The organism is Embleya sp. NPDC020886, from assembly GCF_044333915.1.
GTDB lineage: Bacteria > Actinomycetota > Actinomycetes > Streptomycetales > Streptomycetaceae > Embleya.
In genome coordinates, this window is the sequence record NZ_JBIRRX010000001.1 from 785,432 (window position 1) to 1,016,117 (window position 230,686).

The following is a 230,686-nucleotide window of genomic DNA, read 5'->3' on the forward strand; positions in this document are numbered from 1 at the left end:
GGGGCTCCGGGGCGCCCCGGGGGTCCTCTTGCGCCCCCGGTTGGGCCTGCCCGCTCTGGTCTCCCCGGTCCCCGTGCCCCCCCCGCCCCCCCCCCCCCGGGGGGGGGGGGCCCCCGTCCGCCCCCCCCCCACCCCGACACCACCCGGCCGGGTAAGAACAATCACCGGCCGGGCGCCACGCACCACCCGCCACCTGCCACCTGCTGAGCAGGCGTCACTTCATGCTGAAACCCTGTTCCTTGCCGAACGAGACGATCCGCTCCTGCCAGCCGGCCAGCGCTCCCGGCAGGTCGCCACCGGGCCGATACGCCTGGCCGATGGTGTCCTTGAAGATGCTGTTCGCGTACACCTGGAAGGGCAGGTACTGCCACTCCGGCCGCACCGCGCCGGACATCTGCGCGAACACCTCGTTCGGCTTCGTTCCCGGGAAGTACGGGAGGTCCGCGCCGCGGAAGCCCGGGTCGTCGAGCAGTTGTCGGGTCGCCGGGAACAGGCCGACATCGGTGTTCAGCGACTTGACCGCCTCGGGGTCGGAGTTCAACCACGTGGCGAAGGCAACCGAAGCCGCCTTGTTCTTGGCCTGCTTCGTCACCGCGACCGAGGAACCGCCGTTCTCCGCGCTGCCCGGCGCACCGTCACCGGTCGGCATCGGCGCAACGGCCCACTGACCGGCGCCCTGCGGGATGTTCTTCTGCAACACCGCGGGCGCCCACGCACCGGCCAGCCACAGCGCGTACTTGCCGGCCCCCATCGACTTCCACCACTCCTCGTTCCAACTCGGCGTGGATTCCACCGTCTTGTCCGCCAGCATCGGGCCCCAAGTGGCCGCCCACTTCGCCGTGCCCGGGTCGTCCTTGAGCTTGACCGCGGCCGAGGTCTCGCCGGAGACCTGGTACGGCTTGCCGCCCTGCTGCCAGATCAGGCTGTTCGCCTGGCCCGCGTCGCCCGGGTCGAGGTAGGTGACGAAGTTCCCCGGGTCGGCCGCCTTGACCTTCTTGCCCAGTTCGGCCACCTCGGCCCAGGTCTTCGGCGGCGTCGCGCCGAGCTTGTCCAGAATGTCCTTGCGGTAGAACATCGCCATCGGGCCGGTGTCCTGCGGGACGCCGTAGATCCCGCCGGCCACGTTGACCTGCGACCAGGCGGACGCGGCGAACTTGTCCCGAAGCGACGCGGCGCCGAAGTCGGCGAGGTTGACCAATTGCTTGGTGATCGCGAACTGCGGCAGCGCGAAGTATTCGATCTGCGCCACGTCCGGGGCACCGTTGCCGGCCTTGAGCGCTGCCTGCAACTTCGTGTACTGGTCGGCCGATTGGCCCACGTTGACCAACTTGACGTGCACCTTCGGGTACTTCTTCTCGAAGAGTGCCACGGTCCTGTCGATGTTGGGCACCCAGCTCCAGAAGGTGATCTCGGCGGGCTGGTCGAGAGCCCCCGCGACCGCCGCCGGGTCGGCCTGCTTGCCGCCCTTGCCGCCCTTGTCGTCCTCGGACTTGCCGTCCGACCCGCACGCGGCGAGCGACAGGGCGAGCGCGGCGACGGTGACCGCTGCGGTCATCGAGGTCGACCCGCGCAGGCCGCGACGACCAGCGATCGACGGTTTTGCATTCATGTGTGCCCACTCCAAAGGGAATTCGCGAACTCGGGGACGTGCGAAGAAAGGAGGCATGCGAAATACGAAGGAAAGAGAAGAAGCCCTACCAAGCGCCCGACCGGGCCACCGGGCCGCCCGGCCACGGGGCCACCCGGCCGCCAGGCCGCCCGGCCCCAGCCGCCAGGCCCGCACCTACTGCTTGACCCCACCCGCCGAAAGCCCGGACTGCCAGAACCGCTGCAGGAACAGGAACGCCACGATCAACGGCACGATCGCCAGCAGGCTGCCGGTCAGCAGGATCGGATAGATCGACGTACTGCCCGCCACGCTGCCGCCGTTGGCCTGCCCGTTCCACCGGTTGAGGCCGACCGTCAGCGGGAACCAGTTCGGGTCGTTGAGCACGATCAACGGCAGGAAGTAGTTGTTCCAGGTCGCCACGAGCGCGAACAGCAACACCGTCACGAAGCCCGGCGCGAGCAACCGCAGCGAGATGGTGAAGAAGATCCGCAACTCGCCCGCGCCGTCCATCCGGGCCGCCTCCAACATCGCGTCCGGCACCGCGTCCGCCGCGTACACCCGCATCAGGTACAGCCCGAACGGGCTGGCCAGGGACGGCAGGATGACCGCCCACGGGGTGTTCACGATGCCAACGTCGCTGAACAGCAGATACGTCGGCACCGCCAGCGCCGTACCCGGGATCGAAATCGCGCCCAGCACCAGCGCGAACATCAGCCTGCGTCCGGCGAATTCGAACTTGGCCAGCGCATACCCGCCGAGTGTGGCGATCATCGCCGCGCCACCCGCACCGACCACCGAGTACAGCAGGTTGTTCGCGAACCAGCGCAGATAGATGCCGTCTTCGTAGGTGAGGACGTCGTGGATGTTGTCGAAGAGGTTGAAGTCGTCGGCGAACCACAACCCACGCGACGACAGCAGCCCTTCGTTGGACTTGGTCGCGCCGAACATCAGCCAGACCAGCGGCAGGAGCGTATAGCCGAGCATCAGCGCCATCGCGACGGTCAGCGCGGTGCTCTTGCGATTGCGTCGATCGCCGCGCCCACCCCGTCCACCACGTCCACCACGCCCGCCGCTCCCGCGATCCGGCCGCCGTCCCCGAGGACGAAGGAACCGATTGCGCGCGTCGCCGGCCGCACTCGGACGATCCGGCAGAGTCGAGGTACTCACTGCATGCGCTCCCGTCGGGCGGTGGCCAGTTGCACCAGGTACGCGACGAACACGGTCACCACACCGAGCACCACCGCGATGGCGGCCGAGTAGTTGAACTGGCGTCCGCTGAACGCGAGGTTGTAGGCGTACAGGTTCGGGGTGTAGTTGGTCGGGACCGACGCCGGGGCGAGCGCGGACAGGATGCTCGGCTCGTTGAACAGTTGGAAGCTGCCGATCACCGAGAACGTGGTGGCGAGCAGCAACGCCGGTTTCAGCGCCGGGAGTTTGATGCTCCACGCGGTCCGAAACGCACCCGCGCCATCCATCTCGGCCGCCTCGTACAGCTCTTCGGGAATCGCCCGCAGTGCCGCGTAGAGGATCATCATGTTGTAGCCCACGTAGGACCAGGTCACCACGTTGCCGATGGACGCGAGCATCCAGTCCGGGCCCAGCAGATTCGGCAGTTCGGTACCGAACAGGTCGCCCAACTCGGCGGACAGACCGAACCGGTTGCCGTACATGTAGCCCCACATCAGCGCCGCGACCACACCGGGCACCGCGTACGGCACGAAGATGCCCACCCGGAACAGGCTCGCACCGCGCAACCGACCACTGTCGATGGCCAGCGCGGCGAGCAGCGACAGGGTCAACATCAGCGGTACCTGGATCGCGAAGAACAGCGCGACCCGGGCCAGTCCGGCGGAGAACAGGTGGTCGCTCAGCGCCTTCGAGTAGTTGTCGAAGCCGACGAAGACCGTGCCCCCGATCATCCGGTCCTCGTACAGGCTGAGCCGGAACGCGTAGGCGAGCGGTGCGGCGACGCCGATGACGAAGACCACCAGGAACGGGAAGAAGAAGGCGTGGCCGGTGAGGTTGCGCCGCAGGGCGCCGCGCTTCACCACGTGCCCCGGCAGCGGCACGGGACCGGGTCGACTCTCACGGAAGGTCCTCCGGGACGCTCGCGGGATTTCGGGAACAGTGGTCACGGGATTTCGGGAACGACGATCACGGGGTTGGGAAAAGGCGACGGTCGCGGGGTTCGGGAACGACAGTCGCGGGATTCGGGAACGACGATCGCGGGGGCAGTCACCCCCGACGAATGTTTGCGCCAACATCGCGGCGCGTTTCGAGAGTGTTCCGTCAGCCTGACGACCTGTCAATAGCCATCTCTGCGGGAAGTTTCCCGCGCAAATATGGCTTTTGGCGCTTCCGTGAAGTCGATCGCGACGCGCTGTTGACCGGGAATCGTGTTTGCGCGAACATGAGCGCACCCGCCGCCCGGCACGAATGGCGTGAGTGTGCGGACGGCCCGAGTGTGCGGACGGCGTGAGTGAAAGGATCGGGGCATGGCGAAGGACGGAGAGGTGGCGAAGCCGGAATCGGGCGGGTCGTTCGAAGCACGGACCCGGCCGCCGTCCATGGCCGATGTCGCCGCGATGGCAGGGGTCTCCAGCCAGACCGTCTCGCGCGTCGCCAACCACCGCAGCAACGTGGACGAGGCGACCCGCGAGCGGGTGCTCGCCGCGATGCAGATGCTCGGCTATCGGCCGAACACGGCCGCACGGGCCCTGGCCACCGGCAAGTTCCGGATGCTCGGCGTGATCAGCTTCGGCCTGAACGCGTACGGCAACGCCCGCACCCTGGAGGCCATCGTCGCCGCCGCGCAGGACGCGGACTACTCGGTCAACGTGGTGAGCGTGCGGGCACAGACCGAAAGCGCCGTACGCGACGCCTTCGATCGACTCACCGTGCAGGCCGTGGACGGCATCATCCTGATCGAGGCACAGATCCTGGACACCCCCGCGCTACGACTGCCCTCCGGTCTGCCGGTGGTGGTGGTCGACGGCGAGGAGAGTCGGCGGCATCCCGGCGTGGACACCAACCAGGCCGAGGGCGCCCGACTGGCCACCACTCACCTGCTCGAACTCGGCCACCGCACTGTGTGGCACGTCTGCGGGCCCCAGGACTCCTACGCCGCCCGGCGGCGCGCCGAATCCTGGCATCGCACGCTCAAGGCGGCCGGTGCGCCCGTCCCGCCGCTGCTGTACGGCGATTGGAGCGCCGCCAGCGGCTACGCGGCCGGCCTCGAACTGGCCGCGAATCCGGAGGTGTCCGCGATCTTCGCGGGCAACGACCAGATGGCACTGGGCGTGGTGCGCGCACTGCACGAGGCGGGTCGCCGGGTCCCGGACGAGGTCAGCGTGGTCGGCTTCGACGATCTCGCCGAATCGGCCTGGTTCCTGCCCTCGCTCACCACCATCCACCAGGACTTCGAGGAGGTCGGCCGGCAGTGCGTGGCGCTGCTGTTCGACCAGTTCCGCACCGGTCACGCCACCGTCCACGGAGCCACGCCGGTCGCCCCGACCCTGATCGTCCGGGACAGCACCTCGGCACCCGGCGCCCCCTGACGATCCGTCACCACGGCCCCGGTTCCCACCCACACCGCGCACGGCCACGCGCGCACGCCGCCCGCCCGCGATGCGGGAGTCCGCCCGCGCGCCGTACGGCCGATCCCTGCCTGCCCACTCCGCACCACCGAAGCCCGGTGCCTCCGGCACGAGTTCGCCCCGCGCACCCCTCGTCCTCAGCACCCCCGAAGTGACCCCGAAGGAGAAGTGGCGCCGCACCGAACGACCTTCGGCTCCGGCGCGCGCCACAACGCACCGATGAACGACACCACACACCGCCCCGCCGGTCGAATGGCCGCACTGCGCGCCCGCCTCGGCGGCATCGGCTTCGGCGCCGACTACAACCCGGACCAGTGGCCCGAGGCAACGCGCGCCGAGGACCTGGCGCTGATGGCCCGGGCCGGGGTCACCGTGGTCAACCTCGCGATCTTCGCCTGGGCTCGGGTCGAACCGGCCCGCGATGCCTACGACTTCGGCTACTTCGACCGGGTGATGGACGACCTGGCCGCACACGGGATCACCGCCGACCTGGCCACGATGACCGCCGCGCCGCCGCCGTGGCTGGTCACCGAGCATCCCGAGGTGCTGCCGACGACCGCGGACGGCACGGTCCTGTCCCCCGGCGGCCGGCAACACTTCTGCCCGTCCTCGCCGGTCTTCCGCGACCGCGCCGCGCGCCTGGTCGAGGCGGTCGCCACGCACTACCGGGACCACCCGGCGCTCGGGCTGTGGCATGTCGGCAACGAATACGGCTGCCATGTCGCGGAATGCTTCTGCGACGTGTCGGCGGCCGACTTCCGGCGCTGGCTGAGCGAGCGCTACAAGAGCGTGGACGCCCTCAACGAGGCGTGGTCCACCGACTTCTGGTCGCAACGCTACGCGTCCTTCGACCAGGTGTTGCCGCCGCGCACGGCGCCGACCTACCCGAACCCCTCCCAGCAGCTCGACTTCAAGCGATTCGGCAACGACGCGCTGCTCGCGTGCTTCACCGCCGAGACCGCGATCCTGCGCCGGATCACTCCCGACGTGCCGGTCACCACGAACTTCCTGGCCGGGCTCAAGAGCGTGGACATGTACGACTGGGCGCCGGCCATGGACGTCCTGTCCCTGGACAGCTACCCCGACCCGAACTGGGCACAGGCTCACATCGGTGCTGCGATGAGCTACGACGTGATCCGCTGCGCGGGCAACGGCGAACCGTGGCTGCTCACCGAACAGGCGCCGTCCGCGGTCAACTGGCGGGCTCGCAACGCCGCCAAATCACCCGGCCGGATGCGGTTGTGGAGCTGGCAGGCGGTCGCCCAGGGGGCCGACGCGATCATGTACTTCCAGTGGCGGCAATCCCGGGGTGGGGCCGAGAAGTTCCACTCCGGGATGGTGCCGCACGCCGGACCGGACACCCGGGTGTTCCGGGAAGTGGTGGACCTGGGCGTCGAATTGGCCCGAGTCCCGGAGCTCGTCGGCACCCGGATCCGCAATCGGGTCGCGCTGCTCACCGACTGGCACAGCTGGTGGGCCCTCGAACTCGACTCGCATCCCTCCGACGCCGTCCGGCACCTGGATCGCGCACTCGACCACTACGCACCCCTGTTCGACCTGGGCGTCGGGGTGGACGTGGTGCATCCGGGGGCCGACCTGTCCGACTACCGCCTGGTGATCGTGCCGAGCCTCTACCTGCTGTCCGCCGAACACGGCGACAAGCTCTCCCGCTTCGTCGCCGACGGCGGGTCGCTGGTCGTGTCGTTCTTCAGCGGCATCGTCGACGACTGCGACCGAGTGCATCTGGGCGGATATCCCGGTCCCCTGCGGGAGGCACTGGGCGTGTCGGTGCAGGAGTTCTGGCCCGCGGACGCCGGAACGCAGTTCCCGGTACGGGGAGTTGCCGAATCGGGCGACGCACCGCCGTCGGGCACCGGGGACCTGTGGCGCGAGGACGTCACGCTCAAGGGCGCGCGGGTCGAATTGGAGTTCGCCGGCGCCGACTGGGCGGGCCGCCCCGCCGCGACCGTACACAACCACGGCGCGGGCATCGCACGCTACATCGCGACCCGCCCGGACGCCGCGACCATGCGCGGCCTGATCGCCCGAGCCTGCGCCGACGCGGGCGTCGAACCGGTGCTGCCGGTGCTCCCACGCGGCGTCCAGGCCACCATCCGGGCCGGCGACGGGTACGACGTACTGGTCGTGCTCAACCACACGGACGCGGCCCACGAGATCGACCTCCCGACCGCTCGCCGGGACTTGCTCACCAACGACCGCGCGATCACCCGCCGAATCACCCTGGCACCCCAAGACGTGGCAGTCCTCGGCTCCCTCCCGACCGAACCCGAGTAACCGCCACCCCAAACCGCACCACCGCACCACCGCACCACCGCACCACCGTCAAAATCCGCACCACCGGCGCCACCGGCACCCCTGCACATCCCTCACCCTCAACCGGAGCAGGTACCGATGCAACGCACCAGGCACCGACTTCTCACCCGCCGCCCCCCGACCCCGAAGGCCCCCGGCCTCCCCCGCGCCGGCCACCGACTCCTCACCCGTTCCGCCCTCGCCCTCACCGCCCTCACCGCCGGCCTCCTGATCGCCCCACAAGCCGGCGCCACCGCACCCACCACGCCCGCACCCACGCGGGCAGCCACCCTCGCCGCCTCCTGGACAGCCCCCCTGTCCACGAGCGGCCGCTGGATAGTCGACGCGAACGGCCAACGATTCAAGCTGCGTTCGGCCAACTGGGCCGGTGCCCAGGGCACCTGGAACGGCTCCGGCGACATCGCCAACGCCGCCAACCACCACAGCGGAGAGAATGCCAACGGCATGCCGCTGGGCCTCGATCGGGCAAGCCTGCCGACGATCCTGGCGGGCTTCCACGCCGTCGGGATCAACAGCATCCGGCTGCCCTTCTCGAACGAAATGGTGCACACGACCACGACCGTCCCCGACGCGGCCGTCGCCGCCAATCCGCAACTGCGCGGCAAGACCCCGCTCCAGGTGTTCGACGCGGTGGTCGCCGCGTTGACCGCCGACGGCTTCGCGGTGGTGCTGAACAACCACACCGGCACCACCCGTTGGTGCTGCGGCCTGGACGGCAACGAACGCTGGAACACGACGCGCAGCACCGCCGACTGGGTGACCGACTGGGTCACCATGGCGAACCGCTACAAGAGCAACAAGCGCGTGGTCGGCGCCGATCTGTACAACGAGGTCCGGCGCAACATCACCGACGACCCCAACTGGGGCTGGGGCAACGACAAGGACTGGCAGGCCGCGTCGCTGGAGGCGGGCAACCGGATCCTGACCGAGGCCAACCCGGACCTGCTGATCATCGTCGAAGGCATCAACTGGACCGGCATCCCGGTCGACGGCCTGCCCCACGGCCGCCCCACGCTGACTCCGGTCCGCACCCTGTCGCACACCCTGGTCGACCCGAACAAGCTGGTCTACTCGGCACACTTCTACGGGTACACCGGCCCCAACCACAGCGGCGCGTACGGCACGGGCGAAACCCACGACGCCCGCTACCAGGACCTGACGCGTGATCAACTGTTCGCCGAGATCGACCGATCGGCGCAGTACGTGACCACCGACGGGCAGCACCACACCGCTCCGGTGTGGATCAGCGAATTCGGCACCGGCGCGGAGGAGACCGATCCGGCCGCCCGTGCCTGGTTCACCAACTTCACCGACTACCTGGTGGCCCGCGACCTCGACTTCGCCTACTGGCCGCTGGTCGGCTGGAAGGGCAACGGCCAGGGCGACTCGTGGGCCCTGCTCCGCTTCGACCCGTCCGGCACCCGCAGCGGCATCGCGGACGACCCGAACGACTGGCGCGCCGCCGCCTGGACCAAGCTGACCGGCGCCGCCGGCCGTACCGGTGCGATCCCCGGATCCGCGCGCTGGAACATGCTCAACCTGGACAGCGCCGACGCCCAACCCTCGCTGCGGATGCGGACTCGACCGGACTGGGACTCCGGTGCCCGCAAGGGCGTCTGCCCCGACGGCGAGCGCATCATCGGCCTGTCGCACACCGGAAACCGCGGCCTGTGCACCACCGCCGGCGGCCCCGACCTGTCCCCGATCGGCGCGCCCTACACGGTGGTTCGCGACCAGTCGTACGTGCAGAACGACTGGGCCACGGGCTACACCAAGCTCGAATGCCCCGCCGGCCGAATGATCACCGGCTACAGCGTGCGCGGCGCGGCCGTGTCCGCGATCCTGTGCACCCAACCCACCACGGCGCTCGGCACCCAGGCCCGCACCCTGTGGTTCGACCGAGGCGACAACCGCCCGACCGGCAACCCCGGCGGCGAGTTCGCCTCCGGCTCGTACAAGGGCCAGTGCAACGCCGACGAATACGCGGCCGGCGTCGCCTACACCGGCCGAGTCGGCTCGGCCAAGACCCCCGATGCCCTCCTCTGCAAGCGTTAGACCCGACCGACCCACCACGACCGCGCCGCCCCCACCCCGGGGGCGGCGCAGTCACACCCAGCGCAGTCACACCCAGCGCAGTCACACCGAGCGCAGTCACACCCGGGCAGGCACCCCCGGCACCGGCATCCGCAGTCCCGGCGCCAACCCACCGGCACATCGGCCCAAACCCCCGAACGCCCCTAGCGGGTCGGCGGCTGAGTCCCCGTCGGAGCCGCCGGCGGCCGCTCCGTCTGCGGCCCCCCGTAAGGCACCGTGTCGGGAAGACCCAATGTGACGGACTGGTCCTGAAATTCGGCCACCTGCTTCGACGCGGCCCGATTGACCTCGGGATCCACCCAGAGCTGCCACGTGGGCAGCAAAGCGACCTCCATCAGCCGCTCGAGCGGCAGCGGCAGCACATCCGCCGGTACGGCCGCACCGACGACCCCGCGCTCGGCCGTCTCCGTCACCGTGATCTCCACCCCGTCCGTGCGTTGCAGGCGCACCGACCGCGTCCACGGCCCCTGCACACCCGATCCCGGCTGCCCGTTCCCACCGGCCGTCGACTCGCGGCTCCCCATGGACTCCGCGCTGTATCCACGCGCGCCACCCGGCCCGGTGAAGGGTGTACAGGTATCGAACTTGCCGACCTCGGCGCAGGCGGGGACGGAAAGCGAGGTACGCGACGTCACCTGCACCGCAAGCCGGGTCGAAGACTTGACGCCCTTCAGCATCACGCCTGCGGAAGCGCCGATCCGGCTCGTCGAATCGCCCGGTTTCGGGGTGAACGAGAGCCCCTGCGGCTCCACTGTCTTGCCGCCGAGCCATTGCACCTGCAGCAGTACCCGGGCAATCTCCTGAGCCGAGACCGGTTCCTTCCCGCCCGGCGTGGAGGGCTCCGCAACCGGCCGGGGACTCGTACTCGGCGAGGTCGAGTCGCCGCCCACCGCCGCCGGCCCCGAAGCCACCCGGCTCTTCGGCTCCCCCTCGCTCCCGCTCGCCACCACCAGGCCGGTGCCCGCCACGGCCAATACCGCCACGACGGAGGCGCCCATCCGAATCCGCCGGGCCCGCCGCATCCGCCGGCCCCGGGTGATTCCCCCCGCGACCAACCCGGCGGGGAGTACCAACTCCGACGCCGCCGTCCGCATCGCGGCCGCCAGTTCCTGCTCCTCGGTCCTCGGGGATCCCATCGGCCTGCTGTCTCCTAGACGTCCGTTCGACCACGTGTCGTGCCCCCACCCGCAGGTCGTGCCGGCAGGCGTCCCGGGCCAATCGCGCATGGACCTGCCCGGTCGTTCCCACCAGGCACGAAACTCGACCCGACCGGCGTCCCCCCGACCCCGACCGACGTCGCGCGTGTACCCACTAGATAGAACGCGCCGAACCCCCCGGGCCGTCACGCGAATACGCCCGGAACATCAAGTAGGGCTCATATTCTGGCGTTCGCACGAGGAAACCGCGCCGGCGGCTCCGGACCGATGATCGCGCGGCACGTGGGGAGTCCCCCTTCCGAACCCTCACCCACTCCCGCCCCGGCACCCTCGCTCCCAGAAGCCCCCGAAGCCCCCTCGAAGCCCCGAAGCCCGAAGCCCCGCTCCGAAACCCTCGCTCAACCCCGAAGCATCGCCCGCACCCACGTACGTACGCACGAGAAGGTGGCCCGATGACCGACCCGGCAACCAGCCTGCACGAGCTCCTGAAGTCCCACGTCGACTCCGGACCCCTGCCGGGAGCAGTGGCCCTGGTGGCACGCCACAACCGGGTCGCGGTCCAGGCGGTCGGCTCACTCGACGCCACCGGCACCACCCCGATGACCCGGGACACCATCTTTCGCATCGCGTCGCTCACCAAGCCCATCATCGCCGCCGCGGTGATGCTGCTGGTCGAGGACGGCCGCTTCGCGCTCGGCGATCCCGTCGGCCGGTGGCTGCCGGAGTTGGCCGCACCGTACGCGGTGCGTTCGCCGACCGGCCCGATCGAGGACGTGGTCCCGGTCACCCGACCGATCACCGTGTTCGACCTGCTCACCTTCCGCGCCGGGTACGGCTTCCCGTCCGACTTCTCGCTGCCGGCGGTGGGCCCGCTGTTCACCGAACTGACCCAGGGACCCCCGCAGCCGCAACTGGTCCCGGCCCCCGACGAATGGCTGGCCCGGCTGGCCCGGATCCCGCTCCTGTACCAGCCGGGCGAGGCGTGGCTGTACAACACCTGCTCGGACATCCTCGGTGTGCTGATCGCCCGGGTCAGCGGCCGCTCGTTGCCCGACTTCCTGGCCGATCGGCTGTTCGAGCCGCTCGGCATGGTGGACACCGGTTTCGCCGTTCCGCGCGGCCGGCTCGACCGGTTCGCGTACTGCTACCGCGGCACCTCGACCGGCGGCCTCGATCTGGTCGACCCGCCCGCCGGCCAGTGGAGCAGCCCGCCCGCGTTCCCCTCCGGTGCCGGCGGCCTGGTGTCCACCGTCGACGACTGCCACGCCTTCGCCCGACTGCTGCTCGGCGAGGGCACCGTCGACGGCCGGCAGGTGTTGACCCCCGCGTCGGTGCGCCGGATGACCACCGACCACCTGACCGCACCCCAGCGGGACGCGGCCCACCTCTTCCTGGAGGGCCAGGGCTGGGGCTTCGGCGGCTCGGTCGACGTCGCGGCCGTCGATCCCTGGAACGTCCCCGGCCGCTACGGCTGGGTGGGCGGCACCGGCACGGCGGCGCACATCGTCCCGTCCACCGGCACCGCCACCATCCTGCTCACCCAGTTCGAGATGTCCGGCCCCACCCCGCCCACCCTGATGCGCGACTTCTGGCACCTGGCGGCGGGCCTCTGATCCGGCCCGCCCGGAGGTCCCGCACCGCCCACGAGTCCCGCACCACCCACCAGGCCCGCACGTCCCGCACCACCCGAGGCCCCCGAAGCACCCACCAGGGAAGCCACAACCACGAGCCCCGCCCCACCCAGGAATCCCACCCCGCCGAAACGCGTTGCGCCCCGACATGACGACACCGCTCGGCCCGAACACGCCGGATTCCGCGACACCGCTCCACCCGGGCGCCCCGGAGGCCGGAAAGCCCCTGCGCTACACCGCCTTCTCCACCGACCCCGCCGGCGGCAACCCCGCCGGCGTCGTCCTGGCCGCCGACGGCCTCGGCGATCCGGCGATGCTCGCGATCGCCGCCGAACTGGGCTACTCCGAAACCGCGTTCCTCACCCGACCCACCGTCGGCGACGACCCCGCAGCGGCCCGCACCTTCGACGTGCGCTACTTCAGCCCCCTGGCCGAGGTCTCCTTCTGCGGCCACGCCACCGTCGCGGCGGCGGTCGCGGTCGCCGAGCGGATCGGCCCCGGCGAACTCGTCTTCGCCACCCGGGCCGGCCTGGTCCCGGTCGACGTGATCGCCGCCGCCGACGGCGTGCTGCGCGCCACGCTGACCAGCGTCGAGCCGCATCACCGGGCCGCCCCGGCCGCCGACGTCACCCGGGCGCTGGCCCTGCTCGGCTGGGCCGCCGCCGACCTCGACCCGGCCATCCCGCCGGGCTACGCCTACGCCGGTGCCCACCATCTGATCCTGGCCGCCGGCACCCGGGCCCGGCTGGCCGAGTTGCGCTACGACTTCGACGGTCTGGCCGAGTTCATGCGCGCCCGCGACCTGACCACCCTGCAACTGGTGTGGCGCGAGTCCGCGACCACCTTCCACGTCCGCGACCCGTTCCCGATCGGCGGCGTCGTCGAGGACCCGGCCACCGGCGCGGCGGCCGCCGCCCTCGGCCACTACCTGCGGGCCCTGGACCTGGTCCGCCCGCCCGCCACGCTCACCCTGCATCAGGGCGACGACCTGGGCCGCCCCGGCCTGCTGACCGTCGACCTGCGGGCCGACGACCCGAGGGTGCGGGTCTCCGGCGTGGCCGTACCGATCCCGGATCCGCTCGGCTGAGCAAGAGCGAGCCGGGCGGCCCCGAGCCGCGTTCGGGGACCGCCCGGTTCGGGTCCGCCCTGCGGCCCCGAACCGCGTTCGCCAATTTGTGACAGCACTGGTCCAGACCATTGCTCGCCCCCGAACAGCCCTCCTAACGTGGCAGAGCGCCCCCCCGGTAAACGAAGGCACGCGACGCGCGCAGGTCGCATCGACACGGTCCGCACCCGGACCGTGTGGCTCCACGTTCGGATGCGGATTCGACGTCCCATCGGCTCGACCGTGCCGCCCGCGGCATCCGGACGAGCCGGTTCGAGTCCGTGCCCGAACGGGTCGGCCAGTCCCGGCACGACTTCGTTCACGAGGAGAAGTTCCATGCGCAAGAGGATCATCCTGTCCGCACTGAGCGCGGCGGCGGTCGCCCTGCCCTTCATGATCGTGCCGTCCTCCGCCTCGGCCCACGGGTTCATCTCCAGCCCGAAGAGCCGCTCCGCGCTGTGCGGTGAGGGCAAGGTCAAGAGGTGCGGCCAGATCCAGTGGGAGCCGCAGAGCGTCGAAGGCCCCAAGGGCTACCCGGCCGGCGGCCCCGCCGACGGGAAGCTGTGTGCCGGCGCGGACGGCCGGTGGGCCCCGCTGGACGACCCGCGGGGCGGCGCCTGGCCGACCACCGCACTCACCTCGGGCGCCTCGTTCAGCTTCACCTGGGAAATCGAGGCCCGGCACTCCACCAGCACGTTCCGCTACTACATCACCAAGCCGAGCTGGAATCCCACCCAGCCGATCAGCCGCGCGCAGATCGAGAGCACGCCGTTCCTGACCGTCCCGTACGGCGGTGCCCTGCCCGCCGCGCACACGGTGCACACCGGCACTCTCCCGGCCGGCCGCACCGGCCAGGCGCTGATCTTCGCCGTCTGGGACGTCGCGGACACCGACAACGCCTTCTACTCGTGCTCCGACGTGAAGTTCTGACCGAACACCGCCCGCCCGGCGGCCGGACGCGACACCCCGCGCCGCCGGGCCCGGCCACGGCGCGCCCCGCACCGTCGGGCCCGGGCCGCCCGCGGCGGGCTCATCCCGGGTACTCGACCACCCGATCACACCAGCGCCGCAACAACGGCGGATCATGGCTCACCGCCAACAACCCCGCCCCCGTCGACGCGCGGTAGCGCTCCACCACCCCCACCAGCGCGGCCGTCGTCGAGGCGTCCAGCATCGAAGTCATCTCGTCGCACACCAGGTACCGCGGCCGCAACACCAACGCCCGAGCCAGACACGCGCGTTGTAGTTGCCCGTCGCTGACCTGATGCGGCCGGCGGGCCAACAGGTCGTCGGTCAACCCGACTTCCGCGGCCAGTTCGGGCACCCGCTCGGCCACCTCGACCGATCGCCCACCGGCCCGCAGCGGCTCGGCGATCACCTCGTGCAGCCGCAATCGGGGATCCACCGACACCCTGGGCTGCTGGAACAACACCCCCACCCGGGTCCGCATCGCGCGTGGCGCGGCGAACCGCCACCGCGTGACGAACTCGCCGTCCAGCGACACCCGTCCGCCGTACGGCACCTGCAACAGCGCGAGCACCCGCGCCAGGGTGGACTTGCCGCAACCGCTGGGCCCCGACATGCCCACCGCCTCACCGGGCGCGATCAGCAACGACGCGTCCCGCACGATCGGCGCGCGCCGATCGTAGCCGGCGACCACACCATGAGCCCGCAGGCCGAGTTCAACCACGATCGTCTCCCCGGGGATGGTGGCAGGCGAGACCGGCCACGAAGTCCGGCACCCGCACACACGCCTTCGTCGCGAACTCGCAGCGCGCCGCGAACGCACACCCGGCGGGCAACGCGCTCAGCTCCGGCGGCATCCCGGGGATCGGCACGAACTCCCGCTCGGGCAGCGCCGCGAGCAGGCCGCGCGCGTACGGATGCCGGGGCCCGGCCGCGCCGAAGAACACCTCGGCCGAGGTCTCCTCCACGATCCGGCCCGCGTACATCACCGCCACCCGATCCGCGATCCGCTCCGCCGCGACCAGGTCGTGGGTGACCAGCAGCACCGCGTGCCCCGCGTCCGCGAGTCGGCGCAGCTCGTCCGCGGTGCGCTCGACCAGCGCCCGATCCAGGCCGGTGGTCGGCTCGTCCGCGATGATCAGCCACGGATCCCCGACCAGGGCCAGCGCGACGGCCGCCCGCTGGGCCAATCCGCCGGACAACTGGTGCGGATACCGATCCAGGTGGTCGACCGGGTACGCGGCCCGCGCGGCCACCCGTTCCGCGATCCGGCCGACGAGAGCCCGTTCCGGGCACAACAACTCCCGGACCGTCTCCTCCAGTTGGGAACGCACCGTGCGCACCGGGGTCAACCGGGCGGCCGGGCTCTGCGGCACCAGCCCGATCCGCCGGCCGCGCACCGTGCGGGCGAGCGTCCGCTCCGGCGCACCGATCAACTGCACCGCCTCGTCACCGCCCCCGCCCAGCACCGCCCGCCCGCCGACCAGCGCGTTCGCCGGCAGCAGGCCGAGCAGCGCCGCCGCCAGCACCGACTTGCCGCAGCCGCTCTCGCCCACCAGGGCCAGACATTCGCCGGCCACCAGCCCGAAGGAGACCTGCTCGACCGCGCACACCTCGGCCGTCGGCAGCCGAAACCGCACCGTCAGCCGATCCACCACCAGGGATCCGACGTCCATCGACGCCATCGCCGTCACAGCCGCATCTCCCCCGGCCCACGCGGATCGATCCGCTCCCGCCACGCCCCGGCCAGCCCGGCGATCGCCAGCGTCGGCACCACGATGAACAGGCCGGGCGCGAACGCCGGCCACCAGTGACCGGTGAGCAGCGCCTGCCGGCCGTCCTCGATCATCGTGCCCAGACTGGCCAGATGCGGCGGCATGCCCAGCCCCAGGAAGGACAGCGCCGACTCGTGCCAGATCGCGTGCGGCACCGCGAGCACCGCGGCGAGCGCCGCCTGCGGGGCCACGTTCGGCACGAAGTGACGCATCGTCACCCGCCGCCGGGAGGCCCCGCCGGCGATCGCCGCGTCCACGAACGGCCGGGTCCGCAACGACATCACCTCGGCCCGCACGATGCGCGCCGTGGACAACCAGTGGGTCAGCCCCACCGACACGATCACCGCACCCGGCCCGGGTCGGAACAGCGCGACCAGGATGATCCCGAGCAACAGGTGCGGCACCGAAGCCAGTACGTCAACCAGCCGCGCCAACACCCGGTCGGTCCACCCGCCCAGGGCGCCGGCGGTCGCCCCGACCACCGTCCCGATCACCGTCGACACGACCGCGGCCACCACCCCGACCAGGAGCGACACCCGCATCCCGTACACGCAGCGCAACAGCGTGTCCCGGCCCAGCTCGTCCGTACCCAACGGATGGGCCGGGGACGGCCCGAGCAGCCGATCGTCGAGGTGCACGATGCGCTGATCCAACTCGGCGAAGAGCGGCACGAACACCACCGCGAGCACGATCACGGCCGCCACCGACACCGACGCCCACCACCGCAACCGCGCCGCGCCCGCCGCCGAGACCAGCCTGCGCCGCGCCGGTCCGACCGGCGCGAGGATCGGGTCAGCCATCGAGGGCCACCCTCGGATCGGCCAGCCCGTACAACACGTCCGCGGCCAGATTCCCGATCAGCACCGCCGCCGTGGCCAACACCGTCAGGGCGGTCAGCAGCGGGAAGTCCAGCGCGAGCGCCGCCTGCACGGTCGCCGACGCCACGCCCGGCCAGGAGAACACGGTCTCCACCAGCAGGGCGCCGGTGATCAACTCCGGCACCCGCGACCCGAGCAGGGTCAGGAACGGCAACAGCGCCGAGCGCAGCGCGTGTCGCAGCAGCACGGTTCGCTCCCGCAACCCACGTGCCCGCGCGCCGAGTACGTGCTCCTCGGCGAGCGCCGCGATCAGCGACTGGCGGATGTACAGCACGAACCACGGCAGTTGGGACACCGCCAGCACTGCGGCCGGCAACACCAGATGTGCACCGACCTGATCCGCCGTCACCACCGAGGCGGAGGTGTCGGTCAGACCGCCGGCCGGCAACAGGTCCAGCCGCAGCGCGAACAACCACACCGCGCCCAAGGCGAGCCAGAACACCGGCGCGGCCTCCAGCGTGTACATCGCGCCGGTCACGCACCGATCGAGCACCCCTCCCCGGCGGCGAGCCGCCAGGATCCCCAGCGCCATCCCGCCCACCAGCGTGAGCACGAACGCCACCGATACCAACAACACGGTCCAGCCCAGCCGTTCGCCGATCACTTGACCCACCGGCATCCGCAACGACCGGGACGCTCCCAGGTCGCCGGTGAGCGCGTCACCCAGCCAGGACCACCACTGCGCCACGAACGGCCGGTCCGCGCCCAGCCCGGCCCGGATCTGCTCCAGGTTCCGGGCGGAGGCGGTGAAGGCCGCGTCCCCCGCGTACTGCCGCACCGGATCGAACGGCGACGCCGCGCCCAACGCGAAGACCAGGAAGGTGACCGCGAGCAACACCACCGGCGCCGCCGCCAGCCGGCGCGCCACCAGGACGGACAGACCGCGCAGTCGCAGGTTCACGACGTGGTCGCGGACGCCGCCCGGGGCACCCACTTCTCGATGTTCCACCACGGCCCGACCAGGTCGTGCGGGTGCGGCTCGACCTGACCGCCGACGCCGGTCCAGTCGTTGTCGACCACGTAGACGTGCTTGAGGTAGGTCAGGAAGGTCCAGGCCGGATCCGCCGCCAACGCGCGCTGGAGATCGCCGTAGACCTGCGCCCGCCGGGCCGGATCCCGGGTGGTGCGTCCCTCGGTCAACAGCGCGTCCACGCTCGCGTTGCGATAGTGCCCCGGGTTGTTGAACGCCTGGCCCGCGAGCGAGGAGTGGAACGTCTCGTAGGAGACGAAGTCCGGGTCGTACGGCGCGCCCTGACCCATCAGCAGCGCGTCGGCCCGCATCCGCGGCTCGATCGCGTCCCAGGTCAGGCCCTCCACCGAGATGTCGATGCCGATCCTCTTGGCGTCCGACACGTAGGCCAGCGCGAGGTCCTTGCGCAGCGCGTCACCGGCCGGATACAGCAGCGTGAATCGGGCGGCCCGGCCGTCCTTGACCCGGATGCCGCCGTCGCCCTTGCGCCACCCGGCCTCGTCGAGCAGCCGTTCGGCGGCCGGCGCGTCCACCGCGTGTTCGAGTTCGCGGGCGTACAGCGGACTCGACGGCGCCACCGGACCGAACGCCGGCGCACCGTCCCCGTTCAGGATGCCGCGCACCATCGCGCCGCGGTCCACCGCGAGGTCGAGCGCCTTGCGCACCGCGAGATCGCCGGTCACCGGGTTGCCGCTGGGCAACATCACGCCCCGGTAGTCGGCGGTGTCCACCTTGAGCGTGCTGCGCGTGCGGTCCTTGGCGAAGCGCTCGGCGAGCTTGGGCGGCAGTGCCGCCGCGTCCAGGTCGCCCGCCGCCAGCCGGGTGGCCCGGGTGTTGTCGTCGAGGATGAACGCGAAGGTGACCTGCTTGATCGCGGGCTCGCCGCCCCAGTAATTCGGATTGGCCTTGAGCACGAGCTTCTCGCCCGCCCGCCAGGTGTCCACCGTGTACGGCCCGGAGCCGATCGGCTTCCGGTTGAACTCGGCGGTGGTCAGCGCCGGACCCGTCAGGGTGCCCAGCGCGTGCTCCGGCACGATGCCGAGCGTGGTGCGCTGCGGAAAGGGCGCGTACGGGTATTTCAGGGTGAACACCACGGTGCCCGGATCCGGCGCCGCCACCCGATCAAGCGCCGCCAGGTCGCTGCGCACGGTGGTGGGCACCGTCGGGTCCAGGATGGTGCGGTACGTGAAGGCCACATCCGCCGAGGTCAGCGGGCGTCCGTCGGAGAAGCTCAGCCGATCGCGCAGCCGGTAGGTGTAGGTCAGGCCGTCGGCGGAGACCTCCGGCAAGGCGCGGGCGAGCGCCGGCACCAGACCCAGATCCGCGTCGTGCGCGAGCAGCCCGTCGAAGAGTTTGGCGGCGCCGTCCTTGCTGTAGCCCAGGATCGGACTGAGCGAATCGGGTTCCTGGCCGACCCCGATCACGATCGTGTGCGCACCCTTCGCCCCACCGGCCGAGGGCGCCGAGCCCGCGCAACCCGCGGCGGCGAGCGTCGCGCCGACCAGGGTGGCGGCGAGTACACCGCGTCGACGGCCGGAAAAGGGTGGGTAATGCACGATTCATCCTCGGTCGTTCGTGATGGTTGTCTGCGGTGCCATGTGATTACACATGATTCGCACTTGCAAAGAGATTGCAATAGGCGAACCTAGCGCAGCCCATCCGCCCGGTCGGACACGCCCCGTGCGCACAGTTGGTGGACCTCCATCGGACTGCACCTGGAAGGATGGGCAGGATGGAGTGGGCACGGTCCGCACGGTGATGGGAGCAGGCGTGGTGGTCGGATCCGCACGACGGTCCCTCGGGGTCGGCCTTCCGCTGTCGATCACGCTCGCGCCGCTGCTCCTGGCCCTGCTCCCGGCCGCGTTCGCCGGCGGCGAGACGCGACCGTGGCGTCGGCGCAAGGACGCCGCCCGCTCGGCGGCGCTGGCCGCGCGCGAGGCGGCGGGCGAGGCGTTCCTTCAGCTCGACACCGCGCAGCGGGACATGATGCTTTCGCTGGAGACGGTGCGCGCGGTGCGCGGCGCGCGCGGCACCGAGGACGCGCTGCGCAGCTTCGCCGCGGTCAGCCTGCGCATCGACGAGGCGAGCGCGGCCTACATCGCGCTGATGGACCGGCATCCGCTGGACGCGGACCTGGAGACCGACGAATACGAGGCGGCCCGTCGGGAGTTGACCGAGACCGCGGGCAAGCTCGACGCGGTCCGCCGGGATCTGGACCGGTTCGGCACCTCGCTCGGCCCGCTGCTCGCCGATGCCGAGCACGCCCTCGGGCAGTTGCCGCCGGCCGTGGATCGGGCCCGCCGGGCCGCCGCGCAGGCCGCCGAGGCGCTCGCCGACACCGAGCGGGCCGGTCTGGGCACGAGCGGACTCACCGCCCGGCTGGCCGCGATCCGCGGCGACCTGACCGAGTTGGACCGCGGCCCGGCCGCGCTGGGCATTCCGGGCACGCTGGAGGTGGCACGCCGGATCGAGAACTCGGCCGGCGAATTGCGCGCCGAGGCCGAGCGGCTGCCCCGACAGCGCGAGGAGGTCACCAATCGGCTGTCCTCGCTGCGCACCCGAGCCCAGGCCCTGGAGTCCCGCCTGACCGGCGTGGAGCCCGCCCTGCACCGCCTGCGTCGCGACTACGTCCAGTCCTGCTGGACCGACCTGGAACAGGTCCCGGCCAAGGCCCGCCAGTCGCTGGGCGTGGCGCACGCCCGCCTGGAGGAGGCCGGCGCCGCGGCCGGACGCGGCGAATACGCCGACGCGGTGAGCAAACTGGCCACCGCGCGGGCCACCCTCAAGGACGCCGACGAGGCGATGGCCTCGGTCAACGACCGCCTGGCCGCGCTGGAGGAGGTCGCCCGCGATCCCGAGGCCGAGCTGGAGCGCACCCGATTCGCGCTGCGCGACGCCCAGCGGCTCGCGCTCGGCGGCCGGGCCAACGCCGAGGAGCGCTACGCCCGCCGGCTGGACGCGCTGGTCTTCCGCTTGGAGGCGATCGCCGCCGAACCGGAGAATCCGCGCCCGAACTGGTGGCACTTCCTCAGCGAGACCCGGGCCATCCGGGCCGAGGTGGCGGCCACGGTGCAGGTCATCCGCGAGGACCGGGCCGGCCCCGGCCCCCACTGAGGCCCCGGACCGAACCGAGACTCCGGACCGCACCGACATCACGGCGCGTCAGCACACGGAAGCAGAAAGGCGACATTCTCCGCTTTGCACGCACTTCGCGCGACTCAGCGTAGTGAAATCGTCGCCATGTTCGACCAGTCGGGTAAAGAATCGGCACCTTCAGCCACCTTCCCGAAATTTAAGGTTTAAAGTCGTCGGACCGGTCGACTTCGGGACTCAGGTCCCTATTCACGGGTCCGAAACCCCGTGTGCCGCGCCGTCGACCACTTGCCGACACCGGGAAGTCGCACATGCCCGTGCTCTTGATGCTGCTGTTCGTGTTCCTCCTCGTGCTCGCGTTGCCGAGCCTGCGCGCGCTGCGCCGGGCCCCGCGCACCGCCGCCGTGCTGCCGTTGCACACGAACGACATGACCGACATGCATCGCATGATGGTCCTCGCGTACGAGGAGGAGCGTGCGGTGCTGCATCGCCAGGCGGTCACCTGGCTGCACTCGCTCGGCCGAGGCCCGCTGCGGGTGACCGACGCGCAGGCGGCGACCGGCAATCGCGGCTGCGACCTGGTGACCCTGGGCGACGGCACGGTGCTCGGGCTGTCCTCGACCGGGCTGGTCATGCACGAGCTGTGCGGCGCGCTCGACCGCTTCACCGAGGTGGCACTGACCCGGGTGCGGGCCGCGCGCGACGGCTTCGAGCTCACCTTCGACATGGAGTGCGGCCGGCAGTTGCACGCCCGGGCCGAACTGCTGACCGTCCGCGGCGCCTGCGTCTGAGTCGCCCCGGCGGGCCCCGGAACACCCGAGGGGCCCGCAACACCCGAGGCGCCGCCCGGGCCGCGCCCGATCATTCGACCGGCAGGCGGCTCCGCTCGAGCAACCAGGCCGCGATCCGCTCGCCCGCCGTCACACCCTGTGCGGTCAACGCCTCGACGTGCGGCGCCGACCAGTTCGTCTCGGCCAGTTCGCCGTGTCCCGGCCGCACCCCGGCGTCCGCCGCGCGCAGCAGCTCGATGTCCAGCAGCGAGTCGCCCGCCGCGAACACCACGTCCGCGTCCGCCCGCCGGGCCACCTCGCGCACCGCGTCGCCCTTGGTCAACGCCTCCGGGACCAGGTAGAGCTTGCGGCCCTGGAGCGAGACGCCGTAGCCGCGCTCGGCCGCCCACTCGGTCGTCTCCGGCACGAACTCCGGAGGCAGCTCCGCCCGTTCCACCACCAGGTAGGTGAACAGGTCCTCGGCCACCCGGAGTTTGTGGGTCCACTCGGGCAGCGCCACCCGTTCCAGGTGGGCGACCACCTCCGGCAGCGGAGCGGCGTTCGCGGCCAAGGTCTTGCGCACCCCCGCATGCCAGTCCGGGTCGCTCTCGCCGTGCACGAGCAGGTGACCGCCGTTCGCACAGATCGCGAACTCCGGTGCCCGACCCGGCAGTACGATCCGGCCGTACTGCTCGCGGGTGCGGGTGGTGGTGGGCACGAAGGTGGTCCGCTCGGCCAGTTCGACGAGCAGCGCGACGGCCTCCCGCGTGACGAACGACATCGGCGCGCCTTCGTACTCCTCCACGCACACCAACTCGGGCGTGGGGTCGGTCGCCGCCAACCCCAGCCGGGCGGCGGCCCGGGAGTAGACGAGCGTGCGGTCCAGGTCGCTGGCCACCACGACACTCACGCTGGGCTCCCTTCCCGGCGGAAGCCGGGCTTGACCAGTCCGACGCACGAATACGGCAGGTCGTCCACCTCGACCACCGGAACCCCGCGCTGTGCGGCGAGCATTCGCACGTGGTCCAGCTCCGCGCCGACGCCCTTGCGGGCCAGGATCTGCCACGGGACCCGGCGCAGCAGCACCCGGGTGGTCTCGCCGACGCCGGGCTTGATCAGGTTGATGTTCTCGATCTCGTACTCGACGCCGATCCGCTCGACGGCCCGCCAGCCCTCCCAGGTCGGCGCCCGGTCGCTCGCGGCCAGTACCGGTTGATCGCGCGCGACGTCCTCGGCCACCGCGGCGAAGCGCTCGGCGACGGTGTCCAGAAACAGACCGGAGACGTCTGCGTCGGCCAACTCGGCGTAGAACTTCGCGCCGTGGAACTCGTCCGGACCGATCAGGTCGTCCCGCAGCACGGTGCGCGAAACCAGCCCGGACACCGTCGAGTTCAAACACGCGGACGGGATCAGGAAGTCGTCGCGGGTGCCGTAGGTGCGCACGCACGAGCCCGGGTCGGCGAGCACGGCCAGTTCCGGGTCGAAGCGCATGCCGGTGGTCTCGGCGGTCAGCTCCAGCGCGTCGGACAACTCCCGGGTGATCGCGCCCTTGCCGGTCCACCCGTCCACGAAGACGATCCGCGACGGATCGAATTCGCGTCCCAGCCAACGCAACGCGGTGCTGTCGATGCCGCGTCCGCGCACGATCGACACGGCGAAGTGCGGCAGGGTGAGGCCGTGCGCCCGCTGGGCCCAGCGGCGCATCAGCACGCCCACCGGGGTGCCCGCGCGGGCCAGCGAGACCAGCACCGCGTCCCGGCCGCGTTCGGCCAGGATGGTCTCGGTGACCACGCCGACCGCGTGTGCGATCCGGTCCGCCGAGGCGTCCGATGCCGCGTGGAACAGCGCCTGATACTCGGGCGAGGGCTGGTACTCGATCGGCAACGACTCGGCGTAGTGCGCGCCCGCGTGCTGGATCGCCTCCTCGCGCTCCTCCAGCGGTGCCTCCAACTCCACCGCGGACAGGTCCTTGAGCAGCCAGGCGACCTCGTCGGCGGCGTAGGAGGAGAACGCCGGCCCGTACAGCGGGTCCGGCAGCTTGCCGGTGTCGTGCCCGGGTGGGCTCGGCTGGTGGTTCATGAGCTGCGCACCTCGGGGGTGAAGGAGGGGACGACGAGCAGACCGACGTGGTCGGTGACCCGGGACAGCGCGGCGAGCAACCCGCCGGGCGCGTGCAGTTCGGGGGTGTCGGCGACCGAGTCGACGACGATCAGCACCTCGTCGAACCGTCGTGCGGGATCGATGCCGGCCGCCACGTTGTACGCGTAGCGGGCGCCGGGACCGTCCGACGGATCGTCGTGGGCCGGGAATTCCAACCGGGTACGGATCGCGTAGCCGGGATCGTCGACCGCGAGCACCGGCGAGCGGGTCGTGGTCGAGTAGCGCACCTCGACGTCCGCCGCCACGTGCTCGGCCAGCGCCCGGGCCAACCGCAGCGGCGTGTACATCAGTTCCTCGAAGCCGAGCACCAGGATCCGCCGGCCGACCACCTGCTCGGCCAACGCGGCGCCCAGCGCGGGCAACGCCCGCTCCAGCGCGTCCTGATCGGCCCCGGTGAATCCGTGCCGGCCGCCGTCGGGCAACCCGGCGGGCCAGTCCAGGTCGAGCGTGCGCACCGTGCCGGACCCGCCGCCGCTCACCCGGCCGCCGTCGTGCTCGGCCACCAGTGCGGTGCCGCGCGCCAACACGTCCTCGGGAAGTTCGACGGTGCCGGCGGCCAGCGCCACCACGTCCACCCGGGCGCCGAGTTCGGCCGCGAACACCTCCGCCTCGGCCCGGTCGGCGGGACCGCGCACGTCGATCAGCGCCGCGATCACGTAGTGCGCGCGCGGCGCCACCGCGTGCAGCGCCCGGATCGTGTTGGCGACCGTGCGCCCGGTGGAGAGTTCGTCGTCCACCAGCACCAACGGCCCGGTCCCGGCCAGCAGTTGCGGATCACGCGGCAGGATCAAATGCGAGGTGGCGTGCGAGTGCTCCTCCTCGAACGCGCCGAACGGCGCGACCCCGGCCACCGGACGTCGGGTGGAGTGCAGGTAGGTCGCCCCCGGCAGCGCCTCGGCCACACAGTGCCCGAGGCCGGTCGCGGTCTCCGCGTAGCCGAGCACCACCGGCGTCGGCTCGCCGGTCAACACGCTCGCCACCCGTGCGCCCAGCGCGCGGCCCGCGTCGTGGACCACCGCGGGCAGTTGCGGAATGTGCTTGCCGAGCACGGTGGACACCAGCAGGTGGGCCCGACGCGGATTACGGCGCAGCGCGAGCCCGACCAGCGTGTCGAGCCCGTCCCCCGCGAGCGCCACGTCGAGTCGCTCGGCGACCCAACTCCCCGACCAGGTTTCCATCCGATGTTCACTCAACGCCCGAACCCGCTTTCCTCGCTACCCGATCGAATCCCACCGCGCGGGGCATCCGGCCCCGACGACCCTCTCACCCCGTGCCGATGCACTCCATGCCGGCCGCGAGCAGGTCGACGAAGGTGACCTCCTCGCCCGCGACGCCGAACGCCTGCGCCCGGCGCAGAATCGCCTGGGCCCAGGCCCGGTGCGGCTTCACCTCGTTCATCTTGTTGGTGTACGCCGAGCGCAGCACCCCGCCGCCGGCCGCGCTCTCGGCCAGGATGTCGGTCGCGTCGCAGTACTCCTCGTGCGTGACCACCGACATCGCGTGGATCACCGCCACGTGGCTGGGGTGGATCGCGGTCTTGCCGAGCAGACCGTTGGCCTTGTCCAGTTCCAGCTCGCGAATCAGCCCGTCCAGGTCGGCCGAGATCAGCCGGGTACGCAGCTCGACCGCCTCGTCCGGATCCTCGGCCTCGGCGAACGGGGTGCGCCGGAGCTGCGGCTTGAACAGGCGCTCGCCCTGCGGGAAGTACTCCCACACCGGCCCGCTGATCACGTGTCCGGTGCCGTCCGCGCGGCCGAACACGTTGACGATGTCGCCGATCAGGCCGGCCACCAGATGCACGTCGTACGCGGTCAGGTCGCGCGAGCGGCGCAGCGCGTACGCGGACTGGAAGTCGGTGGCGCCTATCCGGACCGCGAGGATGCGATCCCGGTGCGCGGCGACCAGCTCGGCGAGTTCGGCGAGCACCGCGCGCCGGTGTTCGAGGTAGGCGATCGAGGGCGATTCCAGCACCGGCATCGCGTACAGCCGGCGTCCGCTGAGCGTGATCGCCTCGTCCAGCGCCTTGAGGTAGCGCGTACCGCTGTCCGGCTCGAACTTGGGCAGCACGAATCCGGACAGCACGTCCAGGGCGTCGCCCAGCCGCTCGGTCAGGTCGGTGATCTGCTCCGGGTGGCGGACCCGGATGAACAGCAGCGGGCCCTCGACCCCGGAGCGGGCGAACTCGGCCAGTTGCTCGACCAGGTTCTGCTCGGCGCCGACCACCTCGCGGTCGTCGATCGAGTCCTCCAGGCACAACACCATCGAGGTCACCCCGCGGGCGGCCTGCTTGACGATGTCCGCCGCGAGCGTGCGGCGGGTCGCGGGGCTGTACAACGTCGCGCCGAGGGCGGCGGCCAGGACGGCGGCGTCGCTGTCCCGGTCGAAGGTCTCCGGCGGGCGGTGGAACAGATGATCGCGGACCGCATCGTCCAGGTAGCCGAAATGCCGCATCGTGATCTGATCCCCCTCGACTGACGGTGGTGGTGGCAAAGGCGCGTCGGGGCGGGAAACCCGTACGCGCCCGGTGGTACGAAAAAGGCGCATTCGCGCCCGGCCGGTGAGCCGCCGGCAGGCGCTGCCTACGGTAACCGAAAAGCAAAATCGAAGGCGTACGATCCGGTTATAGGACCATGTGTTCACACAATCGTCACGAGCCCGCCCCACGTTGAGCGCAGCTCCTTCGGGACGGCAGGATGGGCGCATGACCCAGGTGATGTCCAAGGGAGCGAATACGGCCCTCCCGGCCCGGTCCGTGCGCGTGGTGCTCGAATGGCGGCCCGGAGCCGGTGTGCCGGACATGGACGCCTCGGCGCTGCTGCTCGGCGCGAACAACAAGGTGCGCGACGACGCCGATTTCGTCTTCTACAACCAGCCCCGGCACCCGTCCGGCACGGTCGTCCACGAGGGCAAGAACACCACTCCGAACCGCTGCACCGACGGCGTCCGGGTGGACGTCGCCGCGCTCGGCCACGATGTGCAACACGTGATCGTGGCCGCATCCGCGGACGGCGGCACGATCGGCTCGGTGCCCGGCCTCGTCCTTCGACTGTACGACGCCGACGGCGGCGCCGAGCTGCTCAACTTCCCGATCACGGGAGCCGACGCCGAGACCGCGTTCGTCTTCGGCGAGATCTACCGGCGGGCCGACCAGTGGAAGTTCCGCGCGGTCGGGCAGGGCTACGCGAGCGGTCTCGCGGGCCTGGCGACCGACTACGGCATCAGCGTCGACGACGAGCCGAGCGCCCCGGCACCCGCACCGGCCCCGATGCCGTTGCCGCCGGTGCACCAGTCCCCGCCGACCGCGCCGGCCCCGCCGCCGCCCCCGATGCTCCGCGACGGGCCGCCGGCACCGCCCGCGTACCAGGAACCGGCGCCCACCGCCGTCCTGCCGCAGTACGGCCAGGGCACGCTGCCCGCGCCGCCCGCCCCGACACCACCGGCGCAGCCGCAGGGCGTGCTGCCGATCTCCGGCAACACCCCGTACGGCGGCGCGCCCGTGCCGCCGCCTCCGCCGCGCCACGACGGCCCGATGATCCCGCCCCCGCCGGCACCGCACACGATCGGCGGCCCGCCGCCCGGCTACCCGCACACCCCCGCCGGCGGCGCGCCGCTCCCGCCGCCGCCCGCCATGGGCGGCACCCCACCGCAGGGCTTCCCGGGACCCGGCACGCCCGCCCACGGGATGGCCTTCCAGACCCCGCCGGGCGTGATGCACATGCCGCCGGGCGGCCCGCAGCTACCCGCGCCGGGCCAGTACTCGCCGGCCCACGGCGTGCCGCAGCCCCCCGGGCCGTACACGCCCTCGCACGGCGCTCCGATGCCGCCCGGAACCCCGGCACAGGGCATGGGCATGCCGCCGCAGCAGTACCAGGGCACCCCGCCGCAGGGTCAGGGCGGCCCGCCGCAGTTGCGCCGGCTGGACTCGCCGCCGCAGGGCCCGCAGTTCCAGGGCTGAGCCCACCCACGGGCCCGGCTGCCGCCGCGGATGGCGGCAGCCGGGCCCGGTGCGGTCCACCGGCGCCCGCTCACTTGTAGCCGCGCGCCCACAGCAGCCCCCAGTTGTACTGCCGGTCCAGCTCGGCCTGGTAGCCGTGCACGTAGCGCACCTCGCGCCGGACCACGATCTCGTCGCCGTGGTTCTCCACCACCGCGACCGCGCACGTGTGCGCCTCGCGGGCATGCTCGTCCAGCCGCACCTCGATCGGCAGACCCGCGTTCGGGAACAGCGTGACCACCCCGTTGACCTGATCGAACGCCGGGATGCCCTCGTAGATGTAGACGAAGATCAACAACCGGCGCACGTTGCGTGCCTGGTCGATGTTGATGAACAACGTCTCGCCCGACGCCGATCCGGATCGGTCGTCGGTGTCCAGCCGGACATACGGCGGCTGACTGAACGACCCGTACAGGTTGCCCAGCGCCTGGACCACGCCCTTGGAACCGTCGCTCATCTCCCACATGCAGCCGAGGTCGAGGTCGATCTTCTGCGGCAACGGCGGCGCCTGCACCGCGAGGGGCCGGAACAGACCCCCGCTGCGCTGTCTCGGCGGCGCCTCCTCGACCTGCGGATTCCAGTGCAGATTGACCCGCAGCGTCCCGGTCGCGGAACCGGCCTGGGTCAGTGAGACCTCGGGCGTCGAACGGGTCAGCGCGACCTTGTGCCCGCCGTGCTCGGGCTCGCGTTCGATCAATCCCCGACGCCAGTCGAAAAGCGGCATCAAGCCCTCCCTGGTCCCCCGGCCGGCACGCGTACGCGTAGTGGCGGCTTCAGTACACAACATAACCGGGCTCGAAAAAACCGGTACCGCGCCCGAATTGCTCGGGCGCGGTACCGGTCGTGGTCCTGCGCGTCACCTGCGGCCGGCGGGCTAGGCCTCGGCCTTGGTCTCGCCGTTCTGCCCCGGAACGTGACCGATCCGCTTGTTGCGCATGATCGAGGAGATCAGCGCGACGCCGATGAAGCCGACCCCGATCACACCGGTGATCACCTCGTGGATCTCCCACTTGATCGACAGCAGCAGGATGCTCGCCAGGGCGCCGATCGCGTACATCGCGCCGTGCTCCAGGTAGACGTAGTCGTCCAGCGTGCCCTGGCGCACCAGGTAGACCGTGAGCGACCGGATGTACATCGCGCCGATGCCCAGACCCAGCGTGATCATCAGCAGGTCCTGGGTGATCGCGAACGCACCGACCACACCGTCGAAGGAGAACGAGGCGTCGAGCACCTCGAGGTAGAGGAACATGAAGAACGCGGCCTTGCCGGCGGCGAGCTGCACGGGCTTGGGCCCGCCGCGTCCCTCGGCCTTGGCCGGCTCCGCGCCCGCCTCGTCCTCGTCCTCTTCGTCGTTGATGTGCGCCAGCGTGCCGTGCGTCTCGAAGTAGTCCGAGAGTCCGCCGACACCCAGGTAGGCGATCAGGCCGAGCACGCCGGCCACCATCACCGTGCCCTCCTTGTGCGCGGGCGAGAGCGTCTGGGCCACGACCACGAGGGTGATCAGCGCGATCAGCGTGGAGAGCACATCGAAGTTGGCGAGCTTGCCGGTGAAGCGCTCCAGCGGGCCGATCCACCGGTGCTCACGCTCGTCGTCGAACATGAAGTCCAGGAAGATCATCAACAGGAACAGGCCACCGAAGGCGGCGATCGCCGGATGCGCCTCGTCCAGGTGCTGCGCGTAGGTCATCCCGTCGATCATCTTGTCGTCGTGGAACGCGAGGTCGACGACGTCCACCGGACCGATTCCGGCGGTCAGGCTGACGATGAGCAACGGGAAGACGAGCCGCATGCCGAAGACGGCGATCAAGATGCCGACCGTCAGGAACATCTTCTGCCAGAAGGCATTCATCTTCTTGAGGACGGTGGCATTTACTACAGCGTTGTCGAAAGACAACGAGATCTCGAGGATCGACAGGATCAGCACGATGCCGAATCCGGTCGCCCCCCAAAAATAAGCGGCGACGGCGAGACCGGCCACCGTCACGCCGAACGACCAGCCGAACGTACGGATTACCACGGATGAGGTCCTTATCTACCTGGGGATTGCATCTCCGGGTGGGTCATCAGGAAGACCGGCCCTCACTCCCCCCACCCGAGAAACCTCGGGAAAGGCGTCAGGGCCGGCCCCACCGGGTGACCGACCCTGACACACACCGTCAGCACGTACTCATTGCACGCTGACGCCGAAGTCGAGTGCGATCCCCCGCAGGCCCGAAGCGTACCCCTGCCCTACTGCGCGGAACTTCCACTCCCCCTGGTAACGGTAAAGTTCTCCAAAGATCATGGCTGTCTCGCTTGACGCATCCTCCGTGAGGTCGTAACGCGCCAGCTCGTTGTTGTCCGCCTGATTCACGATCCGGATGTAGGCGTTGCGGACCTGTCCGAAGGTCTGCCCGCGCATCTCGGCGTCGTAGATCGAGACCGGGAACACCACCTTCTCGACCTGCTCCGGAACGGCCATCAGATCGACGAGGATCACCTCGTCGTCGCCGTCACCGTCGCCCGTGAGGTTGTCGCCGGTGTGCTCGATCGAACCCTCGGGGCTCTTGAGATTGTTGTAGAAAACGAAATAGTCGTCGCCGAGCACCTTGCCCGCACCACCGCACAGCAGCGCACTCGCGTCCAGGTCGAACGAGGCGCCCGTGGTGGCACGCGCGTCCCAGCCCAGACCCACCAGCACATTGGTGAGGTTGGGTGCGGCCTTGCTCAGCGAGACGTTTCCGCCCTTGGCGAGGGTGACCCCCATCGATTCCTCCTGATCGTCGTACATTCGCTTCAACCTTGCCATGCCCCCGACCCGGCGGGACCCCCTTTTTGCACAGCTCAAGGCATGCCCGAGGGGATCTTCGACAGCGATCTGCACACGACCCACCAGGGTCCGGGACGGCGAACGCCCGCCGACCGCGGCTGCGGTCGGCGGGCGTTCGTTGATGTCTCGCCGGTCAGACGTTGACCCCGAAGTCCTTGGCGATACCGCGCAGGCCGGAAGCGTAGCCCTGGCCCACCGCGCGGAACTTCCACTCCGCGCCGTTGCGGTACAGCTCGCCGAAGACCATCGCGGTCTCCGTGGACGCGTCCTCGGTGAGGTCGTACCGGGCGAGTTCCTTGTTGTCGGCCTGGTTCACGATGCGAATGAACGCGTTGCGGACCTGACCGAAGCTCTGCTGCCGCGTCTCGGCGTCGTAGATCGAGACCGGGAAGACGATCCGCTCCACGTCGGCCGGAACACCCGCCAGGTTGACCTTCAGCGCCTCGTCGTCGCCCTCGCCCTCACCGGTGGTGTTGTCACCGGTGTGCTCGACGGAGCCGTCGGGGCTCTTGAGGTTGTTGAAGAAGACGAAGTGCCCGTCCGACGGCGCCTGACCGCCTCCGTTGAGCAGGATCGCGCTCGCGTCGAGGTCGAAGTCCGTGCCGGTGGTCGTACGCACATCCCAGCCCAGGCCGACCAGAACAGCGGTGAGGCCCGGAGCCTCCTTCGAGAGCGAGACGTTGCCGCCCTTGCTCAGGCTGACGCCCACGAGTCCTCCAAAGGTTCATGGAGCAACTGGTGCCCCGGAATTTTCGCCTACAGACGTGACAACGCGCCGATCCTAGTCAGGAGTTCCTGACCGACGGGAGTCTCGCCGCGGCATGGGTACCCCGACCCGACCCGGCCTACACCGGATCAGACGCTCGCGAGCGCCTTCAGGTACTCCGCCTGGTCACGGGCGTCCGGGATCGCGTTGACCACGCTCCACTTGATCACGCCCTCCTTGTCGATGACGAAGGTCGCACGGACGGCGCAACCCTTGTCCTCGGCGAAGACGCCGTACGCCTGCGCGACGCCACCGTGCGGCCAGAAGTCCGAGAGCAGCGGATACTCGTAGCCCTCCTGCTCGGCGAACACACGCAGCGAGAACGGCGCGTCGCACGACACGGCCAGCACCTGCACGTCGTCGTTCTGGTAGTTCGGCAGGTCGTCCCGCAGCGCGCAAAGCTCCCCGGTGCACACACCGGTGAACGCGAACGGATAGAAGACCAACAAAACGTTCTTCTCACCACGGAAGTCCGCCAGCCGAACAACCTCGCCGTGCTGGTTCTTGAGCTCGAACTCGGGTGCCTTGCTACCAACCTCGACAGCCACGATGCAATCCCCTTCTCCCAGGCGCCATCCGCCTCTCCCCCCGAGCCTAACCACCCCCGCCCCACCACCCGGCCCCACCCAGCCCACCGGAACAACCAACCCGACCAACCTTCGAGACCAAGCAGCCTCCGGGCCCTCAAGCCGAATCAGCCCAACCAAAGGCTTGAGGCCACCCAGCCCGGCGACCGACGCATGAGGCGAACCCAGCCCGGCCGGCACTTGACGCCACTCAGCCCCACCGGCACTTGAGGCGAAACAGCCCCGCCGGCGCATGAGGCGAATCAGCCCCGCCGGCGTTTGAGGCGAAACAGCCCCGCCGGCGTTTGAGGCGAACCCAGCCCGGCCGGCGCATGAGGCCAAGGCAGCCCGCCCGGCGCCTGAGGGCAACCCCGCCCCCGGGCCCCCAGCGTTCGCCCCCCGACCCAACGGGCAGTATGCGAGCATGTCGATCGAGTCCGTGTGCGGCCCATGGGGCACCGCCTCCATGCCCACCCCCAAGCAACGCGCACGCGCCCTCACCGCCTGGGACGCCTTCCGCGACCTGGCCGCCCAGGTCGACCCGGACGCCCCCTCCCGCCTCCCCGGCTGGAACGCCCGCGCCGTGATCACCCACCTCGCCTCCTGGCCGGAGGCCCCCCTGCTGGCCCGCCTGCTCGCAGAGGCAAGCGGTCGACGCTCCCCCGACACCGCCCCGATGCACCAGGACGACGTCAACGCCCGCCTGGTCGACACCCATCGCGACGCCACGACCGAGGAACTGCTCGCCGCCCTCGACGACGGCCGCACCCGACTCGCGGCGGCCTTCGACGCGACCGCCCAGGACCCGACCCTGGCCCTGGCCCGTACCGGTTCCCAGGTAGGCCCCGTCCCGCTCCTCACCCAGCTCGGCGCGATCGCCTACGAACTGGCCGTACACGCGCTCGACCTGGCCCCCTGCGGCGCCGACGAACCGCCCCCCGCGCTCCTCGACGCCGGCGTCCTGGCCCTGGCCGACATCACCGGCGCCCTCGCCGCCCGCCACGGCGTCCGAGCCCGCACCGGCCTGGCCGTACCCGGCGGCGGCTGGGGCTTCGCCGCCCCCGGCGCCGACGGCACCGGCTGGGAGGTCTTCCCCCTACCCCCCGGCCGCCCCACCCTCCCCGCCGTCGAGGCCCGCTCCGCCGCCCTGCTCCTGGACGCCTCCGCAGGCCGCCGCGCCGTCCCGGGCCTGCTCGCCCGACGCGACCTCAAGCCGCACAACCTGCCCGGCCTGCTCGCCCTGGCCCCGCTCCTGGACCACGTCCCCGGCCTCCCGGGCGGCCCCGCGCTGCGTCTGACCGCAACCGCCCTGGGCAGCTTCGGCCGAATGACCGCCCTCCTGCCCACCCTCCCCCGCTTCCGCCCCTGAACGCCGCCGAACACCCGGAGCGCCCAGCCCCGACCCGCCACCACCACACCGAAACAGCAAAACCCCGACCAGTGACCAAAGTCACCGCCCGGGGCCTCACACTCGCTGCTCACCAACCGCAGCCGTACAGCTCGTCTGCTTACCGCAGTGGCATCGGTTTACTTCTTGCCGCTGCGCACCGCCTTGGGCGACACCAGACGGGTCGCCGACCAGTCCTTGACGGCGCCGAAGCTCGTCGTGCGGGCCAAGCCCGCCGTCGGCGCGGCCTCACCGATGTCCGAGGGTTCTACATATCCGTCCCGGCCGGTCTTCGGGGTCAGCAGCCAGATATGGCCGCCATCCGTGAGCGTGGCGAGGGCATCCACGAGGGTGTCGACGAGATCGCCGTCATCGTCGCGGAACCACAACAGAACGACGTCGGCAACGTCTTCCTCGTAGTCCTCATCGACGAGTTCGTTGCCGGTGAGTTCCGCGATCTCCTCGCGCAACTCCTCGTCCACGTCGTCGTCGTAACCGAGCTCCTGGACCACCTGTCCGGGCTGGAACCCAAGTCGAGCAGCCGAGTTGGCCCGCTCTTCCGCGTGGTCCGCGGTCGCGCTCACGAATCAACCTCCCTTGTCCGGCCCCACAACGCTTCGGGGCTCACGCGCGTAAGTCCACACGCGCCAGGCTGTTCGCGCAAGTACCCAGGTCACGTACTTGCGCAAACGCCACTCCACGCCCTGTGCGGAAGCTACCCCGACCGGGTGTGGATCACGCAACGTATTCGAGGGTCCAGCCTGACAGAAGAAAACCCACCGGGTCCGCCGGGGCCGTCCGGCGGTCGGATCCACCCCGCCCACGTGGAGCCGGTCGCCGCGATTGGTGCCCGCATCGGCTCCGACCTCGCGGCCGAAGGGGTGCGAAAGCCCTCACACCCTCCCAGGGGAACTACGCCAGTGCGCTGTCCGTATGACAGTCGGCGTAAGGTCTTGGAGGTTCACGGTTGCATCACCCCGCAATCGCGAACCGCCGCGAGGAGCGTCCGGTGACAGCCGGACGATCAGGGCAGCTCCGCTCCTTTCGCGGTAGCCGAACACGGATCGGGCTCGGTACATGAGATGCAGGCGGGCACCCCGCCGGTCCATTACCGGTCGGTAGAGATGACGGATCCAACGTCCGGGTACCACGATGGGGACGGCGCGACACCGCTCAGGGTGGTCGACCCCGCTCTCGCGCGGGGAGGGTCCCCATCTACCGATAAGGCGAAGGAACAGCGTGGCTTCCGGACGAGAGCGCTTCTCGATCATCAGCGACGGCCTCCCGAGCCAGCTCCCCGACATCGATCCGAACGAGACCGGGGAATGGCTGGAGTCGCTGGACGCAGTCATCAACGAGCAGGGCCGCCAGCGAGCCCGCTACATCATGCTCAAGCTGCTCGAACGGGCCCGTGAACGACAGGTCGGCGTGCCGGCTCTGCGCAGCACGGACTACATCAACACGATTGCCCCGGAGAGCGAGCCCTGGTTCCCCGGCGACGAGAACATCGAGCGGCGCATCCGTGCGTTCGTGCGGTGGAACGCCGCGATCATGGTGTCGCGGGCGAACCGCCCGGGGCTGGGGGTCGGCGGTCACATCGCCACCTACGCGTCGTCGGCGAGCCTGTACGAGGTCGGCTTCAACCACTTCTTCCGCGGCAAGGACCACGGGGAATCGGGCGACCAGATCTACTTCCAGGGACACGCGTCCCCGGGCATCTACGCACGTGCCTTCCTGGAGGGACGCCTCAGCGAGGCACAGCTCGACGGGTTCCGCCAGGAGAAGTCGGCCGCCCCGAACGGGCTGCCCAGCTACCCGCACCCGCGGATGATGCCGGACTTCTGGGAATTCCCGACCGTCTCGATGGGCCTGGGCCCGCTCGGGGCGATCTACCAGGCCCGGTTCAACCGGTACCTGCACAACCGCAACATCAAGGACACCTCGCGCAGCCACGTGTGGGCCTTCCTCGGCGACGGCGAGATGGACGAGCCCGAGTCGCTCGGCAACATCGGCCTGGCCGCCCGTGAGGAGCTGGACAACCTCACCTTCGTGATCAACTGCAACCTGCAGCGGCTCGACGGTCCGGTGCGCGGCAACGGCAAGATCATGCAGGAGCTGGAGTCGTACTTCCGCGGCGCCGGCTGGAACGTGATCAAGGTCGTCTGGGGTCGCGACTGGGACCCGCTGCTGGCCCAGGACACCGACGGCGCGCTCGTGAACAAGATGAACACGACGCCCGACGGCCAGTTCCAGACCTACGCGGTGGAGTCCGGCGCATACGTGCGCGAGCACTTCTTCGGCGACGACGCGCGGCTGCGCCGGATGGTGCAGGACCTGTCCGACGAGGACATCCAAAAGCTCGGTCGCGGCGGGCACGACTACCGCAAGGTCTACGCGGCCTTCAAGTCGGCACGTGAGCACGTCGGCCAGCCGACGGTGATCCTGGCGCAGACGGTGAAGGGGTGGACGCTCGGCCCGAACTTCGAGTCGCGCAACGCCACGCACCAGATGAAGAAGCTCACCAAGTCGGACCTGAAGGCGTTCCGCGACCGGCTCTACCTGCCGATCTCGGACGAGCAGCTCGAAGGCGACGTCCCCCCGTACTTCCACCCCGGTGAGAAGTCCGAGGAGATGGAGTACATGCGCGAGCGGCGCGCCGCGCTCGGTGGTTCGCTGCCGCAGCGGTTGGACCGGTCCAAGGCGCTCAAGCTGCCCGGCGACCCGGTCTACAGCGTGCTGAAGAAGGGCTCGAAGCAGCCGGTCGCCACGACGCAGGCGTTCGTGCGGCTGCTCAAGGACCTGATGCGCGACTCCGAGATCGGCAAGCGGTTCGTGCCGATCGCTCCGGACGAGTACCGCACGTTCGGCATGGACGCGATGTTCCCGACCGCGAAGGTCTACAACCCGCACGGGCAGACCTACGACTCGGTCGACCGTGAGCTGCTCCTGTCCTACAAGGAGTCGGCGCAGGGTCAGATGTTGCACGACGGCATCTCCGAGGCCGGTTGTGTGGCGTCGCTGATCGCGGCGGGCTCGACGTACTCGACGCACGGCGAGCAGATGATCCCCGTGTACGTCTTCTACTCGATGTTCGGGTTCCAGCGCACCGGCGACCAGTTCTGGCAGATGGCCGACCAGCTCAGCCGCGGCTTCGTGCTCGGCGCCACGGCCGGTCGCACCACGCTGACCGGCGAGGGCACCCAGCACGCGGACGGGCACTCGCAGCTCCTGGCCTCGACCAACCCGGCCTGTGTGGCGTACGACCCGGCCTTCTCGTACGAGATCGCGCACATCGTCAAGGACGGTCTGCGGCGGATGTACGGCGAGAACGCCGAGGACATCTTCTACTACATGACGGTCTACAACGAGCCCATCGCGCAGCCGGCGGAGCCCGCGAACGTCGACGTGGACGGCATCCTCAAGGGTCTGTACCTCTACCAGGACGGTCCCGCCAAGGAGGGCGCGCTGCGTGCCCAGATCCTCGCCTCCGGTGTCGGTATGCCGTGGGCGCTGGAAGCGCAGAAGTTGCTCGCCGAGGACTGGAACGTGGTCGCCGACGTGTGGTCGGCCACGTCCTGGAACGAGCTGCGGCGCGACGCGGTCGCGGCGGAGGAGCACAACCTGCTCCACCCCGAGGCCGAGCCGCACATCCCGTACGTGACCCGAGTACTCGACGGCCGGCCCGGCCCGGTGGTGGCGGTCAGCGACTGGATGCGGGCCGTCCCGGACCAGATCTCGCGTTGGGTCCCGGCCGACTTCGCGTCGCTTGGCACCGACGGCTTCGGCTTCGCGGACACCCGCGGTGCGGCGCGGCGCTTCTTCCACGTGGACACCGAGTCCGTCGTGGTGGGCGTGCTGTCCGAGCTCGCCCGGCGCGGCGAGATCGAGCCCGGGATCGTCACGAAGGCGATCGAGAAGTACGAACTCCTGGACGTCAAGGCGGCCGGAGTGGGCACGGTCGGCGGCGACGCCTGACCGGCGAATGACCCGGCCGTGGCCCCGATCCGTTCGCGGATCGGGGCCGCGGCCGTTATTGCCGAGCCTTCGGGATTGCCCGGGGACTAGACTCTCGGGGCCGGCCGCGGGACTTCGGCTGCGACTTTCGGAATCGCCTCTTAAGCGTCACTTCGCTGTTCGCGCCTCCATTCCCCGGCCGGCATCAATTTTGTCCGGTCGAGGGGATATCTGGTGGATCGCCGGGATCTGGTCGCGTGCGAAGACGTGGTGATGTTCGTCAACGCGGCGGTGACCGCGACCGGCCAGCGCGAGTTCCGCGACGACGCGGACACCCAGCGGCTGTCGGTGGAGTTCCTGCACGAATACATCGTGGGCAACTACCGCGAGCTCTATGCCGCCACCCTCGCGCTGGACATCAACGACTTCAACGCGGCCCTGATCGTCCGGAACCTGCTGGTGAGCAGCCGCGAGCTGACTCCCGAGGTGCGTCGGCGCGAGGGCGAGCTGATCGCGCGCAGGCTGGAGTTGATGGCCCCGCAGCGGGTCTGGAAGCTCTTTCGCGAGTTGGCCCGACGAGGCGTGAACAACCGACGCACCCGGGCGATCATGCGGGATTGGACGACGGGCCGCCGTGATCCGGTCTTCGACGCGGTGAAGTATCGCGCCGGGGTGAAGGCGACGATGCGGCACGCGCATCTGGAAGTGCCCGCGGAGACGGGGACCTTCCTGTTCACGCCGCCGCGCCGGGTCCCGGTGTTCACCACGCCGTTGTTCGAGACGTGGCGGCAGGCGCACTACGCGCAGCGCGCGCTCTACGACCTGCCCTACAGCGTCGCCGAGGGGCTGGCCTCCGCGCACGGCATCAAGCGCGCGACGTTCCTGGAGAAGATCGCCCCGCAACTGACCCGCCTGGAGCGGTTGCGCCTGCAGACGGCGGGCGAGCGGGCCGGCGTCGGGGCGGTCAAGGCGGATCTCGGCGAGATGCGGCTGACCCGGCTCGCGTCGTACGTACTGTCCCTGTCACAGGCCGAACGGGCGGCCCGACACGACGAGTTGCGCCATGCGATGACCGTCTCGGCCCGTCGGGTGGCCGGTGCCGCCGCGGGGACGTGGGGGCGGGTCGTCGCGGTGCTCGACGACAGCTTCTCCTCGTTCGGTTCGACGGCCAAGCGGCAACGTCCGTTGGCCGTGGCGCTCGCGTGTCGGTTCCTGTTGAAGGCGCTCGCCGGGGAGTTCACCGGACTGTGGACCTCGGGGACGCACGATCCGCTGCTGGTCCGGCCGAGCGGGCCGACGCCACTGGGCCACCGACTGATCGACGCGCTCGAATTGGCACCCGACCGCCTGATCGTGGTCTCGGACGGGTGGGACAACAGCCCGCCCGGCCTGGCCGCCGAGGTGTTGCGGGTGTGGCGCGAGCGGTTGGACCCGAAGGAGGCGACCACCGTGGTGCATCTGAACCCGGTGTACGACGCGCAGGGCTTCGACGTGAAGCGATTGTCGGCGAGCGTGCCGACGGTGGGGGTGCGCGACGCCGAGGACGTCCCGGCCCTGATCGAGTTGGCCCGGTTCGCCGAGGGGCGGGCCGGATTCGCGGAACTGCGCCACTACCTGGCTGATCGCCAGGACCGGTTCCGTATCCGGAAGGCGGCGGCGTGAACGGGACTTTCGCGGCGACCGGGCTGGTCGCCCGGCCGGCCCAGGTGTGGGGCGCGGTCCGGCTGGTGCCGCTGGTGCGCGAGGAACCGCTGGAGGGCCTGCGGCTGGATCGGCGCGTGTACGGGGTCGGCGACCCCTCGATCGTCGACGTCGGCGACGGCTCCTGGTACCGGTCCTTCATCCCGCACGCCTTCGTCGCGTCGTGGGATCCCGAGGGCGACCCGACGGCGGCCTTCGGCACCCAGCTCCAGGAACGCCCGGTCACGCCGCGCAACGCGCGGATGAAGATGCCGCCCAGGCGCGCGGTGCGCCGGATGGCCCGCGGCGTGGGCGGCAACCGACTGCGTTTCCTGCCGATGCACCTGGCCCTGGAGGGGTATCTCGCGTTGCACTTCGGCGGCCCCTCGATGGTGTGGGAGGAGTGGACCGACCGGGCCGTGCGCGAGGGGTTGACGCCGCGGATGGAGGAGGCGTACTGCGGGTACGCCGTGCGCGGTCTGGCCGACGCGCTCAAGGTGTTCGAGATCCACCCGCGTCAGTGCGGGGTCGCGCTCTACGTCGCGGACACGCTCGCGAGCGTGTTCGTGGTGCCGCATCCCTCCGACTACCGGGCCCTGCACGCGACCCTGCTCGAAGACCTGTACGGCGAGGTGCTGTTCCACTACGCCACCTACGTCGAGGCGGTCCCGGACTTCGTCGTGGAGATCGAGGCCGAGCGGGTGTCCTCGCCGGCGGACCTGCGCCGCGCGGCGGACGGACAGGTCGGGGCCTGGGAGCGGTTCCACCACCTGATGTTGTCCGGGCTCACCGGCGAGGGCGCGTACACGCACGAATCGGTGTACCGCCTGGGGCCGTTCGAGCTGTCCCGGTTCCTGCCCTCGTTCCGCCTCGACGAGGAGAACCACATCGGCGAGCGGATCACCCACCAGGACGGCCGGCTGGCGTACTGCAAGACGTTTCGGCTCTCCCCGGCCCAGACCCGCCGGGGGCACCTGCTCACCACGCTGCACGCGCACGACTGGGCCCTGGACGCCACGGCGACCGCGTTGCACAGTACGCCGTCCGCGTTGGCCCGGCGCATCCGCGAATCGGGCTTCGAGGGCATGCTCCGGCAACACGAGGTGGACCGCCTGGAGCGCGAGGGACGCCGCCGCGGCTGAGCCGCCCCGCGCCGGATCGGCGGCGGGGCGGTCTCCGGGCGGGGCGGTCTGCGGCCGGGTTCAGTCGCGGTCGTTGAAGGTCGCCGTCATGTCCGGGTAGCGCGCCCCGGTGACCTGCTCGGCGATCGGTTCGAGGGCGGCCAGTTCGGCCTCGGTGAGCACCAGGTCGACCGCGCCCACGTTCTCCGTCAGGCGGTGTCGCTTGGTGGTGCCCGGGATCGGCACCACCGACAGGCCCCACGCCGCGGTGCGCGAGTGCACCCAGGCGAGCGCGACCTGCGCGGGGGTGGCGTCGTGGGCCCGGGCGATCGTGTGCAGCGGCGCCAGGATGGCCGCGTTCGCGGCGGCGTTGTCGCCGGTGAAGCGCGGCTGGGAGCGGCGGAAGTCGCCTTCCGGCAGGGTCTCCGCACTGGCCCAGGCGCCGGTCAGAAAGCCCCGACCCAGCGGCGAGTAGGCGACCAGTGCCGCGCCCACCGCGCGGGTGGCCGGCACCACGCCGTCCTCGATGTCGCGGGTGAACAGGCTCCACTCCGACTGCACGGCGGCGATCGGGTGCACGGCCGCCGCCGCGTGCAACTCCTTGGCGGTCACCTCGGACAGGCCCAGGTGTCGCACCTTGCCCTCGCGCACCAGCTCCGCCATCGCGCCGACGGTCTCCTCGATCGGCACCCGGACGTCGCGGCGGTGCATGTAGTACAGGTCGATCACGTCGGTGCGCAGCCGACGCAGACTGGCCTCGGCCGCCTGCTTGACGTAGGCCGCGTCGCCGCGCACCTCCCGCTCCCCCTCGGGCGTGACGGTGATCGAGAACTTGCTGGCCAGGGTGACCCGTTCGCGCCGGCCGCCCTCGGCGAGGAAGGCTCCGAGCAGTTCCTCGTTGGTGTGCGGGCCGTAGACGTCCGCGGTGTCGAACAGGGTGACACCCAGGTCGAGGGCACGTTCGAGCGTGGCCACCGACTCGTCGTGCTCGGCCCCCGCGTAGAAGGCGCTCATGCCCATGCAACCCAGGCCCTGTGCGAAGACCTCGGGACCGTCGCTACCCAGCTTGAGAGTGCTCATCGTCGTTACTCCGCTCCGCGTCCGCGTACGTCTCGATCTTGTAGTCGATCACGAGCAGGCAACTCTGGAGATCGCTGATCCGGTTGCGGACCTCCTCGCGGTGGTCCTCCAGCAACTCTCGGCGTGCGGCCCGGGTCTCGTCGCCCAGGCGGATCATCTCCGCGTAGCGAAGCATGTCCGCCACCGGCATCCCGGTCAGCCGCATCTTGCCGACGAACTCCAGCCAGTCCAGATCGTGGTCGCTGTAGCGACGACGACTGCCCCGCCCGTTCCCGTCTCCTCCCGCCCGGGGGCCCTGCCGGCTCACGTGCCGCATCAGGCCGATCCGCTCGTACCAGCGCAGCGTGTGCGCGGTCAGACCGGTGCGTTCGACCACTTCACCGATCGAGTACTTGCCGACCTCGTAGTCCTCGGGTGTGGTGACCTGTTGCGTGGCCGACATCGGTGAGCCTCCGGTGGGAAGCCCGCCCCGGTGGGACGGGCACGACACGAACGCTACGGAGTTGGAGCGCACTCCAAGCAAGCACGAATCCTCACGCCCGGGTCAATCCCGCGTGCATCTCCCACACCAGCACCTCGGCCGGGCCGTCCGGGAAGGCGGTGAGCCGCAGCCCGTCGGCGTCGGACACCCGCACCGCGTCACCCGCCGCGAGCACGCCGGCCCCTTCCAGGTCGACGATCCCGCGGGCGACGAACACGTGCACGAACGGTGCGTCCGGCAGCGTCACGGTGCCGGACGCAGGCAGGTGCGCCGCGTGCAGCGCGGCGTCCTTCTGGTGGATCCGGATCGCCGCGTCGTGGCCGGGGCGACCGGACGCGACCGGCACCAGGTCACCGCGGGCCAGCTCGGCCCGCACGTCCTGCTGTTGGTAGCCCGGCGCGATCCCGTCCTCGTCGGGGACGACCCACATCTGCACGAAGTGCACCGGGTCCGAGGAGTCCACGTCGTTGCGCTCCGAGTGCAGGATGCCGCGACCGGCGCTCATCCGCTGGGCCAGGCCCGGATGGATGATCCCGTTGTGGCCCTCGGAGTCCTGATGCACCAGGGCCCCGGACAGGACCCAGGTGAGGATCTCCATGTCCCGATGCGGGTGGGTGTCGAAGCCGGTGCCGGGCGCCACCGTGTCGTCGTTGCTGACCAGGAGCAGTCCGAAATGGGTGTTGTCCGGCGTGTAGTGCCGGCCGAAGGAGAAGCTGTGGTGCGAATCGAGCCAGCCTGCGCGGGTGTGGAAACGTTCGCCGGCCCGGCGCACGTCGAAGGTGGTCATGCCCGGTTCAACCACGGACCGGCGGCGCACTGTTCCCCATGCCCCGCGCCCCGCCGACGAGCGCCCGATTGTCGATGGATCGCCCGTAATCCGGCCCCGATCACCCAGGGTGAACGACCCCGTTGATATCGTTCGCGCGTCGGCGACCGGTTTGTCGCCGACGGCGTCGAACGCAGCGAAGTCCGGTGGGATCCCGGCGCTGTCCCGCAACCGTGATGCCCCGCCCGGACGCCCGGGAGATCGGGGACGAGCCGGGTCGCCTCGTTCGCGCCGACGACATCGGCCTCGCAGGAGGGGCGATCCGTCTCCACGGGTCCCGACGCCTGCCGCGTCGAAGGACCTGGAGTCTTCGTTGAGATCCGTACCCCTGCTTCGTTCCGCCACCGTGCTGCTGTTGGGCGCGCTCGTCCTCACCGGTTGCGGTGACTCGGACGACTCGAAGGACGACAAGGCCCAGGGCACGCCGACCGCGACCGGCGGCTCGGCCGGATCGGGTCCCGACGCCAAGGCGTTCCCGGCCACCGTGGACTCCGGCGGCGGCAAGGTCACCATCGCGAGTGCCCCCAAGAAGATCGTCTCGCTCGCGCCCAGCGCCACCGAGATGTTGTTCGCGATCGGCGCGGGCGGCCAGGTCACCGCGGTGGACGACCAGTCGAACTTCCCGGCGGACGCGCCCAAGACCAAGCTGTCCGGCTTCAAGCCGAACATCGAGGCGATCACCAACTACACCCCCGACCTCGTGGTCGCCTCGGACGACACCGACGGCCTGGTCGCGTCCTTGACCAAGCTGAAGATCCCGGTCGTGCTGACGCCGGCGGCGAAGTCCTTCGACGACTCGTACGCCCAATTGGCCACCCTGGGCACGGCCACCGGGCACAGCAGGCAGGCCGGCGAGGTGGCGACCAAAATGAAGGGCGACATCGCGGCCATCGTCGCCGCGACGCCCAAGCCCGCGAAGCAGCTGAGCTACTTCCACGAGTTGGACAACACGCTCTACACCTCGACCTCCAAGACCTTCCTCGGTCAGGTGTACGCGCAGTTCGGCCTGAAGAACATCGCCGACGACGCGGACAAGGCCGGCACCGGCTACCCGCAGTTGTCCGCCGAATACCTCCTGCAGGCCAACCCCGATCTGGTCTTCCTCGCCGACACCAAGTGTTGCGGCCAAAACGCCGACGTGGTGGGCAAGCGGTCGGGTTGGGACCGGGTGACCGCGGTGCGCAAGGGTGGCGTGGTCGGGCTCGACGACGACATAGCCTCGCGCTGGGGCCCGCGGGTGGTCGAGCTGGTCCGGGCCGTGTCGGAGGCGGTCACCAAGGCCGGCGCGGCGCAGGGCTGACGGCCCTCCCGTGCGCGACCTCCTGCCCGGGCGATCCCGACCGGCGGTACTGCCCCTGCTCGGCGCGGGCGTGCTGCTGGTCGGCGTCGTCGTGCTCGCACTGACCGTCGGGGCGGCCGATCTGCCCGCGAGCGGGGTGCTGCTGGCCCTGCTGGACAAGCTGCCGTGGGTACACCTGGACCATGGCCTGTCCCCGGTCCAGTACGCGGTCCTGATGGACCTGCGGCTGCCCCGGGTGCTGGCCGCGGTGACCGTGGGAGGGCTGTTGGCCATGGCGGGCGCCGGCTATCAGGGCGTCTTTCGCAACCCGCTGGCGGACCCGTACCTGCTCGGCGCCGCCTCCGGCGCGGGCCTGGGCGCGACGCTGGTGATCGTCTACGCCGACGGCAACAGCGTGGGCGGGATCCCGGTGGTGCCGCTCGCCTCGTTCGTCGGCGCGATGGGCGGGGTGCTGCTCGCCTACGGGCTCGGGGCGAGCACCGGCCGCTCGGACGGCACCGCGAACCTGGTCCTGGCCGGCGTCGCGGTCGCCCAGTTCCTGGCCGCCGCGCAGACCTACGTGCAGTCCGCGAACACCGACGAACTGCGGCGGATCTACTCGTGGATCTTCGGCCGGCTGTCCGGCATCGGCTGGGCCGATCTGCGGATGATCCTGCCGTACGCGCTGCTGAGCACCGCGGTGCTGCTCCTGCACGGACGCCTGCTCGACGTCATGTCGGTCGGCGACGAGGAAGCCGCGGGCCTGGGTGTCCGGGCCGGCCGGGTGCGCCTGGTGGTGCTCCTGGCCGCCTCCCTCGCCACCGCGTCGGCGGTCGCGATCAGCGGCCTGATCGGCTTCGTCGGCATCGTCGTGCCGCACATCGTGCGGCGCTTCGTGGGCGGCAGCTACCGCCGGGTGTTGCCCATGTCGCTGCTGTGCGGCGCGGCCTTCCTGGTGCTCACCGACCTGCTCGCCCGGACCATCACCGCGCCCGGCGAGCTGCCGATCGGTGTGGTCACCGCGTTCGTCGGCGCGCCGTTCTTCGTGTTCGTGCTGCGTGGCACCCGCAAGGTGGACGTGTGAGCGCCCGGTTGTTGTTGCGCGACACCGGCGTGGACCGCGACGGGGTTCCGGTGCTGCGCGGGGTGGACGCGGAGGTCGAGCCCGGCGAGTGGTTGGCGGTGATCGGCCCCAACGGCGCGGGCAAGTCCACGCTGCTCAAAGCGGTCGCCGGGCTGCTGCCCTACCTGGGCTCGATCAGCGTGGCCGGCCGCCCGGTCCGCAAACTCACCCGACGCGAATCGGGCCGCGGCATCGCCTACACCGCGCAGACCCCGGTGGTGCCCGCGCAGATGCCGGTGCACGAGTACATCCTGCTCGGTCGCACCCCCCACCTGGGCTACCTGGCCCGCCCCGGGCGGCGCGACCGGGCGATCGCCGACGAGGTGATCGAGCGCCTGGACCTGGGCCCCTTCGCGAGCCGCGACGTGGGCCGCCTCTCCGGCGGCGAACGCCAACGCGTGGTGTTGGCCCGCGCCCTCACCCAGCAGGCACCGGTACTGCTCCTGGACGAGCCGACCACCGCGCTGGACCTGGGTCACCAACAACAGGTGCTGGAGATCGTCGACGGCCTGCGCCGCGACGACGGCCTCACGGTGCTCACCACGCTGCACGACCTGGGCGTCGCCGCGCAGTACGCGGACCGGCTGCTGATGCTGGTCGACGGGCGGCCGGTGGCCTTCGGATCGGCCGCCGAGGTGCTCACCCCCGCGTCGATCGCCGAGCACTACCAGGCGCGGGTATCGGTCGAGCCGGGTCCGGACGGCCGCCCACGAGTGCACCTGATCCGCCCGGGGCACGCGGGCCGAGACAGCGAGGAAGACGCATGAGCACCCTGCCCGGCCCGCGCGAGGCGCCGGCGAACCCGTTGTTGTGGCCGACAGCAATCTGGCGCGACGAGGACGGCGTGCGCCGCCCGGCCCTGCTCTGGCGGGCCGGTCCCGGCTGGCGAATGGCCTCCTCCGCACTGCTCGGCGGCGGCATCGGCGAACGCTCCTGGGTGCTGAACATGCAGGTACGCCCCGGCTACGACCGGATGGACCCGGTCACCCACCTGCACGAGGTCGCCGCGCCCCTGGGCCTGCCGAGCACCCTCGGCGTGGGTCTGATGACCGCCGCCGAGGTCACCGCCTGGACGCACGGCGCCGACGAGGGCGTCGAAGCCGCGGTCACCACCGGCATCGGCATCCCCACCTGGGCCGCCGCCCCGGTCCCCGGCACCCCGGGCATCCCCGCTCCCGGCACCATCAACATCCTCGCCGCCATCCCCGCGCCCCTCTCCGACGCGGCCCTGATCAACGCGATAGCCACCGCCACCGAAGCCAAGGTCCAAGCCCTCCTCACCGCCGGCTACGCCTGCACCGGCACCCCCTCGGACGCCATCTGCATCGCCGCCCACACTCCCCACCCCACCGACCCCCCGGAACCCTTCGCCGGCCCCCGCTCCCTGTGGGGCGCCCGCCTGGCCCGCGCGGTCCACACCGCCGTCCTCCAAGGCGCCCGTGCCGACCACATCCGCCGCCGCGGCCACGACCGCGTTCGCGCCGCTCACGACTCGCCCCGAGCGAGCCCCCACCACTCCCGGCCACGTGACAGAGCAGAATGACCCCGTGACCTCCAAGCCCGATTTGCGTGCCGCCACCGTCCGCAGGCTGGAGAAGTCCGCCGGCGCGCTCGCCGGAGCGGCCCTGGCCAAGATGGACGAGGCACTGCCCTGGTACCGGGACATGCCCGCGGACAACCGCTCCTGGATCGGTCTGGTCGCCCAGGCCGGCATCTCCGCGTTCACCGAATGGTTCCGGCACCCCGAGACGCCGCAGAAGGTCAGCGCCGACGTCTTCGGCACCGCACCGCGCGAGTTGACCCGCACCATCACGCTGCCGCACACGGTGGAATTGATCCGCACCACGATCGAGGTGGTCGAGGCCGAGATCGCCACGCTGGCCGCGCCCGGCTACGAACAGGCGCTGCGCGAGGCGCTGCTGCTGTACTCCCGCGAGATCGCCTTCGCCACCGCGCAGGTCTACGCCCACGCCGCCGAGACGCGCGGCGCGTGGGACGCGCGGCTGGAGGCGCTGGTCGTGCACTCGTTGTTGCGCGGCGAGGCGGACGAGGGCATCCTCTCCCGCGCCTCGGCACTGGGCTGGGGTTCGCCGGACTCGGTCATGGTGGTGGTGGGCAACGCGCCGGACGCGGACTCGCAGGCGGTGGTGGACGGCATCCACCGCGCGGGGCGACATGCCCGACTCAACGTGCTCACCGGCGTCCAGGGCGAACGCCTCGTGGTGATCCTGGGTGGCACCGACGATCCGATCCGGGCCACCCGCTCGCTGATCGGCCAGTTCGGCCCGGGCCCGGTGGTGGTCGGCCCCGAGGTGCCGGACCTGCTGGCCGCGGTGCGCTCGGCCCAGGCCGCGATGTCGGGACACCGGGCGTGCGTGGCGTGGCCGGACGCTCCGCGCCCGGTGTCCGCCGACGATCTCCTGCCCGAACGCGCGCTCGCGGGTGACGCGGAGGCTCGGGAGCAGTTGGTGGAGGAGATCTACATACCTCTGCACGCGGCGGGCTCCGCACTGTTGGAGACACTCTCCGTGTACCTGGAGCAGGCGGCGAGCCTGGAGGGGGCCGCCAGAATGCTCTTCGTACATCCGAATACCGTGCGCTACCGGCTGCGACGTGTGGTCGACGTGACCGGACTCGTACCGACGGAGACCCGTTCCGCATTCACCCTCCAGGTCTCACTGATCCTCGGCCGGCTCGCCGCAATCGAGATCTAGTCGAGACACTCTTGTAGGAAACCCACAAAGCCACCATCGGATCTTCGTCCCTGCCGATAAGGGGCTCACACCCCTCGCAGGAGAGAGGCTTGACCTCGTGCTCGTACTCGTCGCTCCCGGACAGGGCGCCCAGACGCCCGGATTCCTCGCCCCTTGGCTCGACCTCGACGGCGTGGCCGATCGGCTGCGCTGGTGGTCCGCCGTCACGGGCCTCGATCTGATCCACTACGGCACCAAGGCCGACGCGGACGAGATCCGGGACACGGCGGTGGCCCAACCGCTGCTCGTGGCCTCGGGTCTGGTGGCCGCCCTCGCCCTGTTCCCGCACCCCTCCGACGCCTACCGCGTGGTCGGCGCCGCCGCCGGCCACAGCGTCGGCGAGCTGACCGCCGCCGCGGGCACCGGCGTGATCACCGCCGAGTCGGCGATGACCATCGTGCGTGAGCGCGGCAAGGCGATGGCCGCCGCAGCGGCCGTCACGCAGACCGGCATGAGCGCGGTGCTCGGCGGCGACCCGGAGACCGTACTCGCCAAGATCACCGAACACGGGCTGACCCCGGCGAACATGAACGGCGCGGGCCAGATCGTCGCCGCCGGCACCCTGGAGCAGCTCGCCGCGTTCGCCGCCGACCCGCCGGAGAAGGCCCGCGTGCGTCCGCTCGCGGTGGCCGGCGCCTTCCACACCGAGCACATGGCCTCCGCGGTGGACCGGCTGGCCGAGCTGGTTCCGGGCGTCACCGTGCGCGACCCGCGCACCCCGTTCATCTCCAACTCCGACGGGGCCGTGCTGCACGACGGCCGCGACGTGGTCAAGCGGCTGGTCACCCAGGTCTCCAACCCGGTGCGCTGGGACCTGTGCATGGAGACCATGAAGGACCTGGGTGTCACCGGGCTGATCGAGGTGGCCCCGGCCGGCACCCTGACCGGTCTGGCCAAGCGCGCCCTGCCCGGCGTGGAAACGGTCGCCCTCAAGACCCCGGACGACCTGGAGGCCGCCCGCAAGCTGGTCGAGCGGCACGGCAGCCCCAGCACGATCGACGCCTCGCCCACGTGGCGCCTGGTGGTCGCGCCGTTCAAGGGCGTCATCGAGCTCACCGACATCAAGTCGGGCGACGCTCTCGCGCCCGGTGCCCGGGTCGCCACGGTGCGCTCGCACCGCGACGAGCAGAGCATCACCGTTCCGCACGGCGGCACCGTGGTCGAGTGGCTCGTCGAGGACGGCGACCCGGTCGCCCCCGGCATGCCGCTGTTGCGCATCCACCCGCAGAGCTCGCCGTGATCCTCGTCGCGACATCCGCTTCGCATCCGGCCGCGAACCCACCCGGCCTCGAACCCGTACGGGAGGACCACGCGTGACCGCTTCCATCACCCCTCGCGCCGGAGCCGCACACGCGCGCATCCTCGGTGTCGGCGGGTATCGCCCGGCTCGGATCGTGCCCAACTCCGAGCTGGTGGACCGGATCGACTCGTCCGACGAGTGGATCCAGAGCCGTTCCGGGATCAAGACCCGGCGCTGGGCGTCCGCGGAGGAGACCGTCGCGGAGATGTCCATCGCCGCGGCCGGCAAGGCCCTCGCGCACGCCGGTCTGGACGCCTCCCAGGTGGGCTGCGTGATCGTCTCGACGGTCACCCACCTCAAGCAGACCCCGGCGATCGCGACCGAGATCGCGCACCGACTGGGCGCGGGCGGCGGGCGGGCGGCGGCGTTCGACGTCTCCGCGGCCTGCGCCGGCTTCTGCTACGGCGTCACGCTGGCCAGTGACATGGTCCGCGGCGGCAGTGCCGAGTACGTCCTGGTGATCGGGGTCGAGCGACTGAGCGACCTGACCAACCTGGCCGACCGCGGCACCGCGTTCATCTTCGGCGACGGCGCGGGCGCCGTGGTGATCGGTCCCTCCGCCACACCGGGCATCGGTCCCGTCGTGTGGGGTTCGGACGGCTCGCAGTCCGAGGCGATCACCCAGACCGTCGACTGGAACGACCTGCGCGACCGGCCCGAGCAGGACTTCCCCACGCTCAAGATGGAGGGCCAGAAGGTCTTCCGGTGGGCCGTGTGGGAGATGGCCAAGGTGTGCGAACAGGCGCTGGACGCCGCCGGCGTCAAGGCCGAGGACCTGGACGCGTTCATCCCGCACCAGGCCAACATGCGCATCACCGACGCGATGATCAAGGCGCTGAAGCTGCCCGCCGAGGTGCCGGTCGCCCGGGACATCGCCGAGAACGGCAACACCTCCGCCGCGTCCATCCCGCTCGCCATGGAGCGCATGCTCGAAAGCGGCGAAGCGGTCAGCGGCGGAACGGCACTGATCATGGGATTCGGGGCCGGCCTCGTCTACGCGGGCCAGGTCATTACGCTTCCGTAGTCCCCTGTCGGTCGTCGCCGGCCGGACGAGCAACAAAAGCATTACCCGTCACCGCAGAAGATTCGATTCAAGGAGCAACATGGCTGCCAGCCAGGAAGAGGTCCTCACGGGCCTCGCCGACATCGTCAACGAGATCGCCGGCGTCCCGCAGGACGAGGTCGAGCTGGACAAGTCGTTCATCGACGACCTGGACGTGGACTCGCTGTCGATGGTCGAGGTCGTCGTGGCGGCCGAGGAGAAGTTCGAGGTCAAGATCCCGGACGACGACGTCAAGGGCCTCAAGACCGTCCGCGACGCGGTCGACTACATCGTCAAGGCCGCCGCCTAGTTCGCAAGTAGCGCCGGCCGTTCTCCGGGCCGGACCCGCACCCGCGAGTCCGGCCCGGTCCGTCGCAGCCACACCGGGCCCCGGCCCGCCCACCGCCGGACCGCCCGAAACCACAGCGTGAGAGTGAGAAGACAGTGAAGTCGACCGAGCGCAACGATGCCGCGCGAACCGTGGTCGTCACCGGTCTGGGCGCGACCACGCCGGTCGGCGGCGATGTCGCGACCACGTGGTCCGCGCTGCTCGCGGGCACGTCCGGCGCGCGGGCGCTGACCGAGGAATGGGCCGAGCAACTGCCGGTGACCTTCGCCGCGCGGATCGCCGTCGAGCCGCTCGAGGTCATGCCCAAGGTCGAGGCACGTCGCCTGGACCGGTCCGGCCAGTTCGCGATGATCGCCGCGCGCGAGGCCTGGCTGGACGCCGGCTACGCGGCCAAGAACACCGCACCCGAGGACGCCCCGGACGCCCCCGTGGTGGACCCGGTCCGTCTCGGCGTGGTCATCGCGTCCGGCATCGGCGGCGTCACCACCCTGCTCGACGCCTGGGACACCTTCCACGAGAAGGGCCCCCGTCGGGTCGGCCCGCTCACCGTCCCGATGCTCATGCCCAACAGCCCCGCCGCCAACGTCGGCATCGAGCTGGGCGCGCGGGCCGGTGTGCACACCCCCGTCAGCGCGTGCGCCTCCGGCGCCGAGGCGGTCGCCTACGGCCTGGAGATGATCCGTTCCGGCCGCGCCGACGTGGTGGTCTGCGGCGGCACCGAGGCGGCGATCCACCCGCTGCCGATGGCCGCCTTCGCGAACATGATGGCGATGTCCAAGCGCAACGACGAGCCGCAGCGCGCGTCGCGTCCGTACGACAAGGGCCGCGACGGCTTCGTGATGGGCGAGGGCGCGGGCGCCCTGGTCCTGGAGAGTGCCGAGTACGCGGCGGCCCGCGGCGCCCGGGTGTACGCCGAGGTCGCCGGCGCCGGACTCAGCTCCGACGGCCACCACATCGCCCAGCCCGAGCCGACCGGCCGCGACATCGCCCGCGCGATGGCCCTGGCCCTGGAGGACGGCGCGATCGACCCGGCGGAGGTCGTGCATGTGAACGCGCACGGCACCTCCACCCCGGCGGGCGACGTCACCGAGCTCAAGGCGATCCGCGCCACGCTGGGCGACGCGGCGGCCGACAAGGTCACCGTCACCAGCACCAAGTCGATGACCGGGCACCTGCTCGGCGGCACCGGCGCGGTCGAGTCGGTCGCCACGGTGCTCGCCCTGTACCACCGCACGGCACCGCCCACGATCAACGTGGACGACCTCGACGACGAGGTCGACCTGGACATCATCCGGGACGAGCCGCGCACGCTGCCCGACGGCAACGTCGTCGCCCTCAACAACTCGTTCGGCTTCGGCGGCCACAACGTCGTCGTCGCCTTCCGCCGGCTCGGGTGATCCCCGAGCTCCTTGCGCCGGTTCGCGAAGCGTGCCGCCGGGCCGCACCATGCCCGGCGCACGTGCCGCACTCGGCAGGACGGACCAGACAGCCGTGACCGTGATGGACAACCGACCCGGCACCGAGACCGCGTCCGCGCCCGCCGCCGGGCCCACCCGTCCGCACCGCGACGAGGACCCGCGCAACCCGAGGCTGCGGCTGCGCAAGCTGGTCGACCCGGGATCGTACGAGGAGATCTCGGCCTACGAGACCACCTCCGGCACGCTCGCCTGCGTCGGCACCATCAACGGCGCCCGAGTGGTCGCCTACGCGTCGGACCCCACCGTCCAGGGCGGCGCGATGGGCGAGGCGGGCTGCGCCATCGTGGTCGAGGCGTACGAGCGCGCCATGGCCGAACAGGCACCGATCATCGCGCTGTTCCACTCCGGGGGCGCCCGCCTCCAGGAGGGGGTGGCCAGTCTGCACGCGGTGGGCCGGATCTTCCACGCGATGACCATGGCCTCGGGCCGGATCCCGCAGATCTCGGTCGTACTCGGCGCGGCCGCCGGCGGCGCGGCCTACGGGCCCGCGCTGACCGACATCGTGATCCTGGCCCCGGAGGGTCGGATCTTCGTCACCGGCCCGGACGTGGTCCGCTCGGTCACCGGCGAGGACGTCGACGCGCTGCGCCTGGGCGGCCCCGAGCCGCACGGCCGGCGCAGCGGGGTCGTGCACGTGGTCGCCGAGTCCGAGCAGGACGCGATCGACCGGGCCCGCGGCCTGGCCGACCTGCTGGCCAACCAGGGCGAGATCGACCCGGGCGCGCTGGACCGCCGCGAACTGGGCGCCCTGCTGCCCGAGTCGGCCAAACGCGCCTACGACGTGCACCCGGTCGTCGACGGCCTGCTGGACGAGCCCGGTCGGGAACTGCACCCCAAGTGGGCGCCGAACATCGTCACCACGCTCGGCCGGCTCGGCGGACGCACCGTCGGCCTGGTCGCGAACAACCCGTTGCGGCTGGGCGGTTGCCTGGACTCGGCGTCGGCCGAGAAGGCTTCCCGCTTCGTCCGCATGTGCGACGCGTTCGGGGTGCCGCTCGTGGTGGTCGTGGACGTGCCCGGCTACCTGCCCGGCGTGGGCCAGGAGTGGGACGGCGTGGTGCGCCGCGGCGCGAAGTTGCTGCACGCGTTCGGCGAGTGTGTGGTGCCGCGAGTGACGATGGTCACCCGCAAGGCGTACGGCGGCGCGTACATCGCGATGAACTCGCGTTCGCTGGGCGCGACTCGGGTGTTGGCCTGGCCGACCGCCGAGGTCGCGGTGATGGGCGCGGTCGCCGCCGTGCGCATCCTGCACCGGCGCCGGCTCGCCGAGGTCCCGGACGAGCTGAGGCCGCAGGTCGAGCTGGAGCTGGCGGCCGAGCACGAGAAGGTCGCGGGCGGTCTGGACCGGGCGATCGAAATCGGCGTCGTGGACGAGGTGATCGACCCGGACGAGAGCCGGATCGCGATCGCGAAGGCGATCGCCGCCGCCCCGCCGGCCCGCGGCGCACATGGCAACATCCCACTGTAGAACCGGGCTCGGCACCAGTACCTCGGCGGCCCCGAATAGGCCCCAAGGCGGAGACACGAGGGGCCCTTCCGAATGATTCGGAAGGGCCCACCTCGTCGGTATGTCTATACGTATGTCTTTTCCACGGCCGCTCCGGCCATCACCGCCGACCCGCCGGCCGGGCTCAGACCACCTGATGCAACCAACGCACCGGCGTGCCCTCCCCCGCGTAGCGGAAGGGCTCCAACTCGTCGTCCCACGGCTTGCCGAGCAGCTTCTCCACCTCGGAACGCAGGTCGACCTCGCCGCGCGCCGCGCGACCGAGCACCGCGCGCAGCCGATCCTCGGGGATCAGGATGTCGCCGTGCGCCCCCGTGACCGCGTGGAAGATACCGAGGTCGGGGGTGTTGCTGTAGCGCTCCCCCTCCGCGTTGGCCGAGGGCTCCTCGGTGGCCTCGAAGCGCAGCAGGTGCCACCCGCGCAGCGCCGAGGCAAGGCGCGACGCAGTACCGGGCGCGCCCTGCCAGGACAGTTCGGCCCGCAACATTCCGGGCGCCACCGGCTGGCGGACCCAGTCAAGACTCACGCGCACGCCAAGAACGCCCGCTGCCGCCCACTCGACGTGCGGGCACAGCGCACGCGGCGCGGAGTGCACGTAAAGAACTCCACGTGTCGTCACCGGGACCTCCAGGCTTCAAGGACGAGGTTCGCCTTCCCCAGCGGCCTCAACCCTTGTCTCGGACTGCCTGTTCGAATCCCGGTCTTCCATTGTGCCCCACAGACCACGGATGTACCACAGGCACCAGTTGCTGTCCGTAATCACATGTGGGCAATTGTCCGATGCGGAGGAACAATTCGTTACTCACCGTCTCGGAATGGTGAGCCACTGCACTCAACGTGCCCGGCCGTCGACAATGCCACTCCCGGCAGTGTCGGCCTTCACACGAAGGAGTGACGTGCCGTCGATGGACATCGTCGTGTCGATGCTAGGGGTCAGAGGGGGCGACGTGGGTGGGAAACGGCGAGTAGGGACGGCAACCGCGGCGATGGTCGCGGCGGTATTGACACTGTCCTCGTGCAACGACTCGGACGGGGGCAGGAGTGCCGCGCCGGCGGCGGTCGATGCCGACCACGCGGGCAAGCCGAGCGGGAGCCGAACCGGCGAGCAAAGCGGGAAGCCCGGCAACCCGAGTGCGACCGAACAGCCCAACGGGAAGGCGCTGGTCCCGACACCGGACCCGCCGGCGACCGCGACCGTGCCGCCCCGGCCGCGCTCGATGGCCGCCCTGGGCGACTCGATCACGCGCGGTTTCGACTCGTGCGACCCGCTGCAGGACTGCCCGGACAAGTCGTGGGCCACCGGCACCTCGGCCGATGTGAACAGTCACGCCAAGCGGTTGCAGTTGCCCGCGGACGCGGTGTTCAACAACGCCGCGACCGGCGCCCGGATGTCGGATCTGGCGGGTCAGGCCCGCGAGGCGGTCCGGGAGCGGGCCGAATACGTGACGATCCTGATGGGCGCCAACGACGCGTGCCGCCGCACCGAGGCCGAGATGACCTCGCCGGGCACGTTCGAGAGCCAGTTCCGTGACGCGCTGTCGGTGTTGCGCGAGGGGCTGCCGCATGCGCGCGTGCTCGTGGTCAGCGTGCCCGACCTGGGGCGGATGTGGGAGACGGGCCACGACGAACTGGTGGCCCGCACGGTGTGGTCGCTGGCGAACGTGTGCCAGTCGATGCTGGAGGACCCGCGCTCGGCCAAGCCCGACGCGCTGGATCGCCGACAGCGGGTGCGCGATCGGGTGACCGCCTACAACGCGAAGTTGCGCGAGGTGTGTTCGACCTGGTCCAACTGCCGCTACGACGGCGGCGTGGTGAACACCCAGCGGTTCGGCAAGAACGACGTCAGCCACTGGGACTGGTTCCACCCCAGCGTGGCCGGTCAGCGCACGCTCGCGGAGGTGACGTCCCGCCAGGGATATACCTGGGGATAGCCCATCCGAGTGATTTCCCTCCCGGAATCACTCACCGGCCCGCTAAGCTCTGACTCGACTACGGAAAAGAGTCGCTCGGCGACACAGAGCGACGAAGTCTGGTGACGAAAGCAGCCTACCGAGACATACCACGCGGGAGCACACACGAGACGCCGACCTGAATGGGTGGGGCGGGTGGGACTCGAACCCACGGCCAGAGGATTATGAGTCCCCTGCTCTAACCAGCTGAGCTACCGCCCCTCGCCGTCCGCTGCCGGACAACCTGAGGCAGCATAACCGGTCAGGCACGACCATCGCCCGGGGGGATCCTCGCGAGCGTGGTCTCATCCTGCCCGAAAGTGTTCGCATCCCGCCGTCGGGGCCGGCGCGCGCCACACCCCCGTGGATGGGCCGATCCAGGGGTTCGCACACCCGCTCGGCGCCACTCGTTTACGACCCGCCGGCTGCGGTCACTCGGGTGATCCCGTGATCCGTCACCTGTGCGAGGAGAACCACCATGCGCGCCGTCGCCGTGAACGAGTTCGGAGGCGACCCGAAGGTCGTCGATCTGGCGAAGCCGACACCCGGCAGGGGTGAGTTGCTCGTCGAGGTCGCCGCCGCGGCGGTCAACCCGTTCGACTGGAAGGTCGCGGACGGCATGCTCGGCGGGTCGATGGAACACACGTTCCCGCTCGTGCTCGGGTCGGACTTCGCCGGCACGGTGGTCGACCTCGGTGCGGACACGACCCGATTCTCGGTCGGCGACCGGGTGTTCGGCTCGGTGCTGCGCGCGCCGGTCGGTGCGGTGGGCGCGTACGCCGAATTCCTGACCGTGCCCTCGGAGGGGCTGGTGGCCTCGGCCGCCGACCTGGATCCGGCCCGGGCCGCGGCGTTGCCCACCGCCGCCGGCACCGCGCTGGGCCTGCTGGAGGCGGGGGGCGTCCTGGCCGGGCAGACCGTCCTCCTGGTCGGCGCGGCCGGCGGCGTGGGCACCTTCGTGACCCAGCTCGCGGCGGCCCGTGACGTGCGGGTGCTCGCGGTCACCCGGGGTGTCGGCGCGGCCGGGATGGGTGCGCTCGGCGCCGCCGAGACCTACGACGCGGCCGATGGGATCGTGGTGGACAAGGTGCGCTCGGACCACCCCGACGGCGTGGACGCGCTGGTCGACCTGGTCTCCGGTGCGGCCGACTTCGCCGCGTACGCCCGGCTGATCCGGGACGGCGGGGTGGCCCTGAGCACCCGGTTCGTGGCCGACCCGGACGAACTGGGCCGCCGGGGGATCGAGGCGATCAACCACAACCAGAAGTCCACGGCCCGGTTGTACGACCGACTGGCCGACGAGTTGCGCGCGCGCCGGATCACCGTGCCGATCGAGGCGCGCCTGCCGCTGTCCGACGCCCCGAGCGCGATCGCCCGCAGCCGCCTGGGCGGCGCCCGGGGCAAGACGGTGATCCTGCCGTAGTCGCCGGGCCCCGTCCGGCGGTGCCGGCCGGGCCGCCGGTCAGGCCAACAGCGGCGCCAACCGCGAGCACAGCGTGGTCACATGGGTGCGGACCAGTTCCTCGCCCATGCCGCTCAGCGACGCGAAGAACCACACCGTCTCGATCGGCGTATCGGCCACGTAGGCCCGGATCTCGCGCGCCGCGTCCTCGGGCGTCGCGTGCAGGAAGTGGCCGGGTGCGGCGGACAGGCCGCGGGCCCGCCACCGGTTCGGATCGATCGGGCGCGGCGGCGCGGCGGCGGTGCCCTCGACCGCGTACCGGTGATAGCCGTCCCACTGGTGCGCGAGATGCCGGGAGACCACCGGCCAGTCCCGTTCGGGGTCCTCGGTGATCCAGCCGTTCAGCAGTCCGGCCATCCGCGCGTCCGCCACGTCGTGGCCCGCCTCGCGCAGGCCGTCCAGGTAGGGCGCGGCCATCGCCGGGTTCGCGGTGAGCAGCGATTCGCCGAGCAGCCCGGCCCGACGCGCGCCCTGCGGGCCCTGGTAACCCAGCCAGATCCGCGGTCGGCGCTGGACCGGCGCGGGTGTGATGGTCCCGCTCTCCCACAGTCGGCGGATCTCGCGGGCGCTCGCGTCGGTTGCCGCGAACCGGGTCCGGAGCACTTCGGTCCGGTCGAAGAGGTCGTATTCGGGCTGCCGGTATCCGGTGCCGATGCCCAGTTCCAACCGGCCGCCGCCGATCAGGTCCACGATCGCGGCCTCCTCGGCCAGGTGCGCCGGGTGGCGCAGCGGCGCGATGGTGACGCCGGTGCCGATCCGGGCCTGCCGGGTGCGGGCGGCGATCGCGGCGGCCAGGGTGAGCGGCTGGCTGAGGTAGCCGTCCTCGAAGCCGTGGTGCTCGGTGGTCCAGATCGAGTGCACCCCGAGGCGGTCCGCCTCCTCGCACAGCTCCAGGGTGAAGGCGTACAGCCGGGACCAGTCCTGCCGCCACTCGACCGGATTGCGCAGGTCCAGGTAGATGCCGACGTTGACCATGCGACGCTCCCCATGGGTGGGTGCCGGGATCGGCTGACCCGGGGCAGCGCCTCGGCCGGCCATCTGACACGGTGATATCTGACTGACCGTCAGCTTACGGAGGCAGCATGTCCGACCCGATCACCGCCCGGCTCGATCGCCTGGAGGCGCACGAGCAGATCCGCCAACTCGCGGCCCGCTACGCGCTCGCGCTGGACAGTCGGGATGTGCCGGCGCTGGCCGCGCTGTTCGTGGACGACGTGCGCACCGGTGACGGCGGAGTCGGGCGGGACGCGCTGGCCCGGTGGTTCGACCCGGTGCTGCGTCCGTACGGGATCACCTTCCACCTGATCGGCAACCACGTGATCGACCTCGTGGACGAGGATCACGCCACCGGCGTGGTCTACTGCCGCCCCGAACACGAGGTGGGCGAGTTGTGGGTGGTGATGCCGATGCAGTACCAGGACCGCTACGAACGGCGGGACGGGCGCTGGTACTTCCGCAGCCGCAAGCCCCGGGTGTTCTACGCGGCGGACGTCCTGGAGCACCCGCTGTCGGTGCCCGACCGGTTCCACTTCCCGAACAACCCGATGATCACCGACGCCCAACTGCCGCAGGCGTGGGCGTCGTGGCGGGAGTTCTGGGCGCGCACCGGGAGCGAGTGAGTCGGGGCCGGTCCGCAACGCACGAGCGCCCGCCGGATGGATCCGGCGGGCGCTTCGGTGGCTCCCGCAATTGGACTCGAACCAATAACCTGCCGGTTAACAGCCGGCTGCTCTGCCAATTGAGCTATGCGGGATTGCGTCGGACCGTTGGGCGGTCGCTGCGTGGAATACATTAGCGCATTCCCGGGGGTGGCCCGCACCAGGGTTTTTCCGGTAGGACCTCACAGGTTGCCTACGCACCGCGCCCGGGTAGGCGCTGACGTGCACGGGCGGGACACACGACCGCGGAGGACATCATGATCAACAAGCTCACCTTCGTCACCGGCCTCGCCGTCGGCTACGTACTGGGGACCAAGGCGGGGCGCGAGCGGTACGAGCAGATCCGGAAGTTGTCCGGCACGGTGGCGGCCAGCCCGCCCGCCCGCAAGGCCGGACACGCGGCGGCCGGACTCGGCCGCGAGGCGGGCGCCAAGGCCGGCCGGGCGATCGGCGAGCACCTGCCCGAGCGGGTGGGACGGCACCTGCCGGACCGCTTCGTCCGGCAGGGCACGAACGGCACCTCGGTGACGTCCGCGCGCTACGGACAGGGCCTGTAGAGGCTCGCCGGGGCGGTGGTGGGGTCGCCGCTGTCCCGGCGGCCTGCGGGAATCGAGCGGTGCGCCGGTCGACGGCATCGGCCGGGTGAGCCCGGGTGAGCCGGTTGGGCCGGGCAGCGGAATCGCCTGGCGGCCTTCGCCTGCCCGATCACCCCCGGCGGTGGCGCCCGCCCAGTTCCGCGCCCTCGCGCGGCGGCGGTACCGCGCCCGGATGCAGCCGGTCGCGCACCTCGCGATACTGCGCTCGGACCGCGTCGCCGAACGCGAGTTCCTCCTCGTCGGGCTCCACGAAGGTGCCCACTCCCGAGGCCCACGCCGGCAGCGCTCCGAACAGCGCCCACGCGGCCTGTCGGGCCGCGCCCTGGGCCACGTAGCGTCCGGCGAGCGCCGCCGCGGGCACCGCGGTGGGCATGCCGAGCAGGGCCGGCGCGATCGTGGACACCGCGGCCGAGCGGGCCCCGGGGCCGACCAGGATCACCCGCTCCACCGCCACGTCCCGGTCGCGCAGCACGTCCAGCGAATCCGAGATGCCGCACAACATGCCCTCCACCGAGGCCCGGGCGAGCGCCTGCGGGGTCATGCTCTCCGGGCGCAGTCCGGTGAGCGTGCCCGCCGCGTGCGGCAGGTCGGGGATCTGCTCGCCGTCGAGGTAGGGCAGCAGGACCAGTCCGCAGGCGCCGGGTGTGCACTCCAGCGCCGCCCGGTCGAACGCCTCGGCGTCCAGCCCCAGCATCGACGCGGTTCCGCGCAACACCCGGGCCGCGTTGAGGGTGCGGGTCAGCGACAGGTGGCGTCCGGTGGCGTCGGCGTAGGAGGCGACCACGCCGGTGGGGTCGGCCAACGACACCGGGTGCGACGCGAACGCGGTGCCGATGGTGCCGATCGCGACCACCACGTCGCCGTCGGCCGGCCCCGCCCCGAGCGCCAGTGCCGCCTCGGCGCCCGTCCCGGCCGAGACCAGCACCCCCTCCGGGGTGCGCCCGGCGGCGCCGCCCGGCGGCAGCACGATCGGTGTGCGCGGCACCCGACCGATGGCCAGGTGCAGCAGATCCTCCCGCCACTCTCCCGTGGTGGCGTAGTAGCCGGTGGTGGAGGCGTCCGCGCGGTCGGTGACCGGGTCGGGCGGGCAGCCGAGCAACTGCCAGGTGACCCAGTCGTGCGGCAGCAGCACGGAGGCTATCCGGCCCACCGCCTCCGGTTCGAAGCGGGCGAAGCGGCGCAGTTGGGCGATCGCCGACGACGAGCGCGGCACCGACCCGGTCGCGGCGGTCCACGCGGCCGGCCCGCCGAGCCCGTCCACGAGGTCCGCGGCGGCTCCGGAGGCGCCGGGGTCGTCCGCGGGCAGGGGATGGCCCAGGATCACCCCCTGTGCGTCCAGCGGGACCGCGCCGTGGTTCTGCGCGGCCACCGCGATCGCGGCCACGTCGTCGAGGAGGCCGCCCGCCGCGGCCTCGCCGAAGGCCCGCAGCCATGCCCCGGGCGTGGTCGCGGCGCCCTCGGCGTACGCGGCGCGCCCCTGGCGCAGTGGCGTACCGGTCTCGGCGTCGCAGACGAGGATGCGCAACTGGCGCGCCGAGCAGTGCACTCCGGCGACGAGGGTGGGTGTCGGGCTTGTCGGCATGGGCAGATTCTGACAGCAGCCGACCGAGCGCGACCCGGCTCCCGGGCACAACGGTCGGGGATCAGTCGAGATAGCCCCGGAGTTGCTCGGAATAGGACCGCTCGCGCAGTCGGGACAGGGTGCGCGACTCGATCTGGCGTATGCGCTCGCGGGTCACCCCGAAGACCCGGCCGATCTCCTCCAGGGTGTGCGGTTCGCCGTCGGCGAGGCCGTAACGCAGTTGCACCACCTGACGCTCGCGGTCCCCCAGCGTGGACAACAACGCCTCCAGGTGTTCGCGCAACATCAGGGCGGCGGCGGCCTCGGCCGGGGAGGTCGCGTCGGTGTCCTCGACGATGTCGCCCAACAGCACCTCGTCCTCGCCGACGGGGGTGTGCAGGGACACCGGTTCCTGGGCCAGCCGCAGGATCTCGGTGACCCGCGCGGCGGTCAGGTCGAGCACCCTGCCGACTTCCTCGGCGGTGGGTTCCTCGCCGCGTTCCTGGAGCAGTCGGCGCTGCACCCGGATCACCCGGTTGATCAGTTCGACCACGTGCACCGGGACCCGGATGGTGCGCGCCTGGTCGGCCAGCGCCCGGCTCATCGCCTGGCGGATCCACCAGGTCGCGTAGGTGGAGAACTTGTAGCCGCGGGTGTAGTCGAACTTCTCCACCGCCCGGATCAGGCCCAGGTTGCCCTCCTGGACCAGGTCGAGCAGGCCCAGGCCGCGCCCGACGTAGCGCTTGGCGATCGAGACCACCAGGCGCAGGTTGGCCTCGATCAGCCGGCGCTTGGCCCGCTCGCCGTCGTGCACCAGGGTGGTCAGCGCGTCGCGGGCGGCGGGGTCGGTGGGCGGGTCGGCGAGCAGGCGTTCGCCGGCGAACAGGCCGGCCTCGACCCGACGGGCCAGGTCGACCTCGTCCGCGGCGCTCAGCAGGGGCACCCGGCCGATCTCGCGCAGGTATTGGCGCAGCAGGTCGGCGGACGAGGCGCCGGATTCCGCGGGCTGCGGGGCGCTCTCGGGTTCGCCGTCGGCGGCCGGTCGCTCGACGTCTTCGGCCGCGGCCGGCGCGGGTGGTTCGGGTGGCGCGGTTCCTGGGGTGGCGTGCTCCGTGAGGACGGTGGCCGGGCCCGGTTCAGGCTCATCCGTCCGATCCGTGTGGGTGGGGTCGCCGCCGGGCGTTTTCCCCCCTCTGGTGTGCCGATGCACCTTCCCCAGTCTGCTGTACGAGGGGGCCTGCCGCCGAGGGTTGGGCGCGGAAATCTCGCCGGCACGGGGGCGATCCGGCCGATCGACGCGGCCCACCGGCCGGGTGGGGGGCGGTTTTGCCCGGGCAGACGCCCCGGGGGTCAGCCGCCGGGGGCGTACAGCGCCTCGGCGCCTCGGTCGACCAGGGCGCGTTTGTACGTCTCCAGGGTGGTCAACTCCTGCCAGACCAGCGCGTATTCGTCCGCGTCGCGGACCGGGTCGATGCGCAGCAGGCGGGACTTGGCGTCGGCGATCCGGCGTTCGGCGGAGAACACCCGCAGCCGGACCAGGTTGCCGTCGGCGTAGGCCCGGTCCGGGTCGGCGGTGATGTGCGGGCTCTCCACGGCGAGTTCGGTGACCATGTGCCGCACGGTGTCGTCGGGGGCGGCGGTGCGCACCTCGGCGACCCAGTTCGGGGTCTGTGCGAGTTCGCAGCACACGCCGCCGGCGACGGCGATCGCCGCGCGCACGGCCGCGTACGCCGGCGCGGTGAACTCGTCGGCCTCGTAGTGGTCGAACGCCGGTGCGACCAACACCGGGGCCTGCAACGCCAGCTTGAGCACCTCGCGTTGCACGGCCTGGCACATGTCGCGCGGGTCCGGCCGGAAGCCGCCCGGTCGCGCTGCGACCTGCGGTTGCCGGCCGGGCTGCGTGGGGGCCTGGCCCGGCTGGGCGCCCCGCTCGCCGCGTGCGGCGCGCTCGCGCTGCCAGCGGTTGACCTGGGCGACCCGGGCGACCACGAACCGTTCGTCCAGGAAGCCGAGCATCGAGTCGAGCCGGACCGCGTAGGTGTGCCGCAGGGCCTGGTCCTTGATGCCCGCGATGACCGGTGCGGCAGCGTCCAGGGCGGCCACCCGGCCCTCGGCGGTGGACAGGTCGTGGCCCTCGATCCGGGACTTGATGGCGAACTCGAAGAGCGGGACGCGCGCGTCGATCAGGCCGAGCACGGCCTCGTCGCCGTGCGCCAGGCGCAGGTCGCACGGGTCCAGGCCGCGCGGCTCGACCGCGACGAAGGTGCGGGTGACGAACTTCTGGTCCTCCTCGAACGCCCGCAGCGCGGCCTTTTGGCCCGCCGCGTCGCCGTCGAAGGTGAAGATCACCTCGCCGCGGAACTCGCCGGAGTCCATCAGCAGTCGGCGCAGCACCTTGATGTGTTCGTCGCCGAAGGAGGTGCCGCACGTGGCGATCGCGGTACCCGCGCCGGCGAGGTGGCAGGCCATCACGTCGGTGTAGCCCTCGACGATGACCGCCCGGCCGGACTTGGCGATCTCCTTCTTGGCCAGGTCCAGGCCGTAGAGCACCTGGGACTTCTTGTAGATCGGCGTCTCGGGGGTGTTCAGGTACTTGGGACCGTTGTCGTCGTCGTAGAGCTTGCGCGCGCCGAAGCCGATCACGTCGCCGGTGATGTCGCGGATGGGCCAGATCAACCGGCCCCGGAAGCGGTCCATCGGCCCGTTGCGGCCCTCGCTGGCCAGGCCGCCCTCCAGCATCTCCTGCGGGGTGAAGCCCTTGCCGCGCAGGAAGCGCACCAGGTTTTCCCAGCCCTTGGGCGCGTAGCCGAGCGCGAAGCGTTCGGCGGCGTCCTGCTCGAAGCCTCGGTCGGCGAGGAATTGTCGGGCGGTCTGCGCCTCCGGAGTGCCGAGTTGATCGGCGAACCAGCGGGCGGCGATCTTGTGCGCCTCGACCAGGCGGGTGCGCCGGCCCTGTTGGCGGCCCGGCGTGTAGCCGCCCTCCTCGTAGCGCAGTTCGATGCCGTACTGCTGGGCCAGCCGCTCCACGGTCTCGGAGAACGTGGTGTGGTCCAGGCGCATGACGAAGTCGAGAACGTCGCCGCCCTCGCCGCAGCCGAAGCAGTACCAGAGGTTCTTCGCCGGGCTGACCTGGAAGGACGGGGACTTCTCGTCGTGGAAGGGGCACAGCCCCTTGAAGTTTCCTCCGCCCGCGTTGCGCAGTTGCAGGTGTTGTTCGGCGATCTCCGCGATGCGTGCCGTCTCGCGGACCCGCCTGACGTCTTCCTCACGGATACGGCCGGCCACGATCGTCGAGTCTACGGGTCCGCGCGGTGGACGTCGGCGGCGACCGGGCGGCTCACCGCGAGCTCAGCGCGGCGTGCAGGGTGATCGCGGCGCGGTCGGTGAGCGAGGCCACCTGGTCGACGACCACCCGCAGCCGGGCCGCGTCGTCGGCGGCGTCGGCCCAGTCCGCGCGCAACGACGCGTCCAACACCTCGGGACCGCCGGCCACGAGCAGTTCGACCAGTTCGGTGATCACCGCGCGTTGGCGCTCGCGCAGCCGCTCGGCGCCCTCGCGGGCCATCACGTAGCGCGCGGTGACCGCCTTGAGCACGGCGCATTCGAGCCGGATGTCGCGCGGGACGATCAGGTCGGCGGCGTAGCGGGTGACCGGGTCGGTGCCGTACAGCTCGCGGGTGGCGTGTTCGGCGGCCTGGCAGAAGCGGCCGATCAGGCCGCTGGTGGCGTTCTTGAGCCGGGCCTGGGCGCGACGCGAGCCGTCGTAGCCCACCGGCCAGAAGTCGAGCGCGAGCAGTCGGTCCAGGGCCTCGCCGAGTTCGTCGGCCGCGCAGTCGGGGCGGTAGCGGCGCACGGTCAGGTCGAGCAGTTCGCGCCGTTCGCCGGCGTCGCGCAGTCGGACCAGGTCGAGCCGGTGCGACTGCACCGCGTCCTCCAGGTCGTGCACCGAATAGGCGACGTCGTCGGACCAGTCCATCACCTGGGCCTCCAGGCAGCGGCGGCTGGGGTCGGCGCCGGCGCGCGCCCACTCGAACACGGCCAGGTCGTCCTCGTAGGCCCCGTAGGAGTGCGTGTCGGGGCGGCGCGGCCACGGGTATTTGAGCACCGCGTCCAGCCCGGCGCGGGTCAGGTTCAGGCCCACACTGCGGCCGTCCGGGGCGAACGTCTTGGGTTCGAGCCGGGTGAGCAGGCGCAGGCTCTGCGCGTTGCCCTCGAAGCCGCCGCAACTCTTGGCCGCCTCGTCCAGGGCGCGCTCGCCGTTGTGGCCGAACGGCGGGTGGCCGAGGTCGTGCGCCAGGCACGCGGTCTCCACCAGGTCCGGATCACAGCCCAGCGCCTGGCCCAGCTCACGACCGATCTGGGCGCATTCGAGCGAGTGGGTCAACCGGGTCCGCGGGCTGTCCTGACCCGCGGCGGCGGTCTCGCCGGGGACCACCACCTGGGTCTTGCCCGCGAGGCGACGCAGCGCGGCCGAGTGCAGCACCCGGGCCCGGTCGCGCTCGAACGCGGTGCGACCGGGTCGCTTGTTGGGTTCGGTGACCCACCGGGCGAGGTCCGCGGCTTGGTAGGGGCCCCGCCCGGATCGATCCGTTGCCCCGGACCGGGTGGCGGGGGCTGCCGTCGTGCCTGCCGATTTGCTGTCCACTTGTCCACATTAAGGAGTCGTACCGACATTCGACGAAGGCCGGGCCGCGAACAACGCGGGAACCCTTCACCGCGCGTCGGACAATTTGCCGCGCAGTTGGAGCACCGCCTTGGTGTGGATCTGGCAGGTGCGGCTCTCGGTCACCCCGAGCACCTGGCCGATCTGGGACAGGGTCAGGCCCTCGAAGTAGTAGAGCGTCACGACGGTCTTCTCCCGTTCGGGCAGCGCGTTGACCGCGCGGGCGAGCAGGTGTCGCATCTCTCGGCTCTCGGCCACCTCGACCGGGTCGTCGGCGGTGGTGTCCTCCAGCGTGTCCACCAGGCTGAGCCGGTCGCCGCCGTCCTGGCCGGTGTGCAGGAGTTCGTCCAGGGCCATCACGTTGATCAGCGAGAGCTGGCTGAAGATCGCGTGCAGGTCCTCCAGCGCGATGCCCATCTCGTGCGCGACCTCGACCTCCGAGGGCGTGCGGTTGAGCTTGGCCTCCAGGCCCGCGTAGGCCAGTTCGACCGCGCGGGCCTTCTGCCGCACGGATCGCGGGATCCAGTCCAGCGCGCGCAGTTCGTCGATGATGGCGCCCCGGATGCGGCTGATCGCGTACGTCTCGAACTTGATCGCGCGGTCGAGGTCGAACTTCTCGATCGCGTCGATCAGGCCGAACATCCCGTACGAGACGAAGTCGGCCTGGTCCACGTTGGCCGGAAGGCCGACGCCGACGCGCCCGGCGACGTACTTCACGAGCGGCGAGTAATTCAGGATGAGGCGTTCCCGCAGGGTGGGATCCCCCGAGCGCTTGAAGTCGCTCCAGAGGTTCTCCAGCGCACGGTTGGAAGCGCCACCGTCCTCGACGGTGACGGCCGGTCCGTCCTGGGACGCGGACGCGGTGGCGCTCTTACGCCCTGGGATTTGCTTGGGCATGCGTGGCCTTGTGTCGTTCCACGGAGACGTGCGTGCAGATCTGAGTTCTCGCGAGCGTAGCGTGACCTGACGACTCCCGAGCGCTACGAATATCCCGTCGGGCACAATTCGGCCGGATCGCGGCGCGGTGACCCGGATCGCCCGGATCGCGCCCGACGGATCCGGGCGGCGGCGCGAAGGTGGTTTCCGCGCGGGTCGGGGGTGCCGGTCGCGGTGGTCGGGACGAGGGTTGGGCCCGATGGCGGGCGGCGCCCCGGGGCCGGCCCGCGCGGGGCCGCCCACCGGCGCCGATCCACCGATCGGGGGTGCCCGCGGGCGGGCCGGGGCGGGGCGGCGTGCGCGCGTGCGCGACCGGGCTCGGCGTCCGCGCCGTGGCGCGCCCGGGTACGGCGGTCGCACCGACCCGGACGGGTGTACCCGCCGCGTCGGATGCGGGCACGGGGGTCGACGCGGCCACGAGGTCACCGGCCGGTACGGGCGTGTCGTCGAACGTCGCGGCGACGGCACCCGGGCACGCGCGTTCGAGGTGAGCGGGGTGGACGCCGTCCCGAGCGCGCGGGCGCCCGCCGCGGCGGTGGAGCCGGGCCCCGCCCGTCGGTCGGGCGGGCGCGGTCGGCGGCGGCGGGGCGATCCGATCGGGGCGGCCGGTGTCCCTTGCCTCTGCCGCGGCCTCTTCTTCCTCGGCCGCGGCGTCGGCCACGCTCTCGTCGGTCACGGGGTATGGCACCTCCTCGATTGGGCCTCCCCTCACGGTGATGATCACTGCCGCCCCAGGTCAAGCACCGCCACGGCGACGCCACCCCTTCGAGGTGCGATCGACCAGTTCACGGGCGGCCAGCACATCCAGATGGCGGCGGGTGGCGGCGGGCGCCAGGCCGGCCTCGCGGGCGATCCGCGCCGTGGACGCGGCACCGCGGGTCGGCACCGTCTCCAGGATCCGGCGCGTGATCGGCGCCGGATCGTCGCCCGGCCGGAGGGGACCGGACAACACCGGCGCGAGGTCGTCACCGATCAGCCCCACCTGCTCGATCACCTCGGCCGCCCGGGTGACCAGCACCGAACCCGGCTCGCGCAACAACGCGTGCACTCCGGCCGAACTCGGCGAGCCGACCGGCCCCGGCACCCCCATCACCTGGCGGCCCAGCCGCGCCGCCCGACGCGCGCTGATCAGCGCCCCACTGCGCAGCGCCGCCTCGACCACCACCGTGCCCCGGGTCAGCGCCGCGATCACCCGATTGCGCTCGACGAAGCGGTATCGGGTGGGGTGCGCCCCCGGCGGCAGCTCGGTGACCACGGTGCCCTCCTCGGCGATCCGGGCGAGCAGCCGCTCGTGTCCGCGTGGATAGTGCACGTCGATCCCGCACGCGAGCACCGCGACGGTGGGGCCGGCCACCACGAGCGCGCCGCGATGTGCGGCGGCGTCCACCCCGTAGGCGCCGCCCGAGACCACCGTCCAGCCCGCCTCGGCCAGGTCGGCGGCCAGCGTCGCGGCCACGTGCGCGCCGTAGTCGGTGCAGGCCCGCGCGCCCACGACCGCCACCGAGCGCAACGCGGCGAGCCGCAGCGTGGCCGCGCCGCGCACCCACAGGCCCAGTGGCCGGGTGTCCCCCAGGTCGTCGAGCTGGGTGGGCCAGCCCGGGTCGCCGGGGACCACGAAGTCGCCACCGAGCCCGGCGATCCGCGCCAGGTCGTGCTCCGGGTCGTCGTGCCCGCCCAGTCGGACCCGGTAGCCGGCCGGATCCCGCCGGGCCAACTCGACCGGCAACGCGCGGCCCGCCCGCAGGTCGGCCAACAACCGGGCGGCGCCGTGGACCCGCACCGCGCGGCCGAACGCCTCGTCGCCCGGCTCCACCAGCCGGGTCAGCGCGGCCCGGGCCGACCGTTCCGCCGCGGCGTCCCGAGCCGGCGGGTCCGGCTCGGCCCAGGGCAGCGGATCCGGCGCCCTCACGACGCGGGCTCGCCGTCGCCCGCCGAGTCGCCCCGGACGATCCCGGTCCGCAGCTCCAGCGCGGTGTCCAGATCGGCCCGCCCGGGCCGCTCGCGCCCGCGCAGGTCGGCGACGGTCCAGGCGACCCGCAACACCCGATCCAGGCCCCGGGCGGTGAGCAGCCCACGCTCCATGTCCCGGGCCGCCCGATCCAGCGCGTCCGGCTCGACGCTCCAGCGGGTCCGCAGCTCGCGCCCGGGCACCTCGGCGTTGACCGCCCACCCGGTCCCGGCCAGTCGCCGCGCCGCCCGCTCCCGGGCCGCCAGCACCCGCGCGGCCACCACTGCGGACCGCTCCCCCGACCCCTCGGGCGCGAACAACTCGGCCCGGGAGACGGCGTCCACGGTGACCCGCACATCGATCCGGTCCATCAGCGGCCCGGACAGCCGGGAGAGGTACTTGTGCCGCATCAGCACCGAGCAGGTGCAGTCCAGGCCGCGCCCGGAGAACCGCCCGCACGGACACGGGTTGGCCGCCATCACCAGCAGGAACCGGGCCGGGAAACACAACATCCCCCCACTGCGGGCGACGGTGACCGTGCCCGACTCCAACGGCTGCCGCAGCGCGTCGAGCACCCGCCCGGAGAACTCCGGACTCTCGTCCAGAAACAACACGCCCCGATGCGCCAGGGAGACCGCGCCCGGGCGGGGCAGGCCGTTGCCGCCGCCCACGATCGCGGGCATCGTGGCGCTGTGGTGCGGCGCACAGAACGGCGGCGTGGTCACCAGCGGCAGGTCCGGGCGCAGCGTGCCGGCGATCGAGTGCACCGCGCTGACCTCCAGCGAGGACGGCCCGTCGAGCGCGGGCAGGATCCCGGGCAGCCGTTCGGCGAGCATCGTCTTGCCCGCTCCGGGGCTGCCGAGCAGGAACAGGTGGTGGCCGCCCGCCGCGCACACCTCCAGCGCCCGCCGGGCCCGGTCCTGTCCGGCGACATCCGCCAGGTCGGCCGGCTCCGCGCCGGCCGACGTCGGGCCCGCGGCCAGGGTGCCGACCACGGCCAGTGGGTCCGGGCCCAGGCCGATGTCGGCCACCGCGCGTTCCGGCACCGGCACCGGTTCGCCGCGCAGCAGCGCGAGCAGGTGACGCAGCGAGGTCACCCCGCACACGGTGATCCCGGGCACCAGCTCGGCCTCGCCGGCCACCACGGCGGGCACCACGACCCGCGCGCAGCCCGCCGCGGCGGCGGCCATCACCGCCGGCAGCACCCCGCGCACCGGTCGCAGCCGCCCGTCCAGGCCCAGTTCGCCGATCATCACCAGGTCCTCGATCACCCGGGGGTCGAGCACGCCCGCCGCGGCCAGCACGGCGGCCGCGATCGGCAGATCGAACCCCGACCCGGTCTTGGGCACGGTCGCGGGCGACAGGCCCACCGTGAGCCGTCGCTGCGGCCACTCCTCGCCGCTGTTGACCAGCGCGGCGCGCACTCGCTCCTTGGACTCCACGAGGGTCTTGTCCGGCAATCCCACCAGAGTGAACGTGGTCACCCCGGGCTCCAGGTCGGCCTGCACCTCGACCACCACGCCGTCGACGCCCAGCAGGGTCACCGAGCGGGTCCGTGCGAAGCCCATGGTCAGCACACCCCCCGCACATGCTCGACCCGGGCCGCCCCGCGCGCGGCCGGGACCACGGCGACCAGATCGATCCGCACCTCGCCCCCCGGCGGGCCGACCGCCGGGTGGGCCAGCGACCAGCGCTGCGCGAGCACCCGCAGCCGCTGTGCCTTGACCGCGCCGACCGCCTCCAGCGGATGCTCGAAGCCGCCCGCCCGCCGGGTCTTGACCTCGCACACCACGAGCGTGGGCCCGTCCCGGGCGACGATGTCGATCTCACCGTCGCGGCATCGCCAGTTGCGATCCAGGACGGCCATCCCGATCTCGATCAGATACCGGGCCGCGACCCGTTCGCCGTACCGCCCCACAGCGGTGTTCCGGGACTGCCGGGCCGGGCCGGCCCCCTCCCGTGCACCCGCGGGGCCGCTGCCCCGGTCTTCGCCGCCACCCGCACCGATTCGCACGACGACCACCTCCGGCACCGACAGTGCCGGGGCCGGAGGTGGCCGTGGGCGCGGGCCCGACCGGCTGTGGACGACTCGGTCGTTGTGGACGCCGCCCTTGCGGGTGGGGACCCGCGCCGGGTCCGCTCAGCCGCCGAATCCCTCGTTGCCCGAGGGCATCTCGAATTCGCTCTTGGTCAGTTCCTCGACGTTGACGTCCTTGAAGGTGAGGACTCGGACATTCTTCACGAATCGCGCAGGTCGATACATGTCCCACACCCACGCGTCCGCCATGGACAACTCGAAGAAGACCTCCCCGTCGGCCGACCTCACGTGCAGCTCGTACTGGTTGGTGAGGTAGAAGCGCCTTTCCGTCTCGATGACGTACTTGAAGAGACCGACGACGTCGCGGTACTCGCGGTAGAGCTGCAGCTCCATCTCGGTCTCGTACTTTTCGAGATCTTCCGCACTCATGCGCGCCCCTCGCTCCTGCGCTTCGCTGACGTCTCCCATTGTGTACCGGCGACCCTCGCGACCACCGGCGCACCATGGCACAACGGTCCGGGAGCCCGCCTGCGGCCCGGATCGGCCGGCCGGATCCCGGGCGGCCGGCCGCCGCTCAGTCGTTCCACCACTCGAACGGCTCGTCGATCAGCTCGCCCGCCAGGAACGCCGCAAGCAGCTCGGGCAGCCGCCCGGGGTAGAACCGCACGGGGGCGGCCTCGATCTCGGCCGGCGACCACCACACCGCCTCCTGGTACTCGGCCAGCTCCTCGGCCGTCCACTGCGACCGGTCCTCGCCGACCGCGGGCGCCCGCTCGGCGATCCGGACCAGCACCACGAACTCGTGTTGCACCCGCCGATGCCCCGGGCGCGCCCAGGTCACACTCCGCCGCCAGGTGGGCGGGCCCACGTCGGCGGGGGCGATCCGCAGGCCGGTCTCCTCCCGAATCTCCCGGACCGCCGCGTCCACGTAGGTCTCCCCGGGATCGATGCCGCCGCCCGGCAGGTCGTACCACTGCGACGGGTCGGATTCGTCGACCCGGGTGCGAAACAGCAACACCCGATCGTCCGGATCGAGCAGCACCACACGCACGGCGCGGCGTTCCAGGTCGGGAACAAGGTCGGTGGGGTAGTCCGGAACGGGCTCCGGCACGTCTCCGGGCCATGACACGGGTTGAGTCGTCATCCACGGATTGTGCCCCGAACGCGCCCGGCCGGGTCGCCCGGGAGAAGCGCTCCCGAGCGACCCGGCCGGGCCGAGGCACCCGCGGTCAGGCCGGCGGCGCTCCCGAGGGGTCGCGGGTGGCCACCCGCGCCTCGGGCGCGCCGTCCGCCGCCGCCCGGCGCCTGCGTCGCCAGATCACCAGCGGCACGGCCCCGATCAGCCCGGCCGCCATCGGCGTGCCGCCGATCACGTCGAGCCCCAGACCCGGCTGATCGAACGTGCCCGGCACCCCGAGCCCGTGGATCCGGTTCAGCGGCCACACCACGGTGAACGCGCGTCCGATCACCTGGTCCTTGTCGACGGTCCCGTTGAACGGCTGGTCCATGTGATAGCGCGAGTCGGACGAGTTGTCCCGGTTGTCGCCCATCAGCCAGATCCGGCCCTTGGGCACGGTCACGTCGAACACCTTCGTCGACGGGGCCACGCCCTTCTTGAGGTACGAACTCTCGTTCAACGGCTTCCCGTTGACCATCAGGCGACCCTGCGCGTCACAACACTGCACGCGGTCGCCACCGACTCCGATCACCCGCTTGATCAGGTCCTTCTCGTCCGCGGATGGCATCAGACCGACCCAGGACATGCCCTTCTGCAACCCGCGCACCACCGCGTTGTCGGACTGCTTCGGGGCCTCCTGAAGCCAGTTGCCCGGGTCGTGGAAGACCACGACCTGACCGCGCTCGGGCTCCGCGCCGAACCATGGCGAGAACTTGTTCACCAGCACCCGGTCGCCGACCTTGATGGTGTTCTCCATCGACTCCGACGGAATCGAGAACGCCTGGACCAGGAAGGTCTTGATGAGCAACGCCAGCACGATGGCGATCAGCAGGAGCAGCGGCAGTTCCTTCCAGAACGACCCCTTCTTCTTGCGCCGTTCGCCCGAGTCGGAGGCGCCCTCGTCGTCCCCGGAGTCCTCCGGGCCGGGCGATCCGCCGGAGCCGCCCGGGCCGCCGGGATCGTCCGCGTCGGGCGGCGAACCGCCGCCCGGGCCGCCGGGCGCGGGGGTCGGGCCCACCGCCGGGAAGATCGGCGCCGAGTTCGGGTCGACGCCCGGTCGGTTCCCGGGATCGGACGCCGGCCGTTTCACCAGATCGGGCGACTGCGCGGGCCCGTCCCCGTTCGTTGGTTGGGTCGGTGGCGCTCCGGGATCGTGCGGCGCGTCGGTCGGATGCCGCTCCTGCGGCTCCCGCCCACGATCGTCGTCTCCACCAGCGGATCGCGCTCCGATCACGACTTCCCCCACGGCGCCTCCTCGTACCCGTGCAGGCCGGACGGCATCCGGTCGGGGCTGTCCACCGGCCGCCCACAGCTCTGTCTTGATGATTTCCGACCCGTGCCGCGCACGTTGCCGGGTCGATGTCGGTCCCAAAGGTCCGGCATGCGCCGGCGCGAGCGTACACGTCGACGTAGCAGGACCAGCGGAACCGCACCCACCATTCCCATAACGACCGGGGTGGGCGGGGGAATCGCAACCGACAGGGCTTTGTTCCCGAACGTTTCCGGAACGGGCAATCGATGCACCCGGCCGAACGGCCAGGCCACCACGAAGGCCCGACCGACCACATCGTCCTCCGGGATGGTGCCCTGAAAGGGCCGATCCATATGTGCCCGCGAGTCGGCCGAGTCACCGCGATGGTCGCCCATCACCCACAATCGGCCCTTGGGCACGGTCACGCTGAATCTCTTCTCCGAGGGCGCGTTGCCCCGATACAGGTACGGCTCGTCCAGCGGGACACCGTTGACCGTGATCCGACCGGAGGGATCGCAACAGGCCACCGTGTCGCCGCCGACCCCGATCACCCGCTTGATCAGGTCCTGTTCGTCGTCCGAGGGCAACATGCCGACGAACACCAGGCCCTGCTTGACCTGCTTGAGCCCGGGCGGCGGATCGTCCGACTGCTTCTTGCCCAACCAGCCGCCCGGGTCCCGGAAGACCACCACCTCGCCGCGTTCGGGAGTCCAGCCGAACCACGGCGAGAACTTGTCCACCAGCACCCGGTCGCCGACGTTGATGGTGTGCTCCATCGAACCGGACGGAATGTAGAACGCCTGCACGAGGAAGGTCTTGATCAGCAGCGCGAGCGCGAGCGCGATCACCGCCAACATCGGCAACTCGCGCCACAGCGGCACCACCTTGTCCTTGCGCCGCGAACGCCGGCCGCGCCGCCGTCGGGTCGGCGGGGCCGCCTGGACCGAGGGCGCCGAGGGTGGCGAGGGTGGCGAGGGCGGCGAGGGCGGCGGTTCGGCCTCGCCGAGCACCACCGCGCCGGCCGACGCGGCGGGTGCGGCTCCCGTGTCCGGTGACCGCGGGCGCGTGGCCGGCCCCGACGTGCCGGCCTCGGCGGCGCGGGCACCCTTGGGCTTGCCCCGCTTACCCACGACGGTCGAAGTCCGGCCGCTCGAACGTCTTCGGCCGGTCCGCGCCCTGGATGCGACCGAACGGCCAGATGATCCACTGCGCCCGTCCGATCACCCGGCTCTCGGGCACCATGCCGCCGCCCGGGTCGCCGAGGTGGTCACGCGAGTCGGCCGAGTTGCTGCGGTGGTCGCCCATGACCCACAGCTTGCCCTTGGGCACCGCAGCTTCGAAGGGGAAGTCCGAGGGCTTGTCGCCCGGATGCAGGTAGTCGCCCTCGTCCAGCGGCACGCCGTTGACGGTGACCCGACCCTGCGCGTCGCAACACTTGACCACGTCGCCGCCGACCCCGATCACCCGCTTGACGAAGTCGCTGTCGTCCGGGTTCGTGAAGCCGAACACCCCGCCGAACTTGCGCAACGCGCCGGTCACCGGGTTCGCCTTGTCGGTGTCCTCGGGGGTGAACGAGCCGCGTCCGTCGAAGACGATCATGTCGCCGCGGTGGATGTCCCCGAATCGGTAGGCGAGTTTGTTGACCAGGACCCGGTCGCCGACCTGCAACGTGTTCTCCATCGAACCGCTCGGAATCACGAACGGCTGGGCCACCCACGAGTTCACCGCGAGCACCACCACCATCGCCACCGCGACCAGGAGCGGCAGTTCGACCCACGCGGGCATCCGCCGCTGGCGCGGCGCGGCAGGTGCGTCGTCGGCCTCGTCGTCGGTGTCCGCCGGCTCGCCGGGCCCGTCCCCCTCCGTCGCCGGGTCGGGGTCGGCCGCAGGCGCCGCGACGACGTTCGCGTGCGCTTCGGCAGGGGGTTCGACGACGGCTTCGGCATCGGCGACGGGTACCGGATCCGCAGCCGGCTCCCGGGGCGGCTCCGCGGCCGAATCCTTTGCCAGGTTTGGAGACTTCGCCGGCTGCGCGACCGTCGCGACGGCCCCTTCGGAGCCGGTCTCGTCGCCGTCCGCGCTCCGCACCTGCCCCGAGACACGCGAAGGCCGCGCCTCCACGACCTCGGTGGACGAGGTACCGGCGGATTCCTCCGCCGTGGAGGCACGGCCTTTGCTCTGCTCTGCGTCGTCCATCACGAACGAGCCTAGCGTCCGGGTCGCCTCGACATGGTCCAGGCACCCCGGGTGGAACGCCCGGGTCAGCGGCTCGGACGGTCCGTACGCTTCTCCTTGATCTTCGCAGCCTTGCCGCGCAGGTCACGCATGTAGTACAGCTTCGCGCGACGGACCGCACCGCGGGAGACCAGCTCGATCTTCTCGATCACCGGGGTGTGCACCGGGAAGGTGCGCTCCACGCCGACGCCGTAGCTGACCTTGCGGACCGTGAAGGTCTCGCGCACGCCGTCACCCTGACGACGCAGGACGAAGCCCTGGAAGACCTGGACGCGGGACTTGTTGCCTTCGATGACTCGCACGTGCACCTTGAGGGTGTCACCGGGACGGAAGTCCGGGACGTCGTCCCGCAGGGATGCGGCATCGATGTGGTCGAGCTTGTTCATCTCGCGTCGCTTTCTCGTGGGTGCCACAGGTCACCCACGGGTTTCGTGGTCACAAGTGTGGGGTCGCCGCTCCCGAGTGGCGCTCCCCCTGTGGCAGGGGTGCCGTCCGGCTCCCGGGGAACCCGGTCCGGATCGGGACATGGCAACAGCGTCTCAGTCTGCCACAGGTGTATCGGCCGGCCGAAACCGGCCGTCCCGCTCGACCCAGCCGAGCTCGGCGAGGGTGGCCCGGTCCTTCTTGTCCACGGCCGCCGGATCGATGCGCCCGATCAGATCGGGCCGGTGCGCGGCGGTCCGACGCAGCGCCTCGTCGCGCCGCCAGCGGGCGATCGCGCCGTGGTTCCCGGACACCGTGATCGGCGGCACCTCGCGCCCGCGCCACTCGGCGGGCTTGGTGTAGACCGGCCCCTCCAGCAGGTTGGCCATCGCACCGGGTGCGAACGAGTCGTCCCGGTGCGATTCGGCGTTGCCGAGCACACCGGGCAACAACCGGGCCACCGCCTCGACCATGACCAGCACGGCCACCTCGCCGCCGGCCAGCACGTAGTCGCCGATGGACACCTCGTCCACCCGCATCCGGGTCGCTGCCTCGTCGAGCACCCGCCGGTCGATGCCCTCGTACCGGGCCGGCGCGAACAACAACCACGGCTCGTCGGCCAGTTCGACCGCGAGGTCCTGGGTGAACGGGCGCCCGGACGGGGTCGGCACGATCATCCGCGGCACCGGCGCCGCCTCGCTCACGCCCTGTTCGAGCACCGCGTCCAGCGCGAGGCCCCACGGCTCGGGCTTCATCACCATGCCGGGGCCGCCGCCGTAGGGGGTGTCGTCGACGGTCTTGTGCACGTCGTACGTCCAGTCCCGCAACTGGTGCAGGTGCACGTCGATGAGCCCCTTGGCGCACGCCTTGCCGACCAGGGAGACGTCCAGCGGTGCGAGGTATTCGGGGAAGATCGTGACGACGTCGATCCTCACGAGGGGTCCTGCCCGGGTTCCGGCTTCGGCTCGGCCTGCGGCGTCGTGCCCGGCGCGGGCTTCGCGTCGGGCGCCGGCCGCGCCGCGGCTCGGGCGGCCTTCGCCGCGGCCCGCTCGGCGGCGGTGAGCTTCTTCGGCTTGGCCTTCTTCGGCTTGCGCTCGCGCGGACGGTCCTCGCCCGCCTCCGGGTCGGAGACCGCGAGCACCGCGTTCTCCGCGTCCAGCAGACCCGGCGGCGGGGTGATCACCGCGCGCTGGTTCTCCAGGTCGATCTCCGGGACGATCTGGTGCACGAACGGGATCATCACCTCGCGGCCGTCCGCCCGACGGACCAGGAGCAGGTCCTGCGAGGGCAGGTGCACCACCTCGGTCAGCTCACCGATCGCCTCGCCGTCCGCGGTGACCACGTCGAGCCCGATCAACTGGTGGTCGTAGTACTCCTCGGGGTCCTCGGGGAGTTCCTCGGGGTCCACCTCGGCGATCAGCAGCGTGTTGCGCAGCGCCTCGGCGCCGCTGCGGGTGCTCACACCCTCGATGGTGAGCAGCAGCCGGCCGCTGTGCACCCGGCCGTCGGCGATGGTCAGCGGACCGACCGACGGGGGATCCGTCATCAGCACCGCGCCGGGCGCGAGCCGCAGTTCGGGCTCGTCGGTACGGACCTCGACGGTCACCTGGCCCTTGATGCCGTGTGCCTTGCCGATACGGCCGACCACAAGCTGCACCTGCGACTCCTCGTTCTCTGCCCGATGAAACCTCGTGCCCGAGGCAGGAGGCGAAAATGCCAAGAAGCTGCCCGGCGGATGACTCCGCCGGGCAGCTCCCGGTTGGACGTGATGTCCGGGTACGTCAGCGAACCTGGTCGACGTCGACGAGGTCGACGCGGACTCCTCGGCCGCCGAGCGCGGTCACGACGGTGCGCAGCGCACGCGCGGTGCGCCCACCTCGACCGATGACCTTCCCGAGGTCTTCGGGATGGACCCGAACCTCGAGAATGCGGCCGCGGCGGAGATTACGCGCCCGTACCTTGACCTCGTCCGGATGCTCGACGATGCCCTTGACCAAATGTTCGAGGGCTTCCTCGAGCATGGTCAGCCCTCGTCAGCGGCGGTCTCGGCGGCGGCTTCGCCCTCGGCGGCCGGAGTCTCGGTCTCGGCGGCAGCCTCGACCTTCTTCTCCTTCTTGGCCTTCGGCGTGGTGGCGCCGTCCTTGGGCTCGTCCATCGCCTCACGGGCGGCGGCCTCGAAGAGCGACTTCTTGTCGGCCTTCTCCGCGGCGACGAGCAGCGGGGCCGGGGCCGGCAGACCCTTGTGCTTCTGCCAGTCGCCGGTGAGCTTGAGGATGTGCGCGACCGGCTCGGTCGGCTGCGCGCCGACACCCAGCCAGTAGAGCGCCCGCTCGGAGTCGACCTCGATGCGCGAGGGGTTCTCCATCGGGTGGTAGATACCGATCTCCTCGATCGCCCGACCGTCACGCTTGGTGCGGGCGTCGGCGACGACGATGCGGTAGTGGGGCGAACGGATCTTGCCCAGGCGCTTCAGCTTGATCTTGACTGCCACGAGAGTGGTGTCTCCTGCATCTTGACGTGGGTGAACAGCCGGCATTCACGTGGGGACATGAGGCTCGGCTGATCGTGGACACGGTAAGCATGCGGAGAGAGGGTCCGGCAATGCCCCGGGTACTCAGCTCGCCATTCTGCCAGACATCCCGGCCCCGACCAAAGCCGGGCGCGAACTCGGCCGACCGAGCCTCGCGCGGCTTTTAGAATGCAGGTCGCTCGCCCTTCCCCTCTAGCCGTCAGGACGCCACGGTCTCATGCGTTGGTCCGATCTGTACGTACCCACCCTCCGCCAGGACCCCGCCGACGCCGACGCGGTCAGCCACCGTCTGCTCGTGCGCGCGGGATACATCCGCCAGCTCATGGCCGGTCACTACTCGCTGCTGCCGCTCGCGGTGCGGGTGCGGGCCAAGGTGGTCGCCATCATCCGCGAGGAGATGAACCGGATCGGCTCGCAGGAGATGATCCTGCCGACCATGCACCCGGCCGAGATCTGGCAGAGGAGCGGTCGCTGGGAGGTCATGGGCGACGAGATGTTCCGGCTCAAGGACCGCAAGGGTTCGGACCTGGCGCTGGGCATGACGCACGAGGAGATCTTCACCACCCTCGCGCACGAACTCAGCTCCTACCGCGACCTGCCGCAGACCTGGTACCAGTTCCAGACCAAGTTCCGCGACGAGCCGCGGCCCAAGAGCGGTCTGATCCGGGTGCGCGAGTTCACCATGAAGGACTCGTACAGCTTCGACCTGGACGCCGAGGGGCTGGATCGTTCGTTCGAGGCGCACCGGCAGGCGTACGTGCGGATCTTCCAGCGGCTGGGCATCCCGGCGATCGCCGTGCAGGCGTCCAGCGGCACCATGGGCGGCAGCGGCTCGACCGAGTTCATGTGCCCCTCCGCGGCCGGCGAGGACCTCGTCGTGCACTGTCCGAACTGCGACTACGCGGCCAACGTCGAGAAGGCCGTCTCGCGGCTCGCGGAGATCGAGGACGGCGCCGGGCTCGACGCGCCGGAGCGGTTCGACACCCCCGGCATCAAGACCATCGAGAACCTGACCAAGGCGCACGGCGTGCCGGCCGACCGGCAGATCAAGACGCTGGTCTACATGGTCGGCGGGCAGCTCACCCTGGCCCTGCTGCGCGGTGACCACGCGCTGGTCGAGCAGAAGCTGATCGACACCACCGGCTCCACCGACGTGCGCCCGGCCACCCCGGACGAGATCAAGGCCGCGCTCGGCGCCTACCCGGGCAGCCTGGGCGGGGTCGGCGTGAGCGACCTGCCGATCCTGGCCGATCAGGCGCTGCGTGGTCGTCGGGACATGGTGACCGGCGCCAACATCGACAAGGTGCACGTGCGCGGCGTGGACATCGAGCGGGACATCGCCGTGGGCACCTGGGCCGACCTGCGCGAGGTGGTGGCCGGCGAGCCGTGCCCCGCCTGCGGGACCGGCCTGGAGGTCGAGCAGACGGTGGAGATCGGCCACATCTTCAAGCTCGGCTACAAGTACACCGAGGCCCTGGGCGTGAACGTGCTGGGCGCGGACGGCGAGCGGGTCACCCCGATCATGGGCAGCTACGGCATCGGCGTCGAGCGCGCGATGGCCGCGGTCGTGGAGACGCACCACGACAAGAACGGCATCGTCTGGCCGATCGCGGTCGCGCCGTTCGAGGTCGCGGTCGCGCTGCTGGACGTGGACGACGAGAAGTCGCGTGGCACGGCCGAGGAGATCTACACCGAACTGCTGCGGCAGCGGGTGGACACGATCCTGGACGACCGGGCCGAGCGTCCCGGTGTGAAGTTCAAGGACATCGAGCTGGTCGGCATCCCGTTCCGGGTCACTGTCGGCGCCCGCAGCCTGGCCGAGGGCAACGTGGAGATCGTCTCCCGGGCGAGCGGCGACAAGGCCCTGGTCCCGGTCGCCGAGGCGGTCGAGTACGTGCGCAAGCTGGTCCTCGACGCGAGCTGACCCCCGCTCCCGACGACCACTCCACGAGCGCCCCCGTCGCATCGATCGACGGGGGCGCTCGCGTGCCGGTCCGGGCCGGCCGACGATTCGCCGGGCATCGTGGGTCATGCCCCGATCGACCCTCGCCGCCGTTGTCGCCCCCGGACCCACGCCCCACCGAAGGCGCGTTGGCGGCCGGTCAGCCGAGCCCGAGCCGGGCGCATTCGGAGGCGAGTTCGGCCGTGCACACCTCGCGCACGTCCAGGCCGGTGAGCGTGGGCAGCAGTTCCTTGACGTTGCCCCTGGTCAGCGCGACCGGTGCGAGCGCCACGGTCGGCACCTGGGTCGTGCCGTTGTCGCGGGTGACGTCGACCCGCGACAGCTCCTCGCCCCGGCCCAGCGTGATCGCCATCTCGGCGGCGGCCTCGGCCTCCGGCCCGCCGGGCTTGAGCACCGACACGGTCTGGGTGCCGGCGATGATTCGGCGCAGCGCGGCCGGGTCCGGATCCTGTCCGGTCAGCGGCACGGGTGGGCCGACCCCGGCGGCGGTCAGGCCGCGCAACGCGCCCGCGGCCAGGGTGTCGTCCGCCGCGTAGACCCCGATCAACTGCCGCGGGCCGCCGAGCGCGGTGAGCGCGTCCGCGATCACCTGCTGGGCCTTGGGTCCACCGGCGTCGTCGACGTCGTACTCGCGGGCGATCGTCACCTCGCCGTCGAGCACGCCGTGGGCGCCGCGCTTGATCTCGTTTCCGGCCCGGTCCCCCGCGCGGCCGTTGAGCATCACGATCGAGCCGCGCTGTGGTCCGCCCGCCGCGCGCACCGCGTCGAGCAGCGCCTGGGCCTGCAGCCGGCCCACCGCCCGGAAATCGAACGAGACGTGCCCGGCCACCGGACCGGCGGCCAGCTTGTCGAAGGACACCACCGGGATGTCGCGCTCCCGGGCCCTGGTCACGGCCGCCGCCGAGTCCCTGGGGTCCACCGGGCCCAGCACCAGCACCCGGACGCCGGCCGAGATCATCGTGTCGATCTGCCGGTGTTGTACGTCCGGCTGCCGGCCTGCCTGCGCGAAACGCACCGAGCAGCCGGGACACAGCCGGCGGATCCGGGCCTCGAACGCGGGTCGCACCGTGCGCTCGGCCCGATCGTCGGGCAGCAGCAGGCCGACCCGGAAGGCGCCGCGCGAGTGGGCGGTGTTCGACGCGCCGTCCCCGAACCCGCGCCACACCAGCAGGCCGGCCGTCAGCGCCGCCGCGACGGCCACCGTGATCACCACCGTGAAACGGGAGCGGGTCGACGGCAGCCGATGGCTCCCGCCGCGCCCCGGGGTCGGGCCGCGCACGGCGGGGGCGGCGGGCGGCATCGGGCTCGACGCGCCGGCCGGGAGGTCGACCGGCGGGTCGCCCGGCAGCGCGTCCCCGGCGGGCTCGGCGCCGACCCGGGTCGGCCCGAACCCGACCGAGTCGGCGGTGTCCTCGACCACCGCGCAGGCGATCGGCGGGCCGTCGCCGCCCTGGTCGGCCGGCCCCGCCTCGCCCGGCGGATCCGGCACGCCCTCGGCGTCCAGCGCACGCCCCGCGATCCGTAACAGCTCGTGCGCGAGCGGCGCCGGCAACCAGCCGCCCGGCAGGTCCTCGCCCGTTCCGCTCGGTACCAGCGCACGGGCCAGGGTCGGCGTCGGCCGGCGGTCCGGTTCCTTGTCCAGGCATGCCCGCAACAACGGCAGGAACGCCTCCGGGGCACCGGCCAGATCCGGATCGCGGCCGGTCAGGTTGGCCAACAGGACCGGCCAGGGCCCACTGCCGAACGGCAGTCGTCCCGTGGCCGCGTAGGCGAGCACCGCCCCGTAGGAGAACACGTCGCTGGCCGGCCCGACGTCGGCCCGCTCGAACTGCTCGGGCGACATGAACCCGAGCGTGCCCAGGGTGTGCCCGGGGCGGGTCAGCGCGGTCGCCCCGTCCAACAGCGCGATGCCGAAGTCGATCACGATCGGGCCGTCGACCGCGAGCAGCACGTTGGCCGGCTTCAGGTCCCGGTGCACCAGGCCCACCGCGTGCATGGCCACCAGCGCGTCGGCCAGGCCCGAGGCCACCGCGCCCAGCGTGTGCGGGGGCAGCGGACCGAACGCGCCGACCGCTTCGCCGAGTGCCATCCCGGGGATGTACGCGGTGGCCAGCCAGGGCACCTCGGCATACGCGTCGGCGGCCACGACCGGTGCGGTGAACGGGCCTCGCACCCGACGCGCGGCCTCCACCTCGCGGGCGAACCGCGGCCGGAACGTGTCCTCGTCGTCCAGGAGTTCGACCCGGACCCGCTTGACCGCCACGGTGCGCCCCTCGGGCCCGCGGCCGAGGTAGACCTGTCCCATGCCACCGGCACCGAGCCGGCCGAGCAATCGGAACGGCCCCACGCGACGCGGATCGTCGGCCCGCAATGCGTCCACTGGTTCCCCCGTCGTCGACTCCGGCCGCCGATCCCACCCGGGCGAGGGCCGGGTCGGGCCGCATGCCCGGACCGCGTGCACTGCCGGGCCCAATCGTCGCCGAATCCGACCCTGCTCCGCAGCCACACGGCGGCACCCGGAACCCGGGTGCCGCGTACCGGTGGTCGGAGATCTCAGCGCAGCGTGAGTTCGGTGGGCTTCTTCGGTTGGGCCGGGTCGAAGAGGTCCAGCAGGGTCACCGCCCGTTCGGCGGTGCCCCGAGAGGTCCGGGCGTCCTCGCCGGCCAGGGCGCCGCGCAGGTCGGTGCGGCCCAGGTGCAGCGATTCCACCGTTTCACGCGGGAGTTCGAGGATCACCTCGGCGTCCGAGGGGATCTCGCGCAGGAACCGGGCGACGCCGCGGTGGATGTGCAGCGCGACCTCCTCCTCGCCGTGCACACCCCCCGACACCCGCCAGCCCAGCACGGCGTCCACCTCCAGCGCCTCCTCGGCGCGCAGCCGGGTCGTGTACAGCTCGATCAGCCAGGCCGCCGGGATCCGGGCGACCAGGTCCGGCGGCGCGAAGATCGCGGCGAAGTTGATCAGCGGCAGGATGGGCTGGATCCGGTCCTCCAGCTCGTCCGCGCTGGTCAGGTACCAGTTCCGCCAGTTGATGTTGAGTTGGGCGTAGCCCAACCGGCGAAACGCGGCGGCCTTGAGCGAGCGCGCGTCCGCGTCCGCGCGGTCGATCCGGGTCAGGTGCGTGGCCAACTCGGCCGCCCATTGGTATTCGCCGCTCGCGTACGCCTGCCTCGCCGCGTCCAGCACCCGTTCCCGGCCGCCCATCAACTCCACCGTCCGGCGCGCGTATTCGGCCCGGGGCAGCGGGTCCAGGTCGACCGGGTCGCCGCCGAACCAGCCCAGGTAGCCGAAGAAGATCTGCCGCACGGTGTGCTTGACCGTGCCGTAGTACTCCCGTGCGTACGGCGCGTACGAGGCCAGGTGTTCGGGCAGTTCGACGGTCTCGGCCAGCTCGTCCGGGGTCAGCCCCTCGTTCATCCGGCGCACCGTCTGGTCGTGGATGTACTGGATGCAGTCCCGCTCCACGGCCAGCACCTCGGCCACCTTGGCGGCGCCCGACACCGGCTGCCCGTGACTGGGGATCAGGTGCGCGGCCCGATGCGCGCGCAGCGCGTCGATGCTGCGCACCCACTGCATCGGGTCGCGGTAGCGACAACCGCGCAGGGTGTGGATGTTGGGCAGGGTCGGGCCCTGGATGGTGTCGCCGCACAGGAGCACGTCGCTGTCCGGGAGATACACGCTGATCGCGTCGTCGGTCTCGCCGGGGTTGTGGAACAGCCGCAGCCGCACCCCCGCGACCTCGGTCTCCAACTCGTCGCCCACCAGCACCGTGGGCATCACGAACGAGGGGGTGCCGACCCCGGCGTGCGGGCCGACCGCGTCGTTGACGCCCTCGGTGTCCGAGGGCCCGAGCAGGTTGCCCAGCGAGTACACCGAGCGCAGGCCCATGATGTGCAGCGCGGGACCGGACTGGTCGGTCAGGCTCGCCAGGAACGTGCGGTGCGCGTACACGTCCACATCCGGCGTCGCGGCCCAGTGGCTCAACCCGTTCACGTGGTCGGGGTGATGGTGGGTGACCACCACGGCCCGGACCGGCGCCCGCGGGTCGTCCAGGTGCGGGCGTACCTCCGCCTCGATCACCGCGGCCAGATCCGCGCCGCTGCCGGTGTCCACCACCACCAGACCACCGGGACCCTCGATCACCGTCGCGTTGGCCGAGGACCAGCCCACGGCGACGTGTACATGCTCGGCCACGGTGTACACGCGCTTGGTGAAGTGCGCGGTGTGGGCGGCGAGTTCGGGATGAACGGCAGGCTCGACCTCGTACGTCATGGCCGGGCAGCCTGCCACGTCCGGCCCTACGAGGGAAGAATGGTCTTCTCCGCCCCGGGCCATTCCTCCGCGGTCAGCGCGAAGCGCTCGTGGTCGCGCCAGTCGTCGTTGATGAACAACATCCGCGGTGTGAAGCCCTCGTGCCGAAAGCCCATCCGCCGCGCGAGCGCGATCGAACCCTCGTTCCCCGGCTGCACGTTGATCTCCAACCGGTGCAGGCCGAGACCGTCCGCGGCGAACACCCGGTCGATCACCAGGGCGAGCGCCTCGGTCATCCGCCCGGTGCCCGCGTACGGCTTGTACGCGTCGTAGCCGAGCGAGGCGTTGCAGAACCGGGAGCGCACGATGTTCGAGACGTTGATCCGGCCGGCCAGGCCCGCGTCGGCGAGGTCCACCACCAGGAAGGTGCGGAAGGTGTCGCTTTGGCGGCGGATCAGGTCCGGCAGGTCGTCCGGGTCGGACGGGTTCCACCGCGCGATGTGGTCCGAGCGGCGGATCGCCGCGGCGGACGCCGCCGTGTCCGCCGGGCGCGGTGCGCGAATGCCCACCCGGGCACCGGCCACGGTGTAAAGGTCGACGGCCTTGGTCATCTGCCTGCGTCCCCTCGTCGTGTGCGCCGACCGCACCCGGGGGTTCGCCCGGGTGCGGTCGTCCCGCGTCGCGTCGAGCCTACTTCTGGCCCGGCGGCAGGAAGTTCTTGAACTCCTCGGGCAGTTCGAAGTCGGCCGCGCCGCCCGCACCGCCGCCGGCCGGCAGACCGAACGGGTTCGCCGCGCGCTCCTCGCGCCGCGCCGCCTCGGCCGCCGCCTCCTGCTTGCGCTTCATCGGGTTGCCCGACTGGCGCTTGCCCTTGGCCTGCTTGGGCGCCTTGCCCTTCTTCTTGCCGGCGCCGCCCATGCCCGGCATCCCCGGCATCCCCGGCATGCCACCGCCCTTGGCCATCTGGCCCATCATCTTGCGGGCCTCGACGAACCGCTCGATCAGGTTGTTGACCGCGCTGACCTCGGTGCCGGCGCCCTTGGCGATCCGGGCCCGGCGCGAGCCGTTGAGGATCTTCACGTCCGCGCGCTCGGCCGGCGTCATCGACTTGATGATCGCCGCGACCCGGTCCAGGTCGCGGTCGTCGATGTTGTCGATCTGCTCCTTCATCGCGCCCATGCCGGGCAACATGCCGAGCAGCTTCGAGATCGAGCCGAGCTTCTTGACCTGCTCCATCTGCTGGAGGAAGTCCTCCAGGGTGAAGTTGTTGCCGCCGCCGTGCAGCTTCTCGGCGGCCTTGAGCGCGAGGTCCTGGTCGTACTTGGCCTCGGCCATCTCGATCAGGCTGAGCATGTCGCCCATGCCCAGGATGCGTGAGGCCATCCGGTCCGGGTGGAAGGCGTCGAACTCGTCGAGCTTCTCGCCGCTGGAGGCGAACATGATCTGGCGGCCGGTCACCGACGCGACCGACAGGGCCGCGCCACCACGCGCGTCGCCGTCGAGCTTGGAGAGCACCACGCCGTCGAAGCCGACGCCGTCGAGGAACGCCTGCGCGGTGACCACCGCGTCCTGACCGATCATCGCGTCGACGACGAACAGGATCTCGTCCGGCTTGACCGCGTCCCGGATGTCCGCGGCCTGCTGCATCATCTCGGCGTCGATGCCCAGACGGCCGGCGGTGTCCACCACGACCACGTCGTACTGCTTGGTCTTGGCGAACTCGATCGAGTCGCGGGCGACCTTGACCGGGTCGCCGACGCCGTTGCCGGGCTCGGGGGCGTAGACCGCCACGCCGGCCCGCTGGGCGACCACGGAGAGCTGGTTGACCGCGTTCGGGCGCTGGAGGTCACAGGCCACCAGGAGCGGCTCGTGCTTCTGCTCCTTGAGCCACTTGCCCAGCTTGCCCGCCAGGGTGGTCTTGCCCGCGCCCTGAAGGCCGGCGAGCATGATCACGGTGGGGCCGGTCTTGGCGAAGCGCAGCCGGCGGGTCTCACCGCCGAGGATCCCGACGAGCTCCTCGTTGACGATCTTGACGATCTGCTGGGCCGGGTTCAGCGCCCCCGACACCTCGGCGCTTCGGGCGCGCTCCTTGACCCGGGCGATGAACTCGCGGACCACCGGGAGAGCCACGTCGGCCTCCAGGAGGGCGACGCGGATCTCGCGTGCGGTGGCGTCGATGTCGGCTTCGGAGAGCCGCCCCTTGCCGCGAAGGTTCTTGAAGGTCGCTGCGAGGCGGTCGGAGAGAGTGTCGAACACGTCGGCAGAGGTCCTTCGTCAGATACGGGTGGTGTCGGGCCCAGCCTAACCGCCCGCCGAGCGGTCGTGGCGGGGGCACGTGTCCCGGATCCGCCTGCCGGGCACATGTGGGCGCTGCGGCAATGGTGACTCGTGCACCCCGGAAGGCGGCGTGCGCCCGGGATCACGGCGCCAGCGCCCGCTCCAGGGTGCGGGCCAGGCCCCGGGCGTCGGCGGCGGTCAGCGGGTGTCCGTTCGGGGCGACCACGTAGAAGGCGTCCACCGCGTCCGCGCCGTGGGTGCCGACCCGGGCCTGACGCACGCTCACCCGGGCGTCGGCGAGCGCCTTGCCGATCCGGTGCAGCAGGCCGGGGCTGTCGTGCGCCCGCACCTCCAGCACGGTCGCGCTCCGCGACGCGTCCGCGATCACCTCCACCCGTGCGGGCGCCGGGGTGGTGCCGCGCCGGGGCGGGTAGGCCGCCTCGCGCTTGGCCAGCCGGGCGGCCACGTCCAGGCCGCCGGCCAGGGCCTTGCGCACGTCCTCGCGCAGCGCGGCCGGGTCGGGCAGTCGGCCGAACTCGGTCTCCACCGTCCACACCGTGACGCCCAGGTCCTCGACCACGTCGATCGCGGCCGAGCGCACGGTGAGGCGATGCAGCGCCAGGACGCCCGCGGAGAGCGCCATCAGGCCGACCCGGTCCGGCGCCGCGATGGTCACCTCGGCGCCAAAGGGCAGCGGTTCCAGCCGGACCACCGGGAGTTCCCCCGACACGTCGGCGGTGACGATGCGCTCGGACACCGCCGGGGTGGGCCGGCCGGCGAACACTGCCCTGGTCCGGGCCACGAGGTCCCGGACCAGGGCGTCCCGCCACTCGCTCCACGCGGCGGGTCCGGTGGCGGCGGCGTCGGCCTCGGTGAGTGCGTGGAGCAGTTCGAGGGTTTCCACGCTGCCCACCGCCTCTGCGAACGCCGCCACGGTGGTCGGATCGTCCAGGTCCCGCCGGGTCGCGGTGTCCACCAGCAGCAGGTGCCACCGCACCAGCGTGCCGAGCACGTCCACGTCGTCCTTGGCGAAGCCCATCCGCACGGCGGCCTCGCGCGCGATCACCTCGCCGCTGACGCTGTGATCGCCCGGCCAGCCCTTGCCGATGTCGTGCAGCAGCGCGGCCACCAGGAGCAGGTCCGGCCGGGCCACCCGGCGGGTGTGCGCGGCGGCCTCGATCGCGGTCTCGATCAGGTGCCGGTCGACGGTGAAGCGATGTACCGCGTTGCGCTGCGGCCGACAGCGCACCCGCTCCCAGTCCGGCAACAGCTTGGTGATCAGCCGCTTGGACTCCAACGCCTCCCACACCGGCAACACGTCCCGCCCGGCGCCCAGCAGCGACACGAACGCCTCGCGGGCGGCCGACGGCCACGGATCGGCCAGGGGCGGGCACTCGATCGCCAGACGGTCCACGGTGTGTCGGGACAGCGGCAGGCCGGCCTGTGCGGCGGCCGCGGCGGCGCGCAGCAACAACACCGGGTCCCGGGCCGGCTGCGCGGCCTGGGCGAGCACCGCCTCGCTGGCGTACTCGACCACGCCCTCGGCCAGCGGCGTGCGGGCGGGCACCGCATGCCGGCCCCGGCGCAGCCGGCGCACCCCCGCGCCCGCGTCGCGCGCCGCGAGCACCCGGGAGACCTCGCGCCAGGTCACGTCGCAGGCGTAGGCCAGCGCCCGGGCCGCCTCGGAGACCCGGCGCAGCAACGTGTCCGCGTCCAGCAGGCCCAGCCGCCGGGCGACCGCGTCCTGTTCCTGGAGCAGCAGTCGGTCCGAGCCGCGCCCGGTGACCAGGTGCAGCGCGTCGCGCACGTCGAGCAGGGTGGCCCGGGCGGTGTTCACCTCCTCGTGCGGCGCGTCCGCGATCCACGAGGCCGAGATCGCCCGCAGCGCGGTCGCGTCGCGCAGGCCACCGCGGGCCTCCTTGAGGTCGGGTTCGAGCAGGAAGGCGACCTCGCCGTGCCGCTGCGCGCGCTCGCGGCAGGACTCGTGCAGTTCGGGCAGCCGCTTGACGGCGGCGGCTCGCCACGCGCCGAACATCGAGGTGCGCAGCGCGGCGGTCAACTCGGGGTCGCCGGCGATGTGTCGGATGTCGAGCAGGCCGGTCTGCACCCGCAGGTCCTCGGCGGCGGCCCGGCGGGCCTCGTCGGGGGTGCGCACCGAGTGGTCCAGGGCGATGCCCGCGTCCCACACCGGGTACCAGATCGCGTCGGCGAGTTCGGTGATCCCGTCGTGGTCTTGATGCAGCAGCACCAGGTCCAGGTCGCTGCCGGGGGACAGTTCGCGTCGGCCGTAGCCGCCGACCGCGACCAGACACACGCCCTCGGTCGGCGCGCCCGCGCCGACGAACAACTCGGTCAGCCAGCGGTCCGACAGGGTGCCGAGGGCCTGTCGACGGGTCGCACCGGTGGGTCCGGCGGGGTCGGCCAGGAGGTCGTCCCTGGCTCGGGTGTACCGCGAGGTGGCGGTCGGTTCCATGGGGCCTGCTCCCTCGTTCACACGCGCCGGCGGCGCCGGCCGCCGAGCACCGCGAGCGGTCGACACAAAGGCCGATGGCCGGACCCGTCCCCGAAGAGCGTCTTCGGAGCGGGACCGGCCATCGGAGGTGTTACAGGGCTTCCGGGCCGCGCTCGCCGGTGCGCACCCGCACCACGCTGTCCACCGGAACGATCCACGCCTTGCCGTCGCCGATCTTGCCGGTACGCGCGGCCTTGACCAGGACGTCGAGCAGTTCCTCCGCGTCCTCGTCGTCCGCGACGACCTCGATGCGGACCTTGGGCACCAGGTCGACCTGGTACTCGGCGCCCCGGTAGACCTCGGTGTGGCCGCGCTGCCGGCCGTAGCCGCTCGCCTCGGTCACGGTGAGGCCGTGGACGCCGAACGCCTGGAGGGCGTTCTTCACGTCGTCGAGCCGGTGCGGCTTGATCACCGCCGTGATGAGCTTCACGCATCCACCTTCGTGTCGGCGGGCGCCGCGGCGCCCGCGCCCGTAGAGGTGCCGATGCCCGCCGACGGTCGGGTGGAACCGCCGAGTGTGGCGAAGTCGTACCCGGTCTCGGCGTGCTCGACCTGGTCGATGCCGGCCACCTCGTCGTCCTCGGTCACCCGGAAGCCGATGGTCTTGTGAATGACCGTGCCCAGGATGAAGGTGACGATGAAGGAGTAGGCCAGGACGGCACCGACTCCGATCAACTGCTTGCCGAGCTGATCGAAGCCCCCACCGTAGAACAAGCCCTTGGCGTCGCTCTGGACGTGACCGGTGGCCAGGAACCCGGGGGCGAGCGATCCGATGATGCCGCCGACCAGGTGCACCCCGACCACGTCGAGCGAGTCGTCGTAGCCGAGCTTGTATTTCAGGCCCACCGCCCAGGCGCACACCGCGCCGGCGACCAGGCCCAGGGCGATCGAGCCGAGCGGGCTGAGCGCACCGCACGCCGGGGTGATCGCGACCAGGCCGGCCACCGCGCCGGACGCGGCGCCCAGGGTGGTCAGGTGTCCGTCGCGGATCTTCTCCAGGAACAGCCAGCCGAGCATGGCCGCGGCCGTGGCGATCTGGGTGTTGATCAGGGCTCGGCCGGTGACGCCGTCCGCGGCGAGCCAGGAACCGGCGTTGAAGCCGAACCAGCCGAACCACAGCAGACCGGCGCCGATCATCACCAGCGGCAGGTTGTGCGGGCGCATCGGGTCACGCTTGAAGCCGACCCGCTTGCCGATCACCAGGACCAGGGCCAGCGCCGCGATACCGGCGTTGATGTGCACCGCCGTACCGCCGGCGAAGTCGATCACGCCCTTCTCGAACAACCAGCCGTCCGCGGCCCAGACCCAGTGCGCGACGGGGAAGTAGACCAGGGTGACCCAGAACGCCACGAACACGGCCCAGGCGGTGAACTTGGTGCGATCCGCGACGGCGCCGCTGATCAGCGCCGGGGTGATGATGGCGAACATCAACTGGAAGGCCGCGAACACCGTCACCGGGATCGTGTAGCCGTCCCACAACTCCGCGACCCCGATGTCGCGCATGCCGTACCAGTCGAGGTTGCCCACCAGGCCGCCGAACGCGTCCGTGCTGAACGTCATCGAAAACCCGTAGAGCACCCACAGCACCGTCACGACAGCCAGGCAGATGAAGCTCATCATCAGCATGTTGAGGACGCTCTTCACGCGGACCATGCCGCCGTAGAAGAACGCCAGCCCGGGCGTCATGAGCATGACCAGTGCGGCGCTCAGGAGTACGAATGCGGTGTTACCCGTGTCCATACTCTGCCTCTCTTCTCCGTGGCCCCGGCCGACCTCCGGGAGCTCATGGAAAGGAGCTTCGAGGCGTGAGGTTTCGCGCCGTGGCGCGACGTGTTTCGCCGACGTGACGCTTGCCGCACATGTGTTTCCGGCGGATGAACGTCCGCTCACGCACATGGCCGGCCGGATCGCGCCGGTCCCCGCAACCGCGGCGAAGCCACCGAGGGGTCGCGCGCGAGGCGCGATCGGGTGTCCCGCAGGTGAGCGACAGGCAACGCACACACAGCCCGTCGACCACATCTGACGCACCGTCAGTTAGTTGCCGTCCGCACCTTATTCCCGCAGGTCGACACGTGCCGCCGGGGGCCGGCGCTCCGCTTCGGGCCGGACGTTTTCGACCCGCTAACGGTTGCGATGAATCCATTGACATTGATCGCGCCCACTGCCGTAATTAATCACCGCGCTTAACTGACGACCCGTCAAGGCACGTGTCACCACAGGTGATCGGCCCTGTCCGGGATTCGGCGGTTTCGCGCGAGCGCACCACCGCACGACTGCACGGAACGTCAACAGACCTCGTCAACCGACCAGACCAGCGAGAGGGGGTGACACCGTCGTGTTGCGCCTGCTCGGTCGCAAGTTGCTGGCCCTGATTCCGGTGCTGTTCCTGGTCACGTTCGCGACCACGGCCCTGCCCGACCTGGTGGACGGCTCACCGGTCGCCCAGATGCTCGGCCCCGGCTCCACGCCTCAGGATCTCAAGGACCTGGAGCACGAGTTCGGGTACGACAAGTCGCTGCCCGTCCGATACGTGACCTGGGTGGGCCATGCGCTCACCGGCGACCTCGGGGAGTCGCTGAAGACTCGAACCCCCGTCATGGACGGGATCACCGAGCGATTCCCGGTGACCTTGGAACTCGCCGTCTTCGCCCTCCTCATGGCCCTGATCGTGGCCGTGCCGCTGGGCGTGTGGACGGCAGCGAAGGCGGGCGGACGCGTCGACCGCGTCGTGGGCGGCGTGTCCTCGGCACTGCTGTCGATCCCCACCTTCGTCAGCGTGTTCCTGCTCGTCTACTTCTTCGCGAACCGGGAGATGATCGCGGCGTTCAAGCCGACGGGATGGGAGTACATCTCGATCGACTTCGCCAAGAACATCGAGTTCGCGTTCCTGCCCGCGCTCGCGCTCGCGCTGGCGGAGATCCCCCAGTTCCAACGCCTCCTGCGCAGCGACATGCTCGCCACGCTCCAGGAGGACTTCATCCTGACCGCGCGGTCCAAGGGCCTGTCGACGTCGTACGTGCTGTTCCGACACGCGCTGCGGCCCTCGTCGTTCTCGCTGCTGACCGTCTCCGGGCTGACCCTGGGCCGGCTGATCGGCGGCACCGTCATCGTCGAGTCGTACTTCTCCATCCCGGGTCTGGGACAGGGCATGTACCAGGCGATCAACGGCAAGGACATCCCGGTCGTCCAGGGCACGGTCGTGGTGATCGCGATCGTCTACGTGCTGCTCAACACGCTCGTGGACATCGGCTACTCACTCATCGACCCGAGAGTGAGGGCCCGATGAGCACACTCGAAACCGCCCCGGAGCCGGCTCTCGGCGCGGCCGAACCGACGGGCCTGCGACCCTCGCAGGTCAAGCGGGCCAAGAGCGGCAAGGCCCGCAAGCGGCCCAGCGTGCTGCTGTGGTTCGCGATCGCCTGGATGAGCATCGTGCTGCTCGGCGCGGTGCTGAGCCTGATCGCACCGGGCGTCTTCCCGCACGAGTACGGGCAGGCGTTCGGCGAGGCGAAGCAGAAGCCGTTCGCCGCCTGGCCCGAGTTCCTGGGCACCGACGGCCTCGGTCGCAGCCACCTGACCCGGCTCGCCTTCGGCGCGCGCGTGTCGATGATCGTCGCGTTGGTGTCGGTCGTGGTCGGCGTCCTCATCGGTGGTCTGCTCGGCCTGGTCGCGGCCTACTTCCGCGGCGTCACCGAGATGATCATCGACCTGTTCTCCGACGCGCTGCTGGCCTTCCCGCCGCTGATCCTGCTGCTCGCGCTGTCCTCGGTGTACGAGCCCTCGCAGACCAGCATCACCGCGGGTCTGGCCGTGCTCACCATCCCCGGCTTCACCCGGCTGACCAAGGCGAGCGCGATCGCCCAGTCCAACCGCGAATACGTCACGGTGGCCAAGGCGATGGGCGCGGGTCCGGGCCGGATCATCTTCAAGGAACTGTTGCCCAACACGTTCCCCGCGGTGATGTCGTACTCGGTGATCGTGATGGCCGTGCTGATCGTCGCGGAGGGCTCGTTGTCCTTCCTCGGCCTGAGCATCCCGCCGCCGATGCCCAGTTGGGGCGGCATGATCAACGCCGCCCGGGACGATCTGTCGCTGTATCCGGCCCAGGTGTTCGTACCCTGCGGGGTGCTGTTCCTGACGGTCTTCTCGCTCAACGTCATCGGCGACCGGCTGCGTGCCAGGTTCGACGTCCGCGACACCAAGCTGTAGCCGAGGGCTCGACGGCGGTCCTGCCTCCCACAGGACCGCCGTCGGCCCCGTTCTTCGACCCCCTCACACAGACGGGACCGCTCACATGGACGGGATCCAACAGCCGCGCGGCGCGAAGGTGGCGTGGTGACCATGGCGGAGCCGAAGACGACCGGCTCGCCCACGCCGGACGAACCACTGCTGCGGGCCACCGACCTGCGGGTGCACCTGGACACCCCGCGCGGGGTGCTCAAGGCGGTGGACGGGGTCTCCTTCAGCATCGAACGCGGCGAGACGCTCGGCCTGGTCGGCGAGTCCGGCTCGGGCAAGTCGATGCTGGTGCGCTCGCTGATGGGCATCTGCCCCTCGATCGCCGACATCCACGGCAGCGTGCGCCTGGACGGCCGCGAACTGGTCGGCGTACCACGCAAGGAGGCCCGCAAGATCTGGGGCAACCGGATCGCGATGGTCTTCCAGGACCCGATGACCTCGCTCAACCCGGTACTGCGGATCGACCGACAACTCACCGAGTCGATGCGCCTGCACCTGGGCCTGGGCAAGAAGGAGGCCGGCGAGCGCGCGATCGAACTGCTCACGCTGGTCGGCATCCCCGAACCGGCCAAGCGCGCCCGGCAGTACCCGCACCAGCTCTCCGGCGGCATGCGCCAGCGGGTGACCATCGCGATGGCACTCGCCTGCGACCCCGACGTGCTGATCGCGGACGAGGCGACCACCGCGCTGGACGTGACCGTGCAGCGGCAGATCCTCGACCTGCTCCAGGAGATCCAGGCCGAACGCGGCATGGGCATGATCCTGGTCAGCCACGACCTGGGCGTGGTGGCCGGGCGGACCGATCAGATCGCCGTGATGTACGCCGGTCGCATGGTCGAACACTCCCCCACCACGGACCTGTTCGCCCACCGTCGGCATCGCTACACCGAGGCCCTGCTGGGCGCCGTACCCCGCCTGGACGTGCCGCGCGACCAGCGCCCGCGGGCGATCCCGGGCACGCCGCCGGACCTGATCACGCTCAAGTCCGGCTGCGCGTTCGCGGCCCGCTGCACGGCGGCGGACGACCTGTGCCGCGAGGAGCGGCCCGAGCTGGGCGACGAGCTCGGCGCACACCGGTTCGCCTGCCACCACCCCGTCGGCGAGGACGTCGCCGCCGTCGCGGGTGCCGACAGCGGGCAGCCGTCCCTGATGAAGGAGGCCTCCGCATGACCGCCGACGGCACCACGCCGGGCGCGCTCGCCCTGGACGACAAGCCCGCCGCCGAGACCTCGACCGGCACCGACCCGCTGCTCACGGTCACCGACCTGGTCCAGCGTTTCCGGGTGCCCGGCGGGATGATGAACGCGGTCGCGGGGGTGAGCTTCGAGCTCGGGCGCGGGCGCACGCTGGGCCTGGTCGGCGAATCCGGCTGCGGCAAGTCCACGCTGGCCCGGGCCATCCTGCAGTTGACCAAGCCGTCCGAGGGCTCGGTCCGGTTCGACGGTCAGGAACTGACCACGCTGCCCAAGGCCGGTCTGCGCACGATGCGTCGGCGGATCCAGATGGTGTTCCAGGACCCCATCTCGGCGCTGAACCCGCGCCGGAAGATCTTCGACATCGTCGCCGAGGGTCTGGTCATCTCCGGCATGTCCGCCGAGGAGATCCGCCCGCGGGTGGAGGCGGTGCTGCGTCAGGTGGGCCTGGACCCGGAGTTGGTCTCCGACCGGCGTCCGCACCAGTTCTCCGGCGGCCAGTGCCAGCGGATCGCGATCGCCCGGGCCATGGTGGTCGATCCCGACCTGCTGATCTGCGACGAGCCGGTGGCGTCCCTGGACGTGTCGGTGCAGGCGCAGGTGCTCGACCTGCTCGACGAGATGAAGAACCGCACCGGCGTGTCGATGATCTTCGTCGCGCACGACCTCGCGGTGGTGCGCAACATCAGCGACGACGTCGCGGTGATGTACCTGGGCACCATCGCCGAGACCGGCGACACCGCGGCCATCTACGACACGCCCGCGCACCCCTATACCCGGGCCCTGCTCGACGCGGTGCCCGCGCCCGACCCCGAGGCGGCGCCGGCCGGGCCCTCGCTCAAGGGCGAGATCCCCTCGCCGATGAACCCGCCCAGCGGTTGCCGGTTCCGCACCCGCTGCCCGATCGCGCGCGAGGAGTGCGCGGCCCACGTGCCGACGTTGCGCGAGATCGCGCCGGGGCATCGGGTCGCGTGCCACTTCCCGTTGGTGGGCGAGGCCGCGGTGTTCGCGTCGAGCACCACTGCGGTCGAGGCGGAAGCCGCGCCGGAGCCGGCGGCCGAGGTCGAGGTCGTGCCCGAGGCGGCGGCCGAGGCCACGCCCGAAGCCGAGGCCGCGGTCGAGCCCGAGCCCAAGGCCGTGCCCGAAGCCGAAGCCGCGGTCGAGCCCGAGCCCAAGGCCGCGCCCGAGGTCGAGATCGACGCCGATTCCGACGCCGAGCCGAAGGCCGAAGCCGAGCCCGAGCCCGACCCGAAGTCCGCCCCCGAAGCCGCGCCCAAGGCGGCCGAGCGGGACTGACCGCCGAACACCCGACGCGGTACGGCCGAGCCCGGCCGTACCGCGTCGCTGTGCGTACACGCACGTGTCCCGGTCGGCCGCCCGGGGGTCGAATCGGGCATCCCGTCGACGATGCGACACGTGTCGAGTTGTAGCCTCACGGCGCTGACCGCGCTCATCGCGCGGCATCCGGCCATCGGCCGACCTGCTCCATGCTTGAGGACGTTTTCTGTGGCACACGCACGACCTTTCGCCCTTCGGGCACGCCGTCGCACCGCCGCCGTCATCGCGGCAATCGGCCTGCTGGCCGCGGCCGGCTGCGGTTCCGAGTCCGGTGAGGCGCCCAGCGCGGTGGGCACCCCCCGCGCCGGCGGCTCGCTGGACATCCTGGCCACCTCCGACGCCCGCAGCCTCGACCCCTTCCTGCCTTCCTACGCCGCCCAGGCGGACGGAAACCGGATGGCGGCCCTGTACGACAGCCTGCTCTGGACGAACCCCGTCACCGGCTCCGTACAGCCGCAGTTGGCCGAGAGCCTGGCGCCGGTGGAGGGCAGTGGCAACAAGATCTGGAGCCTGCGGCTTCGACCCAACCTCAGGTTCACCGACGGCACGGTCTTCGACGCCGCGGCGGTCAAGATCAACTGGGACACGCACGCGGTGCCCACCACCAAGTCGCGCCAGCGCGACGCGACGGTCGGCATGAAGAGCCAGATCGGCGCCGACGCGCTGGAGTTGCGGATCATCCTGGACAAGCCGAACGGCAACTTCGACCGCCTGGTCGCGCGCAGCCTGTCCTTCATCGCCTCTCCCAAGGCGATCGCCGAGGGCGTCGACAAGCTGGCCGAACACCCGGTGGGCGCGGGTCCGTTCATGCTGCGCGAGGGCGGCTGGGTCAAGGGTGACCACCTGACCCTGGTGAAGAACCCGACCTACTGGCAGGGCCCGGACAAGCCGTACCTGGACAGCCTCACCTTCCGCTACGAGTCCAGCGGCAGTGCGGCGGTCGACCGGGTCAAGAAGGGCAAGGCCGACGTCGCCAACGTCAGCGACGCGTTCACCCTCAAGGCCGCCCGCGACGCGGGCATCGGCATCGAGTCGCTCGCGCTCTCCGGCGGCCAGTTGCTCAGCTTCGACACCTCCGGCGGTCCCACCGCCAATCCCGAGGTGCGTCGCGCGATCGTGCTGGCGCTGAGCAGCGAGGAGATCAACCGGCGCGTCTTCGGCGGTGCGGGCACCCCGGCGCGCGGCATCTTCAACCAGGCCACCGCGCTGGCCAACCCGCAGTTGTCCGCACCGGAGAACAAGCCGAAGCAGGCCGCGGAACTGTTCGCCAAGGTGACCGACAACGGCGCCAAGCCGATGCGGATCAAGTTCATCGCGCCCAAGAGCAACGCGATCGACGAGCTCGGCCGGTACATGAAGGAAACGCTGGAGAAGTACCCCGGAGTCGGGGTCGACGTGGAGACCGCCGACCTGTCCGAGTTCGTCAAGCGCTCCAACCTGGCCGAGGCGTTCGACGTCAAGGTCAGCCAGTTGCTCGCCGACGACCCCGAGCCGGCGGTCTACCAGTACCTGCACAAGGGCAGCCCGAGCAACTGCTGCTTCTACGGCGACGACGTGGTGGACAAGGCGCTCGACGACGCCCGCAACACCACCGACCCGGCCCGGCGCCGGGCCGCCTACACGCAGCTCCAGCTCCAGTTGGACCGGGACATGCCGCTGTGGGTCTATCAGGAGGCGGTCGTGGCGGGCGTGTTCCACTCAGGGGTGACCGGTGTGCAGTTGTCCAACGACGGCATCTTCCTCTTCGATCGCATCGGCAAAAAGGGCTGACTGGTCATCAGAAGTACAACAGTGACCCGATCTTGATGGACCAGATCGCCGGAAGGCAGTAGAAAGGGACGGCACCCTTACCAGTCGGTTCGTGGAGGCCGGGAATCACCTTGGTGATTCCCGGCCTTCACGTGTCTCGCCCGAGGGTTGCAGACAGTCGAGCAGCACGCACCACCGCACGACAGCACAGCCGCACGGACGCACCACCATGCTCCACCCGGGGCGCCGTCGCCCTCTCCCCCCGAGTCGGCCGACGTACCCGGCACCAAGCACGTCCGCCGCCCGGCCACAGCAGCCCGGACGGTCCGTCAGGTGAAGGTTGGCCCTGCAGTGACTCGTACTTCCCTGTTGTCCCTTCGATCCACGCGCCATCCCCGTCCCCGGCGCCGAATAGCCGTACTGGTCGTCGCGACCGCGTTGGCGGCCACCGCCCTCGCCGGTTGCGGGGACGACGACAAGAGCAAACCGTCGGCCGCGGGCACGCCCAAGCAGGGCGGCTCGCTCACGATGAGCCTCCCGGGCGACTCCACCAGCCTGGACCCCTTCTCCACGTCGTATGTCAACGTCGCCGACGGCAGTCGCATGTCGGCGCTCTACGACTCGCTGGTGTGGGCGGACCCCAGCACCGGCAGCATTCGCCCGCAGATCGCCGAGTCGCTGGCGATCAACGGCCCCAAAGCCGACACGTGGCGACTCAAGATCCGTCCGAACGTGAAGTTCAGCGACGGCACGGTCTTCGACGCCGAGGCCGTCCGGTTCAACTGGGACCGACACAAGGACCCCAAGGTCGGTTCCTTCCAGCGGGGTGCGGCGAGCGTCATCCTCTCGCTCACCGTCAGCGACCCGCTCACCCTGGACATCAAGCTGGTCAGCGAGAACGCGAACTTCGACCACCTGGTGACCCGCAACCTCGCCTACATCGCCTCACCCACCGCGCTGCGGGCCAGTCCCACCGGGATCGGCGACAAGCCGGTCGGCGCCGGCCCGTACAAGCTGGTGAAGTGGGAGCGCGGGGTCAAGCAGAGCTTCACCCGCAATCCCGACTACTGGCAGTTGGAAAAGGGTCTGCCGCACCTGGACAACCTGACCATCACGGTGGACACCGACGTCAACCACTCGGTGTCCGCGGTCGACGAGGGCAAGACCGACCTCACCGTCGCGGTGGACCCGCTCGCCACGGCGCAGGCCGAGGAGAAGAAGCTGGGCGTGACGCGGATCGGCCTCAACGGCGGCCAGATGGTCGTGTTCAACCTGAACGTCGCGCCGTTCAAGGACCTGCGGGCACGCCGGGCGTTCGTCTACGCCTTCGACGGCATCGACATCAACCAGAAGTTCTTCGGCGGCAAGGGCACCCCCGCCAAGGGCATCTTCGCCGCCTCGTCCCCGGTGGCCAACATCCAGCTCGCAGCGTCGGAGAACGACCCCAAGCGAGCCAAGGAGTTGTTCGAGGACGTGACGGCGGGCGGCACCAAGCCGCTCAAGTTCACCTACTGGGTTCCCCAGGCCCCCGCCTCGATCCGGGTCGCGGAGTACATGAAGCAGGTACTCAACACCTACCCCGGGGTCCAGATGGAGGTCAAGGTCGTCGACATCGCGACCTATGTCCGCACCGTCCGAGGCGGCACCACCGAATGGGCTGCGGCTCTGGGCCAGCAATGGATCGACGACCCGGAGCCGGGCATCTACGATCTGCTGCACAGCAAGAGCATGCCGAACAACAGCAGTTACGAGAACGCGGCGGTCGACGCCGCGTTGGAGGACGCCCGCAGGACGACCGACCCTGCGCAGCGACGTGACGCGTACACGCGTGTACAGCTCCAGGTGAACAAGGACATGCCGTTCTGGGTCTACCAGGAAGCGGTCACCGCCGCGGTCTACAACCCCAGGATCACCGGCATCCAACTGGCCAACGACGGTGTCGTCCTGTGGGATCGGATCGGCACCACCGGCTAGTCGAGCGACTCGTCCCGCCCGGGCTCCGTGTTCCCGGGCGGGACACCCCGCCGTACCCGGGGCCGGCGCACCAACGCATTCGGCTCCCGCCGCACTCCGCGCGCGAGCCATCGCACCACAGCTCTACCGCACTTCCGGAACGACTGCACGAATGCACCGAAGCACGAGGCACGTTCGAACCCCACAGTGATAGGTAGGTAGGCCGGCAGTGGTACCCCACCCGAAGAAACCCCCGAGACGACCACCGTGTCGCGGCCTGCGCCGCCGACTCTCCCTCGCCCTCGCGCTCGCCGCGGCCACGGTGTTGGCCACGGCCGGCTGCGGCCTGGACTCGTCCGACTCCGGCGGTGCGAGCGGCGAGCCCGAGCACGGCGGTTCGGTGACCATCCTGATGCCCGGCGAGGAGCGCGGGCTCGATCCGTTCACCGCCTCGTACTCCAGCGTGGCCGACTCGAACCGGTTGTCCGCCCTGTACGACGTCCTGGTCTGGACCGATCCGACCACCGGTGGGGTGCGCCCCAAACTGGCCGAGTCGTTGGTCTCCGACCAGAGCGCGCGGATCTGGACCCTGACCCTGCGTCCCGACGTGCACTTCAGCGACGGCAGCCTGCTCGACGCGGGCACCGTCCGGGCCAACTGGGACGCGCATCGCGACCCCACGGTGCGATCGCTGGTCGGCGGTCCGCTGCGCGGGGTGACCCTGACCGAGCAGGGCCCGCTCCAGCTCCGCATCGAACTGCCCTCCTCCAACGCCAACTTCGACCACACCATCGCGCGCAACCTCTCCTTCGTCGCACCCCGACGACTGGTCGCCACGCCCGAGGGTCGCTTCGAGCTCAAGCACGCGCCGGTGGGCGCGGGCCCGTTCAAGGTGAAGAGCTGGGAACCGGGCAAGGAGGTTCGGCTGGAGCGCAACCCGCAGTACTGGCAACGGAATCGGCCCTACCTCGACGAGGTGGTCTTCCGAGTGGACAAGGACGTCGAGGGCGGCAACAAGGCGATCCAGGCCAAGCGGGCCGACCTCACCCTGACCACGGACCCGCAGAGCATCGCGCAGGCCCGCGCGGACGGGCTGGTCGCCGAGGACGCCCGGCTCAACGGCGGGTTGATGGTCGCCTTCAACGTGCGCAAGGGACCGTTCCAGGACCCGAACGCCCGCCGGGCGACCGCACTGGCGCTGAGCAGCACCGAGATCAGCCGGCGGTTCTACGGCGGGCGGGGCGAATCGGCGCGCGGCATCTTCGACAGCACCTCCCCGCTCGCCAACGTCAACCTGGCCGCGCCGGAGAACCGGCCCGACGAGGCTCGTGCACTGTTCGCGCAGGTCACGAACAACGGGAAGAAACCGTTCGTCTTCCGCTACCTGGTGCCCGACAGCGCCAAGATGCGCGCCACCGCCGACTACATCCGGCAGACCCTGGAGGGTTATCCGGGCGTGACCGTGATCGTCGAGGTCACCGACATGGCCTCGCTGGTGACCCGCTTGGCGGGCAACGACTTCGACGCCACCGTCTGTCAGCTCTGGGCCGACGACGTGGAGCCGACGATCTACCAATTCCTGTACAGCAAGGCCGGGTTGAGCAACATCACCGGCTATGCCAACGACGTCGTGGACACCGCCCTGGAGGACGGTCGGCGCTCCACCGACGCCGGCTCGCGGCGCGACGCCTATACCCGGCTGCAGAACCAGGTCAACCGCGATCTGCCGTTCTGGGTCTACTCGTCGGCGGTGATCGGTGCCGTGCACCGGACCGATCTGGTCGGGATCCAGCTCTACAACGACGGGCTGATCCACTTCGACGCCATCGGGCGGCGCTGATGAGCGGCTGACCCCCACAGACCCGGCCGGGTGGCGTGCGCGGCGCCGAGATCGTCATGCCGCGCACACCACCCGACCGTGCACCACCGCACCATCACATTCGGTCCGAACGGGGACCGGGTGTGCCTTGTGACAACGGAGGAGTCACATGAGCAAGCACCTCGGCAACAACGCACGAAAGCGCGCGGCGGCCGTCGCCGGCGCATCGGCACTGGGCCTGATCCTGGCCGCCTGCGGCGGCGGGGACGACGGCGCCGGCGGCAAGGCCGATCCGAACGCGTCGGCGGGCGCCAAGAAGGGTGGCAACCTCACCCTTTTGACGGTGTCCGACGCCCGCAGCATGACGCCGTTCAACGCGTCCTACGCGGCGGTCACCGACCTCAACCGCATGCTCGCGGTCTACGACGCGCTGTTCTACGTGGACAACACGCAGAACAAGGTCGTGCCGCAGATCGGCGAGAGCCTCAAGAGCGACGACGGCGGCAAGACCTGGCTGCTCAAGGTCAAGCCGAACGTCAAGTTCAGCGACGCCACTGCGCTGGACGCCGCCGCAGTCAAGTTCAACTGGGAGATGCACGCCAAGCCGGAGGTGCTCAGCCAGCACCGCCCGGCCGCGAGCGGTCTCGGGCTGGAGGTGGTCGACCCGCTGACGCTGAAGATCACCCTGCCGATGCTGAACGCGAACTTCGACCGCACGGTGGCCTCGGAGTTGTCCTACATCGAGTCGCCCAAGCAGTACGCGGCCGACCCGAAGGGCGAAAAGCCGGTCGGCGCCGGGCCGTTCGTGCTCAAGACCTGGACCCGCGACAGCCAGATGGTGTTCGAGAAGAACCCGAACTACTGGCAGGGCGCGGACAAGCCGTACCTGGACACCCTGACCATCAAGGTGGTCAACGACGTCAAGCAGCAGGTCGACACGATCAAGGCCGGCGGCGCCGACATCACCTTCACGATCGACCCGCAGAAGACCAAGGCCGCGCAGGAAGCGGGCCTGGGCGTCACGCCGTTCACCCTCGACGGCGGCCAGATGATCGTCTTCAACACCTCGACGGCGCCGTTCGACGACCCGCGCGCCCGTCGTGCGGTCGCGCTCGCGCTCGACCCGGCCGACCTGAACCAGAAGATGTACGCGGGCACGGCGACCCCGGCCAAGAGCATCTTCCACAGCGGCAAGCCGTTCACCGACCCCACCGCCGCACAGCCGAGCCCGAACAAGGTCGAGGCGCAGAAGCTCTTCGACGAGCTCGCGGCCGAGGGCAAGCCGGTGAAGTTCAGCTACCTGGTCCCGGAGAACCCGACCTCCAACGCGACCTCCGAGTACACCATGACCGCGCTCAACGCGTTCAAGAACGTCGAGGTCAAGCTCGACAAGGCCGAGGTCGCCAGCTACTACCTGCGACTGACGGTGCAGAAGAACTTCACCGCCGCGCTGTACCAGATCTGGTCCAGCGACCCCGAGCCGATCCTGTTCAACAGCCTGTTCTCGCAGACCCCGTTGAACTTCACCGGCTACAAGAGCCCGGAGGCGGACGCGGCGCTGATCAAGGGCCGTTCCACCACCGACGAGGCCGCCCGCAAGGCCGCCTACTCGGACCTGCAGAAGGTGCTCGTCAAGGACCTGCCGATGCTCGCCTACCAGGAGGCGGTCACCAACATCATCTCCGGCCCGCGGGCCGTGGGTGTCGTCGGCGTCCAGGACGGCGGCATGCTGATGGACCGGGTCGGCCTGAAGTAGTTCGACACCGGGTCCGGATCATCCCCGGCTGATCCGACGCACCGTCACCATCGGTGTCCGGGAGGCTCGTTCGCCGTGTGCGGACGGGCTTCCCGGCCCGCTCCCGGGCAGCCGGGACGCACCCGCGTTCCGACACGATTCAACGACCCTCTGTAACGATGTAACAGATCGGCTCACAGGGCGTGCAACTTACGCCCCTTGGTCCTACGGTGTGCCGCACGCGGTACCGATTCGGCTGTTCCCGCTCCACGCTCATGGCTCCCGGCACCACATGTGTTGTTCCCCGGCGGAGGTGGCAAGAACGTTGTCTGCACGACGCACGACCGCACGTCGCACGACCATCGTCTCGATGATGGTGGTTCTCGGCATCACCGCCACCGCGTGTGGCGGTTCGGACGACTCCGACTCATCGGGCGGCAAACAGTCGACCGTCCAGGGCGAGGCCAAGGCCGGCGGCAGCATGACCATGCTGGCCGTACAGGACTCCGCCTCCCTCGACCCGTTCAAGGCCGCCTCCGTCGCGGTGGCCGACGAACCGCGGCTGGCCGCGCTGTACGACCCGCTCTTTTATATCGACGCGGCGGACAACTCGGTCAAGGCACACCTGGGTGAGGCGCTGACCACCGCGGACAACGGCAAGACCTGGCAGCTCAAGCTGCGCCCGGGGGTCAAGTTCTCCGACGGCACGCCGCTCGACGCGGCGGCGGTCAAGCTCAACTGGGACATGCACGCCAAGGCGGAGACCCAGTCCCAGCACCGCCAGATAGCCGCGGCGCTGACCAGCAAGGTCGTCGACCCGACCACGCTGGAGATCACCCCGCTGGGCATGCCGAACGCCCAACTGGACCGCGCGATCGCCATCGACCTGACCTACATCGCCTCGCCCGCGTCGCTGGCCAAGGGTCCCGACGAGTACCGCAACAAGCCGGTGGGCGCGGGACCGTTCAAGCTGGAGAGCTGGACCCGCGGCAGCCAGCAGGTCTTCGTCAAGAACGAGAACTACTGGCAGAAGGACAAGGGTCTGCCCAAGCTGGACAAGCTGACGATCAAGAACGTGCCGGACGTCAAGCAGCAGTACAACACCGTCAACAGCGGTGGCGCGGACGTCTTCCTGAGCTCCGACAACGCGACCCTCGCGCAGGCGGAGAAGGAGGTCGGCGTCGTCCAGCGCTCGGTCGACGGCGGCCAGATGATCCAGTTCAACATGGCCAAGCCGCCGTTCGACGACCTGCGGGCGCGCCAGGCGGTCACCCTGGCCCTGGACCCGGCCGGCATCCCCAAGACGCTGTCCAACGGCTACGTGCCCGCGAAGGGCTACTTCGCCCAGAAGTCGCCGTTCTTCGACCCGGCCAACGTGCAGGCGAACCCGGACAAGGCCAAGGCCAAGCAGCTCTTCGACGAGCTGGAGCGCGAGGGCAAGAAGGTCGAGTTCACCTACCTCCTGCCGCAGAACCCCTCCTCGGTCAAGGTCGCCGAGTGGATGCAGACCCAGCTCGCCGAGTACAAGAACGTCTCGATGAAGCTGGAGCCGCTGGAGATCGGGGCGTACATCGAGAAGTACGCGCTGCGCAAGGACTTCCAGGCGATGCTCTTCCAGCAGTGGCTGGTCGACCCCGAGCCGCTGGCCTTCAACAACTGGTTCTCCAAGAGCCCGACCAACTTCGTCGGCTGGATCAACCCGGCCGTGGACGGCGCGCTGGTGGCCGGCCGCAGCTCGACCGACCCGGCGGCCCGCAAGAAGGCCTACTCGGACCTGCAGAAGGCGATGGTCGCCGAGCTGCCGCTGTGGACGTACGCCGAATCCTCGATCGGCGTGATATTCAACAAGAAGGTCACCGGCGTCGTGCAGTACAACACCGGCGTGTTCTTCATGGACCGGATCGGGCTGAAGTAGCCCACCGGCAACACCGTTCGGCCCCCGTCCGCCACGCGCGGGCGGGGGCCGACGCGCGTCACGCGGTCGGGAACGGCGCCTCGGGCAGCTCCCGGGCCACCCGGGCGGCCAGTTCGGCCACCGCCGGATCGGCCGGGAACCGCCCGGCCAACGCCTCCACGGTGCGCCGCAGTCGCACGATCAGCCGCTCCGAACGCACCCGGAAGGCGATCTCCAGGGCCGCCGTGGCCTGTTCCACCGCACCCGCCGCGTCGTGCTCGATCAGGTACACCGTGGCCAGGCCCACCTGCGCGAGCGCGAGGCTGCGCACGAACTCGCCGGTGCCCAGCAACAATCGCACGGTCTCGCTCAGTCGCTCCTTCGCCGGCGCCACGAACGCCGGTCGGGTATAGGCGAGATCGCGATAGGCGTGGCCGCTCTCGGAGAGCAGCTCGGCCCGATTGAAATAGCGGATCCAATCCGGTTCGGCCTGCGGCCGACTGTCCGCCAACGCCTGTTCGGCCAGTCCCAGTGCGCGTCGACATCGCTCCGCGTCGCCCAGCGCGGCGTAGGCACGCCCCTCCAGCGCGTACAACATCGCCTGGAGCCCGGCCCCACCGGTGTCCCGGCTGCCGTACTGGGCCAGGTGGATCAACTCCAGCGCGTCCTCGCCCAACTCGTAGTGGATCATCTGCCGGGACATCACCCCGAGCACATTGGCTCCGAACGGCGCGTCGTCGCACTCCTTCGCCGCGTGCAGGGCGAGCACCATGTACTTCTGCGCGCCCGGTTGCAGGCCGGTGTCGTAGGACATCCACCCGGCCAGCAGCGCCAGTTCGGCGGTCAGCCCGAGCAGTCGGGCCCGCACGGCGGGTGGGTGCTCGTCGCGCAACAGGTCGGTGAGCGCGTTGAGTTGCCCGATCACCGCCTTGCGCCGCAGCCCGCCACCGCCCTGCATGTCCCAGCGCCGGAACAGCCGGACCGACTCGCGCAGATGCTCGGTCGCGGACGCCGGCAACCGCGGCCGGCGCATGCCGGAGTCGGCAACGGCACCCGCGCCGGCACCCGGTACGACCGACGCGGGCGGCGGGGCCGGCGTCGCGGGCAACGCCGCGGACCAGCGCTGGAGCGGCTCGACCAGGTCGCGGCCCGCCGCCAGCCGCAGCGACGGCCCGACGAACTCCTGTCGGCCGAGCAGCAGATCACCCCGGGTGTATTCGCCGAGGATCTCGACCACCGTCTCGAACGTCCAGGGCAGGTCCACGCCGAAGTCGCCGTGCGGCTCGTCCGGTTCGCGCAGGCCCAGTTCGTCGATGCTGACCACCCGACCGAACCGTCGGGTGAACAACTCGGCCAGGATCTGCGGTATCGGCTCGCGCGGCTGCTCACCGTCCAGCCAGCGGCGCACCCGGGAGGTGTCGGTGCTCACGTGCGGGGCCGACATCGCCCGTGCGTGCCGGTTCACCTGCCGGGCCAACTCGCCCTTGGACCAGCCGCTGCGCGCGAACCACGCGGACAGCCGGTCGTTGGGCTGCCGCCCGTGCTCCGGCTCGTGCTCGTCCGCGGAGCCGCCGTCCCGCGCTCGCGTCGTCGCCACCGCATCGCCCCCATGCCCTCAGCGGTCCGGCCGGTCAGGCGTCGGGCCCCGATGGGAACCGTACGCGCAGGCCCGTTCGCCGAACGTATTCCGACTCACCCGCAGGCATCGGTCGATGCGGCAAACGCCAGGCTTCGCCACCCCACGCGCCCGGGACGCGCTACGGGGGAGGCCGCGTTTGACTGATCGGCGACACAGTGCCGACGACGGCTGCCGGTCCCGTTCATATCGTGCGAACCCCGCACCCGTCGAGATGACCCGATGCGGTCACAGCGTAACCAAAAGTAATGAGTGCCGTTGGGGAGGACATGGACATCATGCTCGGATCGCGCCGGCGTACGCGGGCCGCACTGTGGCAGGCGGTGGCCGAGTTCGCGGAGGAACGCGGCTGGCCCGTGGCCCAGGGCGCGCACCTGGTACGCGACGGACGCGGCATCCACTGCTCGTGCGGCCGTGTCACGTGTGCCGCGCCGGGCATGCACCCGGCGGACCCGCGCTGGTCGGAGCGGGCCACCGCGTCGCCGGCCGCGGTGCGCTACCTGTGGTCGCAATGGCCGGACAGCACCGTCGTGGTGCCCACCGGTCGAGTCTTCGACGCGATCAGCGTGCCGCGGCAGGCGGGCACCCGGGCGCTGGTCCGGCTGGAGCGGATGGGCACGCCGCTGGGGCCGGTACTGGCCACGCCGACCGGGCGGGTCGCGTTCCTGGTCGCCCCCGGCGCGGCGGCCGAACTGCCGCACCTGCTCTACCAGATGGGCTGGGACGACGCCGAGTTGGACCTGCGCTGCCACGGCGAGGGCGACTACGTGTTCGCGCCGCCGTCGCCGATGGGCGTGCTCGGCCCGGTGGAGTGGATCCGCCCGCCCGACAACGGCGACCCGGCGCTCCCCGAGGCCCGCCTGCTCCTGGGCACCCTGGCCTACACGTGCCACCGCAGGGACGCCACGCCCAGTGGCCGGGGGCTGTGGCTGGCCTCCTGAGCGGGCGCGAAGAGCACGATCGACGAAACGACCGCGAGCAGCACAACGCCGGACGGGCCGACTCGGCCCGTCCGGCGTTCGTGTGCCACCCGTCAGTCCCCGATCAGCGCGTCCACGAACGCGGACGGCTCGAACGGCGCCAGGTCGTCCGGACCCTCGCCGAGGCCGATCAGCTTGACCGGCACGCCCAGCTCGCGCTGCACCGAGACCACGATGCCGCCCTTGGCGGTGCCGTCGAGCTTGGTCAGCACGATGCCGGTGATGTCCACCACCTCGGCGAACACCCGGGCCTGGACCAGGCCGTTCTGACCGGTGGTGGCGTCGAGCACCAGCAGCACCTCGTCGACCGGGCCGTGCTTCTCCACCACCCGCTTGACCTTGCCCAGCTCGTCCATCAGGCCGGTCTTGGTGTGCAGTCGGCCGGCGGTGTCCACGAGCACCGTGTCCACGCCCTCGGCGATGCCCTCCTTGACCGCGTCGAACGCCACACTGGCCGGGTCGCCCGCCTCCGGGCCGCGCACCGTGCGGGCGCCGACCCGCTCGCCCCACGTCTGCAACTGGTCGGCGGCGGCGGCGCGGAAGGTGTCCGCGGCGCCCAGCACCACGCTGCGGCCGTCGGCGACCAGCACCCGGGCAAGCTTGCCGGTCGTGGTGGTCTTGCCGGTGCCGTTGACGCCGACCACGAGCACCACGGCCGGCCGATCGCCGGCCTCGCCGCCGGTGTGCCGGGCGGTCTTGAGCGTGCGGTCCAGGTCGGGGCCGAGCAGGGTAAGCAGTTCCTCGTGCAGCAACGCGCGCAGATCGGCGGGAGTGCGGGTGCCCAGCACCTTGACCCGGGTCCGCAGGCGGTCGACCAGTTCCTGGGTGGGCGCGACGCCGACGTCGGCGGTCAGCAGGGTGTCCTCGATCTCCTCCCAGGTGTCCTCGTCCAGGTGCTCGCGCGCGAGCAGCGCCAACAGGCCCTTGCCGAACGTGGTCTGCGAGCGGGCCAGCCGGGCGCGCAGCCGGACCAGCCGCCCGGCCGTGGGCTCGGGAACCTCCAGCAGGGCGGGTTCCGGCTCGGCCGGCACGACGACCGAGGTTTCCGGCAGATCGACCGTGTCGATGGTGCGCCGGGGCGCTTCGACGGTCGGGGCGGCCTCGTCGCCGACACCCGGCTCGACCGGTGTGCGCGGCGGCGCCGGCGGCACGCCCTTGCGGCGCGAGCCGACCACGAACCAGCCGGCGGCGCCGAGGACAACGAGGGCAATGACGACGATCAGGATCACAGTCTCCATAGGACCTCCAGTCTCCCAGACGGTTCGGCGACCGACCGCGACCGGCCGTTCCCGGCGGGTCCGGGGCCGGCCGCACGCCCCCGACCGGGAGACCGTTGAATCCTGACACTGCGTCAGATAGCTTGCCCTTGCCAAGCACCGTCCGGCGGACGACACGTGACCGAGACGGCTTCGGCTCGACCCGGAAGGTGTTCACGCTCCATGGCTGTCACGAATCTGCGGTTCAACCAGGTCCTCCCCGGTCTCGACCGGCAGGAGATGTCCGCGCGCTACCGGGCCACCGTCGAGATGGCGGCCTTCGCGGACAAGAACGGGTTCGACATGATCAGCCTGGAGGAGCACCACGGCGCGGACAACGCGTGGAGCCCCTCCCCGCTGAGCACCGCAGGCGCGATCTTCGGCGCCACCGAGCGCATCGGCGTGATCGTCTGCGCGCTGCTCGCCCCCCTGTACGACCCGATCCGGCTCGCCGAGGACCTCGCCGTCCTGGACAACATCAGCGGCGGCCGACTGTCCATCGTCGCGGGCCTGGGCTACCGGCCCGAGGAGTACGCGGCCCTCGGCAAGGACTGGAAGCGGCGCGGGAAGATCCAGGACGAGGTGCTGGAGACGCTGCTCAAGGCGTGGACCGGCGAGCCGTTCGAGTACCGCGGCAGCACCGTCCGGGTCACCCCGAAGCCGTTCAGCGACCCGCACCCGATGGTCATGGTCGGCGGCACCGCCAAGGCGTCCGTACGCCGCGCGGTGCGCCTGCGACTGCCGTTCTACGCCGCGGCGCCGATCCCGGAGCTGGAGCAGTACTACTACGAGCTCGCGGCCGAGGAAGGCTTCGAGGGCGGCTTCGCGATCCTGCCGCCGGTCACCACCCGGATGATCTTCTGCACCGAGGACCCGGACAAGGCGTGGGCCGAGTACGGCGAGTACTTCCTGCACGAGGCCACCACGTACGCGGGCTGGCAGACCCCCGACATCGCGTCGGTGGTCGAGTCCGCGGCCACCACGGTCGACGCGCTGCGCGAGGAGGGCATCTACTGCTGCCTCACCCCCGACGAGTGCGTCGAGATCGGCCAGGCGGGCGGCCTGACCGACGCGCTGATCCTGCACCCGCTGGTCGGCGGCCTGCCGATCGACGCGGGCTGGGCCAGCCTGCAGCTGTTCAACGACAAGGTCATGCCGCGCAACGTGCCGGCCGAGTGACCCGGCCGGCCCGCTGACGCACGGCCCGCGAGCAGCGGCGGTCACACCCTCGACTCGACCGGGGTGTGGCCGCCGTTCGCGTTCACCCGCCCGCGGCCACCCCGCTCATCGGCTCGGCGTGCTCGGACGCGACCCGCCGATCCTCCTGACGCAGCCGCTGACTGATCACCGTGGTGACCCCGTCGCCGCGCATCGAGACGCCGTACAGCGCGTCGGCCACCTCCATCGTGCGCTTTTGGTGGGTGATCACGATGAGCTGCGAGCTCTCCCGCAGTTCCGCGAAGATCCCGATCAGCCGCTGGAGGTTCATGTCGTCCAGCGCCGCCTCGACCTCGTCCATCACGTAGAACGGACTGGGTCGGGCCTTGAAGATCGCCACCAGCAGGGCCACCGCGGTCAGCGAGCGCTCGCCGCCGGAGAGCAGCGACAGCCGCTTGACCTTCTTGCCCGGCGGCCGGGCCTCGACCTCGATGCCGGTGGTGAGCATGTCGTCCGGGTCGGTCAGGATCAGCCGACCCTCGCCGCCCGGGAACAGCCGCGCGAACACGCCCACGAACTCGCGCGCGGTGTCGTGGAAGGCCGCCGTGAAGACCTGTTCGACCCGCGCGTCCACCTCCTTGACCACGGTCATCAGATCCCGGCGGGTGTTCTTCAGGTCCTCCAACTGCTCGGTGAGGAAGTTGTGCCGCTCCTCCAGGGCGGCGAACTCCTCCAACGCCAGCGGATTCACCTTGCCCAGTTGCACGTGCGCCTTCTCCGCCGCGCGCAGCCGCTTCTCCTGCTCGGCCCGGACGTAGGGCCGCGGCAGCGCCTCGGGCGCATCCGGGGCGCGCTCCTCGCCCTCGGCCGGCGGCGACGGCGGGACAAGTCGGTCCGGGCCGTACTCGGCCAGCAGGCCCTCGGCCTCGATCCCGTGTTCCTCCAGGGACTTGGCCTCCAACTGCTCGACCCGCAGTCCCTTTTCCGCGCGCAACATCTCGTCCCGGTGCACCGAGTCGGTCAACTTCTCCAACTCGGCGGCGAAGCCGCGGGACCGGCCGCGCTCACGGGCCAGTTCGGCCTCGTGTGCGGCCCGGGCCCCCTCCGCCGCATCGCGTTCGGCCCCGGCCCGGACCGACGACGCCTCGACGAAGCGCAGCAGCACCTCGGTGCCCGCGAGCACCGCGCCCGCGATCCGCGCCTCCACCGCCATCCGCTCGCGTCGCCGGGCCGCGCTCGCCCGCGCCTCGCGCTCGGCCCGCGCACCCCGGTCGAGCGCGTCGGCCCGACCGACCAGCGACCGGACCCGCTCCTCGTGCGTACGCACCGCCAGGCGCGCCTCCATCTCGGCCTGCCGGGCGGCACTCGCGGCGCCCGCGAGCCGGTCCCGCTCGGCGGTGTCCGGATCCTCGTCGCCCTCGGTCGCGTTGTACTCCCGCGCCGCCGCCAACCGGGCGTCGAGTTCCTCGGCCTTGAGCTCCTCCTGAGCGCGCGCCGCCTCGGCCGCGGCCACCGCGCCCGCCAACCGCTCGGCCTCGCCCGCCGCCGCCCGGGCCTGCCCGCCGAGCCGGCCCAACTGCCGAGCCGCCGCGGCCGCCTGGTGCTCCGCCTCGCGCCGCCGCGCGGTGATCCGCTCGACCTCGGCCGCCGCCTCCCGCCGGGTCGCCAGCGCACCGGCCAGCGCACCGGCCGACCGCGCGCACCGCTCGCCCAAAACCTTCGCCCGCTCGGTCGCCTCGTCCACCGCCGCCTGCACCTCCAGCAGACTCGGCGCACTCGCCGACCCGCCGTGCGCGAAGCCCTCGCCGACCAGATCGCCGTCCCGGGTGACCGCGCGCACCCCGGGCAACGCCTGGACCAACTCGGCGGCAGCGGCCAGATCCTCGACCACCGCGACCCGATCGAGCAGCGGATCCACCGCGCCGCGCAACCGGGGCGGTACGGACACCAGGCGCGTCGCGTAGACCGCGCCCGCCGGCAACTCCGGCCACCCCGCCGGCCCACCGGCCGTCGGCCCGTCCGCCTCGACCCCGCCGAGCAGCAGCGCGGCGCGACCCGCGTCGTCCTCGCGCAACAGCCGCAACGCGTCCACGGCCGGCCGCACACCGGTCACCGCGACCGCGTCCGAGGCCGCGCCCAGCGCCGCCGCGATCGCCTGCTCGGCCCCGTGCTCGACGGTGAGCAGCGCGGCCACCGTGCCCAGCACGCCGGACAGCCGATCCCCTGCGGCCAGCAGCGCGCCGGTGCCGTCCTTGCGCCGGAGCGCCGGCTCCAACGCCTCCTTGCGCGCGAGCACCGCCGACCGCTCCCGCTCGGCCTCCTGCTCCGCGTCGCGGGCGAGCACGAGCGCCTCCTCGGCCTCGGCCAGCACCTCCCGGGCCGCGGCCAACCGGGCCTCGATCGCGGCGAGTCCCCCGCCGCCGTCCGGGGCCGTGCCGTCCTCGGGCGGCCCGCCCTCGACGCCCAGCCGAAGCTGCTCGTACTCCTCCTGCGCGGCGACCGCCCGTTGCACCGCCTCGTCCCGCGCGCCGACCAGGCGACCGATCTCGGCCTCCGCCGCGGCCACCCGACTGCGCGCGGCGCCGACCCCGCCGACCAGCCGAGCCAATCCCTCGCGGCGATCCGCCAACGCCCGGGCGACCTCCCTGAGCCGGCGTTCCTCCTCGACCAGGGCACCTTCGAGTTCGGCCCGCCGCTCCACCGTCTCGGCCAGTTCGACCTGCGCCGATTCGAGTGCGGCGGCGAGTTCGGCCTCCTGCTCGCGGATCCGCTCCGCCTCGCGCTCCATCTCCTGCGGGTCGCGTCCGCGCCGCTCGTCGGCGGGCGGCGAGCTCGCGTGCCGGACCCGCTGCCGGGCCAGACCCGCCGTGCCGCGCACCCGTTCGGCCTGCGCGGACAGCGCGTACCAGGTCTCCTGCGCCCGGGCCAGCCGCGGCGCCATCGCCCGCACCTGGGCCTCCAGTTGCGCCTCCCGCGCCTGGACCACCGCGAGTTCGCGCTCCACCGCGGTGCGCCGCTCGCGCAGCGCGGCCTCGTCCGCGACCTCCTCGGCCAGCGCGCACCGCAGCCGTACCAGGTCGTCGGCGAGCAACCGCAGCCGCGCGTCCCGCAGGTCGGCCTGGATCGCCGCCGCCCGGCGGGCCACCTGGGCCTGACGCCCGAGCGGCTTGAGCTGCCGGCGCAATTCGTTGGTCAGGTCCTGCACCCGGGTCACGTTGGCCTGCATCGCGTCCAGCTTCCGCAGCGCCTTCTCCTTGCGCTTGCGGTGCTTGAGGACACCCGCGGCCTCCTCGATGAACGCGCGTCGACCGGCGGGATCGGCCTGCAACACCGAGTCGAGTCGCCCCTGGCCGACGATCACGTGCATCTCCCGACCGATGCCGGAGTCGGAGAGCAGTTCCTGGATGTCCAGCAGCCGGCAGGTGCTGCCGTTGATCTCGTACTCGGAGCCGCCGTTGCGGAACATCCGCCGGGCGATGGTGACTTCGGAGTAGTCGATGGGCAGCGCGCCGTCGGTGTTGTCGATGGTCAGGCTGACCTCGGCGCGCCCGAGCGGCGGTCGGCCCGAGGTGCCGGCGAAGATGACGTCCTCCATCTTGCCGCCGCGCAGTGTCTTGGCACCCTGCTCGCCCATCACCCACGACAGCGCGTCGACCACGTTCGACTTGCCGGAGCCGTTGGGTCCGACCACACAGGTGATTCCCGGCTCGAAGCGCAGCGTCGTCGCCGACGCGAAGGACTTGAAGCCACGCAGGGTCAGACTCTTCAGGTGCACGCGACGAAAGGGTAGTCGGCACGACCCGGACGATTCGCCCGCTCGGTCCGTCCGAGGGCGTGTCGAGCGCCACGGATGGGGGTATCAACCGCTGGAAGCGAGCGGGTGGGCACAAGGGGGCAGGGCGGGGACGGCAGCAGGGGAATCGAAGTACCGGGTGCGCGGATCACGGCGCGCGCCACACGGGTCGCGCGGGATCGGGACCACGGGTCGCAACCACGGAGCCGGACGCAGGAGCCGGAGACCAGCCGGGAGCAACACCCGGCCACCAACCGGATGACATCCCGGGTAACGGGCGGAATACGACCGTGGCCGGAAACGACAAAGGGACGCCTGAAGGCGTCCCTGGTTATCGCTTGCGCGGACCTACGCTCGCGAAAGCGCGGGTTCTGCCGCGGAGACGTCGAAGCCGGCAAGCAGCTCGTCCGAAGCGGCGGCGTTGAGCGCGTCGTTACGCTCCTGGGCACGGACAAGTTCCGTTTCCAGGTCACGAACACGCTGCTGGAGCCGTCGATTCTCGGCGAGCAGTCGGGGATCGGGGCCGCCGACGTAACCGAGAAGCGCCTTCGCCATGAGAGGGTCCTCCACGCTGAAAATGAATGACCACGCAGATTCGCGGGTCTAAATGTGGCACCCGGCCGCAAGGCTCCTGATAGGGTGCGCGGGCTTCCAGCGTCGCACCAAAATCGCAGGAGGTCAATATCATAACGGCACGATAACGAGACCTTCACCCGATCAAACGCGGTTCGACCGCGGACTGGGGTGACGGCTGTCGTGCTGGGTGTACGAGATCATCTTTCGACCTCCCCAGTCAAGAAGATTCCGGTTGTCCGTCAACTCTGGTCGGCTGTGCCCTAGAGTCACTCCGGCATGTCACCCGTTCGGGTGAGTGAATATCCCCTGCCGGAAGGTGACGCAACCCTCCATGGCTCGGCACAGTCGTACCTCGGCCTCGGCCCACCCGCATCGACGACGCGCGAAGTCGCGCCGCCGCCGTCTGGCTCCGTTGATCGCCCTGTTGGCCCTGCTCGCGGTCGGTGGCACGGTGGCCGGCCTGGTCGTCTCGAACCGGGCGGGCGAGTCCTCCGCCAATCGGGTGGCGGGCGCCGAAGGACCCCTTCCGGGGCATGCCCCCGACGGTTCCGCCGCACCGGGCGCCGTCGGCGCCGACCGCACCGGCGACGAGGCGTCCCGCAGTCTGCTCCCGGGCGCGGCGACCAGCGGCCGGACCGCGCTGCCCACGGGGAGCACCGCGCCCACCACGAGCACGACGCCCGGTGCGCCGACCACCGGCGCGACCGGCGTCCCGAGCCGGACCGCGACGCCGAGCAAGCCCGCCGGCACCCCGAGCACGAGCGCGTCGAACCCGCCGAGCGGCCCCGAGGACAGGGTGCTCGCGGTGGTCAACGAGGAGCGCGCGACCGCCGGCTGCGGCCCGGTCAAGAACGACGCCAAGCTGGTCGCCCTGGCCCGCGCACACAGCGCGGACATGGCCGCCCGCGACTACTTCGACCACAACACCCCCGAGGGCCTGACCCCGTGGGACCGCGCCGAGAAGGCCGGCGTGACCTACCTGGGCGCGGAGAACATCGCCCGCGGCCAAAAGACCGCCGACGCGGTGATGCGGGCCTGGATGAACAGCCCCGGCCACCGCCGCAACATCCTCGACTGCAGCCTGACCAAGATCGGCGTCGGCATCAAGGAGGGCGGCAACGGCCCCTGGTGGACCCAGGAGTTCGGCCGCTGACCCCGGGCGTTTCCGGCAGACGGCGCGGGCCCGTTCCTCAGCGCGGCCCGACGCCGAGCCGATCCGCCAGCAGACCGAACACGTACAGCCCGGATTCGCCCTGGTTGCGGGCCAGCACCAGGTCGACCGCCTCCGCCGCCGCCGTGCGACCCGCCGCCCGTGCCCAGCGCACCGCCGCGTCGACCACCTTCGGCCGGGCCCGGTCCAGCACCTCGCCCACCTCGTCGCGCAGTTGGGCGTAGCGTTCCGGTCGCCGCAGCTCGCCGCCGTCGAAGACCTCCGTCCCGGTGCGCGCCGCCTCCAGTTCGAGCCGGCCCATCGCCAGGTGCGCCGCCGCCTCCCCCGGATTGAGCCACGCCTCCCAGGCGCCCTCCTCGCTCACCCCCTGGACGTGCGCGACGTGCGTCTCGAAGACCCAGCACACCAGCACCGGCGAGTCCGCCTTCGCGGCCAGCGCCTCCAGCCACGGCCGCTCGAACGCGAACGGGTCGTCCCCGTGCCGCACATGCGTCGTGGTCCAGCCGTCCGGCGACTCCCACATCGTCCGGGCCGGGTGCGCCGCCGTGTCCACGTGCGGCGCGTATTCGGACAACGGCCGCGCCCCGCGCACGACGACGATGTCCCCGTTGAATCCCATGACACGCGCTCCCTGGATTGCGGTGCCTACGCCCCGGCCGTCGGCTTGCGTGGCGTGCGCTGACAGACCGGACAGAAGTAACTGCTGCGATTCATGAACGAGATCCGTCGGATCGGCGTCGCGCACCGGTTGCACGGCTCACCCTCGCGGGCGTAGGCGTCCAGGGCGCGGGAGAAGTAGCCGCTCTCGCCGTTCACGTTGACGTACAGGCTGTCGAAGGAGGTGCCGCCCGCGGCCAGCGCGTCGGTCATCACGTCCCGCGCGGACGCGAGCAGCAACGTGGTCTGCGCGAGGGTGAGGTTGCCGGTCTGCCGGGCACCGTGCAGCCGGGCCCGCCACAGTGCCTCGTCGGCGTAGATGTTGCCGATCCCGCTGACCAGGGACTGGTCCAACAGGGCCCGTTTGATCTCGGTGTTGCGCCGGCGCAGCGCCGCGTGGAAGAGCGCGTCGTCGAACAGCGGGTCCAACGGATCGCGGGCGATGTGCGCCATCGAGGGCGGCAGTTCGGCGCCGCCGCGCTCGACCGCGAGCCCGCCGAACGTGCGTTGGTCGACGAAGCGCAGCTCGCGCCCGCCGTCGGTGAAGGTGAACCGCACGTGCAGGTGCTTCTCCCGGGGCGCCTCGGGCGGTTGCACCAGCAGTTGGCCGCTCATGCCCAGGTGCGCGAGCAGCGCGTCCTCGGGGTCCTCGGCCTCGGGCGCCACCAGCGGCAACCACAGATACTTCCCGCGCCGTCGGGCGGCGTGCACCCGGGCGCCGACCAGCACGTCGGCGAAGTCCACCAGGCCCGCCGAATGGCGCCGCACGGCACGCTCGTGGGTGACCTCGACGTGCGCGATGGTGCGACCCACCACCCACTTCTCCAGTCCGCGACGGACGACCTCGACCTCGGGCAGTTCGGGCACCTTGCACTCCCCCTGGGGACGGCACAACCGGAGACGACACGACGGGAGACGGCCTCGACCCGCGACGCGAGAAACGTCGGCGGGCCGGTACCGGGAATGCGAAAATGCCTGCCGGTAGGTGAGGTCGTGCCGGGCGACCGTGAGGTCGGTGACCGGTTCGAACTTACCTATCGGCAGGCATTGGCTCGGAGACTACGCGGTGGCCGGCTGCGTGCCGGAACCGTCTCCGTACTTGGCCCGGATCGAGTGCCAAGCGCTTTCGGCGGCCTGCTGCTCCGCCTCCTTCTTGCTCCGCCCCACACCGGTGCCGTAATCGACACCCGCGACCCGGGCGAGGGCGGTGAAGGTCTTCTCGTGGTCGGGACCGGTCTCGGAGACCACGTATTCGGGCACTCCGATTCCCGCCGCGGCGGTCTGCTCCTGGAGACTGGTCTTCCAGTCCAGGCCCGCGCCGAGATTCGCCGATTGCTCGATCAGTGGATCGAACAACCGGTGGATCAGTTCGGTCGCCGCGTCGAGACCCTGGTCCAGGTACACCGCACCGAGGATGGCTTCGAGGGTGTCCGCGAGGATCGAGGACTTGTCTCGCCCACCCGTGCCCACTTCACCTCGGCCGAGCCGGATGAAGGCGCCCAGGTCGAGTCGCCGACTGACGCCCGCCAGGGCGCGCGAGTTGACGACGGCGGCCCGCAGTTTCGCGAGCTGACCCTCGGGCAGGTCGGGGTGCCTGCGGTACAGCGTGTCGGTGACGACGAGACCGAGCACCGAGTCGCCCAGGAATTCCAGGCGCTCGTTGGTCGGGAGCCCGCCGTGCTCGTACGCGTACGAGCGATGGGTGAGGGCGCGTTCCAGAAGGGCGGCATCGAGCGACCAGCCCAGCCGCCCTTCCAGATCCGCGTATTGCGCGAGTGATTCCGTCACCGGAACGACCACCGGCCTGATCAGACGTCGAGGACCTGGCGGCGGTTGTAGGTGCCGCAGCTCGGGCACGCGATGTGCGACAGCTTCGGCTCACGGCAGCGCTCGCAGGTCACCAGGTTGGCGGCAGTGGCCTTCCACTGGCTCCGGCGGTGCCGGGTGTTGCTGCGCGACATCTTCCGCTTCGGAACAGCCACGGCTACTTCTCCTGGTTCTCGTCGGCGCTGGACGCGCCGTCAACGTCGGCTTCGGCGGAAGGTCCGTCGAAGATGTTGGTCAACTTCGCCCACCGGGGATCGGCGAGCTCGTGACTGTGGTCGGGGTCCTCCGCGAGCAGTGCTCCGCATTCGGAGCACAGACCCGGGCAGTCCTCCCGGCACAGCGGCGAGAGCGGCAGTGCGAGCACCGTCGCGTCCCGCAGCACCGGCTCCAGGTCGAACAAGTCGTCCGTGAGCCGGAAGGCGTCCTCGTCGGCGTCCGCGTCCGGGTAGACGTACAGCTCCTGGAAACGCACCGTGAGCTCGCGCTCGAGCGGTTCCAGGCACCGGACGCACTCACCGGTCAGCGGCACCTGTGCGACGCCGGTGACCAGCACACCCTCCATGACCGCTTCCAGTCGGACACCGAGCTGGATGGGGGCACCTTCGGGAGCGCCGATCACGTCTGCCACGCCCATGTCCACCGGGGCCGGCACGGAGCGGGACACCTTCAGCATGGATCCAGGCCGACGCCCCAGCTCGCGTGTATCGACGACGAGCGGCTTGCGGTGATCCAAGCGGTCCAGGATGTCCTACCTCATGCAGTGCCACCCCCCGGGTCGCGGGGGGCTTCGATGGTCAGGGTGCCGACCCTCGGGGCACGCGGAAAACACGCCTCGGGCAGGGTCGGTCCGTAAGAGTATCGCAGCCGGCGCGCCAGGCCCCAAACGGGGCCATTCGAGCGGCACTTTTCGATCGCCGGGCCCGCTCGCGCGAGCGGGCTACTGCCGACCGCCGTCCTGCTGGAACTGGCGGACGTCGATCAGACTCGTGTCGAAGAAGCTGGTCTCGTCCAGCGACTGCGCGTACTGGGCCTGCGGGTCGTAGGCGGGCTGCTGCCCGGTGCTCGCCGGATTGTGCTGGGCCGGGTTGTGCTGCGCCGGGTACTGCGGCTGCCCGTGCTGATCGTACTGCTGCATGTCGTACTGACCCTCGTAGCCACCGGGGTAGCCGTTGTCCGGGCCGGTGCCCTGCGCGTAGGCGGGCTGTCCGTAGCCGGGCTGCGCATAGGTGTCCTGGCCGTACGGGCCGGCCTGCGCGGGCACGGTCGGCGCGGTGGGCGGCGCGGCCGGGTACTCCGGGGCGGGCGGCGCGGCGAAGGTCTCCTCGTGGCCGTCGAGCTGGGCCTGGAGGCTGCCCGGACGGCCCTTGGCCTGGGCGTCGGCCAGCTCCTGCGCCTGCATGTACTCGCCGAGCTCGTCGGACGGGCGGCGACCGCGCATCTTGTCCCGGCCCCGGCCGATCGCGCCGAGCGTCTTGGTCAGCACGACCTCGAAGTTGGCCAGCTTCTGGTCGACGTAGTCGTCGGCTTCCTCGCGGATGCGCTGGGCCTCGCGCCGGGCCTCGGACAGGATCCGGTCGGCCTCGCCGTACGCCTCGCGGGCCACCTCGGTGTCGGCGATCAGCGAGCCGCGCTCCTCGCGCGCGTTGGCCAGCACCCGCTCGGCCTCGCGGCGCCCCTCCTCGATGACCGACTCGCGGTCGCCGAGTACTCGGCGGGCGTGGTCGAACTCGGCGGGCAGCAGGTTCTTGAGTTCCTCGAGCCGGGCCACCACGTCCGCACGGTTGACCACGCACGACGCCGACATCGGCATCGAGCGCGCGTTCTCGACCAGAGCGATCAGTTCATCGAGCTTGGGCTGCACGTCCACGGGCTTGCTCTCTCTCCTCAAACCGACGGTAGCCGTCGTGTTCGCCGGCATCGCGTGACGGACCGACTCGCCGCGGGCGGTCGGCCCGACAACGAGGCACGTGCCGCGTCAGCCCTGCGCGAGCCGCTCGGTGAGCCGACGTAGCACCGTCTCCGGCACCAGGCCGGACACGTCGCCTCCGTACGTCGCGACCTCTTTGATGAGACTCGACGACAGAAAGCTGTAGAGGGGGTTCGTCGCGACGAACAACGTCTCCACTTCGGTAAGACCGTAGTTCATCTGCGCCATCTGCAACTCGTAGTCGAAGTCGGTGACGGCCCGCAGACCCTTGATGATGGCCGGGATCCCGCGTTCCCTGCAGAAGTTGACCAGCAACCCCTCGAAGGCCTCGACCTTGACGTTCCGGTACTGCTCGACCACCTCGTGGAGCATCTCGATGCGTTCCTCGATGGTGAACAGACCCGAGCGCTTGGCACGATTGAAGCCGATCGCCACGTAGACCTCGTCGTACAGGCTCGACGCCCGTCCGATGATGTCCAGATGGCCGTTGGTGACCGGGTCGAACGAACCGGGGCAGACGACTCGACGCAACGGAGGTTCCCCTCGAAATCGGGTGCCGACGGGTCCGGGCCCGATGGCCCGCCCGCCTGGTCAGGCTTGCGCGGCGCGACCGTACCAGAGCGTTCCCTCGCCGTAGCGACGGGATCTGATCTCGGCGAAATCGGCGGGCCACGCGAATGGCCCACCACGAGTGGCCCGTTCGACCACGATCAGCGCCTCGGGCGCCAACCAGCCGTGTTCGGCCAGTGCTTCGAGCAGCGCGCGCACGTCACCGTCGGTGACCACGTACGGCGGATCGAGGAAGACGACGTCGTACGGCTCCTCGACGCAGGGGATCGCGGCCGTCTTCTCCGCGCGGGCCGATCGCAGCTCCGCGCCGGGCAATGCGACGAGGCGGATGTTCGTGCGGATCGTGTTCGCCGCCCGGGGGTCGGACTCGACCAGCAGCGCCCGCGTCGCGCCGCGGGACAGCGCCTCCAGGCCGACCGCGCCGGAGCCCGCGAACAGGTCGAGCACTCGGGCGCCGTGCAGGTTGCCGCGCAACGAGCGAAGGGTGGAGAACAGTCCCTCGCGGGCCCGGTCCGAGGTCGGCCGGGTGTTCTCGCCGGGCGGGGTGGTCAGGCGTCGGCCGCCCGCCGCCCCGGCGATCACCCGGGTCATGCGCGTGCTCGCGGGCGGTGGGCGGGCTCGTGGGCGGCGCTGCGGGCGGGCCCGGCGTACGTATCCGGCATGGGGTCAACGCTATCGACTGGTCGCGGCCGACGAAATCCGGGCCGAGGCACGGTGCGCGACGCTTCGTTCACCCAAAGACACCGGCAGGTCGCCCGCAGCGAACCGTCACGTCGACGGCAACGGCACGAGCGACTTGCGTTCGCCCGCCGCGTTCAGAAGGAACAGTCCGGTACCTCGGCCTCGTTGCGGGTGCGCACGCCGGGCAGCCAGCCCTCGGCACCGGTGCCCAGCACCACCACCCGATACCAGTGCTTGGACCCGACGCCGGTCTCGTCGGTCACCCGCGGACCGTCCGCGCGCAGGCAGACCAGGAGCAGCCGGTCGCCGTGCCAGACCCGATCGGCCAGATCGGCCGTCCGCGACGACAACCTCGCCTCCTTGAAGACGCCGAGCGAACACTCGATCGTGCGCAGCTCGCGGCACGGCACCTCGGAGTTGAAGACCTCGCTCTGCACGCTGACCGCACGCGCGGCGGGCGGCCTGGGGGTCGGCCGGTCGACCGGGTCGTGCCGGCCGGCCAGGAAGGCACCCAGGCCGACCACGGCGACCACCAGCACCGCGGCGAGCACCACCGCGAACGCGCCGCGCCACACCGGGCGCGGTGCGGGCCGGCGCAGCACCCGCAGCGCCAGGCCGGGCGGTTCGACACACGCGGCGTCCGCGTCGCGCAGCCGGGTTCGCAGTTCGGCGACCGCGACGTCGGGGTCGTCGACATCGGGGGGCAACGGGTTCACCGGGAGACTCCTTCGTGTCGATCCCGGCGGCGGAACCGTCCGGTGGGGCCGCCCAGACCGACCCGCAGCCGGGTCAGGGCACGCTCGCGTGAGCGGGACACCGTCCCCCGGTGCACGCCGAGGATCTCGGCGGCCTGATCGATCGTGTATCCGTCCAGGTCGACCAGGAGCACCGCGGCGGCCTGTTTGGCGGGCAGCGAGCCGAGCATCCGCACCGCCTCCCACTCGGCCTCGCGCCGGGCGATCGCGTCGTCGCCGGCGCCGGACCGGGCCCGCTCCGCGGGCTCGGGCGGTTCGGGCAGCAACACCTGGCGGCTGCGGACGCGCCACATGTCGCGGGTGACGCTGACCAGGGCCCGGAAGGCGTAGGCGTAGGGCTCGGGATGGCCGAGCAGCCGGTCGGGTCTGCGGGCCAGCTTGAGGTACGTCTCGTGCACCGCGTCCTCGGCGCTGCCCTCGCCGGCGAGCAACACGGCCCGTCGATACAACCGAGGGAGCAACCCGCAAAAGAGCGCGTCGAAGCCCTGGTCCCCCGTACGTGCGTCCATGGCCCATTGGTAACCAACCGACGAGCTGTTCCGCGTGCTCCGAACGGGTGAGCCGTGGGGGCGCGCGGGAGCGGAACGAGGGCGGTCAGCCCTTGTCGAGGTACTCCGCGCGCTCGTCGTCCAGGATGCTGGCCAGCGCGCTGCGCAGGTCGTGGTGCTCGACCAGGTCCGGATCGTTCGCCACGATCGTGCTCGCCTCCTCGCGAGCGGCCACGATCAGTTCCTCGTCCCGGACGACTTCGAGCATGCGAAGCGACGAGCGCGAGCCGGACTGCGCGTCGCCGAGCACATCGCCCTCGCGGCGTTGTTCGAGGTCGATCCGGGACAGCTCGAATCCGTCCAGGGTCGCCGCGACCGCGTCCAGGCGCTCGCGCGCGGAGGTGCCGCCGGGCATCTCGCTGACCAGCAGGGTCAGGCCGGGAGCGCTGCCGCGGCCGACTCGGCCGCGGAGCTGGTGCAGTTGGGAGACGCCGAACCGGTCGGCGTCCATGATCACCATCGCGGTCGCGTTGGGCACGTTGACGCCGACCTCGATCACCGTGGTGGCCACCAGCACGTCCAGTTCGCCGGCGGTGAAGCGGCGCATCACGTCGTCCTTGTCGTCCGGAGCCATCCGGCCGTGCAGCACCGCGATCCGCAGCCCGGCCAGCGGACCGGCGGTCAGCGCCGCGGCGACGTCGAGCACGGCCAGCGGCGGTCGCCGCTCCTCGCCGTCCGCGGCGTCCGCGCCGATGTCCTCGGGGTCGTCCAGGTACGCCTCGGCGGGCAGGTCCTCGGCCGGTTTCGCGGCCTTGGCCTTCTTCTTGGCCTTCTTCTTCGCCTTCGGGTCGTCCTCCTCGTCGCCGATCCGCGGGCACACCACGTAGGCCTGGTGGCCGTTCTCCACCTCCTCGCGCACCCGCTGCCACGCGCGGTCGAGGAAGTGCGGCTTCTCCTTGGCCGGGACCACGTGCGTGGCGATCGGCGATCGGCCGGACGGGAGCTGGGCCAGGATCGAGGTCTCCAGGTCGCCGAACACGGTCATCGCCACCGTGCGCGGGATCGGCGTGGCGGTCATCACCAGCAGGTGCGGCGGACGTTTGCCCTTGCCGCGCAGCGCGTCGCGCTGTTCGACGCCGAAGCGGTGCTGCTCGTCGACCACGACCAGGCCCAGGTCGTGGAACCCCACCTTGTCCTCGATCAGCGCATGGGTGCCGATCGCGATCCCGGCCTCACCGGTGACCAGGTCCAGCAGCGCGGCACGGCGCGCGGGCACCCCCATCGAGCCGGTGAGCAGGGTGACCTTGGTGCCGATCTCCGACCCGCCGAGCATCCCGGCGCCCTCGGCCAGCGGTCCGAGCATCTCCACGATCGACCGATAGTGCTGCTGCGCGAGCACCTCGGTCGGCGCCAACAACGCGGTCTGTCCGCCGGCGTCGACCACGGTCAACATGCCCCGCAGCGCGACCAGCGTGTTGTGGGTGGGCGTGAAGTGATCGGTCACGTACAGGTGATCCCGGTGTCGGACGCGGATGCATTGCACCGGCTTGCGACCCACGTATTCGACGGCTCGAATACCCCGCCGGAAGGTCGTGGGTCCCGTTCTGCCGCGCAGCGGTTCCACCTTGCACCGCAGCCTGAACGGCGGGTGTTCGTCCGACAGTTCGACGCCGACGTGCCACGCATTGTGCGGTCGTTCGGAGCGCACCCGGGCGATCCCGCCGAGCGAACGGACCAGCCACGCCACGTCGTCCGCCAGACGGCGCGACACGGTGCGGAACGACACGGCGCGGCCTTCCGCGCCCAAGGTCCCGTCGGTGTCCAGCAGACCTTGGAGCAAGGCGTGCCGAGACTTCACATCGGCTGCCCGGAACACGTCGGGAACGAATGTGTCCCGGGACTCGAGTCCCCACAGGCCCGGCGCCCTCGACACGTCCGGCAGCGGATGGGAACCGACCCGGTTCTGCGGCGACAGATGCGGCACGCTCTCCACCGGTTCCGGGTCCGCCGTGGTGAACATCGACTCGTCACGGAACGAACCGTCTGCCAGCAGCACCCCCAGCAGGTACGGATCCATCGGCAGCGGCTCGCCGTTGCCCAGGTCGACGGGAACCACCGGCGGCAGGTACCACTTCGAACTGCCGTCCGCCGTCAGCAGGTCTTCGCGGATGTCTCGGGTGGTGAGCACCTCGAACGACTCGCCCCGATGTCCCGCGCCATCGCCGGCGACCTGCCACAGGTGCTCGTCGTCGCACTCCACCCGTGATCCGTCCGACAGGATCAGCCGCCACACGTCCCGCTCGCCCTGTGGAAAGACTCCATCGACGACGGTGCGCTCCCCACCGGGGGTGACGACTTCCTCGCCGACCCGAATGTCTCCCATCCGACGAAAGCCGCCCGGCGTCAGCACGAGCGCGTCCAGGGGCTGGGCCTTGCCGGCCCCGACCTCCCCCTGGAGCAGGCGGTGCATCGGATGTTCGGTGGCCAGGTCGGCCTCGATCTCGGCGCAGACCTCCTTTTGCCCGTCGGTGAGTTCGAACGGGAGGCGGGCGTCGAAGGCGTCCAGGATGCCGTTCGCGCGGCGCGGGCGGGCGACCGCGGACAGCGCCCGCGCGTCCCGACGGCGGCGGGCCAGGGCGATCTGCAGGACGAACGCCTCGTCCCACTTGAGCCGGTCCTTGGCCGCGGTGACGTCGTCCCACGAGGCCGGCCGGTGCACCTGGACGAGCGCCTCGGCCAGTCCCGGCATGCCGCGCCGCTCGCGCATCTCGGCGGGCAGCGGGTCGCCGACCTCGCCCAGCGTGTCCAGCGCCATGCCCACACACTGCGCGATCTTCCAGGACGGCATGTTGGCGGCGGCCGGATAGACCGGGATCAGCGCGCCGGCGAACAGGTTCGCCACACCGTCCTGATCGTCCTCGCCGACCAGTTGATAGTCGGGCTGGCTGAGCTGGATCACGTTGTTGAACCGACCCACCTTGCCCGCGAACAGGCCGCGCCGGCCCGGGCGCAGTTCCTCCTCGCGCCACGCCTGGTTGAAGAAGATCAGGGTGAGCTTGCCGCGCCCGTCGGTGACCTCGACCTCGAGCAGGTTGCCGCGCCGATTGCGGAACTGCCGCTTGGTCACCTTGGCGATCTCCGCCATCACGGTGACGTGTTCCTCGGGCTCCAGGCGGGAGAGGTCGGTCAGGCGCCCGCGCTCCGCGTAGCGCCGGGGGTAGTGGCGCAGCAGATCTCCGACGGTGTCCAGCTTGAGGGATTTGGCCAGCACCGTCGCCGTGCGGTCGCCGACGAGTTTCTTCAGCGGTTCGTCAAGGCGCGACATGCCGCCCAACGGTACTGGTCGACGCTGTCATCGAGGCCGCCCAAGCGCCGAGTCGCCGCTACTCGACCCCGATGAGCAGCGGATACACCTCCTGGCCGCCCTCGTAGACCATCACGTCCACGCCGAGCCGGGTGGCCCGCAGGTGGCGCTCGATCGCGGCGGCCAGGCCCGGCGGGCAGGCGCTGCCGGTGACCAGGGTGACCAGTTCGCCGCCGCCCGCGAGCATGCGGTCCACCAGCACGGTGCCGGTCTCGCGTTGGTCGTGGCCGATCACCGCGATGTCGCCCTCGATCACGCCGAGCACGTCGCCCGCCTGGCAGACGCCGGCCATCGTCCAGGACTCGCGCACGGCGACAGTGAGCGCGCCGTAGCGGGTGGCGCCGGCGGCCGAGGTCATCCCGACGATGTCCTGGTCGAAGCGCCGGCCGGGTTCGTGCACGGCGAGCGCGGCCAGGCCCTGTACGGCCGCCTTGGTCGGGATCACCTGGACCCGGATGCCGTGCGCCTGGGCCTGCTGGGCGGCCACCCCGGCCACCGCGTGGCAGTCGGCGTCGTTGGGCAGCAGCACCACCTCGCGCGCCTCGGTGCGCCGGATCGCGTCGACCAGGACCCCGGTGGAGGGCCGCCGGCCGGGTCCGGCCTGTACGACGTGCGCGCCGTTCTCGGCGAACAGCGTGGCCAGGCCGCCGCCCTGGGCGACCGCGACGATCCCGCGCGTGGGGGTGGGCTCGGGCGCGGTGAGGCCGGCGAGGGTGCGCTCCAGGTGGGTGATCCGGATCCGGTACGGCCGGCCCGCCTCGATGCCCGCCTCGACCGCCGCGCCCGCGTCGTCCACGTGCACGTGCACGTTCCACAATCCCTCGCCGCCGACCACCACGAGCGAGTCGCCGAGTGCGCCGAGCCGCTCGCGCAGCGCCGGCAGCGCGTGGTCGGGCGCGTCCAGCAGGTAGATCACCTCGAAGCCCGGGCCCTCGGTCGAGGTGTCCGGCCCGTCCGGTGCGGCGAACGGGACCGGCACCGGGGTCTGCACCTGGTGCGGGTGGATCCGGTACGCCGAGCGCTCGCCGGTCACCACCGCGAGCAGCGCGTCCAGGAGCACGGTCAGGCCACGCCCGCCCGCGTCCACCACGCCCGCCCGGCGCAGCACGTCCAGTTGCTCGGGGGTGCGGGCCAGGGCGCCGCGCGCCGCGGTCGCCGCGGCCCGGACCACCGGCCGAAGCTCCTCGCCCGCGCCGGCCGCGGCGTCGGCGGCGGCCCGGGCCACGGTGAGCATGGTGCCCTCGACCGGCCGGGCCACCGCGGCGTAGGCGGCGTCGGCGGCGGTGCACAGCGCGTGCGCCAGGGCGAGCCCGGCGGGCACCGCGCGGCCGCTCTCGAGCGCGGCGACCTGTTCGGCCTCCAGACGCTCCGCCATGCCGCGCAGGAGTTGGCTGAGGATCACCCCGGAGTTGCCGCGCGCGCCCATCAACGCGCCGTGCGCCAGCGCCCGGAAGGCGGTCGGCAGGTCGGGCTCGGGCAGGTCGCGAACGAACAGCGCGTCGACCTCGGCCGTTCCCGACTCCAGGGTCAGGAACAGGTTGGTGCCGGTGTCGCCGTCGGGGACGGGATACACGTTGAGGGCGTCGATTTCCTCGCGCGCTCGCCCCATCAGTTCCAAGGCGACGCGACCCCAGCGGCGTACCGCCGGACCGTCCAGCTCTCCCAGCAGGCCCTGCACGCCCACCTCCTGTACGAATCCGTCTCTGCGCGTCCCGTCCGCCGGTCACGTTATCGAGACGGGGAGCGGTGAAGCGGCCCACCCGGATGGGTTAGGCTTGGCGGGAAGCATGACGAGATCGGCTGATTGCGTATGCCCGGATCATCCCGGGTTCGCGCATCGCATGGTTCGTCGGTTACTCTTCTGCGGTTGTCCGGCATTCGGCCGGCACGTGTTCGTACGCAATTCCCATTCGTCTTTGGAGTGTTCCCGTGGCTGCCAACTGCGACGTCTGCGGCAAGGGGCCGGGCTTCGGCAACAGCATTTCGCACTCTCACCGCCGGACGCCCCGTCGCTGGAACCCCAACATCCAGACGGTGCGCGCGATGGTCGGTGCCACGCCGAAGCGCCTCAATGTCTGCACCTCTTGCATCAAGGCGGGCAAGGTTTCCCGCTAGTTGCTCGACTTCGAAGGGCCGGTCCACCTCACGGTGGACCGGCCCTTCGGCTTGTCCGGGGTGCCCGCCCGTCGAGTGAACCGGGACCCGTCGCCCGAGGCGACGAGTCCCGGCCCCCTCCGGGTCAGAACCCTTCCCGCCACCGCCACGCGTGATCGACCGGCCCGATCCCCTCGCCCAGCGGGAAGCCGGCCCGGATCGCGCCGGTGACGTATTCCTTGGCCGCGGCGACCGCGTCCGGCACCGTGTCGCCCAGGGCCAGCCGCGAGGCGATCGCGCTCGCCAACGTGCAGCCGGTGCCGTGGGTGTGCCGGTTGTCATAGCGCGGGCTGGTGAACCAGTACTCACGCGTCCCGTCGAACAGCAGGTCGGCGGCCTCTCCTTCGAGATGACCGCCCTTGACCAGGACCCAGCGCGCACCGAACGCCCGCACCGCCTCGGCCGCGCCGCGCATGTCGGCCCGCTCGCGCACCTTGTGCCCGGTCAGCAGCTCGACCTCGTACAGGTTGGGCGTGACGATCGTGGCGACCGGGAGCAGCCTGCTGCGCAGGGTCTCCAGCGCGTCGTTCGCCAGCAACGTGTCGCCGTGCTTGGAGGAGGCCACCGGATCGACCACCACGGGCGCGGACACCTCGGCCAGCAGCGCGGCGACCACCGCCACCAGGTTCGGCGAGGCCAGCATCCCGGTCTTGATCGCCTGTACACCGATGTCGTCCACGACACTGCGGAACTGCGCCCGCACCGCCTCCGCGGGCAGTTCCCAGTAGCCCTGCACACCGAGCGAGTTCTGCGCGGTCACCGCCGCGATCACGCTCATCCCGTGTACGCCGTGGGCCAGCATCGTCTTGAGGTCGGCCTGGATCCCGGCGCCACCGCCGGAGTCGGAGCCGGCCACCGTGAGCACGCGCGGAGGAGTCTGCACCATCCCGGCAGCCTATCCACGCCGCCCGCACCCTCGGCGTGCGCGCCCCTCAGCCCCGGTCGAAGTGGTCCCATCCGCCCGCCAAGCCCGGGTCCCGACCGTCCACGGTGACGCCGGTGCCGGCGTGTACGCGGCCGATCACCCGCCAGCGCGCGGGCAACGCGGTGCCCGCCGGGAAGGTGGCGACCAAGGCGTGGTCCTCGCCGCCGGTGAGCACCCAGTTCAGCGGGTCGGCGCCCAGCGCCCGGGCCACATCGCGCATCTGGGCGGGCACGTCCAGCCGGGCGGTGAGGATGTCGATCCGCACGTCGGAGGCGCGCGAGACGTGGCCCATGTCGGCGAGCAGGCCGTCGCTGATGTCGATCATCGAGGTCGCGCCGAGCATCGCCGCACCGGGACCGGCGTCGTAGGGCGGCTCGGGCCGGCGGTGTGCCTCCACGAACGCGCGCGGCGCGCGGTGCCCGTGGCCCAGGATCGCCAGCCCCGCCGCCGACCAGCCCAACCAGCCCGCGACCGCGAGCACGTCGCCGGGCCGGGCCCCGGCGCGGACCACCGGCGCCCGGCCCTGGAGGTCGCCCAGCGCGGTCACCGCGACGGTGACGGTGTCGCTGCCCACGACGTCGCCGCCGGCGACGCCCGCGCCGACCACCGCGCATTCGTCGCGCAGGCCGTCGTACAGCTCCAGCGCCCACCCGGTGGGCAGGTCGCGCGGGCCGCACAGACCGATCAGCAGCGCGGTGGGCACGGCGCCCATCGCCGCCACGTCGGCCAGATTCTGTGCGGCGGCCTTGCGGCCGACGTCGTACGCGGTGGACCAGTCCCGCCGGAAGTGTCGCCCCTCGACGAGCAGGTCCATGGTGGCCACCACCCGCCCGTCGGCGGCGGCGATCACGGCGGCGTCGTCGCCCGGCCCCAGGGACACGTGCGGCCCCGTCGGCACGCGGGCGACCAGTGCCCCGATCAGGCCGAATTCGCCGAGATCGCCCAGCGTCCCGCTCATCGCCGCTCTCCTGCCATGCCCATCAGCCTTGATCCGCCTCGTCGCCCGTGTTGAGCTGTGATCCGTCACCCGTGATCCATCGACTTCCGCTGTGGTCGCCGAAGCCCCACCGGGCCGACAATGGTCGCAGCAGCGGGGATCACGTCAAGATCCCATCATCCTGCGCGCCGGGAGGCCGTGGTGGTACAGGCATACATCCTGATCCAGACCGAGGTCGGCCGTTCGGCTGCGGTGGCCAGAGCGATCGCCGAGTTGCCGGGGGTGACCAGAGCGGACGACGTCACCGGCCCCTACGACGTGATCGTGCGGGCCGAAGCCCCCGATGTCGACCAGTTGGGTCGCATGGTGGTCGCCGAGGTGCAACGCATCGACGGCATCACCCGCACCCTGACCTGCCCGGTGGTCAACCTGGGCTGACCCGCGAACGTGGTCCGACGCACGGGACATCTAGGATCGAGCCCGTGCGTTCCTCTCGAATCCTCGCCGGACTACTCCCGGTCACACTGTCGCTGGCCGTGGCGTGCGACAGCGGTTCGGGCAACATCGAGGTCGCGGCGCCGACTCCGCCACCGGGCGCCGCGACCGACGCGTGTCGCGCCCTGCACGACGCACTCCCCGCGAAGGTGATGGACGCCGAGGCCCGCAAGACCTCGCCGGAGTCCACCCTGACCGCCGCCTGGGGAAACCCGGCGATCGTGCTCCGCTGCGGCGTGGGACTGCCCGCCTCGCTGCGCGTGGTGGACCCCGACAAGGTCGGCTCCGAACCCCGCGACTCGGTCACCGTCAACGGCGTGATCTGGAACTTCGCGAAGTACGCCGACGGCGTCCGCTTCACCACGGTCTACCGCGAAGCCAACGTCGAAATGACCGTCCCCAAAAAATTCGCCGAACCGGCCGCCCCCCTCACCGACATCGCCGAAGCGGTAACCCACGCCGTCCCCACCACCCTGAACCTGACCGAACCCGACTGACCCCCACCACGTCAGCGCCCCCAACCCAGCCAAGACCTCGTAGGCCCCGCCCACCCGCCACACCCCCGGCGCGTCAGCGCCCCCGAGACAGGCAAGCCGCGCGATCGACGCGCGCAGCGCGGAGAGCGGCGGAGCCGCAAAACAAAGACTTCGTGCCCCGGAGCGAAGCGCAGGGACACGAAGTCACGAGCGAGGGGCCACTTTTTGCGGAGGAGCGTCAGCGGGGGAGCAAAAAGTGGCCCCTCGCGAGCCGGCGCCGAAGGCGCCCAATAAAAAGCAACGCCCCATCGCCGAAAGCCGCCCACCCCGCCCGCTCCGCTCACGACCCAGGCCCGGTCATGCGGTTGAGCCCGCGTCGTGGACTTCCCGCCTCGCTCCACTCACGACCCAGCTCCGAACACCGCCCCCGCCCAACGACCCAGCCACTCAAACCCCGGGTGGGCCGGCCTCACCAAACCCCGACCCACCCCTACCTACCAACCCGCCCAACTAACGCAGCAAAGCGTTGGGCCGTCGCAACGCTGCCTGAATCAGGCGGTCAACCAGCTCGGCATAGTCCACGCCCGTCGCCTGCCACATGCTCGGGAACATCGATACCGGGGTGAAGCCCGGCATCGTGTTGACCTCGTTGATCACGAAGTGGCCGTTCTCCAGCAGGAAGAAGTCGACCCGGGCCAGCCCCTCGCAGGACAGCGCCTCGAAGGCGGCGACCGCGAGCCGCTGCACCTCGGCGGTCTCCTCCTTGGTCAGCGACGCCGGCACGTCCAACTGGGTGCCGTTGTCCGGCAGGTACTTCGCGGCGAAGTCGTAGAACTCGTGCTCCCCGCCGACCCGGACCTCGGCCGGCAGGCTCGCGCGCGGTCCGTCCTCGAACTCCAGGACGCCGCACTCGATCTCCCGCCCGACCAGCATGCCTTCGACGATCACCTTGGGATCGTGTCGGCGGGCCTCCTCGATCGCCGCGTCCAGGTCCTCGATCCGGTGCACCTTGGTGATGCCCATGCTGGAGCCGGCGCGGGCCGGTTTGACGAACACCGGGAAGCCGAGCGAGGAGACCGCCTCGCGCACGGCGGCCGGGTCGCGCTCCCATTCCCGCGGGCGCACCGTGGCGTACGGGCCCGACGGCAGGCCGAACCCGCTGAACAGGGCCTTCATGTATTCCTTGTCCATGCTCGCCGCGCTGGCGAGCACGCCGGACCCGACGTACGGGACCTGGGCAAGTTCCAGGAAGCCCTGGAACGTACCGTCCTCGCCGTAGGGGCCGTGCAGGAGCGGGAAGACCACGTCGATCTCGCCGAGCAGCTTGGGCATGGCGCCGGGTTCGAGCACGGTGATCTCGCGCGACGTGGGGTCGGCGGCAAGCATGACGGCCGCGGACGAGTCCGCGACATCGGCCACCGCGGGCAGCCGGTCGCCGCGGATCGCCAGCCGTTCGGGATCGTCACCGACGAGCAGCCAACGCCCGTCGGTGCCGATGCCGATCGGCAGCACGTCGTACTTGGAGCGGTCGATCGCGGCCAACACGCTCCCTGCGGTGACGCAGGAGATCGCGTGCTCGGAGCTGCGGCCGCCGAAGACGACCGCGACGCGGGGGCGCGAACTGGGGTGGGGGGTGGCGGAAACGTCGTTCATGGTCGGACGACCCTATCCCTCCTGCTGTTCGAATGCGCCGAGGCCCGCCCGGCACAGGCATCGAAGTCACCGAATCCACACGGCACTCGGCCCCGATCCGACCGCGCCGCGACCGAACGAACCACCGACCGAGCCGGACACCGCGACGCCCCCGGCCGCTCCCCCGGCGCGTCGGCGCCCGCGGACTCGATCGTCGACCGATGATCGACGAACCCGCGAGGAGAACGGCCTGAGGCCACCGGCGGCACGGCCACCACCGCGCGCAGCGCCCTAACGCTCCGGCTTCGCCGAGCGGGAAAGCAGCGCCATGCCGACCGACGGCGGCTTCCCCCCGTGCATGATCGAGACGACCACGTCGGTGATCGGCATCTCCACCCCGTACCGCCGCGCGAGCAGTTGCACGGATTCGCAGGACTTGAAGCCCTCGGCGATCTGTCGGCTGTCCCGTACGGCCTCCTCGATCGGCATGCCGCGGCCGATCTTCTCGCCGAACGTGCGGTTGCGCGACAGCGGCGAGGTGCACGTGGCCACCAGGTCGCCGAGGCCGGCCAGGCCCGCGAAGGTGTGCGCGTCGGCACCCATCGCCGCGCCCAGTCGGGCGGTCTCGGCCAGCCCGCGGGTGATCAGCGTGGCCTTGGTGTTGTCGCCCATGCCCATGCCGTCGGCCATCCCGACGGCGAGCGCGATCACGTTCTTGACCGCGCCGCCGAGTTCGGCGCCGACCACGTCGGTGTTGGTGTACGGGCGGAAGTAGGACGTGTGGCAGGCCGCCTGGAGTCGCCGGGCGACCTCTTCGTCGACGCACGCCACCACGCTCGCGGCGGGCTGGCGCTGGGCGATCTCGGGCGCCAGGTTGGGCCCGCTGACCACCGCGATCCGGCCCTCGGGCACGCCGGTGACCTCGCGGATCACCTCGCTCATCCGGTTGGCGGTGCCCAGTTCGACGCCCTTCATCAGGCTGACCAGGATCGCCTCGTCGGAGAGCAGCGGCGCCCACGTGGTGAGGTTGCCGCGCAACGTCTGCGACGGCACCGAGAGCACCACGAACTCCGCGCCCTCGGCCGCCTTCGCCGCGTCCGTGGTGGCCTGGATCCCGACGGGAAGCGCGATCCCGGGCAGGTACTCGTCGTTCTCGTGCCGCACGTTGATCGCGTCGGCCATCTCCTGGCGCCGGCCCCACATCACCACGTCGCAACCCGCCTCGGCGAGCACGATCGAGAAGGCGGTGCCCCAGGAACCCATGCCGAATACCGCGCAGCGCGTCATGCGCGGCCATCCTCGGTGTGCTCGGTCCCGGCGCGCTCGCCCACCGGGTGCTCGGTCTCGACCTTCGCGGTGTCCTTGCGCGCGGGCTCGGCGTGGCTCGGCTCCGGCCGGGCGACCTGCTCGACCAGGCTCTTCTCGACCGAGCCCGTCTTGACCAGGTCGTGCTCGACCGGCTCCGGCTCGACCGGCTCGATCCCGGCCTCCGACCGGCGGCCGGACACCCGACGCACGCCGGCGTCCGGCGGGGCGGGCTCGTCGCGCAGCTCGGCCAACAATTCGGTCACCGCCTCCATGATGCGATCGGTCGCCCCGCGCAACACGTCGGAGGTCAGTTCACGGCCGCGGAACTCGTCCAGGTCCACCGGCGGGCCGGCCAGTATGTGCATGGTCTTGCGCGGCAGCAGGCGCGGGCGCTTGCCGTACGGCGGCAACAGCTCGTGTGCGCCCCACTGGGCGATCGGGATGACCGGGGCGCCGGTGCTCAGCGCGATCCGGGCCGCGCCGGTCTTGCCCGGCATCGGCCACAGGTCCTTGTCCCGGGTGATGGTGCCCTCCGGGTAGACCGCGACGCACTCGCCCTTCTCGACCGCCTCCACCGCCGCGCGGAACGCGAGCGCGGCATCGGCGGAGTCCCGATAGACCGGGATCTGGCCGGCGCCGGCCAGCACCCGGCCGACGAAGGGAATCTTGAACAGGCCGGATTTCGCCAGGAAGCGCGGCACCCGGCCGCTGTCGTACTGATAGTGCGCGTAGGTCAGCGGGTCGACATAGGAGATGTGGTTCACCGCCGTGACGAACCCGCCCGACGTCGGGATGTTCTCGGTGCCCCGCCAGTCACGCTTGGTGAACAGCAACAACAGGGGCTTGATCACCACGACCGCCAGGCGGTACCAGAAACCGATCCTTCGGCGGGCCACCGGCGTTCCTCCCGTTCATGTGTTTCAGATCTGTGCGTGTCGACGCGGAAGTCCCGCTGTGGAGTTCCGCTGCCGTGTCGCTCCTCACACAATCGACGTTCCCCGCGAGAAGCGCGGAACATCGATTCTGACGGAACATCGATTCTGTACACGCGGACCCCATAGTTTCCCCCGGGCCTTCCGCATTGTCGAGAAACGTCCTCGTCGACCGACGAGGATATGGGCTTACGGTACGGATGCGAGGATCTTGCCGATGTCCCCCGCCACGGATTCCACCGATCGGCGCCGGCCCGCCGGAAACGGTCGCACCGCACCCTCCGGCACGCGCGCGTGGCGGCTCGTGGTGCCGGTGAAGCCGTTGTCGATCGCCAAGAGCCGCCTCGCCGGCACGATCGGTCCCGGCCATCGCCCCGAACTCGCCCTCGCCTTCGCGCTCGACACCGTGCGGGCGGCGCTGACCTGCCCGCGCGTGCACGGTGTGCTCGTGGTCACCGACGACGTCCGGGTCGCCGGCGCGATCCGGGCGCTCGGCGCGGACGTACTGGCCGACGTCGGCGGCGGCCTGAACGCCGCGCTCGCGCACGGGGCCCGGTCGGCCGGCGCGGCACGACCGCGGACCGGGGTGGCCGCGCTGTCCGCCGACCTTCCGGCTTTGCGGGCCGAGGAGTTGGATCGGGTGTTGGCCGCCGCGACGTTCGCGCGGCGGGCCTTCCTGGCGGACGCGGCGGGGGTGGGCACCACGTTGCTGACCGCCGCGCCGGGAGTGTCGTTGGCGCCCGGCTTCGAGGGTCGCTCGCGGGCTCGGCACCTGGCCTCGGGAGCGGTCGAACTCACGCCCTACGACGTGGATTCGGTGCGCCGGGACGTGGATACCGGCGAGGATCTGCGGGCCGCGATCGCGCTCGGCGTCGGCACGGCCACCGCCGCGGTGCTCCCGTCCGTGCCGTTTTCGCCTCGGGCCGCCGCTTCCTGACGCCGCGTCGGATCGGCGGGCGGCGCGGCAGCCGTCACAATGAGGGCATGCAGGGCACCGTGTACACCTTCGAGACCGATTCGCGAGAGGGCGTCGTGCTGCTCGACGACGGCTCTCCCGTGCCCTTCGACGCGGCGGCGTTCGACGCCGGCGGAATGCGCTTCCTGCGGCCCGGCCAACGGGTGCGGATGACCATGGACACAACGGGTGATCGAGTGGTGCTGGTGACGCTGTACACGTTGCCTGATCCGCTGCGCTGAGTTCGACGCCGGCGCCCGGCGACCGCACCGACCCGTGATCCGGGACACGGCGACGGGCCGGAACCCACGCGTGTGGGTTCCGGCCCGTCGCCGTCGTCCGGCGGTTCGCCGGCTCGGGAAATCCGCCGCGTCAGGCCTTCTTGGCCGCGCGCTTGGTAGCGGGCTTCTTCGTCGCCGGCGCCTTGGCGGCAGCGGCGGGCTTGGCCGCGGCCGGCTTGGCGGTCGCGGCCTTCGGCGCGGCCTTGGTCGCCTTCGCCTTGGTCGCCGGAGCCTTCGCCGCGGCCGGCGTGCTCTTGACGGCCTTGGTGGTGGTGGCCTTGGCGGTGCCGGTCGCGGCCTTGGCGGTGACCTTCTTCGCCGCGGCCGGCTTGCTCGCGGCCTTGGTCGCGGGCGCCTTGGTGGCGGGCGCCTTGGTCGCCTTCTTGGCGGCGGGCTTGGCAACCGCCGTCGTCTTGGCGGCCGCCGCGGTCTTGCGGGTGGTGGCGGCAGGCGTCTTGACCGCCGCGGCGCGCGAGGTGGCCGGCTTCGCCGGTGCCTTCTTCGCCGCGGTCGCCTTGCGGGTCGTCGCCTTCGCGGCGGGCGCCGTGGCGTCCGTCGCGACCACGCGCGGAGTCGGGCTGCTCTTGGCGGCCGCGCTCTTCACGTTGGGCTTGGGGAGCTTCTTGGTCCCGCTGGTGTAGTCCTTGAAGCCCTGGCCCGCGCGGAAGCGCGGCACCGAGGTCTTCTTGACGCGCACCCGCTCACCGGTCTGCGGGTTGCGGGCGTATCGAGCCGGACGGTCCACCTTCTCGAACGAGCCGAAGCCCGTGATGGACACCCGGTCTCCCGCCGTGACCGCACGAACGATGGTGTCGAGGACGGCATCGACTGCCTCTGCGGCGGCCTTGCGGCCACCCAGTCGGTCAGCGACCGCCTCGACGAGCTGCGCCTTGTTCACGTCTTCCCCTTCGGAAACCGATGCCGGGACAGTTCAGCCGGCATTGGGCACGCTAAGCATCCAAAAGTGCCGAAGCAATTACCGAACGGGCGAATCACCCTTGTGTCGCAACGGATTCAGGCTTCGGCGGTGTCCCGCGAACTCGCGGGCCCCGCGTCCAACTCGTCCATGAGCTTGGTCAGTCGCCGCGAGGCGTCCGCCAAATCATGCTTTGCCGCGTCGGTGATGACCAACAAGCGGCGTATTAGCGCCACTTTAGCCTCGTTCGGTAGTCGGAGCCTACGCACCCGGGCGTGGGCGACCTTCAACCGGGTGGCCAGTTCGGCGAAGAGTTCCACTTCTTCGAACTCGTTCACGTGTCGGCCTTGGTGCTCCACACCGCAATTGTGACAGCTCATCCGGCTATGGGCACAACGGGGCGCCCTTCGGGGGCGGACACCGAACATGCGAACGGCGGGACGCAACCGCGTCCCGCCGTTCGATCCTCGCAGATTTGCCTACTGCGTAAGGGAGTTGCCGATCAGCCCACCGGCTGGGTGTGCGGCAGCCAGGTCGGCCTGGTCGCCTCGAACGAGGTGACATCCTCCTCGTGACGCAGGGTCAGACCGATGTCGTCCAGCCCTTCGAGCAGCCGCCAACGCGTGTAGTCGTCGATCTCGAAGTCGGCGACGAGCTCGCCCGCGCGCACCTGACGGCCCACCAGATCCACGGTGATCTCGGCGGTCGGGTCGGCTTCGGTCAACGCCCACAGGCGTTCGACGGTCTCCTGCGGCAGCACGACGGTCAGCAGACCGCCCTTTTGCGAGTTGCCCCGGAAGATGTCCGCGAACCGGGCCGAGATGACGGCCTTGAACCCGTAGTTCTGCAGGGCCCACACCGCGTGCTCACGCGAGGACCCGGTGCCGAAGTCGGGGCCGGCCACCAGCACGGTGGCGCCCGCGCGCTCGGGCCGGTTCAGTACGAACTCCGGGTTCTTGCGCCAGGCTTCGAACAATCCGTCCTCGAAGCCGTCGCGGGTGACCTTCTTGAGCCAGTGCGCGGGGATGATCTGGTCGGTGTCCACGTTGCTCTCGCGCAGCGGGACGGCCGTTCCGGTGTGGGTGGTGAAGGCTTCCATCGCTCAGACTCCTGCGGTGCTCAGGTCGGCGGGTGCGGCCAGGTGGCCCAGCACGGCGGTCGCGGCCGCGACCTGCGGCGAGACCAGGTGGGTGCGGCCGCCCTTGCCCTGCCGCCCCTCGAAGTTGCGGTTGGAGGTGGACGCGCTGCGCTCGCCGGGGGCGAGTTGGTCGGGGTTCATGCCCAGGCACATCGAGCAGCCCGCGTAGCGCCATTCGGCACCGAAGTCGGTGAACACCTTGTCCAGGCCCTCGGACACGGCCTGCAGCGAGACCCGCACCGAGCCGGGAACGACCAGCATGCGTACGCCGTCGGCGACCTTGCGGCCCTTGACGATGTCGGCCACCTCGCGCAGGTCCTCGATCCGACCGTTGGTGCACGAGCCGACGAAGACCGTGTCCACCGCGATGTCGCGCAGCTTCTGGCCCGCCGTCAGACCCATGTACGCGATCGCCTTCTCGGCCGCCGCGCGCTCCACCGGGTCCTCGATCGCGACCGGGTCCGGCACGGCTTCGCCCAGCGGCGCGCCCTGGCCGGGGTTGGTACCCCACGTGACGAACGGTGACAGTTCGGCCGCGTCGATCACGACCTCCTTGTCGAACACCGCGTCCGCCTCGGTCGCCAGACCCGTCCAGTACTCCACCGCCGCGTCCCAGTCGGCGCCCTGCGGGGCGTGCGGCCGGCCGTTCAGGTACGCGAACGTGGTCTCGTCGGGCGCGATCATGCCCGCCCGGGCACCCGCCTCGATCGACATGTTGCACACCGTCATCCGGCCCTCCATCGAGAGGTTCCGGATCGCCTGGCCGCGATACTCGATGACGTAGCCCTGACCGCCGCCGGTGCCGATCCGCGCGATCACCGCGAGGATCAGGTCCTTGGCGCCCACGCCCTCGGGCAGGTCGCCCTCGACGGTGACCGCCATCGTCTTGAACGGCGCCATCGGCAACGTCTGGGTCGCCAGCACGTGCTCGACCTGGCTGGTGCCGATGCCGAACGCCAGGGCGCCGAAGGCGCCGTGGGTGGCGGTGTGGCTGTCGCCGCAGACCACCGTCATGCCGGGCTGGGTCAGTCCCAACTGCGGGCCGACCACGTGCACGATGCCCTGCTCGACGTCGCCCAGCGAGTGGATCCGGACCCCGAACTCGGCGGCGTTCTTGCGGAGCGTCTCGATCTGGGCGCGCGAAACCGGGTCCGCGATGGGTTTGTCGACGTCGAGCGTCGGCGTGTTGTGGTCCTCGGTCGCGATCGTCAGATCGGTCCGACGAACCTGCCGACCGGCCTGCCGCAGGCCGTCGAACGCCTGCGGACTGGTCACCTCGTGCAGCAGGTGCAGGTCGATGTAGAGCAGGTCCGGCTCGCCCTCCGCGCGACGCACCACATGTGCGTCCCAGACCTTCTCCGCGAGTGTCCGTCCCATCGCTGTCCCTCCGGCCGGCGCCATTGCCGGCGCTGTATGTCCTGTGTCGCGCGGGTGCGGCTGATTCCGTATCCGCGGTCGACGCGCTGACGCGTCCCCGCTCCCGACGGCTCCCGGCTGTCTTCCGGTGCTCGGGTTCGGCGCGTTGCGCCACTGTGCCGGCACCGGCCTCGGTCGCGGACTTGCGTCTCGTAATCCGAGACGGCAATATCAAGGCATGGACAATTCTAGCGGAGTCGGCGTTCTCGACAAGGCCGCTGTCGTGCTGGCCGCGCTCGAAGCCGGTCCTGCCACGCTCGCGGGACTCGTCGCCATAACCGGTCTTGCCCGGCCCACCGCACATCGACTCGCGGTGGCCCTGGAACACCACCGTCTGGTCGCGCGCGACATGCAGGGGCGCTTCGTGCTCGGCCCGCGGCTGGCCGAGCTGGCCGCCGCGGCCGGCGAGGACCGGCTGCTGGCCGCCGCGCACCCGGTGCTCGCGCACATGCGCGACATCACCGGCGAGAGCGCGCAGCTCTACCGGCGCCAGGGCGACATGCGCGTGTGCGTGGCCGCAGCCGAGCGACTCTCCGGCCTGCGCGACACCGTCCCGGTGGGCAGCACGCTGCCGATGAAGGCCGGTTCGGCCGCCCAGTGCCTGCTCGCCTGGGAGGAACCCGAGCGGCTGCACCGCGGCCTGCAGGGCGCGCGATTCACCGCGACCACGCTCTCCGGCGTGCGCCGCCGCGGCTGGGCGCAGAGCATCGGCGAGCGCGAGCCGGGCGTCGCGTCGGTCTCGGCCGCCGTACGCGGTCCGAGCAACCGCGTGGTGGCCGCCGTGTCCGTCTCCGGCCCGATCGAGCGACTGACCCGGCACCCCGGCCGCCTGCACGCGCAGGCCGTCATGGAGGCCGCCGCCAAGTTGTCCGACGCACTGCGCCGGGCACAGGTGGAGGTCTGACCGCCCCGCTCCCCGGGCGCCCGGCGGCGTCCGGGGAACCGCACCACGTACCACGATCGAGACCCGAACCGGCAGGCCCTGCACCGGTGTCCGGCGCCTGCGTCCCGGAAAACGAGGAAGACCTCCCGCGACTGCGAGAGGTCTTCTTCTTCGAGGTAGCCCCGACGGGATTCGAACCCGCGCTACCGCCTTGAGAGGGCGACGTGCTAGGCCACTACACAACGGGGCCTCGTATTGCTGTGTGATGCCGCGTGCCAGGGAAGCGGCGAACGGCTGATCTGGTAGCCCCGACGGGATTCGAACCCGCGCTACCGCCTTGAGAGGGCGACGTGCTAGGCCACTACACAACGGGGCCAGATCATCAATCATGAACTTCTTCCAGCGACATCGTCCGGAGACGATGCAGCTGGGGTACCAGGACTCGAACCTAGACTAACGGAACCAGAAACCGTCGGGCTGCCAATTACCCCATACCCCATTGCTCGGTCCTTCGCCGCACCCGGGGGCTTTTGCGAGGACTTCGCTCCGCGCCGGTCCCTTGCGGGGCGGCACGAGAAGAACTTTACCCGATGAGGCGCGCGTGACCAAAACGGGTTACCGGACCCTCGTTCGAACCGTCACAAGTGGGATGTCCCGCCCATGATTGCCCCCGCGCGCCGGGTTCAGCCGCGCTTGATCACGGTATTGGTCAGGGTGCCGACGCCACCGACGGTGACCGAGACCCGGTCGCCCACGTGCAGTGGACCGACGCCCGCCGGGGTGCCGGTCAGCAGCACGTCGCCGGGCAGCAGGGTCATCGCCTGGGTGACGTGCACGATCAACTCGGTGACGGTGCGGATCATCTGTCCCGTGCTGCCGGCCTGGCGCACCTCGCCATTGACGGTGCAGGCCACGGTCAGGCCCTCACCCTCGTCGATCTGGGCCAGGGTGATGTCGGTCTCCACCCACGGGCCCAGCGGGCAGAAGGTGTCCATGCCCTTGGCCCGGCCCCACTGGCCCTCGGCGCGCTGCAGGTCGCGCGCGGTCACGTCGTTGGCGCAGGTGTAGCCGAAGATCACCTCGGCCGCCCGCTCGGCCGGCACGTCCCGGCACATCCGGCCGATCACCACGGCCAGTTCGGCCTCGTGGTGCACGTCGTCGGAGATCTGCGGGTAGGCGATGCCGTCGCCGTGCCCGATCACCGACGTGGACGGCTTGAGGAAGGTGATCGGCACGTCGGGGACGGCCGAGCCCATCTCGGCGGCGTGCGCGGCGTAGTTCTTGCCGATCGCGACCACCTTGCTCGGCAGTACGGGCGCGAGCAGACGGACCGAGGACAACGCGTGCTGGGCGCCGGTGGGCCGCAGTTCGCCGAACGGGTGGCCGGCGAGGGCGTGCACCACCAGCGACTCGGGTCGGTCGGCGTCGCCGGTCACCACCCCGAAGGAGACGGAGTCGTCGGTGGAGAACCTGGCAATGCGCAAGATGGGTCACCCTTGCCGAAGAGACACGTACGAGACGTGCCCAAGGCTACGCGGGCGCGGAGCGCCTCGGTGGGTGGTGCGGGGTCAGCCGCGCGCGTCCGCCGGCGGGACGTCCATCAGGTTGGTGCGCCTGGGGTTCGCGGTCCGCACCTCGGCGATCACCGACGTCCCCACCGCCGCCTCGGCCACGCGCTGGCGGGGCAGGACCACGTCCAGTTGGGTACGCCTGGGATTGGCCGTGCTGGCGCGGTGCGTGCTGATGTTGTCCACGATTCCCGGTTCTCGCTCTTTCTCGCCTCGTGCCGCATGCGGGGCACCGTCAACAACTGCATGCAGGGTGCAGCCTTGTCCTTCAAGATTACCCGTGGTTACGTCAGGGGTGGTCACGGGTCACCCGCCGGCCTCGATCACCGACTGCACATCACGGTTTACACCAGGTGTTCGAACCGGGACATCAATATGTGATTTTCACCTCCTCGGAACCTCGACAAACGTGTGGCATTTTGCCCTCGCTCGTCCCTTAATACCGGTTGTTTACCCCACGAAGCGGGTTAACCGCCAAGACCGGTTGCAATGGTTCTATGTCCGGACCCCGCTATCTTGTTGCGGCCCCGTGGCTGTGCTGAAATGCCTGCGACCACGGGGGTGGTTCCCAACAAGCGGAGTTCCTTCATCTCGGCGCGCGAACGCGGCCGAGGTGCCCTGGGAAGAACGCGAATCCAGCGGATTTACGCACACGAGCCTCGCCTTACCGGCGGGTCTAACGACTGGTCACAAGAGGTTGCGACGCTAGTGCAGGGACGTCGGAAGAAGCAGCACGACTCCGCAGGGGCCCCGGCCACGGCCGGCCCTTCCACGCCGGAGGTGCGAGCCCCGCAGCAAGCCAGCGGACCCCAGGACGCCAACGAGACCTCCGACCCCGTCGGGGACTCCCTAGCCGGCGCCGGGGCAGCCCGGCCCACCGGGGCGGCACCGTCCCGGTTCAAGTTGCTGTTCTCGATCAGGAACTGGCGCATCCGTACCCGGATCACCGCGCTGCTCCTGCTCCCGGTCGTGGTCGCCGCTTTGCTCGGTGGCCTGCGTATCCAGTCGTCGATCGACAAGACCCGCGAGATGGACACGGTGCAAAAGGCCGCCGCCATCATCGATCAGGCCTCGACGCTGGCCACGTGGCTGGAGCAGGAACGCGACCTGCTCGCGCAGGCGAGTGTGGCTCCCTCGTCGGATCTGACGGCCGAGGTCAACAAGGCCAAGAAGACCACCGACGACCAGGTCACCGTCTACAACGCGACCGTCGCGAAGATGAACACCGATTCGATGCCGGTGCTCGGTGCCACGCTCAAGGACATCGGCCACTCTCTGACGGAGCTCAACCGAACCCGTCAGGACGCCTTCCGCACGAGCACCCGCAGCACGGTCGACGCCTACAACAAGATGATTCTGCAGCTCCTGCAGATCAACCAGGAGGCGCCCGAGGTCACCCGCGACCCCGACCTGATCCAGGGCGCCCGCGCACTGGGTTCGTTCGGTGAGTCGAAGGCGTACGCGTCCTCGCAGCGCGCCGCGGTGATCGCGTACGGCCTCAAGCCGAACGAGATCCCGCTGGAGGCGAGCGAGACGCTCGCCCGGCTCAACGAAGCCGAGCAGAACGCGATTCGCGGCTTCACCAGCGTCGCGCCCTCCGACTGGAGCACGGTCTACAAGGCCAGCGTCAGCCGGGACAAGATCACCGCGGTCGAGGAGCGGTTCCAGCTCTTCAAGAGCATGGTCAACGCCGCGCTGGCCTCCAACAACAAGCCGAACGGCCTGGCCCGGCTGGAGAACGCGAACGACTTCACCACGCAGGAGTGGTGGACGCTGTCCACCGACAAGATCAGCGCGCTCGGTCAGGTCGAGGCCCAACTCGGGCTCAAGCTGACCGCCACCGCGAAGGACCTGCGGGACGAAGCCCGTACCGACGCGTTGATCAACACGATCCTCGTCGTCGGCGCGCTGTTGATCACCATCCTGCTCGGTGTGATCGTGGCGCGGTCGCTGGTGCGCTCGCTGAACACGCTGCGCCGCTCCGCCCTGGAGGTCGCCGAGGAGCGACTGCCCGAGACGGTGCGCCGGCTCTCCGAGTCCGATCCCGGCGACGTGGATCTGGCCATCGAGCCGATCGGCGTGTTGTCCCGGGACGAGATCGGTCAGGTGGCCCGCGCGTTCGACGCGGTGCACGCCGAGGCCGTGCGACTCGCCGCCGAGCAGGCCCTGCTCCGAGGCAACGTCAACGCGATGTTCGTCAACCTCTCGCGCCGCAGCCAGAGCCTGATCCAGCGTCAGCTCGCGCTCATCTCCGACCTGGAGAACCGCGAGGCGGACCCGGACCAGCTCGCCAACCTGTTCAAGCTCGACCACCTCGCGACGCGTATGCGCCGCAACGGTGAGAACCTCCTGGTGCTCGCGGGTGAAGAGCCCGGCCGCCGCTGGACCCGACCGGTCCCGCTGGTCGACGTGCTGCGCGCCGCGGCCTCCGAGGTGGAGCAGTACGAGCGAGTCGAGTTGGGCGCACTGCCCACCACCGACATCGCCGGCCGCGCGGTCAACGACCTCGTGCACCTGCTCGCCGAGTTGCTGGAGAACTCGACCACCTTCTCCAGCCCGCACACCAAGGTGCGCGTCACCGGCCACATCCTCCCCGACGGCCGCGCGCTGATCGAGATCCACGACAACGGCATCGGGCTCACCGGCGACGACCTCGCCGACGCCAACCAGCGGCTGGCCCGCCCGCCGGTGGTGGACGTGTCCATCTCGCGCCGCATGGGTCTGTTCGTGGTCGGCCGACTGGCCACCCGGCACGGCATCCGCGTCCAGCTCCGGCCGGGCGAGGGTGGCGGTACCACCGCGCTGGTCATGCTCCCGATCGAACTCATCCAGGGCGACCGCCCCGGTGGTGGCGACGGCTGGAGCAAGGGCGGCGACAAGACCGCGGCGGCCGTCTCCGGCTGGACCGAGGAACTGCCCGCCGCCGCGCCGGTCGCCCAGGCCCTGCCCGGACCCCGGGTGGGCAGCCGGGCCGAGGAGCGCAACCGGCGACGCGAACTGCCGCAGCGGGGCGCCGAGGCACCGGCCCAGCCGGTCAACCAGGCCCCGCAGCCGAACAACGCTCCCGACACCCGCAACAACCGCAACACCGACGGCCGGCCCGCGCAGCCTCCGGTTCAGCAGGAGCCTTCGTACGGCAGCACGCAGTCCTTCGCGGCCCCGTCCTTCCAGGACGGCTCGGTCGGGACGGACACGCCCTACCCGGGCACGGTGAACCCGTTCGCGAGCGAACCGGGCGTCACCAGCACGGGTGCGCACCGTGCGCCGAGTTCGCCGCCGCCGGCCACGCCGGGTCGGGAGGACAACCCGTTCGCGCCGGTACTGCCGCAGCCGCCGCAGCACCGGACGCACGCGGACGACCCGCGCGCCGGAGTCTTCCCCGCCGCGCCCTCGGCGCCGATGTTCGGCACCGGCGACGACGGCCACGAGGCCGAGTCGTTGCAGCCGCGGTACGGGCAGGACACCGGTTCGTTCCCGGCCCCGCCGCAGCCCCTGGAGGAGTCCGGACGCGGGGGTGACACCTCGCAGTTCGCGTCGCCGTTCGGTTCACCGTACGCCGACGAGCCGCAGCCCGGGACCGAGATCGACCGGGGCGGCTACGAGCAGCCCGCGCAGCCGTTCGGCCGCCCGGGTGCGGAGCTCGCGCCCCGGCAGGACGAGCGTGCGCTCGCTCCGTGGGGCACCGAATACGACGAGCTCACCCCGGTGGCACCGCAGCCGCTGGAGCCCGTTGCGCCGCCGGCCGAGGTGCCGACCGGCTACGAGACGCCGCGCCGCGAGGAACTGACCCGTCGGGAGGAACTGCCGCAGCGCGGTCGCACTCCCCTCGACGGCGACCTGCCCTCGACCGGGGACTCGCTGCCGGTACTGCGCGGTCTCGCCCCGCAGGCTCGCCCCGAGCCCCCGCGGCAGGAACAGGACGAGCACACCCGGGCCGAGCAGGTACGCGGTCCGCAGGGCGATGTGCGGCCGGCGGCCTCGCCGTTCGCACCGGTGGGACCCGGCCGCTCGGAGGGCTCGCCCTTCGCGCCGGTGGGTGTGCCGGAAAGCGCCGAACAACTGCCCGCTCCGTCCGAGTTGGACATGAGTGCGCCGCCGAGCACCGGCGACGACGGTAGGCTGCCGATCTTCGACACGCTCGAATCCGACTGGTTCCACCGCCAGGGCAACCGTGGCGGCCGGATGCGAGCCGCGCAGGTCCGTTCCACGCCGCGAGGCGGGGAGCAGGCCGCGCCGGAGCAGGAGGCCGAGGCGAGTCCGCTCGGCAACCTGGACCGTCGGGTGCCGATGGCGACCAACCCGCCGCAGGCACCGGCACCGGTCGAGCAGGCCCCGGCCTTCGGTGGAGGGCGTCAACAGCCCGCCACCGACATGTTCGGGACGCCGACGGAACCGGACGAGATTGTCGAGCAGTCCCCCGCGGTCGCACCCGCCGTCGGCCCCCAGGGTCAGCAGTCCGGCTGGTACTCGGCCGGTGACGACGGTTGGCGCGCGGCGGAGGCCGCTCGCGAGCCGTCCTCGGGTGGCACCACCGGAGCGGGCCTGCCTCGCCGTGTGCCCCGCGCCAACCTGGTGCCGGGCGGCGTCGAGCAGTCCGGCGGGGCTCAGGCCCCGGGCCACCCGGGTGCGGGTCCTGCCGCACCCGGCACCCGTCAGGAGCAGTCGGGCCGGCCCACGCCGGGCGCTCCGGGCCTGTCCCGGTCGCCCGACGAGGTTCGCGGGCGACTGACCAACTTCCGCCGGGGCATCCAGCAGGGTCGCACCGCCGGGTCCGGGGGATCCGCCCCTCGGCCTCGTGACGAGAACAACCAGGAGCAGGCATGACTGAGAAGTCGTTGAGCCAGGCCGCGCAGAACCTGAACTGGCTGATCACGAACTTCGTGGACAACACCCCCGGGGTGTCGCACACGGTCGTGGTCTCCGCGGACGGCCTGCTGCTCGCCCTGTCCGAGGGCTTCCCTCGCGACCGGGCGGATCAGCTCGCCGCCGTCGCATCGGGTTTGACCAGCCTGACCCAGGGTGCGTCCCGTATCTTCGAGGGCGGGCACGTGACCCAGACGGTCGTGGAAATGGAACGGGGTTTCCTCTTTATCATGTCGATTTCGGACGGCTCCTCGTTGGCCGTGCTGGCGTCGCCGGAGTGCGACATCGGCCTGATCGGCTACGAGATGGCCCTGCTCGTCGATCGCGCGGGCGCCGTGCTCACGCCGGCCTTGCGCGCCGAACTCCAAGGTGCACTGCCGCGATGACACCTCCGGATATGTCCGATCACGGGGACCAGGAGTTTCACGAGACCCTGGTCCGCCCGTACGCCATGACCGGTGGTCGCACCCGGCCTCGCTATCAGCTCGCGCTGGAGGCCCTGGTCACCACTACACCTCAGGTGGCCAACCCACCCGGCCTGTTGCCCGAGCACCAGCGCATCTGTGCGCTGTGTCGGGAGGTCAAGTCGGTAGCCGAGATCTCGGCTCTGCTCACCATCCCGCTCGGCGTCGCCCGCGTACTCGTCGCGGACCTCGCCGAAGCCGGGCTGGTGGTCATTCACCAGCCCGGGAACGACCAGGGGCAGCCGGACGTCACGCTGCTCGAAAGGGTGCTCAGTGGACTTCGCAAGCTCTAGCCCGGGCCCGGCTCCCGCCAGGTCCTCCACCACGTCGGCGAAAATCGTCGTCGCCGGCGGATTCGGCGTGGGCAAGACCACGCTCGTCGGTGCCGTCTCGGAGATCGCTCCGCTGCGTACCGAAGCGGTCATGACGTCCGCCAGCGCCGGTGTCGACGACCTGTCGGCGACGCCGGACAAGCAGACGACGACGGTCGCGATGGACTTCGGTCGCATCACGCTGGACGAGGATCTGATCCTGTACCTCTTCGGTACGCCGGGTCAGCACCGATTCTGGTTCATGTGGGACGACCTGGTCCGCGGCGCGATCGGCGCCGTGGTTCTGGTGGACACGCGCCGACTCGCCGATTGCTTCCCCGCGATCGACTACTTCGAGAACAGCGGGCTGCCGTTCATCGTCGCGTTGAACTGCTTCGACGGATTGCAGACCCACCACGCGGAGGATGTCCGCGAGGCATTGCAGATAGGGCCCGACACCCCGATCGTGAGCTGTGACGCACGGCGCCGCGAATCGGCCAAGTCGACCCTGATCACGCTGGTCGAGCACGCACTGATGGCCCGCCTGCGCTGACCTTCGGGCTCGCTCGCACCGGTCTTCGGTAACCGTTCGCACCTGTTTTTTCGTATTGCGCACCACTTCATCTCAGGCGAATCCCATTGCGGGGTTCGCCTGAGGTGTTGTGGTCGCGAAGCCCGAGTGGCGGGATTCCCAAGGGCGTTCGAGAAATTCGACAAACGTGTGACAGGACTCGGCGACATGCCCGGCCGAGTGCCCGCCTCGAGCCGCACATTGCTAAGGTCATTCCATAGCCATCTGTTGCCCAATTGATATCAGAACGTTTTGAGGCGCAGGCCCAACAACGAACCGAGGTGGGGTTCGGTGGACGACAACAGCAGGCGCGCGGCGCAAGCGGCCCGCCTTCCGATGGTCGACGGCACGACCGAGTCGGGGCTGCCGCGAAGGCCCCCGCAGGCCAACCTGCTGCCGGGCGCGGCGGCCGAGGAGTTCGACCTCGACCGGGAACTATCCGTGTCGCGGGAACCGGAAGAGGTCCGAGGGCGGCTCGAACGTTTCGCCGTCGGACGCGAGTTGGCACGTCTCGAAGAGAGCGAACCGCTGCTGCCGCCCAACCCGATGACCGCGGCCAGTCCGCTGGCCTCCGCACCCGTGCGTCCGCCCGCCCCGGCGCCCGCTCCCCCCGCGCCGCTGCAACCGCGGGCCGCGACGCCCGCTCCACCCGCGCTGCCGTCGCCCCCGCCGGGGTCCCTGTCGCCGCTGCCGGCGGGCTGGGACGAACCGTGGGGCGACGGGTGGCGATCGTTCCGCCCCGGCCGCCCCTGACGGTTCATCACTTACGAGCTACGCGTGGTCCGATCCCTCGGTGTCCGGGGCACCGGGGGTCAGGCCCGCCTTGAGCAGACCGTAGGTGTACGCGTCCTCCAGGGCCTGCCACGACGCCGCGATCACGTTCTCCGCGACCCCGACGGTGCTCCACTCCTGCTTGCCGTCGGTGGTCTCCACCAGCACCCGCGTGATCGCGTCCGTCCCGTGTCGGCCCTCCAGCAGCCGCACCTTGTAGTCCAGCAGCTCGAACGCCGCGAGTTGCGGGTAGATGCGTTCCAGGGCCAGCCGCAGCGCGCGGTCGAGCGCGTTGACCGGGCCGTTGCCCTCGCCGGTCGCCACGATCCGCTCGCCCTTGGCGAAGAGCTTCACGGTGGCCTCGTTGACCGGCACGCCGTCGCCGCGCTGTTCGCTGATCGCGCGCCACGACTCCAGCGTGAAGAACCGTGCCCGGCCCAGGCTCTCGTCCCGCAGCAGCAGTTCGAAGGACGCGTCCGCGGCCTCGTACGTGTAACCGGCGGCCTCGCGCACCTTGACCTGGTTGACCACCCGGCCGACCAGGTCCTTGTCGTCGGAGAGGTCGTAGCCCAGTTCCTTGCCCTTGAGCTCGATCGAGGCACGCCCGGCCATGTCCGAGATCAGCATCCGCATGTCGTTGCCGACCAGCGCCGGATCGATGTGCTGGTACAGGTCGGGGTCGACCTTGATCGCGGACGCGTGCAGTCCGGCCTTGTGCGCGAACGCGGACACCCCCACGTAGGGCAGGTGGGTGGAGGGGGCCAGGTTGACCACCTCGGCGATCGCATGCGAGATCCGGGTCATCTCGCGCAGTTTGCCCTCGGGCAACACGCGCATGTCCTTCTTGAGTTCGAGGTTGCCCACCACCTGGAACAGGTTCGCGTTGCCCACCCGTTCGCCGTAGCCGTTGGCGGTGCACTGGACGTGCGTGGCGCCGCCCTCGACGGCCGCGATGGTGTTGGCCACCGCGCAGCCGGTGTCGTCCTGCGCGTGGATGCCCAGCCGGGCCCCGGTGCCGGCGTGCACGGCGGCGACGATCTCGCGGACGCCGCTGGGCAACATCCCGCCGTTGGTGTCGCACAACACGACCACCTCGGCACCCGCGTCGTGCGCGGCGGCGACCACGCTCAGGGCGTACTCGGGGTTGGCCCGGTAGCCGTCGAAGAAGTGCTCGCAGTCGACGAACACCCGACGGCCCTGCGCCCGCAGGTGGGCGACGGTGTCCCGGACCATCTCCAGGTTCTCGTCCAGCGTGGTGCGCAGCGCGAGCGAGACGTGCTTGTCGTGCGACTTGGCCACCAGGCACACGACCGGCGCCTCGGCGTCGAGCAGCGCCTGGACCTGGGGATCCGCGGCGGCCGTGGTGCCCGCCTTGCGGGTCGAGCCGAACGCGACCAGGACGGCGTGTCCCAGTTGCAGTTCCTCCTTGGCCCGGCGGAAGAACTCGGTATCGCGCGGTACCGCGCCGGGCCAGCCGCCCTCGATGAAGCCGACGCCGAAGTCGTCCAGGTGGCGGGCCACGGTGAGCTTGTCGGACACCGTCAGGTTGATGCCCTCGCGCTGTGAACCGTCCCGGAGGGTGGTGTCGAAGACGTGGAAGGCGCTCGGGTCGGTGGTCGTGGGGTGCATTGGCCTCGGTTCTCCCTTCGATCAAGACATGACGGGCCCACGCGCACGCTCACCGCCGGGGTGGGGCGGCAAACAAAAAGACCCCTCGCGGTCGCGAGAGGTCTGCGTGCGGGCGGTGGGCGATGGTGCACCCCTGGTGGGGGGATCAACCCGTTACCGGCACGCTGCGGCTAATAATGAGCCACTGCTGCATGCTCCGGAGTCTGGCACAGGTGCCTGTGGGTCGGGCCCGGGGTCTCACTATGTGGGCGATGGTCGTCGGCGGGGCGGCTGGGCCGTGGGCACGGCCGCCCCGCGCGAGACCCGGCTCAGATCGTGTGCGTCCAGCCGTGCGCGTCCGCGGCGCGGCCGGTCTGGATGTCGACCAACGCCTTGCGCAGCTCCATCGTGATCGGGCCGGCCTCGCCGGAGCCGACGGTCCAGTTCGCGCTGCTGGACTTGACCGAGCCGACGGGGGTGATCACCGCGGCGGTGCCGCACGCGAAGACCTCGGTGAGGGTGCCGTTCGCGTTGCCCTCGCGCCAGTCGTCGACCGAGATCAGCGCCTCCTCGGTGGCGTAGCCGCGGTCCGCCGCGAGCTGGAGCAGCGAATCGCGGGTGATGCCGGGCAGCAGCGAGCCGGTCAGGCGCGGCGTGACGATCCGCGCGTCCTTGCCCTCCCCGTACACGAAGTACAGGTTCATGCCACCCATCTCCTCGATCCAGCGACGCTCGATCGCGTCCAGCCAGACCACCTGGTCGCAGCCCTGCTCGATGGCCTGGGCCTGGGCGACCAGCGATGCCGCGTAGTTGCCGGCGCACTTGGCCTCGCCGGTGCCGCCGGGCACCGCGCGCACGTACTCCTGGGACAACCACACCGAGACCGGCCGCACGCCGCCCGCGAAGTAGGGGCCGGCCGGCGACGCGATCACCAGGAACAGGAATTCGTTCGCGGGCCGCACGCCGAGGCCGACCTCGGTGGCGAACATGAACGGCCGGATGTACAGGCTCTCCTCGGGCGCGCTGGGCACCCACGCGGCGTCCTGGCGGATCAGCGCGTCCACCGCGGCCACGAAGAGGTCCTGCGGCAGCTCGGGCATGGCGAGCCGGCGGGCGGAGTTCTGGAAGCGCGCGGCGTTCGCGTACGGCCGGAAAGTGGCCACGCTGCCGTCGGGGCGGCGGTACGCCTTGAGACCCTCGAAGATCGACTGCGCGTAGTGCAGCGTCATGTTCGCGGGGTCGATGTCGAGGGATGCGTACGGGGTGAGCTGCGCGTCGTACCAGCCGCGCCCCGCACTCCACTTGATGCCGACCATGTGCTCGGTGAACACGCGGCCGAAGCCGGGGCTCTCCAGGCGTGTGGCGCGCTCGGCGTCGCTCAGCGGATGTGCGGTGGGCTTGAGGTCGATCGTCAGGGAAGCCTGGAGGGAGGGCTCCTGCGGGGCGGCAGTCGTCATGGCTGTTCTCGTCCTTCACCGTGGAGTATGGCGGAGCTGGGTGCTGTTGGAACCCGGCTTCCGGCACGTAGACGTACTGGAAGTGTTCCCGGGAACCGCACTCGCGTTCCACCCGGTGAGACGTTAACGCAGTCGACCGGGATCCCGACAGGCGCGGCCCCCGTCCTGCCCGACGACCGATTCGCCGGTCGGGCAGGGGGCACGCGTCGACGGTCCCGGTCGACGAACGTGATGGTGCCGGCGAATCAGCCGGCTACTCGGGCCGCGAGGGCGTCGCCGATCTGCGACGTCCCGCGCGTGCCGAGGGTGCCGCGCTCGGCGAGGTCGGCGTAGACCGCCGCCTCGACCCGACGGGCCTCCGCGGTCAGGCCCAGGTGCTCCAGGAGCATCGCGACCGAGAGCACGGTGGCGGTGGGGTCGGCCTTGCCCTGGCCGGCGATGTCCGGCGCCGAGCCGTGCACCGGCTCGAACATGGACGGGAACTCGCGGGACGGGTTGATGTTGCCGCTGGCCGCGAGGCCGATGCCGCCCGCGATGGCGGCGGCGAGGTCGGTGATGATGTCGCCGAACAGGTTGTCGGTGACGATCACGTCGAAGCGCTCGGGCTGGGTGACCATGAAGATGGTCGCCGCGTCGACGTGCAGGTAGTCGGTGGTGACGTCGGGGAACTCGGCCGCGACCGCGTCGAACACCCGGGTCCACAGGTGACCCGCGTACACCAGCACGTTGTTCTTGTGCACCAGGGTCAGCTTCTTGCGCGGCCGGGCCTGGGCGCGGGCGAACGCGTCCCGCACGACCCGCTCGATGCCGAACGCGGTGTTGACGCTGACCTCGGTGGCCACCTCGTGCTCGGTGCCGGTGCGCAGCGTGCCGCCGTTGCCGGTGTACGGGCCTTCGGTGCCCTCGCGGACCACCACGAAGTCGATCTGCGCGTCCGCGCCCAGCGGCGAGACCACGCCCGGCGCGAGCTTGGCCGGACGCAGGTTGACGTGGTGATCGAACGCGAAGCGGAGCTTGAGCAGCAGGCCGCGCTCCAGCACCCCCGAGGGCACACTCGGGTCGCCGATGGCGCCGAGCAGGATCGCGTCCTGACCGCGCAGCTCGTCGAGCACGCTGTCGGGCAGCGTCTCTCCGGTGCGGTGGTACAGGCGGGCACCGAGGTCGTACTCGGTGGTCTCGATCTTGACGTCGGGAGGAAGCACGGCGCCGAGGACCTTCAGACCCTCCGCGACCACTTCCTGGCCGATGCCGTCACCGGGAACCACTGCGAGACGAATGCTGCGAGACATGCGCTGGACCTTACCTTCCGTCCCAGGGGCTGACATATCCAGTCCGGATGATGGGACGCAGTGGTGCGAATCGGAGCCCGTCAGCGCTCCTCGTCGGCCGGGCTGCCCCCGTTGTCACGCCGATCGAGGGCACGCTGAAGGGCACGAGCGGCGTTACGGCGCGCGGTTTCGTCCATGGTTGCACTTCCTTCACAAGGCGGGGGTCTACACAGCGTGCGACGGACACGTGCAGGGGCCTTGTGGGCGTGCTGAAATTTCCTGCCGTACGGGGATTTCCGGGTACGGAAGGGACCGTCTTCTTTCACGTTAGGCGACGCATGACATCGCTGTCTGCAATTTACTCGGAGTTCCTACTATCTGAGACCAACCACCCCCGGCGCGTCCCCGCACGACGCGCACGGGAGCACCCCCACGACACGGGATCCACGGGCCACAAAGGGCTCCACCGCACGTAGCAGGCACGGCGCGGCAATTCGACGACACGGCCCCACAACGAACCACCGCCCAAGACACGACACAGGCACCCACGACGCCACGCAAGACATCTCACACTGTGAGACGACACGCCCCCGCCCCAACAGCCCGAGCTCCATGAGGCAATCGACGGGCGACACAAACACAAGCAACACAGTCGGCCACCGCGCCCACCGTGCGCCGCTACCCCCAGTAGCGCTGCAACGACAAGCGGAAGCCCCACGACCGAGGCCCCACCCCCGCAACACCCCCGACCCCGGCCTCCCACCAAGACCGCCCACCCCGGCGCGTCAGCGCCCCCGAGATGGGTGAGCCGCGCGATCGACGCGCGCAGCGCGGAGAGCGGCGGAGCCGCAAAACAAAGACTTCGTGCCCCGTAGCGAAGCGAAGGGACACGAAGTCACGAGCGAGGGGCCACTTTTTTGTGGAGGAGCCCGCGACGGAACAAAAAAGTGGTGCCTCGCGAGCCGGCGCCGAAGGCGCCCAATAGAAGCAGCGCTGCATCGCCGACCGACGCCCACCCGCCCGCTCCGCTCACGACCCGGGCCCGGTTGCGGCGTTCACCTCGCGACCGACGCCCACCCGCTCGCTCCGCTCACGACCCAGGCTCAGGCTTGAAGTCCAGCTCACGTCCCGGGCTCCTCGGCCCGCTGCGCTCACACCCCCGGCCCAGGTGCGGGGTTCAGCCCACGACCGGCGCCTTCCGGCCCGCTCCGCTCACGACCCCGGACCGGATGTGGTGTTCGGCCCGCATCCCGGGCTCCTCGGCCCGCTGCGCTCACACCCCCGGCCCAGACGTCGAGCCCCGCCCACGACCGGAGTCCGGGGTCCACCAACCCGCCCCGCTCACACCTCGGCCGACTACGCCCACCGGCCCCACAACCTGGTCCGGGGTTGCCCGCCCCCAACCCCGTCACGCCCCGCCCCGCCCGCGATTCGCCGCCGGCCCGCCGAACAGCCGGCAGTTCCCCCTAGCCGGCCGGGTCCGCCGGCCCACAACCCAGCCCGACCCGGCCGGCCCCGCTCACATCCCGGCCAACCGGGTCCCACGACCCAGGCCGGCCCACCCCGCCGGCCGCACCCGCGACCCAGCCCTCAGTCCTCCAAGTTCACCGAGCGCACGAACGCCGCGCCGATCTCCTCCGCGATGGCGTTCAAAATCTGCGGCTCCACCGTCGTGTCGACCGTGAGGCCGACCAGCGCCTCGCCGCCCTTGGCGGCGCGGGCCACCTGCATGCCGGCGATGTTGACGCCCGCCTCGCCGAGGTGGCGGCCGATCACGCCGACCACGCCCGGCTTGTCCGCGTACCGCAGGAAGACCATGTGCGCGGTGAGCACCAGGTCCACGTCGAAGCCGTCCACCTCGACGATCTTCTCGATGTTCTTGGGCCCGGCGAGCGTGCCGGAGACCGAGATCTCGCCGCCGTCGGCGAGCGTGCCGCGCACGGTGACCAGGTTGCGGTGGTCCGGGCTTTCCGAGCTCGTGGTCAGCCGGATCTCCACGCCGCGCTCCTGGGCCAGCAGCGGAGCGTTCACGTAGGAGACCGACTCCTCCACGACGTCCGCGAACACGCCCTTGAGCGCCGCGAGCTCGAGCACCTTGACGTCGTGCTGGGTGATCTCGCCACGCACCTCGACGTCCAGTCGAACCGCGACGCCGCCCGCGAGGGCGGTGAAGATCCGACCCAGCTTCTCGGCCAGCGGCAGGCCCGGACGCACGTCCTCGGCGATCACGCCGCCCTGCACGTTGACCGCGTCCGGCACCAGTTCGCCGGCCAGCGCGAGCCGCACCGACTTGGCCACCGCGACGCCGGCCTTCTCCTGCGCCTCGTCGGTGCTCGCGCCCAGGTGCGGCGTGGCCACCACGTTGTCGAACTCGAACAGCGGGCTGTCCGTGCACGGCTCCTTCGAGAACACGTCCAGGCCGGCGCCGGCGACCCGGCCCTCCTTGAGCGCGGACGCGAGCGCGACCTCGTCGACGATCCCGCCGCGCGCGGCGTTGACGATGCGCACCGTCGGCTTGACCTTGCGCAGCGCCTCGTCGCCGATCAGACCCAGCGTCTCCGGGGTCTTCGGCAGGTGCACGGTGATGAAGTCGGACTGCTCCAGCACCTCGTCCAGGGTGAGCAGCCGCACGCCCATCTGCGCGGCGCGGGCGGGCTGCACGTAGGGGTCGTAGGCCACGATGTTCATCCCGAACGCGGACATGCGCTGCGCGACCAGGACGCCGATCCGGCCCAGGCCGACCACGCCGAGGGTCTTCTCGGAGAGCTCGACGCCGGTGTACTTGCTGCGCTTCCACTCGCCGTTCTTGAGCGCGGCGCTGCCCTGCGGGATGTTGCGCGCGACCGAGATGAGCAGGCCGCAGGCGAGTTCGGCGGCGGTGACGATGTTCGAGGTCGGCGCGTTGACGACCATCACGCCGGCCTTGGTGGCGGCGGGGACGTCGACGTTGTCCAGCCCCACGCCGGCGCGCGCGACCACCTTGAGGCGGCCGGCCGCGGCGATCGCCTCGGCGTCCACCTTGGTCGCGCTGCGGATCAGGATGGCGTCGACGTCGGCGATCGCGGACAGCAACTCACCGCGGTTCGCACCATCGCAGTGACGGATCTCGAAATCGGGTCCGAGGGCATCGACGGTGGCCGGGGACAGCTCTTCGGCGATGAGAACGACGGGCTTGCTCACGGTTTTCCTTCGCGTGCTGCGATGACGGGTGGCCGCGTGGAAGACGCACGACGGGGTGGCCTGACGCGTGGCCGATCCTACCGCCGCCCTTGTGAAGGACTTCACAGATGTCCGATGTGTGGACTCCCAACCCGCAGGTCAATACCTGACCCATCGTCAGATCCACCCGGTCGAACACCCGGAACGCATGCCCCGATCAGTCGGCGGCCAGGAACCACCCGATGGTGACCCGCCGCTGCCCGTTCAGGTCGAGGATGACCACCTCACCCGAGCCGGGACTGGGCAACGGCGCGGTACCCCCGTAGGGCAACGTGCGCGCTTCCCCGTCGTCCACCTGCACCTCGGCCACCGGCGCGTCCTGCGAACCGCGTCGCCAGGTCACCCACCACACCGCGTCGGCGCCGCACTGGAATTCCAGGTGCACCCGGGAAACGAACAACCAATCGGCCGGCGTCACGAGATGGCAGCGGGTCGCGTCGCGACCGACGGCCAACGTCGCCCCCGGTCGACTCGGCGCGCTTGCCATCAGCATGGCAACCGTCGCCGCGTCGTCCGCCCCCGAAGTCGACGCCATGTTGAGATCGAGCACCGGTCTCCTCCCCCACGCTCCTGGTCGTCAGTCAATGCCGCGCGCCCCGACCTGCGACCCACGCGGTTCGCGTCGTCTCAGTCGATCGATCCACCGCGGCGGGCACACGGGCACGGTTCGCGTCCCACAATGCCGCAGGTGACCGCGGTCTGGGCGATCAGGTCCCAGCCTCCGTGGACATGCGGGGTCGTGTCCAGGTAGTCCGGCCCCAGCAGATGATTCAATTCCGGGCAAAGCAGCGAGCTGTAGAAGTCGCGACGCAGTTCGGTCTTGCACCGCTCGACGGTGGCCTTGGCCATGTAGAGCATGTCGCACAATTCGTCGGTGGTCCTGGGCCGCTTGGTGGCGCGGCCGTGGATCCAGTCGCAGGACATCGCCGCGAGCACCTCCAGGCGCACCCCGCGCAGCTTGTTGCGCAGTTCCTCCGGTCCGACGTCCACGGTCGGCGGTGCGTTCCCGTCCGGCGAGGCGGACGCGCTGGGCCGGATCGGCTGCATCGCCCGCCACCCGAGCAGCACGCTGCGCCGCCGGGCCAGATCGCTGACCAGGATGTTGCCGCTGGTGCGCGCGGGCAGCGGCAGGATCGCGCCGTACGGCATGTCCTGCGAGGTCTCGCCACGCTTGATCCGCACGATCGCCACCGGGGTGTCCCGTTGGCCGCGCGGCCACTCCACCGTCCAGCCCCGGTCCTCGCTGTACTCGAAGACCAAATGCCTGCGCGAGACGAACAGCCAGTCGTGCGGCGTCAACAGCGGGCGGCACGCACTGGGATCGCGACCCACGAACAACCGCGTGCCGGCCACCCCGGGCGTGCGCACGCTCTTGGGGCTCGGCAGCGGATCCCGCTCCGCCTCGCGGCCGTCCTCGATCGCGACGAACGACATGTTCAGTTCGAGCATGATCCCCTCGCCCCCTCCCCGGTCCTACCGCTCACCTGGTACCCGCGTGCGGCGCATCCGCACCACACGGGCAGGGACCGCGCCCCGTTATGCCGTGCGTGACCGCGGTCTGCGCTATCAGGTCCCAGCCCCCGTGCACGTGCCGCACGGTGTCGAGGTAGTTCGGACCGAGCAGGGCGTTCAGTTCGGGGCACAGACCCGAGCTGTAGAACTCGCGGCGCAGCTTGGTCTTGTACCGCTCGACCGTGGCCGCCGACAGGTGCAACAGCTCGCACAGTTCCTTGGTGGACTTGGCGCGCTTGACCGGGCGACCGTGCACCCAGTCGCAGGACAGCGCGGCCAGCACCTCCATCTCCGTCTCGGAGAGGCGGTTCTGCAGGACGAACGGCGCGACGTCCTGGGTCTCGGGCACACCCACGTCCGGCTCGGTGGGCTCCTCGCCCGGGCGTTGCGGCAACGACACCCGCCACTCCACCAGGACCCGCCGACGTCGGGCCAGGTCGGTGACCACGACTCGACCCGGGCGCAGCGAACCCAGCGGCAGCGTGGCGCCGTAGGGCACCGGTTCCGACACGCCCTCGCGATCGATCTGGACCAGCGCGACCGGACGCGGGTGCGAGCCCTGGAGCCACTCCACACTCCAGCCGCGCTCCAGGGAGTAGACGAACTCCAGGTGCACACGCGATACGAAACGCCAGTCCTTCGGCGTGACCAGGCCACATCGCGACGGGTCCCGGCCGATCGCGATCTTCTTGCCGGGCTCGCTTTGCACCTTCACCGTGCGCGGCCGGGCCAGGTCCGACTCCTGCTGGTCGGCGTCGTCCGACGTCGCCACGGTGAGGATCAGTTCGAGCATCGCCATCCGTCCGGTCTCGTGCCCCGCCCTGGGGCATCGCCCATCTTCTCCCGGTGAACCGTCACCAGGCCGTTCCGCCGTCCGACCGTAGGGCCCCGGGGGTACCCGACGCATCCTCCGGTTGTTCCCGAGGGTCCGCGCCGGAGCGATGTCCTTCGGGTACGGGCAGTGCATCGCATTCGACCACGACCGCCGTCGCGTCGTCGTCACCACTCTCGACGGCCGTCCGGGTCAAGGTCGTTGCCGCGTGGAAGGGGTCGCCGTGCACCAGGTCGGCGACCGTCTCGTCGGGCAGGTGGCCGACGCCGTCCGTGGCGAGGACCACACGGTCGCCCTCGTGCAACTCGATGCGTTGCAGTTCGGGTTCGGGCACCTGCGAGCCGCCCAGCGGAGTGGAGGTGAGCAGCCACGGTCGGCCGAACTCGGCGGCGTTGCCCTGCTCGGTCAGCCGGAACGCCTGCCCGCCGCGCACCAACCAGCACACGCTGTCGCCGCATCCGGCCAGGTGCAGCCTGCCGTGCTGCAGTACGGCCGCCACCACGGTGGTGCGCATGCCCTCGTACTGGGCGACGCCGTGCCGGCGCACCGCGAGGTCGGCCACCGCGATCGCGGCGCTGAGCCGGTCGCTCCAGCCCGCGGAAAGGTCGGCGGCGGCCAGTTCGGCCACCAGCGTGCGCACCGCCACATCGGCCGCGTACCAACCGGCGGGGTGGCCGCCGAGGCCGTCGGCGACGATGAACACCTCACCCGTCGCGGCGTACCGGTCGTCGTTGTCCCGGGCGGTCAGCTCCGGCCCCAGCCCGCGCCGTTCCCGCCGGGCGGCGCGTCGGCGGCCGGGATGCGAGGAGGTCGACCACGCCGACGCCTGGACACCCAGTGGCGGTCCGCTGCGGGCCTGCGGGTCCTCCCCGGCCGCTTCGGCCCGCCGCAGGCTGTCACTGCGCGACGTGGTCGGCACGTCCAACTCGTCCGCGTCCTCGACCGGCTCGGACACCGGCTCGGGCATCGGCACGGCGGCCGGCAGCAGTTCGGTCTGCGGCTCGGGCACCGGCGGCGGCGACGTGGGCATCGGCGGCACCGCGGGGGGCGGCGGCGGCACCGGGTGCCCGGCCGCGTATGTCGTGTCGGCGGAGCCACCGACGACCGTGGGCGGCGCGGGAACCGACGGCGGCGGCGCCGGAATCCGCGCGTCCGGGCGGACCGCCCGCGGCGTCACCGTGTGCGGAACCGGGTCGGCCGCACGGTCGTCCCCCTCCGTCCCGGTGGCAAAGGTCTCGGCGGGCCGAGGCGCCTCGTCCCACAACGACCGCGACGCGGCGGCCGCCTTCGGCTCGGGGTCGGCCTCCGTCTCGAACTCCGGCGCGGCGCCCGACTCACGCCCCGGATCGGACGCGTAGTCCCCGTCCGGCGCCGACTCCCCGTCCTCTCCCTCGAACTCGTCGTCGAAGGTGGTCGACCCGGAGGTCGGCTCGTACGTGGGCCGCGGCTGCACCGGTTCGACCCGCTCCACCGGCTCGCGCACCGGCGCGTCCTCGAAGTCGAGATACAGATCGCCGAAGATGTCGTCGTCCGCCGCCGGTGGCCGTTCGGCGCGCAATTCGTCCTGCCGCAGCGTTCGTTCCGGGAAGCCACCGCGAGCCGGCACGGTCGTCTCCCGACCCGAGTCCCCTCTGCCCTTCATGTGTCTCACGCTCCACGATGTCGGACCGGAACGGCAAGTCCGGTGCGGCGATAGCACTGCCTCGTTCAAGCATGCTGCCTCGGATGCGGCCCTGGCATGTGAACCGGAAGGCCAATTCCTTCGGGTTTCTCGGTACGCGGCGGCCGGGGCCGACCCGAACCGACCGCGCTGCGGCCCGAGCCCCTAGCGGCGTCCGGTGCGAACCGCCTCCGAACCGTCCGCGAGCAGACCGGCCAGCGCGCTGCGGCCCCGGGACAGCCGGGCCTTGATGGTGCCCTCGGGCGCACCCTCGTGCGCGGCGATCTCGGCGACCGACAGGCCGCCCATGTGATGCATCACCACCGCGCGCCGCTGGGCCTCGGGGATCTGCCGCAACGCGGTCACCAGGGCCACCGATTCGGGGCCGGGCGCGGGCAGGTCGCCGTCCGGGCCGTGCCGGATCCAGCTCTTGAGCGCGGTACGAGTGCGCCGCCAGCGGCTGACCGCGATGCGTTGGCCGACCAGTCGGATCCACGCGACGGGGTTCTCGTAGTCGCTGATCCGGTCCCAGTCCTTCCAGGCCCGGATATAGGTCTCCTGCGCGGCTTCCTGGGCCTCGCCGAGATCACCGGTCAGCGCGTACAGATGTGCCACGAGGGCGCCGTAGCTCTCGGCGTAGAACACGTCGAAGTCGGCTCGACCGCCCGTGTCCCGTCCCATCGTTCCCCCGCGTCCCGTCGCGGCGTATTCGTCCTGCCGTGACCCGGTACCTTATCCGGCCCGAGACGCCCACCCGATGTCGGTTCGGCCGCCTCCGGCGTCTCTCCCCCACCCACGCACACGACCGGGTGATCGGTTCCGCGAAGCGGCCACCCGATCGCCCACGACCAACAGCACCAAAACCACCAACCCACCCCCCACCAAGACCCGTCGCCGCCGCCGTCGCGCACTCATCGCCCGGATCGACGCCCCACCACCCCCCACCCGCGCACCCAGAACCCGCCCGACATCCCGCTCCAACACACCGAACGCAACCCCCAACGCCTCCCCGTCCATCACGCCCCCCGTACCCACACCCACGCCTGGTACGGCACACACGCCCACCACGCCCCCAAGGTTGCGCCCCCACCCACGAGGACGCCCCGCCGACGACGTGGCCGGTACACCCACGGCCGCCCGCGAACCGACCCTCCGGCTGCGGTTCCCCTGCGGGTGGCTCGGGTTGTGCCCCCACCCGCTCCACCCGTTACCCCACGCTCGAACGCTGCGGTTCTACGGGCACCGGAGCGACCCGGTCAGGCCCCCAAGCCACCATCGTGGCCCTGGTCCACCACGATTGACCCGCTGCGGCAACGCATGGGGCCTTCCCCGGGCCGCCGAGTACGGCTGCGGCCCGGCGCGTCAGCGCCCACGACCTGGTCGAGACCCTCGTGATCGACGTGCGAAGCACGGAGAGCGGCGGAGCCGCAGAACTTTGACTTCGTGGCCCGGAGCGAAGCGCAGGGACACGAAGTCACGAGCGAGGGGCCACTTTTTTGTGGAGGAGCCTGCGACGGAGCAAAAAAGTGGTGCCTCGCGAGCCGGCGCCGAAGGCGCCCAATAAAGGCAGCGTTGCATCGCCGACCGACGCCCACCCCACTCGCTGCGCTCACGACCCCGGCCCCGCTGTCGGGTCCGGCTCGCGTCTCGCCTTCCCGCCCGCTCCGCTCACGACCCCGGCCCGGTTGCGGGGTTCGGCTCGCGTCTCGGGCCTTCCCCCCGCTCCACTCACGGCCCCGCCCGGTTGCCGGGTTCGGCTCGCGTCTCGAGCCTTCCCGCCCGCTCCACTCACGCCCCCGCCCCAGTTGCCAGGTTCAGCTCCCGTCTTGGCCTTTCCCCGCCCGCTCCACTCACGCCCCCACCCCAGCTGCCGGGTTCGCCTCACGCCCCGGCCCCACCCGCTCCGGCCCAACCCGCTCCGCCCCCACCCCCGCCCCACCTCCCCCGCTCCGCCCACACCCCAACCCCACCCCCCATCTCACTCCCGCCCCAAAGCCTCCTGCGCCCTCCGCTCCCCCGTCGTGAAGTTGTTCCCCACCGTCAGATCGAAGCCCGGGATCTCCCCCTCCCGTCCATGCACCCCGGCCCAGTCCGCAGCGATCGTCTGCATGTACCCCCGCCCCCACGCGTGCTGATCCGCGATCGCCCGGTCCGCCGTCGCCGACGTGTCCACCGCAGCCTGTTGCGCGCTGTAGTCGGTGGTCAGCGCCACGATCCGGGACAGCGGCTCGGACACCATCGTCGGCAGTGGGCTCATCTTGATCGCGCCGCCGACCACGGCGTTGGCGACCTTCCCGTTCCACGCGACCTGGTCGTTGTACTCCTTGTCGCTGAGCACCTGTTGGTTGCGGATCGCCTCCGTCCGCACCGCGTCCAACGCGCCGACCACCTGCGCCGACTGGGCCAGGTGCTGGTCCGCGGTCAGGCCGGCCGGCGGGTCGCCCTTGGAGATGCGTTCCAGGCCCACCGCGATGTACGAGTGCTCGGCATCCGACATCGCCTTGAACGCCTTGGGGTCCTCCGCGACAACGGCCATCGTGCGCAGCAGGTCGTGGTCCGGGGTGCCGCCGAGGAACGTCGCCCGGGCCTCGCCCGAGTTCGGGAACAACGGGTCCGGGCCCGCCGACCCACCCGCGCGGTCGTTGCGCAACTCGTTGTGGATGTCCGGCATGTACGAGGCCATCGCGTTGCCGAAACTGTCCCGGTAGTCGGCGAAGTGGCCGCCCACACCCTCCTGGCCGATGATGTGCACCGCCTCGGCCATGATCCGGGCACCGCCGTCGGTGTGCGCGCCCCCCGCGCCCGCGCCCGCCGGATGCCCGGTGGTAGCCGCCTCGAACGCCTTCCCGAACGAGTCGGCCGGCGAGCCCACGCCGGTGTCCGCGCCCCAGTCGCGCTCCTTGAGCAGGTAGTGCAGGTTCCCGCCGGCGGGATCGAGCACCGTCTCGGCGGCGCCCGGGTTGCGCCCGAGCGCGTCCATCAGCCCCTCCAACGAGTCGTACCCGCGCCCCTCGTGCCCCTGCGCGTCGTCCATCAGCGGGAAGCGCTCGCGGATCACCGGGACCGCCTCGTGCAGGCCCGGCTCGGACCGGTCGAAGGCGACCATGTCCTTGCCGATGTCGCCGAGGAACTGCTTGTCGTAGTCGCCCTGATGCAGCATGTTGCCGAGCAACTGGTAGCCGTACAGGTAGTGCTTGGGCATGTCGTTGAGCACGAACGTGCGGCTGCGGCCGGCCTCCTTCAGGCCCTCCACCCAGCTCTGCGTGACATGCGGCTCGCCCTTGGGCTGCGTCGCGGTGGCCAGGTTGGTGCCCAGCGCGTCCTGGATCGCGCGCAGGTCGTCCATGGTTGCGCCGTCGGCGTCGTGGCCGGTCCACTTCTGGCCCCGATTGACCACGCCGGCCTGGAGTTCGAGCAGGCCGTTCGGGCCGAGCGTGTTCATCAGGTTGGTGGCGAAGATCGACGACTTCTCGTTCCCGTGCAGCAGGTTGCGCAATTCCTCCAACTCGGCCGGGCTCAGCGTGTCGATCCGCTTGGCCAGCGCCGCCGCCCGGACCGAGTCCGGGAGTTCGCCACCGCCGATCGCCTTCGCGTTGAACGAGGTCGCGCTCGCGCCGATGTCGCCGCGCAGCGCGGACGCGGCGCGGGCGTCCGCGTCGGTCGCGTCGTCCAGGGCGGTCTTGAACTTGCGCTGGAAGTCCTCGGACAGTCCCTTCATCCGGGTGCCGTGCGCCTCGATGTCCTGGGGATCCGGCTGGTGTCCCTGCGGCTTGAGCGGGCCCCAGCTCAGCGACCCGTCGTCGTGCACCACCAACTCGTGTGCCTGCGCGTCGGCGATCGCGTCGGTGAGCTTCTTCTTCGCCGCGCCGATGTCGTCGGCGGCGTCGCGCAGGATCGCGCAGATCGCCCGGTATTCGGTCTTGCCACCCTCGAACACCTCGTCCAGGCCCCGGTATCGGGCCAGCGTGGCCTGCGCGGCCGGGCCGTCCCACTCGCCGGTCACCGTCAACGACCGCGAATCGACCCGGACCAATTGTTGTTTGCGATCCAGCCAGGACGCGAAGTCGTAGAACTCCTGGGCGGATTCGCGCAGAGCCTCGGTCTTGAGATCGCGCAGTTGGGCGAAGCCGACCATGCTCAGATCACCTTCCCGCCGGCGAAGGAGGTGGTCACCGCGTGCTCGTTGCGGTCGTAGTTGTCCGCCATCGTGTACAGACCGTCCGAGATCTCGGACAGATCGCGCCGCAGCCGAGCGGTCTGGTCCTTCCACCGACCCTCGTTCAGCGGGCCGACCAACTGCCAACCGCCGAAGGCGGCCTTGGTGTCGAGTGCGTCCGGTACCGGCAGTTCGGTATTGATCTCGCCGCCCATGAGCAGCAACGTCTTGGCCGAGTTGCGCAGTTGCTGCGCCTCTACCTTGGTGTGGTCCATCGGCCCGCCGGCCCCGCCACCGGGCGGTATCGCGCTCCGAGGCATGCCGGGGTTGAGAATCGCGTCGATCCGCGAGGTGTCACTCATGATCACCGAGTCAAGCGACCCCCGGATGGCGCTCGACACCGACGCACGGTGAATCCCCCGTTAACGGAGCCGTCCCCATCCGGAAAGTGCCTGCCCCGAACCGAACCGAACCGGAAAGTGCCCCGGACCGAACCGGTCCGGGGCACTCACAGGACTACGAGAACCGCCTTGCCCCGCAGCACGCCGAGAAAACCTGCGCGAAAGCAAGCAAGCGGGCAAGCAAGCGGGCAACCAGGCAAGCAGGCAACTCGTCGAGGATCAGCCCTCGTTCGTCACCCAGCTCATCATCTTGCGGAGCTCCTTGCCGGTGGTCTCCAGCTTGTGCTCGGCGTCCGCCTTCACGTACTCCTTGTACTTCGGCAGACCCGCCTCGTACTCCGCCATCCACGCGGTCGCGAACGAGCCGTCCTGGATCTCGGCGAGCACCTTCTTCATCTCGGCCTTGGTGTCGGCCGTGATGATCCGGGGACCGGTGATGTAGTCGCCCCACTCGGCGGTCTCCGAGATGGACCAGCGCATCTTCTCCAGGCCGCCCTCGTACATGAGGTCGACGATGAGCTTGAGCTCGTGCATGCACTCGAAGTAGGCGATCTCCGGCTGGTAGCCGGCCTCGACCAGGGTCTCGAAGCCCGCCTTGACCAGCGCCGAGGCGCCGCCACAGAGCACCGCCTGCTCACCGAACAGGTCGGTCTCGGTCTCCTCGGTGAAGGTGGTCTTGATGACGCCGGCGCGGGTGCCGCCGATGCCCTTCGCGTAGGAGAGGGCGAGCGCCAGGCCCTGGCCCGACGCGTCCTGCTCGACCGCGACGATGCACGGCACGCCGCGACCCTCTTCGTACTGCCGGCGGACCAGGTGACCCGGGCCCTTGGGCGCGACCATGCACACGTCGACGTTGGCCGGCGGCTTGATGAAGCCGAACCGGATGTTGAAGCCGTGCCCGAAGAACAGCGCGTCGCCGTCCTGCAGGTTGGGTTCCACGGCCTCGGCGTAGACCTTCGCCTGGACCGGGTCGGGGGTGAGGATCATGATGACGCTGGCCTCGGCGGCGGCCTCGGCGGGGGTGACCACGCGCAGGCCGGCCTCCTCGGCCTTGGCCCGGCTCTTCGAGCCCTCCAGCAGACCGACCCGCACGTCGACGCCGGAGTCCCGCAGCGACAGCGCGTGGGCGTGGCCCTGGCTGCCGTAGCCGAGCACCGCGACCTTGCGGTTCTGGATGATGGACAGGTCGGCGTCGTCGTCGTAGAACAGCTCGGCCACTTCGGGGTTCTCCTTCAAGACAGGGTGCTTCCGGGGCCACGCCCCGCTCGTCATCTTTGCAAATCACGAGCGAGACGCGTGCCGCGGTTTGAAATGTGGACCGTGACGGTCCGTCAGAGCCAAAGTCCGGACATGTCCGCCTGGATCAGGGTCCGAACATATCCGTCAGGCCGAGCGTTCGACCGACCGCAGCGAACGGTCGGTGATCGAGCGACCGCCGCGGCCGATCGCCACGACGCCGGACTGGACGAGTTCCTTGATGCCGAACGGCTCCAACATGCGCAACATCGCGGCGAGCTTGTCGGGGCCGCCGGTGGCCTCGACGGTGACCGCCTCGGGCGAGACGTCGACCGTCTTGGCGCGGAAGAGCTGGACGATCTCCACCACCTGGGAACGGGTCTCGTGATCGGCGCGCACCTTGACCAGCAGCAGTTGGCGCTGCACCGACGCGGGCGGGTCGAGCTCGACGATCTTGAGCACGTTGACCAGCTTGTTGAGCTGCTTGGTGACCTGCTCCAAAGGCAGTTCCTCGACCACGGTGACCACGATGGTGATCCGGGAGATGTCCGGATGCTCGGTGGTGCCCACCGCGAGCGAATCGATGTTGAAGCCCCGACGCGAGAACAGCGCGGTGATCCGGGCGAGGACACCGGGCTTGTTCTCGACGAGGACCGAAAGGGTGTGCTTGGACATGATCGCTGGACTCCTATGCCTTCCTGATGCCCTGTCGGCCTGTCAGTCGTCCGTGTCGCCGAAGTCGGGACGCACGTCGCGCGCGGCCATCACCTCGTCGTTGGAGGAACCCGCCGCGACCATCGGCCAAACCATCGCGTCCTGGTGCACGACGAAGTCGATCACCACGGGCGCGTCGTTGATCGACATCGCCTTGTGGATGATCTCGTCGAGCTGGTCCGGGCTCTCGCAGCGCAGTCCGACGCAGCCCATCGCCTCGGCGAGCTTGACGAAGTCCGGCAGCCGGCGGCTCTGCAGGTCGGTGTTGGAGTAGCGCTCGTTGTAGAAGAGCGTCTGCCACTGGCGGACCATGCCCAGGGTGCCGTTGTTGATGATGGCGACCTTGATCGGGATGTCGTTGACCGCGCAGGTGACCAGTTCCTGATTGGTCATCTGGAAACAGCCGTCGCCGTCGATCGCCCACACCGTGGTGTCCGGCATGCCGGCCTTGGCGCCCATCGCGGCCGGCACCGAGTAGCCCATCGTCCCGGCGCCGCCGGAGTTGAGCCAGGTGTACGGCTTCTCGTAGCGGATGAACTGCGAGGCCCACATCTGGTGCTGACCGACGCCGGAGGCGAAGATCGTGTCCGGACCCGAGATCGCGCCGAGCCGCTCGATCACCAGTTGCGGCGACAACGAGCCGTCCGCCGGCACGTCGTAGCCCAGCGGGTAGGTGTCGCGCCAGCGGTTGAGCGCGGTCCACCACTCCTGGTAGTCGCCGAACCGGCCGGCCTCGTGCTCGGCCTGGACCGCGACCACCAGGTCGGCGATCACCTCGCGGGCGTCGCCGACGATCGGCACGTCCGCGGTGCGGTTCTTGGAGATCTCGGCGGGGTCGATGTCCGCGTGCACGATCTTGGCGTGCGGCGCGAACGTGTCCAGCCGGCCGGTCACCCGGTCGTCGAAGCGGGCCCCGAGCGCGAAGATCAGGTCCGACTTCTGCAGCGCGGTGACCGCGGCCACCGTGCCGTGCATGCCCGGCATGCCCAGGTGTTGCGGGTGGCTGTCCGGGAACGCGCCGAGCGCCATCAGCGTGGTGACCACGGGGGCGCCAGTCAGCTCGGCGAGGATCTTCAGCTCGGCCGACGCGTGTGCCTTGAGCACCCCGCCGCCGACGTACAGCACCGGACGCTTGGCCTCGCTGAGCAGCCGGGCGGCCTCGCGGATCTGCTTCGCGTGCGGCCGGGTGACCGGACGGTAGCCGGGCAGCTCGGGGGTGCCGTTCCAGATGAACTCGGTGGTCGCCTGGAGCGCGTCCTTGGAGATGTCGACCAGGACCGGGCCGGGGCGGCCGGTGCCCGCGATGTGGAACGCCGCGGCGATCGTCGGCGCGATCTCGGCCGGGTCGGTCACCAGGAAGTTGTGCTTGGTGATCGGCATCGTGATGCCGCAGATGTCCGCCTCCTGGAAGGCGTCCGTACCGATCGCGGCGCTGGCCACCTGACCGGTGATCGCCACGATCGGCACCGAGTCCATGTGCGCGTCGGCGATCGGCGTCACCAGGTTGGTCGCCCCCGGGCCCGAAGTGGCCATGCACACCCCGACCTTGCCGGTGGCCTGCGCATAGCCCTCCGCGGCGTGCCCGGCCCCCTGCTCGTGCCGGACCAGGATGTGGCGCACCTTCGTCGAGTCCATCATCGGATCGTAGGCGGGAAGAATCGCGCCCCCGGGAATGCCGAAGACCGTGTCCACCCCTGCGGCTTCCAGGGAGCGGATCAGCGCTTGGGCTCCTGTCACCTGATCGGTCATGCTTTCGTCTCTTCTCGATCTGAAGTCGGCATATCGAGTGGGGCGCGAGGCCCGGGCCCGTCGGACTACAACAAAAAACCCCCCGTGCCGTTAGGCAAGCGAGGGGGGCGCGCGAACCGACTCGGTGGTCAGTTCACGCGCTTCTCAAGTACGAGGATTCGGGTCTGCATGCCCGCGACTCTCTCCCCGGGCACCTGTACGTGTCAAGCCGACCCTTCGGGCGTCTCAGTATTCGGGATTGTTTGTCCAGGACTGACGGCACGTCACGGTTTTCGGCCAACCCGCGACCCGGGACGAATGCGTCACATCTGCGGTCTGGGCACCTGGACCGGCAGGGCCGGGCGCACCTCCGGCAGCGGCTCGGGCCGCGGGCCGCGCACCGCGCTGTTGCCCGGCGGCGCCTGGCCGAGCACCTCGAAGATCGCGTCCCCGGAGACCGCCGGATGGAACCAGCTTCCCTGTCCGCGCTGGCACCCCATCTCGCGGAGTATGTCGACCTGCGCGTGGCTGTCGATGCCGGCGGCCACCAGGGTCAGCCCGGAGTCCAGGCCGAGCCGCACGATGGTCGAGGTGAGCACGGTCAGATGCGGACACGTGCCGACCTCGGCCACGAACGAACGGTCGATCTTGAGCGCGTCCACCGGCAGTCGGCGCAGGTAGGTGAGCGAGGAGTGCCCGGTGCCGAAGTCGTCCAGCGACAACCGCACCCCGAGCCGGCGCAGCACCGCGATCCGGCCGAGCAGGAGTTCGTCCCCGTCCGGCAGCACGTTGTCGGTGATCTCCAGGGTGAGCGCCCCGGCGGGCAGGTCGGCGCCGAGCAGGGTCTCCTCCAGCACGTCCAGGAAGCCCGGCCCGGTGAGTTGGCGCGCGGCCAGGCCGACCGTGACGCCGATGTCGTGGCCGGCCAGCCGCCAGGTCGCGGCGGCCAGCGTGCTCTCCTCGAGCAGCCTGCGGCCCACCGGCGAGAGTCGGCCCTCGGCGCCCGCGGTCAGCCGCACGTGGTCCGCCCGCCCCGGCACGACGCCGTCCTCGACCCGGCACAGCGCGGCCTCCACGTCGCGCACCCGACCGGTGTCCAGGTCCACCACCGGCTGGTAGGAGATGGCCAGCCGGCCGTCCCGGTCCATCCGGCGACGGCCGGCGGCCCGAGCGGCGCGGCGCTCCACGTCCGCGTCCATGTCCGGGGTGTAGACCTCGACCCGGCCCTTGCCGCCGTCCTTGGCCCGATACATCGCGGCGTCCGCGTGCCGCATCAGGTCGGCCGGGGCGATCCCGGGCGCGGAGAAGGCGATGCCGATGCTGGCCGCGACGCGCACCTCGCCGTCGGCGATCCGGTACGGCGCGGACAGCGTGGACAACAACCGCTCGGCGATCTCCCGGATCGCACGCGGGGAGGGATCGCCGACCAGGAGCGCGGCGAACTCGTCGCCGCCGAAGCGGGCCACCGTGTCGCCGATCCGGACCGCGTGTTCGAGCCGGCGGGCGGCCTGCACGAGCAGTTCGTCGCCCGCGGTGTGCCCGTAGTTGTCGTTGACCGCCTTGAACCCGTCCAGATCCAGGAACAACACCGCGATCGTCGGGGTGATCCCGCGCCGCTGGGCCAGCGCGTGCTGGATCCGGTCCTCGAACAGGGCCCGATTGGGCAGGTCGGTGAGCCGGTCGTGGAACGCGTCGTGTTCGAGCTGGGTCTGCAGCTTGATTCGATCGGTGACGTCGCGACTGTTGAAGATCAGCCCGTCGCCGTAGCGGTTGACCGCCGATTCGGTGTGCAGCCAGGTGCCGGCCGCCGAGCGGATCCGACACTCCACCCGCACCATCGCGGTGTCCGCCTCGCCCATCGGCACCACGCCGTCCAAGAACGCGCGTAGTTCGCGTTGTACGCGCGCGCTCTCCTCGGGATGGATGAGCAGTTCCAGCCGGGTGCCGACCAACTCCTCCGGCTCGAAGCCGTAGACCCGGCGCACCGCGTGGCTGACGTACTGGAGCACACCGTCGCCGGCCGCGATCATGATCACATCGCTGGAGCCCTGCACCAGGGACCGGAAGTGGCTCTCCTTGGCCGACAGTTCCTGGGCCATGAAGACGTTGTCGACGAGCGTGATGCCCTGCCGCAACACCAGCGTGACCAGGACGGTCGCGCCGACCCCGAGCACCACCTTGTCCGGGGCGTGCCCGGCCACCGCGCCGCCGAGCACGCCCGCGGTGCACACCGCGGCGGCGATGTACGGGGTGAGCGCGGACAACATCGAGATGGTGCGATGCCTGGGCCGCTCGTGCGCCTCGACCCGCTCGCCGGTCCACGGCGCGATGGCCAGCAGCAGACTGCCCGCGAACCAGCCCGCGTCCAGCAGACCGCCGGAGCGATATCCGCTGTTCAACCCGGGGGTGGTCCACAACGCGTCGCTCATCACGGTGACCGCGAGGCCGACCAGCGCCAGATTCAGTGCCGCGCGATCTCCCGAACCGGCCCGAAATCGCAAGCCGAGGACCATGCTGATCATCAGGATGTCGAGCACCGGGTAGGCGAGGGTGAGCACGATCTTGAGGATGTCCGAGCGGTCCCCGTTGGTACTGCGGGCCAGCGCGAGACTCCAGCCGAGCGTGAACAGCGAGCCGGCGATCAACCAGCCGTCCAGTGCCATGCAGGTCCAGGCCGCGATGCCGCGCGGGCGCTGGGCCACCAGGATCAGGCCGACGATGGTGGGCGGCGCGAACAGCAGGAAGATCACGTCGGTCGGGCCGGGCGTGGGCACCGGGGCGTCCAGGACGACCTCGTACCAGCCCCAGATCCCGTTGCCGAGCGAGACCATCGTGGCCGAGAAGGCGAACAGTGCCCAGGACAACCGGGCCCGTCCGAATTCGTGCACGGCCTTGAGCGCGCAGGAGATCGCCGCCACGGCCGCGGCGGCGGCCAGGCCGAAGTCGCCCATCGCAAGCGACAGCGTCGGATTGCCCCAGCCCTGGAGCGCACCGATCGCATACACGAGACACAGCGGCGCGATCAGGTACTTGAGCTGCCGCTGGGTAGGGGTGTCGGCCAAGATCAGCAGCCGCACCGGGTCGTCGTGGCTCGGCCACTCCGGCAGTGGTCCCCCGGCATTCCGCACTCCCCTCTGCCCGAAGTCGCCCGCACGGCGCTTCAGGCACTGCACCGGCCCTCACACCCCAGCCGTGAGGCGGGGCGGTCGGCGCCGGCGCGACGGGGGTGCGACACCCGACCGTGCGCGTCTCTCAACGCCCCACGACTCGGACGATACACCAACCCGTCACTGTGAGCTTGTCTTACTCAACACAGAGTAACTAATGATGGCCGGCATGGGAGTCCCTTCCCGCGCATTTGTGACAAACTCCCGACATCCGGCGGAAAAAGGGGCCCTGATCAGGGCAAACCTGGGAGTTTCAGCGGTCGTCGGGCGGTCCGGGGACCGGCCGGACGGCTTCCCGGAGCCCTGACGGGGGCTCGCGGGAGCCTCGTCCGACCGGGCCGCGCGGCAGCACCGCGGCGGCGATTCGATCGCTCGCGGGGAGCGCGATGGGTCGGATCGGGGTCCGGAGAACTCGGACGGCCGAGCGTGGGAGCGGCGCGAGGGGGAGCGGGTGGGTCGCGCGGGAGTGGCTGCGACCGGCGCTCGTCGGCCGGCCCCGGACCGGATGCGCCCCCGGGCGCTCCGGTTCAGTCGCGCTTGAGCAGGACCGCGCCCGGTTCGCGGGCGACCTCGGTGAAGCCCTGCCCGATCAGATGATCGATCCAGTAGCGGGCCCAGTCCTTGTTGTCGCCCCACACCTCGATCGCCGCGTAGCCGGGGCCGGGCAGGATGGTCGGGAAGTCGGTCACCCGGCGCACCCGCGAGACCAGTTGCGGCGAGAAACTCATCGTGGCCGACACCGTCGCGTCCCCCGGGACCTGATCGAGCACCTTGTGCGCCGAGTGCACCCGGTCCTGGACCATCCAGGTGCGCTTGTGCAGCAGGTCCATCAGCGGGAAGTCGCGCATGAGCGCCAGCGACACCGCGAGCGGGACGATGGCGGCCTTGGCGGCGTACCGGCGCAACCAGTCCGCCCGCGACGCGCGCAGTTTGACCACGCCGTCCACGAAGGCCGCGAACACGATCGGCATCAGCACCGCGCTGTAGTGGAAGTAGGTGCCCCAGTAGAACTCGTTGCTGGAGGTGAACCGCCACAACATGGTGGGCACGATCATCGCCAGGATCGGCGAGCGCAGCGCGATGAACCCGGTGGGCAGCAGCAGGGTGAACAGCGTCATCCATTTCGCGCTGGGCAACACCATCGACTTGGGCAGTTCGATGATCAGCTCGGTGATCGGCACCTGGCCCAGCGACGTGTTGGGATCCGCGTTGCCGGAGCGTTGCGTCGAGTCGAGATTGCCCCAGAACGCATAGGTGTCGTTCGGGTTGATCGCCGGCAGCAGCACGAAGATCGCCAGCGCGAACGCGGAGACCCCGATCAGCACGTGCGCGGCGGCCAGTTTCCAGCGGCGCAGCAGCACCAGCGGCACGGCCGCGGCGGCCAGGGTGAGCCCCAGGTCCTCCTTGACCAGGATCAGCGGCAACCACCAGGCCAGTGCCTGGACGTGTCGGCCGAGCAGGAAACGGTCGAGGCCGAAGGCCAGCAGCGGTACCGCGAACGCGATCTCGTGGAAGTCGAACGAGACGGCCGACTGGATGCCCCAGGACAGCCCGTAGGCGATACCGAGCCCGGCGGCGCCGAGCGTGCCGAACGCGCGGGCGGCGATCCGGGTGATCGGTACCACCGAGGCGGCGACCAGGAACGCCTGGGCGATCAACAGGGTGCTCGGGCCGGGGAAGATCCGGTAGATCGGGCCGAGCAGCGCCAGGATCGGGTGGAAGTGCTCGCCGAGCACGTTGAAGTCGGGCGCCCGGATGTCCGATACCGGCGCCTCGAAGTTCGAGTACGCCTTGACCACCTGTTCGAACAGGCCCAGGTCGTAGGCGTGCGTTTCCATCCGCCGGTGGCGCAGCAGCGAGTGTGCGGCGTAGATCAGGAAGAAGCACACGGCGAGCAGGTACGGCAGCACGCCGGGGCCGATCCGCTGCCGGGCCCGTTGGACCACGGTGCGCAGACCGACGTCGTGTTCACCCGTTCGGGGGGCGATCACCGCCGGTTCGACGACCGTCGAGGCGCCCGGCGCCGGATTCGCGTCGGCGGTGCCCGATGCCTCGAACCGCTCGTGAACAGCGCCGGGCGCCGTCCCCCTGTCTTCCATGTGTCTCCGTCCGGGTCGGGCGTGCGCGGGCACACCGTACCGGTGTCGGCCCTGTCCTGAAGCAGAGCGCAACCTGAGCCGTTTGGTTGCTCAATCCCGCACGATGTTTGCCGGGGCCACCCCTTCGGACCAGCGTTCGAGCTGCGCCCGGATCAGCCGCAGGGCGCGCGGCAGGAAGGCGGACGAGCTGCCGCCGACGTGCGGACTGATCAATACGCCGGGCGCGAAGCGCAGCGGATGCTCGGCCGGCAGCGGCTCGGGTTCGGTGACGTCCAGGGCCGCGCGGAGCCGACCGGTGCCCAGTTCGGCGAGCAGCGCGTCGGTGTCCACGACCGCGCCGCGCGCGACGTTGACCACGAGCGCGCCGTCGGGCAGCCGGGCCAGGAAGTCGGCGTCGACCAGGCCGCGGGTCTCCTCGGTGAGCGGGACGGTGAGGATCACCACATCCGCGTGCGGGAGCAACTCGGGCAGGTCGGCCATCGCCCGGACCGGTCCGTGCGGGCCCGGGCGGGCGCTGCGGGCGATCCGGACCACGTCCACCTCGAAGCCCTGGAGCCGGCGGTCCACCGCCTCGCCGATCGCTCCGTACCCCACGAGCAGCACTCGCTTGTCGGCCAGCGCGGGATAGAAGCCCGCCCGCCACTCCCCCGCGTCCTGGCCGCGGACGAACGTGGGGATGTCGCGCAGCGCGGCGAGGGTGAGGGCGAGCGCGAGTTCGGCGGTGCTCGTCTCGTGGATGCCGCGGCCGTTGCAGAGCAGCACGCCGCGCGGCAGGAACGGCAGGACGTGTTCGTAGCCGGCGGTCAGCGTCTGGATCACCTTCAGCCGGGGCATGTCCGCGATCCGGTCGAGTGTGCGGCGGTCGAACATGTAGGGCAGGACGTAGAACTCGACGTCGGCGGCGGTGTCCGGAACCGGGCCGTCGAGGCCGTCGTAGACGTCGATGAGCGATCGGGCGCCGTCGCCCGGAGCGAGTCGGCCCGGGAGCGGGGCGAGTTGCTCCAGGGAATACGGGACCCAGATCCTGCCGTCGGTGACCATGGCAGGAACTCTAAATGCCGTGTCGCACCCCACCCCCACGGGCTCGGCCTTAGGGTCGGAGCATCCCGAGAAGGTGGTGTTTCCGGTGCGCACACGCCGTCCGAAGCCTCGTTGGCCCTCCCTGGTGCTCGCCGTCGCGCTGGCGGCCGGACTCACCGCGTGCGGCTCCTCCGGCGACTCGTCGGACAAGAAGGGCTCGCCCGGCCCTTCCACCGCGCCGGTGGCCGGCACCCAGCCGCCGTACGTGCCGGCGGGGCCGACCGCGGCCAAGGTCGCCGAGCCGATCGTGGCCGGTGAGATCGCCCGGGACCTGAACACGCCGTGGGGTGTGGCGCTGCTGCCGGACAAGGACGCGCTGGTGTCCTCGCGCGACACCGGCACCATCACCCGGCTCGGTCCGGGCACCGTGACGCCGGTGGTGGTCGGCACGGTGCCGGGTTCGGTGCATCGCGGCGAGGGGGGTCTGCTGGGGATCGCGGTGTCGCCGACGTTCGCGAGCGACCACTTCCTGTACGCCTATCTCACCACCGAGCAGGACAACCGGATCGTCCGGATGACCTATCTGCCGGAACAACCGCTGGGCCCGCCCGAGGTGCTGCTCGCCGGGATCCCGGCCGGTTCGAACCACAACGGCGGCCGGATCGCGTTCGGCCCGGACGGCATGTTGTACGCGGGCACCGGCGAGGCCGGGCAGAAGCCGCTGGCCCAGGACCGGAACTCGCTCGGCGGCAAGATCCTGCGGCTCACGCCCGAGGGCCACCCGGCGCCCGGAAACCCGTTCCCGAACTCCCCGGTGTGGAGCCTGGGCCACCGCAACGTCCAGGGCCTCGCGTGGGATTCGACCGGCCGGCTGTGGGCGAGCGAGTTCGGCCAGGACACCTGGGACGAGCTGAACCTGATCCGCTCCGGCGCCGACTACGGCTGGCCGGCGGTCGAGGGCACGAGCGACAACCCCGCGTACGTCAACCCGGTCGCCCAGTGGGCCACCGACGACGCCTCGCCGAGCGGCATCGCGATCGTGGGCGACGTGGTGTACCTGGCCGGCCTCAAGGGCGAACGCCTGTGGGAGGCCCCGATCGTGGGCTCCACCGTGACCGAGCCCAAGGCGTACTTCCAGGGCAGATACGGCCGGCTGCGCACGGTCGTGGCCGTCGGCGCGGGCGAACTGTGGCTGGTCACGAGCATGACCGACGGTCGGGGGACGCCGCGCAAGGGGGACGACCGGATCCTGCGCCTGGTCTCGGGCTGAGGCACCCGCTCCGGCCCGGCCCGGGTGGGCGGCGTGGTTGTGCCGGTTCGGGCGACGTCCGAGGCGGACGTTAGCGTATGCCGCACGAGGGAGGGATTCCGTGGACCGGAGCCTGGTGTTGGTGCTGCGCGAGCTTTCCGAGGCCGATGTGGCGGATGTGTTCACCCGGTTGACGGGGGTGCGCGGGTTCGGCGCGTCGGTGCCGCACGAGGTGTGCCTCTCGGACGCGTTGGTGGACACGATCGCCTACTGCGCGCGTGGCTGGGAGGTCGCCGAGACGGCGGCCAACCCTCGGCTGACGCCGAGTCAACTGTGCCGACTGATCGAGGCCGGCGGCGATCCGGTGGTGGCCGCGGCGTTCCCGCCGGGCGAGGAGACCGATCCGGGCGGCGACGAGGTCGGCGATCTCGATCGGGCCCGACGGGAGTTGCGCCGGCCCGGCGTCACGGCCGAGCGGGCGCTGGCGCTGTTGCAGGCGTATCCGGTGTTGGCGCACACCGCTCGGCGGGGCGGCTCGGCGAGCGTGTTGCACAGCCCGGATCTGCCGGTGACCCGGACCGAGGCGCTGGACCAGGTCGGCCCCGCGCTGCGGGCCGGGGTGCTCGCGCCGCGCGAGATCCTGGCCCGGATGCGGCCCGCCCGGGTCGCCGCCCAGGTGCTCGCGGTGGTCTCCCGGGAACACTCCTACGTCACCGGCGAGACCACGATCCACGACGTGCTCAGGCCGCGGATCATCGCGACGCTGGGCGCCGATCCGGCCGCGTGGGCCCAACTGGCCCGCAGGCTGGGGCGGTTCGGCGGCACCCTGCCGGAGCTGTTCGCCGAGGCGAAGGCGCACGCGGACAAGCCTACGATCGCGGTGCCGGCCGCCGTGCGCCCGTCGGTGGTCTTCCTGCTCCGCCGGCTGGACGCGGACGAACTGACCGCTCTGATACCGCATCTGGACGACGCGGCGGCGGCCGCCCTGCTCCCGGGCAACGTCCCGCCGTTGCCGAATGTCGCCGAGGCCGCACTGCGCTGCGCACATCCGGCGATGCTCGCGGCGCTCGCCGAGCACCAGACCATCGGGCGGCACTACGCCCGGCTGCTCAAGGACCTCGGTGACGACCGATTGGACCGTCTCCTGGTCGAGAACCGCTCCGGCGTCACCGCCGAGTTGCGGCGCGAGATCTACGCCGGCCGGCGGGCCGGTCGCCCGCGCGTACCGATGCATCCGGACCTGCGGGCCCAACTGATCAACGAACCGCACTTCGGTGGCGAGCCCGAGTCCTACGCGATGTCCGGCGACCCCGGTGTGGTGGACCACGCGCTGCCCAAGTGCGGGGAGCGCAAGCTGCGTCGGATCGACTGGATCGACATCGTGTTGAGCCTGTGGGAGCGGGCCGACGCGAAGGTGACCGGCGACATCCTGGCCAACCACGGCGCGCTGTTCCCGGACCTGATCCGCAGCACGGCGCAGGCCGCGTTGGCCGCCGACGACCCGACGGCGCTCCGGGAGTTGCGTGCGCGCTGGGATCGCGGGCCGCGGGCCGAACCGCCGGTCCCCGAGCATCGCCGGCCGGCCGTCGACCGGGTGCGCGACACACCGTTGGACCAGTGGCACTCCTGGCTCTCCGCCGCGGTCGTCGCGGGCGAGTTGGACACCGAGGAGGTCGTCCGGCACGCCCGGCCGGCCCGGCACGCGTTCGAGGCGCTGGTGGCGATCGACACCTACCACTGGGCTCCCGGCGACCCGCGCCCGGCGCTCGCGCACCTGGCCAAGCGCATCGGCGCCAACCCCGAGGCGTGGGTCGTCCTCACCGGGCTGATCGCCGAGTTCGAGGGAACGCTCGCCGAACTCGCCGACCTGTCGTCCGCCGCGGCGGGGTAGACCGAGGCCCGGCCTTCGACACCCGCCGGCTCGTCCGGTCCGGCGGATCGGACGGGCCTAGCCGTCCACCAGGTGCAACCGGTGGGCCACCGCGGCGGCTTCGCCGCGGCCGGTCACCTCCAGCTTGGCCAGGATGTTGGACACGTGCACGCTGGCCGTCTTGACGCTGATGTACAACTCCTCGGCGATCTGGCGGTTGCTGCGGCCGTCGGCGACCAGTCGCAGGACGTCGATCTCGCGGGGCGTCAGGGTCGGCAGCGGTGTGCCGGTGTCGCCCTGGGTGGTGGGGGCCATCCGGGCGCGGCGGGTGAGCAGGTCGATGAGTTCGCGCAGGGTCTTGGCGTCCAGGAGGACGGCCACCTCCGCGGCGGTGGCCAGCGGGAGCGCGGCGGCGTCGCGGTCGCCGGCGGCGAGCAGAGTCTCCGCGTGCCGGAAGCGGGCCCAGGCGGTGCGGTAGACCTGCTCGGTCATTTCCCAGGCGCAGACCACCCGACCCCACAGCTCGGCGTCGTCGGTGCCTGCCGCGCGGGCCAGTTCGGCCTTGACCTGCGACGCGTACGCCGCGTCCAGCGCGCAGTCCACCGCGAGCGTGCCGGCCATCGCCGCGATCCGGTCGGCGATGTCCTGACGGGCCTTGAGCTCGGACTCGCGCGGGCGCACGGTCGAGGTGCGCGCGTCCGCCTCGTTGGCCGCCGCGTCGGCGAGCAGTGGCCACATGTAGCGCTGATGGCCCGGCGGGCAGCCGACCCCGTCCAGGGCCGCGACCAGCGCCTCGCGGGATTCGTCCAGCCGGCCCTGCGCCTCGGCCACCCGGATCTCGGCGCGGGCCAGCGGGATCGAGTATTGCGCCTCGACGTAGCGCGAGCCGGCGGCCAGCCGGGAGCGCTTGAGATGCGCGCTCGCCCCGCGTACGTCACCGCGGGCCAGGCACAGGTCGACCAGTTGAAGTTCGAGGTGGCGGGTGGTCTGCGGCCCCGGGTCCAGGTCGAGGGTCTTCTCCACCAGCGTCTCCAGGTCGGCCCAGTCGCCGGCCGAGAGCAACGACTCGGCGAGGTTGCCCAGCGCGAACGAGCCGGAGGTGCGGGTGAGTCCGCGCTCGGCGGCGACGTCCATCGCGCGCCGCGCGGCCACCGCGCTCTCCCGGTGTCGGCCCAGACCCTCCAGGAGCGACGCCTTGTTGCTCAGCACATGCACCAGGCTGTCCGGCTCGCTGCTGTCGATCGCGCCCTCCTCGGCCAGCGCGATCTGTGCCATGCCCTCCTCGACCCGTCCGATCTGCACCAGGCCGCAGGCGAGCGTCTTGCGGGCCTCCGCCTCGATGTCGCGGCCGGCCATGGCCCGGGCGAGGTCCAGCGCGGTCATCGCCTCGGCGATCGCCTCTTCGCCGTCGCCGTCGAGCATCCGGTCCCGGGCGATGTGCGCGAGCACTCGGGCCTGCTCCATCGACGGTGGCAGACCCGCCAGGATCTCTCTGGCCCGGTGCAGTTCGGGCATGCCCGACGAGCGGCACAGGATGCGCAGACTCCGGGCCTTCTCCCGCCACAGGAACGCGGCCAACTCGGGTTCGGCGACCGGGTCCACCAGTTGGATCGCCCGCTTGCAGAAGTGGATGGCCAACTCGCGCTCGCTGCCCAGTCGGGCCGCGGTGACCGCCTCCATGTAGATGTCGATCAGCCGGCGACCGCTCAGTTGCTCCGGATCGGGCACCTGCTCCCACAGCAGCAGTGCCCGCTCCAGCAGCCGGGTGCGTTCGTCGAAGGCATACCGCTCGCGCGCCGCCTCGGCCGCGGCGAGCACCGCCGGCAGCGCCTTGACCGCCTTGCCGGCGTGGAACCAGTAGGTGGCGATCCGACCGCGCAGCTCGTCGGCGCCGACCAGGTCCGGGCAGCGCTCCAACGCCTCGGCGAAGGTGGCGTAGAGCCGGACCCGCTCACCCGGCATCAGATCCTCGCGGATCGCGGTGCGCACCAGTGCATGTCGGAACTGGAACTCCTCGCCGATCGGCACCAGTACGTGTGCCGACACCGCCGTGCGCAGCGCCTCCTCCAGCCGATCCGGATCCAGCCAGGAGACCTCGGTGAGCAGCCGGTGCCCGACGGTGACCCCGCCGATCGCGGCCAGTCGGATCACCTTCTGGGTGTCCTCGGACAACTCCTCGATCCGGATCAGCAGCAGGTCGCGCAGCGTGTCCGAGATGCCGGTGAGTTGGCCGTCGCGGATGCTGCAGGCGAGTTCCTCGACGAAGAACGCGTTCCCCTCGGACTTCTGGAAGATCTGTCGGATCAGCCGGCGCGGCGGGTCCTCGCGCAGGATGCCGCGCAACTGGTCGCCGACCTGGGCCCGGGTGAGTCGGGCCAGGTCGATCCGGGCGACGTTGTGCACCCGGTCCAACTCGGCCAGGAAGGAGCGCAGCGGATGCCGTCGGTCCACCGCGTCCGCCCGGTACGTGCCGACGATCAGGATCCGACCGGTGCGCAGCAGCCGGAACAGGAAGCCGAGCAGTTCGCGCGTGGACGAGTCGGCCCAGTGCAGGTCCTCGATCGCGATCACCAGGGTGCGGTCGCCGCCCAGTCGCTCCAGCAGGCCGAGCATCAACTCGAACAGCCGGACCCGGTCGAACTCGCCGTCGCGCGCGATGGTGCCCGGCGCCAGGTCGGGCAGCAGCCACGCCAAATCGCGCTCGCGACCGGCGACCGCCTCGGCCAGCTCGGGGCCGATCCGGCGGGAGAGGGTACGCAGTGCCGCCGAGATCGGCGCGAACGGCAGGCTCTCCGCGCCCAGCTCCAGGCAGCCGCCGACGGCGGTCACCGCGCCCTGTGCCTCGGCCCGCTCCAGGAACTCCTGGAGCAGGCGCGTCTTGCCGACGCCGGCCTCGCCCCCGACGAGTACGACGCCCGGCGTGCCCTCGTCGGCTTCGCGCAAAGCCTGGAGGAACCGCGCCATTTCCAATGACCGGCCTACGAACACGGGAGAAACAGAAGTACTCGCCACAGTGCCGAGCATGTCATGTTCCTTCGCTTCGCAGCCGGGGTTTTCACCCCCGGCGAAACCCGTTTGCGCAGGTCAACCAGGGGGTTTCGAACAGCGTGGCGGGCATCACGTGCTCACCGTGCGCGCAGGTGCAGGCCGGCTACCCGCCACCCGATCAAGCCGCGATCGGAACTGAGGCCGCCGGCGCCCTGGCCGGTTCGGCGCTCCTCGCGCCGGGCCACCCGGGCCGCCTTGGCCGCGAGCCGGCCGGCGCGCAGTGCCTCGCGGACGGCCCGGTCCCGGTCGGCCATCGCCTGCAGCTCGCGCGAACGGGCCTGGAACAGTTCGTACTCCAACATGGTGTCGACCTCCTGGTCACCCGAGCCGGTCGCTCCGGCTCGTGGTACGAGCTTCGCGTCCCAGGGGTCCGCCGGCATCGGGCGGATGCCGCATCCCGGGTGCTCAGCTCGTCCACGATCGATCCAAGGCAATCGAGAAGAACCCGATAAGGGAGTCGTACAGACCTGGGGAGAACCCCGGTCGAACATCGCGGCGTCCCGTCGAGGTGTGGGACACACACACGAAAGGGCCCCCGATCGCGATGCGATCGAGGGCCCTCCTCGGGGTGAGCGGCCGCCGGCCGGTCAGGAAACGCCCAGGCGCTCCAGGATCAGCTCACGCACTCGTGCCGCGTCGGCCTGTCCGCGCGTGGTCTTCATGACCGCGCCGACCAGGGCCCCGACCGCCTGCACCTTGCCGCCGCGGATCTTGTCGGCGATGCCCGCGTTGGCCGCGATCGCCTCGTCCACGGCCGCGCCGAGCGCCGAGTCGTCGGAGACGACCTTGAGGCCGCGCGCCTCGACCACCGCGTCCGGCTCGCCCTCGCCGGCGAGCACGCCGTCGATCACCTGGCGGGCCAGCTTGTCGTTCAGCTCGCCGCCCTTGACCAGCGCCGCCACCCGCGCGACCTGGGCCGCCGTGATCGGCAGCGTGGCCACCTCGACGCCGCGCTCGTTGGCCCGGCGGGACAACTCGCCCAGCCACCACTTGCGGGCCGCGTCCGCGTCGGCCCCGGCGTCGATGGTGGCCAGGATCACGTCGAGCACGCCGGCGTTGACCATCGACTGCATCTCGAAGTCGTTGACGCCCCACTCGGCCTGCAGCCGGGCCCGGCGCAACGACGGCAGCTCGGGCAGCGTGCCGCGCAGTTCCTCGACCCAGGCACGCGAGGGCGCCACCGGCACCAGGTCCGGCTCGGGGAAGTAGCGGTAGTCCTCGGCCTCTTCCTTGATGCGGCCGGCGGTGGTGCTGCCGTCCTCCTCGTGGAAGTGCCGGGTCTCCTGCACGATGGTGCCGCCGTCGGTCAGCACGGTGGCGTGCCGCTGGATCTCGAACCGGATGGCCCGCTCGACCGAACGCAGCGAGTTGACGTTCTTGGTCTCGCTGCGGGTGCCGAACTTCTCCCGGCCCTTGGGGCGCAGCGACAGGTTCGCGTCGCAGCGCATCTGGCCGAGTTCCATCCGGGCCTCGGACACCCCGAGCGCGCGGATCAGCTCGCGCAGCTCGGCGACGTACGCCTTGGCCACCAGCGGGGCCAGTTCGCCCGCGCCCTCGATCGGCTTGGTGACGATCTCGATCAGCGGGATGCCGCACCGGTTGTAGTCGAGCAGCGAGTAGTCCGCGCCGTGGATGCGACCGGTCGCGCCGCCCATGTGCAGCGACTTGCCGGTGTCCTCCTCCATGTGCGCGCGCTCGATCTCCACGCGCCAGGTCTTGCCCTCGACCAGGACGTCGAGGTAGCCGTCGAACGCGATCGGCTCGTCGTACTGCGAGGTCTGGAAGTTCTTCGGCATGTCCGGATAGAAGTAGTTCTTCCGGGCGAAGCGGCACCACTCGGCGATGTTGCAGTTGAGCGCGAGGCCGATCCGGATCGCCGACTCGACCGCGACCGCGTTGACCACGGGCAGCGCGCCGGGCATGCCCAGGCAGGTCGGACACACCTGGCTGTTGGGCTCCGCGCCGAACTCGGTCGAGCAGCCGCAGAACATCTTGGTCGCGGTGCCCAGTTCGACGTGGACCTCCAGGCCCATCACCGGGTCGTAGGTCTCCAGCGCGTCCTCGTAGGACATCAGGCTGGTGGTACTCACAGGGCGTCGGCCTCCGTCAGCTCGTCCTCGACCTCGCGCATCGCGCGGATCAGCAACGCGAAGCCGGTGACCACCGCGGCGGCGCTGATCACCGCGTCGGCCAGCTCCAGCTTGTCGTTCTTGCCGCGGGCTTCCTTGATCTGCTTGATCACGCCGATCGCGCCGAAGAGCTGCATGCCGACGCTGAAGACCTTGGCGACGTTGCTCTTGGGGGCTTTCTTCTTCTTGGCCATATCGACTCCTCGAAAAGTCAGAGCGCGGGTGCGCGGTCGAGCAGCGGGGCACCCCAGCGGGACAGGTAGGCGGCCTCGACGGCGGCACCCACCCGGTACAGCCGATCGTCCGCCATCGCGGGCGCGATGATCTGCAGGCCGACCGGCAGGCCGTCCTCGTCCGCGAGTCCGCACGGCAGCGACATCGCGGCGTTGCCCGCGAGGTTGGACGGGATGGTGCACAGGTCCGCGAGGTACATCGCCATCGGGTCGTCCGCGCGCTCCCCGATCGGGAACGCGGTGGTCGGCGTGGTCGGCGAGATCAGCACGTCCACCTGCCCGAAGGCCGCCTCGAAGTCGCGGGTGATGAGCGTGCGGACCTTCTGCGCCTGGCCGTAGTACGCGTCGTAGTAGCCCGAGGAGAGCGCGTACGTGCCGAGCATGATCCGGCGCTTGACCTCGGCGCCGAAGCCGGCCTCGCGGGTCAGCGACATGACCTCCTCGGCCGAGCGGTCGCCGTCGTCGCCGACCCGCAGGCCGTAGCGCATCGCGTCGAAGCGGGCCAGGTTGGACGACGCCTCCGAGGGCGCGATCAGGTAGTAGGCCGGCATCGCGTAGGTGAAGTTCGGGCAGGAGATCTCGACGATCTCGGCGCCCAGTTCGCGCAGCAGCTCGACCGCCTCGGCGAACCGGGCCAGCACGCCCGCCTGGTAGCCCTCGCCGCCGAACTCCTTGACCACGCCGATCCGCAGGCCCTTGACGCTGCCGCTGCGCGCGGCCTCGACCACGTCGGGCACCGGTGCGTCGATCGAGGTCGAGTCGAGCGGGTCGTGCCCGGCGATCGCCTCGTGCAGCAGCGCCGCGTCGAGCACCGTGCGCGCGCACGGGCCGCCCTGGTCGAGCGAGGAGGAGAAGGCCACCAGGCCGTACCGGGAGACGCCACCGTAGGTGGGCTTGACGCCGACCGTGCCGGTGAGCGCGGCGGGCTGGCGGATCGAGCCGCCGGTGTCGGTGCCGATCGCCAGCGGCGCCTGGAAGGACGCGATGGCGGCGGCCGAACCACCGCCGGAGCCGCCCGGGACCCGGCTGGGGTCCCACGGGTTGCCGGTCGGACCGTACGCGGAGTTCTCGGTGGAGGACCCCATGGCGAACTCGTCCATGTTGGTCTTGCCGAGGATGACCACGCCCGCGTCCTTGAGCCGGCGGGTCAGCGTCGCGTCGTACGGCGGCTTCCAGCCCTCCAGCATCTTCGACCCGCAGGTGGTCGGCACGCCCTTGGTGGTGAACACGTCCTTGAGCGCGAGCGGTACGCCGGCCAGCGGGCCGAGCCGGTCGCCGCGGGCGCGGGCGTCGTCGACGGCCTTGGCCGCGGCGAGCGCGCCGTCCGCGTCCACGTGCAGGAACGCGTGCACCTTGGCGTCGACGGCCTCGATGCGGTCCAGGTGGGCCTGGGCGACCTCGACGGCGGTGACCTTGCCGTCGGCGATGGCGGAGGCGGTCTCGGCCGCCGTCCAGCGAATGGTCTCGGTCATGGCCGTCACTCCTCTCCCAGGATGCGGGGCACCCGGAAACGCTGCTCTTCGGCGGCCGGCGCACCGGACAGCGCCTCCTCGGGGGTGAGCCCGGGGCGGATGACGTCCGGCCGCATGACGTTCGTCAGCGGCAGCGGGTGCGAGGTCGGCGGGATGTCGTCGGCTGCGACCTCGGCGACGCGGGCGACCGCGCCGATGATGTCGTCGAGCTGCGCGGCGAGGTGATCAAGCTCCTCGGCCCCGAGCTCCAGCCGCGACAGCCGGGCGAGGTGGGCGACCTCCTCGCGCGTGATGCCAGGCATGCAGGCGGGTTCCTTCGGTTTCGTCGGGTGTGGAGGGCCCAGTCTATTGGCCGGGGGCGCGGGATTTTTGTTCCCACCTGTCGGCCGGGGGCGCGGGGTTTTGTTCCCGGCCGCCCACCCGCGGCGTCCGGCGGGGAGGCTGCGGGGGTTCGGGCGGGTGGATGGCCCACCGGGACCTCTTGATCCACTTCGTGCCGGGTTCGGGCGGCTTCGGGCCGGCCGCTCGGGTACGCGGGTGCGAATAATTCCGGCCGGACGGCACATCTCGTCGAACGACTCGGAAGTAACTTCACTCAAATGCCAACTTCCGTTACCGACTGGGTAAGAGAACTTTGCGAAGCCACTCTCCGGTCTGCGTCCCCCCGCGTCGATCGGCCCTTCGCACGACTCTTGGGCCCGGCGTCCGAGAGCGCGCTCGTCAAGGACTCGGGGCTTGGGAGGGGACACGATGGCCGCCATCGTGCTGGTACACGGGATCGCGCAGGAATACAGGTCGGCCCACACGCTCGAGGAGGAGTGGGTGCCACGACTGGCCCGGGGAGTGAAGGCCGCAGGTTTTCCCGAGGTCGCGGACCGTCTGTGGAAGTACCGCCACACCCGTCGCGGGATCGACGCGCGGATGGCGTTCTATGGTGACCTGCTCCGCCGACACCCGTCGCAGGGCGAGATGATCGACGAGGACATCCAGCACGAGGTGACCGCGCGCATCGGTCGCGAATGGCTGGATCGCGCCGCGCTCCGCGGTTCGGTTCCGCCGGAACGGCAGCGCGCGGCAAGGGAGATCGCCCGCCTGGAGGGCGGGCCGGGGGAGACGGGTCGAACCGTCGTGCTCTCCCCCACGTGTGGGCTCGCCGGGTTGCGCTGGTTCGCCGCCGACGGGCCGGGCTCGGCCGGTGGCTTCGTGAACAAGGCGCTGACCCAGTTGACCCGATATCTGACGGACGATCAGACCCGGAATCGGGTGCTCGATCGGGTGGGTACCGAGATCGGTTTCGACACCAAGGTGGTGATCGGGCACTCGCTCGGTGCGGTGGTCGCCTACGAACTCGCCCACCGGCTGCGCAGACCGCTGCCGCTGTTGATCACGCTCGGGTCTCCGCTCGGCCCGGACACGGTCGTCGACTCGTGGGTGCGGCCCCAGCCCGCACAGCCGCCGGCGTTCGTCGAGAACTGGGTGAATCTGGCCGATCGCGACGACCTCGTGGCGGCGGATCCCACGCTGGGGCGGATGTTCCCGGTGCCCACCGAGGGTGGGCCGGTGATGCGGGGCGGTTACACCGGCGAGCATGGGGCCGAGCCGCACAAGGCGTGTTTCTACCTTCAGCGACGCGAGATAGGTCGGAGTGTGGGGTTGGCCTTCGGAACATGAAACGTGCTGCCGGGCGGGCTGCGCAGCCTGCGATCCTGCCCGCGGCCCGTTGTCCTCGAACGCCGGCCGGGCCGGATCTCGGCCCGGCCGGCGTTCGAGGTTGCCGGTGTCCGCTCGGCGGTCAGATGCCCAGTCGAGCGGCGAGGCCGTCGAGGATGCAGTCGAGGGCGGTCTCGAATTGGCGGCGCGGGTCGTCCTTGTGCCGGGCGGTGCCGAGGTAGTCGTGGAAGGCGGGGTAGCGGCCCGTCTTCATCAGGTAGGTCATCTCCGGGGCCAACTGCGTGCGCAGCGCGTGGACATCGGCCGCACCCCGAACCTCCATCAGCCGCAGGGTGGCCACCTCGGCGGCGGTGCGGCCCTGGACGTACGCGCCGACCGCGTCCACCGCGACCATCGCGTCGTCCGGCGACAGGTCGAGTTCGGCGAGCGCGGCCATCCCCCACTCGACCGCCGCCAGCCGGTTCGGGGTGAGTGAGATCGCCGCGCGGGCCGACGGCAACTGCACCAGCCACGGGTGCCGCAGCACGACGTCGCGGGTATCCGTGGCCAACCCGCGCAGCGTCGCGCGCCACCCCGCGCCGGCTTCGGGCGCGGTCAACTCGCCGTAGACCCGATCGACCATCAGCTCCAACAGGTCGTCCTTGCCCGACACGTACCGATACGCGGCCATCGGCGCGACACCCAACTCGGTCGCCAGGCGTCGCATCGTCACCGCCTCGATGCCCTCGGCGTCGGCGACGCCGACCGCGACCTCGGCGATGCGATCCGGGCTGAGCACGGCGCGCGGAGCCGGCGGCGGGTTCTCCAGCCGTTCCCACAGCGAGACGCGCGGCCCGTCGCCCGCGCCGGCGGCGTCCGGTCGCGCCTCGGCCGACGACGACTTCTTCTGCTGGCCGGCCATGACGGTCCTCCGGGGGCTGCGCCGCAACGATGTGTACAACGTATCAGCAGTAGACGACGTACACCGGGCTGTGTACGTTGTATCTCGCCGGATACGTTGTACACATCCCATCGAGGAGCACCCATGCCCGCCACCACTCCCCTGCGCCTCGCGATCCTCGTCGGCAGCACCCGGGAGGGCCGCTTCGCGCCCACCGTCGCCGCCTGGATCCGGGCCCGGGCCGCCGAGTACTCCGACCTCACCGTGGACGTGGTCGACCCGGTCGAGACCCCGCTGCCCACCGTCTTCCCGGCCTTCGGGCAGCCGCCCGCGCCCGGCACCGCCGAGTTGCTCGCGAAGGTGTCGCCCCGGCTGGCCGCCGCCGACGCGTTCGTGATCGTCACGCCGGAGTACAACCACAGCTTCCCGGCCGCGCTGAAGAACGCGATCGACTGGCACAACCCGGAATGGCACGCCAAGCCGGTCGGCTTCGTGTCCTACGGCGGGCTGTCCGGCGGTCTCCGCGCGGTCGAGCAACTGCGGGTCGTACTGGCCGAGTTGCACGCGGTCACCGTCCGGGACACGGTCAGCTTCCACGGGCACTGGGACAGGTTCGACGCGGCGGGCGACGCGATCGACCCCGCCGCGAACGCCGCCGCGAAGACCATGCTCGACCAGCTCGTGTGGTGGGCGCACGCATTGCGCGAGGCCAAGGCCGTCCGCCCGTACGCGGCCTGACCTCGCGCCCGCACCGTCGAACCCGACCGAACCCACCACGGGGGCAACGCCATGCCACAGGAAACCGACACCCCGCCCGGCAGGATCCCCTTCGCCGTCCTCGGCCCGATCCTGGGCATGTTCCTGGGCATGCTCGACGGCACCATCGTGGGCACCGCGTTGCCCACCATCGTGGGTGACCTGGGCGGCCTGGAGCACCTGTCCTGGGTGGTCACCGCGTACCTGCTCGCCGCCGCCGTGACCACCCCGATCTGGGGCAAGGTCGGCGACCTGTACGGCCGCAAGGGCGCGTACCTGGCCGCGATCGGGCTGTTCCTGGTCGGCTCCGTGCTCTCCGGTCTGGCCCGGGACATGAACGAGCTGATCGCCTTCCGCGCCGTCCAGGGGCTGGGCGCGGGCGGGCTGATGGTCGGCGCGTTCGCGCTGATCGGCACGCTGGTGCCGCCCCGCGACAGTGGTCGGGTGCAGGCGCTGTTCGGCGCGGTCATGCCGATCGCGCTGGTCGGCGGGCCGCTGCTCGGCGGCTTCCTCACCGATCACCTGAACTGGCGCTGGGCCTTCTACGTCAACGTGCCGTTCGGCCTGCTCGCGCTGGCCATCGTCGGCGTCGGCATCCGCCTCGACACCGTGCGGATCAAGGCCCGGATCGACTACGCCGGCGCCGCGCTGCTCACCACCGCGATCGTCGCGCTGACCCTGCTCGCCGGCTGGGCGGGCACCACCTACGCGTGGACCTCCCCGCAGATCCTGGGACTGGCCGGGCTCGCCGCCCTCGCCTTCGCCGGCTTCGTCCCGGTCGAGCGGCGCGCGGCCGAACCGATCATCCCGCCCCGGCTGTTCGCCGACCGCAACTTCGCCCTCGCCCAGGTGCTGAGCTTCCTGGTCGGCGCGGTGATGATCACGGCCACCAACTACCTGCCGCAGTACATGCAGTTCGTCCGGGACGCCTCGCCCACCGCGGGCGGCCTGCTGCTCCTGCCGCTGATGCTGGGCATGCTCGGCGTCCAGGTCACCGTCGGCCGGCTGATCACTCGTACCGGCCGCTATCGGGTGTATCCCATCGCGGGCGGCGCGGTGATGATCGTCGGGGCACTCGTACTGCTCGGCCTGGGTGTGCACACCCCCACGGCCGCGGCCTCGGCGCTGACCCTGGTGATCGGGATCGGCGTGGGGTTGGTGATGCAGAGCACCATGGTGCTCACCATGAACAGCGCCGACCCCCGCGACCTGGGCGCGGCGAGCGGCACCGCGACGCTGACCCGCACGATCGGCGGCTCGCTCGGCGTCGCGCTGCTGGGCGCGGTGTACGCCCACCGCCTCCAGGGCAGCCTGGGCCCGGACCGGGACGGGACCGGCCCGACCCCGGCCATGTTGCGCGAGTTGCCCACCGCCGCCCGGGACGCCTTCCGCACGGCGGTCGCCGGCGGCCTGCACGGCGTGGTGATCGGGCTGGCGGTGTTGTCCGCACTCGCGTTCGCGTTGTCCTGGTTCGTCCGCGAGGTCCCGCTGCGCTCGGCGGCCGAGGCAGCGGGCGGGGCCGCCACGAAGAACCCCGTCGCGACACCCGCCGGGGCACCGACCGGCGCGAACTAAGCTTCCGGGCGTGGACACCCCAGAACGTACTTCTCCCTGGTCACCCGGCAGCGCCACCGGGGTCGGTTCCATGCCGGGCGAGGACATCCGCGAGACGGTCCGGATGGTGCTCGGCCTGCTGACCGACCTGCCGCACCTGCCCGAGTTGCCCGCGCGTGGGCCGGGCGCCGACCTGACCGGGCGCTCGGCCGGGATGCTGGTCGACCTCTACACCGACGTACAGCCCTCCGGGTGGCGCTTCGTGGACCGCCCCGGGCGCGACCACCGCCGGGCCCGCTCGTACCTGGGCCAGGACCTGGACGCGCTGGAGGAGTTCACCCAGGGCTGGTCCGGTCCGCTCAAGATCCAGGTCGCGGGCCCGTGGACGCTCGCCGCCACCATCGAACTGACCTACGGCGACAAGGCGTTGGCGGACCCGGGCGCATGCCGGGACCTGGCCGTGTCGCTCGCCGAGGGCATCCGGTTGCACGTGTCCGAGGTGGCCCGCCGGATCCCCGGCGCCGACCTGGTGCTGCAACTGGACGAGCCCGCGCTGCCCGGCGTGATCGCCGGCGACGTGCCGACCGCGAGCGGGTTCGGCCGGTTGCGCGCGGTGGACAAGGCGGTGGTCCGGGACACGCTGCGCGATGTGATCGCGGGTGCGGGCGTCCCGACGATCGTGCACTGCTGCGCCCCCGGCACGCCGATCACGCTGCTGCGTCAGGCCGGCGCGGCGGGCGTCTCGCTCGACGTCTCGCTGTTGCAGCGATCCCAGGACGAATCGATCGGCGAGGCGGTCGAGGCCGGCTTCCGGCTCTTCGCCGGGGTGGTCCCCAGCCTGGCCCCGGAGAGCGACGCGTCCGAGGTCAAGCCCGGTGTGGGGTCGCGCCCACTGTCCGACCCGCCCGGTACCGTCAGGTCTGTCGGAACGTTGTGGAACAGGCTCGGTTTCCCGCCGGAGTCCCTGGCCGAAGCCGTCGTGGTGACCCCCACGTGTGGCCTCGCCGGTGCCTCTCCGGCGCATGCCCGAGCCGCCCTGTCCCACGGCGTGGCTGCCGGCCGGGTGCTTCGGGACGACCCCGAAGGCGCCATGTAGCGACCCGCGGCGCGCCAGGTGCCGCGGCCGCGACCCATTCGAACTGGTGGCGCTGGAGGGCGACGACGTGGCTGGTGCGACGACCGGAGTGGACGAGATCCCGGCCGAGGTGCGCGAACGCGCCGCGACGCTCGCCCGCGAGCTGGAGGAGCACCGCTTCCGCTACTACGTGAAGGACGCGCCGGTCGTCAGCGACGGCGAGTTCGACGCGCTGATGCGGGAGCTGGAGGCGATCGAGGAGCGGTATCCGGCGCTGCGCACGCCGGATTCGCCGACCCAGAAGGTGGGCGGCACGTACTCGACCGACTTCACCTCGGTGGACCACCTGGAGCGCCTGCTCAGCCTCGACAACGCGATGAACGAGGAGGAGCTCGACGAGTGGGACGACCGGCTCACCAAGGAGTTGGGGACCGGGTCGTTCCACTATTTGTGCGAGCTGAAGATCGACGGGTTGGCGATCAACCTGCTGTACGAGAACGGCCGGTTGGTTCGGGCGTTGACGCGCGGAGACGGCCGGACCGGCGAGGATGTCACGCCGAACATCCGTACGATCGCCGAGATCCCGACCCGGTTGCGGGACGACGGCGGGCACGACGTACCCGAACTGGTCGAGATCCGGGGTGAGGTCTTCTTCCCGATCGAGAAGTTCGACGAGTTGAACGCGCGGCTGGTCGAGGCCGGCGAGAAGCCGTTCGCCAACCCGCGCAACGCCGCCGCCGGATCGTTGCGGCAGAAGGACCCGCGGGTCACCGCGTCCCGCCCGCTGCACATGATCGTGCACGGCATCGGTGCCCGGCGGGGCTTCGACATCGACTGCCAGTCGCACGCGTACGAGCGTCTGCACGCGTGGGGGCTGCCGACCGCGCAGCACAACAAGGTGGTCGACACGATCGACGAGGTGAAGGAGTTCGTCCGGTACTACGGCGAGCACCGCAACTCGGTCGAGCACGAGATCGACGGCATCGTGATCAAGGTCGACGAGATCCCGATCCAGGGCCGGCTCGGTGCGACCTCGAAGGCGCCTCGGTGGGCGATCGCGTTCAAGTACCCGCCGCAGGAGGTCAACACCAAGCTGCTGGACATCGAGGTGGGTGTCGGTCGCACGGGCCGGGTGACGCCGTACGCGGTGATGGAGCCGGTATCGGTGGCGGGGTCGGTGGTGGCTCGCGCGACGCTGCACAACCAGCAGGTGGTCAAGGCCAAGGGTGTGCTGATCGGCGACACGATCGTGCTGCGCAAGGCGGGCGACGTGATCCCGGAGATCCTGGGTCCGGTGGCCGACCTGCGCGACGGCAGCGAGCGCGCGTTCGAGATGCCGGCCGCGTGCCCCGAGTGCGGATCCGAACTGCGCGCGATGAAGGAAGGCGACATCGACCTGCGCTGTCCGAACGCGCGGTCGTGCCCCGCCCAGTTGCGCGAGCGGATCTTCTACCTCGCGGGCCGCAAGGCGTTCGACATCGAGGCACTCGGCTACGAGACCGCGGTCGCGCTGACCCACCCGGCCGCCGGTCCGTCCGTACTCGACACCGAGGCCGATCTGTTCGACCTGACGGCCGAACAACTGCGCGACGTGCAGATGTTGCGCAAGGTCAATCGCAAGGGTGCGGCCGAGGACGAGAAGGAACTCGTTCCCTACTTCTGGTCGAAGGCCACGTACGACAAGGAGGGCAACGTCAAGAAGCCCTCCGAGCCGAAGGCCAACACCGTCAAGCTGATCGAACAACTGGCGAAGGCCAGGACCCAACCGCTGTGGCGGGTGCTCACCGCGTTGTGCATCCGACACGTCAGCGACACCACCGCCCGGGCCATCACGAGCGGCTTCCACGACCTCGACCGTCTCGCGGCGGCGTCCGAGGAGGAGATCGCCGCGGTCGACGGCGTCGGTCCGATCATCGCCAAGGCGGTGGCCGAGTGGTTCGCCGAGGACTGGCATCGCGAGATCATCGAGAAGTGGCGCGCGGCGGGCGTGCGGCTCGCCGAAGAGGGCTCGGACGAGGAGAAGCCGCCCGGCCCGCTTGACGGAATTGTGACGGTCGTCACCGGGACTCTCACCGGTTTCACCCGGGACAGCTCCAAGGAGGCCCTGGAGGAACGCGGCGCCAAAGTGACAGGCTCGGTCTCGAAGAAGACCGACTTCGTCGTGGTCGGCGACAATCCGGGCTCCAAATACGACAAGGCCGTGCAACTCGGGCTGCCGATCCTCGACGACGAGGGCTTTGCGGTACTCCTGAACGAGGGCGCCGAGGCGGCCCGTGCGTGGGTGGCCGAGCGCGCCGGCTGATTCCCCTCCCCCGCACCGCCGGAACGACCTACCCTGAGCGGGAGCTTGCCCACCCGGCGGGCTCGGTGCCCCACAGGCGTACCCGTCCCGGCGCCCGGGATGCCGCCCGACGAGGCCGCAGGGAGCAGGCGCATGGGTCGGATCGGCAGGACTGACCTGTCGCGACTGGCACGACCGCGGGCATTCTTCATCCACACCGGGATCGTGGCGTTATTGGGCCTGTGCGCGCTCGTCGTGCCGCCCACGCTCGCCGTGGCCGACGGTCGGTGTCCCATCCCGCTGACACCCGGCGTGTGGATCATGCTCGCGCTGGTGTCGATCGACGGCGGGTACACCGCGCTCACGCGCCGGGGGTTGTACGTCCCCGGCGCGATGCCGTCGATCGCCATCACGTTCGGCCTGTTGCTCGTGCACGGGTGGCAGATCGCGGCGCTGTGGCAGGCCGTGCCGATCCTGGTGTCCGGCCTGCTCAGACGTGATTCGTGGTGGCGGATCGGCTACACGATCGGCCACTACGTACTCTCCTTCATCGCCGCCGACCTGGTGCTGGGGTTGTTCGGCATCGACCCGGGCCCGGACGAGACACGGGCGCTGCACGTGGCGGACTTCCCCGTGGTCGCGCTCGCCGGGCTCGCGATGTCGGCGGTGTCGCAGATCTCCGGGTGGTTCGTCCGGGCCAGTTGGCGGGGCACGAGTGTGCTCGCGCTGGCCCGCGCCGAGATGCGCGCCCGGGCGGTCTCGCACGGCGCGCTGATCGGGCTGTCCCCGGTGATCGCCGTGGTCGCCGCCGAAGAGCCTTGGCTGCTCCCGCTGTTCGTGGTCCCGCTGCACACGCTGTACCAGAGCACGATGGTGCGCTTCGACCGCGAGCAGGAGTCGCGGCACGACGCGCTGACCGGACTGCCGAATCGGCGGCTGCTGTTGGAGCGCGGCGAGGAGGCACTCGGGCGGGCCGGCGGGCGCGGTGGGCGGGTCGCCCTCCTGCTGCTCGACCTGCACCGCTTCCACGAGGTCAACGACACACTCGGACACGTCGCCGGCGACCGGCTGTTACAGCAGGTCGGCGCGCGCCTGGAGACGCTGGTCCGCCCCGGCGACACGGTGGCCCGCCTCGGCGGGGACGAATTCGCCCTGTTGCTGCCGGGGTTGGACATGGGCACGGACCGACAGACCGCGCAGGAGGTGGTCCTGGGCCTCGCGCATCGCATCGTGGACCGAATCGGCGAGCCGTTCGACCTGGACGAGTTGACCCTGGACGTGGAGGCCAGCGTCGGTGTGGCGATCTTCCCCGATCACGCCTCGGACGTGCTCGGACTGCTGCAATACGCCGACGTGGCCATGTACTTGGCCAAACGCTCGCGCAGCGGCGTGGAGCTGTACGACGACTCGCGTGACGTGAACACCCGGGACAAGCTGCTGCTGCTCGGTGATCTGCGCCGGGCGTTGGACAATCACGAGGTCGAGCTGCATTACCAGCCGAAAATTCGGCTCGCGGACGGTCGGGTGGACGGCTGCGAGGCGCTCGTGCGCTGGCGCCATCCGACCCGGGGGCAGGTCTCCCCCGAGGAGTTCGTGCTTTTGGCCGAACAGACCGGGCTGATGCCCCGACTCACCCGCTACGTGGTGGACGTCGCGCTGGACCAGGTGGCGCGCTGGCATGTGGAGGGCATCGACGTCCCGGTCGCGGTGAACATCTCCGCCCGGGACATCCACGTCCCCTCCTTCGCCGACTCGGTGGCCGCCGGCCTGCGCGAACACGACGTCGCGGCGGGCGCGTTGCAGTTGGAGATCACCGAACGGGTGCTCCTCGAAGAGCCGCAACGGGCCGCCGAATCGCTGGAGGCGCTGCGCCGGTTGGGCGTGCGGCTGTCCCTGGACGACTTCGGTACGGGCTATTCCTCGCTCGTGCATCTGCGGCACATCCCGGTCAGCGAGATCAAGATCGACCGCTCGTTCGTGGCCAGGTTGACCATGAACGAGGAGGACGCCGCGATCGTCTGCTCGATCGTGCAACTGGCCCACTCCCTGGGCCTGCGCGTGGTCGCCGAGGGCGTCGAGGACGAGGCCACCTACCAACGCCTGCGCGAACTCGGCTGCGACGCGGCCCAGGGCTGGCTGATGTCCAAGGCCCTCCCCAGCGCCGAGGCCACCGCCTGGCTCCTCCGCCACGGCGCCGGCGCCCACGCGACCCCGGCGGTGCCGACGGAGATCCTCAACCACCGCCGGGCTGACGTCGGCTGAACTCGGGCACCGGCAGCCCTGGTGAAGGCGGGGCTGCCGGTGCTTCGGTGGGTTTGCTACTCCTCGGATTCCGGTTGTTCGTCGAGGAAGGCCCGTAGTCCGAGGTCCGATGCCACGGAGTCGGCGAGCCAGGTCAGTCGAGCGTCCTCGGCGGCGAGGCCGTGCCGGGCCGTGTCGCACCAGTCGTGCCGGTCGAGGAGTGCGAGGCAGGAGGCTCGGATCTGCTGCCAACGCGCCTCGAATTCGGGCCGGCTGGGTTTCTCCTTGGTCAGGTAGTGGGCGATCGTCGCGGCGACGAAGTAGTGCCGGGCCGCCGGCTCGACGCGTTCGAGGTGTCGGACGTACGCCTCCAGCACGGGGGCGCTGTGTGGGTAGTGGCGCAGGGTCTCGCCCATGCCTTCGGAGTAGGTCATCGTGTGCAGGATCAGGGTCGCCTGGTCGAACAGTTCGGCATCGTTCCCGAAGTCCGCGACGGCTTCGTGCAGCCTGGTGACGTGTGCGACCCGGCCGGCGAAGTAGGCGTTGAGGAAGTCACCGTCGGCGGCGCGGCGCAGCAACCAGGGCCGGACGGCGGGGTGTTCGTCGGTGAGCCGACACAGGGACTCCACCACGTAGACCCGGCCCCATCCGGTGACCCGTTCGGCCAGCCAGATCAGTGCGGTCGCCCCGTCCGGCAGGCGTTCGAGGGCATGAGCCGCGAGCGCACCGAACCGACAGGAGAGCAGTCCGATGGTCTGGATCAGCGGGATGTCGTCCGCCGTGCCGACTTCGGCGAGCAGGGCAAGCCCGATGGTGACCGGGTCGGTATCGGTTCCGTGCCGCACCAACCACCGGCCGGCCTCGCGGCTCCGGCTCTCCCCGGCCCTGCGGGCGGCGGCGGCGATGTTGTCGTTGTGATGGATCGGGATGTAGAGGCCGTGGAAGCGGTCGGCCAACAGCTTCGGCGACGCGTTCGGATCCGCGAAGTGTTCGTCGAGGATTCGGGCGACGTCGGCCCCCACGAGGGTCCGGTCTCGCGGCGCTTTCGGAGATGCTTCCTGCTGTCGCCGTTCCGCGTCGGGATACGGCTCGCCTTCACGTGGAAGGGGCTGGTCCGGCGTCTGTTGATGGAGCCGGAGCGCATGGCTGAAGAGCGTGATGGGGGTGCCGGGCAGTCCAGTCCCGGACGTCTCGCTCACAGGCGGACGGAGGACTCGATTCTGGAGATCATGCGCCCGATCTTGCCACACCCGCGCGGGGAAGGAGCCTGATGATCCGTCAGGCCGCGTGCAGGGTGGTCAGCAGGGCGGACCATGCGGCGGGGGCAATGGTGAGGTGTCCGAGGGTGGGGGTCTTGCTGTCTCGGACGGGGACGCCGGCGAGGATGGAGGCAACCTCGACGCAGTTGCCACCGTTGTTGCTGCTGTGACTGCTCTTTCGCCAACGGTTGGGCATGCGGCCAGTCATGGGCTCACGACTTCCTTTCGTGGGCGGTCCGCGCTCCGGCGCCCGGAAGTGGGCGGCGGAGCACGGGGGTTCATCGGGTCGGGTGTAAGGCGGTCAGCAAGGCTGACCATGCGGCGGGAGTCATGGTCAAGTGGCCCAGGACAGGAGCCTTGCTGTCCCGGACCGGGACGGCGGCGAGGGTGGTGGCAACCTCGACACAGTCACCGCCGTTGTCGCTGCTGTGACTGCTCTTTCGCCAACGGTGGGGCGTGGGGCCGGCCATGGGCTCACGGGGTCCTTTCGTGGGCGGTCTTGCTCCGCCGCCCGGAAGTAGGCGGCGGAGCAAGGGGGTTCATCGGGTCGCGTGCAGGGTGGTCAGCAGGGCGGACCATGCGGCGGGGGCGATGGTGAGATGGCCGAGCGCGGGGGCCTTGCTGTCCCGGACGGGGACGGCGGCGAAGCCATCCGCGACCTCGACGCAGTTGCCGCCGTTGTTGCTGCTGTATGTGCTCTTGCGCCAACGCTCGGGCAAAGTTGTGTTTGTGACCATGGGCTCACAGTTCCTTCAGCGCGGAAGCGATCAGATCGATTGATCGCGTGGTCGAGAGGGCCTCGGCGGTCAGCAGGTCGTAAATACGGTGAGCCGCCTTCACGTCCGCTGGTTCGGCCAGGATCTGCCCTTGCAGAAATCCGTCCACGTAGACCACGTCTGGTCCTTCGTCCAGCGTAAGCGCTGCGAACGGCCCGCCAACCCCCGCGTGGCTTCCTGATTCGTAAGGGATCACCTGAATCACGAAACGAGGCTGCTCGGCAAGTTCAATCACGCGTTCGAGCTGTTCTCGCATCACATCACGCCCGCCCCACGTGCGGCGCAGTACGTTCTCGTCCAGCACCGCCCGGAACTCGGGTGGGTCTGCACGTTCGAATACACGCTGGCGCTGGAGGCGGGCGCTCACTTGCTCATCCAGATCCTTCAGATCCAGACGTCCGGCCGCCAGGACCGCCCGCGCACACCGCTCCGTCTGCAGCAATCCAGGCACGACCTGAACCTCGAACGACCGGATGATCGCCGCAGCCTCCTCCAGTTCCACGAACGGCCTGAACCACGCCGGATAGGCATATCGAATCACCAACGGCCACAGTCGCTGGAACCGATCGCCCGTGCCGAAGAGTTCATCGGCCAGCTTCGAGAGGGCTTCCGTCGGCAGGCGCTTTGCCGACTCGATCTTGTTGAGCAGCGATGGGGCTATCCAGGCTCGTTTGGCCATCGCGCGTTGGGTCATCCTGAGCTTTTCGCGCTCGCGCCGGAACTCGGTCGCATAGAACGTGAGTACGGACGCCGAGGGGTCCAGTTCGGTGGCTGCGGACACAGTGCCCCCAGAAATCGTTGAAAGCGAACGAAGTCAACCCCGGCCCCTGTCGATCGTAGGCCCTGGTGATCACTCTTGGCATACAAACAACTGCATTGAGCTGTATGTCAACGAAAGGCACCTTGTCATGAACCACCCGCTCCGGAAGCCCACCGGCTCGCATCTCACCGACTCGGACGCGGAATCGATCCCCGAGCCGCCCGGCAGCGGCATCACCATCGCCGTGTACCGGGTCGGCCCGGAAGGGGTCAGCGTCGTCGTACCGCCGGAGCGGCACAAGCGGTCCTCGCGCGATCCGTGGCCCGTCCCGGACCCGCCGTGCACCTGCTCGGCGAACTGTCCGATGGGGTGAACTCCCCTACGCCGGGATTCCCTTCACCACAGGGCCCTTCGCCCCCCGTCCGGCCATGGGGCGGCGGCGGACCCGCGCGGATCGGGCGTCGACGGGCGGCCGAGGAGGCGCGGGCGGGGTCGGGTCGCGGTGGTCGCGGCCCGGCCCTGGGCAACGACCGGCAGGTTCGCACCCTGCACGACTGCCACTTCGGGTGATTTCGCGTGAAGACCCCCACCGGGGGCGAGAATTGTGCCGGGCCGGTCGCCGGTGCGTTCGGGCTCGTCTTCGGCTCCGAGCTGTCGTCCTTGTCCCTTGTCGGGATCGCCGTCACCTCGCTCGTGATCCCGGACCCGGGCTCCAAGGACGCGGCCGACCGGTCCGCAACGCCACACCCCCATCGGGAGCAACTGCCCCGGGGCCGACCCCCATCGCGGTCCCCCGGCCGGCGAAGGGGATCACACCGCACGGCCCCATCGAAACCGAGGCCGCACGATGCCTCACCGACAACAAGGACGTTGAGACGAGATGCAGGTGATCCGAGCGGCGCGGGCCTTCGACGGCGAGCGCATCGTGAACGGGCCGGTAGCGGTGTTCGTGGCCCAGGGACGCATCGTCGGCCTGGAGCCGGCTGGGGCTCCCGTGCCGGACGGTTGGCAGGTGGTCGAGCATCCGGGGGCGACCGTGCTCCCGGGCCTGTTCGATCTGCACAGCCACCTCGGCGGCGACGGCCGGGACGGCGCACTCGACCGGTTGCCCGACTACTCCCCCGACCGGCTCGACGCCGTGATCACCGACTCGCTGCGGCGGCAACTGGCCGTCGGGGTGACCGTCGTGCGCGATCTCGGCGACCGCGACTGGTCGGTGTTGCGGCGGCGCGATCGGGTGGGCGACGCCTCGCCCGCGCCGAGGATTCTGGCCGCCGGGCCGCCGATCACCAGCGCCGGGGGCCACTGTTGGCGGCTCGGCGGTGAGGCGGTCGGTCCCGATGGGCTGCGTGCGGCCGTTCGGGAGCGGGCCGAGCGCGGTGCGGATGTGGTCAAGGTGATGGGCAGCGGGGGCACGATGACCCCGGGTACCGATGTGATGCGCTGTCAGTTCACCCTGGCCGAGCTGCGCCTGATCGTGGACGAGGCGCACGCCGCCGGGCTGCCGGTGACCGTGCACGCACACGGCCTGTCCGCCGTCGAACAGGCTCTCGACGCGAATGCCGACGGCATCGAGCACTTCACCTGCCTGACCGACCGGGGCGTGCGGATCTCCGGCGACCTGCTGCACCGACTCGCGGTACGGCGGATCGCCGTGTGTCCCACGCTCGGAACGGACCCCGACGTGGTCCCGCCGCCGGCGGTCCGCGAGATGCTGGAGCGCATCGGGGCGACCCCGGAGGTCCGGTTCGGCCACGTGGCTCGCGCGCACCGGGCCGGGGTCCGCATCGTCTCCGGAGCCGACTCGGGGATCAGCTCGGGCAAGCCGCACGGGAACCTGCCGACGGCAATCGCCGATCTGGTCGCCGGTGGCGTCGCGGCGGCCGAGGCCATCGCCTCGGCCACCTCGGTCGCCGCCGACGCGACCGGGCTGGGCGACCGCAAGGGCCGACTCCGCGCGGGCCACGACGCCGATCTGCTGCTGTGCGCGGGCAATCCGCTCGACCGCATCGAGGCGCTCACCGCCGTCACGGCGGTCATGGTCGGCGGCGTCTGGGCCGATCTCGCCTGACGCCGCCGCGACGGCGGATCAGCTCGGCGCGTGCGTCGGGCGCGGCGGGATCGGCCCGGGTGCGATCGGCGGCCTGCGGGTGCCGCGACGTCGCCGCCATGCCAGGCCCGCGACGAGCAGTACGACGAGAGCGCCGAGCACCGAGAGGAGCCAGACCGGGATCCCGGCCACCTTCAGCAACTCGTCCCGGTAGGTGGCTCGTTGATAGCCCTTGTCGTGGGCGGCGGCGAGCAGTTCGTGATCGTCGGTGATGGTGGCGGGGGTCGGGAAGTCCTGGTCGAGCGCGGTCAGGAAGGCCGGCTTGCCATCGATCGGGGCCAACCCGACCGGTATCCCGGTCGATCCACCGCTGCCGGGGCGACCTGCGTACAACACCTGCGGAGCCCTGCCGCCGATGTCCGAGCGCGGCTCCATGCGGTGCGCGGCGACCACGTACAGCCGCAAGTGTTGGGGCACCTTGGCCAGTTGGGACAGGCGCATCGGGTAGACCAGTCGATCCGAGGCGAAACTCAGGTGCAGCGGATCCAGCGCGCCGCGCAGGGTCGCCGGCCGGCCGGTGCCGCCGGCGGGCGCCTCGGGCGCGAGCCGGATCGCCACGTACTCCCAGCGCTGCCGCACGTACGGCTCCAGCGCGGTCGCGAGCGCGGCGGGCAACTGGAAGCCGTTCTGCGTGAGCCAACTCCCCAACGCCTTCGGGTCGTCGGCCGCGAGCCGCGCGACGTCGAACGGGCCCAACCGCTCGCGCCCGACCACCTCGACCCCGCCCGATCCCGGCGGGGCCGCCGCACGGGCCGACCTGTCGCCCTTCGAGTCGTCGTCGAAGGGCCATTCCCCCGACCTCGGCCAGAAGTGGTGCCGAACCCGCTCGACCGGCGCCACCACCCGCTCGAACTCGCCGAACTGCGCGCCGTTCCCGAGCGTCACGCTCGCCCGCGTCGGCACCGGCATGATCCACGCCGCCTGCTCCGCGTCCCCCGACACGGTCAGCCGCATGTCGATCTCCTCGGTACGCCCGTCCCAGCGCACCACCGACGTCTCCTGCCCGACCGCCAACGTCCGCCCACCGGCCGGCACGGCCGCCCCACACCCACAGGCCCACGCCGGCTGCGCCACCATCAACACCTGGATCGACACCACGGCCAACAACAACCGCAGTGCCCGATCCCACCAGGCCCCCCGCACACCCACCACGTCACCACTCCCCGTCGCAACACCGAACACCGTTGCGACGCGCCGCACACCGTTCCGGTTCCGCCGACGCCCGAACGCGGAGCGGAAGCACCGAGCCGCATTCGACAACCTTCGGATGACCACGATCAACTTTCGTTGCTCCCGCCCCCGCGCCCCGGCCAGCATCGTCGGTGACGCCCAGACAGCCCGCACGGCGTCGAAGGCGGTGCGGGCACGCCGTGCGGGCACGCATCGGCCCCCGGGTACCACCCCCGGCCCGGGGGCCGACCCCGCCATCGGCGAGGGTGGCCCCGGTGCCCCGTCCTCACTTCCCGCCGCAGACCCGCTCCCGCGTGGCGCTGTCGACGACCGCGGGCAAACCGCCCTCGCCCACCTGCGGACTTGCCAACGTGCCCGGCGCGGGCGGCTTCTCGTCCAGGCGGAGATACACCTCCCGGCCCCACGGGCGATCCCCGGCACGGACGTGGACGGCGCCCCCCACCTCGTACGTCCGCACCGCTTCCCGTCCCTTCACGAACACGAAGGTGACCGGCTCGTCGTCGCTGCTGCGAGGCAGCCGTACCGATTCGCCGTACTGCCGCACCATGGTGTCCTCGGCGGCGCCCAGATGGACGGTGTCCCAGGCGAAGTCCGTCACATCCCGCAGCCGCAGCACCCCATCCCGACAAATGTCCCGCTGCGCCCGCTCCCGGAAGGAACGCTCGTCCTCCTGCCGAAACACCTCCGACACCAGGGACCGAAAACTCCCCGACGCCGCGTACAACCCGCCCACCAGCACAATCGGCGTAATCAGCACCCCGATCAGGCACCCGATGAGCGGCGACTTCCAATCCGCCGACTCCCCGACCTCTTCGCCCTCGTCGTCCGCGCCGACCTCGAATTCCGCGTCGTCCAGCTCCTCAGACATCGAACGACTCCGTCTTGCCTTTGCGATCCGCATCCCAGGTGCGACCGGGTGGTACGTAGTCGCTGTAGGTAAGTTGCCCGTCGGCCCCGACCACCACGGTCTGCCCGTTGCGCACGGCGTGTTCCACCATGTCCGCCAGTTCCTCGGTCGACTTGCCGTTCGCTTCGACGGCGACCCGTCGACCGACCTCGTTGTTGAAGAGGTCCATCGACTCGGAGGTGCGCTTGAGTGGATCCGGGTCCGCGCCCATCTCGTGCGCCGTCGTGTACCGCGCGGTCCATTCCGGCCCGAAATTCCGGACCAACAACGCATTCCAGTAGGTGTGTCGAAACGCGTCGGCATGGCCTTCGAGCTCGCCCTGGCCGGGGAATCGCTTGCGGCACTCCTCCCACGCCTGATTGCCGATCAACATGTACAGGGCCCGCTCCTCGGTGGAGAGTTCAAGCAGCATGGCCTGCTCGGATGCGGGCCGCCGGTCGTTGAGATGGGGAATCCGACTCTCGATCGGGTTGGGCGCGAAATCGACCAACTCCTGGTCACCGACCTGGTATTGCGTGGCTATCTCGTTCAGCGGCACCCGCATGGTGCGTTCGAGCGCGTAGTCGGCCTCGACGGCCTTGCCTCGCGCCTCCGCGAGCAGCCGATTGAACTCCTGGGCCAGACCCGCGCGTTGTGCCATGTCGGCATCGGTCAGCCGGCCCGTCGGGCCGCAGTCGTAGGACTGCGGGATGAGCAGTTCCGGCCGCATGGCCGACTGCTCGACCAGGACGGGGTCCATCCCCAACTGCGCGGCGATCTCCAGACAACGACCGGCGGTCGCCTGGGCGGTGGCAAGCGCGTCGGCATAGCCGTACAGGGCCTGCACGATAACCCCGACGCGATCGGAGAGCTCGGTCAACCGGGCCCGCCGAACGCCCAGTTCGGCCCGGAGGCCCTCGGCGGCGGTGCCCTTCCAGGTGGCCGACGTCTGTTCCACGACTCGGCCCAGGGTCTCGTTGGCGCGGCCGGCGCCCATGCAGTTGAGCAGGAGGTTGCCGGCGGCGGTGCGCACGGACATCGGGTCGCCGGGGACCAGGGCCCGGACGTCGCTCACCGGTCCTCGAACATCGCGGCGATCCGGGATCGCGCGGGCGCGGGCGGGACCGCGAACGAATCCTTGTTCCGGATCTCCGTGGAGGTGTACTGCGCCGCGTTCGCCCCCAGCCCGCGGCGAGCGCCCTCGACCTGTTCGGCCACGGTCGCGTATGCCTTCGCCACGTACTCGAAGGCTCGCTCGGTGGTGGCGGCGGAGGTGGCCGAGTACGTGTCGGGATGCGGCATTCGCACCACCAGGTCGCTGCTCGACCGTAACGCCCCCGCTGCTTCGCCCAGTTGCGCCCCGGCCTGGGTCAACTGCTCGGCGTCGACCTCGAAAGCTTGGGACATTCTTTCCTCCCCCGTGGTTGGTTCACCAGTCGGGAGAAAAGCTAGCGGGCCGACCCCGCGGCCGGGAAGGACGGCTGCGGGACGGACGGCGGCCCTCCGCCTACGCCGTCCCGTCGATCGTCGCCGAGCCGATGACGCGCGTGCCGTCGTACAAAACCACCGCCTGTCCCCGGGCGATGCCTCGGATCGGCTCGGCCAGGCGCACGCGGACCTCGTCGCCGACCGCCTCCGCGATGGCCGCCGTCTCCTCGCCGTGGGCGCGGACCTGGGCCGTGCAGGTCACCTCGCCCACCGGGGCCGGGCCGCACCAGCGGGGGCGGATGCCGACCAGGCGGTCCACGTCGAGGGCCTCGACCGGGCCGACCGTGACGGTGTTGTGGACCGGCGAGATGTCCAGCACGTAGCGCGGCTTGCCGTCGGCCGCGGGCCGGCCGATGCGCAGGCCCTTGCGCTGGCCGATCGTGTAGGCGTAGGCGCCGTCGTGTTCGCCGAGCTTGGTGCCGGTCGCGTCCACGATGTCGCCGCGCTCGGTGCCCAGGTGCTTGGCCAGGAAGCCCTGGGTGTCGCCGTCGGCGATGAAGCAGATGTCGTGGCTGTCCGGCTTCTTCGCCACCGCGAGGTCGCGCCGCTCGGCTTCCAGCCGCACATCGCCCTTGGTGTCGCCGCCCAGCGGGAACATCGCGTGCGCGAGTTGGTCGGTGTCGAGCACGCCCAGCACGTACGACTGGTCCTTGCCCATGTCGATCGAGCGATGCAGCTCACGCGAGCCGTCCGGGTGCTCGACGATCTGCGCGTAGTGCCCGGTGCACACCGCGTCGAAGCCGAGCCCGAGCGCCTTGTCCAGCAGCGCCGCGAACTTGATCTTCTCGTTGCAGCGCAGGCACGGATTCGGCGTGCGCCCGGCCTTGTACTCGGCCACGAAGTCGTCCATGACGTCCTCGCGGAAACGCTCGGCCATGTCCCACACGTAGAACGGGATGCCGATCATGTCCGCGGCCCGCCGCGCGTCCCGGGAATCCTCGATCGTGCAACAGCCCCGGGCCCCCTCGCGCAGCGTCGCGGGTTTCGCCGAGAGCGCGAGGTGGACACCGACCACGTCGTGTCCGGCCTCGACCGCTCGCGCGGCGGCAACGGCGGAGTCGACTCCGCCGGACATGGCGGCGAGCACCCGCAGGCGGCCGTTGGCAGGAGGAAGCATGTGATCAGACATAGCGCCTCAAGAGTACGTGGTCGCACCGCCGACCCCCGAGGGGATTACCCGACCGGGCCCGAGAGCCCGGGCCCTACCGCCGCGCCGCCACCGAACCCGCCGATCGGGCCCGGGTGACCACCGGCAGGATCGCCTCCCCCAGTTCCGCGACCTCGGCCTCGGTGGTGGTGTGCCCCAGGCTGAACCGCAGCGACCCGCGCGCCCTGGCGCTGTCCGCCCCCATCGCGAGCAGCACGTGACTCGGCTGGGCGACGCCCGCCGAGCAGGCCGAGCCGGTCGAGCACTCGATCCCGCGCGCGTCGAGCAACAACAGCAGCGAGTCGCCCTCACAGCCCGGGAAGGAGAAGTGCGCGTTGCCCGGCAACCGGTACGCCGGGTCGAGCCGCCGATCCCCGTTGAGCTGCGCGTCCGGCACCGCCGCCATGATCCGCCGCACCAACTCGTCGCGCAGCGCGCCCACTCGCCGCGCGTACTGTGCCTGTTCGCGCACCGACTCCTCGGCCGCCACCGCCAATGCGGCGATCGCCGCGGTGTCCAGCGTGCCCGAGCGCACGTCGCGCTCCTGGCCGCCGCCGTGCAGCACCGGCACCGGCGTGATGCCGCGCCCGAGCACGAGCGCGCCGCAGTTGCCCGGGCCGCCCAGCTTGTGCCCGGTGACGGTCATCGCGTCCAGGCCGGTCGCCGAGAAGTCGACCGGAATCTGGCCGACCGCCTGCACCGCGTCGGAGTGGAACGGGATGCCGAACTCGTGCGCGATCTCGACCAGCTCGGCGATCGGTTCGACCGTGCCGACCTCGTTGTTGGCCCACATCACCGTCACCAGCGCCACCGACGCCGGATCACGCTCGATCGCCGCCCGCAGGGTGTCCGGTTGCACCCGGCCGTCGGCGTCCACGTCCAGCCACTCGACCACCGCGCCCTCGGCCGACTCCAGCCACAACACGGGGTCGAGCACGGCGTGGTGCTCGACCGGACTGACGAGTATCCGCCGTCGCGCCGGGTCCGCCGCCACACGGGACCAGTAGATCCCCTTGACCGCGAGGTTGTCGGCCTCGGTGCCGCCTGCGGTGAAGACGATCTCGCTGGGTCGCGCGCCCAGCGCATGGGCCAGCGACTCGCGGGACTCCTCCACCGTGCGGCGCGCGCGTCGGCCGGAGGCGTGCAGCGAGGACGGGTTGCCGAGTCGGGCGAGCTGTACGGTCATCGCCCGGATTGCCGAAAGGCGCATCGGGGTGGTCGCCGCGTGATCGAAGTAGGCCATCGCACTGCGAAGCTTAGTCGGGTACGCGTGGGCGCCGGCGCGGGCGGCCGTACACCCGTCCGTAACGGGGCCCTCCGGGCAGGAATCGGCCGAGCCACAAGCTCCGGGAGACCGGCATCGCGGGCGCGTACGCGACGAGTCGCCGACGCGGGCGCTCGTCCTTCGGATCCGATCGCATCGGCCGGTGCTCGTAGGTCGACGGCTGCCGGCTCTCCCACACATCCTGGTGCAACGCGTGTCGAGCCGAATTGGGCCCGGTCCACCCCTGTGAGTGGTGGCACCGCGCCTGCCGGTGAAGCGGTGAAGTCGCCCGTACCGGGTCGAGCCGAACTCCTGCGGGCCCGCGGCCACCCCGAGCGTGCGGCGCGCCCGCCGTCGGCTCGCCGGCCCTCGACCTACTGCTCGACCTACTCCTCGACGCTGGTGCCCGAGTTCCGGCGCCACGCGCGCGGCGCCCGCCACCCGCGCCGGAGCGCGAGTACCCGGAGCAGGAACGCGAAGGTCACCGCCGCCGTCGCGGTCACCGGCCCGAACAGGTCGAACTCGATCAGCGCGGCGGTGATGCCCGCGCCGAGCAGCGCCGGGAAGGTGTAGATCTCCTTGTCCCAGCGCAGCAGCGTGGGCACTTCGCGCGCCAGCACGTCGCGCATCGCGCCGCCGCCGACGGCGGTGGTCACCCCGAGCGCGGCGGCCGGAATGGGATTCAGGCCGTACGCGTACGCCTTCGCGGTGCCGGTCACGCAGAACAGGCCGAGCCCGGCCGCGTCCAGCACGTCGATCGCGGACATGATGCGTTCGACCTGGGGGTGCAGGAAGAAGACCAGGCCGGCGGCGAGCAGCGGGGTGGTGAAGTAACCGAGATCGGTGAAGGCCGCCGGAGGCACCGACCCGATGATCACATCGCGGATCACCCCACCGCCGAGGGCGGTGACCTCGGCGAGCAGGGCGATCCCGATGACGTCGAAGTTCTTCCGGACGGCCATCAGGGCGCCGGCCGCCGCGAACACGAAGATGCCGAGCAGGTCCAGGACCTGCTGAAGCGTGTGGTGAAAGATCTCGGGCGGCACCTCGGGCGACATAACGGATGTTCTACACCGCCGGGTACGGCCCGCTACTCATGGGGCCGGTGAGGGCGGTGTGTCCTTCCCGTCGGACTCGACCGCACCCTCCGCCGCAGGCTCCCCACCGGCCTCGACGGCCTCGGGCGCCGACTCCGCCACGGGCGTGTCCGTCGCGGACGCGTCCTCCGCAGGCGCGGCCTCGGCAGCCACATCCGTCGCAGGTACGGCCTCGGCAGCCACTTCCTTGGCAGGTACGGCCACCTCAGGCGCGTCCTCCACAGGCGCGTCCTCCACAGGCGCCGCCACGACAGCCCCATCCGCCACCGGCGCCGCCGGCTTCACCAACTCCACGACCTCGCCCCCGCCGCCCACCCCCGCCGGCATGTTCTCCGGGAAGTGGCAGGCCACCTGGTGCCGCCCGACGATCTCGGCCAGCGGCGGCTCCTGCGTCTTGCAGATGTCCTGCACCTTCCAGCACCGGGTGTGGAAGCGGCAGGCCGGCGGCGGGTCCATCGGGCTGGGCACGTCGCCCTTGAGCAGAATGCGCTCGCGGGTCTCGCGCCGGGCCGGATCCGGCACCGGGACGGCCGACATCAGCGCGACGGTGTACGGGTGCTTGGGCGAGGAGTAGAGATCCTCCCGGTCCGCGATCTCGACGATCTTGCCGAGATACATCACCGCGACCCGGTCGCTGGTGTGCCGAACCACCGACAGGTCGTGCGCGATGATCAGGTAGGTCAGCCCGAACTCGCTCTGCAGGTCGTCCAACAGGTTGACCACCTGCGCCTGGATCGACACGTCCAGCGCGGACACCGGTTCGTCGGCGACCACCAGTTTGGGCCGCAGCGCCAACGCCCGGGCGATGCCGATCCGCTGCCGCTGCCCACCGGAGAATTCGTGCGGGTAGCGGTTGTAGTGCTCGGGGCTGAGCCCGACCAGCTCCAACAACTCCTGCACGGCCTTCTTGATGCCGCCCTCGGGGGTCACCTTCTGGAGCCGGAACGGCAGCCCGACGATGGTGCCGACCGTGTGCCGGGGGTTCAGCGAGGACTGCGGGTCCTGGAAGATCATCTGGAAGTCGCGCCGCAGCGGCCGCAATTGTCCTCGGGAGAGCCCGGTGAGGTCGCGCCCGCCGAACTCGATGGTGCCTTCGGTGGGTTCGAGCAGCCGCATCACCATCCGCCCGGTGGTCGACTTGCCGCAGCCGGACTCGCCCACCAGACCCAGCGTCTCGCCCTCACGGATGTCGAAGTCGAGCCCGTCCACGGCCTTGACCGCGCCGGCCCGGCGCCGAGTCATCCCGGCCCGGATCGGAAAGTGCTTGCGCAGCCCACGCACCCGCACCAGCACGTCCCGCTCCCGCGCGTCCGACTCCGGCACGTCCAAAGAATCGGCGGCCTGCGCAGCTTTCACGTCGTCTCCCGCTCGGGCGCCCTCGGTCACTTCAGCGTTCCCGTTCCCTTTGCTTTTCGCCGTCTCGCTCACAGGCGCGGCCTGATGTCCTCGGTCCAGATCCGCTCGCGCTCCTGGATGTCCAGGTGGCACGCGGTCCGGTGGCCCGGCTCGATCTCGACCAACTGCGGGACCTCGGTCTTCTCCCGCCCGTCGTTGTGGTCCGCGTACGGGCAACGGGTGCGGAACGCACAGCCCGAGGGCAGCGAGATCAGACTCGGCGGGCTGCCCTTGATCGGCATCAGCCGTTCCTGGCGATCCCGGTCGAGCCGGGTCAACGAGCCCAACAGGCCCCAGGTGTACGGGTGTCGGGGCTGCTCGAACAGGGTCCGCGAGGGGCCGTGCTCGACCGCCCGACCGGCATACATCACCAGTACGTCGTCGGCGAGCTCGGCTACCACGCCCAGGTCGTGCGTGATCATCATCACTGCGGAGTTGAACTCCCGTTGCAGGTCCCGGATCAGGTCCAGGATCTGGGCCTGCACGGTGACGTCCAGCGCGGTGGTCGGCTCGTCCGCGATCAACAGTTCCGGGTCGCAGCTCAGCGCCATCGCGATCATCGCCCGCTGGCGCATGCCGCCGGAGAACTGGTGCGGGTAGTCGTCCACGCGCCGGTCCGGACGCGGGATGCCGACCCGGCCGAGCAGGTCGATCGCATGCGACCGGGCCTGCTTGTTGGAGACCTCGTTGTGCACCTGGTAGGCCTCGATGATCTGGTGGCCCACCGTGTAGAACGGGTGCATCGAGGACATCGGGTCCTGGAAGATCATCGCCATCCGCCGGCCGCGCATCAGCCGGACCTGCTCGGGAGTCGAGCGCACCAACTCCTGGCCGTCCAGCCAGATTTCGCCGCCGATCCGGGCACTGGTGTTGCCGTGCAGGCCCATGATCGCCAGCGAGGTGACGCTCTTGCCGGAGCCGGATTCACCGACGATGCCCAGCGTGCGCCCGCGGCGGAGCGCGAAGTCCACCCCGTCGACGCTGCGCACCAGACCGTCGTCGGTGGGGAAGTGCACCGTCAGGCCGCGCACTTCGAGGAAGTTGTCCTTCTCCGGCGGCGGACCGGCCGGGGCGAGCTTGGGTGTTTCGGCCGCGGTTTCCCGCTTGCGGCGCGGTAGCAGTCGGGGCATCAGGTCCTCACCCGGGGATCGACGACCGCGTAGAGCAGGTCCACGACGAGGTTGGCCAGGATCACGAAGATGGCGGCGATCATCGTCACGCCGAGCACTTCGGGCAGATCCTGTTGCGTGATCGCCTCGACGGCGAACTTGCCGATTCCGTCGAGCGAATAGACCTGTTCGGTCAGGATGGCGCCGCCCAGGAGCAGGCCGACGTCCATGCCGAAGATGGTCAGGATCGGCGTGAGCGCCGCGCGCAGGCCGTGTTTGACGATGACGTCCCGTTCGCGCAGGCCCTTGGCCCGGGCGGTGCGGATGTAGTCCTCGCTCATCGTTTCGAGCATGCCGGCGCGGGTGAGTCGGGCGTACAGCGCCGCGTACAGGAACGCCAGGGTCAGCCAGGGCAACACCAGGTTCCAGGCCCAGCTACCGGGATTGTCGAGGAACGGCACGTAGTGCACGCCCTTGAAGATCGGCCATTGATAACTGAACAACGCCAGTGCCACCAGGCCGGTGAAGAACGGTGGCAGGGACACGCCCGCGAGCGCGAAGCCCATCGAGAAGCGGTCCAGGAGGCTGCCGCGTTTGAGCGCCGAGATCACCCCGATCGAGACGCCCGCGAGCAGCCAGAGCACCGCGGCGCCCGCGGCCAGCGACAAGGTGACCGGGATCCGGTCCTGGAGTCGCGGCCACACCTCCAGGTTGTTGCGGAAGGAGAAGCCGAGGCAGGGCGGCGCGCAGTGCACCTTGCGCACGCCGGTGTCGTAGTCCTTGCCGGCGACCATGCCCTTGACGAACTTGCCGTACTGCTCGGGCACCGACTTGTCCAGCCCGAGGCTGTGCTTGACCTGCGAAATCGCTGCCGGGCTGGGTGACTTGCCGACGTACCGCGCGGCGAGTTGGTCGCTTGTGGCGCCTCCCAGACGCGGTATGAGGAAGAAGATGGCGAAGACCGCCATGGTGACGATCAACAGGAGCACCACCGCTCCCGCCAGTCGCCTGAGCAGATAGAAAATCATGAGCCGGCGACCCGGTCCGGTGCGGGGAGCGGGATCACCACTCCCCGCACCGGAACTGACGGGCCTTCACCTCTCCTTCGGGCTACTGACCTCGTCGCAGGCTTACTGGATACCGATGTTGAGGTAGTCGTACATCCCGGAGTACGCGGGAGTGACGACCAGGTTGGTCACGTTCGGCGGGCGGTAGAGCAGCGACTTGGTCCAGGCGAACGGGACCATCACCGCCGACTCCATCACCTTCTGGTCCAACTGCTGCCAGATGGCCGCGCTCGCGTTCGGGTCGATCGTGCGGGTGGCCTGGTCGATCAGACCGTTGACCGCCGGGTCGTTCAGCTCGGACAGGTTCGTGCCACCGGCGGGCTTGATCGCCCGACCGTCCACGATCTGCTGGAAGAAGCCGAACTGGGTGGGGAAGTCGGGGCCCCACTGCATGAACATGATGCCGACCTTGTTGTCCGCCACCCACTTGGGCACACCGGCGAACTGGGTGAAGTAGTCACCCGAGGGGTACTGACGGATCTCGATCTTGATGCCGACCTTTTCGAGCGCGTTCTGCACCGACGTGGCGCCCGCGACCTCCTTGGGCCGGTTGCTGCGCGCGGTGAGGATGGTGCTGAAGCCGTCCGGCTTGCCGCACTGCTTGAGCTCGTCCTTGGCCTTGGCCACGTCACCGGTGTGCTTTTCGCCGTTGGGGTACATGTCGGCGACCTTGGAACCGGCCAGCGTCGGCGGCATCAGGTTCGTCGCGATGTCGGCGCCGACCTCACCGCCGACCGCGCGCTGCATCTGCGCCTTGTTCACCGCGTACTGCACGGCGCGCCGGCAGTGCACGTTGTCGAACGGCGGGGTCTTCGAGCTGATCGCGAGGTACGCGAGCGCTCCGGAGACCGCGTCGTCCGAGTTCCCGGCCAGCTTCTCGTCGGTCAGGATCTTGTTCTGGGCGGCGGCCTGGACCCCGGTGCCGACCACGTCGAGCTGCGCCGTGCCGGCGAAGAGCCGGTTGTCGACGTCGTTCGCGTCCTGCTTCTCCAGGAGTTCGATCCGGTCCGGCAGCGCCTTGCGCAGCGGGTCGGTGCTCGGGTCCCAGTGCGGGTTGCGGACCAGGTTGACCGCCTTGCCGGGCTCGTACTGGCCGTCGACCATGTACGCGCCGGTGGCGAGGGGGTGCTTGACGTACTCCTTGCCGGTGTCCTTGCCGGGCGGGACCGGCGCGGTCTGCGGGAGCGCGGCGAGGTAGTTGAAGTCCGCGAACGGTTCCTTCATCTTGAAGACGATGGTGTAGTCGTCCGGCGTCTCGATCGCCTTCAGGCCCAGCTTGTCCGGCGCGGAGTCCTTGTACGGGCCCTTGTAGGTGCTGTCCGGGTCGAGGTACTGGGCGAAGTAGCCCGGGCCGTTGGGCAGGATCTCCTTGTCGAAGGTCCGCTCGACCGCGTACTTGACGTCCGAGGCCTTGACCTCGGTGCCGTCCTCGTACTTGACGCCCTTGCGCAGGTGGTACGTCCAGGTCTTGCCGCCGTCGTCGGTCTTGCCCACGTCGGTGGCCAGGTCCGGCGCGAACTCGTAGCTCGCGTTGCCCGGTGCGGGCTTGAACGTCAGCAGCGGACGGGCCATCAGCCGGGAGAAGTTCCAGGCCGAGGCGTAGTACATGTCGCCCGGGTCGAGCGAGTCGAACTTGTCCGAGCTGACCAGCTTGAGCGTCCCGCCCTTCTTGGGCGACTGGTTGACGACCTCGGTGATGGCCTTGTTGCTCGGCGAGTACTTCTTCTTCGAGCCGCCGCTGCCACCGCCACACGCGGTTGCGGTCAGCGCGGTGACCGCAACGATGCCGATCAGCGCCTGGGCCCTGCGCCTGCGAGTTACCGGGTGTTTCATCGCTGGTCGTGCCTCCTCGTGGGGACTTGCGGGATATTCAGCGGCTGCGTGGGTCGAGGGCGTCTCGAAGGCCGTCGCCGAGCAGGTTGAACGCGAGCACGGTGATGAAGATGGTGACTCCGGGGACGACCATGAACATCGGTGCGTCCTCGTACCGGGGAGTGGCGCGCGCGAGCATGCCACCCCACGAGGCGGTGGGTTCCTGCACGCCGACGCCCAGGTAGGAAAGGGCGGCCTCGAACAGGATGTTGGTCGGGATCAGCAGCGTGGAATACACCAGGATCGGACCGACCAGGTTGGGCAGCAGCTCCTTGAAGATGATGTGCCGATCGGTGGCCCCGAGGCTGCGGGCGGCGTCCACGAACTCCCGCTCGCGCAGCGACAATGTCTGGCCGCGCACGATGCGGGCTATGTAGGGCCAACTGAAGAAGCCGATCACGAAGATCAGCACGGTGACCCGGAGCGTGTCGCCCTTGAGGCCGAACGCCTCGCCCTGCAGGCTGCTGCCGATCGCGATCGCGAACAGGAGCAGCGGGAAGGCCAGGAAGACGTCCATCGCGCGGCTGATCAGCGCGTCGATCCAGCCGCCGAAGTAGCCCGCCACGGTGCCCAGTACGACGCCGAGGACCACCGACAGCAGGGTGGCGAGGAAGGCCACGAGCATCGAGATGCGGGCGCCGTAGACGATGCGCGAGAAGATGTCCCGGCCGTTGACCGGCTCCAGACCCAGTGGATGGTCCCAACTGGCGCCGCCGAAGCTGCCGTTGGGGATGTTCAACACCGGGTCGAGCAGATCGTCGTGGTACTCGGTGGGATCGCCGCCGATGAAGGAGGTGATCACCGGGGCGAAGATCGCCACGAGTACCATGAAGATGATCACCACGCCACCGGCCATCGCGACCTTGTCGCGACGGAATCGGGCCCACGCGATCTGGCCGAGGGAACGACCCTCGATGCGGACGCCGGCGGACTCGGCGATCGCTTCGGGGTGCGCCTCTCGGGCCACACCGGTGGTCTCGATCGGTGCCGTCATGGATCGACCCTCCCCGCTCACGGATGCGACGGCGGCTCGGGATCGCCGATCCCGTCGCCATACCCGGCATTGCGATCCCGATGATCTTCGGGATCTGTCGTCCGGGTGAGACTCCTCCGTGACGGGGGTCACCAACAGGGGTCGCGGAATACCTTTACTGAACCGTGATTACGAAGCGCCGATTCGCTGGTTGATCCGCGTAGATCGGTCACGAAATCACAACAAGGCAGCGGTTGATGACGTGACGTCAGTTTTTTGGGGGCATCAGTGTCTGTTGCCCGATGTCGCCACTGTGTGCCGATCTTCGCTCACTGCGTGTTGCGGGCCGCCTCGTCGAGCATGTCGATGCCGATGAACGGCCGGGTGTGTTCGCGCATCCACGCGGCCACCGGGTCGAACGGGTCGTCCAGGGCGACCGAGGACAACGTCAGGCCGGCCGGCGCGGCGGCCGAGGCACGTTCCATCGCATCCCGCATGCGCTGCATCGTCGCGGGCTGATTGTCCGTCAGGCGCAGGCCGATGACGAGGCGTTCGGGTCCGACGGTGGGTCGCACCCAGGCCCGGTGCGCGGCTCGCACCACCTGGGTCTGGAACAGTTGGCCGCCGAGCACGGCATAGAACGCCGGGTCCCACAGGGTGGGTTCGCCCACCTCCAGGGGGCCCGCCAGCAACCGGTCCAGGCCGCCGACGATCCGCCGCAGGTCCAGGTGGGGCACGCCGACGCCGCCGCCCTGGACGTGCGGATTCAGCCACAGGCCCCAGTGGTCGGTGTACAGCGAGGAGGCGATCTCGGTGACCGGACAGATTTCGAACGAGCGATCCCAGCCACTGAGACGAAGCTGTTCCTCGGACGTGAACGCCGGGGCGTAGCGCCACCCGGCCACGTCCATGTTCCCGTACTGCGCGTCGGGACTGCCCGGTTGCCCCTGCCACAGCAGCATCCACACCCGGGCGCCGGTGAGCGCTTCGAGCAACCGCTCGTAGGCGTCGTAGCGCCCGGGCGCCACCTGGCTCAAGGCCTGCTCGACCTGGTTCACGACGTCCTCCCCGAACCCGAATGATGTACCGATGAGCGGATCTCGACGAATGGGCGCACGGCGGTGCCGGACGCCGGCTCAGCGCTGGTCGGCCCGCAGGTAGAACGGCTCGGTCCGCTCCAGCATCCAGTCCCCCACAGGATCCTGCGCAACGTCCAGAAGCACCACGTTCACCGGCCACGGGCAGGCGGCCCGGCCGAGCGCGCGCTCCAGGGCGCCGACCGCGATCAGGCGGTCCTCCTCCTGCCAGCGGTCCAGTTCGACCCCGATGAACAGGCACGGCGGGTCCGACTCGATCTCGCCCAGGCCGCGTCGCGCGCTCAGGATCACCGGCGCGTGGGTGAACTCGGCGGCGGCGGCGATCAGGAACTCCATCGGCTCCTCGTCCGGCTCGTACAGCCGCACCCGCGCGCCGCGCGGGCCCCCGCCGGGCAGCCGGGCCAGCTCCAGTACGCCCGGCGGCGGAATCGGGATGCCCACCTCGCCGCCCGGGTTGATCGCGATGCCCACGTGCGGCGGCAGCCCGCGGGCGAACTCGCGCAGCGGCGCGACCGTGCACGACATCGGGCCCGCGACCCGCCGGAACTCCTCCTCCGAGGAGAACACCGGCACGTACGGCCGGCCGTCGATCTCGGTGGTCGGCAGCGTCAGTTCGCTGTCGGCCGGGTTGCCGCCCTCGGGCAACGGCACCCACACGTCCGCCTCGGCCAGGGCCTCGAAGAGAGCCTCGGCCCGGGACGGGTCGTGCATCGCCGCGACGAGCGCGCTCTCCACGGGATTGGCCGGGAACGGCATGGTGGTGCTCCTCTGGTGTCCGCCGCAGTTTACGACTCGGTCGACAGCCGCCGTCGGGACTGTCCGGGTACGGGGTCTGCGAAAACGATCCGGCTGAGTGTTCGGGCGGCCGGGCGGTCGAGCAATACGCACGAGGTGAAGCCGCCCGGGGCGGACGCCAAGGCGGGGCCCGCGTCCAGCCACGGCGTCAGTCGGGCGAGCAGTTCGCGCCACTCGCGGTGATGTCGGGCGAACACCGGTGTGGAGACCCCGCGCCCGCGCGCGCGTTGGCCGGAAAGCGCCTGATGGGCGGTCACGTCCAACAACAGGGCGTGCGCCGAACTGCCGCGGCGACGGGCGGCGAACACCAACACCCGACGCAGGATCGGATTTCGGCCACTGTCGTGCACGACCACCGCGCCGGGCCCGCGCAACGCCCGGGCCACCTCGCCGTAGTGCGAGAGCCGCACCAGCGGCCGATAGGCCCGGTACGGAATGCGCCCGGCGCGCACCGCCCAGCGGGCCCGGACCAGGTCGGCGTCCAGCACGGCCACGGTCGGCCCCGGGGTGACCACCCGGGCGAGCAACGTGCTCTTGCCGGCCCCGGGCAGGCCGGTCACCACGAGCACGCACGAGGCCGGATAGGCCAGTACGTCCACCACCCGGTCGCCGATCCGCTCCCCCGGGCGATCGCGCTCCTCCCGGAGGTCGTGCACGGACCGGGGCATCAACACGCCGCCCTTCGCGGCGCCGGTATGCGCCCCCGCCGAGTCCGTCTCCACGAGCCCTCCCTTGTCCCGAACCGTCCTGCCCTGCGCATGGTGTCGCACCCGCGCGCGCGAGCGCGTCGTGGCCATCCCTCGAAAACGGCGGCCCGCGAAGCCGGCAGTCCTCGAAATCGGCGGCCCCGAAGTCGCGACCCGCGGACTCGACGGGTCCCGGCCCCGGCCCCGGCGGGGGATTGACGACACGCGCTAGCATGCCGGGCACAACCTCATATCGGCCGTCGACCCCACGCGGAAGAGTCCTCGCCCACGAGCGGGGCGCCGAAGGAGCAACTCCTCCCCGGAATCTCTCAGGCACCGATACCGCATGGGTCAGGCACTTCTGGAAAGCAATCGCACCGCTGGTGCGGTTCACCCACGGTGCAAATCACTGTTTCGCGCGGATGCGCTCGGCAGCGATGAAGCTCTCAGGTTCCGATGACAGAAGGGGAGGGCACCCCACTTTTCGACCGATCTTGGTCGAAAAGGGCTGTAAGCCATGGCAGGGAGCCCCCTTTGTTGTCGTATTCGCCGCACCGCTCGACCCCTTTCGCCGCCCTCCGCGCCGACACCCGCCTCCGGCCCGCGCGCCGCGCCTCGTGCGCGCCGACCGGACCCGCGGCCGTTCGCCATGCCCCCGACCGGCCCGCGCCCCTCGGGTGTTCCCGCCGGCGCCCCCTCGAAGGAGCCCTCGCATGACCACCGACCGCCGGACCCCGCTCGACGCCGTGCACGACGCGCTCGGGGCCACGATGACCGACTTCGCCGGTTGGCGGATGCCGCTCCGGTACGGAAGCGAGCGCGACGAGCACGCCGCGGTGCGCACCACGGCCGGCCTGTTCGACCTCACCCACATGGGCGAGATCGAGGTCACCGGCCCGGACGCCGCCCGTGCGCTGGACCACGCCCTGGTCGGTTTCGTCTCGAAGATCGGGATCGACCGCGCCCGGTACACGATGATCTGCACCGAAGAGGGCGGCATCGTCGACGACCTGATCGTCTACCGGCTGGGCGACGAGCACTTCGTGGTGGTGGCCAACGCGTCCAACGCGGACGTGGTCGCGGGCAGCCTGAAGTACCGCTCGGAGAACTTCGACGCCGCCGTGCGCGACGCCTCCGAGGAGTACACGCTGCTCGCCGTGCAGGGTCCCGCGTCCACCGCGATCGTCGGCTCGCTCACCGACGCCGACCTGCCCGCGCTCAAGTACTACGCGATCCTGCGCACCGAGGTCGCCGGCGTCCCGGTGCTGCTCGCCCGCACCGGCTACACCGGCGAGGACGGCTTCGAGTTGTTCGCCGCGCCCGGCGACGCGGTCGCGCTGTGGGAGGCGCTGCTCGCGGCCGGCAAGCCGCACGGTCTGGTGCCGGCCGGGCTGTCCTGCCGGGACACGCTGCGCCTGGAGGCGGGCATGCCGCTGTACGGCCACGAGCTGACCCGGGAGACCACGCCGTACGAGGCCAACCTGGGTCGGGTGGTCCGGTTGGACAAGCCCGAGGACTTCGTCGGCCGCGACGCGCTGGCCGCCGCGCAGGAGGACGTGCGCCGCACGCTGGTCGGGCTGACCTCGCCGGGCAAGCGGGTCCCGCGCGCGGGCTACCCGGTGGTGGACGCGGAGACCGGCGAGCGGGTCGGCGAGGTCACCTCCGGCGCGCCCTCGCCGACGCTGGGCGTGCCGATCGCGATGGCGTACGTGGCCGTCGAGCGGGCCGAACCGGGCACCCGTCTGGCCGTGGACATCCGCGGCAAGGCGGAGCCGGTCGAGGTGGTCGCACTGCCGTTCTACAAGCGGGCCTGACCCTCGACCGACGGCGCCCTCCACCCACACGGGCGCACGGCCGGCGGCACAAACCATTACAAACCCACCTGCGGAACAGACTCACCTCATTCGAATGGAGAATGGACCCGTGCACGCACCCCAGCACCTGCGCTACAGCAAGGAACACGAGTGGCTCGACGAGGCGGCCTCCCCCGCCCTCGTGGGCATCACCCAGCACGCGGCCGACGCGCTCGGCGACGTGGTGTTCGTCCAGCTTCCCGAGGTCGGCCAACAGGTCGTCGCCGGCGAGCCGTGCGGCGAGTTGGAGTCCACCAAGTCGGTCAGCGACATGTACGCGCCCGTCTCCGGCGAGATCGTCGAGATAAACGACGCGGTCGCCGAGGACCCCGCTCTGGTGAACTCCGACCCCTTCGGGACGGGCTGGCTGTTCAAGGTGCGCATCGACGGCGAGGCCGAGGGCCTGCTGTCGGCCGACGAGTACGCCGCGTTCTGCGGCGAATGATCGAGATCGACCCGATCGAGGAGCTGACAACCGTGACGATCCTGGACCGTCCGCTGAGCGAGGTGGACCCGCAGGTCGCCGCCGCCCTCACCGACGAGCTGCACCGCCAGCAGAACACCCTGGAGATGATCGCCTCCGAGAACTTCGCCCCCGTGGCGGTGTTGGAGGCGCAGGGTTCCGTCCTGACCAACAAGTACGCCGAGGGCTACCCGGGCCGGCGCTACTACGGCGGCTGCGAGCACGTCGACGTGGTCGAGCAGCTCGCCATCGACCGGGTCAAGGACCTGTTCGGCGCCGAGGCCGCCAACGTGCAGCCGCACTCGGGCGCGTCCGCGAACGCCGCCGCGATGTTCGCGCTGCTCACGCCCGGCGACACGATCCTCGGCCTGGACCTGGCCCACGGTGGCCACCTCACCCACGGCATGAAGATCAACTTCTCCGGCAAGCTCTACAACGTGGTCGCCTACCACGTCGACGAGAAGACCCACCGGGTCGACATGGAGGAGGTCGAGCGCCTGGCCAAGGAGCACCGGCCCAAGCTGATCATCGCCGGCTGGTCGGCCTACCCGCGGCAGCTCGACTTCGCCGAGTTCCGCCGGGTCGCCGACGAGGTCGGCGCGTACTTCATGGTGGACATGGCGCACTTCGCGGGCCTGGTCGCCGCGGGTCTGCACCCCAGCCCCGTGCCGTACGCGGACGTGGTCACCACCACGACGCACAAGACCCTGGGCGGCCCGCGCGGCGGCGTCATCCTGTCCAAGGCGGAGTACGCCAAGAAGATCAACTCGGCGGTCTTCCCGGGCCAGCAGGGTGGTCCCCTGGAGCACGTGATCGCGGCCAAGGCGGTGGCCTTCAAGGTCGCCGCGTCCGACGACTTCAAGGACCGCCAGCGGCGCACCCTGGAGGGCTCGGTCGTCCTGGCCGAGCGGCTCACCCGCAAGGACGTCACCGACGCGGGCATCACCGTGCTCACCGGCGGCACCGACGTGCACCTGGTCCTGGTCGACCTGCGCGACTCGGAGCTCAACGGTCAGCAGGGCGAGGACCGGCTGCACGAGATCGGCATCACGGTCAACCGCAACGCGGTCCCGTTCGACCCGCGCCCGGCCATGGTCACCTCCGGCCTGCGGATCGGCACGCCGGCGCTGGCCACCCGCGGCTTCGACAAGGCCGACTTCGAGGAGGTCTCCGACATCATCGCCGAGGCCCTCCTCCCCGGCTTCGACGACGCCCGCAAGGCGGCCCTGGCCACGCGCGTCACGGCTCTGGCGCAGAAGCACCCGCTGTACCCGAACATCTGATCCCATCGCGCGGATCCACGTTCACACCGACGGCCGAGGGGCCGCGGGGCACTCGCCCCGCGGCCCCGCGGCCGTTTCGCGCCGGCCGCGCCGGGCGCCCGGGATCAGCGACCGGTGAACTTCGGCTTCTCCTTGGCCACGAAGGCGCGCATGCCGGTGGAGCGGTCCTCGGTCGCGAACAGCGCGGTGAACTGCAGGCGTTCGATCTCCAGGCCGGTGTCCAGGTCGACGTCGAGGCCGCGGTCGATCGCCTCCTTGGCCGCCCGCAGTGCGTAGACCGGGCCGTTGGCGAACTGCGTGGCCCACTTCACCGCCTCGGCGTAGACCTCCTCGGCCGGCACCACCCGGTCCACCAGGCCGATCGCGAGCGCCTCGGCGGCGGCCACGAAGCGGCCGGTGAAGATCAGGTCCTTGGCCTTGGCGGGGCCGATCAGCCGGGGCAACCGCTGGGTGCCGCCGGCGCCCGGGATGATGCCCAGGGTGATCTCCGGCTGACCCAGCTTCGCGGTGTCGGCGCACACCCGTACGTCCGCGCACAGCGCGAGTTCGCAACCGCCGCCGAGCGCGAAGCCGGTGATCGCGGCGACGACCGGCTTGGGGATCTCGGCGACCGCGGTGAACGCGGACTGCAGCGCGGCCCCCCGATCGACCATGTCGACGTAGGTCATGTCGGCCATCTCCTTGATGTCCGCACCCGCCGCGAACACCTTCTCACCGCCGTAGAGCACGACCGCGCGCACGTCGGCCCGCTCGCCCGCCTCGTGCGCCGCCGCCCGCAACTCCTCCTGGAGTTGCCGGTTCAGCGCGTTCATCGGCGGCCGGCTCAGCCGGATGGTGCCGACGCCGTCGGCCACTTCCAGGTTGACGAATTCGCCCATGACGCTCTCCTTTGGTCAGCCCTGATGTACCGGATCCGACCTTAGGCGCCGGCCCCCCGCGCAGCCGAGACGGGGCCGCGGTGCGTCGGCGCGTCAGGACGTCGATGCGTCAGTGCGTGGGTGTCGTGGTCGTCGGCGCGCCGCCGCCCGGCGTACCGCTCGCGATCCACTTGTCCCACGGCACGTTCCAGTCGCCGAAGCCGTTGTCCGGGTCCACGGTGCGCTCGTCGGAGCCGGAGATGTCCACGACGTCGCCCGGAATCACCCGGTCGTACAGCCACTTGGCGTTCTCCTTCGTCATCGAGACGCAGCCGTGGCTGGTGTTCTCGCTGCCGAAGACACTCGGATCGGCCCAGTAGTTGCCGTGCACGAAGGTGCCCGACGTGGTGATCCGCATCGCGAACGGCACGTCGTCGATGTCGTACTCGCTGCCCAGGCCCACGGTCTGCGAGTTCATCCGGGTCTTCTCGAACTTCTCGGTGATCGCCATCTTGCCGTTCCAGGTGCTGTACTTCGGCGACTTGCCGGCCGTGATCGGGATGGTCTTGATCAATTGGTCGTTCTCGTAGACCTTCATGGTGTGCGCCTGCACGTCCACCATGGCGATGCGCTTGGTGGCGGCCACCTTGAAGCTGTAACTCTTGAACTGGTTGGCGATCGCGCCGTCGCCGACGTCGACGCCGCGCAGGTTCAGGTTGACCTTCACGTTCGTGCCGGGCGCCCAGTAGTCCCTGGGCCGGTAGTCCACCCGGGTGTTGTCGAACCAGTGCCAGGCACCCTCGACCTTGGGCTCCACCTCGACGGACAACGCCTTCTCCACCGCGGCCCGATTGCGGACCGGGTAGTCGAAGGTCAGCGACACCGGGAAGCCGACACCGACGGTCGCGCCGTCCTCGGGGCTGAACCTCGCGGTGACCTTCTTGTCGCCGGACACGGTGCCGAACGTCGCGCGGGCGGTGGTGGGCGTGTTGTCGGCGTTGGTCGCGGTCGCGCTGACCGTGTACCTGCCGCCGAGGGTGAAGGCGACCTTGGGCTTCCAGGTCTTGCCGTCCGGGTCGAGTGCGCCGTCGACGGGTTCGTTCCGCGCGTTGACGACCTTGACCTCGCCGAGCTTTCCGCCGTTGACCGCGATGGTGATCGGCGCCTGCGGATCGATCGCGGTCGCGCCGTCCGCCGGGGTCAGCGTGATCGCGGCCGGATCGGCGCCCTTCTTCCGATCACCCTTGGCCGTGGAGGTGTTCCCGCCCTCGGCCTTCCGGCCCGAGTCCTTGCCGTCGTCGGAGCTGCATCCCGACACGAGCAGGAGCGCGCCGAGCATCAGTGCGGGCACCACACGCCATCGGGCCGGCGACCGCTTCGACGAGAGCGACTTCGATCCTGCTGACATGAACGGGTAGTCCCTTCATCCGGAGCCGAGCCGTGACCCGGCCTGGGCCGAGAACCACATCTCACATCCCATGTGACGAATCGAACATCCAACGCGGTTCCGAAGTCCCGGGCACTCGCGGGCAAATGCGGCGATCCGTGCCATCCTCTGGGACAACGGGCGTTCGTTCACCGCGAGCGCGCCGCGCACACGCGCCTCACCGGGCCCGCCGATCGGCCGCCGCCAGTTCGTGGACCAGCGCCGGATCCGGGTATCCCGGCCGATCGGCCCCGCCGGGGGGCAACTGACGGATGATCAATTCGTACTCCCGTTCGCCCGCTCGGGGCAGGGGAAGGGTCGGGGGCTGTGGCAGGACCGTGATGATCCGCTGGAGATCCGTACCCTCCGCGGCCTCCAGCAACCACTCCCACGTGTCACCCGGCGAACCGTCCCCGCCGGCGCCGCGATCGAGGTGCAACACGGTGTGCGCGCCTTCGAGTACCGCGCCCAGTCGTCCCGGGTCGCACAGGTCGCTCACCGCGACCCGAATGCCGGCCGCGCGCAACGCGCCGACCGCACCGCGATCGCGGACGGTGGCCCGCACCTCCCCCGCCGAGTCCGCGAGTTCGAGCGCGACGGCACGACCGAGGGGCTGATCGGCTCCGGTGACCACGACGGGCATGACGGCAACCTAACCCAAACCCGGCCTTCGCAAAGCTCGCGTGCGGACGGAAGCAGGCGCCGTCCGACGGGGGCTCGCGAAGCGACTTGAGGCGCTTGCCCGCGCTCCGCCGGCAGGGAACACGGCCACGGTCACTCACCGTTCATCGATAAAGCCATGAAATCCGGCCACAATGGCCGAAACCATTGAGCCGGTAGGCGGAAATCCGACCTCGGCCACAACCCTGTGTATCGGCGCTCGTTGGATGTTCAGGGCTCCCATGTCACTCTCCCGGGGGAAGCCGGGCCGGACGACTGGATTTGTTGTCACTGTTTGCGACAGCTTGTTCACACGAAGTCGCCTCGGGGTCCGGATCGTTCGCCCCCCGCGGTGACCCGTGCACCTGATGGGATGCCCCGGGCCCCGCCCGGATCCGCAACACACGGAGGATCCAGATGAACCGCAAGCTCGGTACCCTCGCCGTCGCCCCCCTGGCCGCCGGCCTGCTCTTCCTGGGCGCCGGCGCCGCCTCCGCCGACGGCGGCAACGGAACCGTGGGCGACAACGGCTCGACGGCCTCGACCACGACCTCCACCACCACCAACAGTGGCAGCGGGAACGTGCTCGGCGGCGTGGACGGCAACTACAACGCCACCCAGCAGAGCGCGACCGGCGCGGGTGCCTCGAATCAGAACAACACCGCGGGCGTCAACGGCAACTCGGGCGTAGTGGTGATCGACCAGGGCAACGCCGACGGCGCCCACCACTGGCACCCCTGGTTCTGAGCAGACCCGATCGGCCGCACCGACCCGGCCGATCGTCACTCCGCTGCGGCGGCATCCCTCGGGGGATGCCGCCGCAGCGGCGTATCGGAGCGGGGCCGGCGCGGGCGGATCCGGGCGCGGGCGTGTAGGCGTGGGGCCCCGGCGGGAACATCCTGGGGACCGGGACGGGAGGCGGGCCTTGACGCTCGAGTGGGAATCGACGGACCCCGAGGTCGACACGCGTGGCGTGCTCGGCCGATCGGTCGCGGCCAACGGCCATGTGCCGCCGCCCTGGCCGGGCCGCCGACTGCCGCTCGGTGCGCGCTTCGACGGCGCGGGCACCAACTTCGCGCTGTGGGCCGGCGACGCGGAGGCGGTCGACCTGTGCCTGTTCGAGGACGGGCCCGACGGGACGCTGCGGGAGAGCCGGTTGCCGCTGCGCGAGCAGACCTTTCGGGTCTGGCACGGCTACGTGCCGGGCGTACGACCCGGGCAGCGGTACGGCTACCGCGTGCACGGGCGCTGGGATCCGGCGCGCGGTGCCCGCTGGAACCCGGCCAAGCTGCTGCTGGACCCCTACGCGCGGGCCGTGGACGGCGATTTCGTGCTGCACGACGCGGTGTTCGGGCACGTGCGCGGCCGGGACGACACGGTGCGCGACGATCGCGACTCGGCGGCGTACGTGCCCAAGTCGGTGGTCGTGGCGGACGACGCCGACTGGTCGCAGGACCGGCGGCCGAAGATCCCGTGGGCCGAGAGCGTCATCTACGAGTTGCACGTCAAGGGCTTCACCGCACGCCACCCGCGCATCCCGGACCACCTGCGCGGCACCTACGCGGGCCTGGCCCATCCGGCGGCGATCGACCATCTGGTCCGACTCGGGGTGACCGCGGTCGAGTTGCTGCCGGTGCATCAGTTCGTGTCCGAGGAACACCTGTTGCGCGGCGCCCGGACCAACCACTGGGGCTACAACACGGTCGGCTTCTTCGCGCCGCACGCCGGCTACAGTTCGGCGGGCGGGCGCGGCGCCCAGGTGCACGAATTCCGGGACATGGTGCACACGCTGCACGCGGCCGGGCTGGAAGTGATCCTGGACGTGGTCTACAACCACACCGGCGAGGGCGGCCCGGCCGGACCGACGTTGTGCTTTCGCGGCATCGACAACGGCGGCTACTACCGCCTGGCCGACGGGGGGCGGCACTACACCGACTTCACCGGCTGCGGGAACACGCTCAACGTGGTCCAGCCACACGTGCTCCGGTTGATCACCGACTCGCTGCGCTACTGGGTGATCGAGATGGGCGTGGACGGCTTCCGGTTCGACCTGGCGGCGGCGCTGACCCGGTCGACGCACGACGTGGACAAGCTGTCCTCGTTCCTGACCGTGATCGCGCAGGATCCGGTGTTGTCCCGGGTCAAGCTGATCGCCGAGCCGTGGGACCTGGGCGCCGACGGTTATCAGGTGGGCGCGTTCCCGCCGCTGTGGACCGAGTGGAACGACCAGTATCGGGACGCGGTCCGCGACTTCTGGCGCGGTGCCCGCCCGGACGTGCGCGGGCTGGCCTACCGGCTGTCCGGCTCGTCCGACCTGTACCAGCGCGACGGGCGCAACCCGTACGCCTCGATCAACTTCGTCACCGCGCACGACGGCTTCACCATGCGCGACCTGGTCACCTACGAGCGCAAGCGCAACGAGGCGAACGGCGAGGACAACCGGGACGGCACCGACAACAACCGGTCGTGGAACCACGGGTACGAGGGCGAGACGTCGGATTCCAACGTGGTCTCGCTGCGCAAGCGGCAGATCCGCAATCTGATGACCACCCTGCTGCTGTCCACGGGGGTCCCGATGATCACTTCGGGCGACGAGATGGGCCGCACCCAGGCGGGCAACAACAACGCCTACTGCCAGGACAACGAGCTGTCCTGGCTGGACTGGTCGGCGCTGGACTCGCCGCAGTGGCGACCGCTGCTCGATCTGACCGCGCGGCTGATCCGACTGCGGCGGGCGCATCCGGTGTTGTGCCGACGGGCGTTCTACTCGGGCCGCCCGGTGGCGCCGGACGGGTTGCGCGATCTGGCCTGGTTCACACCCGGCGGGCGCGAGATGACCCGCAAGGACTGGTTCGCACCGACCGCGACGCTGGGCATGTACCTGTCCGGCCTGGACATCGACCGCCGGGGCCCGCGCGGCGAGCGCATCGTGGACGACAGCTTTCTGTTCATCCTGCACGCGTCCTCGCAGCCGATGCGCTTCACGCTGCCGGACGAGCCGTGGGCGCACAGCTACGAGGTGGTCCTGGACACGGCGCTGGAGGGCGACCCGATGGCGCGGTACAGCGAGCCGGTCGCGGGTGGCAGCGGACTGCGGCTGGCCGGGCGCTCGGCGATGTTGTTACGGGTCGAGCACGCGGTGTGGGCGCCCACCTAGCTTTTCGGCCCGGTCCCGCGGCGGTGCGCGGTCGGTGTGGGGCGCCGGGATGGCCGGGAACGAACGTCCCGATGACCGGGTGTGAACGCCGGGATCGACGGGCGCGGGCAGCGCCGACCCGGGCCGTACGCTCGCGTAGGGTGGTGGTATTCACCCCGGCAGCCGCCCGTCCGGCATCCGCTCGCCCGGCATCTCCTCGCAGCGAAGGACCGCGCACCATGACGTCCCCGACGCCGATCCTGGTCACCGCCCCGAACTTCCGTGACGCGGGTGGGCACGCCACCGCCGACGGCCGCAAGGTGCGCACCGGCCTCGTGTACCGCTCCGACGGCCTGGGCGAGGTGGATGCCGCGGACGCCGCGACGCTGCTGCGGCTGGGTATCGGCCTGGTGATCGACCTGCGTTCGGACACCGAGCGCGACCGCGAGCCGGACCGGGTGCCGGCGGGCGCCGAGCTGTTGATCGCGGACGTGATGGGGCGGCAGAACGACGAGCTGTTCGGCGAGGTGTTCGCCGACCCCGACCGGGCGGGCGAACTGCTCGGCGGCACCGCCGGGCGCGACCTGATGTGCGAGGTGTACCGGCGCTTCGTGACCACCGAGGGCGCCCGGGCCGCCTACCGCGAGGTGTTCGCGCGGATGGCGGCCGTCGAGGTGCCGACGGTCTTCCACTGTTCGCAGGGCAAGGACCGGACCGGGTGGACCTCGGCGGTGCTGCTGACCCTGCTCGGGGTGCCGCGGGCGACCATCGTCGAGGACTATCTGGCCAGCGCGAAGCACCTGGAGGGCAAGAACGGCGAGATCCTCCGGCACATCGCCGAGCGCGGCTTCGACCCGGCGCACCTCAAGCCGGTCTTCGACGTGCACGAGGACTACCTGAACACGGCGTTCGCGGCGGCGGAGGAACGGTACGGGTCGGTCGAGGGCTATGTGCGCGAGGGCCTGGGGCTGACCGACGCGGAGGTCGCGCGGTTGCGGGACCGGTTGTCGACGCACTGACACGCTCGTCGCCGTGCGCCGGGGGTGGGCCGGATCGGGCCGGTGCCCCCGGCGGTGCGCGATTGCATCAGCCGCGCGGCGGGCCCCAGGGCGGCGGGGGCCGGTGGTGGCCGGACGGTGGCTGCTGCCAGGCCGGGTGTTGTTGCGGATCGGGCGCCCGGTACGGCGGGGCCGGCGCGCCGGGCAAGCCGGGCGGGAAGAATCCCTGCGAGGGTTGCGGCTGCCACGGGGCGGCCTGGTTCGGGAACAGCGGCATCGGCGGCGGGACCGGCTCCGGCCGGCGGGTCGGATGCGGTCCGCCGCGGAAGGTGACGCCGTAGCGGCTGCGCACCCGGCGGATCTCCCACAGCGACATCACGGTGATGGTGACCGGGCCGCCGAGCGTGCCGATCAGCCGTACCCCGGTCGGCAACGCGCCCTTGCCGCCGCCGTCGCCGAGGTCGACCAGCGCGCCGCACCAGGAGAGCCAGGGCGCGATCACCGCGGGCAACAACGGGTGTCCGTCCACGGCACGGAACAGGTGCTGCGGGATCGCCCGGACCGCGAGGAACCAAAAGCGCAACACCCACACGGACACGGCCAGGCCGAGCACCGTCAGGAAGAACGAACCCACGTCGGCACCCGCGTTGATCTGTTGGGAGCCGTACGCCAGCGCGGTCAGGCCGCCGAGCGTGGCCACCGAGACGACCACGAACAGGCCGAGCGAACGCAGCGGCAACATCAGGCTCTTGCGCGTCTGGGCCCGCACGTCCGAGCGGGTCAGCCCGACGATGATCGCCACCGCGATCGGGCACGCGATGATCGCCACGAACACGGACGCGACGAAACTCGCCATCCAGCCCTGGGCGGCGTCCTCGCCGCCACCGTAGGTCACCGCGATCCAGACCAGTACGCCGAGACCCAGCCAGGACCGGATCGCGCGCACCCGCTCCAGGGTCACGTCCCGCCCGATCAGCCGATAGTCCGGCACGAAGTAACGCTCGGCGACTCGCTTCGGCAGCGGAATCCAGCCGAAGGCGAACATCGCCTTGCGTTCGACTCCGGCGGATCCGGGCGGATGGAACGACTGCGTCACAAGCACGCCTTCCTCGACGACGCGCCCCCGTACAGGCGCCGACTCGCCCCGATGCTAGGGGGTGTCGTCGTCGGCTCGGCCGCCGAGCGCGACCCGCAACGCGTCGGCAATCGGCCGGATTTCGCTCAGCGAACCATCCGCCACGGCGATGATCAGGTCGAACACCGCGTCCTCGTCGAGGAGTCCGACCTCGACGCCGTTGTATTCGAGGAACACCGCGGCGGCCACCAACCCGGTGCGCTTGTTGCCGTCCAGGAACGGGTGATTGGCCACGATCGAGTGCAACAACGCGGCGGCCTTGGCCCACGGGTCGGGATAGGCGTCGACCCCGAACGCACTCGCCCCGGGCCGGGCCACCCCCGACTCGATCAAACCGACGTCACGAATCCCGGGATTCCCGGTCGTCTCCTCGGCCACGGCGATCGCATCGGCGGCAGTCAGCAAATACACGTCGCTCACGCCTCCTTCAGCCGGCGCAACAACTCCGGATGCCGCTCGGCGAACCGCCGAGCCAAGTCGCGAACCCGCGCGGCCGCCTGCGACTGCTGCTCCTGCTCACCCATGCGCGCACCCTACGACCCCACCACCCGCCGCACGAAGCCGTTTTCCGCACGCCGGGCGTGCCGGGGACGCGCCGGGGGTCCTCACTTCTTCGACCAGTTCCGCTGCGGGAGTTCGGTACGGCCCTGCGGGGTGTCGGGGTTGGCGCGGAGCAGGATCGCGATGGGGAAGACGTCCTTGGGGATGTCGAACCAGAGGTCTTCGACCAGGGTGTCGGAGGCACCGAGGGTGAACTCGCGGAGTTGGCGCTTGATCTCCATCGACTCCAGGTCCATGCCCGGGCGGCTGCCGTCCGGCAGGACCAGGCGCTGCTCCAGGTTGGCGATCTGCACGGTGGCCAGCGAGCGGTTGGCGATGGAAACCTTGACCCGGCACAGGCGGCCCTGGGCGAAGTGCTCGGCGTGAGTGCCGGTGATCCACTCGATACCGCAGGTCAGGCCCTGCACGGTGAACGTCGCGGGCCCACTGAGCACGTCCGGGGCCTTGACCGGTATCTCCCACTCGCGCATGGTCATCTTCAGCGGCTTGTCCTTCTCCGGCCAGTACAGCGCCGCGGCGCCCGCGGCCAGCCCCGCGCCGATCAGCAGCCCGAGCACGAACCCGATCGCGATCCACTGCCGAATCCGCCGCCGGCACCGGAGTTGCCCGACCACCTCGCCGCGTAACTCCCCTACCTTGCGCCCCACCACACCCATCCGTCGCCCCCGTCCGTGCGTCCAAGGCCGCATCGTATGGGCGCGCTCCCACCCTTGACGAGAGATATCCGCGCCGAGCCCGGTTCACTCCTTCGGGGCGCGGCCGTGCTCGATCAGGGTGGCCGCCGCGCGGATGATGGCGGTGTCGAGCGGGGCGAGCGGGGTGGGAATCGCGTTTTCGGTGGGCGGGACGAACCAGACCAGGGACCCGGTCTCACCGCGCGGCGGCGGGAAGGTGACCCACGCCCCCAGGCCGTGCCGACTGGGGCCGCGGTGGTCGCGCAGACGCGTGCGGGCCGGCGAGGTGACCGGGACCAGGAAGCCCATCTTGGCGCAGCGCCGGTCGTGGATCACCGGCCCGACCCGAACTCCCGCGGCCCGCAGGTGCTTCACCACCTCCCGCCCCAACCGCGCATCGATCTCGATCACGTCGAAGGTCTGCCCGGCTGCGACCAGGCGCGGAGCGTACGGATTGCCGGCCGAGCCGGCGGAGTCGGTCATGGCACTGCACACCTTCATCGGGTCGTGGCGGACCCCCGCGAACTCCATCCCAACCCGTCGGACCCGACCGTGGGTGCCACACGCACGAGTTGATGCACTTCCGTCACCTGTTCGGCCCATCCGAAACCGAAAGGCCCACCGAGACCCGTCGGTCGGCGTACGGCTCGCGGTAGGGATCGACCAGGTTCCGCCGACGAAGCGCACCCGGGTCACCGGGAGTCGTCGGCGGGCCGGCGATGGGCCGGGCTACGGCGTGCGGCCTGCCTGGACCAGGCCCGATTCGTAGGCGAAGACGACCGCCTGGGCGCGGTCGCGGACGCCGAGTTTGGCGAAGAGGCCGGTGGCGTGGTTCTTGACGGTCTGCACGCCGATGCTCATCGCCTGGGCGATCTCGGCGTTGTCCAGGCCCGCCGCGATCGACCGCAGCACCTCCACCTCGCGCGGGGTCAGGTCGCGCAACGCGGTCGTCGAGGGTTGCGGGGCCGAGGGGGCCTTGACGAAGGACTCGATCAGCCGGGTCAACAACCTCGGCGCGACCGCGGCCTCGCCCAGGTGCACGGTGTAGACCGCCGCGATCAGGTCCTCGGGCGAGACGTCCTTGGGCAGGAAGCCGATCGCGCCCGCACGCAGCGCGCCGATCACGTACTCGTCCATGTCGAACGTGCTCAGCGCGAGCACCCGGCACTCGGGCAGTTCCTCGGTCAGCCGCGCGGTGGCCTTGACGCCGTCCAGCACCGGCATCCGGATGTCCATCAGGATCACGTTCGGGCGCAGCCGGTGCGCCTCCTCGATCGCCTGGGCGCCGTCGCCCACCTCGCCGATCACCTCGA

191 protein-coding genes, 5 tRNA genes, 3 pseudogenes and 2 riboswitches (1 of these 201 only partly in view) are annotated in these 230,686 nt (G+C 70.9%); of the genes and pseudogenes, 67 read left to right on the forward strand and 132 right to left on the reverse strand.

Annotated features, from left to right (window positions below; genetic code table 11):
• Window positions 1-214: 214 nt before the first annotated feature.
• The 3 genes from ACH4U8_RS03255 to ACH4U8_RS03265 all read right to left on the reverse strand — a co-directional run bounded on the left by ACH4U8_RS03255 (window position 215) and on the right by ACH4U8_RS03265 (window position 3,678).
• On the reverse strand, window positions 215-1,609 hold the full coding sequence (locus ACH4U8_RS03255) for an ABC transporter substrate-binding protein (RefSeq protein WP_379989401.1): 1,395 nt from the start codon (window positions 1,607-1,609) through the stop codon (window positions 215-217).
• A gap of 174 nt (window positions 1,610-1,783) precedes the next feature.
• Complete coding sequence (locus tag ACH4U8_RS03260) at window positions 1,784-2,761, reverse strand: carbohydrate ABC transporter permease (protein ID WP_395775992.1); 978 nt, start codon at window positions 2,759-2,761, stop codon at window positions 1,784-1,786.
• Between the two features lie 11 nt (window positions 2,762-2,772).
• Window positions 2,773-3,678, reverse strand: coding sequence for a carbohydrate ABC transporter permease (locus ACH4U8_RS03265; protein WP_395775695.1), 906 nt, complete (start codon window positions 3,676-3,678; stop codon window positions 2,773-2,775).
• Window positions 3,679-4,176: 498 nt separating this feature from the next.
• Here ACH4U8_RS03265 and ACH4U8_RS03270 point away from each other — a divergent pair, with 498 nt between their 5' ends.
• The 3 genes from ACH4U8_RS03270 to ACH4U8_RS03280 all read left to right on the forward strand — a co-directional run bounded on the left by ACH4U8_RS03270 (window position 4,177) and on the right by ACH4U8_RS03280 (window position 9,594).
• On the forward strand, window positions 4,177-5,166 hold the full coding sequence (locus tag ACH4U8_RS03270; protein ID WP_360310749.1) for a LacI family DNA-binding transcriptional regulator: 990 nt from the start codon (window positions 4,177-4,179) through the stop codon (window positions 5,164-5,166).
• A gap of 258 nt (window positions 5,167-5,424) precedes the next feature.
• On the forward strand, window positions 5,425-7,500 hold the full coding sequence (locus tag ACH4U8_RS03275) for a beta-galactosidase (protein ID WP_395775696.1): 2,076 nt from the start codon (window positions 5,425-5,427) through the stop codon (window positions 7,498-7,500).
• 117 nt (window positions 7,501-7,617) lie between these two features.
• Window positions 7,618-9,594 (forward strand): glycoside hydrolase family 5 protein, encoded by a 1,977-nt coding sequence (locus ACH4U8_RS03280; RefSeq protein ID WP_395775697.1) that lies wholly within the window; start codon window positions 7,618-7,620, stop codon window positions 9,592-9,594.
• Between the two features lie 182 nt (window positions 9,595-9,776).
• Here the strand turns inward: ACH4U8_RS03280 and ACH4U8_RS03285 are convergent, their stop codons facing one another.
• Window positions 9,777-10,631, reverse strand: a complete 855-nt coding sequence (locus ACH4U8_RS03285; RefSeq protein ID WP_395775698.1) for a hypothetical protein — start codon at window positions 10,629-10,631, stop codon at window positions 9,777-9,779.
• Window positions 10,632-11,242: 611 nt separating this feature from the next.
• Here ACH4U8_RS03285 and ACH4U8_RS03290 point away from each other — a divergent pair.
• The 3 genes from ACH4U8_RS03290 to ACH4U8_RS03300 all read left to right on the forward strand — a co-directional run bounded on the left by ACH4U8_RS03290 (window position 11,243) and on the right by ACH4U8_RS03300 (window position 14,456).
• Window positions 11,243-12,403, forward strand: a complete 1,161-nt coding sequence (locus ACH4U8_RS03290; RefSeq protein ID WP_395775699.1) for a serine hydrolase domain-containing protein — start codon at window positions 11,243-11,245, stop codon at window positions 12,401-12,403.
• Between the two features lie 166 nt (window positions 12,404-12,569).
• Window positions 12,570-13,508, forward strand: a complete 939-nt coding sequence (locus ACH4U8_RS03295) for a PhzF family phenazine biosynthesis isomerase (protein WP_360310517.1) — start codon at window positions 12,570-12,572, stop codon at window positions 13,506-13,508.
• A gap of 354 nt (window positions 13,509-13,862) precedes the next feature.
• The gene (locus ACH4U8_RS03300; protein ID WP_360310519.1) at window positions 13,863-14,456 is read left to right on the forward strand and encodes a lytic polysaccharide monooxygenase; all 594 of its coding nucleotides are present in this window, start codon (window positions 13,863-13,865) and stop codon (window positions 14,454-14,456) included.
• Window positions 14,457-14,556: 100 nt separating this feature from the next.
• Here ACH4U8_RS03300 and ACH4U8_RS03305 read toward each other — a convergent pair whose 3' ends face one another.
• The 5 genes from ACH4U8_RS03305 to ACH4U8_RS03325 are packed head-to-tail and all read right to left on the reverse strand — an operon-like array spanning window position 14,557 to window position 19,671.
• The gene (locus ACH4U8_RS03305; RefSeq protein WP_395775700.1) at window positions 14,557-15,216 is read right to left on the reverse strand and encodes an ABC transporter ATP-binding protein; all 660 of its coding nucleotides are present in this window, start codon (window positions 15,214-15,216) and stop codon (window positions 14,557-14,559) included.
• The gene (locus ACH4U8_RS03310) at window positions 15,209-16,168 is read right to left on the reverse strand and encodes an oligopeptide/dipeptide ABC transporter ATP-binding protein (protein ID WP_395775701.1); all 960 of its coding nucleotides are present in this window, start codon (window positions 16,166-16,168) and stop codon (window positions 15,209-15,211) included. Before ACH4U8_RS03310 ends, ACH4U8_RS03305 begins: the two co-directional genes overlap by 8 nt.
• A 14-nt stretch (window positions 16,169-16,182) precedes the next feature.
• Window positions 16,183-17,067 carry an ABC transporter permease gene (locus tag ACH4U8_RS03315; protein WP_395775702.1) on the reverse strand — a complete coding sequence of 295 codons (885 nt, stop codon included), beginning with the start codon at window positions 17,065-17,067 and terminating at the stop codon, window positions 16,183-16,185.
• Window positions 17,060-18,016, reverse strand: a complete 957-nt coding sequence (locus ACH4U8_RS03320) for an ABC transporter permease (RefSeq protein ID WP_379989403.1) — start codon at window positions 18,014-18,016, stop codon at window positions 17,060-17,062. Before ACH4U8_RS03320 ends, ACH4U8_RS03315 begins: the two co-directional genes overlap by 8 nt.
• Before the next feature lie 26 nt (window positions 18,017-18,042).
• Window positions 18,043-19,671 (reverse strand): ABC transporter substrate-binding protein, encoded by a 1,629-nt coding sequence (locus ACH4U8_RS03325; protein WP_395775703.1) that lies wholly within the window; start codon window positions 19,669-19,671, stop codon window positions 18,043-18,045.
• Window positions 19,672-19,852: 181 nt separating this feature from the next.
• Between ACH4U8_RS03325 and ACH4U8_RS03330 the strand changes: the two genes are divergently transcribed.
• Both ACH4U8_RS03330 and ACH4U8_RS03335 read left to right on the forward strand, forming a co-directional pair.
• Window positions 19,853-21,229 carry a hypothetical protein gene (locus tag ACH4U8_RS03330; RefSeq protein ID WP_379989391.1) on the forward strand — a complete coding sequence of 459 codons (1,377 nt, stop codon included), beginning with the start codon at window positions 19,853-19,855 and terminating at the stop codon, window positions 21,227-21,229.
• A 290-nt stretch (window positions 21,230-21,519) separates the two neighbouring features.
• A complete protein-coding gene (locus tag ACH4U8_RS03335) occupies window positions 21,520-21,999 on the forward strand; it encodes a hypothetical protein (protein WP_360310531.1) in 480 nt (159 codons plus the stop codon).
• Window positions 22,000-22,069: 70 nt separating this feature from the next.
• On the opposite strand, the gene ACH4U8_RS03340 is transcribed toward ACH4U8_RS03335, so the two are convergent.
• From ACH4U8_RS03340 to ACH4U8_RS03350, 3 genes and pseudogenes are all read right to left on the reverse strand, one after another.
• On the reverse strand, window positions 22,070-22,888 hold the full coding sequence (locus tag ACH4U8_RS03340; RefSeq protein WP_360310533.1) for an HAD family hydrolase: 819 nt from the start codon (window positions 22,886-22,888) through the stop codon (window positions 22,070-22,072).
• Window positions 22,885-25,316: pseudogene (locus ACH4U8_RS03345) on the reverse strand (phosphoribosyltransferase). Before ACH4U8_RS03345 ends, ACH4U8_RS03340 begins: the two are co-directional and overlap by 4 nt.
• An 85-nt stretch (window positions 25,317-25,401) precedes the next feature.
• Window positions 25,402-26,589, reverse strand: coding sequence for an HpcH/HpaI aldolase/citrate lyase family protein (locus tag ACH4U8_RS03350; RefSeq protein WP_395775704.1), 1,188 nt, complete (start codon window positions 26,587-26,589; stop codon window positions 25,402-25,404).
• Window positions 26,590-26,839: 250 nt separating this feature from the next.
• On the opposite strand from ACH4U8_RS03350, the gene ACH4U8_RS03355 reads away from it, so the two are divergent.
• A complete protein-coding gene (locus ACH4U8_RS03355; RefSeq protein WP_395775705.1) occupies window positions 26,840-28,093 on the forward strand; it encodes a TerD family protein in 1,254 nt (417 codons plus the stop codon).
• A 70-nt stretch (window positions 28,094-28,163) separates the two neighbouring features.
• On the opposite strand, the gene ACH4U8_RS03360 is transcribed toward ACH4U8_RS03355, so the two are convergent.
• From ACH4U8_RS03360 to ACH4U8_RS03380, 5 genes are all read right to left on the reverse strand, one after another.
• Entirely contained in the window at window positions 28,164-28,856 is a 693-nt protein-coding gene (locus ACH4U8_RS03360; protein ID WP_360310539.1) for a Tellurium resistance, read from the reverse strand.
• 150 nt (window positions 28,857-29,006) lie between these two features.
• Window positions 29,007-30,149 carry a DUF475 domain-containing protein gene (locus tag ACH4U8_RS03365; RefSeq protein ID WP_395775706.1) on the reverse strand — a complete coding sequence of 381 codons (1,143 nt, stop codon included), beginning with the start codon at window positions 30,147-30,149 and terminating at the stop codon, window positions 29,007-29,009.
• 150 nt (window positions 30,150-30,299) lie between these two features.
• Window positions 30,300-30,878, reverse strand: a complete 579-nt coding sequence (locus ACH4U8_RS03370) for a TerD family protein (RefSeq protein WP_026219140.1) — start codon at window positions 30,876-30,878, stop codon at window positions 30,300-30,302.
• A gap of 196 nt (window positions 30,879-31,074) precedes the next feature.
• Window positions 31,075-31,650 carry a TerD family protein gene (locus tag ACH4U8_RS03375; protein ID WP_360310543.1) on the reverse strand — a complete coding sequence of 192 codons (576 nt, stop codon included), beginning with the start codon at window positions 31,648-31,650 and terminating at the stop codon, window positions 31,075-31,077.
• A 146-nt stretch (window positions 31,651-31,796) separates the two neighbouring features.
• Window positions 31,797-32,255, reverse strand: coding sequence for a peroxiredoxin (locus ACH4U8_RS03380; protein WP_360310545.1), 459 nt, complete (start codon window positions 32,253-32,255; stop codon window positions 31,797-31,799).
• Window positions 32,256-32,697: 442 nt separating this feature from the next.
• Between ACH4U8_RS03380 and ACH4U8_RS03385 the strand changes: the two genes are divergently transcribed.
• Window positions 32,698-33,642, forward strand: coding sequence for a maleylpyruvate isomerase N-terminal domain-containing protein (locus ACH4U8_RS03385; protein WP_395775707.1), 945 nt, complete (start codon window positions 32,698-32,700; stop codon window positions 33,640-33,642).
• Between the two features lie 158 nt (window positions 33,643-33,800).
• On the opposite strand, the gene ACH4U8_RS03390 is transcribed toward ACH4U8_RS03385, so the two are convergent.
• Window positions 33,801-34,244, reverse strand: a complete 444-nt coding sequence (locus ACH4U8_RS03390; RefSeq protein WP_360310549.1) for a DUF3052 domain-containing protein — start codon at window positions 34,242-34,244, stop codon at window positions 33,801-33,803.
• Between the two features lie 655 nt (window positions 34,245-34,899).
• Here ACH4U8_RS03390 and aceE point away from each other — a divergent pair.
• The 3 genes from aceE (at window position 34,900) to ACH4U8_RS03405 (ending at window position 40,436) form a co-directional block, all read left to right on the forward strand.
• Window positions 34,900-37,635 (forward strand): pyruvate dehydrogenase (acetyl-transferring), homodimeric type, encoded by a 2,736-nt coding sequence (gene aceE, locus ACH4U8_RS03395; protein WP_395775708.1) that lies wholly within the window; start codon window positions 34,900-34,902, stop codon window positions 37,633-37,635.
• 252 nt (window positions 37,636-37,887) lie between these two features.
• Entirely contained in the window at window positions 37,888-39,276 is a 1,389-nt protein-coding gene (locus tag ACH4U8_RS03400; RefSeq protein ID WP_395775993.1) for a hypothetical protein, read from the forward strand.
• A complete protein-coding gene (locus ACH4U8_RS03405; protein WP_395775709.1) occupies window positions 39,273-40,436 on the forward strand; it encodes an ARPP-2 domain-containing protein in 1,164 nt (387 codons plus the stop codon). The genes ACH4U8_RS03400 and ACH4U8_RS03405 overlap by 4 nt, the downstream gene beginning before the upstream one ends.
• Before the next feature lie 60 nt (window positions 40,437-40,496).
• On the opposite strand, the gene ACH4U8_RS03410 is transcribed toward ACH4U8_RS03405, so the two are convergent.
• From ACH4U8_RS03410 to ACH4U8_RS03420, 3 genes are all read right to left on the reverse strand, one after another.
• On the reverse strand, window positions 40,497-41,495 hold the full coding sequence (locus ACH4U8_RS03410) for an aldo/keto reductase (RefSeq protein WP_395775710.1): 999 nt from the start codon (window positions 41,493-41,495) through the stop codon (window positions 40,497-40,499).
• Entirely contained in the window at window positions 41,473-41,937 is a 465-nt protein-coding gene (locus ACH4U8_RS03415; protein ID WP_379991600.1) for a MerR family transcriptional regulator, read from the reverse strand. The genes ACH4U8_RS03410 and ACH4U8_RS03415 overlap by 23 nt, the downstream gene beginning before the upstream one ends.
• A gap of 91 nt (window positions 41,938-42,028) precedes the next feature.
• Window positions 42,029-42,763 (reverse strand): pirin family protein, encoded by a 735-nt coding sequence (locus tag ACH4U8_RS03420; RefSeq protein ID WP_360310559.1) that lies wholly within the window; start codon window positions 42,761-42,763, stop codon window positions 42,029-42,031.
• Window positions 42,764-42,940: 177 nt separating this feature from the next.
• A riboswitch (cobalamin riboswitch) is annotated at window positions 42,941-43,003 on the forward strand.
• Between the two features lie 112 nt (window positions 43,004-43,115).
• Here ACH4U8_RS03420 and ACH4U8_RS03425 point away from each other — a divergent pair.
• From ACH4U8_RS03425 to ACH4U8_RS03470, 10 genes and pseudogenes are all read left to right on the forward strand, one after another.
• Window positions 43,116-44,102 carry an ABC transporter substrate-binding protein gene (locus tag ACH4U8_RS03425; protein WP_395775711.1) on the forward strand — a complete coding sequence of 329 codons (987 nt, stop codon included), beginning with the start codon at window positions 43,116-43,118 and terminating at the stop codon, window positions 44,100-44,102.
• A gap of 10 nt (window positions 44,103-44,112) precedes the next feature.
• On the forward strand, window positions 44,113-45,165 hold the full coding sequence (locus ACH4U8_RS03430; protein WP_360310563.1) for an iron ABC transporter permease: 1,053 nt from the start codon (window positions 44,113-44,115) through the stop codon (window positions 45,163-45,165).
• Window positions 45,162-45,971, forward strand: coding sequence for an ABC transporter ATP-binding protein (locus ACH4U8_RS03435; RefSeq protein WP_395775712.1), 810 nt, complete (start codon window positions 45,162-45,164; stop codon window positions 45,969-45,971). The genes ACH4U8_RS03430 and ACH4U8_RS03435 overlap by 4 nt, the downstream gene beginning before the upstream one ends.
• Window positions 45,968-46,747: an adenosylcobinamide amidohydrolase gene (locus ACH4U8_RS03440; protein WP_360310567.1), complete on the forward strand. Its 780-nt coding sequence runs from the start codon at window positions 45,968-45,970 to the stop codon at window positions 46,745-46,747. Before ACH4U8_RS03435 ends, ACH4U8_RS03440 begins: the two co-directional genes overlap by 4 nt.
• A gap of 4 nt (window positions 46,748-46,751) precedes the next feature.
• Complete coding sequence (locus ACH4U8_RS03445; RefSeq protein WP_360310569.1) at window positions 46,752-47,918, forward strand: helix-turn-helix domain-containing protein; 1,167 nt, start codon at window positions 46,752-46,754, stop codon at window positions 47,916-47,918.
• Between the two features lie 97 nt (window positions 47,919-48,015).
• A pseudogene (locus ACH4U8_RS03450) lies at window positions 48,016-48,948 on the forward strand (ACP S-malonyltransferase); the annotation flags it as partial.
• 322 nt (window positions 48,949-49,270) lie between these two features.
• Window positions 49,271-50,281, forward strand: a complete 1,011-nt coding sequence (locus ACH4U8_RS03455) for a beta-ketoacyl-ACP synthase III (RefSeq protein ID WP_360310571.1) — start codon at window positions 49,271-49,273, stop codon at window positions 50,279-50,281.
• A gap of 79 nt (window positions 50,282-50,360) precedes the next feature.
• Window positions 50,361-50,609, forward strand: coding sequence for an acyl carrier protein (locus tag ACH4U8_RS03460; RefSeq protein ID WP_020553211.1), 249 nt, complete (start codon window positions 50,361-50,363; stop codon window positions 50,607-50,609).
• 134 nt (window positions 50,610-50,743) lie between these two features.
• Entirely contained in the window at window positions 50,744-52,045 is a 1,302-nt protein-coding gene (fabF, locus tag ACH4U8_RS03465; RefSeq protein ID WP_360310573.1) for a beta-ketoacyl-ACP synthase II, read from the forward strand.
• Window positions 52,046-52,148: 103 nt separating this feature from the next.
• The gene (locus ACH4U8_RS03470; protein WP_360310755.1) at window positions 52,149-53,594 is read left to right on the forward strand and encodes a carboxyl transferase domain-containing protein; all 1,446 of its coding nucleotides are present in this window, start codon (window positions 52,149-52,151) and stop codon (window positions 53,592-53,594) included.
• 163 nt (window positions 53,595-53,757) lie between these two features.
• Here ACH4U8_RS03470 and ACH4U8_RS03475 read toward each other — a convergent pair whose 3' ends face one another.
• A complete protein-coding gene (locus tag ACH4U8_RS03475; RefSeq protein WP_026218798.1) occupies window positions 53,758-54,252 on the reverse strand; it encodes a DUF3145 domain-containing protein in 495 nt (164 codons plus the stop codon).
• A gap of 367 nt (window positions 54,253-54,619) precedes the next feature.
• Between ACH4U8_RS03475 and ACH4U8_RS03480 the strand changes: the two genes are divergently transcribed.
• Window positions 54,620-55,564 (forward strand): SGNH/GDSL hydrolase family protein, encoded by a 945-nt coding sequence (locus tag ACH4U8_RS03480; RefSeq protein WP_395775713.1) that lies wholly within the window; start codon window positions 54,620-54,622, stop codon window positions 55,562-55,564.
• Between the two features lie 166 nt (window positions 55,565-55,730).
• On the opposite strand, the gene ACH4U8_RS03485 is transcribed toward ACH4U8_RS03480, so the two are convergent.
• Window positions 55,731-55,804, reverse strand: a tRNA-Ile gene (locus tag ACH4U8_RS03485).
• A 256-nt stretch (window positions 55,805-56,060) separates the two neighbouring features.
• Between ACH4U8_RS03485 and ACH4U8_RS03490 the strand changes: the two genes are divergently transcribed.
• Entirely contained in the window at window positions 56,061-57,005 is a 945-nt protein-coding gene (locus ACH4U8_RS03490) for an NADP-dependent oxidoreductase (protein WP_395775714.1), read from the forward strand.
• Between the two features lie 39 nt (window positions 57,006-57,044).
• Here ACH4U8_RS03490 and ACH4U8_RS03495 read toward each other — a convergent pair whose 3' ends face one another.
• Window positions 57,045-58,019, reverse strand: a complete 975-nt coding sequence (locus ACH4U8_RS03495; protein ID WP_395775715.1) for an LLM class flavin-dependent oxidoreductase — start codon at window positions 58,017-58,019, stop codon at window positions 57,045-57,047.
• A gap of 107 nt (window positions 58,020-58,126) precedes the next feature.
• Here ACH4U8_RS03495 and ACH4U8_RS03500 point away from each other — a divergent pair, with 107 nt between their 5' ends.
• Window positions 58,127-58,663, forward strand: coding sequence for a nuclear transport factor 2 family protein (locus tag ACH4U8_RS03500; protein WP_360310581.1), 537 nt, complete (start codon window positions 58,127-58,129; stop codon window positions 58,661-58,663).
• 58 nt (window positions 58,664-58,721) lie between these two features.
• Here the strand turns inward: ACH4U8_RS03500 and ACH4U8_RS03505 are convergent.
• Window positions 58,722-58,797, reverse strand: a tRNA-Asn gene (locus ACH4U8_RS03505).
• 162 nt (window positions 58,798-58,959) lie between these two features.
• Between ACH4U8_RS03505 and ACH4U8_RS03510 the strand changes: the two genes are divergently transcribed.
• Window positions 58,960-59,259, forward strand: coding sequence for a YtxH domain-containing protein (locus ACH4U8_RS03510; protein WP_360310583.1), 300 nt, complete (start codon window positions 58,960-58,962; stop codon window positions 59,257-59,259).
• A gap of 148 nt (window positions 59,260-59,407) precedes the next feature.
• On the opposite strand, the gene ACH4U8_RS03515 is transcribed toward ACH4U8_RS03510, so the two are convergent.
• The 18 genes from ACH4U8_RS03515 to rpsP form a co-directional block, all read right to left on the reverse strand.
• Window positions 59,408-60,880 (reverse strand): FGGY family carbohydrate kinase, encoded by a 1,473-nt coding sequence (locus ACH4U8_RS03515; protein WP_360310585.1) that lies wholly within the window; start codon window positions 60,878-60,880, stop codon window positions 59,408-59,410.
• A 61-nt stretch (window positions 60,881-60,941) separates the two neighbouring features.
• Window positions 60,942-62,069, reverse strand: coding sequence for a sigma-70 family RNA polymerase sigma factor (locus tag ACH4U8_RS03520; RefSeq protein WP_395775716.1), 1,128 nt, complete (start codon window positions 62,067-62,069; stop codon window positions 60,942-60,944).
• 140 nt (window positions 62,070-62,209) lie between these two features.
• Window positions 62,210-64,144, reverse strand: a complete 1,935-nt coding sequence (gene dnaG, locus ACH4U8_RS03525; RefSeq protein ID WP_395775717.1) for a DNA primase — start codon at window positions 64,142-64,144, stop codon at window positions 62,210-62,212.
• A 52-nt stretch (window positions 64,145-64,196) separates the two neighbouring features.
• A complete protein-coding gene (locus ACH4U8_RS03530) occupies window positions 64,197-65,504 on the reverse strand; it encodes a deoxyguanosinetriphosphate triphosphohydrolase (RefSeq protein ID WP_395775718.1) in 1,308 nt (435 codons plus the stop codon).
• A gap of 66 nt (window positions 65,505-65,570) precedes the next feature.
• Entirely contained in the window at window positions 65,571-66,419 is an 849-nt protein-coding gene (whiG, locus tag ACH4U8_RS03535) for an RNA polymerase sigma factor WhiG (protein WP_360310593.1), read from the reverse strand.
• A 775-nt stretch (window positions 66,420-67,194) separates the two neighbouring features.
• Window positions 67,195-68,367, reverse strand: a complete 1,173-nt coding sequence (dprA, locus tag ACH4U8_RS03540) for a DNA-processing protein DprA (protein WP_395775719.1) — start codon at window positions 68,365-68,367, stop codon at window positions 67,195-67,197.
• Window positions 68,364-69,974: a YifB family Mg chelatase-like AAA ATPase gene (locus ACH4U8_RS03545; protein ID WP_395775720.1), complete on the reverse strand. Its 1,611-nt coding sequence runs from the start codon at window positions 69,972-69,974 to the stop codon at window positions 68,364-68,366. The genes dprA and ACH4U8_RS03545 overlap by 4 nt, the downstream gene beginning before the upstream one ends.
• Window positions 69,975-69,976: 2 nt before the next feature.
• Window positions 69,977-70,420: a YraN family protein gene (locus tag ACH4U8_RS03550; protein WP_395775721.1), complete on the reverse strand. Its 444-nt coding sequence runs from the start codon at window positions 70,418-70,420 to the stop codon at window positions 69,977-69,979.
• 126 nt (window positions 70,421-70,546) lie between these two features.
• On the reverse strand, window positions 70,547-70,873 hold the full coding sequence (locus ACH4U8_RS03555; protein ID WP_020553228.1) for a DUF2469 domain-containing protein: 327 nt from the start codon (window positions 70,871-70,873) through the stop codon (window positions 70,547-70,549).
• A gap of 145 nt (window positions 70,874-71,018) precedes the next feature.
• Entirely contained in the window at window positions 71,019-71,588 is a 570-nt protein-coding gene (locus ACH4U8_RS03560; protein WP_395775722.1) for an NUDIX hydrolase, read from the reverse strand.
• Between the two features lie 85 nt (window positions 71,589-71,673).
• Window positions 71,674-72,639, reverse strand: a complete 966-nt coding sequence (gene lepB, locus ACH4U8_RS03565) for a signal peptidase I (protein WP_360310601.1) — start codon at window positions 72,637-72,639, stop codon at window positions 71,674-71,676.
• Window positions 72,640-72,851: 212 nt separating this feature from the next.
• Window positions 72,852-74,003: a signal peptidase I gene (lepB, locus tag ACH4U8_RS03570; protein WP_395775723.1), complete on the reverse strand. Its 1,152-nt coding sequence runs from the start codon at window positions 74,001-74,003 to the stop codon at window positions 72,852-72,854.
• A complete protein-coding gene (lepB, locus tag ACH4U8_RS03575; protein ID WP_395775724.1) occupies window positions 73,996-75,069 on the reverse strand; it encodes a signal peptidase I in 1,074 nt (357 codons plus the stop codon). Before lepB (ACH4U8_RS03575) ends, lepB (ACH4U8_RS03570) begins: the two co-directional genes overlap by 8 nt.
• Before the next feature lie 65 nt (window positions 75,070-75,134).
• A complete protein-coding gene (gene rplS, locus ACH4U8_RS03580) occupies window positions 75,135-75,494 on the reverse strand; it encodes a 50S ribosomal protein L19 (RefSeq protein WP_360310607.1) in 360 nt (119 codons plus the stop codon).
• Window positions 75,495-75,647: 153 nt separating this feature from the next.
• Entirely contained in the window at window positions 75,648-76,466 is an 819-nt protein-coding gene (gene trmD, locus ACH4U8_RS03585) for a tRNA (guanosine(37)-N1)-methyltransferase TrmD (protein ID WP_379992548.1), read from the reverse strand.
• The gene (gene rimM / locus ACH4U8_RS03590) at window positions 76,463-77,188 is read right to left on the reverse strand and encodes a ribosome maturation factor RimM (RefSeq protein ID WP_395775725.1); all 726 of its coding nucleotides are present in this window, start codon (window positions 77,186-77,188) and stop codon (window positions 76,463-76,465) included. The genes trmD and rimM overlap by 4 nt, the downstream gene beginning before the upstream one ends.
• Before the next feature lie 124 nt (window positions 77,189-77,312).
• Entirely contained in the window at window positions 77,313-77,552 is a 240-nt protein-coding gene (locus tag ACH4U8_RS03595; protein WP_020553237.1) for an RNA-binding protein, read from the reverse strand.
• A gap of 2 nt (window positions 77,553-77,554) precedes the next feature.
• Window positions 77,555-78,022, reverse strand: a complete 468-nt coding sequence (rpsP, locus tag ACH4U8_RS03600) for a 30S ribosomal protein S16 (protein WP_360310613.1) — start codon at window positions 78,020-78,022, stop codon at window positions 77,555-77,557.
• Between the two features lie 256 nt (window positions 78,023-78,278).
• On the opposite strand from rpsP, the gene ACH4U8_RS03605 reads away from it, so the two are divergent.
• Window positions 78,279-79,985, forward strand: a complete 1,707-nt coding sequence (locus ACH4U8_RS03605; protein ID WP_360310615.1) for a proline--tRNA ligase — start codon at window positions 78,279-78,281, stop codon at window positions 79,983-79,985.
• Window positions 79,986-80,163: 178 nt separating this feature from the next.
• Here ACH4U8_RS03605 and ACH4U8_RS03610 read toward each other — a convergent pair whose 3' ends face one another.
• The 7 genes from ACH4U8_RS03610 to ACH4U8_RS03640 form a co-directional block, all read right to left on the reverse strand.
• Window positions 80,164-82,530 carry a substrate-binding domain-containing protein gene (locus ACH4U8_RS03610; protein WP_395775726.1) on the reverse strand — a complete coding sequence of 789 codons (2,367 nt, stop codon included), beginning with the start codon at window positions 82,528-82,530 and terminating at the stop codon, window positions 80,164-80,166.
• Between the two features lie 47 nt (window positions 82,531-82,577).
• Window positions 82,578-84,296: an alkyl sulfatase dimerization domain-containing protein gene (locus tag ACH4U8_RS03615; RefSeq protein WP_379990725.1), complete on the reverse strand. Its 1,719-nt coding sequence runs from the start codon at window positions 84,294-84,296 to the stop codon at window positions 82,578-82,580.
• Between the two features lie 26 nt (window positions 84,297-84,322).
• Complete coding sequence (locus tag ACH4U8_RS03620; protein ID WP_360310621.1) at window positions 84,323-84,886, reverse strand: GNAT family protein; 564 nt, start codon at window positions 84,884-84,886, stop codon at window positions 84,323-84,325.
• A 79-nt stretch (window positions 84,887-84,965) separates the two neighbouring features.
• The gene (gene ffh / locus ACH4U8_RS03625; protein ID WP_360310623.1) at window positions 84,966-86,531 is read right to left on the reverse strand and encodes a signal recognition particle protein; all 1,566 of its coding nucleotides are present in this window, start codon (window positions 86,529-86,531) and stop codon (window positions 84,966-84,968) included.
• 163 nt (window positions 86,532-86,694) lie between these two features.
• Window positions 86,695-89,025 (reverse strand): [protein-PII] uridylyltransferase, encoded by a 2,331-nt coding sequence (locus tag ACH4U8_RS03630; protein WP_395775727.1) that lies wholly within the window; start codon window positions 89,023-89,025, stop codon window positions 86,695-86,697.
• 130 nt (window positions 89,026-89,155) lie between these two features.
• Complete coding sequence (locus ACH4U8_RS03635; RefSeq protein ID WP_360310627.1) at window positions 89,156-89,494, reverse strand: P-II family nitrogen regulator; 339 nt, start codon at window positions 89,492-89,494, stop codon at window positions 89,156-89,158.
• Window positions 89,491-90,804 carry an ammonium transporter gene (locus ACH4U8_RS03640; protein WP_395775728.1) on the reverse strand — a complete coding sequence of 438 codons (1,314 nt, stop codon included), beginning with the start codon at window positions 90,802-90,804 and terminating at the stop codon, window positions 89,491-89,493. The genes ACH4U8_RS03635 and ACH4U8_RS03640 overlap by 4 nt, the downstream gene beginning before the upstream one ends.
• Window positions 90,805-91,399: 595 nt before the next feature.
• On the opposite strand from ACH4U8_RS03640, the gene ACH4U8_RS03645 reads away from it, so the two are divergent.
• The 9 genes from ACH4U8_RS03645 to ACH4U8_RS03685 all read left to right on the forward strand — a co-directional run bounded on the left by ACH4U8_RS03645 (window position 91,400) and on the right by ACH4U8_RS03685 (window position 105,005).
• Entirely contained in the window at window positions 91,400-92,350 is a 951-nt protein-coding gene (locus tag ACH4U8_RS03645) for an ABC transporter permease (RefSeq protein ID WP_360310631.1), read from the forward strand.
• A complete protein-coding gene (locus tag ACH4U8_RS03650; RefSeq protein WP_360310633.1) occupies window positions 92,347-93,273 on the forward strand; it encodes an ABC transporter permease in 927 nt (308 codons plus the stop codon). The genes ACH4U8_RS03645 and ACH4U8_RS03650 overlap by 4 nt, the downstream gene beginning before the upstream one ends.
• Before the next feature lie 132 nt (window positions 93,274-93,405).
• Window positions 93,406-94,473, forward strand: coding sequence for an ABC transporter ATP-binding protein (locus tag ACH4U8_RS03655; RefSeq protein WP_360310635.1), 1,068 nt, complete (start codon window positions 93,406-93,408; stop codon window positions 94,471-94,473).
• Window positions 94,470-95,792: an oligopeptide/dipeptide ABC transporter ATP-binding protein gene (locus ACH4U8_RS03660; protein WP_395775729.1), complete on the forward strand. Its 1,323-nt coding sequence runs from the start codon at window positions 94,470-94,472 to the stop codon at window positions 95,790-95,792. The genes ACH4U8_RS03655 and ACH4U8_RS03660 overlap by 4 nt, the downstream gene beginning before the upstream one ends.
• 210 nt (window positions 95,793-96,002) lie before the next feature.
• Window positions 96,003-97,604, forward strand: coding sequence for an ABC transporter substrate-binding protein (locus tag ACH4U8_RS03665; RefSeq protein WP_395775730.1), 1,602 nt, complete (start codon window positions 96,003-96,005; stop codon window positions 97,602-97,604).
• Between the two features lie 330 nt (window positions 97,605-97,934).
• The gene (locus ACH4U8_RS03670; protein ID WP_395775731.1) at window positions 97,935-99,557 is read left to right on the forward strand and encodes an ABC transporter substrate-binding protein; all 1,623 of its coding nucleotides are present in this window, start codon (window positions 97,935-97,937) and stop codon (window positions 99,555-99,557) included.
• Between the two features lie 208 nt (window positions 99,558-99,765).
• A complete protein-coding gene (locus ACH4U8_RS03675; RefSeq protein WP_395775732.1) occupies window positions 99,766-101,376 on the forward strand; it encodes an ABC transporter substrate-binding protein in 1,611 nt (536 codons plus the stop codon).
• Between the two features lie 148 nt (window positions 101,377-101,524).
• A complete protein-coding gene (locus ACH4U8_RS03680; RefSeq protein ID WP_395775733.1) occupies window positions 101,525-103,111 on the forward strand; it encodes an ABC transporter substrate-binding protein in 1,587 nt (528 codons plus the stop codon).
• 349 nt (window positions 103,112-103,460) lie between these two features.
• On the forward strand, window positions 103,461-105,005 hold the full coding sequence (locus ACH4U8_RS03685; protein WP_395775734.1) for an ABC transporter substrate-binding protein: 1,545 nt from the start codon (window positions 103,461-103,463) through the stop codon (window positions 105,003-105,005).
• 58 nt (window positions 105,006-105,063) lie between these two features.
• Here the strand turns inward: ACH4U8_RS03685 and ACH4U8_RS03690 are convergent, their stop codons facing one another.
• Window positions 105,064-106,581, reverse strand: a complete 1,518-nt coding sequence (locus tag ACH4U8_RS03690; RefSeq protein WP_360310649.1) for a hypothetical protein — start codon at window positions 106,579-106,581, stop codon at window positions 105,064-105,066.
• 287 nt (window positions 106,582-106,868) lie between these two features.
• On the opposite strand from ACH4U8_RS03690, the gene ACH4U8_RS03695 reads away from it, so the two are divergent.
• On the forward strand, window positions 106,869-107,561 hold the full coding sequence (locus tag ACH4U8_RS03695) for a bifunctional DNA primase/polymerase (RefSeq protein ID WP_395775735.1): 693 nt from the start codon (window positions 106,869-106,871) through the stop codon (window positions 107,559-107,561).
• Window positions 107,562-107,653: 92 nt separating this feature from the next.
• On the opposite strand, the gene ftsY is transcribed toward ACH4U8_RS03695, so the two are convergent.
• Window positions 107,654-108,838, reverse strand: coding sequence for a signal recognition particle-docking protein FtsY (gene ftsY, locus ACH4U8_RS03700; RefSeq protein WP_360310653.1), 1,185 nt, complete (start codon window positions 108,836-108,838; stop codon window positions 107,654-107,656).
• Window positions 108,839-109,039: 201 nt separating this feature from the next.
• Between ftsY and ACH4U8_RS03705 the strand changes: the two genes are divergently transcribed.
• Window positions 109,040-110,035, forward strand: coding sequence for an LLM class flavin-dependent oxidoreductase (locus tag ACH4U8_RS03705; RefSeq protein ID WP_360310655.1), 996 nt, complete (start codon window positions 109,040-109,042; stop codon window positions 110,033-110,035).
• Window positions 110,036-110,117: 82 nt separating this feature from the next.
• Here the strand turns inward: ACH4U8_RS03705 and smc are convergent, their stop codons facing one another.
• On the reverse strand, window positions 110,118-113,789 hold the full coding sequence (gene smc, locus ACH4U8_RS03710; protein WP_395775736.1) for a chromosome segregation protein SMC: 3,672 nt from the start codon (window positions 113,787-113,789) through the stop codon (window positions 110,118-110,120).
• A 366-nt stretch (window positions 113,790-114,155) separates the two neighbouring features.
• Entirely contained in the window at window positions 114,156-114,362 is a 207-nt protein-coding gene (locus ACH4U8_RS03715) for a hypothetical protein (protein WP_078975259.1), read from the reverse strand.
• A 352-nt stretch (window positions 114,363-114,714) separates the two neighbouring features.
• On the opposite strand from ACH4U8_RS03715, the gene ACH4U8_RS03720 reads away from it, so the two are divergent.
• Complete coding sequence (locus ACH4U8_RS03720; protein WP_395775737.1) at window positions 114,715-115,536, forward strand: CAP domain-containing protein; 822 nt, start codon at window positions 114,715-114,717, stop codon at window positions 115,534-115,536.
• 37 nt (window positions 115,537-115,573) lie between these two features.
• Here ACH4U8_RS03720 and ACH4U8_RS03725 read toward each other — a convergent pair whose 3' ends face one another.
• From ACH4U8_RS03725 to ACH4U8_RS03780, 12 genes are all read right to left on the reverse strand, one after another.
• Window positions 115,574-116,173 (reverse strand): hypothetical protein, encoded by a 600-nt coding sequence (locus tag ACH4U8_RS03725; protein WP_360310661.1) that lies wholly within the window; start codon window positions 116,171-116,173, stop codon window positions 115,574-115,576.
• A 26-nt stretch (window positions 116,174-116,199) separates the two neighbouring features.
• Window positions 116,200-117,078: a bifunctional DNA-formamidopyrimidine glycosylase/DNA-(apurinic or apyrimidinic site) lyase gene (mutM, locus tag ACH4U8_RS03730; protein WP_395775738.1), complete on the reverse strand. Its 879-nt coding sequence runs from the start codon at window positions 117,076-117,078 to the stop codon at window positions 116,200-116,202.
• Between the two features lie 192 nt (window positions 117,079-117,270).
• Window positions 117,271-118,011 carry a ribonuclease III gene (gene rnc, locus ACH4U8_RS03735; protein ID WP_379989192.1) on the reverse strand — a complete coding sequence of 247 codons (741 nt, stop codon included), beginning with the start codon at window positions 118,009-118,011 and terminating at the stop codon, window positions 117,271-117,273.
• A gap of 8 nt (window positions 118,012-118,019) precedes the next feature.
• Window positions 118,020-118,193 (reverse strand): 50S ribosomal protein L32, encoded by a 174-nt coding sequence (gene rpmF / locus ACH4U8_RS03740; RefSeq protein ID WP_026218805.1) that lies wholly within the window; start codon window positions 118,191-118,193, stop codon window positions 118,020-118,022.
• A 2-nt stretch (window positions 118,194-118,195) separates the two neighbouring features.
• Complete coding sequence (locus ACH4U8_RS03745) at window positions 118,196-118,711, reverse strand: YceD family protein (RefSeq protein ID WP_360310666.1); 516 nt, start codon at window positions 118,709-118,711, stop codon at window positions 118,196-118,198.
• 264 nt (window positions 118,712-118,975) lie between these two features.
• Window positions 118,976-119,905 (reverse strand): cell division initiation protein, encoded by a 930-nt coding sequence (locus tag ACH4U8_RS03750; RefSeq protein ID WP_395775739.1) that lies wholly within the window; start codon window positions 119,903-119,905, stop codon window positions 118,976-118,978.
• 108 nt (window positions 119,906-120,013) lie between these two features.
• On the reverse strand, window positions 120,014-120,496 hold the full coding sequence (coaD, locus tag ACH4U8_RS03755; protein ID WP_360310669.1) for a pantetheine-phosphate adenylyltransferase: 483 nt from the start codon (window positions 120,494-120,496) through the stop codon (window positions 120,014-120,016).
• A gap of 60 nt (window positions 120,497-120,556) precedes the next feature.
• Window positions 120,557-121,126, reverse strand: coding sequence for a 16S rRNA (guanine(966)-N(2))-methyltransferase RsmD (gene rsmD, locus ACH4U8_RS03760; protein ID WP_395775740.1), 570 nt, complete (start codon window positions 121,124-121,126; stop codon window positions 120,557-120,559).
• A gap of 224 nt (window positions 121,127-121,350) precedes the next feature.
• Complete coding sequence (locus ACH4U8_RS03765; protein ID WP_360310673.1) at window positions 121,351-121,932, reverse strand: hypothetical protein; 582 nt, start codon at window positions 121,930-121,932, stop codon at window positions 121,351-121,353.
• A complete protein-coding gene (locus ACH4U8_RS03770) occupies window positions 121,929-122,480 on the reverse strand; it encodes an RNA polymerase sigma factor (RefSeq protein ID WP_360310675.1) in 552 nt (183 codons plus the stop codon). Before ACH4U8_RS03770 ends, ACH4U8_RS03765 begins: the two co-directional genes overlap by 4 nt.
• Before the next feature lie 85 nt (window positions 122,481-122,565).
• A complete protein-coding gene (locus ACH4U8_RS03775) occupies window positions 122,566-125,784 on the reverse strand; it encodes a helicase-related protein (RefSeq protein ID WP_395775741.1) in 3,219 nt (1,072 codons plus the stop codon).
• Window positions 125,785-125,842: 58 nt separating this feature from the next.
• On the reverse strand, window positions 125,843-127,507 hold the full coding sequence (locus tag ACH4U8_RS03780) for a DAK2 domain-containing protein (RefSeq protein ID WP_379989189.1): 1,665 nt from the start codon (window positions 127,505-127,507) through the stop codon (window positions 125,843-125,845).
• Between the two features lie 245 nt (window positions 127,508-127,752).
• Here ACH4U8_RS03780 and rpmB point away from each other — a divergent pair, with 245 nt between their 5' ends.
• Window positions 127,753-127,938: a 50S ribosomal protein L28 gene (rpmB, locus tag ACH4U8_RS03785; RefSeq protein ID WP_079026714.1), complete on the forward strand. Its 186-nt coding sequence runs from the start codon at window positions 127,753-127,755 to the stop codon at window positions 127,936-127,938.
• Window positions 127,939-128,062: 124 nt separating this feature from the next.
• Here rpmB and thiD read toward each other — a convergent pair whose 3' ends face one another.
• Together thiD and ACH4U8_RS03795 are read right to left on the reverse strand one after the other, a co-directional pair.
• Entirely contained in the window at window positions 128,063-128,863 is an 801-nt protein-coding gene (gene thiD, locus ACH4U8_RS03790) for a bifunctional hydroxymethylpyrimidine kinase/phosphomethylpyrimidine kinase (RefSeq protein WP_360310681.1), read from the reverse strand.
• A gap of 46 nt (window positions 128,864-128,909) precedes the next feature.
• Window positions 128,910-129,860, reverse strand: a complete 951-nt coding sequence (locus ACH4U8_RS03795) for a thiamine-phosphate kinase (RefSeq protein ID WP_395775742.1) — start codon at window positions 129,858-129,860, stop codon at window positions 128,910-128,912.
• Between the two features lie 180 nt (window positions 129,861-130,040).
• Between ACH4U8_RS03795 and ACH4U8_RS03800 the strand changes: the two genes are divergently transcribed.
• Both ACH4U8_RS03800 and ACH4U8_RS03805 read left to right on the forward strand, forming a co-directional pair.
• Window positions 130,041-130,277 carry an Lrp/AsnC ligand binding domain-containing protein gene (locus ACH4U8_RS03800; protein WP_360310685.1) on the forward strand — a complete coding sequence of 79 codons (237 nt, stop codon included), beginning with the start codon at window positions 130,041-130,043 and terminating at the stop codon, window positions 130,275-130,277.
• 44 nt (window positions 130,278-130,321) lie between these two features.
• Entirely contained in the window at window positions 130,322-130,831 is a 510-nt protein-coding gene (locus tag ACH4U8_RS03805; RefSeq protein ID WP_395775743.1) for a DUF3515 family protein, read from the forward strand.
• Window positions 130,832-131,320: 489 nt separating this feature from the next.
• Here the strand turns inward: ACH4U8_RS03805 and ACH4U8_RS03810 are convergent, their stop codons facing one another.
• The 3 genes from ACH4U8_RS03810 to ACH4U8_RS03820 form a co-directional block, all read right to left on the reverse strand.
• Entirely contained in the window at window positions 131,321-132,463 is a 1,143-nt protein-coding gene (locus tag ACH4U8_RS03810; RefSeq protein WP_395775744.1) for a D-alanine--D-alanine ligase family protein, read from the reverse strand.
• A gap of 270 nt (window positions 132,464-132,733) precedes the next feature.
• Window positions 132,734-133,729 (reverse strand): NAD(P)H-dependent glycerol-3-phosphate dehydrogenase, encoded by a 996-nt coding sequence (locus tag ACH4U8_RS03815; protein ID WP_360310691.1) that lies wholly within the window; start codon window positions 133,727-133,729, stop codon window positions 132,734-132,736.
• The gene (locus tag ACH4U8_RS03820; protein WP_395775745.1) at window positions 133,726-134,646 is read right to left on the reverse strand and encodes a lysophospholipid acyltransferase family protein; all 921 of its coding nucleotides are present in this window, start codon (window positions 134,644-134,646) and stop codon (window positions 133,726-133,728) included. The genes ACH4U8_RS03815 and ACH4U8_RS03820 overlap by 4 nt, the downstream gene beginning before the upstream one ends.
• Window positions 134,647-134,899: 253 nt before the next feature.
• Here ACH4U8_RS03820 and cofC point away from each other — a divergent pair, with 253 nt between their 5' ends.
• Window positions 134,900-135,619, forward strand: a complete 720-nt coding sequence (cofC, locus tag ACH4U8_RS03825) for a 2-phospho-L-lactate guanylyltransferase (RefSeq protein ID WP_360310695.1) — start codon at window positions 134,900-134,902, stop codon at window positions 135,617-135,619.
• Window positions 135,620-135,666: 47 nt separating this feature from the next.
• The gene (locus ACH4U8_RS03830; RefSeq protein WP_395775746.1) at window positions 135,667-135,879 is read left to right on the forward strand and encodes a hypothetical protein; all 213 of its coding nucleotides are present in this window, start codon (window positions 135,667-135,669) and stop codon (window positions 135,877-135,879) included.
• Window positions 135,880-136,009: 130 nt separating this feature from the next.
• On the opposite strand, the gene ACH4U8_RS03835 is transcribed toward ACH4U8_RS03830, so the two are convergent.
• From ACH4U8_RS03835 to leuC, 4 genes are all read right to left on the reverse strand, one after another.
• Window positions 136,010-136,816 carry an HU family DNA-binding protein gene (locus tag ACH4U8_RS03835; RefSeq protein ID WP_395775747.1) on the reverse strand — a complete coding sequence of 269 codons (807 nt, stop codon included), beginning with the start codon at window positions 136,814-136,816 and terminating at the stop codon, window positions 136,010-136,012.
• A 116-nt stretch (window positions 136,817-136,932) separates the two neighbouring features.
• Window positions 136,933-137,193, reverse strand: coding sequence for a hypothetical protein (locus ACH4U8_RS03840; protein WP_379992908.1), 261 nt, complete (start codon window positions 137,191-137,193; stop codon window positions 136,933-136,935).
• 143 nt (window positions 137,194-137,336) lie between these two features.
• Window positions 137,337-137,933, reverse strand: coding sequence for a 3-isopropylmalate dehydratase small subunit (gene leuD / locus ACH4U8_RS03845; protein WP_395775748.1), 597 nt, complete (start codon window positions 137,931-137,933; stop codon window positions 137,337-137,339).
• A 3-nt stretch (window positions 137,934-137,936) separates the two neighbouring features.
• Complete coding sequence (leuC, locus tag ACH4U8_RS03850; protein WP_360310703.1) at window positions 137,937-139,349, reverse strand: 3-isopropylmalate dehydratase large subunit; 1,413 nt, start codon at window positions 139,347-139,349, stop codon at window positions 137,937-137,939.
• Between the two features lie 217 nt (window positions 139,350-139,566).
• On the opposite strand from leuC, the gene ACH4U8_RS03855 reads away from it, so the two are divergent.
• Entirely contained in the window at window positions 139,567-140,292 is a 726-nt protein-coding gene (locus ACH4U8_RS03855) for an IclR family transcriptional regulator (RefSeq protein ID WP_026218813.1), read from the forward strand.
• Between the two features lie 156 nt (window positions 140,293-140,448).
• Here ACH4U8_RS03855 and ACH4U8_RS03860 read toward each other — a convergent pair.
• From ACH4U8_RS03860 to ACH4U8_RS03880, 5 genes are all read right to left on the reverse strand, one after another.
• Window positions 140,449-140,521 (reverse strand) — tRNA-Glu (locus ACH4U8_RS03860).
• 50 nt (window positions 140,522-140,571) lie between these two features.
• Window positions 140,572-140,647: transfer RNA gene (locus ACH4U8_RS03865), tRNA-Glu, on the reverse strand.
• 51 nt (window positions 140,648-140,698) lie between these two features.
• Window positions 140,699-140,770 (reverse strand) — tRNA-Gln (locus tag ACH4U8_RS03870).
• Between the two features lie 184 nt (window positions 140,771-140,954).
• Window positions 140,955-141,755 (reverse strand): fumarylacetoacetate hydrolase family protein, encoded by an 801-nt coding sequence (locus ACH4U8_RS03875; RefSeq protein ID WP_360310705.1) that lies wholly within the window; start codon window positions 141,753-141,755, stop codon window positions 140,955-140,957.
• An 84-nt stretch (window positions 141,756-141,839) separates the two neighbouring features.
• Entirely contained in the window at window positions 141,840-142,025 is a 186-nt protein-coding gene (locus tag ACH4U8_RS03880) for a hypothetical protein (protein ID WP_360310707.1), read from the reverse strand.
• Between the two features lie 717 nt (window positions 142,026-142,742).
• Between ACH4U8_RS03880 and ACH4U8_RS03885 the strand changes: the two genes are divergently transcribed.
• From ACH4U8_RS03885 to ACH4U8_RS03905, 5 genes are all read left to right on the forward strand, one after another.
• On the forward strand, window positions 142,743-146,663 hold the full coding sequence (locus ACH4U8_RS03885; protein ID WP_395775749.1) for a nitrate- and nitrite sensing domain-containing protein: 3,921 nt from the start codon (window positions 142,743-142,745) through the stop codon (window positions 146,661-146,663).
• Window positions 146,660-147,088 (forward strand): roadblock/LC7 domain-containing protein, encoded by a 429-nt coding sequence (locus ACH4U8_RS03890; protein ID WP_020553297.1) that lies wholly within the window; start codon window positions 146,660-146,662, stop codon window positions 147,086-147,088. The genes ACH4U8_RS03885 and ACH4U8_RS03890 overlap by 4 nt, the downstream gene beginning before the upstream one ends.
• A complete protein-coding gene (locus ACH4U8_RS03895; RefSeq protein ID WP_379991078.1) occupies window positions 146,980-147,459 on the forward strand; it encodes a DUF742 domain-containing protein in 480 nt (159 codons plus the stop codon). The genes ACH4U8_RS03890 and ACH4U8_RS03895 overlap by 109 nt, the downstream gene beginning before the upstream one ends.
• Window positions 147,440-148,030, forward strand: coding sequence for an ATP/GTP-binding protein (locus ACH4U8_RS03900; RefSeq protein ID WP_161364843.1), 591 nt, complete (start codon window positions 147,440-147,442; stop codon window positions 148,028-148,030). The genes ACH4U8_RS03895 and ACH4U8_RS03900 overlap by 20 nt, the downstream gene beginning before the upstream one ends.
• A gap of 309 nt (window positions 148,031-148,339) precedes the next feature.
• Window positions 148,340-148,801 carry a hypothetical protein gene (locus ACH4U8_RS03905; RefSeq protein ID WP_379991077.1) on the forward strand — a complete coding sequence of 154 codons (462 nt, stop codon included), beginning with the start codon at window positions 148,340-148,342 and terminating at the stop codon, window positions 148,799-148,801.
• Window positions 148,802-148,819: 18 nt separating this feature from the next.
• Here ACH4U8_RS03905 and cimA read toward each other — a convergent pair whose 3' ends face one another.
• The 17 genes and pseudogenes from cimA to ACH4U8_RS03990 form a co-directional block, all read right to left on the reverse strand.
• Entirely contained in the window at window positions 148,820-150,448 is a 1,629-nt protein-coding gene (gene cimA, locus ACH4U8_RS03910) for a citramalate synthase (RefSeq protein WP_360310713.1), read from the reverse strand.
• A gap of 308 nt (window positions 150,449-150,756) precedes the next feature.
• Window positions 150,757-151,884, reverse strand: coding sequence for a branched-chain amino acid aminotransferase (locus tag ACH4U8_RS03915; protein WP_360310715.1), 1,128 nt, complete (start codon window positions 151,882-151,884; stop codon window positions 150,757-150,759).
• Window positions 151,885-152,129: 245 nt separating this feature from the next.
• Complete coding sequence (locus tag ACH4U8_RS03920) at window positions 152,130-153,173, reverse strand: 3-isopropylmalate dehydrogenase (RefSeq protein ID WP_360310717.1); 1,044 nt, start codon at window positions 153,171-153,173, stop codon at window positions 152,130-152,132.
• A gap of 1,569 nt (window positions 153,174-154,742) precedes the next feature.
• Window positions 154,743-156,332, reverse strand: a complete 1,590-nt coding sequence (gene serA, locus ACH4U8_RS03925) for a phosphoglycerate dehydrogenase (protein ID WP_360310719.1) — start codon at window positions 156,330-156,332, stop codon at window positions 154,743-154,745.
• Window positions 156,333-156,528: 196 nt separating this feature from the next.
• Window positions 156,529-156,921: a hypothetical protein gene (locus ACH4U8_RS03930; RefSeq protein WP_360310721.1), complete on the reverse strand. Its 393-nt coding sequence runs from the start codon at window positions 156,919-156,921 to the stop codon at window positions 156,529-156,531.
• Window positions 156,922-156,998: 77 nt separating this feature from the next.
• The gene (locus ACH4U8_RS03935) at window positions 156,999-157,820 is read right to left on the reverse strand and encodes a hypothetical protein (RefSeq protein WP_360310723.1); all 822 of its coding nucleotides are present in this window, start codon (window positions 157,818-157,820) and stop codon (window positions 156,999-157,001) included.
• 31 nt (window positions 157,821-157,851) lie between these two features.
• The gene (locus ACH4U8_RS03940) at window positions 157,852-158,682 is read right to left on the reverse strand and encodes a hypothetical protein (protein WP_020553308.1); all 831 of its coding nucleotides are present in this window, start codon (window positions 158,680-158,682) and stop codon (window positions 157,852-157,854) included.
• Window positions 158,683-158,737: 55 nt separating this feature from the next.
• A complete protein-coding gene (locus tag ACH4U8_RS03945) occupies window positions 158,738-160,357 on the reverse strand; it encodes a PP2C family protein-serine/threonine phosphatase (protein ID WP_395775750.1) in 1,620 nt (539 codons plus the stop codon).
• 183 nt (window positions 160,358-160,540) lie between these two features.
• The gene (locus ACH4U8_RS03950; RefSeq protein ID WP_360310727.1) at window positions 160,541-161,056 is read right to left on the reverse strand and encodes a SigE family RNA polymerase sigma factor; all 516 of its coding nucleotides are present in this window, start codon (window positions 161,054-161,056) and stop codon (window positions 160,541-160,543) included.
• A gap of 1,297 nt (window positions 161,057-162,353) precedes the next feature.
• Window positions 162,354-164,510, reverse strand: a complete 2,157-nt coding sequence (locus tag ACH4U8_RS03955) for a DUF6571 family protein (RefSeq protein WP_395775751.1) — start codon at window positions 164,508-164,510, stop codon at window positions 162,354-162,356.
• Between the two features lie 2 nt (window positions 164,511-164,512).
• Window positions 164,513-164,893, reverse strand: coding sequence for a hypothetical protein (locus tag ACH4U8_RS03960; RefSeq protein ID WP_360323946.1), 381 nt, complete (start codon window positions 164,891-164,893; stop codon window positions 164,513-164,515).
• Window positions 164,894-165,151: 258 nt separating this feature from the next.
• Window positions 165,152-166,150: a ketol-acid reductoisomerase gene (gene ilvC / locus ACH4U8_RS03965; protein WP_360323944.1), complete on the reverse strand. Its 999-nt coding sequence runs from the start codon at window positions 166,148-166,150 to the stop codon at window positions 165,152-165,154.
• A 165-nt stretch (window positions 166,151-166,315) separates the two neighbouring features.
• A complete protein-coding gene (gene ilvN, locus ACH4U8_RS03970) occupies window positions 166,316-166,843 on the reverse strand; it encodes an acetolactate synthase small subunit (protein WP_360323942.1) in 528 nt (175 codons plus the stop codon).
• A gap of 42 nt (window positions 166,844-166,885) precedes the next feature.
• A pseudogene (locus ACH4U8_RS03975) lies at window positions 166,886-168,661 on the reverse strand (acetolactate synthase large subunit); the annotation flags it as partial.
• 272 nt (window positions 168,662-168,933) lie between these two features.
• On the reverse strand, window positions 168,934-171,687 hold the full coding sequence (locus ACH4U8_RS03980) for a putative bifunctional diguanylate cyclase/phosphodiesterase (RefSeq protein WP_395775752.1): 2,754 nt from the start codon (window positions 171,685-171,687) through the stop codon (window positions 168,934-168,936).
• Window positions 171,688-172,304: 617 nt separating this feature from the next.
• Window positions 172,305-173,876 carry a DUF2079 domain-containing protein gene (locus ACH4U8_RS03985; RefSeq protein ID WP_395775753.1) on the reverse strand — a complete coding sequence of 524 codons (1,572 nt, stop codon included), beginning with the start codon at window positions 173,874-173,876 and terminating at the stop codon, window positions 172,305-172,307.
• Between the two features lie 90 nt (window positions 173,877-173,966).
• The gene (locus ACH4U8_RS03990; protein ID WP_395775754.1) at window positions 173,967-174,917 is read right to left on the reverse strand and encodes a 2-hydroxyacid dehydrogenase; all 951 of its coding nucleotides are present in this window, start codon (window positions 174,915-174,917) and stop codon (window positions 173,967-173,969) included.
• An 85-nt stretch (window positions 174,918-175,002) separates the two neighbouring features.
• Here ACH4U8_RS03990 and ACH4U8_RS03995 point away from each other — a divergent pair, with 85 nt between their 5' ends.
• Complete coding sequence (locus tag ACH4U8_RS03995) at window positions 175,003-176,166, forward strand: PQQ-dependent sugar dehydrogenase (RefSeq protein WP_395775755.1); 1,164 nt, start codon at window positions 175,003-175,005, stop codon at window positions 176,164-176,166.
• Window positions 176,167-176,266: 100 nt separating this feature from the next.
• A complete protein-coding gene (locus ACH4U8_RS04000; protein WP_395775756.1) occupies window positions 176,267-178,036 on the forward strand; it encodes a hypothetical protein in 1,770 nt (589 codons plus the stop codon).
• A gap of 57 nt (window positions 178,037-178,093) precedes the next feature.
• Here ACH4U8_RS04000 and ACH4U8_RS04005 read toward each other — a convergent pair whose 3' ends face one another.
• The 6 genes from ACH4U8_RS04005 to gatC all read right to left on the reverse strand — a co-directional run bounded on the left by ACH4U8_RS04005 (window position 178,094) and on the right by gatC (window position 185,199).
• Window positions 178,094-181,039, reverse strand: a complete 2,946-nt coding sequence (locus tag ACH4U8_RS04005; RefSeq protein WP_395775757.1) for a helix-turn-helix transcriptional regulator — start codon at window positions 181,037-181,039, stop codon at window positions 178,094-178,096.
• Window positions 181,040-181,140: 101 nt separating this feature from the next.
• Complete coding sequence (locus tag ACH4U8_RS04010; protein ID WP_395775758.1) at window positions 181,141-181,443, reverse strand: hypothetical protein; 303 nt, start codon at window positions 181,441-181,443, stop codon at window positions 181,141-181,143.
• A gap of 207 nt (window positions 181,444-181,650) precedes the next feature.
• On the reverse strand, window positions 181,651-183,135 hold the full coding sequence (gatB, locus tag ACH4U8_RS04015) for an Asp-tRNA(Asn)/Glu-tRNA(Gln) amidotransferase subunit GatB (protein ID WP_360323950.1): 1,485 nt from the start codon (window positions 183,133-183,135) through the stop codon (window positions 181,651-181,653).
• Window positions 183,136-183,149: 14 nt separating this feature from the next.
• The gene (locus ACH4U8_RS04020; RefSeq protein WP_360323928.1) at window positions 183,150-183,386 is read right to left on the reverse strand and encodes a hypothetical protein; all 237 of its coding nucleotides are present in this window, start codon (window positions 183,384-183,386) and stop codon (window positions 183,150-183,152) included.
• A gap of 17 nt (window positions 183,387-183,403) precedes the next feature.
• Window positions 183,404-184,897, reverse strand: coding sequence for an Asp-tRNA(Asn)/Glu-tRNA(Gln) amidotransferase subunit GatA (gene gatA / locus ACH4U8_RS04025; protein ID WP_360323926.1), 1,494 nt, complete (start codon window positions 184,895-184,897; stop codon window positions 183,404-183,406).
• A gap of 5 nt (window positions 184,898-184,902) precedes the next feature.
• Entirely contained in the window at window positions 184,903-185,199 is a 297-nt protein-coding gene (gene gatC, locus ACH4U8_RS04030) for an Asp-tRNA(Asn)/Glu-tRNA(Gln) amidotransferase subunit GatC (RefSeq protein WP_355535084.1), read from the reverse strand.
• A gap of 448 nt (window positions 185,200-185,647) precedes the next feature.
• Here gatC and ACH4U8_RS04035 point away from each other — a divergent pair, with 448 nt between their 5' ends.
• The gene (locus tag ACH4U8_RS04035) at window positions 185,648-186,568 is read left to right on the forward strand and encodes a hypothetical protein (protein ID WP_360323924.1); all 921 of its coding nucleotides are present in this window, start codon (window positions 185,648-185,650) and stop codon (window positions 186,566-186,568) included.
• A 121-nt stretch (window positions 186,569-186,689) separates the two neighbouring features.
• On the opposite strand, the gene ACH4U8_RS04040 is transcribed toward ACH4U8_RS04035, so the two are convergent.
• Window positions 186,690-187,469: a TetR/AcrR family transcriptional regulator gene (locus ACH4U8_RS04040; RefSeq protein WP_395775759.1), complete on the reverse strand. Its 780-nt coding sequence runs from the start codon at window positions 187,467-187,469 to the stop codon at window positions 186,690-186,692.
• 123 nt (window positions 187,470-187,592) lie between these two features.
• Between ACH4U8_RS04040 and ACH4U8_RS04045 the strand changes: the two genes are divergently transcribed.
• From ACH4U8_RS04045 to ACH4U8_RS04065, 5 genes are all read left to right on the forward strand, one after another.
• Complete coding sequence (locus tag ACH4U8_RS04045; protein WP_395775760.1) at window positions 187,593-188,186, forward strand: NADPH-dependent FMN reductase; 594 nt, start codon at window positions 187,593-187,595, stop codon at window positions 188,184-188,186.
• A 51-nt stretch (window positions 188,187-188,237) separates the two neighbouring features.
• Window positions 188,238-189,779, forward strand: coding sequence for an MDR family MFS transporter (locus tag ACH4U8_RS04050; protein WP_395775761.1), 1,542 nt, complete (start codon window positions 188,238-188,240; stop codon window positions 189,777-189,779).
• A gap of 70 nt (window positions 189,780-189,849) precedes the next feature.
• Window positions 189,850-190,854 carry a methionine synthase gene (locus ACH4U8_RS04055; RefSeq protein ID WP_395775994.1) on the forward strand — a complete coding sequence of 335 codons (1,005 nt, stop codon included), beginning with the start codon at window positions 189,850-189,852 and terminating at the stop codon, window positions 190,852-190,854.
• Window positions 190,781-193,135, forward strand: coding sequence for an NAD-dependent DNA ligase LigA (ligA, locus tag ACH4U8_RS04060; protein ID WP_395775762.1), 2,355 nt, complete (start codon window positions 190,781-190,783; stop codon window positions 193,133-193,135). Before ACH4U8_RS04055 ends, ligA begins: the two co-directional genes overlap by 74 nt.
• A gap of 132 nt (window positions 193,136-193,267) precedes the next feature.
• The gene (locus ACH4U8_RS04065) at window positions 193,268-195,376 is read left to right on the forward strand and encodes a putative bifunctional diguanylate cyclase/phosphodiesterase (protein ID WP_395775763.1); all 2,109 of its coding nucleotides are present in this window, start codon (window positions 193,268-193,270) and stop codon (window positions 195,374-195,376) included.
• A gap of 56 nt (window positions 195,377-195,432) precedes the next feature.
• Here the strand turns inward: ACH4U8_RS04065 and ACH4U8_RS04070 are convergent, their stop codons facing one another.
• From ACH4U8_RS04070 to ACH4U8_RS04090, 5 genes are all read right to left on the reverse strand, one after another.
• On the reverse strand, window positions 195,433-196,377 hold the full coding sequence (locus ACH4U8_RS04070; RefSeq protein ID WP_395775764.1) for a hypothetical protein: 945 nt from the start codon (window positions 196,375-196,377) through the stop codon (window positions 195,433-195,435).
• Window positions 196,378-196,633: 256 nt separating this feature from the next.
• Entirely contained in the window at window positions 196,634-196,822 is a 189-nt protein-coding gene (locus ACH4U8_RS04075; protein ID WP_395775765.1) for a DUF397 domain-containing protein, read from the reverse strand.
• A 70-nt stretch (window positions 196,823-196,892) separates the two neighbouring features.
• A complete protein-coding gene (locus tag ACH4U8_RS04080) occupies window positions 196,893-197,084 on the reverse strand; it encodes a DUF397 domain-containing protein (RefSeq protein ID WP_395775766.1) in 192 nt (63 codons plus the stop codon).
• 69 nt (window positions 197,085-197,153) lie between these two features.
• Entirely contained in the window at window positions 197,154-197,351 is a 198-nt protein-coding gene (locus ACH4U8_RS04085) for a DUF397 domain-containing protein (RefSeq protein ID WP_395775767.1), read from the reverse strand.
• 4 nt (window positions 197,352-197,355) lie between these two features.
• Window positions 197,356-198,171, reverse strand: a complete 816-nt coding sequence (locus ACH4U8_RS04090; protein ID WP_395775768.1) for a Scr1 family TA system antitoxin-like transcriptional regulator — start codon at window positions 198,169-198,171, stop codon at window positions 197,356-197,358.
• 127 nt (window positions 198,172-198,298) lie between these two features.
• On the opposite strand from ACH4U8_RS04090, the gene ACH4U8_RS04095 reads away from it, so the two are divergent.
• Both ACH4U8_RS04095 and ACH4U8_RS04100 read left to right on the forward strand, forming a co-directional pair.
• Entirely contained in the window at window positions 198,299-198,523 is a 225-nt protein-coding gene (locus tag ACH4U8_RS04095) for a hypothetical protein (protein WP_395775769.1), read from the forward strand.
• 507 nt (window positions 198,524-199,030) lie between these two features.
• Window positions 199,031-200,221: an amidohydrolase family protein gene (locus tag ACH4U8_RS04100; RefSeq protein ID WP_395775770.1), complete on the forward strand. Its 1,191-nt coding sequence runs from the start codon at window positions 199,031-199,033 to the stop codon at window positions 200,219-200,221.
• An 18-nt stretch (window positions 200,222-200,239) separates the two neighbouring features.
• Here ACH4U8_RS04100 and ACH4U8_RS04105 read toward each other — a convergent pair whose 3' ends face one another.
• From ACH4U8_RS04105 to ACH4U8_RS04175, 15 genes are all read right to left on the reverse strand, one after another.
• Entirely contained in the window at window positions 200,240-201,412 is a 1,173-nt protein-coding gene (locus ACH4U8_RS04105; RefSeq protein WP_395775771.1) for a DUF2330 domain-containing protein, read from the reverse strand.
• A gap of 304 nt (window positions 201,413-201,716) precedes the next feature.
• Window positions 201,717-202,319, reverse strand: a complete 603-nt coding sequence (locus ACH4U8_RS04110) for a hypothetical protein (RefSeq protein ID WP_395775772.1) — start codon at window positions 202,317-202,319, stop codon at window positions 201,717-201,719.
• Complete coding sequence (locus tag ACH4U8_RS04115; RefSeq protein WP_395775773.1) at window positions 202,312-203,412, reverse strand: DUF6973 domain-containing protein; 1,101 nt, start codon at window positions 203,410-203,412, stop codon at window positions 202,312-202,314. Before ACH4U8_RS04115 ends, ACH4U8_RS04110 begins: the two co-directional genes overlap by 8 nt.
• On the reverse strand, window positions 203,409-203,744 hold the full coding sequence (locus ACH4U8_RS04120) for a hypothetical protein (protein WP_360317316.1): 336 nt from the start codon (window positions 203,742-203,744) through the stop codon (window positions 203,409-203,411). The genes ACH4U8_RS04115 and ACH4U8_RS04120 overlap by 4 nt, the downstream gene beginning before the upstream one ends.
• 100 nt (window positions 203,745-203,844) lie before the next feature.
• Window positions 203,845-204,942: a tRNA 2-thiouridine(34) synthase MnmA gene (gene mnmA, locus ACH4U8_RS04125; protein ID WP_395775774.1), complete on the reverse strand. Its 1,098-nt coding sequence runs from the start codon at window positions 204,940-204,942 to the stop codon at window positions 203,845-203,847.
• Between the two features lie 85 nt (window positions 204,943-205,027).
• Window positions 205,028-206,215: a cysteine desulfurase family protein gene (locus ACH4U8_RS04130; RefSeq protein WP_360317310.1), complete on the reverse strand. Its 1,188-nt coding sequence runs from the start codon at window positions 206,213-206,215 to the stop codon at window positions 205,028-205,030.
• Between the two features lie 407 nt (window positions 206,216-206,622).
• Window positions 206,623-207,294 (reverse strand): trimeric intracellular cation channel family protein, encoded by a 672-nt coding sequence (locus tag ACH4U8_RS04135; protein ID WP_360317307.1) that lies wholly within the window; start codon window positions 207,292-207,294, stop codon window positions 206,623-206,625.
• Between the two features lie 36 nt (window positions 207,295-207,330).
• Complete coding sequence (locus ACH4U8_RS04140) at window positions 207,331-208,689, reverse strand: oligopeptide/dipeptide ABC transporter ATP-binding protein (protein WP_395775775.1); 1,359 nt, start codon at window positions 208,687-208,689, stop codon at window positions 207,331-207,333.
• 68 nt (window positions 208,690-208,757) lie between these two features.
• Window positions 208,758-209,858 carry an ABC transporter ATP-binding protein gene (locus tag ACH4U8_RS04145; protein ID WP_395775776.1) on the reverse strand — a complete coding sequence of 367 codons (1,101 nt, stop codon included), beginning with the start codon at window positions 209,856-209,858 and terminating at the stop codon, window positions 208,758-208,760.
• Complete coding sequence (locus tag ACH4U8_RS04150) at window positions 209,858-210,865, reverse strand: ABC transporter permease (RefSeq protein WP_395775777.1); 1,008 nt, start codon at window positions 210,863-210,865, stop codon at window positions 209,858-209,860. Before ACH4U8_RS04150 ends, ACH4U8_RS04145 begins: the two co-directional genes overlap by 1 nt.
• A 102-nt stretch (window positions 210,866-210,967) precedes the next feature.
• Window positions 210,968-212,737: an ABC transporter substrate-binding protein gene (locus ACH4U8_RS04155; RefSeq protein WP_395775778.1), complete on the reverse strand. Its 1,770-nt coding sequence runs from the start codon at window positions 212,735-212,737 to the stop codon at window positions 210,968-210,970.
• A gap of 37 nt (window positions 212,738-212,774) precedes the next feature.
• Entirely contained in the window at window positions 212,775-213,770 is a 996-nt protein-coding gene (locus ACH4U8_RS04160; RefSeq protein ID WP_360317296.1) for an ABC transporter permease, read from the reverse strand.
• A gap of 308 nt (window positions 213,771-214,078) precedes the next feature.
• On the reverse strand, window positions 214,079-214,807 hold the full coding sequence (locus ACH4U8_RS04165; protein WP_360317294.1) for an enhanced serine sensitivity protein SseB C-terminal domain-containing protein: 729 nt from the start codon (window positions 214,805-214,807) through the stop codon (window positions 214,079-214,081).
• A gap of 78 nt (window positions 214,808-214,885) precedes the next feature.
• Window positions 214,886-215,602, reverse strand: coding sequence for an enhanced serine sensitivity protein SseB (locus tag ACH4U8_RS04170; RefSeq protein ID WP_395775779.1), 717 nt, complete (start codon window positions 215,600-215,602; stop codon window positions 214,886-214,888).
• 29 nt (window positions 215,603-215,631) lie between these two features.
• Entirely contained in the window at window positions 215,632-216,363 is a 732-nt protein-coding gene (locus ACH4U8_RS04175) for an AAA family ATPase (RefSeq protein WP_379988366.1), read from the reverse strand.
• A gap of 225 nt (window positions 216,364-216,588) precedes the next feature.
• Window positions 216,589-216,682: riboswitch (glycine riboswitch) on the forward strand.
• Between the two features lie 358 nt (window positions 216,683-217,040).
• Here ACH4U8_RS04175 and gcvT point away from each other — a divergent pair.
• The 3 genes from gcvT (at window position 217,041) to glyA (ending at window position 219,926) form a co-directional block, all read left to right on the forward strand.
• Complete coding sequence (gene gcvT / locus ACH4U8_RS04180; protein WP_360317287.1) at window positions 217,041-218,141, forward strand: glycine cleavage system aminomethyltransferase GcvT; 1,101 nt, start codon at window positions 217,041-217,043, stop codon at window positions 218,139-218,141.
• A 109-nt stretch (window positions 218,142-218,250) separates the two neighbouring features.
• On the forward strand, window positions 218,251-218,625 hold the full coding sequence (gene gcvH / locus ACH4U8_RS04185; RefSeq protein ID WP_360317285.1) for a glycine cleavage system protein GcvH: 375 nt from the start codon (window positions 218,251-218,253) through the stop codon (window positions 218,623-218,625).
• The gene (gene glyA / locus ACH4U8_RS04190; RefSeq protein ID WP_395775780.1) at window positions 218,622-219,926 is read left to right on the forward strand and encodes a serine hydroxymethyltransferase; all 1,305 of its coding nucleotides are present in this window, start codon (window positions 218,622-218,624) and stop codon (window positions 219,924-219,926) included. Before gcvH ends, glyA begins: the two co-directional genes overlap by 4 nt.
• Window positions 219,927-220,030: 104 nt before the next feature.
• Here the strand turns inward: glyA and ACH4U8_RS04195 are convergent, their stop codons facing one another.
• The 3 genes from ACH4U8_RS04195 to ACH4U8_RS04205 form a co-directional block, all read right to left on the reverse strand.
• On the reverse strand, window positions 220,031-220,804 hold the full coding sequence (locus ACH4U8_RS04195) for an enoyl-CoA hydratase-related protein (RefSeq protein ID WP_360317283.1): 774 nt from the start codon (window positions 220,802-220,804) through the stop codon (window positions 220,031-220,033).
• Window positions 220,805-220,913: 109 nt separating this feature from the next.
• Window positions 220,914-222,191: an Ig-like domain-containing protein gene (locus tag ACH4U8_RS04200; protein ID WP_395775781.1), complete on the reverse strand. Its 1,278-nt coding sequence runs from the start codon at window positions 222,189-222,191 to the stop codon at window positions 220,914-220,916.
• A 196-nt stretch (window positions 222,192-222,387) separates the two neighbouring features.
• Window positions 222,388-222,852, reverse strand: a complete 465-nt coding sequence (locus ACH4U8_RS04205; protein WP_395775782.1) for an NAD(P)H-binding protein — start codon at window positions 222,850-222,852, stop codon at window positions 222,388-222,390.
• A gap of 434 nt (window positions 222,853-223,286) precedes the next feature.
• On the opposite strand from ACH4U8_RS04205, the gene ACH4U8_RS04210 reads away from it, so the two are divergent.
• The 3 genes from ACH4U8_RS04210 (at window position 223,287) to ACH4U8_RS04220 (ending at window position 227,024) form a co-directional block, all read left to right on the forward strand.
• A complete protein-coding gene (locus ACH4U8_RS04210; RefSeq protein WP_395775783.1) occupies window positions 223,287-223,616 on the forward strand; it encodes a hypothetical protein in 330 nt (109 codons plus the stop codon).
• A gap of 226 nt (window positions 223,617-223,842) precedes the next feature.
• Entirely contained in the window at window positions 223,843-226,026 is a 2,184-nt protein-coding gene (gene glgX, locus ACH4U8_RS04215; protein ID WP_395775995.1) for a glycogen debranching protein GlgX, read from the forward strand.
• A 218-nt stretch (window positions 226,027-226,244) separates the two neighbouring features.
• Entirely contained in the window at window positions 226,245-227,024 is a 780-nt protein-coding gene (locus ACH4U8_RS04220; protein ID WP_360317275.1) for a tyrosine-protein phosphatase, read from the forward strand.
• 67 nt (window positions 227,025-227,091) lie between these two features.
• On the opposite strand, the gene ACH4U8_RS04225 is transcribed toward ACH4U8_RS04220, so the two are convergent.
• The 5 genes from ACH4U8_RS04225 to ACH4U8_RS04245 all read right to left on the reverse strand — a co-directional run.
• Window positions 227,092-228,099: a hypothetical protein gene (locus ACH4U8_RS04225; RefSeq protein ID WP_395775784.1), complete on the reverse strand. Its 1,008-nt coding sequence runs from the start codon at window positions 228,097-228,099 to the stop codon at window positions 227,092-227,094.
• A gap of 54 nt (window positions 228,100-228,153) precedes the next feature.
• On the reverse strand, window positions 228,154-228,558 hold the full coding sequence (locus tag ACH4U8_RS04230; protein ID WP_360317271.1) for a type II toxin-antitoxin system death-on-curing family toxin: 405 nt from the start codon (window positions 228,556-228,558) through the stop codon (window positions 228,154-228,156).
• Between the two features lie 185 nt (window positions 228,559-228,743).
• Complete coding sequence (locus tag ACH4U8_RS04235; RefSeq protein WP_360317267.1) at window positions 228,744-229,346, reverse strand: hypothetical protein; 603 nt, start codon at window positions 229,344-229,346, stop codon at window positions 228,744-228,746.
• Between the two features lie 93 nt (window positions 229,347-229,439).
• On the reverse strand, window positions 229,440-229,856 hold the full coding sequence (locus ACH4U8_RS04240) for a hypothetical protein (RefSeq protein WP_360317264.1): 417 nt from the start codon (window positions 229,854-229,856) through the stop codon (window positions 229,440-229,442).
• Window positions 229,857-230,102: 246 nt separating this feature from the next.
• Window positions 230,103-230,686, reverse strand: partial view of a response regulator transcription factor gene (locus ACH4U8_RS04245; RefSeq protein WP_360317262.1) — the 3' portion only. 97 nt of this gene lie beyond the right edge of the window; 584 of the gene's 681 nt are visible here — the last part of the coding sequence; its start codon lies off the right edge, out of view; it ends in the stop codon at window positions 230,103-230,105.

Bases quoted from the DNA above. Each gene is read 5' to 3' on its own strand.
- ACH4U8_RS03255 (WP_379989401.1), bottom strand. From the start codon at position 1,609: ATGAATGCAAAACCGTCGATCGCTGGTCGTCGCGGCCTGCGCGGGTCG.
- ACH4U8_RS03270 (WP_360310749.1), top strand. From the start codon at position 4,177: ATGGCCGATGTCGCCGCGATGGCAGGGGTCTCCAGCCAGACCGTCTCG.
- ACH4U8_RS03275 (WP_395775696.1), top strand. From the start codon at position 5,425: ATGAACGACACCACACACCGCCCCGCCGGTCGAATGGCCGCACTGCGC.
- ACH4U8_RS03280 (WP_395775697.1), top strand. From the start codon at position 7,618: ATGCAACGCACCAGGCACCGACTTCTCACCCGCCGCCCCCCGACCCCG.
- ACH4U8_RS03285 (WP_395775698.1), bottom strand. From the start codon at position 10,631: ATGGGCGCCTCCGTCGTGGCGGTATTGGCCGTGGCGGGCACCGGCCTG.
- ACH4U8_RS03290 (WP_395775699.1), top strand. From the start codon at position 11,243: ATGACCGACCCGGCAACCAGCCTGCACGAGCTCCTGAAGTCCCACGTC.
- ACH4U8_RS03295 (WP_360310517.1), top strand. From the start codon at position 12,570: ATGACGACACCGCTCGGCCCGAACACGCCGGATTCCGCGACACCGCTC.
- ACH4U8_RS03300 (WP_360310519.1), top strand. From the start codon at position 13,863: ATGCGCAAGAGGATCATCCTGTCCGCACTGAGCGCGGCGGCGGTCGCC.
- ACH4U8_RS03310 (WP_395775701.1), bottom strand. From the start codon at position 16,168: ATGGACGTCGGATCCCTGGTGGTGGATCGGCTGACGGTGCGGTTTCGG.
- ACH4U8_RS03315 (WP_395775702.1), bottom strand. From the start codon at position 17,067: ATGGCTGACCCGATCCTCGCGCCGGTCGGACCGGCGCGGCGCAGGCTG.
- ACH4U8_RS03335 (WP_360310531.1), top strand. From the start codon at position 21,520: ATGCCCGTGCTCTTGATGCTGCTGTTCGTGTTCCTCCTCGTGCTCGCG.
- ACH4U8_RS03350 (WP_395775704.1), bottom strand. From the start codon at position 26,589: ATGCGGCATTTCGGCTACCTGGACGATGCGGTCCGCGATCATCTGTTC.
- ACH4U8_RS03355 (WP_395775705.1), top strand. From the start codon at position 26,840: ATGACCCAGGTGATGTCCAAGGGAGCGAATACGGCCCTCCCGGCCCGG.
- ACH4U8_RS03360 (WP_360310539.1), bottom strand. From the start codon at position 28,856: ATGCCGCTTTTCGACTGGCGTCGGGGATTGATCGAACGCGAGCCCGAG.
- ACH4U8_RS03370 (WP_026219140.1), bottom strand. From the start codon at position 30,878: ATGGGGGTCACCCTCGCCAAGGGCGGAAACGTCTCGCTGAGCAAGGCC.
- ACH4U8_RS03385 (WP_395775707.1), top strand. From the start codon at position 32,698: ATGTCGATCGAGTCCGTGTGCGGCCCATGGGGCACCGCCTCCATGCCC.
- ACH4U8_RS03400 (WP_395775993.1), top strand. From the start codon at position 37,888: ATGTTCGTCAACGCGGCGGTGACCGCGACCGGCCAGCGCGAGTTCCGC.
- ACH4U8_RS03410 (WP_395775710.1), bottom strand. From the start codon at position 41,495: ATGAGCACTCTCAAGCTGGGTAGCGACGGTCCCGAGGTCTTCGCACAG.
- ACH4U8_RS03415 (WP_379991600.1), bottom strand. From the start codon at position 41,937: ATGTCGGCCACGCAACAGGTCACCACACCCGAGGACTACGAGGTCGGC.
- ACH4U8_RS03420 (WP_360310559.1), bottom strand. From the start codon at position 42,763: ATGACCACCTTCGACGTGCGCCGGGCCGGCGAACGTTTCCACACCCGC.
- ACH4U8_RS03440 (WP_360310567.1), top strand. From the start codon at position 45,968: ATGAGCACCCTGCCCGGCCCGCGCGAGGCGCCGGCGAACCCGTTGTTG.
- ACH4U8_RS03460 (WP_020553211.1), top strand. From the start codon at position 50,361: ATGGCTGCCAGCCAGGAAGAGGTCCTCACGGGCCTCGCCGACATCGTC.
- ACH4U8_RS03470 (WP_360310755.1), top strand. From the start codon at position 52,149: ATGGACAACCGACCCGGCACCGAGACCGCGTCCGCGCCCGCCGCCGGG.
- ACH4U8_RS03480 (WP_395775713.1), top strand. From the start codon at position 54,620: ATGGTCGCGGCGGTATTGACACTGTCCTCGTGCAACGACTCGGACGGG.
- ACH4U8_RS03490 (WP_395775714.1), top strand. From the start codon at position 56,061: ATGCGCGCCGTCGCCGTGAACGAGTTCGGAGGCGACCCGAAGGTCGTC.
- ACH4U8_RS03495 (WP_395775715.1), bottom strand. From the start codon at position 58,019: ATGGTCAACGTCGGCATCTACCTGGACCTGCGCAATCCGGTCGAGTGG.
- ACH4U8_RS03500 (WP_360310581.1), top strand. From the start codon at position 58,127: ATGTCCGACCCGATCACCGCCCGGCTCGATCGCCTGGAGGCGCACGAG.
- ACH4U8_RS03510 (WP_360310583.1), top strand. From the start codon at position 58,960: ATGATCAACAAGCTCACCTTCGTCACCGGCCTCGCCGTCGGCTACGTA.
- ACH4U8_RS03515 (WP_360310585.1), bottom strand. From the start codon at position 60,880: ATGCCGACAAGCCCGACACCCACCCTCGTCGCCGGAGTGCACTGCTCG.
- whiG (WP_360310593.1), bottom strand. From the start codon at position 66,419: ATGCCCAAGCAAATCCCAGGGCGTAAGAGCGCCACCGCGTCCGCGTCC.
- ACH4U8_RS03545 (WP_395775720.1), bottom strand. From the start codon at position 69,974: ATGGGCTTCGCACGGACCCGCTCGGTGACCCTGCTGGGCGTCGACGGC.
- ACH4U8_RS03555 (WP_020553228.1), bottom strand. From the start codon at position 70,873: ATGAGTGCGGAAGATCTCGAAAAGTACGAGACCGAGATGGAGCTGCAG.
- ACH4U8_RS03560 (WP_395775722.1), bottom strand. From the start codon at position 71,588: ATGACGACTCAACCCGTGTCATGGCCCGGAGACGTGCCGGAGCCCGTT.
- lepB (WP_395775724.1), bottom strand. From the start codon at position 75,069: ATGGACGACGCAGAGCAGAGCAAAGGCCGTGCCTCCACGGCGGAGGAA.
- rplS (WP_360310607.1), bottom strand. From the start codon at position 75,494: ATGAACAAGCTCGACCACATCGATGCCGCATCCCTGCGGGACGACGTC.
- ACH4U8_RS03595 (WP_020553237.1), bottom strand. From the start codon at position 77,552: ATGCTCGAGGAAGCCCTCGAACATTTGGTCAAGGGCATCGTCGAGCAT.
- ACH4U8_RS03605 (WP_360310615.1), top strand. From the start codon at position 78,279: ATGCGTTGGTCCGATCTGTACGTACCCACCCTCCGCCAGGACCCCGCC.
- ACH4U8_RS03615 (WP_379990725.1), bottom strand. From the start codon at position 84,296: ATGACGTACGAGGTCGAGCCTGCCGTTCATCCCGAACTCGCCGCCCAC.
- ACH4U8_RS03620 (WP_360310621.1), bottom strand. From the start codon at position 84,886: ATGACCAAGGCCGTCGACCTTTACACCGTGGCCGGTGCCCGGGTGGGC.
- ACH4U8_RS03630 (WP_395775727.1), bottom strand. From the start codon at position 89,025: ATGGAACCGACCGCCACCTCGCGGTACACCCGAGCCAGGGACGACCTC.
- ACH4U8_RS03640 (WP_395775728.1), bottom strand. From the start codon at position 90,804: ATGGACACGGGTAACACCGCATTCGTACTCCTGAGCGCCGCACTGGTC.
- ACH4U8_RS03650 (WP_360310633.1), top strand. From the start codon at position 92,347: ATGAGCACACTCGAAACCGCCCCGGAGCCGGCTCTCGGCGCGGCCGAA.
- ACH4U8_RS03655 (WP_360310635.1), top strand. From the start codon at position 93,406: ATGGCGGAGCCGAAGACGACCGGCTCGCCCACGCCGGACGAACCACTG.
- ACH4U8_RS03660 (WP_395775729.1), top strand. From the start codon at position 94,470: ATGACCGCCGACGGCACCACGCCGGGCGCGCTCGCCCTGGACGACAAG.
- ACH4U8_RS03680 (WP_395775733.1), top strand. From the start codon at position 101,525: ATGAGCAAGCACCTCGGCAACAACGCACGAAAGCGCGCGGCGGCCGTC.
- ACH4U8_RS03685 (WP_395775734.1), top strand. From the start codon at position 103,461: ATGATGGTGGTTCTCGGCATCACCGCCACCGCGTGTGGCGGTTCGGAC.
- ACH4U8_RS03695 (WP_395775735.1), top strand. From the start codon at position 106,869: ATGAGTGCCGTTGGGGAGGACATGGACATCATGCTCGGATCGCGCCGG.
- ftsY (WP_360310653.1), bottom strand. From the start codon at position 108,838: ATGGAGACTGTGATCCTGATCGTCGTCATTGCCCTCGTTGTCCTCGGC.
- ACH4U8_RS03705 (WP_360310655.1), top strand. From the start codon at position 109,040: ATGGCTGTCACGAATCTGCGGTTCAACCAGGTCCTCCCCGGTCTCGAC.
- ACH4U8_RS03715 (WP_078975259.1), bottom strand. From the start codon at position 114,362: ATGGCGAAGGCGCTTCTCGGTTACGTCGGCGGCCCCGATCCCCGACTG.
- ACH4U8_RS03720 (WP_395775737.1), top strand. From the start codon at position 114,715: ATGGCTCGGCACAGTCGTACCTCGGCCTCGGCCCACCCGCATCGACGA.
- ACH4U8_RS03725 (WP_360310661.1), bottom strand. From the start codon at position 116,173: ATGGGATTCAACGGGGACATCGTCGTCGTGCGCGGGGCGCGGCCGTTG.
- ACH4U8_RS03745 (WP_360310666.1), bottom strand. From the start codon at position 118,711: ATGCTGAAGGTGTCCCGCTCCGTGCCGGCCCCGGTGGACATGGGCGTG.
- rsmD (WP_395775740.1), bottom strand. From the start codon at position 121,126: ATGACCCGGGTGATCGCCGGGGCGGCGGGCGGCCGACGCCTGACCACC.
- ACH4U8_RS03770 (WP_360310675.1), bottom strand. From the start codon at position 122,480: ATGGACGCACGTACGGGGGACCAGGGCTTCGACGCGCTCTTTTGCGGG.
- ACH4U8_RS03775 (WP_395775741.1), bottom strand. From the start codon at position 125,784: ATGTCGCGCCTTGACGAACCGCTGAAGAAACTCGTCGGCGACCGCACG.
- thiD (WP_360310681.1), bottom strand. From the start codon at position 128,863: ATGGTGCAGACTCCTCCGCGCGTGCTCACGGTGGCCGGCTCCGACTCC.
- ACH4U8_RS03795 (WP_395775742.1), bottom strand. From the start codon at position 129,860: ATGAGCGGGACGCTGGGCGATCTCGGCGAATTCGGCCTGATCGGGGCA.
- ACH4U8_RS03810 (WP_395775744.1), bottom strand. From the start codon at position 132,463: ATGAACGACGTTTCCGCCACCCCCCACCCCAGTTCGCGCCCCCGCGTC.
- ACH4U8_RS03815 (WP_360310691.1), bottom strand. From the start codon at position 133,729: ATGACGCGCTGCGCGGTATTCGGCATGGGTTCCTGGGGCACCGCCTTC.
- cofC (WP_360310695.1), top strand. From the start codon at position 134,900: ATGTCCCCCGCCACGGATTCCACCGATCGGCGCCGGCCCGCCGGAAAC.
- ACH4U8_RS03830 (WP_395775746.1), top strand. From the start codon at position 135,667: ATGCAGGGCACCGTGTACACCTTCGAGACCGATTCGCGAGAGGGCGTC.
- leuD (WP_395775748.1), bottom strand. From the start codon at position 137,933: ATGGAAGCCTTCACCACCCACACCGGAACGGCCGTCCCGCTGCGCGAG.
- leuC (WP_360310703.1), bottom strand. From the start codon at position 139,349: ATGGGACGGACACTCGCGGAGAAGGTCTGGGACGCACATGTGGTGCGT.
- ACH4U8_RS03855 (WP_026218813.1), top strand. From the start codon at position 139,567: ATGGACAATTCTAGCGGAGTCGGCGTTCTCGACAAGGCCGCTGTCGTG.
- ACH4U8_RS03890 (WP_020553297.1), top strand. From the start codon at position 146,660: ATGACTGAGAAGTCGTTGAGCCAGGCCGCGCAGAACCTGAACTGGCTG.
- cimA (WP_360310713.1), bottom strand. From the start codon at position 150,448: ATGCACCCCACGACCACCGACCCGAGCGCCTTCCACGTCTTCGACACC.
- ACH4U8_RS03915 (WP_360310715.1), bottom strand. From the start codon at position 151,884: ATGACGACTGCCGCCCCGCAGGAGCCCTCCCTCCAGGCTTCCCTGACG.
- ACH4U8_RS03920 (WP_360310717.1), bottom strand. From the start codon at position 153,173: ATGTCTCGCAGCATTCGTCTCGCAGTGGTTCCCGGTGACGGCATCGGC.
- ACH4U8_RS03935 (WP_360310723.1), bottom strand. From the start codon at position 157,820: ATGCTCGAACTGAACATGTCGTTCGTCGCGATCGAGGACGGCCGCGAG.
- ACH4U8_RS03940 (WP_020553308.1), bottom strand. From the start codon at position 158,682: ATGGCGATGCTCGAACTGATCCTCACCGTGGCGACGTCGGACGACGCC.
- ACH4U8_RS03945 (WP_395775750.1), bottom strand. From the start codon at position 160,357: ATGAAGGGCAGAGGGGACTCGGGTCGGGAGACGACCGTGCCGGCTCGC.
- ACH4U8_RS03950 (WP_360310727.1), bottom strand. From the start codon at position 161,056: ATGGGACGGGACACGGGCGGTCGAGCCGACTTCGACGTGTTCTACGCC.
- ACH4U8_RS03955 (WP_395775751.1), bottom strand. From the start codon at position 164,510: ATGGTCGGCTTCGCCCAACTGCGCGATCTCAAGACCGAGGCTCTGCGC.
- ACH4U8_RS03960 (WP_360323946.1), bottom strand. From the start codon at position 164,893: ATGAGTGACACCTCGCGGATCGACGCGATTCTCAACCCCGGCATGCCT.
- ilvN (WP_360323942.1), bottom strand. From the start codon at position 166,843: ATGTCCAAGCACACCCTTTCGGTCCTCGTCGAGAACAAGCCCGGTGTC.
- ACH4U8_RS03985 (WP_395775753.1), bottom strand. From the start codon at position 173,876: ATGGAAGACAGGGGGACGGCGCCCGGCGCTGTTCACGAGCGGTTCGAG.
- ACH4U8_RS03990 (WP_395775754.1), bottom strand. From the start codon at position 174,917: ATGGTCACCGACGGCAGGATCTGGGTCCCGTATTCCCTGGAGCAACTC.
- ACH4U8_RS04005 (WP_395775757.1), bottom strand. From the start codon at position 181,039: ATGCTCGGCACTGTGGCGAGTACTTCTGTTTCTCCCGTGTTCGTAGGC.
- ACH4U8_RS04010 (WP_395775758.1), bottom strand. From the start codon at position 181,443: ATGCCGGCGGACCCCTGGGACGCGAAGCTCGTACCACGAGCCGGAGCG.
- gatB (WP_360323950.1), bottom strand. From the start codon at position 183,135: ATGTCCTACGAGGACGCGCTGGAGACCTACGACCCGGTGATGGGCCTG.
- ACH4U8_RS04020 (WP_360323928.1), bottom strand. From the start codon at position 183,386: ATGGCCAAGAAGAAGAAAGCCCCCAAGAGCAACGTCGCCAAGGTCTTC.
- gatA (WP_360323926.1), bottom strand. From the start codon at position 184,897: ATGACCGAGACCATTCGCTGGACGGCGGCCGAGACCGCCTCCGCCATC.
- gatC (WP_355535084.1), bottom strand. From the start codon at position 185,199: ATGCCTGGCATCACGCGCGAGGAGGTCGCCCACCTCGCCCGGCTGTCG.
- ACH4U8_RS04035 (WP_360323924.1), top strand. From the start codon at position 185,648: ATGGCCGCCATCGTGCTGGTACACGGGATCGCGCAGGAATACAGGTCG.
- ACH4U8_RS04040 (WP_395775759.1), bottom strand. From the start codon at position 187,469: ATGGCCGGCCAGCAGAAGAAGTCGTCGTCGGCCGAGGCGCGACCGGAC.
- ACH4U8_RS04045 (WP_395775760.1), top strand. From the start codon at position 187,593: ATGCCCGCCACCACTCCCCTGCGCCTCGCGATCCTCGTCGGCAGCACC.
- ACH4U8_RS04050 (WP_395775761.1), top strand. From the start codon at position 188,238: ATGCCACAGGAAACCGACACCCCGCCCGGCAGGATCCCCTTCGCCGTC.
- ACH4U8_RS04055 (WP_395775994.1), top strand. From the start codon at position 189,850: ATGCCGGGCGAGGACATCCGCGAGACGGTCCGGATGGTGCTCGGCCTG.
- ligA (WP_395775762.1), top strand. From the start codon at position 190,781: ATGCCCGAGCCGCCCTGTCCCACGGCGTGGCTGCCGGCCGGGTGCTTC.
- ACH4U8_RS04065 (WP_395775763.1), top strand. From the start codon at position 193,268: ATGGGTCGGATCGGCAGGACTGACCTGTCGCGACTGGCACGACCGCGG.
- ACH4U8_RS04075 (WP_395775765.1), bottom strand. From the start codon at position 196,822: ATGACTGGCCGCATGCCCAACCGTTGGCGAAAGAGCAGTCACAGCAGC.
- ACH4U8_RS04080 (WP_395775766.1), bottom strand. From the start codon at position 197,084: ATGGCCGGCCCCACGCCCCACCGTTGGCGAAAGAGCAGTCACAGCAGC.
- ACH4U8_RS04085 (WP_395775767.1), bottom strand. From the start codon at position 197,351: ATGGTCACAAACACAACTTTGCCCGAGCGTTGGCGCAAGAGCACATAC.
- ACH4U8_RS04095 (WP_395775769.1), top strand. From the start codon at position 198,299: ATGAACCACCCGCTCCGGAAGCCCACCGGCTCGCATCTCACCGACTCG.
- ACH4U8_RS04100 (WP_395775770.1), top strand. From the start codon at position 199,031: ATGCAGGTGATCCGAGCGGCGCGGGCCTTCGACGGCGAGCGCATCGTG.
- ACH4U8_RS04110 (WP_395775772.1), bottom strand. From the start codon at position 202,319: ATGTCTGAGGAGCTGGACGACGCGGAATTCGAGGTCGGCGCGGACGAC.
- ACH4U8_RS04120 (WP_360317316.1), bottom strand. From the start codon at position 203,744: ATGTCCCAAGCTTTCGAGGTCGACGCCGAGCAGTTGACCCAGGCCGGG.
- mnmA (WP_395775774.1), bottom strand. From the start codon at position 204,942: ATGCTTCCTCCTGCCAACGGCCGCCTGCGGGTGCTCGCCGCCATGTCC.
- ACH4U8_RS04130 (WP_360317310.1), bottom strand. From the start codon at position 206,215: ATGGCCTACTTCGATCACGCGGCGACCACCCCGATGCGCCTTTCGGCA.
- ACH4U8_RS04135 (WP_360317307.1), bottom strand. From the start codon at position 207,294: ATGTCGCCCGAGGTGCCGCCCGAGATCTTTCACCACACGCTTCAGCAG.
- ACH4U8_RS04145 (WP_395775776.1), bottom strand. From the start codon at position 209,858: ATGCCCCGACTGCTACCGCGCCGCAAGCGGGAAACCGCGGCCGAAACA.
- ACH4U8_RS04150 (WP_395775777.1), bottom strand. From the start codon at position 210,865: ATGATTTTCTATCTGCTCAGGCGACTGGCGGGAGCGGTGGTGCTCCTG.
- ACH4U8_RS04155 (WP_395775778.1), bottom strand. From the start codon at position 212,737: ATGAAACACCCGGTAACTCGCAGGCGCAGGGCCCAGGCGCTGATCGGC.
- ACH4U8_RS04160 (WP_360317296.1), bottom strand. From the start codon at position 213,770: ATGACGGCACCGATCGAGACCACCGGTGTGGCCCGAGAGGCGCACCCC.
- ACH4U8_RS04170 (WP_395775779.1), bottom strand. From the start codon at position 215,602: ATGCCGTTCCCGGCCAATCCCGTGGAGAGCGCGCTCGTCGCGGCGATG.
- gcvT (WP_360317287.1), top strand. From the start codon at position 217,041: ATGACCACCGACCGCCGGACCCCGCTCGACGCCGTGCACGACGCGCTC.
- glyA (WP_395775780.1), top strand. From the start codon at position 218,622: ATGATCGAGATCGACCCGATCGAGGAGCTGACAACCGTGACGATCCTG.
- ACH4U8_RS04195 (WP_360317283.1), bottom strand. From the start codon at position 220,804: ATGGGCGAATTCGTCAACCTGGAAGTGGCCGACGGCGTCGGCACCATC.
- ACH4U8_RS04200 (WP_395775781.1), bottom strand. From the start codon at position 222,191: ATGTCAGCAGGATCGAAGTCGCTCTCGTCGAAGCGGTCGCCGGCCCGA.
- ACH4U8_RS04205 (WP_395775782.1), bottom strand. From the start codon at position 222,852: ATGCCCGTCGTGGTCACCGGAGCCGATCAGCCCCTCGGTCGTGCCGTC.
- ACH4U8_RS04210 (WP_395775783.1), top strand. From the start codon at position 223,287: ATGAACCGCAAGCTCGGTACCCTCGCCGTCGCCCCCCTGGCCGCCGGC.
- ACH4U8_RS04220 (WP_360317275.1), top strand. From the start codon at position 226,245: ATGACGTCCCCGACGCCGATCCTGGTCACCGCCCCGAACTTCCGTGAC.
- ACH4U8_RS04240 (WP_360317264.1), bottom strand. From the start codon at position 229,856: ATGACCGACTCCGCCGGCTCGGCCGGCAATCCGTACGCTCCGCGCCTG.